This is a genomic window from Streptomyces sp. Ag109_O5-1, from assembly GCF_003814875.1.
Lineage (GTDB): Bacteria > Actinomycetota > Actinomycetes > Streptomycetales > Streptomycetaceae > Streptomyces > Streptomyces sasae.
Map to the genome: position 1 here is coordinate 908,628 of NZ_RKQF01000001.1, position 224,652 is coordinate 1,133,279.

Consider the following 224,652-nt stretch of genomic DNA (forward strand, 5'->3'; position numbering starts at 1 on the left):
CGGCCGGGGCCCGGCGTCGCGCGTCGGCGTCCCGGGGAACGGTCCAGAGCTCGTACGCAAAGCCAGGTGAGCGGGTGAGTGAGTAAGCGGTAAGTGGGTCAGCCTTGGCGCCCGGGGAGCATGGCCAGGGCCTGGGAACGCTGTGCGACGAGGTCGTCGTACGTGCCGTCGCGCTCGGCCCAGCGGTGCACAAGCACCCGCTCGACCAGAATCTCGTCAGGGGTGGGGTCCTGTGAGAGCAGGTGCATGACCTCGGTGGTGAAGTCGTCGAGGGGCAGCGCGTGCGGGTTCACCTTCTCCTGGCCTGCGGTGGCGACGGCCGGGGGGACGAGCTCGACGACGCCGACACCGGTGCCGTCGAGTTGCACACGCAGTGCCTCGGAGTAGGCGTGCACCGCGGCCTTCGAGGCGGCGTAGCTGGGCATGGGCGGGAACGGCAGGAAGGCGATGCCGGAGGTGACGGTGACGAAGGTGCCGGCGCCCCGCCGGACCAGGTGGGGCGTGAAGGCGTCGACGACCCGGACGGTGCCGACCAGGTTGGTGTCGATCGTCGTCAACGCCGCCTCGAAGTGCGCGGGGTCGCGCAGGTCCTCCAGGAGCATGACGCCCGACATGGTCACGACGGTGTCCAGTTCTGGGTACCGGGCGAGCACGGCGTCACGGGCGGACGTGACAGAGGCGTCGTCGGTGACGTCGACGGCGAACGTGCCGAAGCCTTCTTCGGCGAGTGCCGCGAGTGCCTGCGGGCTGCGGCCGCCGACGGCGACGGTGCTTCCCGCCGCGGCGAACCGGCGGGCCAGCTCCCGCCCGATACCCGAGGTTCCGCCGACGACGAGAACGGTGCGGTTGGAGAGGTCCACGAGATCTTCCCTTCTCGAAACGATGTCACCGCAGTCTTGGCGGAATCCACCGGCCGTTGCAGGTCCCCCGTCTTCCCTGGTCCTGTCAGGGCCCCCGCTGAGGCACCCGCACCGCATTACGGTGTCGGTATGAAGGACGAGGAATCCGGCAACCGGCTCGGCAGCTACCTCCGTGCCCGGCGTGAGCTGGTCTCCCCGGCGCAGGCGGGAATCCCGCCCGGCGGCAACCGCCGCGTGCCCGGCCTGCGCCGTGAGGAAGTCGCCCTGCTCGCCGGAATCAGCCCCGACTACTACCTGCGCCTGGAACGGGGCCGTGACAAGAACCCCTCACCCCAGGTCCTCGAATCACTCGCGCGCGTCCTGCACCTCGACGACATCGAACGGACGTATCTGCTCGGCCTGGCCGCGGCACGCCCCAGGGCGCCGCGCCGCAAGCGGCCCGAGCAGGTACCGGCGCGCGTGTACGAGCTGCTCGCCCACCTTCAGATCCCCGCGTTCGTCGAAGGACGCGCGTTCGACGTGCTGGCCTCCAACGCCATGGCCGTCGCACTCTCCCCCCGCCTGCGGCCCGGACAGAACCGGCTCCGTTCCCTCCTCCTCGATCCCGAGGAACGGGCCTTCCACCAGGATTGGACCAAGGCCACCGCCGACTTCGTCGCCGCCCTTCGCACCACCGTCGGGGACGACACCGACAACCCCCGGTTCGTCGAACTCGTCGGCGAACTCGCCTTGTCCAGCCAGCGGTTCCGCACCCTGTGGGCCCGCCACGACATACGCGGCCTCGACGGAGGCACCGCCACACTCCACCATCCCGTCGTCGGTGAACTACGCCTCCACCGCGACAAACTCCCCGTCGACGACGTCATCCTCGTCGTCTACTACCCCGACAAGGACAGCGACAGCGACGAGAAACTGCGGCTCCTCGCCGCACTCTCGGACACCGGGTCCGCCGGCACAGCGCACGACAGGCCGGTGGACGGCCCGCACCCCGGATCACCCTGACGAACACCAGCCGCCCGGCGGCACAGGCAGAGTCCGCGTCGCCGTTTGCCCCGTTGAGTGCCTGAGCCGTGCCCGACTGCGCCATCGGGCTGTGCGGCTCGACCACGATCACCGAGCCCGGCCCCTTCCCGACCATCCGGATCGGCGACCCGGATATTCGGATCAGTGCCACTGCGGCCCCGCAGGTTCCGGCTCGCCATCTCGCTCGTTTTCGTGCTGCCTGGGCCGGCCGCCCCTTTCCGACGTGCTGTGATGGGCTTCACCGTAAACATGAGGCCCCCCTCGGGTACGGTGGATCGCGCCGAACATGAGGACCCCCTCCGGATGTCCCGCACAGCTCGGCACCCGGCTGATCCGGAATCCCCGGGACGCACAACACGGACATGACAGCGGCCGCCACGTCGGCGGAACCGCCCCACATCACAAGGAAACGACCATGAACAAGTGGATCAGGCGCGCCTCGATCGCTGTTGCTTCTACGACACTGGCCGGCGGAGCCCTTCTCGGAGCCGGCGGCTCGGCATCGGCGGCGACCGCCTCGGAACCCGTGCAGCACGCACAGTACTCAAGTGCCGCCTTCGCTTCCGGCAGCGATCGCGCCACTCACCGTGCGGACGGACACCAGAGCGGTCACCACGACGACCGGTACCGCTACCGCGCAGGGGAAGAGCGTCGGGACGGTCGCCACCTGTACGTCTGGGACGGGCACCGTTGGGACGAGGCGACGACGTGGTACGGCGTCGGCGGCGACCGCTGGTACCTGGACCAGGTCGCGTGGTACCTGCAGCAGCGGTGATGCGGCCGCAGGTCATCACGGTCGGTTTGACGAGCTGCAACGGCATGCCCGGGGACTGCGTCGTTGCGACTCGTCAAGCCGACCGTACGAAGCCGACCGCGCGCCGATCCGGCATCAGCCCCGGGCCGATGAAGTCGCATCCTCGCCGAACCGTGCGTCGAAGCGCACGGAGAGCGAGCGCAGTACCGGGCGAGCAGGACATGGGAGCGAGGGACAGTGAGATCGGTCAGAACCGTGGCGCACGAGCTGCCCGTGCAGTTTGTCGTGTCACACGACCTGGCGGTGCCGATGCATGCGGCACTGCGGTACGAAGCGGATGACCCCTATGCCGTCCGCGCCGTCTTCCAGCCCCTGGGCGAGGGAGCAGCGGTCGAGTGGTTCTTCAGTCGCGACATGATGACTCAGGCCCTGAGGGAGCACACCGGACACGGAGACGTCCGCATGTGGCCGGCCGTCGGCTCGGGACGCGAGGTGGTGTACATCGCTCTCCACGCACCCGCGGGATCGGCCCTGCTCGCGTTCCCCGCACAGGGCGTGGAATCCTTCCTGCGCGAGACGTGGTCCGCGGTCGCGCCGGGGACCGAATCCAGTCGGCTCGACCTGGACGCCGAGCTGACACAGCTGCTGGCGGAAAGCTGAACGCGTCCCCCGGACGGCGACACCCTCGCAGGCCTGAGTGAGCCCGATGCCGACGGCGGCACCGGGCTCACCATGTGTGTCCCGTTGCCCGGCATCTCCCGTTGCCCGGCGGCCTCACCTGCCGGGGCTCATGCCCCCTCGTCGCACTCGCGGCATTCCTCTTCGGGGCACTCGAGAGTGGTGAGGGTCTGATCGACCTGCTCGGGGGTCAGCGGCGGCTCTGGCAGCTCGTGGGCGCACTGGGCACGGAAGGCGTCGAGCATCAGGTGAAGGTGGCGGCGCCAGGCGTTGGGAGCGACGGCACGTGTGGCCCGGATGATCCCGGCCTGGGACCAGACCACGAAAGCGAGGTCTTCCGGGGTGACATCGTCGCGGAGGACACCCTGCTCCTGGGCGTTGCGGAAGATCTGAGCGGCCCGTTCTTCCGTGCGCTCGAACAATCCCCTGCTGAGCGCATGGATCGGCAGCCGGGCCGACACCAGGTCGTTGAAGGCACGGTCACAGGCCAGCAGTTCGCAGAGCTTTTCCAGGTAGTGGCAGAACCCGTCCCAGGCGTCGTCCATGGCCGCGGCCTCCTCGGCGGCGTCCAGCAGATCCGTGAACTTCGCGGTGAACAGCACCTCGACCAGGTCGAGCCTGCGGGGGAAGTGCCGGTAGAGCGTCCCGATCGCGACGCCCGCCTCGCGGGCAACACCCTCCAGGGAAGCGTCCAGCCCCTGTTCGGCGAAGGCCTTGCGGGCGGCGGCCACGATCGCGTCCCTGTTGCGCTGCGCATCGCGGCGCAGCGGCTTGGCCGGCCCCTGGGACGCGGACAGGACGTGCTGCTGGCTCATACATCGAGGCTAACATGAGGGCCCCCTCGAATTCAGGCTGTGACCCCTCTCACGTCACGGACACGGCGCGAGCAACACACCCATCTCCCTCGGCGGACGCCGCCCGGAACCAGCAGCAGATCGCCTGGAAACCCCCGCCTTGCTGCCGGCCGAGTTCGCCGAGACAGTCGAGACGTCTTGCCTTCAGCACCCCGGCATCGAACACCTGGCCACCTCCCCAGCATCTGGCGTTTGCACGACCAGAGGCACAGACACGCTGCACCACCAACACACGCAGAACCTGCTGGGCACTGCGCGCACCGGGTCGGCCACCACCGCTCAGCGGCCCCGTGACCATGCTCGCCTGGTCCTTCATCCGCGACGACCAACCCCTCGGCGACACCGCCCGCCAGGTCGTCCTCGCCCTGCGCGACGAGGTCAACGACCTGGAGAGGTCCGGTACTTCGGTCATCCAGGTCGACGAACCCGCAGTGCGCGAGACACAGCCACTGCGCGCCGCCGACCGCGCCTCGTGTCTGGCGTGGGCAACGGAGGCTATCCGGCCCACCACCAGCGGGGTCCGTCCCGGCACCCAGATCCACACCCACATGTGCTGCGCCGAATCCGGCGACAGCGTCCAGGCCATCGACGGCCTCGACGCCGACGTCATCAGCCCGGAGGCCCCGGGGCACTCCACCGGGCGCTTCCCCGTGCAGAAGGGCACTCCCGCCCACAAGTACTACGCGGAGATTCCCTCGCCCGGGTACCCCAACGCCGCCGCGATCCCCATCAAGCCATGGAATCTCGACGTCACTGTTCCCCGCGACCCGGTCGCCCGGGCGACGCCCACGTGTATCTCCCAGCTCACGACCGGGATGGCGCCGGCGGGCGGCACCTTCCACCTGGAGGCGGCCACCGACGCGGAGGGCCGCCCGGTCGACCCGAACGCGGCCCTGCCCCTCGACCGCTGCTGGGGCCACCCGTACGAGACGCAGTACCACTACCACGGCCCCTCACAGACCTGCTTCGGTAAGACGGCTTCCCGCGGGCCCGTGACCGCGAGCCGCTCCCGGCACTCGCCGCTCGTGGGATACGCCATCGACGGCTTCGGGATCTACGGGCCGCGCGGCGAGGACGGAAAGATCGTCAGGAACCAGTACCTCGACGTCTGCCACGGCCACACAGACGATCATGTGGGACGGCAAGCAGGTCGTCACGTACCACGAAGCTGCCCGCCTTCGAACGCCACCTCGCCCCGAGAGTGAACAGAACCCGTTCGATCGTGTCCAGACGCTGCGGACAGGCCACTCCCCCCCATGCGCCGACCGTATCGGTGAGGGAGTCGGTGAAGGCGGCAATGGCGGCGTCATCGGGCACGCGAGACACGGTCCCGTCGCCGAGCTTCGCCTGGACCGACTACCGCTACCTGCTCATCGCCGGTCGGGACTGGCTCTGACCGTCCACCAACTGCCCTCCTACGCACCGGACCTCAACCCGCTGGAGGGCATCTGGTCCGTGCTGCGGCGCGGCTGACTGTTCAACACCGCCTTCACCACGACCGATCAGCTGAGCCCGACCATCCGCCGCGGTCTGAGAGCGATCCGATACCGCCCCAGCCTGATCGACGGGTGCCTCGCCGGAACCGGGCTGTCACTTCCGCCCACGACAGCCCGAGTTCAAGCACAGTAGGCATCACGCACGGGGCCGCGATGCCCATGACGAGGAGACGGCCGACTGGCCCCACGAAGGCTGCGGATTTTTTTTCGGATCGCGACAACCTCGGGTGGGGCCGCACGTCTGGTGGGGTGAAAGGCGGTTTCCGGGACGGGATTTTCAGTCCCGGTGCTGCCTGACCTGTCAGCGTTGTCCATGAACTCTATGGAGTCGTTTCCTATGCGCCACGTCCGCGCCAAGAAGTCAAACCGTTCCCTCCGCACCTGGGTGCTGGGGTCGACTGCCGGTCTCGCCCTGGTGGTGGGCGGCGGCATCGCCGCTCAGGCGGCCACCGCCGGCCACGCGCACCCGGCCAAGTCGGCGACGGTCGACCCGAAGCCCGTGCCTTCCGCCCCGGGGAAGCACACCTCCACCGACACCGACCCGACCCCGGTCCCGGGCGACGCGAACGGCAAGCCCTACCCGTCTGCCGTGCCCTCCACCCCGGGGAAGCACACCTCCACCGACACCGACCCGACCCCGGTCCCAGGCGACGCGAACGGCAAGCCCTACCCGTCTGCCGTGCCCTCCACCCCGGGGAAGCACACCTCCACCGACACCGACCCGACCCCGGTCCCGGGCGACGCGAACGGCAAGCCCTACCCGGGCAACACCAGCCGCTGAGCCGCCGACCATAGGCGTGGCGGGGCCGGACAGGAGCCGGCCCCGCCGTACCCCTGATATGAACGAGGACGATGCAGCTCACCCTTGCCCTGCCCTGGTGGGCCCGGCTACTGCGCCGCGCCGGGACCACCTCCTCCACTCCGGCGTCGGGCGCACCGCTCCCCGGCCGACGGTTCCGGCATCTGCGTTCGGTGGCCGACCGGGACAGCGAGGAAGACTCCCCCACACTCGCCGACCTGTACCGGACCCGGCGGCTCGACATGGTCCGGCTGGCGGTCTTCCTGGTGGACGACCTGCACACCGCCGAGGACGTCGTCCAGGATGCCTTCGCCGCCGTCTGCCGTCGGCACGGCGAACGGCTGGACGACCTCCACGACGCGCATGCCTACCTCCACACCGCGGTGGTCAACGCCGCCCGCTCGGTGCTGCGTCGGCGGCGCACCGCGCGCGCGTACACCCCGCCGTACCAGGGTCCGGGGGCGCCGGTCGACGAGCTGCTGCTGCTCGCCGAGGAGCACCGGCAGGTCTTCGACGCGCTGGCGCAGCTCACCGCGCGCCAGCGCGAGGTACTGGTCCTGCGTTACTGGTCCGACCTGACCGAGGCGCAGATCGCCGAGACCCTCGGCGTGTCCCGTGGCACCGTCAAGTCGACCGCGAGCCGCGCGCTTGCCACACTGGAAAAACTCTTGGAGGTGGACCGATGAGTGCTCGGGCACCGATCGAGGAACGGCTGCGCGCTGCGCTGGAAGCGCGCGGGCAGCTCATCAGCGCCCACGATCTGTCACCGGCCCGCCCGCCTGCCGGAAGTACCTGGGGCACGCGCAGGATTCGGCGGGTGCTGTACGTTGCCGCAGCCGCCACCGCGGCGGCCGCAGCCGCCGTCATCCTCGTGCTGTCCTCCGACACCCCGGACCGCCCCCGCCCGGCACCGCCCGCACAACATTCCAGCCCCACCGCCACCCCTACCTCCACCGTCCCGTCCCCGGTGCCCTCCGCCGTCCCATCCACGCCCTAAAGGCTGTCCCGTAAACGACCTTTGACGTAAGGCCCGTTGGTGGTGCTTGGGCCGCGTTGGTGGGCTTCGCGGCCTGGAGCAGGTTGTGCAGATGTGCGACGCCGAGCACGGCGGCATGGACGCCCTCGCCCTTCAAGCGGCGGTCGCGGAACGGTAGCTGCCTGAGTGCTGGATCGGTGGTCGAGCCCGCTGCGAGGTGGTGCATGTCCCGGCTGAGCGAAGGCCGGTCCGCCGGTTATGCGGCGGTGGTGCCCAGCAGGAGGTCGAAGGCGTCATTCGCCTCGCGGAGCACCGCCGTCGCGTCGTGGCTGCCGAGGCGCCACGCCGCCTGGTAGCAGGCGAGGGTCAACTGGGCGGCGAGGACGGCAGTGGCCGGCGGGGTGCCGTGGTCGATCAGGTACTTCTCAAGGAGGTCGGCGTAATGCCGGGTCTTGCGGGTGTGGCGGTCTTCGAGCTCGGGGTGCTGCTTGACCAGACGGTGGTAGACCGCGTAGTGGCCGGGGTTGCGGGCGGCCTCGGTGCAGATCACGAGCAGCAGCCGCCGAGATGCGGCCAGTGCCTGCGCGAGATCCTGGAGCGGCTCGGTGGGCGCATCGCGCATGGCCGCGGTGAGCGCGCGCACGAAGTCGTCCTCGGTGGAGAAGACGACTTCCTGCTTGTCGCCGAAGTAGCGGAAGAAGGTGGTGCGGCCGATCTCGGCCCGCTGGGCGATCTCGTCCACGGTGACGACATCGAACCCCCGCTCCATGAAGAGCGCGAAGGCCGTCTCGATGATCCGTTCCCGGGTCTGGCGGCGTTTGCGGTCCCGCAATGACTCCACCGGAGACTTGTTCGCGCTCATTCGGCCAGGATATCCGCCCTTCCCGCCCCGCGGTCAGCGTCGACGAGGCGGGCGGCCCCGCGCCACAGCTCCTCCTCGCGGGCCTCGTCGTGCGACTCAGGCGACGACGGAACGTTGCGGCCGCGATCGAGGTAGGACCCGGTCCGGGCGGTCAGCCCGGTCAGGATCGTCTCAGTGAGCCGGGCGCCCGCCTGCTGCGGCGTCATGCCCCGGCCGAGGAACCGCTGAAGCTGGAAGAATCCGTTGAGCACGCCCCGCACGGGCCCCGGGGCATGGCGGAAGAAGTCGGTGCCCGCGACGAGCGCCGGGTTGTAGGAGTAGACGCCGACGCTCTCGGGCAGGCGGCGGGCCAGCGCGTGGGTCAGGTAGATGACGCCGAGTTTGCTGGTCGCGTACGCCCGCCCGGCCTCCCGCGCGCCACCGGCACGAGGCGTGGCCAGTCGTTCCGGCGTCTCCCAGCGCGGCGGCGGCGTGGCGCCGAGCGTGTAGCGGAACTGCCCGAAGTGGCAGTCGCTCGAAGTGAGCACGATCCAGCCGGGACCGGTGAACCGGGGCAGCAGCTCCCTGACGAGCAGGTAGTGGGACAGCACATTGACCCCGAAGGTCATCTCGTAACCGTCCGTGGTGAGTTTCCCGGTCGTCGTGACCGTCAGGCCGGCGTTGCCGAGATAGCCGCCGAGCGACGGCAGGTACCCGGTGTCGAGCCCACGCAGAATCTCCCCCACCGCCCGCCTGATCTCGGCGAGCGAAGCGAGGTCACACCCCACGCCTGTGACCCCGGAAGCACCGGTGGCCTCGGCCAGTTCCGCAGCGAGGCGTTCGCCGCCGCGGCGAACCAGCACGACGTAATGATCCTGGGGCCGTTCTCGGATCAGCAACTCGACGGCCTCGCGGCCGAAACCGCGGGTCACTCCGGTCAACACGATGGTCCGGCTGTCCATGACAGACCCCTTGGTATCGAGTTCCATGTGGTACTGAGTACCGTAACACGCCGTGGCTCACTTCCGGCGTGTACTTCCCGGCCGCGAGGCGTATGCGGGGGCGTGTGCGGGTCCCCGCGAACCCGTACCCGAGCTTCAAGGCGGCGATCGACGGGCTGACGAGTCGTCGTGAGGCGCCGGGCAGCCAATCGGCGGAAGCCACAAGCGGCGGAGGATCGAAAGCCACACCCGACGCCCCTGGATGGGCCACCCACACGAAGGGCCGGCCCTGCCCCGTGGATGAACGCAGGGAGAAGAACGAAGCGGCCGCCCTGGTCAAGGTCTGCAAGGCGAACGAGGCGATCCTCGACCCGAGTTGGCGGAGATCGACGCGGTGGCCGCAGCCCGGCGGGCAGGCTTCACGTGGGCGGCGATCGCCGCTGAGGTCGGGAGGGAGCAGCCGAGCTGCATGGGTGCCGTGGTCTTGTCATCCGGCACCACGCCTACGAGATCAGCCCGGCCGCCGTCCATGCATTCGAGGCGGAGAACCGTCGAAAGCCCGCCAGATCATCGCACCCTCGGTGATCTGTGGTGGCCCCGGGCCCGCCGGCTCCGCACCTCACAGCTCCACCTGAGCCGAAGTCACCGCACGGCGACCATTGCAGGCAGGATGACCCACGCGGCGAGTGCCGCCGCGGCACCGGGGAGACCTCGCATGGCTGACTGCTATCCATACCAAATCGCGACCGGGAGAGGGGAACTGACGCTGATCTGGCGGCCCGGAGAGGGCGATGCCCCCGATGAGCTCGCCGTTGACCAACTCGGAAGACTCCTCACGTTCCACGACCTCGAGCCGCTCCAGGAATACTGTGATCGCAACGACTGGAATCTCGTCCGGGACGGCGGAGCCACACTCGATCTGGGCGTCGTACGTCGATGGGTCGAGCGTGCCGATCTTGACTCGGTCTCGGCAGGACTGCTGTTGAACGCCTGGAACTTCTTCGAAGACCTCTCCCACAGTCTGAAGGCCGGCCCACCTCTTCCCTCGCAAGGATCGATCCACAACAGCGCCTACGAAAAGATCTTCGGCGGTGACGCCCTCGAACCGACCGCCGGCGACGCAGCCTGGACGGACGAGGAGACCGCGGTCGTGCGCGAACTCCTCCGCGTGGGACTGACCCTCTGGGAACAGGCCGTGCACGGATCCGGCGCCGACTGAGTCGAGCCTACGAGTGTTGGCCGGCCCGTAAACGGCCCTTTCATCGGCGCATACGCTGGCCCACCTCGCCCTCGTCGGTCTCCCACCAGGGGCGGAACCGCTCCGGAGCCTGCGGGGTCCCGGCTGCGCCGCCGGCCGACGCGGCTTCCGGCGCGGGCGTGAGAGCGGCCAGCCCGGTGGTTGGCGCGGCCCGGTCCGGACCGGATCGGCAACGGGGGTGAGCTCGCGGTCGAGGCGCGCGTCCAGCTCGGCGGTCTTGTTCCGCTCCCAGCGCCACCACTGCAAGAACACCGCGATCAAGAAGGGGAAGGCGACCAGTTCCGCCAGCATCAGCATCAGGCCGCCGCCGAGCATCTGGTCGAACTCCAGGGTGGGACCCCAGGTTCGGGGGTGGGCGCGGTACCAGTTCCCTGCGACAAGGGTGCCGCTGGTCATGACGGCGATGCCCGGAAACGAGTCGAAGAGTCCGTCGAAGAAGACCAGCGCCGCCCTGACCGGGTAGGTGCACCAGCGTGGGAGCATCTCCTGGCGGGTGAGTATCGGCACGATGAACAGGCAGCCGGTCAGGAGCAGTTGGGTATGCATCAACTGCAGCACCAGGCCACCCTGCAGCGCCGCAGAGAAGTACGGCGTGAAGTAGATCGTCAGCTCGGACGCAAGCACGGACAGCGAACTGACCAACGGGGACGTCAGGATCCTCACCGGCCGCGAGGTCACCGCTCGCTGCAGGGGGCCGTCCGGGTCGGCGAGGCCCAGGAGGTCGCCGAGCGCACGGCCCAGCGGGACCAGTAGGTCGAGCAGGATGTTCTGCACCGCGAGGCCAGCCCTAGGCCGCGCTCGATGTGGACGCTCGCACGTCGTGCTCTCGTGCTTCTTGCGTACCGCCGGGCAGAACGTCCCTAGACATCGATCCCGTCCGGGTGAGCGAGACGATCAGTCCAGCGGCTGTTACGGCGACTGTTGCGGCGGCGTAGATGATTGCTGCGGGCACCAAACCGATGGCATCACTGAGGAAGCCGGCCACGATGGTAGGGACGCCATAGGCGAGATAGGCGACGACATAGACGGCGGAGAACAGCTTCGCCCGCTCCTGCGCTCGCGTCAGCGGAACAAGGATCCCGAGCGTACTGGAAAAGACGGCGCCGAAGCCGAGGCCAGTGACGATCGCGCCGCAGATGATGAGCGATGCGAGGCCCGCCGCGAACGAGCACGCCTCCAACGACACACCGGCGAGGACGGCAACATATCCGGCGAGCATGAACCGCCGGGGCGGCATCAGCGGGCCGAGTACGAGCGCGGAGACGGCCGCAGCCAGGGGCTGGGCGGCGACTACCAGGCCGAGGGCGGCTCCACCGGTGATGTGCAGGGCTTGATGGACGATCGACGACCCGAGGCCGAGGACCAGCCCTGCCGACATCCAGATCCCGATCGTCCCCGGGACAGTGCGAGCGAACGCGGTCCGGGCCGCGGACGGAACGCCGATGCGCAGCACGAGGACATCGCCGATCCCTTGACGCTCACCGACCGTCTCAGGCGAGGCCGCCGTGACGACGATGGCGATGACGATGATCGCGAGTGCGGCTCCGAACACGACCGCGGCGGGTGCTACCGCGAACTGGATGGCGATTCCGGTGAGGACGACACCGATGCCGAGACCGGCCACGGACGCGATGCTCACGACCAGTGCTGCGAGCTTCTTCTGCGCCACTGGTGCGACCTCGGAGATGTAGGCGCTGAACGCGCTCGTGGCCGCTCCCGTCGCGAAGCCCTGCAGCGCCCTCGCGACGATGATGACGCCGATGTCCGGGGCGAACAGGAACACCACCATCGCGACCGCCTGGAGTGCGAGGGCCGCGATGAGTACCGGACGGCGACCGATTCGATCCGACAGGGAACCGATGACGAGGAGCGCGAGGAGAAGCGCGAGGGCGTAGATCGCGAACGCGATCGTCAGCTCGCTGTCGGGAAAATGCCAGTGCTGCTGGTAGACGACAAGCAGGGCGCTCGGTGCTCCCGCGGCAGCCATCACTGTCATGAACGCGACAGACGAGGAGACGAAGGCGACGACCGGCGGAACCGTTGGACGCGGCATGGAACGAACTTCCTATCCACTCGACATAGGACCGAACCCGACTGGACGGCCCACTCAGTGTCGAGCGGCGGGACGACACCCTCCAGTGGCAAGAATGCCAATATGTGCGAGGATTCTGCCGCAGGGGATGGACCGACGCGAGCCGAGGAGATGGACGACGATGAGTTCGCACCGGGTGATGGTGCTTGTACTGGATGGGGCGCTCCCGCTCGACGTCGGCATCCCGACCCAGGTGTTCCACCCGCGTGACGGACTCCCGTACGAGCTGACGGTGTGCGGCGTCGCCGCGGGAACGGTGCCCTCCAGTGAGGGTTTCGGGTACACGGTGCCGCAGGGTCTCGACGCGCTGGACGGCGCGGACACCATCATCGTCCCCGGCTACGCGCCGGTTGGCCGACCGATCCCGACCGCGGTGCACGAAGCGCTTCAAAGGGCACATGCAAGAGGAGCCCGCATCGCATCGATCTGCTACGGCGCGTTCGCCCTGGCCGACGCGGGTCTACTGGAAGGACGGCGCGCGACAACACATTGGGACGCAGCGGAAATGCTGGCGCTGCGCCATCCGGACATCCTGGTGGAGCCCAATGTCCTGTTCGTCGATGAGGGTTCGGTCCTCACATCGGCCGGTGTCGCGGCGGGCATCGACCTGTGCCTTCACATCGTCCGGCGCGACCTCGGCGTGAGCGTGGCCAACGACATCGCCCGCCGCCTGGTGACGGCGCCCTATCGGAGCGGCGGCCAGGCCCAGTACCTTCCCCGAAGCAGCCCGGCACCGCAGGGCGATACGCTCGCGGCGACCCGAGAATGGGCGCTGACACGCCTCCACGAACCGCTCGCAGTCACCGATCTCGCGACGCATGCGCGGATGTCGCTGCGCACCTTCATGCGCCGCTTCGCCGAGGAGACCGGCGACACGCCGCTGCAGTGGGTCCTGCGCGCCCGAGTCGACGCTGCCCGAGCGCTCCTGGAAACCACGAAACTCCCGGTCGACCAGATCGCCGAGCGCGTCGGACTGGGCACCGGATCCAACCTCCGCCTGCATTTTCGGAGAATCCTCGACGTGTCGCCCTCCGAGTATCGGGCCGCGTTCTCCGACCGGACGGTTCCGACTCCTTGACCGGGAACCGCCGGCGCGGGCCGCAGCCCGTGCCGTCATCTCCGGTCGGGCCACCGTCACCCCGAAGACCGGCGACGGCGCCGGCTTCAGGCACGGCCCTGACGGAGTCGACCATCGGCCTGTACAAGACCGAGTTGATCAAACCCTCACAACCACAGTCCGAGATCTCTACCGAACCCGGGGTGGTTCACACCCCCTTGGCCGACCTGTCGACGGTCGAGCGCCTACGGTTCCCTGCACTCGCATCCGCGCCGCCCGAGACGGCCTTGGACCGCCCGAGTACTTCGTCTCAACCACAAAGAGTCCGGTCAACGGCTCGCCGCCGGTCGTGCGCGAGGGTCAGACAGCGCGAGCGGAGAGCGCCTGGAGCAGCAAGCCGGTGAGATGGCGGCAGGCATCAGGGCCGAGTGCGCTCTCAAGGCCCGCGTCGGCCGCGGCGTAAGCATCCTGGCCGGCGGCCGGCAGTCGCATGCCGCCTTCGGTGATGGGGAGCTCGGCGGTGCGGCCGCGACCTGCTTCGGTGCGCCGCTCGACGACCCCCCGTTCCTCAAGCTGGCGGACGGTGGCCTGGGCACTCTGCGCGGCGATCCCCGCCCGGCGGCCCAACTCGCTGTCAGCAGCCCGAGGAACACTCCGCCGACAAGTCCCCAACCAGCGATGACCGCAGCCCCCAGTCAGCAGCCGGAGCGCCCTGGAGGGCCGGGCGGCCACTCTCCTTGAGCCATCAACGGCAACCCCGCTCCAACCACACCCGCTCGGCTGGCCACGCCGCAGACGATCTACTACGGAGCGGTGAGCGTCGACCTGACCCTCACCTCTCTCGCCGGACTCCGCCTGGCGCCCATCCCGCTCCTGGCACCCCTGCCGCTCACCCTGATCACAGGCTCGGCCTGCTCGGCGCGTACCGCTCCACAGGTGGCTACATCCGCTACCTGGCCGCCGACCTCGCGCCCGACGGCCGCAAGGGGCGGTCGCTGTCGATCGTCATGTACGGCGGCCTCATCGCGGCGTTCCTCGGACCGTTGGGGACCGCGTAGCCGCGCTGTACGAGCAGTCTCTGCCTGTTGGCCGTGACAGCAGGGATCATCGACCCCCGTTCAAGCCGCCTCAAGACTTGCAGTTAGACTGCAAGTGGCGCAGATCGAGAGCCGATGCGGAGTCGCCGGGAGGCTTGCCGCCCTACGCCGGAAAGGGAGGCCGTCGTGAGCGGCGGAGACGCTCGACAAATCAGCGTGCGCACCAAGGACCGAAACTCAGAAGAGCGGAGCGAACAACTCGCACCCCCTCTCAGGCGCGATCAGTCAGACTCAATTACATACAGAAGCTTTCTACGCGTCCGCGCCTACGCTGTCATGACGAAGCCGCGAGTTATGGAACTCCTGCTTGTCACGACTGTGCCGACCATGATTTTGGCTCATGGCGGTCCGCCGAATTTGCCGCTCATCGTGGCGACACTCATGGGTGGAGCGGCAAGCTCGGGCAGCGCATCGGCCTTCAATATGTACCTGGACCGAGACATGGATGCCCAGATGAGACGCACATCCGGTCGCCCTTTGGTGACCGGAGAGGTGGCACCGCGGTCTGGATTGCTCTTCGCCTGGATCCTGGCCGTCTCCTCGACGGTCTGGTTCTGGTGCCTTGTGAATTACTTGGCCGCTGCACTGTCCGTCTGCGCGATTCTATGGTATGTAGTCGTGTACACAATTCTCCTCAAGCGCCGCACTGAGCAGAACATCGTGTGGGGCGGCATCGCGGGCTGCTTCCCTGTAGTCATCGGCTGGGCATCAGCGACAGGGACCGTGTCATGGCCAGCGGTAATACTTTTTCTAGTGATCTTCTTTTGGACCCCGGCTCATTATTGGCCTCTGTCAGTCAAGTACGGCGAGGACTACCGTCGTGTCGGCGTCCCCATGCTCGGCGCAATCCACGGAATCGAGCACGTGGCCAAGAGAGTGATTGCGTATGCCGTCGCGACCGCCACGGCTTCCCTTCTCCTCATTCCTGTTGCAGGAATGAGTTGGACCTACGCAACGGTGGCCGTGGTCGGTGGAGCGTGGTTCGTAGGGGAAGGTCTTCGACTCCAAGCCGCTGCCCGTCGAGCGGAAGCCGCCGCGCGACCAATGCGGATGTTTGTGGTATCGAATGCATATCTTGCATTGCTGTTCGCCGCAGTGGCCATCGATACACTCGTGAAACACCGATTCAGCTGAAACTCTGCCGCACCGGCCGGTTGTCACAGCTATAGGCATCGCCGCCACACTCGTCGGCTGCACAGCCGGCGTTGACGTAACGCTCTTGGGCAAGCTGCCCAACTCCGCCGGCAGTCACGTCGTCACTTATAACGGCTGGCCGCTCTACCGATACGCCGCCGACAAGGCACCTGGTCAACATCACGCGGCAGTGCGCGGTGCTGACGCAAGGGCGACTTGAGTGGCTGTTCTGCGCGTGTTCGGCCAGGCCTTGGTGGCTCACACCGTCGTCGCCACAGCGACGGCCCAACCGATGTAGGCAAAGTTGAAAAGCACCTTGACGGTCGCACTCGCCAACCCGCGGGCACGGCACGGCCGCTCAGCCGCCACCCGGGCCAGCCCATCGAGATGCGCGACGACGAAGACCGAGATCATCGCCGCGGCGATCCACCCGCCCGCCGCTCGGCTCCGCGGTACGAGGAGGAGAACACTGTCGGCGATCAGCGCAACCCCGCCCACAGCGACGAGCATTCGTGCGCAACCCAGCCAGGAAGGGACCAACCGGCGGACGTAGTCCGGACGCACGAAGTGCGCGGCGCCGTTGACAACCAGGAAGACCGCCAAGGCGACGGCCACAATAGAATTCATGTCATGACAGTGCCGCCGACCCAGGTGTGGACGCTTGAACGAAACGATCGCCGCCTCCACTTCGCATCCGGCCCGGCGGCGACGATGTTCGCCGAGTCCGGCGCCTTTCGGGTACGCCCCCACCGGCACCCGGCGTGGAAGATCGTGCTCGCGCTCGGCGGCGGTGTCGAGGTCGGCTACAACGGTAACCGCACCCTCACCGCAGCCGGCGTGATCGTGCCGCCGCAACTGGCACACACCTGCGCCGTCTCGTCGGCTTACGTTGCCCTCTTCCTGGACCCGTGGGAGCTGGCGCTCGGCACCGACCCGACCCGCCTGAACGAGACCGCGGCCCACCGCGTGCTCGCGGCCCTCGACCATCCCGGCCGCGGCGCCGACCTGGACGCGGCCCGTGCCGAGCTCACGGCCCTCGCCGGAGCGGGCGCCCCGCTCGATTCCAGGGTCGCCCACGCGGTGCGGGAGATCACCCGCCCCGGGTCCACCGCCACGATCGGCGCGGTCGCCGCCCAGGTCGGGCTCTCCCAGCCGCGGTTGCGCACCCTCGTCCGCGACTGGGTGGGTATCCCGCTCCCGCGGCTACGCCTGTGGGCCAAGCTGCGGACCGCCATGACCGAACTACCGGCTGAGTCCGCGGCCGCCGCGGCTGCTTTCGCGGGCTTCGCCGACCAGGCACACCTCACCCGCACGGCGCGCACCCTCGCCGGCCGCACCCCGTCGGAGATCCTCCGCCCAGGAGCGTCCGGCACCCCGGCGTAGACTCGTCAACCCTGGAATTCATGGCCCCGGGAGGACCCCCTCTCGGAGCCGATCAGCTCCGCTTCCTTCTGCCCGGATCCCATGCCTCATCCGGCAGATCGCTCGGGTACGACTCGCGCCCGCCCGCGCTTTCCAGCAGACCGTCCCCCGGGCCAACCGTGAAGCCCCGGAACCGGACGACCCACCCTCAAGCGCGACGACACCTGTCACGCACCCGCACACGACGAGCCTGTTCCTTCGGCGCCCAGGCCCCGCCGAGCAGCGCTCCGTCACGATGGGTTGTGTCGACCGTCGACTCTCCATCTTCCACAGGTAGCGCGATGGATGTGCCATGAGATGAGACCTGTACTCGTGGCGGCACGTCGGTGAAGCGTCCTTGAGGAGACGAGGCCACAAAGCCGACCTGTTTGGTCCGATACGGTGGGAGTGCTCCGACATGGCCAGGGAAGGAAGACGTGGATGGCAGACGCAGGGGACGCCGACTCGGCGCGATACCCACTGGGTCCAACGATGATCATGATCCTCCAGGGGCGTTTTCTGGAAGGACGAGTAGAGGACTCACTGAAGGGCATCGGCCTGTCCCTGCGACGCCTGGGCCTCTTGGGGCACCTGCGACGTGATCCGGGCATATCGTTCAGCGCATTGGCGCGGAGAGCGGGGATCAAAGTGCAGAGCCTGCATCCGATCATCGACGCGCTGATCTCTGACGGATACGTCGCCACCGTCGGGAGCGGTGGGCAGGGCCGCGCAGCGGTGATAGAGCTGACAGACCGTGGTGTGAAGGTGCTTGAGCGGGCAACCCAGTTGATCGAGGACTACGACCACGAGGTGTTCGCCGAGGACGAGTGGAAGGACCTGGGTACAGCGCTTACTCGTTTGGGGGAGGCGTTGCAGCGCGACCGCATGACCTCATCCGCTGACGCGACCGGTCCGGCGGCGCCCCCCGTTGCCGGGCGCCCTTCCCGAGGCTGACGTCTTCTCTGGGCCCGCGGGAGTTTCCTGTGCTTGGGAGCGGTTGTTCGGCCATGCTCTGCGAGGGCGTTTGAAGCAGGCAGATTGCCCTTGATGCCCTAGTGAGCTCATCGCCAGGTGGGAGTCGACTCGTCCGTTATGCGCGGCGTTCCCCGAGAGGCCGACGACGGTGACGGTCACAGCAAGGGTGAGGCCGATCGTGTCGGTGAGCATGCCGTGCTTCCTCTCGACGATCTTCGTGGCCGCATCCGTTCCCTGGCTGGTCACAGGGCAGGGTCTTATGCGGTCAGAAGAGCCGGGCCGCCCTCGACTGGCAGCCCGGCTCCGTGGGATCACTTCCTCAGGAAGGCGAGGAGTGCCCTGTTGACCTCCTCGGCGTGGGTCCAGAGCAGGCCGTGCGGAGCGCCCTCGATCTCCACGTAGTCGGCGGACGGGAGGGCCTTGTGGAACGGCCGCGCGGTCCCCTCGACGGGCAGGATGCGGTCGCCCGTGCCGTGCAGGATGAGGGCGGGTACGTCAATGGCCGGGATGTCGGCCCGGAAGTCGGTGTACCAGGTCGACGGCGCGGCAGCCGCACCGTAGAACCCGCCTCCCGCGGCAACGTTCCAGCTGTTGCGGACGGCCTCCTCGCTGATCCTGGTGCCGAGGTTCTCGTCCAGGTTGTAGAAGTCCTGGTAGAAGGCCGTGTAGTACGCGTAACGGTCCGCCTTCACCGCCGCGACGACACCGTCGAAGAACTCCTTCGGGGCGACGCCGCCCGGGTTGTCGTCGTTCTTGAGCAGGCAGGGCTCCAGCGAAGCCAGGAAGGCGACCTTGGCCACCCGGGCAGAGCCATAGGCGGACACGTACCGGGCAACCTCACCGGTCCCCATCGAGAACCCGACCAGCACGGCGTCCCGCAGGTCGAGGGTTTCCATCAGGGTGTTCAGGTCGGCCGCGAAGGTGTCGTAGTCGTAGCCGGTCGTCGGCTGGCTGGACTGCCCGAAACCGCGACGGTCGTAAGTGATGACGCGGTAGCCGGCGTCGAGCAGCACAGCACTCTGCCGCTCCCAGGAATGGCCGTCCAGTGGGAAGCCGTGGATGAGCACGACCGGCTGACCGGCTCCGTGGTCCTCGTAGTAGAGGTCGATGGTGGTGGAGTTCTCCTGGCCCACGGTGATGTACGGCATGCGCGTGCTTCCTCGCTCGGATGAATGAGGTGGATGGGGACTCGCTCACGCTAGGGGGAACGCCACGCGACCGGTTGCCCCACCGTGCACCACTTGTTGCCCTCAGGCGCAGGGATCATATTGTTGCCCTCAGGCGCAGGGATCATGGTTGCCGCCCAGCCGCAGCAGCACGCAGCCGCCCAACGCGGTCATAGGGCTCCACGGTGTCTCTTCCGGGACAACCGACCATGCGGGCACGCCCATGGTGTACGGGCGTAGTCCCTGCGGCCGTACACCAGCGTCCTCCGTTCCGCCATGGACCACGAAGCGTGATCGGCGCACCTGGTCGGCGGGCCTTCCAGAACACGTCCGGCGATCACCATCCGGCATCCATCCCGGGGAGGATCTCGGGAGTACGAGCCGCCGCACGGAGCGCGTGGGGAGGATGGGTTGCGTTACGAGGCACGATCCTGAAGGAGCCTGAAAGGGTCATCCACGCGGGTCGGAGTCGGCATTGAAAGCACCGCCGCAGGTCAGAGCATCTTGGCAGACGACTTCACGACCTAGTTGTCCTGGCCGTCGGTCCCCGCCAACGCGCAGGGGTGACTCCGTGAACGGCACTGCCGGTGACGGCGAATGGGTCTTGCCCCGACATGGGGCAGACGCGACCGTGCTCGAGGTGCCCGACGTCCGGTGCTCCTTCCGACGCGGGGCAGTTCGAGGACGCCCGATCTGCGTCCCATGTCGGCCTTCTACGCTGCGTAGTGAGCAGCAAGTCGGCACGGGAGAGGTGAGAACGGGTGATGACGTGGGCTTTCAGTCAGCACCGAACCAGCACGGGAGTCGCTGCGGCACCACCGAATCATGCCCGAACACCGCAACTCGGACAGCACCCCTCGCCCCCGTTGAGGCGGCCACCGCGGAGGCCCGGCACCACCTCCATGGTTGCCGCACGCACTCCCACGCCCAGAAGTATGGTGTCCCAGCACATACGCCTCTGACCTGCGCCTTCCTACGGTGTGGCGACACAGAAACGTCCCCGTCGAACGCCAGGAAGTGGTGCCGATGTCGTCACCGGCAAGTTCTCCGCTCGCTCCGCCGAACCTCCCCCGCATCGTCGCGGCAAGCCTCATCGGCACCACCATCGAGTGGTACGACTTCTTCCTGTACGGCTCCGCGGCCGCCCTCGTCTTCAACAGGCTGTTCTTTCCCGACTCCGACCCGCTCGTCGGCACGCTGCTGTCGTTCCTGACGTACGCGGTCGGGTTCGCCGCCCGGCCGCTCGGGGCCCTGGTGTTCGGGCACTACGGGGACCGGCTCGGGCGCAAGCGGCTGCTCGTGCTGAGTCTGCTGTTGATGGGCGGGGCGACCTTCGGGATCGGGCTGCTGCCGACGCACGCGACGGTCGGCAGCGCGGCACCTGTTCTGCTGACTCTCCTGCGCCTCGTCCAGGGATTCGCTCTCGGTGGTGAGTGGGGCGGCGCCGTCCTGTTGGTGTCCGAGCACGGTGACGCGCGCCGACGCGGCTTCTGGGCGTCCTGGCCGCAGACCGGTGCGCCCGCCGGGCAACTCCTGGCGACCGGTGTGCTGTCGCTGCTCACCGCCGTACTGTCGGACGACGCGTTCGCCGCCTGGGGCTGGCGGATTCCGTTCCTGCTCTCCGGTGTCCTGGTCGTCGTCGGTCTGTGGATCCGTCTCTCGGTCGACGAATCGCCTGTGTTCCGGCAGGCGTTGGCGCAGGCCGAGGCCCGGCGCGACGCCGGGGACGCCGAACAGTCGCCGCTGGTCTCGGTGTTGCGGCACCACTGGCGCGATGTGCTGATCGCGATGGGCGCGCGCATGGCGGAGAACATCAGTTACTACGTCATCACCGCCTTCATCCTCGTTTACGCCACCACGTCCGCCGGCGTCTCCAAGCAGACCGCCCTGAACGCCGTACTGATCGGCTCCGCCGTCCACTTCGCCGTGATCCCGGCCTGGGGCGCGCTGTCGGACCGGGTCGGGCGGCGGCCCGTCTATCTGCTGGGCGCGGCCGGGATCGGAATGTGGATGTTCCCGTTCTTCGCCCTGGCCGACACCGGGACGTTCTGGTACCTGGTGCTGGCGGTGACCGTCGGCCTGGTCCTGCACGGCGCCATGTACGCGCCCCAGGCCGCCTTCTTCTCGGAGATGTTCGCGACCCGGATGCGCTACTCCGGTGCCTCCGTCGGCGCCCAGTTCGCCTCCGTCGCCGCCGGGGCACCGGCCCCGCTCATCGCCACCGCGCTGCTGTCCGACTACGGCAGCTCGACCCCGATCGCCCTGTATGTGATCGCGGCGTCCCTGCTCACCCTGGTCGCGTTGGCCGTGGCGAAGGAGACCCGGCAGCGGGACCTGGCCGACGACGGCGCGCCGCCCTCGGCCACGGCGAGCAGCAGGGACGCACACACCGTCTGAGCGTGCGCCGCTGGTCCCGGGCGGGATCAGCGGCGTTCCGGCTGTGCACCCAATCGGTGCAGGCGCAGGGCCAGTTGGGCTTCCAGGGCGCGGGCGGGGCTCTGCCAGTCGTCGCCGAGGAGGCGGGCCACGCGTTCCAGCCGCTGGGCCACCGTGTTGACGTGGACGTGGAGTTCGTCCTTCGTGCGGGCCGGGCTCATCCCCGAGGCGAAGTACGCGTCGAGAGTGCGCAGCAGTTCCGTGCCGCGTCGTTCGTCGTAGGCGACGACCGGGCCGATGGTGCGTTCGACGAATCCGGTGACGTCCCGTTCGCCCGCGAGCAGCAGGCCGAGGAAGCCGAAGTCCTCGGCGGCGGCGCCGTCTCCGCCCCGGCCGAGGAGGTTCAGCGCGTCGAGGCAGCGGCGGCCCTCGGTGTACCCGGCGGCCACCGTGTCGGGGTGGGCGGCGAGGTCCGCGAGGGGCCCGGAGGCGCCGACGGTCACCGGCTGATGGACGGCGGTGCCGAGGTGGCGGGCGGTGCGCCGGGCCACGTCAGTGGCGGTGTCGCCGGGGTCCAGGGGCAGTAGCAGGACGGTGCCGCCGTCGCGGGCGGCGGCCAGGCCATGGCGGGTGGTGGCGAGGTGGGTGGCGGCCGACCACAGCCGGCGGCGGGCGGCCGCCGCGTCCTCCGCGCCGGCTGCCGGGCCCTCCAGCCGGGCGGCGAGGACGACGTGGGTGGCGTCGAGATCGGCGTGCAACCGGGCGGCGCGGTCGCGCAGTTGGCGTGGATCACGGTCCCGGGCGTCGAGCAGGTCGTCGAGCAGTTCGCCGCGCACGCGCTGTTCGGCCTCGGCCGCGGAGCGGCGGGCCAGCAGGAGCAGCGAGGTGACCATGGCGGCGCGCTCCAGGGTGCGCTGGTCGACGGGGTCGAGTTCCGGATGGCCGCGCAGCACCAGCGCGCCGAGCAGTTCGCCGCCCGCGGCGACGGCGGCGATCCAGTCGGTCCGGTGCCGGACCGCGTGCCCTTCCGTGCGGGATGTCTCCAGCGACCGTGTGTCGGCGGTGTCGGTGAACTCGACCGTGCCGTCGAGGATCTGGGAGACGGCGGCGGCCACGTCATGGACTCCGCCGCCGCGCAGCACGAGTTCGGCAAGCCGGTCGTGGACGTCCGAGGCACGTTCGATGACCGCGCTGCGGTCCTTGATGATCTCGTTGGCGCGCTCCAGTCCGGCCATGGCCGAGCGGGTCTCGGTGAGCAGGTTCGCCGTGTCGATGGCGGCTGCCGCGAGCGCGGCGAAGGAGCCGAGCAGCGCGATCTGTTCGCGTTCGAAGACGCGTGCCCGCCGGTCCGCCGCGAACAGCACGCCGATGACGTGCGGCCCGAGCATGAGCGGCACCCCGAGGATGGCGACCAGGCCCTCGTCGCGCACACCGGAGTCGATGGTGAGCGTGTGCTGGAAGCGGTCGTCCTTGAAGTAGTCGTCGGTGACGTACGGCCGCGCGGTCTGTGCGACGAGTCCGCCCAGCCCCTCCCCCATGCCGAGCCGCAGTTGCTGGAAGCGGGCGGCAACCGACCCCTCGGTGACCCGCATATAGGTGTCACCGCGCGCCGGGTCGTTGAGGCTCAGGTAGGCGACGTCGGTGCCGAGCAGCGAGCGGGCGCGCTGGACGATCGCCTGCAGCACGGCGTCCACGTCCCGCAGGCCTGCCAGGTCGTGGGCGGTCTCGAACAGTGCGGACAGCTCCGCCTCGCGCCGCCGTCTGCCCTCCAGCTCGGTGCGGACCCGCAGGGCGAGGAGCTTGGCCCGCTCCAGCGCGGCGATCCGCTCCGGCGCCCGGTCCTCGGCACGGGCGACCAGCACCGGCTGTTCGTACGTCTCCGCCGAGGCGCCTCTGGCCAGCAGTTCGAGGTAGGGCAGCTCCGCGTCCGCGGGCGCCTTGGCGGCGCCCTCGTCGAGGGCGCCGGCCGCTGCTGCCGGGGCCGGCCTCATGGCGGACTGCACGTGATCGCGAGACATGGTCACAGGATTCCGCATCGTGCCTCCGACCTGTCGGGCCTGTGGAGAACTCGCGCACCGACAGCTGTCCTGCCGTTCAATGAGCTGTTCAAATGAGCTGTTCAGTGGGCCGTCCAGCCGCCGTCGAGCACCAGCGAGGTGCCCGTGACGAAGGATGCCTGGGGGCCGCAGAGATAGGCCACGGCCTCGGCGACCTCCGCCGGTTCGACGAGCCGTTTCACGGCGCTGTCGGTCAGGAGGACCTCGGACAGCACCCGCTCCTCGGGGATGCCGTGGGCCCGGGCCTGGTCGGCGAGCTGCTTCTCGACCAGTGGGGTGCGCACATAGCCGGGGTTCACACAGTTAGAGGTCACCCCATGGGGTGCACCTTCCAGGGCGGCCGTCTTGGACAGTCCCTCCAGACCGTGTTTGGCGGCCACATAGGCCGACTTATAGACGGAGGCGCGCAGCCCATGGACGGAGGACACATTCACGATCCGCCCCCAACCTTGCTCGTACATATGGGGCAGGGCACCCCGGATGAGCCGAAAGGGTGCCTCCAGCATCACGGTGAGTACGGTGTGGAAGACGTCCGGCGGGAAGTCCTCGATGGGGCGGACCAGTTGGATGCCCGCGTTGTTGACGAGGACGTCGGTGCCGGCTGCCGCGTGTTCGGCCGCGTCCAGGTCGGTGAGGTCGACGACGTAAGGCTCGACGGCACCGCCCGCCGGGTCCGGCGCCCGCCTCGCCTGCTCCACGAGCTCGGCCAGCCCCGCCGCGTCCCGGTCGACGGCTCTGACCCGGGCGCCCGCGGCCGCGAGGCGCAGGGCGCAGGCACGGCCGATACCACCGGCGGCACCGGTGACCAGGGCGGTGCGGCCCTGGAGGTCGAGGGCGGGGGCGTGGGGACCGGGGACGGCGCCGAGCGAACTCATAAGCCGACCCTAGGCGGCCCTCCCCTCGGATCGCATAGGGCCGGTCCACATACTTCAGCTTAGAGTCGTAGCGTCAAACCATGTGGGTGCATCCGACATGGCCTGCTTGATCCGGAAGAGGCCGAACTCGTTCATCTCGGGCAGGGCGTCCACGTCGAACCAGGCCACGTCCAGCGACTCGTCGTCGTTGACGCGTGCCTCGCCGCCGACGGCCCGGCAGCGGAAGGTGATGTCCATGTACTGGCAGAGGTCGCCGTTCGGGTAGGTGACCGGGTTCAGCGCCTGGACGAGGACCACCCGCTCGGCGACACAGCGCACCGCCGTCTCCTCGTAGACCTCCCGCACGGCGCAGACCGCAGGCTGCTCCCCCGGCTCCGGGATGCCGCCGATGACCGACCACTTGCGGGTGTCCGTGCGCCTGCCCAGCAGCACTCTGCCCTCGTCGTCGAAGACGATGGCGGTGATCCCGGGAAGCCACAGCAACTGGTGGCCGGCGGAGGCCCGGATCTCGCGGATGAAGTCAGGAGTCGCCATGGAACCGACCCTAACGGGCCGGTTCCCCCGGACCGACCGGTACCACGGGGCGTACGGCGGGTGTACGGCTACGCGTCGCCGGCGCGCCGACCGCGCACTCCGGCCCCGATCGCCCAGCCGACGCCACCCGCGGCGACCAGCACCAGGGCGATCTCGGGCAGGATGCCCAGCTTGGTCGCGGGCGTCTCGGAGGTGCGCAGCGGGACCTTCTGGACCAGGTAGGCGGGCACGAACATGCCGGTCCTCTGGGTGATCTTCCCGTCCGGCATGATGATCGCGCTGACACCGCTGGTCACCGGCACGGTCACGGTCCGGCTGTGCTCCACCGCGCGGATACGGGACATGGCGAGCTGCTGGTAGGTCATCTCGCTGCGGTCGAAGGTGGCATTGTTGCTCGGTACGGAGATCATCTCGGCGCCGTGGGTGACGGTGTCCCGCACGTCCCAGTCGAAGGCGGCCTCGTAGCAGGTGGCCAGGCCGACCTTGGTGCCGTCGATGTCGAACACGCCGGGCTTGGTGCCCCGGCTGAAGTCCTGGCGGACCATGCTGGTCCAGTTCTTGTTGATCGCGCCGACCAGACCGCGCAGCGGGAGGTACTCGCCGAAGGGCTGGATCTGCCGCTTGTCGTAGGTCGCCGTCGGGCCCTTGACCGGGTCCCACAGGATCTGCTCGTTGAGGAGCTTGCCGCCCCGTTCGACGACCCCGCCGACCGAGATGGGCACGCCCATCGCCTTGGAGGCCTGGTCGATGACGGCGGCCGCGTCGGCGTCGGCGAACGGGTCGACGTCGGAGGAGTTCTCCGGCCAGAGCACGAAGTCGGGCTTGGCCGCCTTGCCCGCCTTGACGTCGGCGGCGAGCTTCAGCGTCTCCTTGACGTGGTAGTCGAGCACGGCCTGCCGCTGGGACGCGAAATCGAGGCCGGCCCGCGGCACGTTGCCCTGGATGACCGCGACGGTGACCGAACCGTCTTCCGCCTTGTCGCTCACCAGCGCCTGTGCGGCAACCGCGCCCACGACGGGGACGGCCACGCTCAGCAGGGCCGCGGCTGCCGCACCGCGCCGGATCTCACGCGTCCGGCGCCCCTCGACGACGAGGCGCCCGACTTCGTAGAGACCGAATCCGCACAGGACGACACCGAAGCCGAGCACCGGGGTGCCGCCCACCGCGGCGAGCGGCAGAAAGACACCGTCCGCCTGACCGAAGGCGATCTTGCCCCAGGGGAAGCCGCGGAAGGGCACACGCGCGCGTGCCGCCTCCCCCGCGATCCATATGGCGGCCGCCCACACAGGCCAGGCGGGCAGCTTGGAGACGGCGGCGACTCCGACGCCGACCAGCGCGATGAAGATCGCCTCGATGGCCACCAGTGCGAGCCAGGGCCCGGGGCCGACCTCGACGCCGGTCCACACCAGCAGGGGGAGCAGGAAGCCGAGGCCGAAGACATAGCCGAGGCCGAGGGCCGCCTTCCAGCTGCGGCCGCGCAGCACCCATCCGAATCCGGCGAAGGCCGGCAGGGCCAGCCACCACAGGGTGCGGGGCGGGAAGCTGACGTACAGCAGCACTCCGCAGAGCGCGGAGGCGGCGGCCGGGACCAGGCGGCGGAGCAGGCGCAGGCCGCGTGCGCTGGGCGCGGGGCGCGGCGTGAGCTGGTCCGACTGGTCCACGGAAGTTGCGGTGACGGTCACTCCGGGAGTGTACGGCGGTTGACCTTGCGGCCGACAGCACGGTCTCGTCATGCAGGAATCGCACCGTTCCCGCTCAAGTCGTCCACAAAGTGGGCATCAGCGGTTACGGTGTGCCGAGGCGGGTGGCGGGACCCGCCTCAGGTCGGGGGACCGGGTACGGGGGGCGACGGTGGGGTCGACCGGGATGACGTCCGCTGCCGGTACGGAAGCGGACATCGACAGACGAAACGTTTCTGACGCGGTGGGCGTCGTGGTGCTCGGGGCGTGTGCCGTGTGGCCGCTGATCTCGGCGGCCGGGCGCGACGCACGGCCCGAGGGTGTGCTGCTGGCGGTGCTCGCCGTGGCCGCGGGCTATGCCGCCGGCCGGATGTCCGGGGCACTGCTGCCGGTGGTCGCGCCCTGCGTCGGAGCGCTGGCCGGGCTGGGACTCGCTGTGGCGATGCCCCATGTGGCGCCCGGTCCCCAGTTCACGACTCCGCTCGGCCATGCCGGTGCCGTCGCCGCGCTGCTCGCCCTCGCGACGGGCAGCGCGTGCTGCGCCGCCTGGGCGACGCCGGTTCCGGCACTGCGCTTCGGGCTGGGGATGCTGGCCGTCGGCATCGCGGTGGCCGGGGCGGTCATGGGCTCGGTGCCCGGGTGCGCGGCCAGTGCCGCCGTACTGCTGTGCTCGCTCGCGGCCGGCCGGATGCGTCACCGCGGTCCGGGCATCGCGGGGCTGGCCCTGACGGCCGCGCTGGTGACCGGCACGGTGTGGGCGGTCGCCGCGAACGCTCTGCCCGCCGGCCTCGCTTCTGCCCTGGAAGGCCCTCTCACCGAGCACCGCGTCCGGCTGTGGCGGGACGCGGTGCATCTCACCCGTCAAAACATCTCCCTTGGTGTCGGACCGGGCCGTTTCGGTGAGCTGAGCGGAACCGCGTCCGAGGCCCTGCTGCCCGACGGCAAGCCGCACTCCGCGCCGCTCCAGCAGGCGACGGAGCAGGGCTTGGCCGGTGTGCTGCTGCTGGTCACCGCGTTCTGCTGGCTCCTGTACGCCCTGTGGCGCTCACCCCGCTCGACACCGGTCGCACTGACGGCGGGCGCGGCGCTGACGGCGCTGGCCGCGATCGCCGCGGTGGGCGACGCGCTGAGTTTCACGACCGTATCAGTGGGGGCCGGTCTGCTGGCGGGCCTGGCGACGGCACGCCCATGGGCAGCGGGTGTCCCACAGAGCTGAGATGTCTCCCGGCACATGTGCTCAGGCGCAGATGCCCCGCACATGCGCTCAGGCACAGATGCCCAAGCACGGATACGGGGGCACATATGGTCGCGCCACACACCGCAGCGGCCTGTGTCAGTGCGCCGTACCTGGTGTGATCGTCCGCAGGCGTTCCCTGATGACATGGACCGCCGACTCGGCGTTGTCCACGGTGATCGTGAAGGTGTGGCCGTCCCACAGGCGCAGGACGATGCCTTCGCCCCTGCGGACCACGACGGCGGTGCCCTTCTCGGGGCGCCAGCGGTAGCCCCAGCCGCCCCAGTGGCGCGGGGTGATCTGCGGGGTGAAGTCCGCGCCTACCACCTGGGAGAGCGGAATTCGGCGGCGCGGTACTCCTATATGACCGCAACGGATTTCGAGGCACTCCTTGTCGAGTCTCAGATCGACGTGCACGAAGGCGAGGGTGCCGAAGAGGACCAGCAGCCCGGCGGCGATACAGCCCACCACCGACATCACCAGCGGAGCGACGCCGGAGGTCCAGGCTGAGTCCACGGCCAGTTCGATGCCGAGCGCCATGCAGGCCGCGCCGACCAGTGCCAGCAGCCACTGGACCCGGTTGGTGGCGCGCCCGGTCCAGACGTCGGGGTGTGAGGAGTCCTCGTCCGGGGAGCGGTCGTGGGGGTGGTCCCTCATGACTACGAGATTACTCAGGTTTCGCTGCGCGGGTACCGCGTCGCGGAGGGTGACTGCTCACATCGGGGGTACCGAGGGCCCCGCGGGGTTCACTGGGACGCGGCGGGGCTGACCGTCCGCAGCAGGCGGCCCTCGGCATAGGTCAGCGCGGGCTCGGGCAGCTCGCCCTCGCGGCCGTTGAGCAGCACCGTCACCGTGCCGGTGGCCGGTGCGTCGGGGGCGGGCCGGGCGCCGATCCGGCGCAGCGCCTGGGCAGCCACCGCGCCTGCGGAGCCGTGCAGGACGAGGGGCGCGGCACCGGGGCGCTGGACGGCGGCGCGGATACGTTCCGTCAGGAGTTCGTAGTGGGTGCAGCCGAGGACTACGGTCGTCACATCGTCCGGCGTGAGTTCGGCCGCCGCGGTGACGGCGGCGTCGATGGCCGCCTGGTCGGCGTGCTCCACGGCCTCGGCGAGGCCCCAGCAGGGCACCTCGGTGACCGGCACACCGACGGCGAAGTCCTCGATGAGGCCTCGCTGGTAGGCGCTCCCCGTGGTGGCCGGGGTCGCCCAGATCGCGAAGGGACCCCCGCCGGCCGCGGCCGGTTTGATCGCCGGGACCGTGCCGATGACGGGGATGCCGGGTTCCAGGTGGGCGCGCAGGGCGGGCAGGGAGTGCACGGTCGCCGTGTTGCAGCCGACGATCAGGGCCTCGGGCCGGCGGGCGGCCGCGGCCTCGGCGACGGCCAGGGCGCGCGAGGTGAGGTCCTCGGGGGTGCGGGGTCCCCAGGGCATGCCCTCGGGATCGAAGGAGAGGACGAGATCCGCGTCGGGGCGAAGCCGCCGCACCGCGGCGGAGGCCGCCAGCAGGCCGATTCCGGAGTCCATGAGCGCGATCTTCACTCGGCCACGATAGACGATGGCCCCTTGGGAGCAGGTCCGGTGGGGCAGACTTCGCGCGTGAGCGCCATCGTGTGGACCGCCGCCGTATCCCTCGCCGCCTGGCTGTGGCTGCTGCTCGGCCAGGGTTTCTTCTGGCGCACCGATGTCCGGCTCCCGCACCGGCGCGATCCCGGAGAATGGCCGGATGTGTGCGTGGTGGTCCCGGCCCGGGACGAGGCCGCCGTACTGCCACTGAGTCTGCCGTCGTTGCTGGCGCAGGACTACCCCGGCCGGGCCGAGGTGTTCCTGGTCGACGACGGCAGCACCGACGGCACCGGGGAGCTGGCCCGGCGACTGGCCGTGCGGTACGGCGGGCTGCCGCTGACCGTGGACTCGCCCGGTGAGCCGCCGGCGGGCTGGACCGGCAAACTGTGGGCGGTACGGCACGGCATCGGTCTGGCACGCGCGCGTGGCCCCGAGTACCTGCTGCTGACGGACGCGGACATCGCGCACGAGCCCGACAGCCTGCGGCTGCTGGTGGCGGCCGCGCGTACCGGGGGTTTCGACGTGGTGTCGCAGATGGCCCGGCTGCGGGTGGAGAGCCTGTGGGAACGGCTCGTGGTCCCCGCGTTCGTCTACTTCTTCGCGCAGCTGTACCCGTTCCGGCGGATCGGCCGCAAGGGCTCGCGTACGGCGGCAGCGGCGGGCGGCTGTGTCCTGCTGCGTGCCGACACGGCGGAGAAGGCACGCATCCCGGATGCGATCCGGCATGCGGTGATCGACGACGTGGCGCTGGCCCGCGCGGTGAAGGGCGCCGGAGGCCACGTCTGGCTGGGGCTCGCCGACCACGTGGACAGCGTGCGTCCCTATCCACGGCTGCACGACCTGTGGCGGATGGTCTCCCGCAGCGCGTACGCACAGCTGCGGCACAACCCGCTGCTGCTCCTCGGTACGGTCGCCGGTCTCGCGCTCGTGTACCTGGTGCCCCCGGCGGCGGTGGTGTCGGGAGCGGTCACCGGCAGCGCGCCGGCGGCGATCGTCGGCGGGGCGGCCTGGCTCGTGATGGCGGCGACATATGTGCCGATGCTCCACTACTACCGGCAGCCCCTGTGGCTCGCGCCGCTGCTGCCGTTCACCGCGTTCCTCTACCTCCTGATGACGGTCGACTCGGCGGTGCAGCACTACCGCGGGCGCGGGGCGGCCTGGAAGGGGCGTACGTACGCGCGTCCCGACACGGTGGGCGACGAGGGCTGACCTCGTTCCCCGCCGTGTCCCCCGCCGTCATTTACGTCCGGGTGTCCAGTTCATGCCCCAGCCGTAGGCGCGGTCGACGGTCCGCTGCGGGCTCACCCCGCGCTCCGGGACCAGGTAACGCGCCTCGCGCTGCACGACGAGGTCGCCGCCGGTGCTGGTGATCAGGGCGAGGGCGCACACGGTCGAGGGGACCGTGCACTCGTCCAGGGAGAAGTCGATCGCGGCGCCGTGCTGCGGCTGGAGGGTGACGGTGGCGTGCAGGTCGGCGAAGGACGTGGCGCCCTGGTAGATCGTCACGAAGACCAGGATGCGCCGGAAGTCCCGTTTGTGGTCGAGATTGACGGTGAGGTTCTCCCCGCTCGCCACGGCACCGGTGCGGTCGTCGCCGTCGAGGTGGATGTACGGCGGCCGGCCGAGGGAGCCGAAGGCGTTGCCCAGCGCCTGCACGACGCCCTTGCGGCCGTCGGCGAGCTCGTACAGGGCGCACAGGTCGAGATCGAGGTCGGCCCCGCCGTGCCGGCCGCCCCAGCCCTGGAACTGCTTGCGGACCTGCCAGTTGAGGTTGACACGCAGGGCGCCGGAGGTGCCGCCCTGTTTGGCCAGGGAGACGGAGGGCGCCGCCTTGGTGAGCGTCACCTTGGACAGCCGTACGGGCGCTGCCGGGGCGGTCGACGGGGGCGGCGGGGGCGGGACGGGCAGGCCGCCGGAGGTCGGCGTAGCGCGCGGGGGGAAGGGGAGGCCGGCCGGGGGCGGCGGGGCGGCGGGGGGCACCGCCACCGGGGCGGGCGCCGGAACCGGGGCGGGCGGCGCCTGGTGCTGTGGTTCGTCCACCGTGATCCCGAAGTCGGTGGCGAGTCCTTCGAGCCCGCTGCTGTAGCCCTGTCCCACGGCGCGGAACTTCCAGCCGCCCTGGCGGCGGTACAACTCACCGAGCACGAAAGCGGTTTCCACTGTGGCGCCCGTGCTCTCGAACCGGGCGACCGTGCTCTCGTCCGCCGCATCCCGGACCTCGATGTAGAGGCCGGGGACCTGCCCGAACGTTCCGCCGTCGGCGGAGGCCGCGAGGACGATCCGCTCGATCGGGGCCTCCACGCGCGCGAGGTCGACGAAAAGGGTGTCGGTGACCCGGTCGCCGGAGCGCCGCTTGCCCTCGTGCCGGACCGCGCCGGAGGCGTGCGCCGGCTGGTTGTAGAAGACGAAGTCGCCGTCGGAGCGCACTTTCCCGGCTACCAGGAGCAGTGCCGAGGCGTCCGCGTCGGGGACACCCGGGCCGGAGTGCCAGCCCAATTCGACACGCAGCGCCGTGGTCGGCACCGGCGTATTCGATCCTTTCGACATTGACATGTCCGCCCCCCATCACGTGTCGGCATGCCGGGCACGCCCCGGCAGCCCCAGGTCATCCCTACCCTCACAACCTATTCCCGGGGACAGTGAACTCCCACGAGTGGCACAGGAAGATCCCCGTCCAACCCCTGGTAACCAGCCCGGAACTCTGCCTTTACACGATCAGAACGCTGATTGTCGTCCTTTTTTGCCGAGTTCGCTCGGATTGGGGATCCGGCGTCACTGCCGACACGGAAAACAACCCTCTTATCGGTCTCCCCAACCAGCACATCGTGGGCTTAACTTATGTGCCATGACCTCCCCCCGCTCCACCTATGGCGGCGGCTACTACTCCGCCTCCTTCCCGGACACCCCGATCTACGACTCCCTCGTGGCCGAGCGAGGCACCCCGCAGATCGCCCCGATCCGGGTCCCTCCCGCCTACGACACGGGCAGCAGCCTCAGCAACCTGCCCGCGCTGCCGTCGGCACTGCCCGCCCTCCCGGCGGGACCCTCCCAGCCGGCCCCGGGCTACGGCTACCCGCAGCAGATGCACCAGCCCGCGCCGCTGCAGCAGGCGCCCACGGCGTACATCCCCCAGCAGGCGACGGGACCGCGCGGCTACCCCGCGCAGCAGCCCCAGCCGCAGCCGCCGCGCCCGATGATGGGCGGCACGGGGTACGAGGCGATGCGTCCGGCGGCTCCGCGCCCCGCGCAGTCGGCCCCGTACCAGGACCCGTACAACAACCAGCAACAGCAGCAGTACCGCGGCTACTGACCGGCTCCCCCGGATGTCCGTGCGGCCTGGCACGATGGCGTCATGGGGATTGCCGAACTGCAGTCGATTCACGTCCACCCGGTCAAGGCGTTCCGGGGCTTCTCGCCCCGGCAGGCCGTCGTGGAGCCCTGGGGGCTGGCCGGTGACCGACGCTGGGTTCTGATCGACGACGGGGGAAAGGTCGTCACCCAGCGCGAGGAGCCGCGCCTTGCACTGGCCGCCGCCGAGCTGTTGTCCGGCGGCGGTATACGGCTGTCCGCGCCCGGGCGCGAGCCCCTGACCGTGCCTGTCCCGGAGCCGGGGGCCACAGTGCCGGTGGAGATCTTCGGTACGAAGGTGCAGGCGGTCCTCGCGGCGGAGGCCGCGCATGCCTGGTGCGGCGACTATCTCGGGGCCGAGGTCCGCCTCGCCCACATGGACGATCCCGCCGTCCGCCGCCCGATCGATCCGGGCCACGCGCTGCCGGGCGAGACCGTGAGCTTCGCCGACGGCTACCCCCTGCTGGTCACGACGCAGGCCTCGCTCGACGCCCTCAACGCCCTCATCGCGCAGGGTGATCGTGCCCAGGAGGGCCCGCTTCCCATGAACCGCTTCCGGCCGAACGTGGTCGTGCGGGGCACGGAGGCCTGGGCGGAGGACGACTGGACGCGAATCGCCATCGGCGAGGTCGAGTTCCGGGTGACGAAGATGTGCGGACGGTGCGTCGTGACCACGACCGACCAGGTCACCGCCGAGCGCGGCAAGGAGCCGCTGCGCACGCTCGCACGGCATCGCAGGTTCGCCAATCAGCTGGTCTTCGGCCAGAACCTGGTACCACGCTCCCCCGGCACGATCCGGGTCGGGGACCCGGTGCGCATCCTCGGCTGAGGTCCCGGACCGAGGCGGCCTCGCGCGAGCCGACCCAGCCCTGACGGCCGCCGCCCGGTCAGGCGCACGTCACCCACGGCCTCCGGCCGGGCGCTCGTCAACATGACTGTCTGCAGGCAGACCGCCCCCGCCGTGCGCGCCGCTGTCCGAGCCTTCGTCGCCCGAGCGATCCCGCCGATCCGCCCCCGGCCCTCGGTCGTACCAGCCGCACCGGCACAGGACGTCCTCGCCCCAGCGGCGATCGCGTCGGCGGGCCTCGCCCGAGGCGCCATCGTCCGACCGCCCTTCCCGAGCGACCCCCTCGCCCGGCCCACCGGCGCACGAGGCGTTCACGCCCGGCTCGTCTCCACCCGAGCGAGCCATCGTGCGAACGGCCTCCCCGAGCCGCCTCCCCCTCAGCCCGCCGTCGCACAAGGCGCCCTGGCTCACTTCGTCCTCGCCCGAGCCGCCCTCCCCACCTCCCGTCGCCGGACCCGCCCTTGTCCGGCGGTCGGGGGATCTCCGTCTGTCGGTGGGAACCGAAGCCCGCGGCCCGGTCGTTGGGGGTCGTGGGAAGTTCACGAGAGTCCCGGCCGGGGGTGATTTCGCTCTCTCTTCGGCCGAGGGCTCGGGTGAACGGCTCGGGCGGGGGTTATCACGGAGCGGGAAGGGGTGGTGGACGGTGCGAGCGATCCGCGGCCTGTGGCGCTGGCGGCGCAATCCGCTGCGCCGCGCGACCGACCTGGTCGAGGCCTGGCTGGCCCTGGCGGCGCTGCTGTTGACCGTGGTGGCCGCGCCCGTGCTCGGCTCGCTCGTGGGCGCCGCCGCCCAGAACACGCTCCAGGAGTCGGTCCGGCAGCAGCACCACGACCGGAGTCTCGTCACCGCCACGGTCGTACGGAAACTGGGCGGTCCCCTGGTGGAGCCCGACCCGGACGCCACCAGCGCCCACGACACCCGCAGCCGTGTCCTCGCCGACTGGACCGCACCGGACGGCACCCACCGGCACGGCCCGGCCCTGACGACCCTCCAGTCCCCGCACAAGGGCGACCACTTCGGCGTCTGGACCGACCGGCACGGGCTCATAACCGCCCGCCCGCTGGACTCCGCGACGGCGACGACGCACGCCGTACTGGCCGGGTTCGGGGCGGCGCTGCTCACCACGGGTCTGGTCGAGGGCGGCAGACGGATGATCGTCTGGCGTATGGTCCGTCGCAGGTACGCACGCTGGGACCAGGCCTGGGAGCGGGCGGGCCCGGACTGGGGCAAGGCAGGCACGGGCAGCTGACGGCCTTTCCGTCTCTGGTCGATCCACCACCTCGGCGCACGCTACGGTGGACCGGCCGAAGGGCATTCGGCATCGACCCGCGCGCGAGCGAACCGCAGGGCGCGACACCCTCCGAGGTGGCGCCCCGAAGGCAAGCGAGCGATCTGTACGACGAGGTGGGGGCACGGCAACGCCATGGCACAGGGCACGGTCCAGGTGACGCACACCGGCACATCGCGGTGGCGGCGCCGCACGGGTGAGTACGCTTCGCTCGCCGCCGCCCTGGAGGCCGCCGCCGACGGCGACGTCCTCACGGTCGCCCCCGGCACCTACCGGGAGAACCTCGTCGTCCAGCGCGCGGTGACATTGCGCGGCCCGGAGGGCTCGCCCGGCTCGGTGCGGATCGCACCCGCGGACGGGGTGCCGCTGACCGTGCGGGCCTCGGCGGTCGTACAGGACCTGCATGTCGAGGGCCAGGACGCGGCCGCGCCCGCGCTGCTCGTCGAGGAGGGCACACCCGAGCTGCTGGACGTGCGGATCGTCACCCGGTCCGCCTCCGGGATCGAGGTGCGCGGCGGAGCGCGGCCGACCGTGCGGCGGTGCACCGTGGACAACCCGGCCGGAATCGGCATCGCCGTACTCGACGGCGGCGGTGGGGTGTTCGAGGAGTGCGAGGTCGTATCGGCCGGTCAGGCGGGCGTGGCGGTACGCGGCGGCGCCCATCCCCGGTTCGAGCGCTGCAGGGTGCACCACGCCTCGGGCACCGGTCTGACGGCCACCGGGGAGAACTCCGCGCTGGAAGCGGTGGGGTGCGAGATCTACGAGGTGCGCGGCTCGGGGGTGCAGGTCACCGGGCGGGCCACGGCGCACCTCACCGACTGCGATGTGCACCGCACCACGGCCGACGGCGTCACCCTCGACACGGATGCGGTGCTCACCCTCGCCGACTGCCGTATCCACGACATCCCGGAGAACGCGGTCGACCTGCGCTCCCGCTCGGTGCTCACGCTGACCCGGACGACAGTGCGTCAGTTCGGGCGCAACGGCCTGTCGGTGTGGGACCCGGGCACCCGGGTGGACGCCAACCAGTGCGAGATCTTCGACAGCACGGGCGACTATCCGGCGGTGTGGGTGAGCGACGGCGCCACCGCAGTCCTGGAGTCCTGCCGGGTGCACGACGTGCCGGACGCGCTGTTCGTGCTGGACCGGGGCTCCCGCGCGGATGTCGTCGACAGCGACCTCTCCCAGGTCCGCAACACGGCGGTGTCGGTGAGCGACGGGGCGACCGCACAGCTGGACGACTGCCGGATCCGGGAGGCGGCCACCGGCGCCTGGTTCCGCGACCACGGCAGCGGCGGCACCCTCAACAACTGCACGGTGGACGGCACCCAGACCGGAGTGATCGTCACCAAGGGCGCCGACCCCACGATCGAGCGCTGCACGGTGACCTCCCCGGCGGAGGCCGGCTTCTATGTATCGGCGGGCGGGCGGGGCAGCTTCCTGAACTGCCGGGTCACCGGCAGCGGCGGCTACGGCTTCCATGTGCTCGACGGCTGCCGTACGACGTTGCGCAAGTGCCGTACGGAGCGGTGCGCGCGCGGGGGTTACGAGTTCGCGGACGGCGGCCCGGACGCCGGTACCGGCCCGGTGGTGGAGGACTGCACCAGCGACGAGAGCGGCAGCCTGCGGCCGCCCGCGGCGCACGAGACGGCCGTACAGACCACGGCCCACTCCCCCGGGCTGCTGGGGGCGATCCCCGGGCAGCGCACCACCGAGCAGGAACCCCTGCTCACCCCCGCCGCGCCCGAGGAGCCGGCCCGGACCTCCAAGGCCGTGCTCGGTGAACTGGACGCGCTGGTGGGCCTGGACAGCGTCAAGCGCGAGGTCCGTGCGCTGACCGACATGATCGAGGTCGGCCGGCGCCGTCAGCAGGCCGGTCTGAAGGCGGCCTCGGTCAAGCGGCACCTGGTGTTCACGGGCTCCCCGGGCACCGGCAAGACGACGGTCGCCCGGCTCTACGGCGAGATCCTCGCCTCCCTCGGGGTGCTGGAGAAGGGGCATCTGGTCGAGGTGTCCCGGGTCGACCTGGTCGGCGAGCACATCGGCTCCACGGCGATCCGCACCCAGGAAGCCTTCCAGCGGGCGCACGGCGGTGTGCTGTTCATCGACGAGGCGTACGCGCTGTCGCCGGAGGACGCCGGGCGTGACTTCGGCAAGGAGGCCATCGACACCCTGGTGAAGCTGATGGAGGACCACCGGGACGCCGTGGTGGTGATCGTCGCCGGCTACACGGAGGAGATGGAGCGCTTCCTCTCGGTCAACCCCGGCGTGGCGTCCCGTTTCTCCCGGACCATCACCTTCAGCGACTACGGCCCCGACGAACTGCTGAGGATCGTGGAGCAGCAGGCCGACGAGCACGAGTACCGGCTGGCGCCGGGCGCGTCCGAGGGCCTGCTGAAGTACTTCACGGCGCTCCCGAAGGGCCCCGCGTTCGGCAACGGGCGTACCGCCCGGCAGACCTTCGAGGCGATGGTCGAGCGGCACGCGAGCCGGGTCGCCCAGCTCGCCGACCCGACGACCGACGACCTGACCCTGCTGTACGCCGAGGATCTGCCGGAACTCGCCTGATCAGCCCGCCGGTTGCGGCCGCTGCCCGGGCAGGTCCGGGCGCAGCCGCGCCAGCAGCCGTTCGCGTTCCTCGGCGAAGACCGGGTCGGCCTGGTAGTCGGAGTGGCCGAGGATCGGGGCGGGGAGCGGGTGCGCCGGGGTGCGTCCGTAGGCGACGGGGTCCTTCAGGGGTGTGTGGTCGACCTCGGGGCCGTCGCCGTCGGAGATCAGGACGGGGCCGCCGATGGGGTCGGTGAGCCGGTAGAGGTTGCGCCAGCAGGCGACCTCGCGGTGCAGGGAGCCCAGTTCGGCCGGGCCGAAGTGGGCGGGGAACCAGCGGCCGTACAGGCGCTCGAGCGGAGAGCCGTACGTCAGCAGGGCGACCCGTCCGCGCACCGCCGGGGTCAGCTGCCAGGCCGCCGCGGCAGCGAGGACGCTGCCCTGGGAGTGGCCGGAGATGACCAGCCGGCCGCCGGTGCGGCGGGTCCAGGTGTCCATGCGCCAGGTCAGGTCGGGCACCGCGCGCTCGGCGTAGCAGGGCGGGGCGAAGGGGTGGGCGGCGCGCGGCCAGAAGGTGCCGACGTCCCAGAGGATGCCGATGGTGCGCCGGGCGGAGGCGTCCTTGTAGGCGCGTCGGCCCCAGGTGACGAAGAGGATGAAGCCGAGCCCGACCAGCCAGGAGCCGAGCGCCTGCGAGGCCTCGGCCGCGCCGTGCACCAGGGCGTACGTCCGGTCGGCCGCCGCGTCCGGGGTCTCCCCGGTGGCCAGCGCGCCCACCAGTGCCCCGGCGCCCAGGACGAGCGTGGCGGCGCACAGCACGGTGACGACGAACGGTGTCCGGTCGGTGAGGGCTGCCATGGCGCGGACCCGGGCGATACGGCGGGTACGGGCCGCGTCCGCGGGCTCCCCGGGGTGGTCCCGGTCGACCCCGGCCCGGTCGGCGCGGCTGATCCGCGAGGTGCGCCAGGACAGCCAGGCGACGGCGGCCAGCAGCACCACCAGCACCGGCGGGATCACCGACGCCTGCCAGGTCAGCAGTACCGGCGGCCCGGCGATGGAGGTTCCGGTGCCGTCCAGCCAGTCGGAGACCCGCTGGGCGACCCCGCCCGAGATGACCCCGCCCAGCGCACAGGCGAGCAGCGCGACCGCGGGCCCGCCGAGACCGCGCATGGCGGCGCGCGGATCGGGGAGCCGGCGGTGCAGGTCGCGGGCGACGGCCCCGAGGACGATCACCAGGACGCCCTGGGCCAGGGCCAGGCCGCCGAAGGTCGTGTCCCCGGCGAGCCGTCCCACGGAGTGCCACCCCGGCCGGGACCAGCCGGCGTAGAGCACGACCAGCACCAGCAGGGCGAGCGAGCCCAGCGGCAGGCGTCGTACGAGACGGCGGTCGAGCTCCTGGTCGAGGAGGTTCTCGCTGCGTCCCCGGCGGCAGACCACCCACACCACGGCCACGGTCCCGGTGACCAGGGCACCGGTCAGCAGCCACCCGAGCGCGTCCAGTACGGCGGGTCCGCCCGGCCTGCGGTCGAAGGCGGCCGCGGGTGAGAGGACCGCGGCCGCGACGGTGAGCAGGCCCGCGGCGGTGTGGGCGGCGCGCAGCCGGGCCACCAGTCGGCGCCCATACCAGAAGCCGGGGCTGCCGAGGGAGGTGTGGCCGGGCTCGGGGTCGTGGACCAGGGGTCGGGTGGATTCGTAGGCGCTCCAGGTGCGGTGCGAGAGATACCAGAGCAGGCCCGTCAGCGCGGTGGGGACCAGGGCGGCCAGGGCGAGCCGGCGCCCGGGGGTGCTCCACCAGCCGCCGTCGGAGCCGGCCGGCGAGAGGAAGCCGAGCCAGGTGTGGCGGCCGGCGCAGGCGGTGACACCCGCGCACTGCCAGGCGGTCAGGTCCAGGGCTACCTCGCAGGCGGCCGCGACGAGCAGCACGGTCAGGGTGAGCCCGGCGAGCCGGACCAGCAGGCCGTAGAAGCGCACGGTGCGCGGGCGGTCCTGGGCGGCGGGGCGCATCCAGTGGGCGAGGTTGACCACCATGAAGGGCAGGAGCAACAGCCACAGGGCGCGGGAGGCGTTGCCGGAGGTGAGGTTGCACCAGACGTACGCCTCGGGCACCGGCCGGTCGCGGTAGTCGCCGGGCCGGGACTCGGCGTCCACGTCCTCGGCACGCCGGAAGACGGCGGCGGTGTCGTCGCCGGTGATCCGCACCGTGCGCGGATCGTCGAGCATCTTCTCGGGCGTGGTCCCGCCGACACCGTGCACCAGCAGTTCGAGGTCGATCTCCGGCGCGACCGTCCGCTCGGCCGCGCCGGTCGCCGTGACCGTGGGCCGCGCGGCCGTCGCGGTCCCCGTGGCTCCTGCCCGCTCTGACGCCTCGGCCGACGCAGCCACGGCTCGCCCAGCCGCTTCGATCCTCGCAACCGGGACCCGCCCAGCCGGTTCGGCCCTCGCAGCCGCAGCTCGCTCTGGCGATTCCGACCCTGTAGCTGCTCCCGGCTCGGATGCCTCGACCCTCGTGGCCACGGCTCGCCCAGCCGATTCCGCCCCCGCAACCGGGTCCCGCCCAGCGGGTTCGGCCGGTGCCGTGGCGCCGGGGGGTTCGGCAGGTGCGGTCCCCCGCGCCCCTGTCGGCCGCTCGGCGAAGTCGTCGGCGGTGCGTTCCTGCGCGCGTTCCACTCTTCTCGCACTTCCCCCGTGACGCGCCGAATGGTCTGTGTCCGTGCGGGTTTCAGGATCGCCGATTCCGGTGTGACGCACACCACTCGTCACGGAATCTCCCCTATGTGTGTGACCCCTGGTGCGACACGTGGTGACCGAATGACATGTGCGCACCGACACAGGGAGTAGCGCAACCGGCGTGGTCCCGTGAAAGGATGGGGCGCCCGCGCACCGGGGCCGGATGGAATGTCCTGGTCGGAGCCGGTATGCAGGGCGTGTCGGACGGCTTGAGTCGAGAGGACCGGAGCGTACGTGAGCGAGAACCAGAACCTCCTCGCGGAGCAGCGCCGCGCCCTGATCCTGGACGAGGTCCGGCGCCGGGGCGGCGTACGGGTCAACGAGCTGACCCGCAAGCTCGGCGTGTCGGACATGACAGTGCGCCGGGACCTGGACGCGCTGGCCCGGCAGGGCGTGCTGGAGAAGGTGCACGGCGGCGCGGTGCCGGTGGTCGAGGCGAGCACCCACGAGCCGGGGTTCGAGGCCAAGTCGGGGCTGGAGCTGACCGCCAAGGAGGACATCGCCAGGGCCGCCGCCGAGCTGGTCGTGCCGGGTACGGCGATCGCCCTGTCCGGCGGTACGACGACCTATGCGCTGGCCCATCAGCTCCTGGAGGTCCCCGACCTGACCGTGGTGACGAACTCGGTGCGGGTCGCGGACGTCTTCCACGCGGCACAGCGCGTCTCCGGGCAGCGCCAGGGCGCGGCGACGGTGGTCCTGACCGGCGGGGTGCGCACGCCGTCGGACTCCCTGGTGGGCCCGGTGGCCGACCAGGCGATCGCGGCCCTCCACTTCGATCTGCTCTTCCTCGGCGTGCACGGCATATCGGTCGAGGCCGGCCTCTCCACTCCGAACCTCGCGGAGGCGGAGACCAACCGCCGTCTGGTGCACTCGGCCCGGCGGGTCGTGGTGGTCGCCGACCACACCAAGTGGGGCACCGTGGGCCTGAGTTCGTTCGCCGAGCTGGAGCAGGTCGACACGCTGGTCACCGACGCCGGACTGCCCGGCGACGCCCGCGCGGAGATCTCCGAGCACCTGCGCCGCCTGGTGGTGGCGGGCGAGACCGACTGAGGGTACAGACAGCTGACGGACCGTCAGCTATCGTGGCGAGGCCGATCAACCGCCTTCTCGGCCAAGGGGGTTCTCGTCCATGACACGCCGACTGCGCCCTGTGGGACTCGACTTCGTCGAGACCGCGCCCGTCCGTCTGGTCTTCGCGCAGGAGATGTCCGCGCCACCCGAGCGGGTCTTCCACGCGCTCAACGACGACGTGCCCGGCTGGGCGGAGTGGTTCGCCGCGGTGACGCACGCCGAGTCCGTCGACGACGGCGCCGGGCGCGCCATCCGGCTCAAGGGCGGCGGGCGTTTCCGCGAGACGATCATCGCGGCCAAGGAGGCCGAGGTGTACGCCTACCGGGTCGACCTGACCAACGCTCCGGGCGCGCACGCCATCGCCGAGGAGTGGCGGCTCGTGCCGTCCGGCAGCGGTACACGCGTGCAGTGGACCTTCGCGGTGGACGGCACGGCACCGTTCCGTCTCGCGGTCAGGGTGGCACGCGCGGGGCTTGGCCGGGCCTTCCGGGGCGCGGTCACCGAACTGGACCGGCGTCTTTCGCGGTAGCGGCTCAGCCGGGCCAGACACCCGTCTCCAGCAGCGAGTCGATCGCCGCCGCGTACGGCGCGATGTCCAGCCCCTGCTCTTCCAGCCATGAATCCGAGTAGTACTTGTCCAGATACCGGTCCCCGGGATCGCACAGCAGTGTCACCACGCTCCCCGTGCGCCCGGCGGCGACCATTTCCGAGACGATCTTCAGCGCACTCCACAACCCCGTCCCGGTGGACCCCCCGGCCTTCCGTCCGATCGCCCGCTCCAGCGCCCGGACCGCCGCCACGCTCGCCGCATCCGGCACCTTCATCATCCGGTCGACCGCCCCCGGCACGAAGCTCGGTTCCATCCGCGGCCGCCCGATGCCCTCGATGCGGGACCCGCAGTCGCATGTGACGTCGGGATCACCGGTGGTCCAGCCCTCGAAGAAGCAGGAGTTCTCCGGGTCGGCGACACAGATCCGCGTGTCGCGCTGGGTGTAGTGGACGTACCGCGCGAGGGTCGCCGAGGTGCCACCGGTTCCCGCCGTGGCGACGATCCACGCCGGTTCCGGGAACCGCTCCAACTGCAGCTGGCGGAAGATGGATTCGGCGATGTTGTTGTTGCCCCGCCAGTCCGTGGCCCGTTCGGCGTAGGTGAACTGGTCCATGTAGTGGCCGCCGGTCTCCACCGCGAGGCGCGCGGACTCCTCGTACATTTTCCGGGAGTCGTCCACGAAGTGGCACTGCCCGCCGTGGAATTCGATGAGCCGGCACTTCTCGGCGCTGGTCGTGCGCGGCATCACGGCGATGAAGGGCACACCGATCAGTTTGGCGAAGTACGCCTCGGAGACGGCCGTCGAGCCGCTGGACGCCTCGATCACGGGGCGGCCCGGCCGGATCCAGCCGTTGCACAGGCCGTAGAGGAAGAGCGAGCGGGCGAGCCGGTGCTTGAGGCTGCCTGTGGGATGGGTCGACTCGTCCTTGAGGTAGAGGTCGATGCCCCAGGCCTCGGGCAGCGGGAAGCGCAGCAGATGGGTGTCCGCCGAGCGGTTCGCGTCGGCCTGGACCTTGCGGACGGCCTCTTTGAGCCAGTCGCGGTACGGCGTGTCGCTGCGGTCGACGTCCAGGGTGGCGCCGGTGCGGATCTGCGGGGTGGTGCTCACGGCGGGACTCCTAACGCTGCACGCCGACGGCGTCGGGAACGCGGCCGTCGCATCGATCATAAACACCTTCCACACGCTTCTCACCTGCATAAACGCATCTTTGGGCGCCTCAAAGGCAGCCCTGGGGAACACGAGGAACCACTGGCGCGAACCCTTCGGGGGCGCATTCTCGCGAGTGCTCCGAGCGCCCCCTGCCCACCGGCCCGCGTGTACTGGTGCTCCTCGCCGAGGGCGGGCAGACTGCCCCCGGACGGGACGGATGTCCCGAACGGGGGCGCACACTGGATCACGACACGAGCCGGAGCGCGCGGGCCGGAGCCACAAGCACCCGGACCGGCGACCTAGGTACTCGAAAAGGGGCGGGGCAGGATGGCGGAGCCGGAATTCACGGCCATGGGCGTGCGGATCGACAAGCGCCTGCGTTCCCTCACCCGGGCCGGGCAGGTCCGGATAAGCGACGGCAGGCTGCAACTGCTGACGAGCTACGGCAGCGAGATCGACAGTGCGCCCGTGCAGGCGGTACGGGCCTCCAGGCCGTGGTTCGCGTCGGAGGACCGGGCCCTGGCCGACCTCAACGGCCAGCGCTACTCACTCACCCTCGGTGACCACGACCCGGCGCCGGGCGAGCCCGGGCCGCCCGCGGCGAGCCGCTTCATCGAGGCGGTACGGCGAGCCGCAGGGCGTGACCGCTGAATCACGGCGAGTTGCGGGACCGTACGCACTGGGTCACGCTTGTCTCACGTCACTCTGGGTTTACCGGCGACAACGCTGCGAACCAGCCCGCCGGCCACGACAGCAGGCGGCCCCATGGACGGCGGCACCCTGCTGGATTCGTTCTTCGTGTTCTTCCGGACCTCACGTCGGGGAGTCGCAGTCGTGATCGAACACCCAAGCAGACACTGCTCGGTGGAGCTCCAAGCTTTGCCCTCGCGGATCGGCCAGGTCCGCAGAATCGTATCTGCGCAGTTGCGCTACTGGCGTCTGGACCCGCTCATCGACCGGGCCGCGCTCGGTGTCACGGAGTTGCTGACCAACGTCCACCGGCACGCCCAGCCCGACAAGAACTGCACCGTGGAGATCGAGCTCCAGCTCGACCGGCTCACGGTGTCGGTGCGCGACCACGATCCGCGCCTCCCGGTGGTGGAGGACGGCACGGACGTCGCACCGATGGCCACCTGCGGGCGCGGCCTGGCGATGGTGGCCGCGGTCAGCGAGAGCTGGGGGTACGGCCGCACGACGACGGCAAGGTCGTGTGGTTCACCCTGCCGGCGAAGGCTGCCGCGCCGAAGGCGGCCCGCCCGGCGCGCCGTACGGCCGAACCGGCACCCCGCCGGATCGTCGGGGCGGAACCCGTGACCGCCTCCCCTCCCGTACACACGGCCGTGGCCGCGGCTGCGCCGGCTCCCGCACACGCGGGGGCCGGGGTTCCCGCCACCGCCCATGCGACCGTCGGCGCCCCCGTCGCCGCGCACGTGACGGCGGGGGCCCCGGCCGCCGCACACGCTCCCGCCCGCTCGGCTGTCGCCAGTTGAGCGGGCGGTGAGTCCTCTCCCCCGGCGCTACTCCATGGCTATCGCCCGCAGCACGTCGAGGCGTGCCGCCCGCCGGGCCGGACGCAGGCCCGCCAGGGCGCCGGCCGCCAGCCCGACCAGAGCCACGACCGCGAGTCGGGCCGGTGGGACGGCGAAGGCGAACGCGGTGTCGCTCGCGCCGTCGGAGGCCTTCACCAGCACCCAGCCGAGGAAGGCGCCGAGGCCGAGGCCGCCGGTCGTGCCGAAGGCGGCGACCAGGACCGACTCCCAGCGGACCATGGCCCGCAGTTGGGCGCGGGTCTGGCCGACGGCACGCAACAGGCCCAGTTCCCGGGTGCGTTCGTGCAGGGCCAGGGTCAGCGTGTTGGCGATGCCGAGCAGGGCGATGAGCACGGCGAGGGCGAGCAGCGCGTAGACGAGGGTGAGCATCATGTCGATGCCGCCGGCCGAGGACCGGGCGTAGTCGTCGCGGGTCTGGACCTGCGGGTTGCCGTACTCCGCGGCCACCTTCGTCACCGCCGCCCGGCCCGCGTCCGCGCTCACCCCGGACTTGAGGGTGACCGCCACCAGGGTGTCGGAGTCCTGGATGCGGTGCGGGGCCCAGGCGGCGCGGGTGATGACGTAGTCGCCGGCAAGTTCGGACCTGCCGTAGACCGCGCGGACGGTGAAGTCCTCCTTCTTGCCGTCGGTGAAGGCGAGTCGGGCGGTGTCGCCGGTGTGCAGGTGCAGCCGGTCGGCCTCCGTCCGGGTGATGGCGATGCCGTCGGTGCCGAGCCGGGCCAGTGAGCCCTGGACGGTGCCGAGGTCGAAGGTGCGGGCGAGGGCTGCCGGGTCGGTGACGGTCAGCGCCCGTCCCCTGCCGTCGACTTCGGCGACCCCGCGGCCGAGTCCGACGGCGGTGTCCACCTCCGGCAGTCGCTGGATCGCCGGGGCCAGCCGGGGGCTGAGTCCGCTGCCGCCCGCGCCGAAGGACGGGTTGCTGACGGCGAGGTCACCGGCGAAGGACCGGGAGACAGTCTGGTCCATGGTGGCCTTCAGGGAAGCGCCGAACACGGTGAACAGCGAGACGACGGCGACACCGATCATCAGCGCGCTCGCGGTGGCGGCGGTCCGCCTGGGGCTGCGCAGCGCGTTGCGCCGGGCGAGGGCGCCGCTCACTCCGCGCAGCCGGTCCAGGGGGCCGCCGAGGAGTCGTACTGCCGTGGTGGCGGCGACCGGTCCCAGGATCACGAAGGAGACCAGGGCCAGCAGGGCGCCGAGGCCCGCCGGCCAGACGGATGGTGAGACCAGGACGCCGGTGAGTGCGAGGGCGACGGCCAGGGCGCCGAGGCCCGCCCCGATGACGGCGCGACCGCGCGAGGCGCCGGAGGCGTCGACTGCCGTCTCACGCAGGGCGGCCAGCGGAGCGGTGCGTCCGGCGCGTACGGCGGGCAGCAGGGCAGAGCCCAGACAGACGACGACACCGACCACGAGCGGGAGGGCCATCGAGAGCGTCTTGATCACCAAGTCGCCGTCAGGGAAAGGGAATCCGATCGCCGGGAAGAGCGCCTGCAGCCCGGCCGCGATCCCGATCCCGCCCGCGAGTCCGGCGGCGGACGCGGCGACCGCCACGACGCTCGCCTCTGCCAGGGCGGACGCGCTCACCTGGCGACGGGAGGCGCCGAGAGCCCGCAACAGGGCGTTCTCACGGGTGCGTTGGGCGACGACGATCGCGAAGGTGTTGTGGATGGAGAAGGTCGCGACCAGCATGGCGACGCCCGAGAAGACCAGCAGGAAGGTCGTGAAGACGGTCAGGAACTGGCTGGAGATCATGTCGGTGTTCTCCTGCGCCGACTCCTGACCGGTGATGGCCTCGACTCCCTTGGGGAGCACGGGAGTCAGCCGGTGGACCAGTTCCTGCTGGCCGACGCCGGGACCGGCTCGCACCAGGATGCCCGCCGCTTCGCCGGGCTTCGCGGTGAGGTACTTCTCGGCGTCGGCACGGGTCATGCCGGTGAAGGTCACCTGGGCCATGCCGTCCTCGCCGCCGAAGGTCGCGAGGCCGACGATGGTCACCTTGACCGGGTCGGGGGTGCGCAGGACGGTGGTGTCGCCGATCTTCAGTCCGCCCTTCTTCGCGGCACCCCGGTTGACCACGACCTCCCCGGACCTGGCGGGGGCGCGGCCCTCGGCGAGTCGGTAGGAGTTGAGCTTCGGGTCGGTGATCCAGTTGCCGGCCAGGGTGGGCGGTCCCTGTCCGCCGATGGGCTCGCCGTCGGCGCCGACCAGCTGACCCGCGCCCTGGATGTTCGGGGCGGCGGCCGCGACACCGGGCACCCGCTCGATGGCGTTCACCAACGAGGTGGGGACCGGCTGTCGTATCCCCTGCGCCTCACCGGGAGTGGTGATGGCGTCGGCGCCGCGCACCACGGCGTCCGTGCCGCTGGTGGCCTCGCCGAACATGGAGTCGAAGCTGGCCCTGAGCGTGTCGCCCATGACCAGGGTGCCGGCCAGGAAGGCGACCCCGAGGAAGACGGCGACGAAGGTGCCGGCGAACCGGCGCCGGTGGGCGCGCAGGGAGGACAGACTCAGCCGTACGGAGGCGTTCATGACCGCACCTCGAAGGCCTTCATCCGGTCCAGGACCGTGTCGGCCGTCGGGGACTGCATCCGGTCGACCAAGCGCCCGTCGGCGAGGAAGACCACCTCGTCGGCGTGGGCGGCGGCCACCGGGTCGTGGGTGACCATGACGACCGTGCGGCCCGTCCGCCGTACGGCGTCGCCGAGCAGGCCGAGGACCTCGGCGCCGGAGCGGGAGTCGAGGTTGCCGGTGGGCTCGTCGGCGAAGACGACCTCCGGGCGGCCCGCGAACGCCCGTGCCACGGCGACGCGTTGCTGCTGGCCGCCGGAGAGTTCGCAGGGGCGGTGGCGCAGCCGGTCGCGCAGCCCGACGACGTCGACGAGCGCGTCGATCCACTCCGGGTCGCCGCGCCCGCCCGCCAGGTCGAGCGGCAGGGTGATGTTCTCCGCGACGGTCAGCGTCGGCACCAGGTTGAACGCCTGGAAGACAAAGCCGATCCGGTCCCGGCGCAGCAGCGTCAGCCGCCGGTCGTCGAGCGAACCCAGCTCGGTGTCACCGACGTAGGCGGCGCCGGAGGTGAGGGTGTCGAGGCCGGCCGCACAGTGCATCAGGGTGGACTTGCCGGAGCCCGACGGGCCCATGATCGCGGTGAAGCGTCCTTCCGGGAACGCCACGTCCACGCCGTCCAGGGCGTGTACGGCGGTGTCGCCGCCCCCGTACACCTTCACGGCCCCCACGACCCGGGCCGCGGCCCGTACCGCTGTCGTCGTGGTCATGCCGCACCGCCCTTGCCGATGCGGCCGAACTGCTCCTCCAGGACGGACAGCCGCCGCCAGTACTCGTCCTCGTCGATCTCGCCGGAGGCGAAACGGCGGCCGAGGACCGCGAGCGGCGAGTCGCCGGCCGGGCGTCCGGCGTCCATCGGGCGCCAGGTGCCGCCGCGCCCGCGCCGGACTGTGCGCCGCAGAAAGGTGACGGCGCCGACCACCACGGCCGCCCAGATCAGCGGGAGGAACAGGATCCACGGGCCGGGCCCGCCGTCCCAGTTCGCCAGGGTCTGCATCTCGGTTCGACTCCTCCATCGGAAAGGTTCTGTGCGATACCTCCGAGCCTGGCCGCGGGAAGGGGTCCGGGTCGTCGTGCGGCCGGCGGCAGTGGCCGTACCTCCCGGGGAGTACGCGACGGTGGGCGCACTGCTCCCCGAAGCACTGGCGTTCTGTAACTACTAGTATGTACAGTGGTTGCATGAGCACGTCGGAGCGGTTGATCGAGTCCACGCGTGAGCTGCTGTGGGAGCGCGGTTACGTCGGTACGAGCCCGAAGGCGATCCTGGAGCGTTCCGGCGCCGGCCAGGGCAGCATGTACCACCACTTCAAGGGCAAGCAGGACCTCGCGCTGGCCGCGATCCGCCGGACCGCCGAGGAACTGCTGGCCACCGCCGAGGAAGTACTCACCGTGCCCGGCACGCCCTACGAGCGGATCGAGGCGTATCTGCGGCGCGAGCGCGATGTGCTGCGCGGCTGTCCGATCGGCCGGCTGACCATGGACCCGGACATCGTCGCGAGCGACGAACTGCGGGCGCCGGTCGACGAGACGCTGGACCAGATCCGGGAGCTGATCGCCGGGATCGTCAAAGAGGGCAAGGAACAGGGGCAGTTCGGGACCCAGGTGGACGGCGAGGAGATCGCCGCGACCGTCCTCGCGACCGTCCAGGGCGGCTACGTCCTCGCCCGCGCCTCCGGCTCACCGGCCGCCTTCGACACCGGCGTGCGCGGACTGCTGTCCCTGCTGAGGAGTTGACGCGACATGCACGCCCTGCAGTACGAATTGACGCTCCCCGCCGACTACGACACCGGCATCATCCGTGACCGGGTGGCCCGCGTCGGGCATCTGCTCGACGACTGGGACGGCCTCGGCTTCAAGACATTTCTGCTGCGCGAGCGCGGTGTGCACGGCTCGCCCGTCAACCAGTACGCCCCGTTCTACCTCTGGAACACCGTGGAGGGCATGAACCGCTTCCTCTGGGGAAGCGCCTTCCAGGGACTCGTGAACGACTTCGGGCGGCCTTCGGTACGGCAGTGGTCGGGGCTGGCGTACGAGGAGGGCGCCGCAGCCGGCGCTCCCGCGGCCTTCGCGGTGCGGCGGCGCGAGCCGCTGGCCGAGGGGATCGAGCTCTGCGAGCTGATGGCAGGCGCGGTGCTGGAGACACGGCGGATCGCGGACGAGGACGGTGCCGTGCTGGCGGCGGCCGCCGTGGACACCGGCCGCTGGGAACTGGTCCGCTTCTCCCTCTGGACGCATGACACACCGAAGGCCGAGGGGGACGTGTTCCAGGTGCTGCACATGTCGGCGCCCGGCCGGGACCGGCTGCCGCGCGGGCAGCAGTGGTGAGCAGTGTCCGTACGGTCCTCGGTGATGTCCGGCCCGAGGACCTGGGTGTGTGCGACGCGCACGACCACCTCTTCCTCCGCAGCCCACAGCTCCCGGGCCGGGAGCTGAACGACGCGGCCGCCGCACGGGCGGAGTCGGCGGCGTTCCGGGCGGCGGGTGGGACTGCCGTCGTGCAGTGGACGCCGTACGGGATGGGCCGGCGGGCCGCCGACCTGCCGCTGCTCTCCCGGGCCACCGGGGTACACCTGGTCTGCGCGACCGGACTGCACCAAGCCGCACACTACGCCCCGGAGTTGCTCGACGGGCTGCGCGGGAGACTCGCCGAGGTCCTCGTCGACGAGCTGACCCGGGGCATCGGCACCTCGGGGGTACGCGCCGGTCTGATCAAGGTGGCAGGGGGCTTCCACGGCCTCGACGCACATGCCCGCTGGACGATGACCGCGGCGGCCGAGGCGCACCGGGCCACCGGTGCGCCGATCGCCGTCCACCTGGAGCTGGGCACCGGCGCACTGGACGTACTCGACCTGCTGTGCGGAGAGTTGGGAGTCCCCGGTGACCGGGTGGTCCTCGGCCACCTCAACCGCTCCCCCGACCCGGCCGTCCACCGTGAGGCCGCCGCCTCCGGCTGCTGGCTGGCCTTCGACGGGCCGTCGCGCGCCAACCACGCCACCGACTGGCGGATGCCAGAGGCCGTACGCGCCCTGGCCGAGGCCGGGTTCGGGGACCGGCTGCTGCTCGGCGGGGACACCGTGGTGGCCGGGGCACGGTCGGTGGACGGCGGGCCCGGGATGCCGTACCTGCTGCGGCGGGTGCGCCCGCGGCTGGTGGCGGAGCTGGGTGCCGAGCACGTCGAGCGCATCCTGATCCACAACCCGGCCCGGGCGTTCGCCGTCGAGTGGCGCTAGTCGCCGGAGGCGTCAGGCCACAAAGATGTCGACCGACGGGCGGAGCTTCGCGGCTGCGGCCAGGGCCTCGTGGGCCGGGTGGGTGTCGAAGGCGGTCAGCAGCGCGCTGTCAGCGGGGAGTTCGGAGACGGGGAAGGCGATCTGCTCATAGGCGGCCGGGAAGCGCGGGCCCCAGCGGCGGGTGCCGAGGCGGGCCGTGCGGGAGCAGTCGTCGACCATGTGGGCGACATCGCGGGCGTGCATGTACGGCAGCAGCGAGTCGACCGCCTCGATGACGGACTCGTTGACGATCTCGGACCACGAGTGGCCGCGCTCGGCGAACTCGTCGACCTGCGCCGTCATCGTGGCCACGAACACGCCGGCGGCGAACGGATCGACGGGCAGCTCCCGTTCGGCCCGCCGGGCGCGGACCCGCTTCCCCGCCGCCCACATCGGCGAACCGCCGATCCGGCTCATCTCCCGCTTTCCGAGCCGCCGTTCGGCGAGGATCACGCTGCGCAGTCCGGAGCCGTCGGCGACCTCGTCGTAGATCTCGGCGACGATCTCGCGGGCAGGCCCGTAGGTCGCCGTGTGCGCCCGGTCGAAGACCTCGCGTGCGGTCGTGTCGAGGTCCTCCCGGACGGCCCGGAGCCCCGCCCGCGAGATCGTCCGGGCGATCGGCCCGGTCACGTTCTCGCAGGACTGCTCGTACGCCGTCACCGCGTCGTCACCGGCCAGCCGGTAGTGGCTGTACAGGCTCTCGACGATGTCGTGCACGGCGCCGAGCAGGATGGCGCGCTCGCCGACGATGTCGGAGCGGTACTCGCTCTCCAGCGTGGTGCGGAAGGTGTACGGCGCCCCGAGCGCGACCGACCAGCCGGGGCGAGGTCGGTGGCCCGGCCGTCCGGGTCGGCGTGCACGGCGAAACTGCATCCCGGCACGGCTGCCGGAACCGCTGGTCGGCCGGACGGTGGCGGTCACCGACCTGGTCCTGGTCACCGCGCGCGACCGCCCGGACCCCGGGCTGGACGGCCCGTTCGTGCTCCCGCAGCAGGGCCTGGTGCGCGAGGCGGCCGACCGCTGGTTCCGCACCCGGGGCACGGTCCCGGACCTCGCCTGTGAACCGGACGGCCACGAAGCGCTGTTGGCCCTGGTCACGCTGGGCTGTGGCACGGGGATGGTGCCCCGGATCGTGCTGGAGCACAGCGCGGTGCAGGAGCGGATCGCGGCGCTCCCGGCCGACCCGGCGCCGGAGCCGTTCCCCATCGGTCTGTGCATCCGCCGCGCCGACCTGCGGCGGCCGTTGGTGGCGGCGCTGTGGAGCCTGACGGCACGGTGGTAGACCGTTGGCCCGCGGGTGGTGGGTCGTTGGCCTGTGGGCGGTGGGCCATTGGCCTACGGAGGCGGGCGAGATGGCCTGTGGAGGTGGGCCGTTGGCCTACTGCAGCGCCCCCAGCGGGTCGTCCAGGACCGGCTGCCAGGCCAACTCGGCCGCCCCCACCAGGCTGTTGTGGCTGAGCGTGCACGGCAGGATCGGTACGCCGCCGCTCTGCCCCCACAGGCTGCGGTCGGCGACGACCGCGCGCAGCCGCTCCGGGTCGGCGTCCAGGAGGGTGCGGTGCAGGCCGCCGAGGATGATCCGGTCGGGGTTGAGGATGTTGACCAGTCCGGCCAGGCCCAGGCCGAGCCGGTCGATGAGGGCCTCGGTGGCCCTGCGGACGGTCGGGTCGCCGTAGTGGTCGCGGACCAGGTCCTCGGCCTGTCGGAGCAGCGACACCTCGGGGCCGGGCGCACGGCCCGCCTCGATGAGCAGCGCCAGCGGATCCGCCTCGACGTCCAGACAGCCCCGGCTGCCGCAGTGGCAGGGGCGGCCCTCGGGGTTGACCGTGAGGTGGCCGACCTCCAGGGCCAGGCCCGAACTCCCCGTGTGCAGGCGGCCGTCGAGGACCAGCGCACCGCCGACGCCCCGGTGCCCGGTGGCCACGCACAGCAGGTCCCGGGCGCCCCGGCCCGCGCCGTGCCGGTGCTCGGCGAGCGCGGCCAGGTTCACGTCGTTGCCCGCGAACGCAGGACCGGTGATCCCGGCCGCGCGCACACACTCCGCGAAGATGCGGCGCACCGGCGCGCCCACCGGCCAGGCCAGGTGCAGGGGGTTGAGGGCGAGGCCCTCCGGTTCGGCGACGGCGGACGGCACGGCGAGACCGGCGCCGACGCAGCGGCGGCCGGTGGTCTGCAGCAGGTCGGCGCCGGCCTCCACCACCGAGCCCAGCACCTTCGCCGGATCGGCGTCGACCGTCTCGCAGCCGGGCGCCGTCGCGACGATACGGCCGCCCAGGCCGACCAGCGCCGCGCGGAAACCGTCCGCGTGGACCTGTGCGGCGAGCACGACCGGGCCGTTCTCGGCGACCTCGAGGCGGTGCGAGGGGCGGCCTTGCGACCCGGCCGCGGCGCCCGGGTGCGCGTCGACCCTGATCAGGCCGAGCGCCTCCAGTTCGGCGGCGACGGCGCCGGCGGTGGCCCGGGTGACGCCGAGTTCCGCGGTGAGGACCGCGCGGGTGGGGGCCCGGCCGGTGTGCACGAGTTCCAGTGCGGGGCCGAGTGCGCCGCGTCCTCTGTCCAACCGGGGTTTCGAGGTGGTCCCTTCCCCCGCCGGCCGGGGGTGCGCCTTGCCGCTCATGAGAGGGAGTCTGCCATGATCCGTGGTCTTGAACGGTGCGGGTGCGTCGTGGCCGGTCGCGCGGTTCCCCGCGCCCCTAACGGGGCGCTCCGAGCACGGCTCCTTCAAAGCCGCTCACTCTCAGCGTGACGTTCAAGCGGCCCGTCAGGCCCAGCTCCGCCGGTCCCGTGCCCGGGTACACCTTCGGCACCCCGTGATACGCGAGCCGGGACTCTCCCCCGAACACGAACAGGTCTCCCGAGCGCAGCTCCACGTCCCTGTAGGGCTTGGTCCTGCTCTCCGTGTTCCCGAAACGGAACACACACGTGTCCCCCAGACTCAGTGACACCACCGGCGCGTCCGACTTCTCGTCGGCGTCCCGGTGCATGCCCATCCGGGCGTCGGCGTCGTAGAAGTTGATCAGTGCGATGTCGTACGACAATCCGCCGACCGCCTCCGGGCCCAGCGCCTCGGTCACCGCGCGGCGGCCCAGTTCGTCCAGCCAGGCCGGGAACGGCTTCACGGGGCTGCCGTCGCCGTCGGTGACCGTGCGGGCGTAGGCGTACGGGTACCAGTGCCAGCCCAGGCAGACCTGGCGGGCGGTCATGGTGCCGCCTCCCGGTGTGCGGACCGTACGCAGGCCGGCCGGGGGCCGGGCCCAGTCGCGGCAGGCGGTCAGCAGCGCGCGCTGCTGCTCCGCGTCCAGCCAGCCGGGGACGTGCACGGCGCCCGGCGCGATGCGGGCGCACGCCCTCGGGAACAGCTCATCCTCCATGCCCCCATCCTGCCCGACCGGGTCTGAGCTGGGGTTCGGCTAGCCTGGACGCACGATGAGCGACCGTATGACGACTGCGTGGGGCGAGTTCGAACTGTCCCGCTTCCCGGAGGATCCGCGCGACCGGCTGCGTGCCTGGGACGCCTCCGACGCGTACCTGCTGCGGTATCTCGACCGGGAGCGGATCGGGCTGTCCGGCACGGTCGTGGTGCTGGGCGACCGCTGGGGCGCGCTGGTCACGGCGTTGGCGGAGCACCGGCCGGCACAGATCACCGACTCGTATCTGAGCCAGGAGGCTACCCGGGCGAATCTGGCGCGCGCGGGTGTCGAGCCGGGTGCGGTACAGCTGCTCACCACCCAGGATCCGCCGCCGGAGCGGGTGGACGTGCTGCTGGTGCGGGTGCCGAAGAGCCTGGCGCTCCTTGAGGACCAGTTGCTGCGGCTGGCTCCCGCCGTACATGCCGGCACGGTCGTGATCGGCACCGGCATGGTGAAGGAGATCCACACCTCGACGCTCCAGCTGTTCGAGCGGATCCTCGGGCCGACCCGGACCTCGCTGGCCGAGCAGAAGGCGCGGCTGATCCACTGCACGCCGGACCCGGAGCTGGAGCGGCCGCCGAACCCATGGCCGTACAGCTACGCGCTCCCGGACGGTATCGGCGCGGTCTCCGGGCGTACGGTCGTCAACCACGCGGGGGTCTTCTGCGCCGACCGGCTTGACATCGGTACGCGGTTCTTCCTGGCGCATCTGCCCGAGGGCAGGCGGCGGATCGTGGATTTGGGGTGCGGCAACGGGGTGGTCGGTACGGCGGTGGCGCTGGCGGATCCGACGGCCGAGGTGCTGTTCGTCGACGAGTCGTTCCAGGCGGTGGCCTCGGCGGAGGCCACCTACAAGGCCAACGGGGTGCCTGGGCATGCCGAGTTCCGGGTCGGGGACGGGCTGGCCGGGGTCGCGGACGGGAGCGTGGACGTGGTGCTGAACAACCCGCCGTTCCACTCCCACCAGGCGACCACCGACGCGACGGCGTGGCGGATGTTCGCCGGGGCGAAGCGGGCGCTGCGGCCGGGCGGCGAACTGTGGGTGGTCGGCAACCGGCACCTGGGCTATCACGTGACGCTGCGCCGGCTGTTCGGCAACAGCCGGCTGGTCGCCAGTGACCCGAAGTTCGTGGTGCTGAAGGCGGTCAAGCGGGGGTAGTCCCGCCGGTCAGTCGGAGGCAGTCCGCGGGTCAGTCGGGGGGAGTCCCGCGGGTGAGTACGGTGATGATCCGCGTCACCTCCCGGGCCATCGCCTCCCTGCCGACGCTGAGGCACTTGCGGGAGTCCACGGCTTCGGGGTGGTCCGCGAGGAAACGACGGATCGAACGGGTCATCGCCATGTTGAGCGCCGTACCGACGTTGACCTTGGCGATCCCTCCGGCGACCGCCGCGACCAGGCCGTCGTCCGGGACTCCTGAGGAGCCGTGCAGGACGAGCGGTACGGGTACGGCGGTCGACAGTCGCCGGAGCAGGTCGTGGTCGAGGGCCGCGGTGCGGGTGGTCATGGCGTGCGCGCTGCCGATCGCCACGGCGAGCGCGTCGACTCCGGTGCCGGCGACGAAGGCCCGTGCCTCGTCGGGGTCGGTACGGGCGCCGGGTGCGTGCGCGTCCAGCGGCGGACGGCCGTCCTTGCCGGCGACCTGCCCCAACTCGGCCTCGATCCACAGGCCTTGGGTGTGTGCCCAGTCCACGGCGGCCGCGGTCGCGGCGAGGTTCTCCGCGTACGGCAGCCGGGACGCGTCGTACATCACGGAGCCGAAGCCGGCGCCGGGCGCCTGGCGGAGCAGGTCGTCGCTCTGGACGTGGTCGAGGTGCAACGCGACGGGGACACCGGCCCGTTCAGCGGCGGCGGTGGCGGCGCGGGCCAGCGGGAGGAGCCGTCCGTAGCGGAACTTGACGGCGTTCTCGCTGACCTGGAGCACCACGGGCGCCCCGGCCGCCTCGGCGCCGGTGACGACGGCCTCCACGTGTTCCAGGGTGATGATGTTGAACGCGGCGACGGCGGAGCGGGCTTCGGCGGCCCGGATCAGCAGTTCGCCGGTGGCTGCGAGGGGCACGGTCACTCCTGGCCGGACGGGACGAGGATCACCGAGCGGGTGAGATGACGCGGCTGGTCGGGATCGAGGTCCCGGGCGGCGGCGACGGCGACCGCGAGGCGCTGGGCGCGGACGAGTTCAGCGAGCGGGTCCAGGATCCCTTCGACCCACAGCCCCCCGGTGGCGCTCACCTGTTCGGCGAGTCCGGCGGGGGCCGGGCCGAACATCCAGGTCGCGGTGGAGCGGGTGGTGATGCTGATCGGGCCGTGCCGGTACTCCATCGCCGGGTAGGCCTCGGTCCAGGACAGCGAGGCCTCGCGCATCTTCAGAGCCGCCTCGGCGGCGAGTCCGACGGTCCAGCCGCGCCCGAGGAAGGTGAACTGCGTGCACTCGACGAGCCCTTGGGGCAGGGGGGTCGACAGCGCGGTGCGGGCGTCGGCGACCACGGCGTCGGTGTGCAGGCCGAGGTGGGCGCGGAGGAGGGTGAGCGCGGTGGTCGCGAACCGGGTCTGCACGACGGAGCGTTCGTCCGCGAAGTCCAGGACGACGAGGTCGTCGGCGGCCCGCATGACGGGGGTGCCGGGGTCGGCGGTGATCGCCGCCGTGCGCACATTTCCCTTCAACTGCCCCAGCAGGTCGATTACTTCGGTGGTGGTGCCGGACCGGGTGAGGGCGAGCACCCGGTCGTACGACCGGGTGCGCGGGAACTCCGAGGCGGCGAAGGCGTCCGTCTCGCCGTGCCCCGCGCCCTCGCGCAGTACGGCCGCCGCCTGGGCCATGAAGTACGAGGTGCCGCATCCGACGATCGCGACCCGCTCGCCCGGCAGCGGCAACGCCTCTGTGTGCCGGTGGGCTTCCTGGGCGGCGCGTATCCAGCAGTCGGGCTGGCTGTTCAGCTCCTGAGTGATGTGTGACATACCACCACCTCCCCTCCCAGTGATTGTTATTGCAAGATAGAGCCGAGTTTCAATCACAATCAAGCATTCCGCTGAAAGCCGAGTGCGCTAGGGTCACCGGAAGATCGAAGAACGGAGGCGGCGGATGTCGCGCGACGCCCGCTGGAAGGCGCTGCTCGAGCTGCTCGTCGAGCGCGGCCGCCTCGATGTCGAGGAGGCGGCGGCCGAGCTGGCGGTGTCGGCGGCGACGATCCGCCGGGACCTCGACCAGCTCGCCGAGCAGCAGATGCTGGTGCGCACCCGCGGCGGGGCGGTGGTGCACGGAGTGTCGTACGAGCTGCCGTTGCGCTACAAGACGGCCCGGCGGGCCTCCGAGAAGCAGCGGATCGCCAAGGCGGTCGCGGAACTGGTCGCACCGGGCGAGGCGGTGGGACTGACGGGCGGTACGACCACGACGGAGGTGGCCCGCGCTCTCGCCGTGCGGGGCGACCTCGCCACCGGCACGCCGGCGCTGACGGTCGTGACGAACGCCCTCAACATCGCCAACGAGCTCGCGGTACGGCCCCAGTTCAAGATCGTGGTGACGGGCGGGGTGGCGCGCCCGCAGTCGTACGAGCTGATCGGACCGCTCGCCGACGGGGTGCTGGGACAGATCACCCTCGACGTGGCGGTGCTCGGGGTGGTCGCCTTCGACGTCGCCCATGGGGCGGCGGCTCACGACGAGGCGGAGGCCGCGATCAACCGGCTGCTGTGCGAGCGCGCGGCCCGGGTGGTCGTCGCCGCGGACTCCAGCAAGCTGGGCGGGCGGGCGTTCGCCCGGATCTGCGCGGCGGAGCTGGTGGACACGCTGGTGACGGACACGGCGGCGGCGCCGGAGACGGTACGGCGGTTCGAGGAGGCGGGGATCCGGGTCATGACCGTGTGACCCGGCCGCGGCCCCCTGTTGTCAGTACCCGCTGGTGTCCGCGCTGACGAACCCCGCGCCCCGCTGGTCGTTGCAGCCGAACACGGGCCGGTCGGCCGGGTCGGGCCAGCTCTGCTGGGCCTGGAGGGCGACGCTCACCAGGGTCAGCAGCAGGTCGACGTCGCTCGCGGCGTCGAGTCGTATCGTCACCCACTGCGAGCCCGGGACGATCCGGATCGCTCCGGTGCCCCTGAGGTCCTTGGCGAAATGCCGGATGGCGCGGTCGGTGAGACGCAGGTCCACATCGCGCTCCGAGTGGAAGTGCGCGATCTCGCCCTGCGCCGAACTCACCGCCTGCCCCAGGCCGCAGCTCGGTACGGCCGGGGTCAGGTCGGGCCAGGTCGCCAGTTGCGCCAGTGCGCGCAAGGCCAACGTCATGGAGCCATCATGACCCGCTCACTCTCCGGTAACCAACTAGCGAGCAGTTATTAACCGAGCTGTTGCCGGACTCTGTCCGAACACAGACTCAGGGGGCGAGTGAATATCCGCAGGACTTCAGCGGTTCGGGGGACGGAAGGTACCACTCGGGCGTCCGGGACAGCCGTGGCCGATGTCACCTTTCAGGCACGTCTGATGGCCGTGGCCGCGAACGCGTCGGCGGCCGCGAGGTCGAAGTCCCCGTGGTCGCTGCCGAGGCCCTGGGCGACCAGTGCGGCCACGGCGTTGCCGAGAACGGCGGACTCCTGCGGGGTGCGGCCCAGCCCGATGCCGTGGACGAAGCCGGCGGAGAAGGCGTCGCCGCAGCCCGTGGTGTCCACGACGTCGACCTCGAACGCGGGGACGGCCTCGGTGCCCTCGGCGGTGACCAGGAGCGCGCCGTCGCCACCGCGTGTGACGGCGACCAGCCCGGCCCCGGCGTCGATCAGCTTCTTCGCGCCGACCACCAGGTCGTCCTCCTCGGAGAACCCCAGCACCTGGTCGTCGTTGGGGAGCAGGTGGTCGATATGGGGCAGCGCCGCCGCGATCTGCTCGAAACTGCCGAACACACCGGGCGCGAGCAGATCCACGGAGGTCGTCGCACCGTGCTCCTTGGCGAAGTGCAGGATCCGCGCGGCGACGTCGACGCCGATCAACTCCGGTCCGCCGAGGTGGAGGTGATCGGCTTCGGCGAGGGCGTCCCAGGGCACGTCGTCGAGGCCGTAGGTGACGTTGGCGCCCAGCAGATGGAGGGAGGGCCGGTCGCCGCTGGAGCGGATGGGCAGCACGCTCGCCGAGGTGCCGGTGTCGATGCGGCGCACCAGGAACTCGGTGCCGATCCCCGCCTTGGCGAGCAGGTGCACCAGCATGTCGCCGGTGGCGTCGGCACCGACGGCCCCGGCGCTCTGCACGGTGGCGCCTAGTTTGGCCAGGGTCAGCGCGGTTCCGCCGGCGGTCCCGGCGGCCGTCATCCTGATGTCCTCGACCAGGGTGGCGCCCTGCCCCTCGGGTATCGCGTCGACCGGCCGTACCAGCACGTCCAGCACGTGTACGCCCATCGTGACGACTCTCATGCCTTGCCCTCCTGCAGGGGTTGGGTGGTGCCGTAGTTCCGTGCGATCGCGGCCTCGATCACGGCGAGTTGCTGCCGCTCGTCCAGGACGCGGGGTTTTCCGAGGGCCGCCGCGTGCTGGTAGACACCGCAGGCCCATTCGAGCAACAAGGCGTTCTCGACGGCCTTGTCGAGGGTCGGCCCGACGGTGACCGATCCGTGGTTGGCCATCAGGGCGGCGCTGCGGCCGTCGAGCGCGGCGAGTACCGACTCGGCGAGGTCCGGGGTGCCGAAGGTGGCGTACGGCGCGACCCGCACGGTGCCGCCGAGGGCTAGCAACTGGTAGTGGATGCAGGGCAGTTCGCCAAGGACGCAGGAGAGGGCGGTGGCCATCGGCGCGTGGGTGTGCACGACCGCGCCGGCGCCGTAGCGCCGGTAGACCCCCAGATGCAGGTCGAGTTCGGAGGTCGGCTGCAGCGTCCCGGCGACGGTCTCTCCGTCCAGGTCGACCACCGTCACCTGGCCTGCGGTGAGTTGGGCGAGCACCGCTCCGGTCGCGGTGACTGCGACCCGGTCCCCCACCCGCACGCTGACGTTTCCCGCCGTACCGATGAGAAGTCCCGCCGCTCCCAGCCGACGACACGCGTCCGCGACCGCGGCCCGCTCCTGAACCAGCGCGGAACTTGAGTCCGTCATGGCCGCGACCGTAACGTAGACGTGAAACAAAGTCACGTTCAGATTCAGGAGCCGTCCGTGAGCGAGCCGACCGCCGACGAGACCGGGGTCGTGCTGCGCCGGACTCCCCAACAGGCGCGCAGCAAGGCCCGGTTGGCGATGGTGTTGAAAGCGGCGGAGCGAGTGCTCGTCGCCGAGGGCGTCGGGGCCCTGACCACGACCCGGGTCGCGGCAAAGGCCGGGGTCTCGGTCGGTTCGCTGTACCAGTACCTGCCGGACCGGGACGCGATCATCGACGCGCTGGCGGCCGGCTACTTCACCCAACTCGAAGCCGTGATGGACGCATTCGTCCGAGCGGCGGCCGTCGAGCGCTGGCCCGACCCGGTCGGCGTGCTCATCGACGCCTACGCCGCGCTGTACCGCACCGAACACGGCTTCCGGGCCCTGTGGTTCGGCAGCGGGCTGACCGACCGGACCCGGGAGGCGGACCGTGAGCACAAGCGCCGGATGGCCGACGGGGTCCGCCGGATACTCCTCGCCCTCGGTGTCGCCGCCGACACGGACGCGCTCGGCCGGGCCTGCCACGCCGCCGTCCTGACCGCCGACGCGCTGGCCCAGGAGGCCTTCCGCCGCGATGCCGAGGGCGACACGGCCCTCCTCGACGAGGCCAAGGTCATGCTGCGCGGCTACCTCACGGCCATCACCGGGCGCCGGGAGCAGGACCGCGGCTGAGCCGCTGAGCGCAGGCCGGACCGCAGGGGGAACGGACGAAGGTGGCGGGCAGGCCCGCGACTCCGGCTTCCTCAGTCCCTGTCGGCGGCGTCGGACGCGTCCGCGTCGGCCGCTACCTTCGCCGCGATGACCACGAACCGACGTATGGTCTCGACGGGCATGTCCAGCCCTTCGGACGCGGCTCGCTCGTCGCCGAACACCTGCACCGCCTCGGCGACGGCCACGGCCAGCTCGGCCTCCGCCTTGCGAACCTTGACCTCGGCCTTGTCCACGGTGTCGACCACCGTCAGCTGGCGACGCTGCTTCTCCTGGAGCCGCTGCTTGCGGGAAAGCGTCTTGTCGGAATTCTGCACAGTCATGATCAAGATCATAAGCGGGCCCTTCTCCGCGGACGAAATCCGCAACTCCGCCCCCGTGCCGGGCCGTTGTGCCCGCCCCGTCAGGGAGCGAGTTCGGCCCGCCGAAGGCTCTGGAAGGCCGCGGGGGTCGCCCAGCCCCGCAGGGCGGCGTGAATCACCGACCGGAATGCGGCCTCCGCCGTCGGGGCGTCGAGAGCTTCGGCCAGTTCGAGTGTCACAAGGCCGTGCAGGGTGACCCACAACGAGAGGGCGATCGACGCCGATTCGCCGGTGAGCACGGACCCGGCCACGGCCCGGTCGATCGCCGCGACGAGCGGCCGGACGGGGTCACGGGTGCCGACCGCGCCCGACGGATCGAAGGATTGCGCCCCGCCGAACAGCACCGTGTACAGGTGGCGGTGCCCACAGCCCCACCGCCGGTACGCGACGGCCAGGGCATAGAGGTCGGCGAGGGGATCCGCGGAGTTCGGCACCGCCGACAGATCCTGGAACAGGCCGGCGACAGCCCTGTCACGTACCGCTGCGATCAGGCCGTCCTTGCCGCCGAACAGGGAGTACACCGCCGTTGTCGAGGTGCCGGCGGCAACCGCCACGGCGCGCACGGTGACCGACTCCCGTGAACCGGTGGCCATCATCTCGGTCGCACACACCACGAGCCTCTCCTTGACGGCGTCGTCGTTGGTCCTCGGTCTGCCCATGACAGGAAGCCTACCTCTTCTGATAACGTCGTTTTGAAACAGCGTTCCGAAACTCGGGAGACCATCATGGCCGGATTCGCCATACGCCTCGCCCGCCGCACCGGGCACTTACTGCTGGCACCAACTGCCCTCGTGGCGCAGGTTGTTGTCTTTCTCCTACTGATCGTCCTCACGGACGGGGCCGGCTCGGGGCTCGTCGCCTGGCTGACGGCCCTCGGCGTCGCCTGTGCCGCCGCGGTGTGGCGGAGCCGTCGCCGCGCACGGAAGGTGCGCCTCGTACCGTTCGTGCCGGTGCTCGCCGCGGCGGCGCTGACGGCGGCGGTCTGCCTCCCGACCGTGCCCACGGCCCGGCAGTACCCGCCCGCCCTGCCCTTCGTCGCCACCCAGCACTGGAGCCTGACCACGGGCAGCCGGGTAGCGGTGTACCACTACGCGCCCACGAACCCCGGCAGCCGGCACCCGGTCCCGCTCGTGTACCTCAACGGGGGGCCGGTCCGCGGCATCTCGGTGCTCGACCATCGGTTCCTGCGGCTTCTGGCGAGCCGGGGCTTCGACGTCTACGCCTACGAACAGGCCGGCGGCGGACGCAGCGGCCTGCTCCCCATGGACCGGTACTCGATCTCCAGATCGGTCCGTGATCTCAACGCCTTCGTCCACCGCCTGGGCAAGGGCGCGGTCGACGTCCTCGGCTTCTCGTCCGGCGCGGTCGTGCTCACCCGAGCCCTGGCCGACCCCGCGGTCAGCGCCCGCATTCACCGGGCCGTCATCGCCGAGCCCGGCCCGATGGACGGTCCCACAGCGAGGATCACCGGACAGAGGGGACGCCCGTCCGCGCGCGGGCTCGCACCGAGCCCGCGCGGCCCGCGGTCAACGCGCCTCCCCCGGTACGCCGTGGCATTCGGCCTCATGCGGCTCGGACTCCTCAGCCCCGGCACCGGACTGATCGGACAGGCCGAAGGCGACAACGCGTTCACGGCCGCCGACCTCGGCAGCGACACCGCTTCCGCCTACTGCGCGCGTGACGCGCACCGCATCCCGGCCGAAGACACGCCCCAGAACTTCTCCTTCAGCGCCGCCGCCAGCCTCCGCATCCAGCAGACGGTGAAGGACTCCCCCGCCATCGCCCTGCGGCTGCGGCACTCGAAGACGCCCGCCATGCTGATGATCGCCGAGTGTTCCTCCCAGGTACGCCAGTGGGAGACCGCCGTCCTCGCCGACGACCCCGCGATCCGGCGCACGCAGTACCTGCCCGGAGTCGGGCATCACCTCTGGAACGGCCTGGACGACAACAACGACCGAGCCGCCGCTGTCATCACCGCGTTCCTCCTGGGCGAACCGGCACCGCTGCCGAACTACCCCACCCGCGCGGGGATCGCCGACTTCCTCCGTGACCACAAGTGACACCTGCTCCGACGTCCTCCCCGGGGAAACCGCCACGGCCCCGAGACCGGTGCACAGTGCGCACCGGCCGCCGCCGGTCATCCGTACCCGGGACGGGACAACCCGGATGGAGGCGCTGCTCGATGGGTGAACGGCATACCGTCGACGTCTTCAGCCGACTGTCCCGGCCATTCCACCCAGGTTCTGAGCGCGGGACCGCGTACATGGACGCCCACGTCGTCGATACGGCAACCGGGGCCCCAGGCGAGCAGACCCCATACCGTGTACGCGACGAGACCGGGCTGCCGGAGTCGCCCGTGCAGGTGTTGCGGGGGGGGCGTCGGCGGTCGGCACGGCACGGCACAAAGTTGCCAGGCGGGGTCGACCGGGCCCGGCGTTGCCAGGCGGGGTCGACCGAGCCCGGCACGATCGAGTGCCCGACAAGAGCGTCGTAGGTCTTCAGGCCCGTCGCTTGCTGCCGGTGCCCCGCTTCTGCGTGCGTCCGGCGGCGCGGACGATGTTGCGCGCCATGCCGCCGAAGACGATCGCGTGAAATGGCGACACGCTCCACCAGTAGAGCTGGCCGAGCAGTCCGTGCGGGTGGAACAGGGCCCGCTGCCGGTAGCGCGCGCCCCCGGCCCCCTCCTCGTCGACACACATCTCCAGCCAGGCCAGGCCGGGCAGCCGCATCTCGGCGCGCAGTCGCAGCAGCCGGCCTCGTTCGATCTCCTCCACCCGCCAGAAGTCCAGCGAGTCACCGACCCGCAGTCGCCGCGCGTCACGTCGTCCCCGGCGCAGGCCCACCCCGCCGACGAGGCGGTCGAGCCAGCCGCGCACCGCCCAGGCCAGCGGGAAGGAGTACCAACCGTTCTCGCCGCCGATGCTCTCGACCACATCCCACAGCGCCTCGGGAGCCACATCGGCGTGGCGTTGGCGCACGTCGGTGTAGAGGCTGCCGCCGGCCCACTCCGGGTCGGTGGGCAGCGGCCCGCTGGGAGCGCCCGGCACGGAGGCGGAGGACCAGCGAGTGGCGACCTGGGCGTCCCGCACACGCTGCAACGCGAGGGCGACGGCGCGGTCGAAACCGACCGGGTGGCCCGGCGGGCTGGGCACGTACCGCTCGATGTCCTGTTCCCGGCACACCACCTCGTGGCGCAGCGACTCCGTCAACGGGCGGGCGATGGAGGCCGGTACGGGGGTCACCAGGCCGACCCACTGACTGGACAGGCCCGGCGTGAGTACCGGCACGGGCACGATGAGCCGCCGGGGCAGTCCGGCGACGGCGGCGTACCGTTGCATCATCTCAAGGTAAGTGAGCACTTCGGGGCCGCCGATGTCGAAGGCACGGCTGACGTCGGGCGGCAGGCCGGCGCATCCCACCAGGACGCGCAGCACGTCCCGTACGGCGATCGGCTGGATGTGGGTGTGCACCCAACGCGGCGTGATCATCACCGGCAGCCGCTCGGTCAGGTAGCGCAGCATCTCGAAGCTGGCCGAGCCGGAACCGATGATGACAGCGGCCCGCAGCACGGCCGTCGGCACGCCCGAGCCGAGGAGGATATGCCCCACTTCGGCGCGGGAGCGCAGGTGCGGCGACAGTTCCCGCTCGGGCACGCCGGCCGGGGTCAGCCCGCCCAGGTAGATCAGGCGGCCGACGCCGGCCCTGCGGGCCTGCTCGCCGAACACCCGGGCCGCCTGGCGGTCGGTACGTTCGAAGTCGCGGCCGGCGCCGAGTGCGTGCACCAGGTAGTAGGCGACATCGGCACCCGCCATCGCCGGCGCCACCGAGCCCGCGTCGGTGACATCGCCCTGTATGACCTCCACCCGCCCTGCCCATGGCTGGTCACGCAGCTTCCGGGGTGTGCGTACCAGGCAGCGCACCCGGTACCCGGCGTCCAGCAGTTCCGGCACCAGCCGCCCACCGATATAGCCGCTGGCACCAGTCACCAGACAGGTCCTCGGACGACCGGCAGCCGCTGCGTTCCCGTTCGTCGCCGTCCCGGCCGTCTCGTCCGCCACGCGAACCGCCTCGGTCGTCGTCCCTGGGCCCTCGCGCCCCCGACACCTCTACGGTGCCGCCCACCGGTCCGGGTACGCCGCGCGACTACGGCATTCGGGTGACGCAGAGCTCTCGCCTGTCGCGTCCGTCCATGCCTGGTGGCCACCGCTTCGGCTGCACCGGGAAGCCCCTCGGGCCGGGGTCTTTGCGGACGATCTCCGGCTTGCGGCCGAGCACCGCGGTCGTCCGGTCGCCCAGGCGGCCGGCAGGTCGATGCCGCGCGAACACGAGATTCGCGCGGCCTCCCGGGCGGGCGGCGGCACGCCGGTCAGGGGCGAGCCGGTGCGCCACCCGCCTCCCCGAGCGAACGTCCTCCCTGATCCGAAGCTCTGGGGCCGGGCTGCAGCCGGGGTAGCCGGCGGATATCCAGAAGTGTTGCGCGCAAAGGGAGTTGGCGGCCATCTGGACGTGTGCACCGTCCACCGTGCTCGCCCACGCGGCCAACTGTCGAGTGCGCAACGTCACGCAGCCTGCCGTGGGGACCATGGCGCTCGCCGGTGCCGGCGGTACGCCCCGGCCACCGTGCGTCGCCGGCGCCGGATCACCCGCTGCGACACCTGCGGGGGGCAGGCCCGGCCGATCGCCTCGAAGCGGTCGGCCGCAGCCGAGCCGCCGAACGCCGCACCGCCGGGTGCGGCAGGTTTCCCGCCGGCAGCGTCTCCAGCCGATCGTCCGCGGCGTCGTTCACCCTCACCGGTACTGCGAATCCCGGCTGTCGAGCGCGCGGCACACGCCCTTGCCCCGGTCTTCCGTCTCACCTAGCCTGAATTTGTGCCGCCAATAAACAAAACCCGTTTGCACAACGTCGTGCCGGGTAGTTCCCTCGTACTCACCCGTCTCCGTGTCGCCATCACCGCGTTCTTCGCCATGGACGGCTTCGTCTTCGCGGGCTGGGTGGTCCGGATCCCCGACATCAAGCACCAGACCCACGCCTCGGTCGGCGCACTGGGACTGGCTCTGCTCGGCGTCTCGGCCGGCGCGGTGATCACAATGACGCTCACGGGCCGGCTCTGCCGCCGGTACGGAAGCCACCCCGTGACAGTGGCCTGCGCGATCCTGCTGTCACTGAGCGTCGCCCTGCCGCCGCTCACCCACTCGGTGCCGACACTCGGCGCGGTCCTGCTCGTGTTCGGCGCCGCATACGGCGGCCTGAACGTCGCCTTCAACAGCGCGGCCGTCGATCTGGTCGCCGCCCTCCGCCGACCGATCATGCCGACCTTCCACGCGGCGTTCAGCCTGGGCGGCATGATCGGCGCGGGCCTCGGCGGCCTGGTCGCCGCTTCCCTCTCCCCCACCCGCCACCTCCTCGCCCTCACCGTGATCGGCCTGCTGGTCACGGCGGTCGCCGGCCGTACGCTCCTGCGGTACGACGTCCCGGTCCCGCACCCCGAGCAGCCCGCCGGCAGCGGCCGGCGCCGCCTGGACGCGCCCACCCGCCGGCGCGTCGTCGTGTTCGGCCTGATCGCCCTGTGCACGGCGTACGGCGAGGGGGCGATGGCCGACTGGGGCGCGCTGCATCTGCGGCAGGATCTGGATGCGTCCGCTGGTGTCGCCGCGGCCGGTTACACGTGTTTCGCGCTGGCCATGACGGCCGGCCGGGCGAGCGGGACGCGACTGCTGGAGCGGTTCGGCCGGTCCAGGACCGTGATCCTCGGTGGTGGCACGGCGGCGGCCGGGATGGTGCTCGGCTCCCTCGCGCCCTGGGTGTGGGCGACTCTGCTCGGCTTCGCGGTGACCGGCCTGGGCCTGGCCAACCTGTTCCCGGTGGCCGTGGAGCGGGCGGGAGCGCTGGCGGGCCCGTCGGGCGTCGCGACGGCGTCCACCCTGGGCTACGGCGGCATGCTGCTGGGCCCGCCGGCGATCGGCTTCATGGCGGCCTGGACGTCACTGCCGACGGCGTTGACGAGCGTCGCGGTACTGGCGGCATTGGCCGCACTGATCGGCGCGACGACCGGGCGAGCAGCCTGAAAGCGCGCGGGGAACCGCGCGACCGGGGCATGGCTGCCGGTCTCAGTCCAGCAACCCCGGTTCCGGCACCGACTCCAGCACCCCGGCCAGCCGCACCGTGTCGGCCTCGCTCCACCCCGGCGGGCGCGTGATCTGCGCCCACGCGGTCGTCGGCATCGTCCCGTACCGGTGCCCGAAGCCGTCCGGCACACTGTCCGCCCCGGCCAGATCGCACGCCACCTGCCAGAACGTCAGCAGCGGATACCACTGCATCGCCGGTGACACGTCCCGGGCGCGCGGGCGGTCCAGCCAGTCCGGTCGGTGGAGGGTCAGATCGGGGGACCACCAGACGACCGGGTCGGAACCGTTCTGGAGGTAGACGGCCCGGGGTTCTCCCCAGGGTGCCGCGGGGATGGCGTAATCCTTCGGCACCTGTGCGAAGCGCACGTTCGCGCCGTCGTCGACCACCGGGCGCCACTCGGGGCTGCCCGGCCGGCGCCGCGCGGTGAGCGTCTTCCAGAGAGGGTTGTCGTAGGTGGGCCCGACGAACAGCGCCCCGTCGGTCTCCTTGGTGAGCCTGGCCAGGGAGCCGTCGAGGGCGGACTCCATGGAGAAGGAGCCGAGGCTCTCGCCGTAGACGAGGAGCCGGGGGCGCGAGCCGGCGGGGAGGGTGCGCCACTTGTCGTAGACCGCGCCGAAGAGGGCCCGTCCGGTGTCGGCGGCCTCGTCCTCGGTGAGCGCGGAGACCCAACTGGGCAGGTAGGAGTACTGCATGGCGACCTCGGCGGTGTCGCCGCCCCACATGTACTCCAGGGGCTTGCTGCCCTGGCCGTTGATCCAGCCGGTGCCGGTGGTGCCCATGACGGCGAGGATCCGGCGGGAGAAGCCGCCGGTGCGTTCGAGTTCGCGTACGGCGAGGGCGGCGCGCTCGTCGAGGGTGGCGGCGGAGCGCAGACCGACGTAGACGCGTACCGGATCCTCGGCCGGGCGGCCGGTGAACGCGGTGATGTCGGCGCGGGTGGTTGCCGTACCGACGAAGTTGCGGCCCTGGGCGCCCAGGGTGTCCCAGTGGGCGGCGGACGCGGGGCTGCCGGAGAGGGTGCGCAGGCCGGGCTGGTGGACGCCCTCGCCGGTGCCCTTGTCGGCGAGGGACGCGCCGCTCTCGATCGCGTCCAGTGCCGCGTTCAGCAGGAAGCCCTGGACGACTCCGACGATCACGAAGGCGACGAGGACGACTCCGGTGGCGTACGCGACGGGGCGCGGGATCAGAGCGTCGAACGCACGGGCGACGATGCGGGTGCCGAGCCGTACCGTACGGGCGATCAGGACCAGCAGTGCTCCGACGAGCGCGGCCACGAGCGGGACGAGTGCCCACTGCCACCAGACCACCTGCGGGGGCAGGGTCACCGCCCGGCGGACCTGGCCCTCCCAGCGGACGCTCCAGGCGGTGACGGTGACGATCGCGGCGACCCCGAGCACCCCCAGAGCGGCCCCTGTGACCCTGCGGACGTGCGGGCGGATACGGACGCCGGCCCAGCGGAGCAGGAACCGGGCGAATGTCTGCAGTACGGCGCCGACGGCGTAGCCGAAGGCCGCCGAGACGCCGGCGGCGAGTCCCTGGAGCCACCAGGAGCGCGGGAGCAGGGACGGGGTGAGGGACAGGCAGTAGCACAGGACCGACACGGCCATCCCGCCCGGGCACGGCCGTCGCCGGACCACCCGGTCGGGGCCCGCGTGCCGGCGCACCCGCTCCGCCGCCCCGCGTGCCCAGTCCCTCGTACGCTTCAGCGCCCTGCCCGCAACACTCACTTGGCCACCTCGGGACCACGATCGGCCACCGCACCTGCTGTCGCATCCCGAAGATCCCTCCGGTCACCCCGCTCGGCCGAACAAATGGTGCAGAGCGTCATGGGACATTCCATCGTGGTGGGCATGGCCCAGGCCCAGACGACCGAGAGTCCCCGCTCCACGCCGCCTGCGGCCGGACTGATGCTGTCCACGCCGACCGCGATGGCGGTCGGCTGGATGGTCGGCGCCGGCGTGTTCTCGCTGCCGCGCCGCTTCGCCGAGGAGACCGGAGTCGCGGGCGGGTCGATCGCCTGGGTGATCGCGGGCACGGGCATGCTGATGCCGGCCCTGGTCTTCCAGTCGCTCGCGCTGCGGCGGGCGGCCCTGGACGCCGTGCGTACACCTGTGACAACGGGGCGGCCAAGCACGTCGTCGTCGCTGGGATGCCCAGGCTGCGGTCGCCGACGAACGAGGGCCCGGCCGCGTTCGGCGACGTGGTCGCCAAGGCGCGGGGGCTGCCGGAGCCGCGCGTGGTGGAGACCGGCGGTGACGTCCACGCCGCCGAGCGGCAGCAGTGGGACAGCGGCAACAACGCGGTCGCGCCGGAGCCGGGCGTGGTCGTCACCTACGACCGCCGCACCCAGACCAACTCCCTGCTCCGCGAGGCGGGGATCGAGGTCGTCACCATCGTCGGCGCCGAACCGGGCCGGGGGCGCGGCGGCGGGTACAGCATGACCTGCCCGCCGGTGCGCGACCCGGTCGAGTTCTGACCCGCCCGGCCCGGAGATGCCGCTTCCCCTGCTCCCCACCCGGACGGCACTGGTGGCCGCGGTGGCCGTGCTGGTGCTGGTGAACCTGCTGAACAACCGCTGGGCCCCGTCCTGGATCCTGCTCACCACGGTGGTCGCCTCGGCCGTCCTGGTGGCGCTGCTGTTCTGGGCCGGGGGCAGCTGGCAGGAGCTGGGGCTGGGCGCGAACACCCTTGCGAACGGGGCGCGTTGGGCCGTCACCCTGATCGGGATCGTCGCGGCGGTCTATCTGTGCGCGGCCCTTCTCCCGGTCACCCGCGAGCTGTTCGAGGATCAGCGGACCAATGCGCTGGACGGCTCGGGGATCGCCTTCGAGGTGCTGGTCGCGGTGCCCGTGGGGACGGTACTGCTGGAGGAGATCGCGTTCCGCGGCGTCCTGCTCGCGCTGCTGCGCCGGCTGCGCACGGCGACGACGGCCGCCGTCCTCTCCTCCGTCCTCTTCGGTCTCTGGCACATCCTGCCGTCGCTGAACCTCGGCAGGGACAAGCCGACGCTCGGTTCTCTCTTCGGGCACTCGGCCGCCGGGGCGGTCCTGGTGGACATCGGAGCCGTGCTGTTCACCGCCGCGGCGGGCTGTCTGCTGTGCTGGCTGCGCGACCGCAGCGGTTCGCTGCTGGCGCCGATGGCCCTGCACTGGGCGGTCAACGCCCTGGGGTACACGGTGGGTTTCCTGCTGCGCCGGTGACGGCGGCATCGGGCAGACTCACGGCATGGAGACTGCCGAGTTCCTTCGGATCCTGGACCGGGAGGGCGGGGCGCTGGCCGCGGCCGCCCTGGCGGCGGGGCTCGACGCCGACGTGCCGACCTGCCCGGGCTGGCAGGTGCGCGACCTGCTGCGGCACACGGGCACGATCCACCGCTGGGCGGCCGGTGTCGTCACCGACGCCCACCCCGGACGCCACCCCTTCCCGGACCCGCCGGCCCTCGAAGGTACCGAGCTGATCAGTTGGTACCGGGACGGGCACCGTGACCTCGTCGACACCCTGGCCACCGCACCGCGGAACGTGGAGTGCTGGACCGTGCACCCGGCCCCGGCCTCCTCGCCACTGGCCTTCTGGGCCCGCCGGCAGGCCCATGAGACGACCGTCCACCGGTACGACGCCGAGGCGGCGCGCGGCGGCCCGGCCTCCCCGATCGGCACGGACTTCGCGGTCGACGGCATCGACGAACTGCTGCGCGGCTTCCACGCCCGCCCACGCAGCCGACTGCGCACCGGGATCCCGCGGGTGCTGCGGGTGCGCACCCTGGACGCGGACGCCACCTGGACCGTACGGCTGTCACCCGAGCCACCCGTGACGGAGCTCGGCGCAGCCTGCGAGGCGATCACCGAACTCGCCGGTCCCGCCGACCGGTTGTATCTGGCGCTGTGGAACCGGGTGCCCGTGCCGAGGGTGACCGGCGATCCCGAACTGGCCGAACTGTGGCGTACGAAGTCCGGAATCTGACCGGCCGGGATCTCACCGCCGGAACCCGACCGGGCGAGATCTGACCGGGCGAGATCTGACCGGGCGAGCTGACCGGGCGAGCTGACCGGGTGGTTCAGCTCGCCAGCATCCGGGTCAGCACCGCGCGCTGCACCGGCAGCACCTCGCCGTGCAGCGTGCGACCCTTTCCGGTGAGCGCCACCCGGACACCCCGCCGGTCCTCCGGGCACATGGCCCGCTCGACCAGGCCGTCCTTCTCCAGCCGGGCGATCAGCCTGGACAGCGCGCTCTGGCTGAGGTGCACGCGCTCGGCGATCTCCTGGACGCGGTAGCTGCAGGCGTCGTCCGCCGCCCGGCCGTCGGAGAGCAGGTCGAGAACCTCGAAGTCGCTGGCGCACAGGCCGTGGCCGTGCAGGGCGCGGTCGAGCTCGCACTGGGTGCGGGCGTGCAGCGCCAGAATGTCCCGCCACTGCTCCACGAGCGCCTGTTCGGGCTTGTTCGCCGCCATCCCGGCACCGTAGCAGAGAATCGAGTTTGTTGCATCGTAATTAAATGCATTTGCATTCAATGCAGGTGCATGTAGTGTCTTGGGCATGACCTCTCCGCTCACCGCCCCCGCTTCAGAGGGACGCTGGACTCCCCGCCTCTGGGGCACTCTGCTGGTGCTCTGCGCCGCGATGTTCCTGGACGCCCTGGACGTGTCGATGGTCGGCGTAGCCCTGCCGTCGATCGGCTCCGACCTGCAGCTGTCGACCTCGACCCTGCAATGGATCGTCAGTGGCTACATCCTGGGCTACGGCGGCCTGCTCCTGCTCGGCGGCCGTACGGCCGACCTGCTCGGCCGGCGCCAGGTGTTCCTTGTGGCCCTCGGCGTCTTCGCACTCGCCTCGCTGCTCGGCGGCCTGGTCGACTCGGGCCCGCTGCTGATCGCCAGCCGGTTCATCAAGGGCCTGAGCGCGGCCTTCACCGCTCCGGCCGGCCTCTCGATCATCACCACCACGTTCCCGGAGGGCCCGCTGCGCAACCGCGCCCTCTCCATCTACACCACCTGCGCGGCCACCGGCTTCTCCATGGGCCTGGTGCTGTCCGGCCTGCTCACCGAGGCCAGCTGGCGCTTCACCATGCTGCTGCCCGCCCCGATCGCCCTGATCGCGCTCCTCGCCGGCCTGAAGCTGCTGCCCCGCAGCTCCCGCGAACGCGACCACAACGGCTACGACATCCCCGGCGCCGTCCTCGGCACCGCCTCGATGCTGCTGCTGGTGTTCACGGTGGTGGAGGCTCCGCAGGTCGGCTGGGCGTCGGCCCGCACCCTGCTGTCGTTCCTCGCGGTCGCCGTCCTGCTGACCGTCTTCGTCCGGGTCGAGCGCCGCTCCCTGGGCCCGCTCGTCCGCCTCGGCGTGCTGCGCTCGGGCAACCAGATCCGCGCCCAGCTCGGCGCGGTCGCCTTCTTCGGCTCGTACGTCGGTTTCCAGTTCCTGACCACCCTCTACATGCAGTCGCTGCTCGGCTGGTCCGCGCTGCACACCGCGCTGGCCTTCCTGCCGGCGGGCGCGCTGGTGGCGGTGTCGTCGACCAAGGTCGGGGCGATCGTGGACCGCTTCGGCACCCAGCGGCTGATAGCGGCCGGCTTCGCGCTGATGGTCCTCGGATACGCCCTGTTCCTGCGCGTCGACCTCACCCCGGTCTACGCGGCGGTGATCCTGCCGTCGATGCTGCTCATCGGCGCGGCCTGCGCGTTGGTCTTCCCCTCGCTCAACATCCAGGCCACCAACGGCGTCGACGACCACGAGCAGGGCATGGTCTCCGGCCTTCTCAACACCTCGGTGCAGGTGGGCGGCGCGATCTTCCTGGCGATCGTCACCGCCGTGGTCACGGCCGGTGCGCCCGCCCATGCGACGGCGCAGGCGGTGCTCGACAGCTACCGTCCGGGCTTCATGGTGGTCACGGGTGTGGCCCTCGCCGGTCTGCTGATCACGCTGCCGGGACTGCGCACCCGGCGTCCGCAGCAGCAGACCGTCGTGATCGCCAAGTCCACCTCCCTAAAGGCGGAGCGCGTGTCCGTGCGCGACTGAGGGGGACGCCTGCGAACGTGCGCCCGGCGGGGCCTTGTTGCTCCGCCGGGCGCACGGCTGTGAGACTGACGGGATGGAGAGTCACGGGGGACGGCGCGGTCAGGCCGAGCGGGACGCGATCACCGTCGAGATCGGCTACGCGCTGTGCAGTGCGGTGTTCGCGGCGGCGGTCGTCTTCGGGGCGGTGGCCGGCCCGGCGCTGCTGTTCCGGCTGCCCGCCGGTCTTGAGCGCGTTCTGCCCCTTGTGGGGACGGTGCTCGCCGCCGTGCTGTTCCTCGCCCGGGTCGTCAGCGTGCTCGTCCGCTTCCGGCACTCGTCTCAGCCCAGCCAGCCCGGCCGCACCAGCCCCGACTCATAGGCCAGGACGACCAGTTGGGCCCGGTCACGGGCGCCCAGCTTGACCATCGTGCGGCTCACATGGGTCTTGGCGGTGAGGGGGCTGACCACCAGGCGGCGGGCGATCTCCTCGTTGGACAGGCCGATGCCGACCAGGGCCATCACCTCCCGCTCCCGCTCGGTGAGCCGGGCGAGGGCATCCGCGGCGGCCGGCTCCTTGGAACGTGCGGCGAACTCCGCGATCAGCCGCCGCGTCACCCCCGGCGACAGCAACGCGTCGCCGTCCACCACCGCCCTGACGGCGCGCACCAGTTCCTCCGGTTCGGTGTCCTTGACCAGGAAGCCGGAGGCACCGGAGCGGATCGCCTCGAAGACGTACTCGTCCAGCTCGAACGTCGTCAGCATCACCACCCTGACGTCCGCCAGTTCCTCCTCCCCGGTGATACGGCGGGTCGCCGCCAGGCCGTCGAGCTGCGGCATCCGGATGTCCATCAGGACGACGTCGGGGCGCAGTTCCCGTACCTTGCGCACCGCCTCCTCGCCGTCGGCCGCCTCCCCTGCCACCTCGATGTCCGGCTGGGCGTCGAGCAGCGCCCGGAAACCCGCCCGCACCAGCGACTGGTCGTCGGCGAGCAGTACCCGGATCATCGGTCCTCCCTGTCGTCCACCGGCAGTACGGCGAGCACCCTGAAGCCCCCGTCGGCGCGCGGTCCCGCCTCGATCGTGCCACCCAGCGCGGCCGCCCGCTCCCGCATCCCGGCCAGCCCGTTCCCGCTGCCGCCCGCGTCCGCGCCGGTCGCGGGCCCGTCGTCGTCGATCCGCAACCGCAGCTCCCCGCCGCCGGGTTCGAGCAGCACGCGCGCGTGCCGCGAACCCGAGTGCCGTACGACATTGGTGAGCGCCTCCTGCACGATCCGGAAGGCGGCCAGGTCGGCGCCGGGCGGCAGCCGCGGCGGCTCCCCCGCCACCGTCACCGTGAGCCCGGCGCTCGCCGCCTGTTCGACCAGTTCCGGCAGCCGCCCGAGGCCGGGCGCCGGTGTGCGCGGGGCGTCTCCCGGGGCGCGCAGGGTGTCGAGCACCTGGCGGACCTCGCCGAGCGCCTCCTTGCTGGCGGCCTTGATGGTGGTGAGCGCTGCCCGGGCCTGTTCCGGGTCGGAGTCCAGGAGGGCGAGGCCCATGCCGGCCTGGACGTTGATGACGGAAATGCTGTGGGCGAGGACGTCGTGCAACTCGCGGGCGATGCGCAGCCGTTCCTCGTCCGCCCGCCGCCGGGCGGCCTGCGCGCGGTCGGCCCGCTCCCGCGCCCACTGCTCCCGCCGGACCCGGGCCAGCTCCGCCACGGAGACGATGATCAGCACCCAGGTGGCGATGATCATCTCCAGGCCGAGGTTCGCGCCCCCGTCGTCCGGTGGCGGCAGCAGGCGGTACAGCCAGAGCGAGATCAGCAGGTGGCCGGCCCACAGCATCCCGACGGCCGCCCAGGCGGCCCGGCGGTGCCCGGCGACGATCGCGCTGAAACAGGCCACGGCGACGGCCGCGAAGATCGGTCCGTAGGGGTATCCGGCGGCGAGGTAGACCAGGGCGAGCCCCGCCGTGCCGAACGCCACCGGCACCGGGTGCCGGTGCCGCCACAGCAGCAGGACACAGGTGGCCAGGAGCAGCAGGCGGGCCTGCATGTCGAGGTGTTCGCGGTGCGGCTGCTGGTGGGCGGCGAAGTTCGAGCCCACCAGCACCAGGACAGTGAGCACCACGGTGGAGCGCCACGGCAGGCGGGAGCGCGACGGCTCGGTGCCACCGTGGTCGGCGCGGTGCCACCACGGCGGCCCGTAGCGCCACCACTGTGCGGGGCCGCGCTCCCGTACGCGCTGCTCGTCCATGCCCGCCACGCTAGACGGCGTCGGCCCGGGCGGGCGTCAGCCCGGCGAGGTGATCACGCGTACTCCCCGGGGAGTAGACCGCCACTCCTGGTCAGCGGCCGGACGCCAGCTCCGCCACCTCGGCGTCGAACAGCCGGTCCTGGTCGAAGCCCATGCCCGTGAAGTGCCCGGCGAGTTCGAGGGAGAGCACGCCGTGCATCCGGGTCCAGAACGCCAGCGCCCGGCGCAGCACCCCCGGCGTCGCGGGGTGGTCTCCGGCCCATCGGCGGTGCTGGGAGAGGTGCGCGGTGAATCCTGCGGAGGCCGGCGCCGGCGCCTCGGGCTCGGCCGCCGCGCAGACGTCGAGCAGGGCCGCCATGATCTCCTGGGCGATCGAGGTGATGTCGTCCGGCGCGTGATAGCCGGGGACCGGGGTCCCGTAGACGAGGAAGTACCGCTGGGGGTCCTCCAGCGCCCAGCGGCGCAGGGCGTGGGCAAGGCCCTCGATACCGGCACCGGAGTCCGCGGCGGCACGGAAGGTGTCGGCCAGGCCGCGGTAGGCGTCCCGGATCAGTTCGGTGATCAGCTCGTCGCGGCTGCCGAAGTAACGGTAGAGAGCGGGGCCGCTCATGCCCAGTTCCTTGGCGATCGCGTTCAGGGACAGGCCCGACGCGCCGGACTTGGCCAGCTGCGCCCAGGCGCGTGCCTTGATGTCCGCCCGCACCTGGCTCCGGTATCGCTCACGGGGGCTCACCGCGTCTGCCGCCATGACCTTCACACTCCTCTCGCCCTGACCTGCCGAGCTTCTGAGTTCCTGGGTCTCCGGGTTCCCGGGGCTCCCGGGCTTCCCGAGCTTCAGGGTTGTTTCAACCTATCACTCACGAGAGCAGCTCTAACGGTCGCAATGACGGCCCCCGCCACAAGAGCTTGACACCATCGAAAGTAGGAGTCATGTTAGTTATAGCTTCTAACGCAAGCGAGTAGCTCTCCCGCTTGCGAATGCATCTACACACGGAGGTCGTCATGGGAACTGCAGGAATCGCCGGAGCCGCAGGAACCGCCGGCAGCGCCCAGCTCGTCGAGATCGTCCTGCCGGGCGTCGTGGAGCCGGAGGGGCTGCGGATCCGGCGCCGGGAGATCCCGGCCCCGGGTCCCGGGCAGATCGTCGTCCGGATGGAGGCCACCGGCGTCTCCTTCGCGGAGCAGCAGATGCGCCGCGCCCGCTACTACGACCAGCCGCCCTTCCCCTTCGTCCCCGGCTACGACCTGGTCGGCACGGTGCTCACGGCCGGCGAGGGTGTCGCGCCGGAGCTCATCGGCAAGCGGGTGGCGTCGCTGGTGAAGGTCGGCGGCTGGGCCACTCACGTGGTGCTGGACGCGGCCGATGCCGTGGAGGTGCCCGCCGGGGTCGGCGCGGCGGAGGCCGAGACGCTGGTGGTCAACGGCATCACGGCCTGGCAGATGCTGCACCGCAGGGCCAGGGTGCGCGAGGGCGGCACGATCCTGGTGCACGGCGCCAACGGCGGGGTCGGCACAGTCCTCGTCCAGCTCGCCCGCGCGGCAGGTCTGCGGGTGATCGGCACCGCCTCCGCCCGCCACCACGACGCGCTGCGGGAACTGGGCGCGACCCCGGTCGACTACCGCGCCGAGGACGTTCCGGCGCGGGTCCGCGAACTGGCGCCCGGCGGTGTCGACGCCGTCTTCGACCACCTCGGCGGCCGCAGCGTCGTCGACTCCTGGCGGCTCCTCGCGCCGGGCGGCACCCTCGTCGCGTACGGCAGCGCCACCACCCGGGACGACTCGGGCTCCAAGCAGTTGCCCGTGCTGAAGATCCTCGGCCGGGTGTGGCTGTGGAACGCGCTGCCCAACGGCCGGCGCGCGTACTTCTTCAACGTCTGGGCGGGCCGCGCCCTGAACAAGGACCGTTTCCGGGCCCGGCTCGGCGCCGACCTCACCCAGGTGTTCCGGGCCCTCCAGCGTGGCGAGGTCTCCGCGCGCATCGCCGCCCGGCTGCCCCTCACCCGGGCGGCCGAGGCCCTGCGGCTCGCCGAGTCGGGGACCGTCGCGGGGAAGGTCGTACTGATCCCGGACAGCGGGGACGGGGCGACCGGCGCCTCGGCGCAGTGAGGTGCCCGCCGGCTCAGCGGCCGGTGACCGCGAACGCCCCGCCCGCCGCGAAGGACAGCCCGGCGAAGCGTTCGCCGATACGACGGTGGGTGGCCGCGTCCGGGTGGAGCTGGTCGGGCAGCGGGAGTTCGGCGGCGTCGGCCTCGCCGTAGAGGGCACGGCCGTCGAGGTAGTGGAGGTGCGGGTCCTCGGCCGAGCGCTGGGCGACGATCCGCGCCAGTTCGTCCCGGATGACGGCCAGGGTGAGCTTGCCGTTCGCGCGGTCGGCCGGGTCGCCGGCGGCCGTGAAGGTGAGCCGGCCCTCGCCGAAGGCGCTCAGGTCCATGGCGGTGGGGCCGGGCGTGTCCTCGTGGATGGGGCACAGAATCGGCGACACGACCAGCAGCGGAGTCTCCGGGTGCCCCTCGCGGACGGTGTCGAGGAAACCGTGGACGGCGGGGCCGAAGGCCCGCAGCCGCATCAGGTCGGCGTTGACGACGTTGATGCCGAGTTTCAGGCTGATCAGGTCGGCGGGGGTGTCCCGTACGGCGCGGGCGGTGAACGGGTCGAGCAGGGCGCTGCCGCCCAGCCCCAGGTTGACCAGCTCCACTCCGGCGAGCGAGGCCGCGAGGGCGGGCCAGATACTGGTGGGGCTCGCGGCGTCGGAGCCGTGGCTGATGGAACTCCCGTGGTGGATCCAGACCTTGCGGCCGCGGTCGGGAACGGCCGCGAGCGGGGCGTCGGTGCGCAGCGCGACCAGTTCGGTGGTCTCGTTGTGCGGCAGCCAGATCTCGACGTCCTTGTCCGCCGCGGGCAGGCCGGTGAAGCGGAGGGTGCCGACCGGGCCCGGGCGCAGCTCCGTCGTCCCGGCACTCATGTCGATGACCTGGACCCTGCCGCCGGTCACCACACCCTGACCGGTCAGGGCGCCGTCGACGAGCAGGTCGTAGACCCCGTCCGGGCGGGGCGGGGCACCGACGTAGAGCCGCTTGGTGGGCAGGGTGTCCAGTTCCACGGCGGTGGCGCGGGTGCGGAACACCAGTCGTACGCCGGAGGGCTGGGACTCGACCATGGCGAGTTGCGGGTCGGCGCACTGGGCGCGGGCCCGGGCCGGGAGCCGGTGCGGCAGGATGCCGTGCTCCGTGCGCTCCAGATCGAGGGCTCCGCGCAGGAGGCCGGGGGTGATCGGGGTGGTGGTCCAGCGGGGGTCGCGGTGGTCGGTGCTCATCGCCTCTGCCTCGGGAGCTTGCGGATACGGGGGTTCAGGTGCGGGGCCAGGTGCGCAGGAGGGCGTCCAGGGCGTCGAGGATGCGGGTCCAGGACTCCTGGCTGTCGGGGGCGCTGTGGCTGAAGCCCCCGCTCAGTTCCAGGTCGACGTAGCCGTGGAAGACGCTGCCGAGCATCCGGACGGCGTGGGTCTCGTCCGGTTCGGTCAGGTCGTAGCCGCGCAGGATCGCCCGGGTCATCTGCGCGTGCCGGACACCGGCGCTTGCCGCCGCCGTCTCCGGGTCCAGGCGCAGCCGGGCCGCCGTGTAGCGGCCGGGGTGTGCGCGGGCGTAGTCGCGGTACGCGCCGGCGAAGGCGACGAGGGCGTCCCGGCCGGCCCGGCCGGCCAGCGCGTCGGCGGCCCGGTCGGCGAGTTCCTCCAGCGCCAGCAGGGCGATCCGAGTCCTGAGGTCCTGGGAGCTCTTCACGTGCGAGTACAGGCTCGCGACCTTCACATCGAACCGTCTGGCCAGCGCCGAGACGGTCACCTGGTCGAAGCCGACCTCGTCGGCGAGTTCGGCTCCCGCCCGGACCAGCCGCTCCGTGCTCAGTCCCGCTCGCGCCACAGCCGCTCCTCCGCTTCACCGCTTGCCTGAGTCGATTATGTATTTGCCTAAAACCTTTAGGCAAATTAGCGTGCTGTGTATGCGACAGCTGAGTGAGCAGGAGATCCGTGCCGCGTTCGTGAACTGCACCAAGGGCGCGGCGAAGCGCCTGACCATCCCGCACGACCTGGACGAACGACCGTGGGACGACCTGGACTACTTCGGCTGGCGCGATCCACAGGCACCGGACCGCGCCTACCTGGTGACCGAACGGGACGGTCACGCCCGGGCCGTGGCGCTGCGCTGCCCGAGCGCCTCCTCCTGGCAGACCCGGCGCAGCATGTGCTCGATCTGCCTGACCACACACACCGGCGGTGTCTCGCTGATGGTGGCCGCGAAGGCGGGCAAGGCCGGGCAGCAGGGCAACTCCGTGGGCGCCTACCTCTGCAGCGACCTCGCCTGTTCGCTGTACGTGCGAGGCAAGCGGGACGCGGGCATGGGCGGGCGCATGCCGGAGTCGCTGACGCTGGAGGAGAAGATACGGCGGACCGTGAAGAACCTGGACGCGTTCCTGGACAAGGTGACGGGCTGAGGGTAACGGGCCGAAGGTGGCGGGCCGACAGCCGGCGGGGCCGCCCGCCCGGCCCCGTTACGGAAAGACCAGCCCCACTCCGTGGGCGAGCTGGGCGGCGGCGTGCCGGAAGAACCGCTCCCGGTCCTCCACGACACCCTTGAACTGGCCGAACAGCTCGAACCCGACCAGCCCGAACAGCTGCGCCCAGGCCGCGGTCATCGCCACGGCCACCTCCGACGGGAGGCCGGGCATCAGCTCGGCGGCCATCCGGCGGGCCTCGGGCGCCAGTTCGGCGGGTACGGGGGTACGGGCCAGACCGCGCCGGTCGAACGCCTCGCGCACGATACCGATCAGCACGAGGGCGACCCGGGCGGCCGGCGGGATGGTCGTGTCCGGCGCCGAGTAGCCGGGCACCGGCGAACCGTAGATCAGCGCGTACTCGTGCGGGTGTGCCAGCGCCCAGCCGCGCACCGCCTCGCACACGGCGACCCAGCGCTGCGCGGGGGCGGCGTCGACGGCGGCGGCGTGGGCGGTCTCGGCGGCCTCGCCGAGGGAGTCGTAGGCGTCGATGATCAGCGCGGTGAGCAGGTCGTCGCGGCTGGGGAAGTAGCGGTAGAGCGCCGAGGAGACCATGCCGAGTTCGCGTGCGACCGCCCGAAGGGACAGCTTGGCGGCCCCTTCGGCGGCGAGCTGTCTGCGCGCCTCGTCCTTGATGGCCGCGGTGACTTCCATCCTGGCTCGCGCGCGGGCGCCCTGGGGGGTGGTCATGGGGAGCAGTTTGCCATGTTCGCAGATCGGTGCACACGATTTGGAGCGCTGCACTTGCTTTGGATCGGCGCTCACATGTGCGAGCACCGCACACAAGTCGGTGCATCGCTCAAAAAAGAGAGCACTGCTCTTGCAGTGGATCACCAATCTCCCCCACACTGCTGTTCAAGCGAGAGCACTGCTCTCTCAGTCAAATGGGGGTCACCATGTCGTCGTCACAGCCTCAGCCGCAGCCGTACTACGCCCAAGCCACCCCGATGGCCGTCCGTATGAACAGCATCGTCGGCTGGCTCGCCCGGCACGGGCTCAGCCTGGCCGGCAGCGCGGAGCTGTCCGTGCGCGGCCGCAAGTCCGGCAAGATGCAGCGCGTCCCCGTCAACCCGCACACGCATGACGGCACCCAGTACCTGGTCTCGGCGCGCGGCAACTCCCAGTGGGTGCGGAACATGCGCGTCGCGGGCGGCGGGGAGCTTCGGGTGGGGCGGAAGGTGCGGGAGTTCACCGTGGTGGAGCTGCCCGACGCCGAGAAGCTCCCGGTGCTGCGGACCTACCTGGAGAAGTGGGGCTGGGAGGTCAAGCAGTACTTCCCCGGGGTGACGGCCGGGTCCTCCGACGAGGAACTCGTCGCGGCCGGGGCCGACCACCCCGTCTTCCGGGTCACCGTCACGAAGTGACGGCGTCCTCGTCGGCGGTGTCGTCGGCGGGCGGGTTCTCCGTCGCCGCCGGGCGCGGGTCGAACGCCGTGAGGGCGCGCTGGGCCAGCGGGTGGGAGCGGATGAGTTCACCGAGGGTGGTCCTGCCCTGGGTGATCTCCTTGAACGCACGCCAGGCGGGGCGGAAGCCGGTCAGGGCCGCGTGGAACAGTCCGGGCCGGCGCTCGAACGCCGCCAGCATCCGCTTGCCGACGCTCATCTCGACGCCGAGGCCCGCCTTGATGGCGAAGGCGTAGTTCAGCGCCTGACGGCGGGTGTCCACGGCGTCGTGGGCCTCGGCGATCCGCACCGCCCACTCCCCCGCGAGCCGTCCCGAGCGCAGCGCGAAGGAGATGCCTTCACGGGTCCAGGGTTCGAGGAGGCCCGCCGCGTCGCCGCAGACCAGCACCCGGCCGCGGGAGAGCGGCGAGTCGTCGGCCCGGCAGCGGGTCAAGTGGCCGGAGGAGATGCTCGGTTCGAAGCCGGCGAGGCCGAGCCGGGCGATGAAGTCCTCCAAGTAGCGCTTGGTCGCGGCACCTTCGCCGCGTGCCGAGATCACGCCGACGGTGAGGGTGTCCCCCTTGGGGAAGACCCAGCCGTAACTGCCGGGCATCGGACCCCAGTCGATGAGGACGCGCCCCTTCCAGTCCTCGGCGACCGTCTCCGGCACCGGGATCTCCGCCTCCAGGCCGAGGTCCACCTGGTCGACCTTCACCCCGACGTGGGCGCCTATCCGGCTGGCGCTGCCGTCGGCGCCGACCACCGCGCGGGCCAGCAGGGTCTCGCCGCCCTGGAGGACGACGGCGACCGTGCGCCGGTCCGGGACGGCCGAGCCGTGCTGCTCGACGCGCTGCACGGCGGCACCCGTACGCAGTTCGGCGCCCGCCTTCTGGGCGTGCTCGACCAGCTGCTGGTCGAACTCGGGCCGGTTGATCAGCCCGAACATCATCTGCTTGGAGCGGCGGGTACGGGTGAACCGTCCGTTGTTGGAGAACGTGACCGCGTGCACCCGGTCCTTGAGGGGCAGCTCGAAGCCGGGCGGCAGCGCGTCGCGCGAGGGGCCGATGATGCCGCCGCCGCAGGTCTTGTAGCGGGGGAGTTCGGCCTTCTCCAGCAACAGCACACGCCGTCCCGCGACCGCCGCCGCATAGGCGGCCGAGGCCCCCGCGGGTCCCGCGCCCACCACGACGACGTCCCACACCTGCTGCACGCCGTCCGCCTGCACGTCGTCCGCCGAAGAATTCTCGCCGCTCACGATGGTCCGCTGCTCCGATCAAGCCGTAGAAGCCGTATCAAGCCGTAGGTCAGGTCCTGCCCGTTCAAGCCGTAGGTCAGGTCCTGTCCGTCCATAAGCCGACACCTGTCACCTGTCCCCCCGCATCCTACGGCGGAGATCGCCGCAGGCCGCTGTGGGAGGATCCATGTACTCACCAGTTGAACGTCGCACCCACGAGGAGCGTGCCCATGTCGTCCAATCCGGTCGCCGAGACCGTCGCCGCCCTGCTGCCCAGGGCGCAGGCGGAGCTCGCCGAGCTGGTGGCCTTCAAGTCGGTGGCCGACTTCGCCCAGTTCCCGAAGAGCGAGAGCGAGGGCGCCGCGAACTGGGTCGCCGACGCCCTGCGCGCCGAGGACTTCGTGGACGTCGCCGTACTGGACACCCCGGACGGCACACAGTCGGTGTACGGCTACCTGCCCGGGCCGGAGGGCGCCAAGACGGTCCTGCTCTACGCGCACTACGATGTGCAGCCGCCGCTGGACGAGACCGCCTGGACCACCCCGCCGTTCGAGCTGACCGAGCGCGACGGCCGCTGGTACGGGCGCGGTGCCGCCGACTGCAAGGGCGGTGTGATCATGCACCTGCTGGCGTTGCGTGCGCTGAAGGCGAACGGCGGTGTCCCGGTCCACGTCAAGGTGATCACCGAGGGCTCGGAGGAGATGGGCACCGGCGGTCTGGAGCGGTACGCCGAGCAGCACCCCGAGCTGCTGAAGGCGGACACGATCGTCATCGGCGACGCGGGCAACTTCCGCGTCGGGCTGCCGACCGTGACCACGACCCTGCGCGGAATGACCCTGGTACGCGTCCAGATCGACACGCTTCAGGGCAATCTGCACTCCGGGCAGTTCGGTGGCGCCGCCCCGGACGCCCTGGCCGCGCTGATCCGTGTCCTGGACTCGCTGCGCGCCGCGGACGGCTCGACGACGGTCGACGGGCTCGCGCCGGAGACGGGCTGGGAGGGGCTGGAGTACGACGAGGAGCAGTTCCGCAAGGACGCGAAGGTGCTGGACGGCGTCGAGCTGATCGGTGACGGCTCGGTCGCGGACCGCATCTGGGCCCGTCCGGCGGTCACGGTGCTCGGCATCGACTGCCCGCCGGTGGTCGGCGCCACCCCGTCGGTGCAGGCGGGCGCCCGCGCCCTGGTCAGCCTCCGGGTGCCGCCGGGTGTGGACGCGGCCGAGGCGAGCAAGCTGCTCCAGGCCCACCTGGAGGCGCACACGCCGTGGGGTGCCCGGGTGAGCACGGAGCCGGTCGGCCAGGGCCAGCCGTTCCGCGCCGACACCAGCAGCCCGGCGTACCAGGCGATGGCCGAAGCGATGGCGGTCGCCTACCCGGGCGAGACGATGCAGTACGCCGGTCAGGGCGGCTCCATCCCGCTGTGCAACACCCTCGCGAGCCTCTACCCGCAGGCGGAGATCCTGCTGATCGGCCTCAGCGAGCCGGAGGCGCAGATCCACGCGGTCGACGAGAGCGTCTCCCCCGAGGAGCTGGAGCGGCTGTCGGTGGCGGAGGCGCTGTTCCTACGGAACTACGCGGCCGGCTGAGGTGAGCGGCGGCCGGACGTACGCGGCCGGCTGAACCGCTCTGCCGACGGCGAAGGACCCTCGTCCCCGGGGCGGGGGTCCTTCTACGGTCTGGGCATGGACGTCGTCGAGCTCCTCCCCCGGCTGCATCTGCTGCGCTTCCCGGTGGGCCAGGCGTACCTCTGGCACGACCCGGACACCGGCGCCTCGACGCTGATCGACGCCGGCCCGCTCGGCTCGGGCAGGCCGATCGCCGCCGCGCTCACCGCGCTGGGGCGGTCTCCTTCGGCCGTACGACGGATCGTCCTCACCCATTTCCACGAGGATCACGTCGGCGGAGCCGCCGAGTTCGCCGCTCTCAGCGGAGCCGAGGTGCTGGCCCACCGGCTGGAGGCCCCGGTGATCCGGGGTGAACGCCCAGGCCCGCCGCCGGTGTTCGAGGAGTGGGAGCGTCCGATCCATGCCGAGGTGGCGAAGCAGCTGCCCGTCGGGGATCCGGTACCCCCGGACGAGATCACCGAAGTCCGCGACGGTGACGTCCTGGACTTCGGCGACGGGGCCCGGGTCATCCATGTCCCGGGTCACACGGACGGCAGCATCGCACTCCATCTCCCTTCGCACAGCGTGCTGTTCACCGGGGACGCGGTGGCCGCCGCACCGGTCACCGGTTCGGCGATGCTCGGAGTGTTCAACCTCGACCGGGCGCGGGCCGTCGCCTCCTTCCGCCGGTTGGCCGCCCTGGAGACGCAGGTGGCGTGCTTCGGCCATGGCGATCCGGTGACCGCGAACGCATCACACGTGCTGGGTAAATCCGCGGACACCTACAAACCGCCGCGGTGACCATGGAGGCATGACCGAGACCACGCGCCGTATCACCGCCCACGCCGACATCGCGACCTCCCTGGCCCTGCTGAGCGACGTCGAGCTGGCCGAGCTGGTCGCGGCGGGCGAGTCGCTGGGCACGGGGGTCGGCGGCAGAGCCGTCCGGATCACGGTGGACGGCAGCGCGGTGTTCGTGAAGCGGATCCCCCTGACCGACCGGGAGCGGGGCCCGCTGCACGTCCGCTCCACCGCGAACCTCTACGGCCTGCCGCCTTACTGCCACTACGGCATGGGTGCCGTCTGCGGCCCTGGATTCAACGCCTGGCGGGAGCTGGCCGCGCACACGGAGACGACGAACTGGGTACTGACCGGGCGCTTCCCCGGCTTCCCGCTGCTCCACCACTGGCGGGTGCTGCCGGACACGGCCCACCCGCTGCCCGACGAACTCGCGGACGTCGAGAAGGCGGTGGCCTATTGGGGCGGCTCAACGGGCCTGCGTGACCGCATCGAGGGTCTTCGGGACGCCTCCGCGAGCATGACCCTGTTCCTGGAGCACTTCCCGTCCACCCTGCACGACTGGCTGGACGCCGAGCTGCGCACGGACCGGGCGGATGCGGCCTGCGCCCGAGTGGCGCGGCAACTGGAGGAATTGACGTCCTTCCTCCACACACGGCAGCTCCTGCATCTGGATGCCCACTTCCGCAACATCCTCACCGACGGCCGGGAGCTGTACCTCACCGACTTCGGGCTCTCACTCAGCTCCCGTTTCCGACTCACGCCCGACGAGCGGGACTTCTTCGACCGGCATCGGCACTACGACCGCGCGTACACCTCCTACCACCTGGTGATCTGGCTCGTCACCGCCCTGTACGGGTACCGGGGTGAGGAGCGGACGGAGTTCGTGCGGGCCTGCGCCGACGGGCGGCGGCCCGAGGGGATCCCCCGGGGCGCCGCCGAGTTGGTGGTCCGGCACGCCCCGCTCACCTTGGGCATGGAGGACTTCTTCCGGCGGCTGGGCCAGGAGAGCCGGCTGACGCCGTTTCCGTACCCGGACGGCTACAGCAGCTGCACGCTCTCCGCGTAGTGGCAGGCGACCGGGTTGCCGCCGCCCCGGTCGACCAGGTCCGGTACCTGTTCGACGCAGGCGGTGCGTTCGCTGTCCGTGAGCTGCCCGGCGAACTTGGGGCAGCGGGTGCGGAAGCGGCAGCCGCTGGGCGGGCGGACCGGGCTCGGGACGTCGCCCTGGACGGTGATCCGTTTCCGGGCGCGTTCCTTGCGCGGGTCGGGCAGCGGGATCGCGGAGACGAGGGCCTGGGTGTAGGGGTGCGCGGGGCGGGCGAACAGCTGCCGGGCGGGGGCGATCTCGACCAGGCGGCCCAGGTACATCACCGCGACCCGGCTGGCGACATGGCGCATGACGGAGAGGTCGTGGGCCACGAAGAGGAAGGACAGGCCGAGTTCGGACTGGAGGTCCATGAGCAGGTTCAGGACGCCCGCCTGGATGGACACGTCCAGCGCGGAGACCGGCTCGTCCAGCACGATCACCTTGGGGCGCAGCGCCAACGCCCGTGCGATGCCGATGCGTTGGCGCTGGCCGCCGGAGAACTCGTGCGCGAAGCGGTTGCCGTGCTCGGGGTTGAGGCCGACGAGCCGGAGCAGTTCGCGTACCTCGTCGCCCGCGCCGGGGCCGTAGCGGCCGTGGATGCGCAGGGGTTCGGCGACGATCTCGTGGACGGAGAGCCGGGGGTCGAGGGATGCGTACGGGTCCTGGAAGACGATCTGCAACTCACGTCGCAGGGGCCGCATCTGATGTCTGCTCAGCGTGGTGAGGTCGTGGTCCCGGTAGCGGACCGTGCCGGAGGTGGCGTTCTCCAGGCGGAGCAGGGTGCGGGAGATCGTCGTCTTTCCGGAGCCGGACTCGCCGACCAGACCGAGGGTCTCGTTCTCGTGCAGGTCGAAGGAGACCCCGCAGACGGCGTGCACATCACCGATCCGGCGGCGGACGACGCCCTTCGACATCACCGGGAAGTGTTTGACGAGGTCGCGGACCTGGAGGACGGGTTCCCCGGTGCCGCCGTGGCCGGGCAGCGGGGGCAGTGGAGCGGTCATCGGGCATCGTCCTCCAGGTCGGCGAACCGGGCCAGGGCCTCGGTGTCGGCGCCGACGGCGTCGAAGACCTCGCCGGCCGCCGTGTCGACGAGTTCGTCGGCGAAGTGGCAGGCGCTGCGGTGGGCGTCGGATCCGGCCGGGCGCAGGGCCGGTTCCGTGGTGTCGCAGGGCTCCCGGCGCATCGGGCAGCGGGGGGCGAAGGGGCAGCCCGGTGGCAGGTTGAGCAGCGAGGGCGGGGAGCCGGTGATGGGGGTCAGGCGGTCCTCCTCGCGGTCGAGGCGGGGCAGGGAGCCGAGCAGGCCGAGGGTGTAGGGCATGCGCGGGGTGTAGAAGATGTCCTCGACCGAGCCGGTCTCCACGATCCGTCCCGCGTACATGACGGCGACCCGGTCGGTGTGCCCGGCGACCACCCCGAGGTCGTGGGTGATCAGGACCAGCGCGGCCCCGGTCTCGGCGCGGGCGGCCTCCAGGGCCTCCAGGATCTGGGCCTGGACGGTGACGTCGAGGGCGGTGGTGGGCTCGTCGGCGATGATCACGTCCGGGTCGTTGGCGATCGCGATGGCGATGACGACCCGCTGGCGCATACCGCCGGAAAGTTCGTGCGGATAGCTGTCGACGCGCCGTTCGGGGCTCGGTATGCCGACCGTGCCGAGGAGTTCCACGGCGCGTTCGCGGGCCGGGCGTTTGCCGAGCCGGGGGTTGTGTCTGAGCAGGGTCTCGGTGATCTGGTAGCCGACCGTGTAGACGGGGTTGAGGGAGGTCATCGGGTCCTGGAAGACCATGGCGATGCCGCTGCCCCGTACGTCGGACAGCCGGCCGTCGGACATGCCGAGCAGTTCGGTGCCGTCGAACCGCACGGAGCCGCGTACCCGGGCCGAGCCGGGCAGCAGCCCCATCACGGCCAGCGCGGTGACCGACTTGCCGGAGCCGGACTCGCCGACGATGCCCAGCGCCTCGCCGCGCTCCAGCCGGTAGCCGACGCCGCGTACGGCCCGTACGACACCGTCCTCGGTGGGGAACTCCACGCTCAGGTCCTCGACCTCGAGCACGGCCCCGGACTCCTCGCCCCTGCCCACCACCCGGTCGACGCCCTTGCTGACGCCGTCGCTCGCGCCGTTGCCGTTGCCTGTGTCGGTGGCCGTCACTGTCGCACCCTTTGCTGCCGGGGGTCGAAGGCGTCGCGCAACCCGTCGCCGATGAAGTTGATGGTGAGGGCGATGGCGATGATGAAGGCGCCGGGGATGTAGAAGAGCCAGGGCCGGGTGTCGACCGCCGTCTGCGCCTGGGCGACCAGCAACCCGAGGGAGGTGTCCGGGGGTTGGACACCGAAGCCCAGGAAGGACAGGGCGGTCTCGGTGAGGATGCCGGTGGCGACCAGGATCGTGGCATTGACGATGATCGGGCCGAGCGCGTTGGGCAGCAGATGCCGGAAGATGATCCGGGTGTCCGACGCTCCGAGTGCCCGGGCGGCCTCCACGAACTCCTTCTCCCGCAGCGACAGCACCGACGAGCGCACCACCCGCGACACGTACGCCCAGGTCAGTCCTGCGATCACCACCGCGATCCAGTACCAGGAGCCGCCGCTGCGCGAGGAGATGACCAGCGCGATCGCGAACAGCGGGAGCGTCAGCACCAGATCGGCGATGCGCATCATGAGCGCGTCGACGAACCCCCGGTAGAAGCCCGCCACCGCTCCCCACACCGAGCCGACCAGGGTGGAGCCGAGCGCGATCAGGATGGCGATCTTCAGTGAGGTCTGGGTGCCGCGCATCACCTGGGCGTAGGCGTCGTACCCGGACGAGTCGGTGCCGAACGGGTGTTTCCAGGACGGTGGTTGGGAGTTGTCGGGGGTGAACTTGGCGTACGAGTAGTGCCAGAAGTGCGGGCCGATGAACGCCCACAGCACGATCAGCACGAAGACGACCAGACTGATCATCGCTGCCCGGTGGCGCACGAAGCGGCGCAGGACGAGTTGGGTCTGGCTGCGCTGCACGACGGTGAACTCGTGGTCCGTTTCCGCCGGTTGGGTGCCTGTCGGCCCGAGTGCCCCGATGTCAGTCATAGCGGATCCTCGGGTCGAGTACGGCGTACAGGAGGTCTGCGAAGAGGTTGAAGACGATGACGACGACGGCGGACAGCAGCAGCCAGGCCATGGTCCGGTAGACGTCGAGGGTGGTGGCGGCCTGGACGAGCATCTCGCCCATGCCGTGCCACTGGAAGATCGTCTCCGTGATGACCGCGCCGCCGAGGATGATCGCGATGTCGAGGGCGGTGACCGTGGCGAGCGGGATCAGCGCGGTGCGCAGCGCGTGCCGGGTCAGCACCTTGCCGCGCCTGAGCCCCTTGGCACGGGCGAGGCGGACGTAGTCGCTGTCCATGACCTCGAGCATGGAGGCGCGGGTGTAGCGGGTCCAGGAAGCGAAGGAGACGAGTGCGAGCGTGATGGTGGGCAGGATGAGATGGCCGATGCGGTCGGTGAACTCGTTCCAGGTGGTGTCCACGTCGAGGTACGGCGACTTCTCGCCGATGGTGCCGAGGAACTGGCTGCCGGTCTCCTGGTTGAACCAGATTCCGGCCTGCTTGAGCAGCACCGCGAACCAGAAGACGGGCATGGCGAGGAACAGGAAGCCGAAGAAGGTGATGGTGTAGTCGGCGGCGCTGTACTGGCGGATCGCGCTGAACACGCCGAAGACGACGGACATCACCAGGGCGAGCAGCATGGCCGCGGCGACCAGGGTGACGGTGACCCGGAAGCGGGTGAACAGGTCGTGCCCGATGTCGAGGTTGGCCTGGACGGACGGGCCCCAGTCACCGTGCAGGACACCGGTGATCCAGTTCCAGTAGCGCTCCACCGCCGGTTGGTCGGCGTGGATGTGGCGGGCGAAGGCGGCCACGGCTGCCTTGCTGGGCGCGGGCTGCCGTGAGGTGGCGAAATTGGCCACCGGGTCGCCCGAGTTGACGACGACCAGGAACACGATGAACGTCGAGACGATCAGGACGGGTATCGAGACGAGGATGCGGCGCACGGCGTAGGCGAGCATGCGGTCTTCTCTCGAGGAGGCCCGGCCCCGGGGTCACCGGGGCCGGGAATCGGATCCGACTGGGTCCCAGGGAGGGTTACTTCTTGAGACCCCACTCGCCGACGTTGTACGGAGGTCCGACGTTGGTGGAGTTGTTGCGCATGTTCACGAACCGGGTCTGTACCGCGAGGAAGGTGGGCTTCTGGTACAGCGGCAGCACGTAGGCGTCGTTCACCATGATCTGGTCGGCCTGGTTGAGCATGGCGGCGGCCTTGGTCGCGTCCGTTTCGCCGATGGCCTGGCTGATCAGGGAGTCGACCTGCTTGTTGCTGTAGCCGCCGAAGTTGCCGCCGCCCCCGGTGGACCAGTTCTGCTGGGCGCCGCTGATCGGGAACGGTGAGGCGACCCAGGCGAAGACGATGATGTCGTACTGGTGGCCGGACAGGACCGTGCCGAGGTCGGCGGCGCCGATCGGTTTGATCGTGACCTTGATACCGAGGTTGGCGAGGTCGCTCTGCAGGATCTGGCACTCGCTCTGCCGGATCTGGTTGCCGGTTGTGTAGCGGCAGTTGAAGGGTCCGACGGTCTTGCCGTCCGGGGTCTTCAGCGCGGTGCCGACTCCGGTGAACTTGGCGTCGGTGAGGTACTTCTTGGCCTTGGTGAGGTCACCCGAGCCCTGGCCGCTGGCGCTCACCACGTCCTGGTAACCGGCCTGTCCGGGCACGTAGTTGTGGTTGCCGAGCTGCTTCACGCTGGGATCGAACTGGGCGACCGTCTTGGCCATGATGTCCTTGACGTTGATGGCCGTGAACATCGCCTGCCGCAAGGCCAGATACTTGCCGAGCACCGGGTTGTGCAGGTTGAGGTCGAAGTGCTCCCAGGTCAGCCCGTTGCCGATGGTGTAGGTGACGTTGGGGATGGCTTTGACCTGGTTGACGAGGTCGACCTCGGGCTGCGGGTAGATGCCCTGGACCTCGTTGTTGCGCAACGCGATCGGCTCCTGGGTGGCGTCCGAGATCACCTTGAAGATCAGCCTTTGCAGGGTGGCCTTCTGCCCCGTCCACTTCGGGTCCGGCTCGTAGGTGGCGTGGTCGTTGTCGACCCACTCGGTCATCTTGTACGGGCCCGCGGTCGCGTACTTGGTGGGCGGGGTCTTCTGGAAGTACTGCCAGCCCTGGGTCATCTGGGCGGCCGTCATGTGTGCCGCGTCACCGGCCGTGGCACCGGAGAGCTTCTCGGCGACGTGCGCCGGATACAGCGGATAGCCCGCGCCGAACAGGGACTTCCAGTCCGAGTACGGCTTGGCCATCACCACGGTGACGGTCTTGCCGCCGTCGGAGCCGGTGACCGACTTGATCCGGTCGTAGCCGGCGGTGCTCTGCGGCAGACAGCCCTTGGTCTGGGTGGAGTCGCTGGCGGGCGGCGGCGGACAATCCTTGCCGTCGTTGGTGCGCCAGTAGTAGACGAAGTCGTCGGCGGTGATCGCGGTGCCGTCGTTCCAGGACGCCTTGGGGTTGATCTTGTAGACGAGGGTCTGCGGGCTGGCGCTCGTCTGGGTCGCCGAGGCCATCAGGTCGGTGTTGAGTTTGACGGTGAAGTCCGGCTGCGGGATGTAGACCTGGGGCAGCACGGGGCTCAGCGCCTCGGCGTTCTCGAAGGTGTTGCCGTTGGTGTCCTGAACGTTCCACTGCTGGACGTTCTTCTCGATGACATAGGTGAACGTGCCGCCGGTCTTGGTGGCACCGGAGTTGCAGGTGTCGGCCTTGCCCTGGGTGGAGCAGGACGTGAGACCGGCCGAGGTGCCCTTGCTGCCGCTGCCCCCGCCGCCTCCCCCGCTGCTGCAGGCGGCGAGCGCCAGGACGAGCCCGGCGGTCAGTGCGAGTCCCCTTGTGAGGGCCGAAGAGTGCGCGCGCATGTCCCTCCTTCGACCGGAGGATGTCCGGCCTGTGCACGGCGGCCAGCGGCCGCAAGGAAGTTGAGCTGCGCACCGACGGTAGAGCGTTTGTGTACCTCCTTCACGTTCTTGTTCATACCGGGACGGCTTCAATTCCCCCTCGCTCAGCCCTAGGAATCCCCCGCCCCGGGCAAAGTCCTCTACACACGCCCCCAAAATGCCAAAGTCCCCACCAACCCCACTGGGATGGGGGAGACTTGACAGTCAGTCAAGCCATGTCAACCGACCGGGACACCGGCTTCCAGATAGAGCGCGGCGCCGCGTTCACGGGCGCGCAGCGCCCAGCGCAGCCGTTCGTAGCGGACCGGGGGCAGCATCTCGGCGGCCTCCTGCTCGGTGACGAAGCGCCAGTCGCGCAGTTCGGGTCCCGGCAGCACCAGCCGCCCCGCCTCGGCGGAGTCCAGCAGGCCGCCGTCGAAGAGCAGCCGCAGGCCGCCGAAACGGGGCGGGGCGGGCTGCTCCCAGTCGACGACGAGCAGCCGCGGCAGCTCCTCCAGCCGTATCCCGGTCTCCTCCTCGACCTCGCGCACGCCCGCCCGTGCGGGGGCCTCGCCGGGCTCGACGACACCGCCGGGGAACTCCCAGCCGGCCTTGTAGGTGGGGTCGACGAGCAGGACGCGGTCCTGTTCGTCGAAGAGGAGGACGCCTGCGGCGATGGTCTCGGCGGTGGGGTCGGGGGTCTGCACTATGTCGCATACCGCCGCCTCGCCGCTCCCGACCGCCTCCGCGATCCGCACCGCCGTCTCGTAAGGAGTGAGCGCGCTGGTGTCGACGAGATGGGCGTCGGCGCTGATCCAGGAGGCGAGGGCGGTGCGGTAGGGCTCGATCTGGTCGTAGCACCACTGCCGGACGCGTATCTCGCCGTCGGGCAGGTCGGCCGGGATCTCCCGCCCCGCTATTCGCTCGCGCAGGATCGTTTCGGCCGGGGTGAGACACAGATGCCGGACGGTGATCCGGCGGGCCGCGAGGCCGCCGAAGATCTCGTCGCGGTACTCCTGGCGCAGCAGGGTCATGGGCACCACCAGGGTCCCGCCCAGCTCGGCGAGCATCGCGGCCGCCGTGTCGATCACCAGTCGTCGCCAGATCGGCAGATCCTGGAAGTCGCCGACCTCGGCGAGGTGCTTGGCCGGCAGCAGGTGTGTCAGTGCGCCGCCGATGACCTCGGGGTCGAAGAACGTGCTGTTCGGGATCAGTTCGATCAGTTCACGTGCGGTGGTGGTCTTCCCCGCACCGAACGCGCCGTTGACCCAGACGATCACGGACTCCCCCTCTTCTGTTGGCCCCCTGTGGCTTGCCCGCTCCACACTGCCACGGAAACCAGTTCGCGTTGAGGGCGCGCAGCCGCAGTGCCGGTGTCTCCTCGGGGGAACACCGGCACCGCCGCTCACACGGGCCCGGCCGGGCTACTCCTGCCCCAACAGGCCCTCGTCGGCCTGGAAGCTGTCCTGGCTCACGATGTGGTGGGCGTGGTCCAGGGCGTCCGACACGTTCAGATCCCCGAGCGGGCCGTCGTGGCCGGCGGCGTGGGACGGGGTGATGGCGGCCACGACGAATCCGGTGGCCAGACTGGCGATGGCGAGCATGCTGCGCTTCTTCATGCCCCTTTCAACTGCCCGAACGGCCCGGGGTCACGGCCGAACCCACGACAGGGTCACCGCCGAACCCTCGACAGGGTCATGGCCGAACCGGCAACAGAATCACGGCCGAAGCCGCGAGGGGAGCGACACAGCACCCCGGCGCCGAATCCCGGTGGCCCGGGCGGTCGCGCCATCGGTAGCGTCGGGCCTCCCGACCGGCCGCCGCCCGCGGTCCGGCCCGCACAGGAAGCCGTACGCCACCATGACCAGCCCACGACCGACCACGACCCTCTGGCGCCCCACCGGCCCAGTGGAACTCGCACTGGTCCGGGAGCTGCAGTGGCGCGCCTGGCCGCCGCGGCTGCCCGAACAGCCGATCTTCTACCCGGTACTGAACGAGGACTACGCGATCAGGATCGCCCGGGACTGGAACGTCAAGCACGACGGCGCGGGCTTCGTGACCCGCTTCGAGGTCGACGCGGAGTTCGCCGGACACTATCCGGTCCGGCAGGCCGGGGGCAGCACGATCCTGGAGCTGTGGGTGCCGGCCGAGGAGCTGGACGAGTTCAACGCGCACATCGTCGGCACGATCGAGGTTGTCCACGAATTCTGCCCGGACGGGCAGGACATCGGATGACCTGCACCTCTCCGGTCCAGACCAGGCCAGTCCGGGTCGAGATGCCGAACGATCGCGACCGATCTCTTTCCAACAGACTCCGACACGTCCTACCGTAATCGCGCAGAGCGATGGCGCGTACATGGCGTCATCCAGGTCGCGAGTCGGAGGAACGTAACGATGCGTCGCCCCCATGCCCGCACAATCCGCCGAAGAGTGGTCGGAGCACTGGCCGCCGCACTGCTGTGTACGGCAGGCCTCGCCGCACCCGCCGCGGCCGGAGGAACCGGCTCCGCCACCCCCGGCGACGGACTCGCCCTCACTCCGCCGATGGGCTTCAACAACTGGAACTCCACGCACTGCTCCGCGGACTTCGATGCGGCCATGGTCGAGGGGATCGCGGACCTCTTCGTGGCCAAGGGCCTCAAGGCCGCCGGGTACCAGTACGTCAACCTCGACGACTGCTGGGCGCTGCCCGAACGGGACGCGGACGGCAAGCTGGTCCCGGACCCGGCCCGGTTCCCCGACGGGATCAAGGCAGTTGCCGACTACGTGCACTCCAAGGGGCTGAAGCTCGGCATCTACACCAGCGCGGGCACCAAGACCTGCAACGACGCAGGCTTCCCGGGCGCGCTCGGCCACGAGTACAGCGACGCACGGCAGTTCGCCGACTGGGGCGTGGACTACCTCAAGTACGACAACTGCAACAACCAGGGCGTGGACGCCAAGCAGCGCTACCTCACCATGCGGGACGCCCTGAAGGCGACCGGACGGCCCATCGTCTTCAGCATCTGCGAATGGGGCGAGAACAAGCCCTGGGAGTGGGCCACCGGCGTCGGGCAACTCTGGCGGACCACCGGGGACATCAGTGACAGCTGGGGCTCGATGGTGTCGATCCTCAAGCAGAACCTGCCGCTCGCGCCCTACGCCGGTCCCGGGCACTGGAACGACCCGGACATGCTGGAGGTCGGCAACGGCGGCATGACCGACACCGAGTACCGCTCGCACTTCTCGATGTGGTCGGTCATGGCCGCGCCCCTCCTGATCGGCACCGACCTGCGCAAGGCCTCCCCGGCGACCTTCGACATCCTGGACAACAAGGAGGTCATCGCCGTCGACCAGGACCCGCTGGGCAAGCAGGGCACGGTGGTCTCCTCGGAGTACGGGCGCTGGGTCGTCGCCAAGGAGATGCAGGACGGCAGCCGCGCGGTCGCCCTCTTCAACGAGTCCGACTCGCCCCAGCGCATCGCGACGTCCGTGACGGCGGTCGGCCTGCCGAAGGCCCCCGCCTACACCCTGCGCGACCTGTGGCAGCACCGGAGCTACAACACCGCGGGCACCGTCTCCGCGATCGTCCCGGCCCATGGCACGGTCCTGGTGCGGATCGCCACCGACCGGCGCTGGGCGGCGAACCCGCCGGCCGTCGAACTCGGCCTGAACGGGAGCCAGTTCGTCGAGCCCGGCAAGGCGGCCGCAGTCACCACGTCGGTCACCGACCTGGGCCGCACCACGGCGGAGAAGGTCTCCGTCTCGCTCACCGGCCCCGAAGGCTGGACCGTCAGGGCGACCTCGCCGGCGAAGGCCGCCGCACTGCCGACCGGGCGTTCCCTGCGCACGAGTTGGCGGGTGACCGCGCCCGAGGGGACGCCGAGGGGGTCGTACGACCTGAATCTCAAGGCGAGTTATCGGTCGCCGACCGGGGTGCGCACCGAACACGCGATGACCGTCACGATGACCGTCGCCGACCCTCCGCCCGCCGGGAGTTCCTATCTCAGCGACCTGCCCTGGCTGTCGAGCAGCAACGGCTGGGGGCCGGTCGAGCGCGACACCAGCAACGGCGAGTACAACGCCGGCGACGGGCATCCGATCACCATCGGCGCGACGGTGTACGCCAAGGGGCTCGGCACCCATGCCCCGAGCGACATCGCGTACTACACCGGGAAGGCGTGCCAGAAGGTCACCGCCGACGTCGGGGTGGACGACGAGGAAGCCGCCGCCGGGTCCGTCGCCTTCGAGGTCTGGGCGGACGGCACAAAGGTCGCCTCGACCGGTGTACTGACCACCGACATGCCCGCCCGGCCGCTCACGGCCGATGTCTCCGGCGCCGAGGTGGTCCGGCTGGTCGTCACCGACGGCGGGAACGGCATCACCTCCGACCACGCGGACTGGGCGGACGCGCGGATCACCTGCTGACAGCTCGCGGATCACCTGCCGAGAGCTCGCGGATCACCCGCCCAGAGCGCGGCGGGGCCCCGAACGAGCCCGGCCGGCCGGACCTGAACCCAGGCCGGCCGGGCTTGAACGTTCCCGCGACGCCCTCCGCCCCGCTGCCGGACCCCGGGGCGCCCCTCAGACCCCCGCGGCGGTCGCGTCCGGCCTGCGGGCCAGCGCGGCCGCCGCGGCGCCCACCAGGCCCGCGTCCGTGCCCATCTGGGCGGGCACGACCGTCAGGCGCTGGACGAAGGAGAGCGTCGCGTAGTCGGTGAGGGCCTTGCGCAGCGGCGTGAAGAGGATGTCCCCCGCCTTGCCCACGCCCCCGCCGATCACCGCGATGTCGATCTCGACCAGGGTCGCGGTGGCCGCGATCCCGGCCGCGAGCGCCTGCGCGGCCCGCTCGAAGGACGCCGTCGCGACCGGGTCGCCGGCCCGTGCCGCGGCCGCCACCGCCGCCGCCGAGGTGTCGCCGTCCGGCCCCGGCCGCCAGCCGCCCTCCAGCGCCCGACGGGCGATGTTGGGCCCGCTCGCGATGCGCTCCACACAGCCGCGCGACCCGCACGGACACGAGTCCCCGTCGAGGTCCACGCTGATATGGCCGATGTGGCCCGCATTGCCCGTGGGGCCCGGGTGCAGCTTGCCGCCGAGCACCAGGCCGCCGCCGACGCCCGTCGACACCACCATGCACAGCGCGTTGTCGTGGCCGCGGGCCGCGCCCTGCCAGTGCTCGGCGGCCGTGATGGCGACGCCGTCGCCGATCAGCTCGACCGGCAGCCCGCCGGTGGCCGCCCGCACCCGCTCGACGAGCGGGAAGTCCCGCCAGCCCGGTACGTTGACCGGGCTCACGGTGCCTGCGGACGCGTCCACCGGGCCCGCGCTGCCGATGCCGAGCGAGCCGGCACGTTCCCACAGGGGTGAAGCGGCGAGTTCGCCGACCACCTCCTCGACGGCCCCCATGACCGTCTCGCCGTCCTGCTGGGCGGGCGTCGCGCGCTGGGCGCGCGCCTGGATCCGTCCGTGACCGTCCACCAGTGCGCCGGCGATCTTGGTGCCGCCGATGTCGAGGGCCGCCACGAGGTCGGTGTGCATCAGAGTCAGATCTCCCCGTCAACCATGAGTAGCCGAGTGAAGGCATGAGCCGGTCAAGCGGTGGGGGCGCAGGCCGGAGATTGCGGTGGACAGTCTCCCTCGCATCTGACAACGTTGTCCAGGCTCTATGCTCGACGCCACATCCTCATACAGACCCATGGACCTTTGCATCCCCCGTGGACGACAGGACAGGACGCCGCATCGTGCCCGAGACCTCCCGCCGCGCAGACCGCCTTCCCGGCTCCCGTTACGGGACCCGGCCGACGATGAAGGACGTGGCAGCGCGGGCCGGCGTAGGCCTCAAGACGGTGTCCCGGGTGGTCAACGGCGAGCCCGGGGTGACCCCGGACACCGAACGCCGGGTCCAGGAGGCGATCGACGCGCTGGGCTTCCGCCGCAACGACAGCGCGCGGGTGCTGCGCAAGGGCCGTACCGCGAGCATCGGTCTCGTCCTGGAGGACCTCGCCGACCCGTTCTACGGCCCGTTGAGCCGTGCGGTCGAGGAGGTGGCCCGGGCCCATGGCGCGCTGCTGATCAACGGTTCCAGCGCGGAGGACCCGGACCGGGAGCAGGAGTTGGCGCTGGCGCTCTGCGCGCGGCGGGTGGACGGGCTGGTGGTGATCCCGGCCGGCGACGACCACCGCTATCTGGAGCCGGAGATACGCGCGGGCGTGGCCACGGTGTTCGTGGACCGCCCGGCCGGGAAGATCGACGCCGATGTGGTGCTCTCCGACAACTACGGCGGTGCCCGCGACGGCGTCGCCCATCTGATCGCGCACGGGCACCGCCGGATCGGGTTCATCGGCGACATGCCCCGTATCCACACGGCGGCGGAACGCCTGCGGGGCTATCTGGCGGCGATGGAGGACGCGGGGATAGACGTGGACGGCGCATGGACCTCGCTCGGCATGACGGACCCGGAGCGGGTGCGCCGGGCCGCCGAGGAGATGCTGTCCGGCCCGGCGCCGGTCACCGCTGTCTTCGCGGGCAACAACCGCGTCACCGTCACCGTGATCCGGGTACTGGCCGAGCAGCACCGCCCGGTCGCGCTCGTCGGCTTCGACGACATCGAACTCGCCGATCTACTGCACCCGGGGCTCACCGTCGTCGCCCAGGACTCGGCCCTGCTCGGCCGTACGGCCGCCGAGCGGCTCTTCCGCCAGCTGGACGGCACGCTGATGGCGCCGGAGCGGATCGAGCTGCCGACCCGGCTGGTCACCCGCGGCTCGGGCGAGCTGCCGCCGGCGGACTGAGCCGCCCGTGACGGGCCGTACGCTCACGGAACTCGGCCTCGACAAGGCACCGCGCGATCATCCGCTGACCTACCCCGGCGCCTGGCCGGCCGATTCCGCCCTCCTCGACGGCGACCGGCTGTCGCCGCTGGACCGGCTGGTGTACGACGACGGCCGGGTACCGGTCCTCGCGGTCGGCTCCAACGCCTCGCCCGCCCAACTCCTGCACAAGATGGCGGAGTTCGGGGTGAGCGGGCCGATTCCCATGGTGCGCACCCGGGTGACCGGGCTCGACGTGGGCGTCTCCGCGCATGTCAGCCGCCTCGGCTATGTCTCCGCGTCCCCGGTCGAATCCCCTGCGACGGTAAGGGAGTTGTTCGTCGTCTGGCTGGACGGGCGGCAGTTGGAGGTGATCGACGCGAGCGAGGGCGTACCGCTGCCCGACGGCAACTTCGGCCGCGCCTGGCTGCCCGCGCCGGACGTACGCGTCGACCTCGCGGACGGCACGACGCTCCCCGGCGTCCACGCGTACGTCAACCGGCACGGCGTCCTGCACGACGGCACGGGCACGCCCCGCCGCCACCCCGGCGAGCGTGCCCTGCTCACCGAACTCCTCGCCGAATCCGCCGAGTTGAGGGAACTTTTCGGCGTCGCTCCCGAGGAGTTCTGCACACGGGCGCGGGCCGACGCGGTGCTGTGCCGGGAGGGCACCCGGCTGTTCGCCGAGCGGAGGTGGGCGGTCGCCTCGGGCCTGGAGCGGTACGTCGGCGGTCAGCAGACGGGAAGCCCGGGGACCGGCTCGTCGTTGTCGCCGCCCTCGATGTAGACGTCACTGATGTACACACCGGTGTTGCCGTTGTCGTCGTCGGTCCTGGCCCACCAGACGTTGGTCCGTGTGCCGTGGGTGGCCCGGCGGCCCGCGTCGACCTGGCAGTAGAAGTCGTGGGCGCCCGGGTGGACTTTGCCGGCCTTCGTGCCGTCGGCGGTATAGGACTTGGCGGCGCTCTGCACCTGGCAGGTGTACGTGCCGGCGCCGGTGGACAGGCAGACGGGGGTGGCAGTGGGCGTGGCCGTGGCGGCCGGCGTACCCGAGACGGTGGACGGGCTGGGACTGGAGGCCCTCCCCGGGGCCGAGGCGGAGGAGGAGGCCCTCGGTCCGCCGGCCTCGGGGGGCGTGGGGTCGCCGGTCGGAGCGGTGCTCGTCTCCTCGCCCTGTCCCACGGCATTCGCCTCGGCCGATTGCCCGGCCCCGGTGCCGCGGGCGCTCTCCGAGACGCCCGCCGGAGTCGAGGGAGCCGGGGCCGCGTCCGGCTTCGCCGGGTGGCCCTTGTCGTTCAGCAGGGCGACGGTCAGTCCGATCGTCGCAAGGACGACGCCGACGGCAACCGCGGCGAGCCGCCCGGCCTGGCGTCCGACGCGACGGGGGCGGGCCTCGGTGACTCTCGGCGGGCCGTCAGGATCACCGGGTCCGGGTTCGGTGCCTAAACCGTGGGCAGGCGCGGGACCGAACACCGGGCCGACTGTCTGGGCCTCCGCCACCTGGGCGAACACCTGGCCGACCCCGGAAGGAGACCTCTCGACAGGCACCTCGGCGTGCCCCTCCGCAGGCACCTCACCGCGCCTCTCGACCGGCCCCTCGGCCAGCGCCTCGGCAGGCCGTCGGCGGGGGCCCTCGGCGGGCCCCTCGCCGGACAACGCGGCGGGCCCCTCGACAGGCCCGTTGAGCGGCTCCTCCGCGAGCTGCTCGGCAAGCTGTTCCGCGGACTCCTCGGCGAAGGCCTCCCGGCCGGGCCCCTCGGCGGATCCCTGGGCAGGTCCGGATCCCGGAACGACCACCCCGGGCACCCCGGGTTCGGGCGCCGCCCCAGCACGCTTTCGCAGAGTCGTCGTCGGCACGTCCGCGACCGGTTCCCGGGCCACGGCCCGCAGCAGCTCGCAGGCCTCCTCGGCCCCCGGCCGGGAGTCGGGCCGCTTGTCCATCAGGCGCTGGAGGACGGGGGCGAGCGAGCCGGCCCGGCGGGGCTCGGGGAGGGGCTCGTCGATGATCGCGGTGAGCGTCAAGAACGTGGACGTCCGGCGGAAGGGCGAGGCGCCCTCCACGGCCGCGTACAGGGCGGCGCCGAGCGCCCAGATGTCGGAGGCCGGGCCGGGGTCCGCGCCCCTGGCCCGCTCGGGGGCCAGGTAGTCGAGCGAGCCGACGAGTTCGCCGCTGTGGGTCAGATGGGTGGCGGCGCCGTCGCCGGGGTCGTCCATGGTGGCGATACCGAAGTCGGTGAGGACGACGCGGCCCGAGCGGTCCAGCAGGATGTTGCCGGGCTTGACATCGCGGTGCAGGACACCGACCCGGTGGGCCGCGGCCAGGGCCTCCATGACCTCGGCGCCGACCCGGGCCGCCTCCCGCGGGACGAGGGTGCCGCGCTCGCGCAGCACGTCGTCCAGGGAGGGGCCGTCGACCAGCTCCATGACGATGAGCGGCCTGCCCTCCACCTCGGCGATGTCGTGCACGACGATCACGCCGGGATGGCGCACCCGCGCGGCGGCCCGTGCCTCGCGCTGCATCCGCATCCGCAGATCGGCCAGTTCGGGTCCGGCGCTGTCCGTATAGGCACGCAGTTCCTTGACGGCTACCTCGCGGCCGAGGACCTCGTCGACCGCCCGCCACACCACACCCATGCCCCCGCGCCCGAGCCGGGCCGTCACCCGGTATCTCCCGGCCAGCAGGCGACCGGTCCCGTCACCCTGTCCGTACGAACCCGACACCAAATCCCCGCTCCTGACACACATCTGCCAATGGCGCACCAGAGTACGGGTCGGTGACAGGGACGGTTCAAGTAGCCCGAGAAAGCTGTGACTTGGCCGCGACGAGCTAGTTGCCGGAGGCCGTGAGGCCGCCGCGCCGAGGCGCCGCGAAGCCCTCCAGACCGGCCCGGGTCAGACCGGTCAGCCGGGCCACCTCGGGCATGTCGAGGGCGCCGCAGTCCAGGCCGCGCAGCAGATAGCCGCTGAGGGCCTTGGCCGTGGCGGGCTCGTCCATGACGTCACCGCCGGCCCGGTCGGCGTAGCGGGCAAGGCGGGCGGCCGCCTGCTCGAAACCCTCGCGGTAGAAGGCGAAGACGGCCGCGTAACGGGTCGGGATGTGGCCGGGGTGCATGTCCCAGCCCTGGTAGTAGGCGCGGGCCAGGGCGCGACGGGTGAGGCCGTAGTGCAGCCGCCAGGCGTCGTGCACCTGGGCCGTCGGGCCGACCGGCAGCACGTTGGTGGAGCCGTCCGACACCCGTACACCGGTGCCCGCGGCGGCGACCTGCATGACCGCCTTGGCATGGTCGGCGGCCGGGTGGTCGCTCGACTGGTAGGCGGCGGAGACACCGAGGCAGGCGCTGTAGTCGAAGGTGCCGTAGTGCAGTCCGGTGGCGCGGCCCTCGGCGGCCTGGATCATCCGGGCGACGGTGGCGGTGCCGTCGGTGGCGAGGACGGCCTGGCTGGTCTCGATCTGGATCTCGAACCCGATCCGGCCGGGCACCAGGCCGTGCGCCTTCTCGAAAGCCTCCAGGAGCCGCACGAAGGCGCTCACCTGCTCGGGGTAGGTCACCTTCGGCAGGGTCAGCGCCAGTCCGTCGGGCAGTCCGCCGTTGGCCATCAGCCCGGTGAGGAAGATGTCGAGGGTGCGGATGCCCCGGTCGCGCACCGCGGCCTCCATGCACTTCATCCGGATGCCCATGTACGGCGCCGCCGTACCGGTCGCGTAGGCCTCGGCGATCAGCCGCGCCGCGCGGGCGGCGGTCTCGTCCTCCTCGGCGTCGGGGCGGGGGCCGTAGCCGTCCTCGAAGTCGACGCGCAGGTCTTCGATCGGCTCGCGCTCCAGTTTGGCGCGGACGCGGGAGTGGACGGGTTCGGCGAGGTCGTCGGGCAGGCCGAGGACGGCGGCGAAGGAGGCGGCGTCGGGGGCGTGTTCGTCGAGGGCGGCGAGGGCCCGGTCACCCCAGGAGCGGACGGTGTCGGCGGCGAAGGCGTCGCCGGGGACGTAGACGGTGTGGACGGGCTGACGGGTGCCGGGGTCGCCCGGGTAGCGGCGTTCCAGCTCGGCGTCGACCGGGGCGAGGGAGGCGCTGATCTCCTCGCTGACGGCACCGGCGAGGCTCGTCGCCACCTTCTCCTGCTGGCCCTGACCCATCCCAGACCCTCCTGTTTTCCACTGTACGGAATCAACAATCCGTTGAATGAAGTTATCCGGGCATCTTCGGGACGGTCAACACCATGTCCACGGGACGACACGCCCCCATCTGGGCATGTTCACGTTCATCACACACCGGGGTAGCACACTCTCTGCGCAGGACTCGCCTCCCGCACGACTCGTCCGGCCGTCGCCACCGAAGGAGCCTCCGTGCCGAACCAGCGCCGAGTCACCCGCCGTCTGGGCCTGCAGGTCCTCCTGGCCGCGGCGGTCACCGTGCCCCTCTCCAGCGCCATCTCCGTCTCGTCCGCCTCCTCCACCCCGTCCGCCACCCTGCGGGCCGGCCGGGCGGCCCCCTCGGCCCCGCCGCGTAGGGCGCCCCGGCTCGACGTCATGACCTACAACCTGCGGTACGCGAGCACCGCCGAACCCAACAGCTGGAGCGACCGCAGACCCGTGATGCGCGAACTGCTGCGCCGCGCGCACCCCCAGGTCATCGGCACCCAGGAGGGCCTCTACCAGCAACTGCTCGACATCGAGGCCGACCTCGGACCGCACTACGACTGGATCGGCACCGGCCGCGAGGGCGGCAGCCGGGACGAGTCCACCGCCATCTACTACGACGTCCGGCGCCTGGCCCCGGTCGAGCACTACACCTTCTGGCTCTCCGACACCCCGGAGGTCATCCGCTCCAACACCTGGCACGCCGCCTTCCCGCGCATCGTCACCTGGGTCCGCTTCCGCGATCTCGCCGACGACGGCCGGGAGTTCTACGTCGCCAACACCCACTTCGACCAGCGGAGCCAGTACGCGCGCGAGCGCAGCGCCAGCCTGCTCACCCAGCGGATCGCCGAGTTCGACCCCGCGCTGCCGGTCGTGGTGACCGGCGACTTCAACGCCGCCGCGCACAAGAACGCGGCCTACACCACACTGGTGGGCTCGGGTCTCGTCGACGCCTGGGACGCGGCGGAGCGTCGCAGCACTCTGTACGCGACGTTCCACGGCTTCCACCGGCTCAAGCGCAACGGCGACCGTATCGACTGGATCCTGACCTCGCCGGGGGTGACCACACATCAGGCGACCATCGACACCTTCTCGACGCATGGTCAGTTCCCGAGCGACCACCTGCCCGTGCAGGTCTCCCTCAGCCTGCGCTGACACGCGCCGGCGCCGACACGGCAAGGCCCCCGTGACCGGTGTCGGTCACGGGGGCCTCGGGCAGCCGGGCGGCGATCAGCCCTTGCGGGCCTTGACCTCGTCGGTGAGCTGCGGGACGACGTCGAAGAGGTCGCCGACCACACCGAAGTCGACCAGCTCGAAGATCGGGGCCTCGGCGTCCTTGTTGACCGCCACGATCGTCTTCGAGGTCTGCATGCCCGCGCGGTGCTGGATCGCGCCGGAGATGCCATTGGCGATGTACAGCTGCGGGGAGACGGACTTGCCGGTCTGGCCCACCTGGTTGGTGTGCGGGTACCAGCCCGCGTCCACCGCGGCACGCGAGGCGCCGACGGCCGCACCGAGGGAGTCGGCGAGGGCCTCGATGATCGCGAAGTTCTCGGCGCCGTTGACGCCACGGCCGCCGGAGACCACGATCGCGGCCTCGGTCAGCTCCGGGCGGCCCGTGGACTCACGGGCGGTGCGGGCGGTGACCTTCGTGCCGGTCGCCGCGGCCGAGAAGGTCACGGCGAGCGCCTCGACCGCACCGGCGGCCGCGGCGGCCTCCACGGCAGCCGAGTTGGGCTTGACCGTGATGACCGGGGTGCCCTTGGACACGCGGGACTTGGTGGTGAAGGACGCGGCGAACACCGACTGCGTGGCCACCGGGCCCTCGTCCCCGGCCTCCAGGTCGACGGCATCGGTGATGATGCCGGAACCGATGCGCAGCGCCAGACGGGCGGCGATCTCCTTGCCCTCGGCGGAGGAGGGGACCAGCACGGCGGCCGGGGAGACGGCCTCGACGGCGGCCTGCAGTGCGTCGACCTTCGGCACGACCAGGTAGTCGGCGTACTCGGACGCGTCGTGGGTGAGGACCTTCACCGCGCCGTGCTCGGCGAGCGCGGCGGCGGTGTCGGCGGCGCCGTTGCCCAGCGCGACGGCGACGGGCTCGCCGATGCGGCGGGCCAGCGTCAGCAGCTCCAGGGTGGGCTTGCGGACGGCACCGTCCACGTGGTCGACGTAGACGAGGACTTCAGCCATGGGATTGCTCTCCTGCTTGGAAAAGTTGAGGGGCGGTCGGCGACTGCTGGGCTCAGATGAACTTCTGGCCCGCGAGGAACTCAGCGAGCTGCTTGCCGCCCTCGCCCTCGTCCTTGACGATCGTGCCGGCCGTACGGGCCGGACGCGCCGCGGCGTCCTCGACCTTGGTCCAGGCGCCCTCCAGGCCGACCTCCTCCGCCTCGATGTCGAGGTCGGACAGGTCCCAGGACTCCACCGGCTTCTTCTTGGCCGCCATGATGCCCTTGAAGGACGGGTAACGGGCCTCACCCGACTGGTCGGTCACGGAGACCACGGCCGGCAGGGAGGCCTCCAGCTGCTCGCTGGCGGCGTCGCCGTCACGGCGGCCCTTGACGGTGCCGTCCTCGACCGAGACCTCGGAGAGCAGGGTGACCTGCGGGATGCCCAGACGCTCGGCCAGCAGGGCCGGGACCACACCGGCGGTGCCGTCGGTGGAGGCCATGCCGGAGACGACCAGGTCGAAGCCGGCCTTCTCGATCGCCTTCGCCAGCACCAGCGAGGTGCCGATGGCGTCGGTGCCGTGCAGGTCGTCGTCCTCGACGTGGATCGCCTTGTCCGCGCCCATCGACAGCGCCTTGCGCAGCGCGTCCTTTGCGTCCTCGGGACCGACGGTCAGCACGGTGACCTCGACGTCGTCGTCCGAGTTCTCCGAGATCTGCAGCGCCTGTTCGACCGCGTACTCGTCCAGCTCGGAGAGCAGACCGTCCACGTCGTCACGGTCGACGGTCAGGTCATCGGCGAAGTGCCGGTCGCCAGTGGCGTCGGGCACGTACTTGACAGTGACAACGATCCTCAGGCTCACGCCGGCTCTCCTACTGCATCGTCTTTTCTGGGCTGCCTCTTGCAGGCAGCATAGGCGCCTCAAGCGGCTCATCCCGGTCGGGGCGGCCGCGCGCTCCGAACGAAATATTACTCACCAGTACAGCCAGTTCGTGCCCGCTAAGCAAGCGCTTTGAACTGTGACCTTCGCAACGCAGCGTAACCGGAACTCGACGCGTTCGCAGAACGAGGGGCGCGTGATCAATCCCGCAGGCCGTTGAACCCGCCCTGGTGGTAGAGGAGCGGCCGGCCGGCGCCGGAGGGGTCGCCGAGGACGACCTCGGCCAGCACGATGCGGTGGTCCCCGGCGGGGACGCGTGCGACGACCCGGCACACCAGCCAGACCAGCACGTCGTCGAGGACCGGGACGCCCGCATGGCCTTCGCGCCAGTCGGTGGGGGCCCCGAAGCGGTCGGCGCCGCTGCGCGCAAAGGTGGCCGCGAGCTCGGCCTGGTGCTCGCCGAGGATGTGGACGCCGATGTGCTCGGCGGTCGATATCGCGGGCCAGCTGGAGGCACCCGTGCCGACACCGAAGGAGAGCATCGGGGGCTCGGCGGAGACGGAGGTCAGAGAGGTGGCGGTGAAGCCGACCGGGCCGTCGGCGCCGCGCGCGGTGATCACCGCGACGCCGGCCGCGTGCCGCCGGAAGGCGGAGCGGAGCAGTTCGGGAGAGGCGAGCTGAGTGGTGCCGAGGCCGGGCGTGGCCGTCATGGAGTTGTCCTTCTGCGGGAGGCGGTCTTCGGGTCCGGGGCTGCTCAGCGACCCGGACAGCGCGCGCTCGCGGTGCGGGCCAGGTCCACGTGGACCCGCCCGAAGAGAAGGAGTTCATGAGGCATACGGTCAGGCTGACGATAGGTGGTGCGCCCAGTCAAGTACGTTCCGGCATATGGGAGATGGCTCACCGTCATTGACACAGCCGTCAAACCGCCTCTCCCAGCGCCGCGATGACGTCCGCCTTGCGGGGCTGCCCGGTGGCGCGGCGCACCACCCTGCCGTCGGCGTCGAGCACCAGCACGGTGGGCGTCTTGAGGATCTCCAGTTCGCGGACGAGCTCCAGACGGGCCTCCGCGTCGATCTCGACATGGGTCACGCCGGGGACCATCCCGGCAACCTCGGCCAGTACCCGCCGGGTGGCCCGGCAGGGCGCGCAGAAGGCGCTGGAGAACTGCACCAGTGTGGCCCGTTCGCCCAGTTCGCCGCCGAGTTCGGCTGCCCCGAGCCGCTTGCCGTCGTCCCGCCCGCGCACCCGTACCCTCCCGCTCCGCCGCTTGTGCAGCACTCCGTAGACGCTCGCCGCCGCGAACACCGCCACGCACACCACCAGTCCGGTCATCACCCGCCCAAGCTTCCATGAGGCAGCCCGCCGCCCCGGCAAGCGTTCACGAGACTGCAAAGATTCCCGACTCCCCTGCCGGGCTTCGGGGCGGAATCCTTGGTTCATGGACATCGACGCACGTGGGCCGCGATTCGCGGCGGCCGTGACGACGGTCGTACTGGCCGCCGCGCTCATCACCCGGAGCCCCTGGCTCCTCGCCTGGCAGACACTCGTGTTCGCGTTCGGTGCGGCCGCGGGTGTGAGCCGTTCGCCGTACGGCTGGCTGTTCCGGACCGCCGTACGGCCCCGCCTCGCTCCCCCGACGGAGTTCGAGCCACCGGAACCCCCGCGGTTCGCCCAGGCCGTGGGACTGGTGTTCGCGGGACTGGGGCTGGTCGGGTTCACGCTGGGTCCCGGATGGCTGGGCCTCGCGGCGACGGGGCTCGCGCTCGCCGCGGCGTTCCTCAACTCCGCGTTCGGGTACTGCCTGGGGTGCGAGATGTTCCTGCTCCTACGGCGACTGGCGGTACGCGCGGAGTAAAGGCGGGTTAAAAATCCGAGGTGGATCATGGGACGACGTGACGAGGATCTCGCCACACCGGGGCACCAGGGCTGGCTCCCCGTCCGTTCTTCGGGCACGATCTGCGAGACGCCGTAAACCTACGGCTGCGTAACTTTCCCGCCGGGAGCCCCTTTCCCAGGCAGAGCAGAAAGGGTCCGCCCCGCCCATGGCCGAGTTGGTCTACCGTCCCGTCATCGGTTTCGCCAAGACACTGTTCAAGGTCTGGGACCTGAAGATCGACTGCCAGGGGTCGGAGAACATCCCCCGCTCGGGCGGTGCCGTGCTGGTGAGCAATCACATCAGCTACCTGGACTTCGTCTTCGACGGTCTGGCGGCGCTTCCGCAGAAGCGCCTGGTGCGGTTCATGGCGAAGGAGTCGGTGTTCCGGCACCGAATCTCCGGTCCGCTGATGCGCGGGATGAAGCACATCCCGGTGGACCGCGCGCAGGGCGAGACGGCGTACCAGCACGCGCTGGACTCGCTGAGGTCGGGTGAGATCGTGGGCGTCTTCCCGGAGGCCACGATCTCCCAGTCGTTCACGCTGAAGAGCTTCAAGTCGGGCGCCGCGCGCCTCGCCCAGGAGGCCGGCGTCCCGCTGATCCCGATGGCGCTGTGGGGCACCCAGCGCATCTGGACCAAGGGCCAGCCGCGCAACTTCAAGCGCAACCACCTCCCCATCACCATCCGGGTCGGCGAGCCGGTCGAGGCACCCCGCGACCAGTACGCGGGAGCCATCACCCGTCGGCTGCGCGAGCGGGTGCAGGATCTCCTGGACGCCGCCCAGCGCGCCTACCCGGCCCGCCCGAAGGACACGACGGACACCTGGTGGCTTCCCGCCCACCTGGGCGGTACCGCGCCCACGCAGGAGCAGCTGAAGGCGGCCGAGGCCATCTGAGCCCCGGCCCCGGCCTCAGCTCGCGGTCTCGGGTGCGCGCACGTCGATGCGGGCACCCGGGCTGAACTTCTCCAGGAGTTCGGCAAGTTCGGCGCCCGCCGCCTCGGCCTCCGCGACCGGCATCGGGGCGAGGCTCTCCAGCAGGAAGACGGCCGAGGTCGTGTCCTCGGTGAGGCGGGTGCGGGGGCCCTGGCGCCAGTTCCAGCGCCGGCAGGTGACTCCGGCGTCGTCGCACCACACGATCTCGCCGGCATCCGGGTGCTCGACGCTCTCCTCGCCGCCGGCCACGGTCACGAAGTCCTCCTCGCCCGTGGCCCGGACCAGGCGCATCCCGCCCTGGATGAGATCGAGGTCCTCGCCGCCGACCGGGATCAGGTGGGCGACGCTGATGGCGTTGTAGAGGTCCACGAGCAGGTTGATACGGGGCAGACCGCCGTCCGCGAGGGCCCGCTTGGCCAGCGCCTCGGCGGAGTTGCGCGTGCGGGACGGCTTGGAACCGAAGGCCGTGTAGGCGGCACGCCAGGCGGCCATGTGCGGGTCCTCGTGCGGGGCGCGCCCGTCGAGTCGTACGGCGAGACGACGCGCCGCGTCGTCGAGGAGCGCCGAACTCTCCTCGGTGCTGGGCCCGTTGACCAGTCCATGGGCCTCGATCGCGACATGCGTGAAGCCGGGGACGAGGGCGCGCACCTCGTCGGACACGGTGAGCGTGAGAGTCATCTGTCTGCCTCAGAGTGCGGTGGGGAGCGTCTTCCAGAGGTACGGACGGTCGGGCGCCGCTTTCAACACGCCGAGCACGACCGGGTGAGGTTCAGCATACAGGACCGGGTAGTCCATCTCACTGGACTCCGGATCGGGAACGAAGGCCAGCCGCTCGCCGTCGAGGGAGAACCGGGCGTCGACGCCCGGCCTGTTGCCGCGCGGGTCCTGCCGGTGCCAGGCGCCGTTGAAACGGACGGCGACCAGGCCGTGCACCGCGTGACCGTCGCCGTCGTCGTGCGTCAGCCGCTGGTAGCACAGGGCGGTGGGGATGTCCTCGGCGCGCAGCAGGGCGGCGAGGGCGTGAGCCTTGGCATAGCAGATGCCGGTGCGCCGCTCCAGCACGTCCGAGGCGCGCCAGGTGACGCGCAGGTCGCCGGAGTCCTGGGAGTGCGGGATGACGTCCCGCACGAATTCATAGGCGGCCTGCGCATAGGCATACGAGTCGGCGGCCTCCGCGGCCAGCCGGGCGGCCGTCTCCCGGACCACGGGATGGTGATGGTCGATGGCCTCGTCGGCGGCCAAGTACGCGGACAGGTCGGCGGTGTTCTGGATCGGCTCCATGTCCGCAGAGCATAGGAATGCGATCACCCGAGAGTCAATGACTTTTCAGGAGACCGCATATCTATGCATCGAAGGAGGCTAGCGCGCCATCTCCTCCTTGAGCGCCGCCACGAACGCGTCCACGTCCTCCTCGGTCGTGTCGAAGGCGCACATCCAGCGCACGTCCCCGGCGGCCTCGTCCCAGAAGTAGAACCGGAACCGCTTCTGCAGGCGCAGGCTCACGTCGTGCGGGAGCCGGGCGAAGACGCCGTTGGCCTGCACCGGGTACAGGATCTCCACGCCGTGCACGGCACGGACGCCCTCGGCGAGTCGCTGGGCCATCTCGTTGGCGTGCCGGGCGTTGCGCAGCCACAGGTCCTTGGCCAGCAGGGCCTCCAGCTGCACCGAGACGAAGCGCATCTTGGAGGCGAGCTGCATGGACAGCTTGCGCAGGTGCTTCATGTGGCTGACGGCGTCCTGGTTGATCACCACGACCGCCTCGCCGAAGACGGCGCCGTTCTTGGTGCCGCCCAGGGAGAGGATGTCGACGCCGACGGCGTTGGTGAAGGTGCGCATCGGCACGTCCAGGGAGGCCGCCGCGTTGGCTATCCGGGAGCCGTCCAGGTGCACCTTCATGCCGTGCGCATGGGCGTGCTCGCAGATCGCGCGGATCTCGTCCGGCGTGTAGAGGGTGCCGAGCTCGGTGCTCTGGGTGATGGACACCACCTGCGGCATCGCGCGGTGCTCGTCGTCCCAGCCGTACGCCTGCCGGTCGATCAGCTCCGGGGTGAGCTTGCCGTCCGGGGTGGGCACGGTGAGCAGCTTGAGGCCGCCCATGCGTTCGGGGGCACCGCCCTCGTCGACGTTGATGTGCGCGCTCTCGGCGCAGATCACCGCGCCCCAGCGGTCGGTGACCGCCTGGAGCGCGACGACGTTCGCCCCGGTGCCGTTGAAGACCGGGAAGGCCTCCGCGCTCGCCCCGAAGTGGCCGCGGATGATCCGCTGGAGGTTCTCGGTGTACTCGTCCTCGCCGTAGGCCACCTGGTGGCCGCCGTTGGCGAGGGCCAGGGCGGCGAGCACCTCGGGGTGGGCTCCGGCGTAGTTGTCACTGGCGAAACCGCGGACCTGCGGGTCGTGGTGGCGACGCGCGTCGGTCTTCGGGGGGTTCACGGCTTCTCGGTCAGCCACAGACGGTTTCCGTTCACTTCGGTGGCGGGCTTGTGCCAGACGCCCTCGATGGCCTCGGCCAGGTCCTTGACGTCGGTGAAGCCCGCGAACTTCGCGTTGGGCCGCTCGGCGCGCATCGCGTCGTGGACCAACGCCTTGACCACCAGGATGGCAGCGGCGGAGGTCGGGCCCTCGGGGCCCCCGGCCTTGCGGAAGTAGTCGGCCAGGGCGAGCGTCCACGCCTCGGCGGCGGCCTTGCCCGCGGCGTACGCGGCGTTGCCTGCGGTGGGCTTGCTCGCGGCGGAGGCGCTGATCAGGACGTACCGGCCGCGCTCGCTGCGCTGCAGCGCCTCGTGGAAGGCGAGGGAGGTGTGCTGCACGGTCTTGACCAGCAGCAGCTCCAGGAAGTCCCAGTCGTCCAGGCTGGTCTTGGTGAAGGTCTCGCTGCCACGCCAGCCGCCGACGAGGTGCACGAGACCGTCCACGCGGCCGAAGTCCTTCTCGACGTGCGTGGCCCAGTCCCGGGTGGACTGGAGGTCGAGCAGATCGACCGTGTCCCCGGTGACCGTCGCGCCGCCGGAGGCGTAGCGGGCCGCGTCCACCGCCTCCGACAGCCGCTGCGGATCGTTGTCCGCCCCGACGACGGTCGCGCCGGCCTCGGCCAGCCGCAGCAGCGTCGCACGCCCTGCGGGTCCGCCCGCGCCCGCCACTGCGATCACCGCACCGCTGAGAGCCCCGTTGCCCACCATGTCGTTCCCCTCTTGAGCCGTGTTCCGATGCCGGTCGCTCACGCCGCGACCGGCTCGGCGCTGTCCGCAGTGATGCCCTTGGTCTCGGCGATCACGTTCTTCAGTTTCTTGGACAGGGCCTCGTAGAACATGCTCAGCGGAAACTCGTCCGGAAGCACGTCGTCCACGAGCCTGCGCGGCGGCAGGGTCAGGTCGAGGGCGTCGGGACCCTTGGCCCACTTGGAGCCGGGGTGCGGGGCGAGGTAGGTGGCGACCAGCTCGTACCCGGCGAACCAGTGGACGAGCTTCGGGCGGTCGATGCCGTCCTTGTAGAGCTTCTCGATCTCGGCGCACAGCTGGTTGGTGACCTGCGGGGCGCGCTCCCAGTCGATGGCGAGCTTGTTGTCGGTCCAGCGGACCACGTCGTGCTTGTGCAGGTAGGCGAAGAGCAGCTGGCCGCCGAGCCCGTCGTAGTTGCGGACGCGGTCGCCGGTGACCGGGAAGCGGAACATGCGGTCGAAGAGCACCGCGTACTGCACGTCACGGGCCTGCGGGACGCCGTCGGCCGCCAGCTTCACGGCCTCCTTGAAGGCGGTGAGGTCGCAGCGCAGCTCCTCCAGGCCGTACATCCAGAACGGCTGGCGCTGCTTGATCATGAACGGGTCGAACGGCAGGTCGCCGTGGCTGTGGGTGCGGTCGTGGACCATGTCCCACAGCACGAAGGCCTCCTCGCAGCGCTTCTGGTCGTGGACCATCGCGGCGATGTCCTCGGGCAGGTTCAGGCCCAGTATGCCGACGGCCGCGTCGGTGACCCGGCGGAAGCGGGCGGCCTCGCGGTCGCAGAAGATACCGCCCCAGGAGAATCGTTCCGGCGCCTCGCGAACGGCGATGGTCTCCGGGAAGAGGACGGCGGAGTTGGTGTCGTACCCGGCCGTGAAGTCCTCGAACTTGATGCCGCAGAACAGCGGGTTGTCGTAGCGGGTGCGCTCCAGCTCGGCCAGCCACTCCGGCCAGACCATGCGCAGCACGACCGCCTCCAGGTTGCGGTCCGGGTTGCCGTTCTGGGTGTACATCGGGAAGACGACCAGGTGCTGGAGGCCGTCCGCGCGGCTCGCGGCGGGCTGGAAGGCCAGCAGCGAGTCGAGGAAGTCGGGCACCTGGAAGCCGGCGTCGGCCCAGCGCCGCAGGTCGGCGACGAGCGACCGGTGGTAGTCGGCATCGTGCGGGAGCAGTGGGGACAGCGTCTCGACGGCACCGATCGCGGCGTCGACGGCACGCGCGGCGTCGGCGCGTGCGGGGGCGTCCGCGGCGTCGAAGTCGATCGACCCGTCCTTGGACTGCCATGGCCGGATCCGCTCCACGGATTCCTTGAGCACGGGCCATGCCGGGTGCTCGACCACCCTGGTCACGGGAGGAACCTGCTCCTCCGAACCCACCTGCACAAGAATTTCCGTCATGACCCATCCTCCACGGGAGATACTTCCGTAAGGACACCGTATGCATACGAGGTTTCTCCCAGCAAGGGGGCCCTCAGGAAATTATCCTGCGGCATCCCGTCTTCACCGCGCTTTTTCCTGTTCGAAACCGTGAATGCGCTCACATCCACTGCGGCCGGTGACGGGGTGTCAGGTCCCGGGGACCGCACGGATCCGGCCGGTCAATGCACGGCGGGACGCGCCCACCCCCGGGTGACCGCCGACCGGGGCACGGGCCAGCCACCGCGCGCCCGGCACACCAATCCCCCCGTGTACGTACGGGTTCATCACGACGGACGGCCATTAGGCTGCGCCCAGCCGCGTGGACAGCGACGTCCGTCGCACGGTCCGCGCGCGTGCCCCCACCGCCGCCGTCGACGGAAGCGAGTTGAATCTTGAACTTCCTTACCATCGGTCACCGCGGAGTCATGGGCGTCGAGCCCGAGAACACCCTCCGTTCCTTCGTCGCCGCCCAGCAGGCCGGCCTCGACCTGATCGAACTCGATCTGCACCTCAGCAAGGACGGCGCCCTGGTCGTCATGCACGACGCGGAGGTGGACCGCACGACCGACGGCACCGGCCCGATCACCGAGAAGACCCTGGAGGAGCTGCGCACCCTGGACGCGGGCCGCGGTGAGCGGGTGCCGGTGTTCGAGGAAGTCCTGGACGCGGTGAAGACACCTCTCCAGGCCGAGATCAAGGACGTGGCGGCGGCCCGCGCGCTGGCCGAGGTGATGCAGCGCCGGGACCTGGTGTCCCGGGTGGAGGTGTCCTCGTTCCACGACGAGGCCGTCGCCGAGATCGCCCGGCTGGTGCCGGGCGTGCGCACCGCGCTGATCGCCAGCCGGTACGGCCCGGACGTGGTCGAGCGGGCCCAGGAGGCGGGGGCGGCGACCCTCTGCCTCAACATCCGGCGGCTCACCCTGGAGGTCGTCGAGCAGGCCCGCAAGGCCGATCTGCGGGTCATCGCCTGGGTGGTGAACACCCAGGACCAGCTGCGGCTGGTGCGCGCCCTGCAGCTGGACGGCGCGACGACCGACTACCCGGAGATCAAGCGCACCGCCCGCTTCACCGCGTGACCGCACGCGCGAACGTCACACCAGCGGCTTGACCAGCAGCTCGAACTGCAGGTCGGCCCGCTGCGGGATGCCGAAGCGCTCCTCGCCGTACGGGAACGGGGTCATCCTTCCCGTACGGCGGTAGCCGCGCCGCTCGTACCAGGCGATCAGGTCGTCCCGCACCGAGATCACGGTCATGTGCATCTCGGTGGCGCCCCAGTCCTCCCGGGCCCGGCGCTCCGCCTCGGCGATGACGGCCTTGCCGAGGCCGGCGCCCTGCAGGACGGGGCTGACCGCGAACATGCCGAAGTAGGCGTGGGTGCCGCGGTGTTCGAGCTGGCAGCAGGCGACGACCCGGCCGTCCCGCTCGACGGTCAGCAGGGTGCCGTCCGGCGCCTTGATCACTTCGAGGACACCTTCCGGGTCGGTCCGCTGCCCCTCCAGGATGTCCGCCTCGGTGGTCCAGCCGACCCGGCTGGAGTCGCCCCGGTACGCCGACTCGACCAGCGCGACGAGCACGTCCACGTCGGCGTCGGTGGCGTCCCGGAAGGTCAGCGAGGCGGCGGCGTTCTCCATGTGCGGGTTCTCCGATCTCGGGCACTGCATGAGCCGGGGACGAGCCTAACGCCGCGTGGCGCCCTCCCGTTCCGGGTGCCGGGCACACCGGCCCGCCTGGCACTACGCTCCGGTTGCATGGTGCACGTACTGAGCAGCCGGACCCTTCTCCACCCCACCGACCCCGAGCGCTCCCGCGCCTTCTACGGCGAACGGCTCGGCCTCGCCGTCTACCGCGAGTTCGGTACCGGTGCCGAGCGCGGGACGGTCTACTTCCTCGGCGGCGGCTTCCTGGAGGTCTCCGGGCGCTCGGAGACCCCTGCCCCGCCGGCCGTCCAGCTCTGGCTGCAGGTCGCGGACGTCGCGGCGGCGCACGAGGAACTGCTGGCGAAGGGCGTCGAGATCGTGCGGGCGCCGGTGAAGGAGCCGTGGGGGCTGGTCGAGATGTGGATCGCCGATCCGGACGGGACCAGGATCGTCCTGGTGGAGGTGCCGGCCGACCATCCGATCCGGTACCGGCCGGGGATCTAGCGCCGTCGGTTTCCCGGTGGCCGCGGTCAGTGGCGGGTCCGGTGTTCGGAGGAGAGATCCCTCGCGAGGAACGGTGCGTGCCGATGCGGATGCCGGGCGGATCGCGCATCGCCGTACCGGTCGGCCCGCCGGCTGCGGTGTTCGGTGGATCCGGGGCGGACGGCGAGAGCTGAGCGGACCCACCACATGGGGGCCTCAGGCCCGCAGCGCGCCCATCCTGCCCTCCAGCCGGCCCAGCAACTCGGCGAGCAGACCGGCCAGTTCACCCTGGCCCTGCGGGGCCAGGACGGACAACACTGCCGTCTCGTAGGCGAGTTGCTCGGGCAGGATGCCGTCGACGAGGTCCCGACCCGCGTCGGTGAGGCGGAGGTGGGCGACGCGCCGGTCGCGGGCGTCGCCGCGGCGTTCGACCAGGCCCCGCTCGGTGAGCTGTTTGAGGCGCTTGGTGACGGCGGCGCCGGAGGAGAAGGTCTCCTTGGCGAGCTCGCTCGGGGTCAGCTCATGGCCGGTGCGGCGCAACGCGCCCAGCAGGTCGAACTCGGGGCGGCTGAGGCCGGCCCGGCGCAGCGGGGCGTCCTCGGCCTGCTGGAGCAGGGCGGCGCAGCGGTTGATCCGGCCGATGACCTCCATGGGCCCGGTGTCCAGGTCGGGATGGACGGTCCGCCACTGCCGGACGACGGCGGCGACCGTGTCGGCTCTCCCCGCGTCTTCCCCCGTTTCGCCGTCGGCCGCCGGTCGTCCGTTGGTCGCCGTCATGGCCGTACGTCCTCCGTTGTCCTCGCGTGGTCCCAGGTGTGCGGTCCCTGGCGTCGTACCGTCGCGGCGAGCGTACGGTGTCCGGACTGCTCGGCGAGCACGACCCGCTCCTGGGGCAGCGCGCGTTGCCACCACTCGCCGGACGCGGCGTCGGCCGTGGCGCGCAGTTCGGCGAGGGCGGCGGCCAGGGTGCGGCGGGCGGACTCCAGGGCGCGCGGGTCCGGCTGCGGCCCGGCGAGCACTCGGGCCGCCTGTTCGCGGGCCCGTTCGACGGCGGTCAGGGAGTGCTCGATGCGGTCGCCGGCCCGGCGGTTGGTGACGACGACCGCGGTGGCGAAGCCGACGAGTGCGCCGACCAGGGTGTCCACGACCCGCTCGGCGACCAGCTGCCCGGCGTCCTGGGTGCGGGCGAACTCGGTGACGAGCAGGGCCATCGGGGTGACGCAGACGCTGCCGAGCCAGTAGTTGCGGCCGATCAGCGCCTCGGCGCCGAAGTTGAAGGCGAGGCAGCACAACACCAGGGCGGCCGGGTGCAGATGGGCGAGCGGTACCACGGCGGCGAAGACCAGGACGCCGAGGAGGTTGCCGACGACGCGCTGGACGCCCCGACTCCAGGTGAGGGTGACATTGGCCTGGTAGAGGGAGGCGGCGGTGACCAGCGCCCAGTAGGGGCGGCCGACACCGAGGGCGAGGGAGGCGTATCCGGCGAGGGCGCAGCCGAGCGCGGTGCGGGCGGCGAGTGGCGACAGCAGGCCGAGCCGGTGCCACAACGGGCGCTGTGCTGCCGCGAGTTCGGCGTCGATGCCGAGGAGTTCGTCGTCGGCACCGGCCACCCGCGGGACGCGTCCGGTGCCGTGCAGGGCGCGGGCCCAGCCGCGCAGCAGTGCCGGGTCCGCGTCGGCGGGGGCGGCGAGGGCGACCTCGGCGCGGACGACGAGGTGTTCGAGGGCGCGGCGGGTGCGGTCGGTGCGGGCGCCGGTGGCGAGCAGGGACTGCCAGGCGGCCTGTACGGCGGCGGCCGCGGTGGCACGGGTGCGGGCGTGACCGTCCGCGGTACCGCGGGTGTCGACGTGGGCGGCGGTGGCCTTCAGGGCGTGGGCGGTGGCCCGGCGTTCGGGGCCGTGCGGGCGCAGCAGTCCGGGTGCCATGCCGACCAGCCAGGCCCAGGCACCCGCCGCCAGCGCCAGTGCGACGTGACCGGGGACCTGGCCGAAGGTCTGCGGGACGAACAGGGAGGCGGAGCTGATGAAGGCGAGGACCACGTTCCCGGGCGGGCCGACACGGGTGGCGTCGCAGAGCGCCTTCTGCACGGCGGCCATGAGGGCGCCGACGGTGACCAGGACGACCGCGTTCGTGGTGAGCGAGGCGACGGTCAGGGCGAGGGCGAGTCCGGCGACCATGCCGAGGATCACGCCGGCCAGTGTGCGGGCGCGGGCCGGGTAGGGGCGGTTGTGGCCGTAGAGGGCGCACAGCGATCCGGCCATCGTGTACGTCGCCAGGTCGAGGCGGCCGAGGGCCAGCAGGGTCAGATTGGGCGGGGCGACCGCGGCGACCACGCTGAACGCGGGCTTGAACCAGATGTCGGAGGGCCGGCCGAGGCGCAGCAGACCGGCGAGGGGCAGACGTCGGGTGGTCGTGGCGGGTGCGGTGCTCATACCCATCAATTTAGCATGTGTTTTACTCGTAAAACATTCCCGAACAGCCCTGCTCACAGGCTGTGCTCCGCCGAGTGCTCCCCGTGTACATCCTTGCGCTCGCGTGCGCGCCGTACGGCCGGGGCATCGCATCCATCGATGCGACGTCGAGCGGGGAGGTGCGCGTGCACGGACCGGCTTCGCCCGGCTGGCTGCTGGTCGCGCTGTGCGCGGCGACCGGGGCCTACTGCCTGCTGCGGATGCGCAGCAACGTCGAGGAACAGCGGCGCGCCGCGGGCGGCGAGGCGCTGATGGGGTTCGGCATGGCCGCGATGGCCGTGCCCGCGACCGTTTTCACACCGCCGGTCTGGGCATGGCCGATCTACGCGGCGGTGTTCGGCGGGGCCGCGCTGCGCGCGCTGTGGAGCGCCCGCAGCAGCCCGCACCATCTGCACCATCTGGTGGGGGCGGCGGCGATGGTCTACATGGCGGTGGTGATGGCCGCCTCGCCCGGTGCCCACCACCACGGCGGCGCCGGAGTGCCGCTGGTGACCGGCCCGTTGGTCCTCTACTTCGCCGGCTATGTCCTCGTGTCCGGCGCGCGGCTGGTTCCGGCCGCGGTGACGGCCGCGGGGACCGGCGCGGTCCGGTGGGGCGACCGGCCCGAACTGGCGCGGGCGTGCAGGCTGTCGATGGGCATCGGCATGGTGACGATGCTGCTGGCGCTGTGACGAAGTGACGTCACTCGCGGCGCAAACGTTGCCTGCGTCACTTTGGCGCAATGGGCTGTACCCCCGGGCGGTCCGCCGCTCATAGGGTGCTGGCCATGATGGTCCCTGTGGCACTGTTGCTGCTCGGCGCCTTGACCGCACTGGTCGGCCCCCGGTTCCTCGCCCGAGCCGACTGGACGGACCGGGAGCCGGTGGTCACCCTGTGGGCATGGCAGTGCGTGGTGGCGACCGTGCTGCTGTGCTGCGCGCTGTCGATGACACTGAGCGCGGCGGCGGCCTGGCAGGCGGTGCGAGGGCATGTGTTCGCAACCGCTCCGAGCGGGGTGATGGACGCCTACGGGCTCGGTACGCCCGGCCCGTGGGCGGCGACGACCGCAGTGGTCCTCGCCGGCGCCGGGCTGTGGAGCGGGGCGATGCTGGTGCGCGAGATCCTGCGCGCCAGGTCCGGACGGCGGCAGCGCAGGGCCGAACTCCTGGTCCGTGCACCGCTGTTGCCCGGCGAGGAACCGGCGAACGGCCGTCTCGTCGTCCTCGAGGGCGAGCGCGCCGATGCCTGGTGGCTGTCCGGATCGGCTCCTCGACTCGTCGTGACCACGGCCGCGTTGCGCCGTCTGAAGGGGCGTCAGCTGGACGCGGTGCTCGCCCATGAGCAGGGGCACGCGCAGGCTCGGCACGACTGGCTGCTGCACTGTTCGGCCGCACTGGCCGGCGGGTTCCCGCAGATCCCGGTGTTCGCCGCGTTCCGCGACGAGATGCACCGGCTGGTCGAACTGGCCGCGGACGACATGGCCTCCCGGCGCCACGGCCGCCTCACCACCGCACTCGCCCTGGTCGAACTCAACGAGGACCGGGGCGTGTTCGGCCCCGGCCCGACCCCGCACGCCCATGTCCCGCAACGCGTCGACCGGTTGCTCACCGCCCCGGACCGCCTGCCCGCACGGCACCGGCTGCGCCTGACCGCGACCGCCGCCCTGGTCCCGGTGATCCCGGTGCTGGTGGCACTCGTACCCGGCCTGCGCGCACTCGGGTAAAGCCTCACCGGCCATGAGGAATTGCCCTCCGAGCAATGATTCGGCAAAGATCACGTCATGCGCCCCCCGCCCAGCGACCGCCCCGCCCCGCTTCTCGCGACCGCCGTCCTCGCCCTGTCCTCGGCGCTGCTGCTCGCTCTCGTCGCCGGCGAGTGGCCTCCCCTGGTGGCGCTGGACGAGGGCATCGCCGGCACCACCCATCGCTGGGCCGTGGCGGACCACCACACCACCCATGTCCTGCGCATCCTGACGGACCGGGTCTGGGACCCGCTGACCATGCGGCTGCTGTGCGCGGCGGTCGCGGTGTGGCTGGTGTGGCGGCACTCGGCGTGGTGGACCGCCCTGTGGCTGGCCCTGACCTGTGCGCTGGGCACGGCCGCCCAGCAGTCCCTCAAGGTGGCCGTGGACCGCCCCCGCCCGGTCTGGTCCGACCCGGTCGACTCGGCCGCGTACGCCGCCTTCCCCTCCGGGCACGCCATGACGGCGACCGTGGTCTGCGGCCTGCTGCTGTGGCTCCTGCACCGCTGCGGGACCGGGCGCGCACTGTGGCGTACGGCCCTGATCGCCGCCGCGGTGTCGGTCATAGGAGTCGGCCTGACCCGGATCTGGCTCGGCGTCCACTGGCCCTCGGACGTACTCGGCGGCTGGCTGCTCGGGGCCCTGGTGGTGGCGCTGGCGGTGCTGGTGTACGAGTGGGAGCCGGGCCGCCGGGGACACCCCCACTAGTGGACGATCTCGTTCAGGGCCGGAAAGCCGTCACCGCTGCCCACGATCACGGGGCGGTCGCGGGAGACTCCCGCCGGACCGCCGAAGGAGGGGGTGCTTTGTCCAGCATTTCCAGACGGTCCCTGCTCGGATACTCGGGATGAACGGCAGTGACGCCTTCGTGGCGGTCAAGTTCATGGTCCATACCGAAGGCGGGCCCTCGGCGAGCCGGATCGAGCCCCTGGACGTCGCCCAACTGCTCAACGACTTCGCCGCCTCCCGCGGCTGGTCGGCGATCACGTTCTACGGCACTCCGGGCCCCGCCCCGCTGAACTGACCCACCACGACGGCGGCCATGCGCCGGACGGCCCCGGGTAAAGTCCGGCGCATGGCTGCCGTGCTCTTCGACTTCTCCGGGACTCTCTTCCGTATCGAGTCCACCGATTCCTGGCTGCGGGCGGTGCTCGCCGAGGCCGGGGTACGGCTGTCCGAGGTGGAGTCGGCGGCGGCCGCGCGGGCGCTGGAGGTGGCCGGGGCGCAGCCCGGCGGGGCGAACCCCGTCGAGGTGCCCGAGGAACTCGCCGGGGTGTGGGCGGTGCGGGACGAGAGCGCGGAACTGCACCGGGCCGCGTACACCGGGCTGTCCCGGCGGGTGCCGCTGCCGGACCCCGCGCTGCACGACGCGCTGTACGAGCGGCACATGACCCCGCGGGCCTGGACGCCGTACCCGGACGCCGCCGAGGTGCTGCGCACGCTGCGCGCGCACGGCATCGGGGTCGGCGTGGTCAGCAACATCGGCTGGGATCTGCGCCCGGTCTTCCGCGAGCACGGGCTCGACGCCTATGTGGACGCGTACGTCCTGTCGTACGAACACGGTGTCCAGAAGCCGGACCCGCGGCTCTTCACGGTCGCCCTGGAGGCGCTCGGGGCGGAGCCGGCCGAGACGGTGATGGTCGGGGACAGCAAACCCGCCGACGGCGGGGCGGCGGCGCTCGGCTGCCGGGTCCACTTCGTCGGCCATCTGCCGGTGACCGAGCGGCCGGACGCGCTGCTGCCGGTGCTGGACCTGGTGGGCGTGGCCCGCCGACCGGCCACGCCCACGCAGGTCTGATCTGCCGCGCCGTCCGCCCGAGACGCTCCCCCGTGTCGCCCCGGACGGACGGCAGCCCTGAACAGGCCCCGCGCAGGGCGGTGCCCGCTGCGTCGATTATAGTTGGCTGGCAGCCAGTCAACGCAGGAGTTCCAGCATGTCCCCGCGCAGCGCATCGGTCAATGAAGAGTTGCGCAGGCGTTCCCGGGAACGGCTTCTCCAGGCCGCGGTCGAGCTGGTCGACGAGCACGGCTTCGAGGCCACCACGCTGGGCGCCATCGCCGACCGGGCTGGTTCGGCGCGCGGACTCGTGTCGTACTACTTCCCGGGCAAGCGTCAGCTGGTCCAGTCCGCCGTGCACCGGCTGATGTGGAGCACGCTGCAGGAGGCACTGGAGCAGGAGCCGCGCACCGAGGACGGCCGGGAGCGGCTGGCCCGGGCCATCGACTCCATCCTGGGGCTCGCCCAGGAGCGGCCGGTGCTGATGCGCCAGCACATGGCCGGGCTGCTCCAGGCGGAGGGCTTCGTGCAGTGCCCGGAGCAGCGCCGGCTCGCCGAGCTGCTGGGCGACACCGTCGCCCGGTACGGCTCGCACGAGGTCACGGCCGACTACCCGATGCTGCGCGCCCTGCTGATGGGGGCGGTGTACGCGGCGCTGGTGCCGGGTGTGCCGATGCCGGTCCCGGTGCTGCGGGCGGAGTTGTTCGAGCGTTACGGGCTCGACTGGCAGCTGGGCGTGCCGCCGGAGTCCGCGCCCGTGGCCGAGCGCAAGGACCTGTCCCGCTTCTTCGCCACCGAGGACCGCACCGAGTCCGAACGGCCTTAGCCTGCAGCGTGCTTGACGTGGCGGCGGCTGTGCCCGGTCGCACAAGAGGCCACTCACAGCTCATACGTATGGTGATCGAACGATCACCATACGTATGAGCGGACACATGTCCGCGTCACCCCTGCGGCCCCTGTCGACGCGGCCGGGCCGGTGGGATGCTGGAGCCACCAGCCCCTCGGGCAAGGAGTCCCCCCGTGTTGCGTGTCGCCGTCGTCGGCTCCGGGCCGAGCGGGTGCTACACCGCCCAGAACCTGGTCCAGCTCGACCCCACGGTTTCCGTGGACGTCCTGGACCGGTTGCCGTGCCCGTACGGACTGGTGCGGTACGGAGTCGCCCCGGACCACGAGAAGATCAAATCGCTGCAGGGGAATCTGCGCACGGTCCTGGAGCACGAGCGGGTGCGGTTCCTCGGCGGGGTCAGGGTCGGCAGCGGTCCGGGCGAACTCCCGGTGGAGCGGCTGCGGCAGCTGTACCACGCGGTGGTGTACTGCTTCGGCGCCGCGAGCGACCGGCGTCTCGGCATCCCGGGCGAGGAGCTGCCGGGCTGCTGGTCGGCGACCGATTTCGTGGCCTGGTACAGCGCGCATCCGGACGCCGTCGACGCCGGGTTCGTGCGCGACGCCCGCTCGGCCGTGGTCATCGGCGTCGGCAACGTGGCGGTGGACGTGGCCCGGATGCTGGCCCGGGGCGCGGCGGAGCTGAGCCCGACCGACATGCCGCAGGCGGCCCTGACCGCGCTCGCCGCGAGCGGGATAAGAGATGTGCACGTGGTGGGCCGGCGCGGCCCCTCCCAGGCCCGTTTCACCACCAAGGAGCTGCGCGAGCTGGGCGGCCTGCCGGACACCGAAGTCCTGGTGGATCCGGACGAGTTGGCGCTCGACCCGGGCTATGCCGACCCGTCCGCGCTGCCCGCCGTCCAGCGCCGCAACGTCGAGGTGCTGCGCGGCTGGGGCGGCGCCGGCGGCCGGGGCGCCGGCCGCAGCATCTGGTTGCGCTTCTTCCTGCGCCCGGTCGAACTCCTCGACGACGGCGGGCGGGTGGGCGCGGTGCTCTTCGAGCGGACGGAGCCGGACGGGCGGGGCGGGGTGCGCGGCACCGGGCGGTACGAGACCGTCGAGGCGCAGTTGGTGCTGCGTTCGGTGGGCTATCGCGGAGTTCCGCTGGACGGGCTCCCGTTCGACGAGGAGACCGGCACCGTGCCGCACGCGGCGGGCCGGATCGTGGAGGGATGCTTCAGCGCGCCCGGCGAGTACGTGGCCGGCTGGATCAAGCGCGGCCCGACCGGCGTCATCGGCTCCAACCGGCCCGACGCCAAGGAGACGGTGCTCTCCCTCCTGGAGGACGCGCCCGTACTGCTGCGCAGGCAGGTGCCGGAGGATCCGGTCGCCGAACTGCGTGCGGCGGGCATCGAGCCGGTGCAGTGGACGGGGTGGCAGGCGATCGAGCGGGCCGAGGCCGCACTGGGCGCCCGGCTCGGCCGGAGCGTGGTCAAGCTGGCCGACTGGGACTCCCTGCTGGAGGCGGCGCAGACGGTGTCGTAGCGGAGCGGACCGGGCCGTAGCGGAGTCGTCCGCCACCGGATGGGCATGACACCTGTCGGCAACACCGTGGAAATCAACAAACTGTTCAAGCCGCTTACGGTCTCGTGCTGTCCGGATGTCGTCCCCGCTCTGGAGTCCCCATGGCCACGACCACCGCCCCCGTCCATCCCGTCGACGAGGTCCCACCCGTACGGCAGTTGGCCGCCTTCGGTCTGCAGCACGTGCTCGCGATGTACGCGGGTGCCGTCGCCGTCCCGCTGATCGTGGGCGGCGCGATGAAGCTGTCGCCGGCCGACCTGGCGTATCTGATCACCGCCGACCTGCTGGTGTGCGGCATCGCGACGCTGATCCAGTGCGTCGGCTTCTGGCGCTTCGGCGTCCGGCTGCCGATCATGCAGGGCTGTACGTTCGCGGCGGTGTCGCCGATGGTCCTCATCGGTACGACGGGCGGCGGACTGCCCGCGATCTACGGCTCGGTGATCGTCGCGGGCCTGGCGATCATGCTGCTCGCACCCGTCTTCGGCAGACTGCTGCGCTTCTTCCCGCCCCTGGTCACCGGCACGGTGATCCTGATCATCGGGGTCTCGCTGCTGCCGGTCGCGGGCAACTGGGCAGCGGGCGGCGTCGGTTCGAAGGACTTCGGGGAGCCGAAGAACCTGGCGCTGGCCGCCTTCGTGCTGGCGGTGGTGATCGGCGTGCAGCGGTTCGCGCCCGCCTACCTCGCCCGGATCGCGGTCCTGATCGGTATCGCGGTGGGCCTCGCGGTCGCGGTGCCCTTCGGGTTCACCGACTTCAGCGGGGTCGGGGATGCCGACTGGCTGGGCGTCAGCACGCCGTTCCACTTCGGGACGCCGACGTTCAGGGCGTCGGCGATCGTGTCCATGCTGGTGGTGGCGCTGGTGACGATGACCGAGACGACGGGTGACCTGATCGCGGTCGGCGAGATGACCGGCCGGAAGGTCGAGCCGCGTTCCCTCTCCGACGGTCTGCGCGCCGACGGCCTCTCGACCGTCCTGGGAGGCGTCTTCAACACCTTCCCGTACACGGCGTACGCGCAGAACGTGGGCCTGGTCGGCATGACCCGGGTGCGCAGCCGCTGGGTGGTCGCGACGGCCGGCGGCATCCTGGTGCTCCTGGGCCTGCTGCCCAAGCTGGGCGCGGTGGTCGCGGCGGTCCCGGCTCCGGTGCTGGGCGGCGCGGGCCTGGTGATGTTCGGAACGGTCGCGGCGAGCGGCCTGCGCACGCTCGCGACCGTCGACTTCAAGGGCAACAACAACCTGACGGTGGTGGCCGTCTCGGTGGCGGTCGGTGTGCTGCCGGTGGGCGTGCCGACGGTCTACGCGAAGTTCCCGGACTGGTTCCAGACGGTGATGAACAGCGGGATCAGCGCGGGCTGTCTGACGGCCGTCGTGCTCAACCTGCTCTTCAACCACTTCCCCGCGAAGGCGGGTCCAGCCCCGGAGAGCGTGCCGACCGGGGCCGAGCCCGCCTAGCCCGCTTCTCCCGCTTCTCCCGCTTCGTTCACTTCGCTCACTTCTCTCCGAACAGGTCCGTCGGCACCGCCGCCGCCAGCGCCCCGTACCCGGTCGGGTTGAGGTGCAGCCAGTCCCCCACCTGGAGACCGGCCTGCAGCCTGCTCGGCTCGGCCGGATCCCGTACCACCCGGTCGAAGTCGATCACCGCGTCGAAGTGGCCGGGCCCGCGGATCCAGGCGTTGACCCGCTGCCGGGCCGCCTCCCGCACGCCCGCGCCGTCGGCGTAGGCGTTGCCGCCGAAGGGCAGCAGGGTGGCGCCGTAGACGCGGATGCCCTGGGCGTGGGCGCGGACGACGATCTGCTGGTAGGCGGCGATCAGGTCGTCGGCGACGGCGCGCTGGGCGTCCGGGGTGGCGGCGGCGGTGCCGATGTCGTTGACGCCCTCGAAGACGATCAGCCAGGAGACTCCGCTCCGGGAGAGGACGTCCCGGTCGAGGCGGGCCAGGACGTTCGGGCCGAGACCGTCGTTGAGGACCCGGTTGCCGCCGGCCGCCTGGTTGAGGACCGCGATGCCGGAGGTGGCCCGGCGGGACTGCAGACGGTCGAAGAACTGGTCGGGCCAGCGGTCGTTGCCGTTGGTCGTGGAACCCCGGCCGTCGGTGAGGGAGTCGCCGAGCACGGCCACGGCCCGGGTCTCGGCCGGGGCGAACACCTCGACGTCGCTCAGCAGGTACCAGTGGTCGACATGGGTGGCACCCGCGAGGTCCGGGTCCTCGGTGTGGTCGCCGTTGACGAGGTACGACGTGGTGCGCGAGCCCGGGTGCGAGGTGAGCGCCAGATCTGGCTGGCCCTGGGCGGTGTACGCCGTGACGGTGAGGTTGGAGCCGGGGGCCAGCTCGAAGTCCACGGGATCGGACACGACCTGGGCGCCGACGGGGACGAGGGTCGCGGCCCGCCCCGAGAAGGTCACCCGGTGCAGGCTGCCGGGGACGATCGCGCCGGCGCCCGCCCGTCCGCCCTCCGGTTGCGCCACGGTCACCGAGGTGAGCGGGAGCGGGGCGTCGCCGTAGGCGTTGGAGAAGCGCAGCCTCAGACGATGACCGCCGGTGGTCACCCGGACGGTCTGGCGCAGCGTGGTGTCGGCGAGGACCGACTTCTCCCCCGTGAAGGGTGCGGGCGGCAGATTGCCGACCTCGGTGAGCTGGGGCATTCCGGTCCAGGTGTTCACCCAGTGACGGCCCTGGGCGGTGTGTGCGGTGCCCTGCCCCGGACCGCGGACCAGCGCGGTGAGGGCCGTCGCGGTCACCACCAGGGTGAGAACGAGGACACAGGTGCCGAGGAGCGTGGCGAGCTGCGTTCGGCTGGGCTGCGGCTTCACGGGGCCTCCTGACAAAGGGCGGCGGCGGAGTCGTGGTCAGGCGCCGGCCGGTTCATCGTGGCATGGACATGGCTTGCATGGAAGCGCTCCCACGGCACTTCGAGAGCCCCATGGAGCCTCGCCCGGCGACCGGAACGGATCCTGTGCGGGGCATTGACTAGAAAGCGCTTTCACCCTACGTTCCGTTCAGCACCGTGACCGAGGGACTCGAAGGCGGGCCCATTCGGGCAGATGCTCGCACCAGGCGTTCACATAGCCGCATCTTGTTCACGGATTCGACCAACCGATGGACGCCGGAACGACCCCCCACTCGAAAGAAGGCATACGGGACATGACTTCACGAGCACTGATGGGCGGACTGGCCGCCCTGGGGCTTTCAATTGGCATGATCATGACCAACGGGGCTCCGGCGGACGCGGCCACCTGGCCGACCGCCAGCGGCAGCCAGGCCGTCACCGCGACCATCAAACTGTCGGGCACCAAGGACTACGGGATGTTGCGCCTGTACGGCAGCGGTGACCTGGGCACCAGCGGCCAGAGCGAGGACCAGGACCCGATCCTCGACCTGGCGGCCGGCACGGTCCTGAAGAACGTCATCATCGGCGCCCCCGCCGCGGACGGCATCCACTGCGAGGGCAGCTGCACCCTGCAGAACGTGTGGTGGGAGGACGTCGGCGAGGACGCGGCGACGTTCAAGGGCTCCTCGTCGTCCAACGTGTACACCGTCTCCGGCGGCGGCGCGAAGGAGGCCAGCGACAAGGTCTTCCAGTTCAACGGCGCCGGCACGCTCAATGTGTCCGGCTTCGCGGTGCAGACCTTCGGCAAGCTGGTCCGCTCGTGCGGCAACTGCAAGACGCAGTACAAGCGCACGATCAACCTCAACACCGTCGAGGCGACCTACAAGGGCAGCGCACTGGTCGGCATCAACACCAACTACGGCGACAGCGCGACGCTGAAGAACATCACGATCGTCGGGGACAGCAGCAAGAAGCTCGTGCCGTGCCAGAAGTACATCGGCAACAACACGGGGGCGGAGCCCACGACGAACGGCTCCGGCGCGGACGGGACCTACTGCAAGTACTCCAGCTCGGACATCACCTACAAGTGAGCCGGGACCGGCGGGGCCGTCACCTCCACGGGGTGGCGGCCCGGCATCGGCCCGCGTTCCGGCCGGCCCACTACGAGGCGGCAACGAGCCCACAACGGGTGGGCGGCGAAGCCGCCGCCCCGCGCCCTTCGTCCCTAGCATCCGGGGCAGGGGCCCACGCGCGCCCCGGACGGGGGCTGGGCATGCGGTCGATCACTTCACTCACTTCGCGGCCGTCGTTCCGGCGCCTCGCCGGCGCCGCCGCGGTCGTTACGGCCCTGGGCACGGCCTCGGGGTGCACGGTTCCGATCGACGCCGTCGCCGGCATCTCCGTGACCACCGACGGCCATCTGCTCGGCGTCATGATGGTCTGCGGACATCGGATCGACGGCGCGACCCTGTACGTCGACAGCGATGACATGGACAAGGAGGTGACGGTCGGTTCATGGACCGCCGACCGCTCCCTCAAGACCGGTGTCACGACCTGGACTCTCGACACTCCCGCGGCCGGCTGGACCGCGACCAGACCCCTCGCTCCGCTCAAGGCCGGGACCACGTACAGCCTGTACGGCTGGACCAAGGACAACTCCTGGTCGTCGGGCGACGTCACCTTCACTCCGCGCGACCGGAACCGGCTCGCCCCGGGAAAGGTCCGCTACGACACGTTCTCCGAAAACGGTGACGAGCACGAAGTCACCGTCCCCATGGCGGAGTTCAAGGCCAAGGCCTGCAAGGACGTGTGACACCGCGAAGGCTCCGGTGAAAGGCTGGCGCTCCCGTTCCCGGAAGACAGGCGCTCACCCTTCGCCGGCTCCACCCAGTTGCGCCCGGTAACCCGCGTACGCGGCGCGCAGTTCGTCGCCCGGCCAGTCAGGCGGCAGGAGTTCCGGCGGCAGGACGGGGTCGGCCAGCAGATGGCGTACGGCCGCCGCGAAGACGGTGAGACGGTCGGCCGCGAGGCGGGATTCGGCCGCCCGGGTCAGCAGGGCGCGGGCGGTGGCGGACCAGGCGGTCAACGGCCAGAGGGCGGCGGCCAGTTCGGGTGCGGGGCGGTCCGGGCGGGCCGTGTAGGACTGGGCGAGGTCCGTCAGGCCGGCGGGGAGCGGGCGGGTCAGGTTCGCCGGGCGGAGCCAGACGCCCTCGCGGAGTTCGGCGAGGCGGAGGGCGGTCAGGCGGGTGCGCAGGTCGGCCCGTTCGGCGGGGCCGCGGCCCGTCGCCGTGATGACCAGCATCTCCCAGTCGCCGTGCCACGCGCGGGTGCACGGTCGTACCGCCTCGTCCTGGCGGCGCTGGCGGGCCAGCAGCCGGTCACTGAGGCCGTAGACGGCGTCGTCGGTGCGGCGGAGGTCGCCGGACGCCGTCATACGGCTGAGCGCGGCCCGGAGCGTGGAGCCGCCGACCCCGAAGGGCTCGACGAGCCGGATCAGGTCCTTCACCGGAAGCTCCGGCGGATGCGTGCCCAGCAGCAGGCTCAGCACGACCGACCGGGCGGACAGTGGCCGCAGGTCGACGTCGGCGGGCTCGGCGGACACGTTCATGCGCATGGTCACGTACTGTACGTGCGGGTCGGTATTGCAATATTGCTGCGGCCGTACGAAGAGTGCAACATGGGAGCATGGACTCCACCGTCGCGCTTCCGCAGCCGCAGTACGCCACCCACGAGGTCACCAATCAGGCGCCGCCGCTCGCCCCCTACGACGCCTCCGACGACCCGGCCCTGCTCGAAGGGCTGCGCCGGGAGGGGGCCGAGTGGGCCGAGGAGGGCATCCGGCGGCTCGGGGCGCGGGCCGGGAGCGCGGAGGCGCAGGAGTGGGGCGAGCTGGCCAACCGGCACGAGCCCGAGCTGCGGACGCACGACCGGTACGGCAACCGGGTCGACGAGGTCGACTTCCACCCCAGCTGGCACCACCTGATGCGGGTGGCGGTCGCCGAGGGACTGGCGGGGGCGCCCTGGACGGACGACAGGCCCGGTGCCCATGTCGCGCGGACGGCGGGCGGGCTGGTGTGGGGACACACCGAATCCGGCCATGGCTGCCCCACGTCGATGACATACGCGGCCGTCCCCGCGCTGCGCGCCCAGCCGGAGCTCGCCAAGGTGTACGAACCACTGCTGACCAGCAGGGTCTACGAGCCCGGGTTGCGAGTTCCGGCCGAGAAGCCCGGGCTGCTCGCCGGGATGGGCATGACCGAGAAGCAGGGCGGTTCGGACGTGCGGACGAACACGACGGCCGCCACGCCCACCGCCGAGCCCGGCGTCTACACCCTGCGCGGGCACAAGTGGTTCACCTCGGCGCCGATGTGCGACGTCTTCCTGGTGCTCGCGCAGGCTCCGGGCGGACTGTCGTGCTTCCTCGTCCCGCGTGTGCTGCCGGACGGCAGCCGTAATGCGTTCCGCATCCAGCGGCTGAAGGACAAGCTCGGCAACCGGTCGAACGCGTCCTCCGAGCCCGAGTTCGACGGGACCGTGGCCTGGCTGGTCGGCCCGGAGGGGCGGGGTGTGAAGACCATCATCGAGATGGTCAACTGCACCCGGCTGGACTGTGTGATGAACTCGGCGACCCTGATGCGCAAGACGCTGGTCGAGGCCGGTCATCATGTGCGCCATCGCAGCGCGTTCGGCGCCCGGCTGGTCGACCAGCCGCTGATGCGCAACGTCCTGGCCGATCTCGCGCTGGAGTCGGAGGCCGCGACCACGCTCACACTGCGGCTGGCCGGGGCGGCCGACCGCGCGGTGCGCGGGGACGAGCAGGAGCGGGCCTTCAGGCGGATCGCGACCGCGGTGGGCAAGTACTGGGTCACCAAGCGCGGGCCCGCCTTCACCGCGGAGGCCCTGGAGTGCCTGGGCGGCAACGGGTACGTCGAGGACTCCGGTATGCCCCGCCACTACCGTGAGGCGCCACTGCTGTCGATCTGGGAGGGCTCGGGGAACGTCAACGCGCTCGATGTGCTGCGTGCGCTCGCCCGGGAACCCGGCGCCGCCGACGCCCTGTTCGGCGAACTCGCGCTCGCGCGCGGGGCGCACGCCCGGCTGGACGCCACCGTGACCGGGCTCAGGAGCGAGCTGGCCGAGGCCGACCAGGTGAGCGCCCGGCGGCTGGTCGAGCGGATGGCGCTGGCGCTTCAGGCCTCGCTGCTGGTCCGGTACGCCCCGGCCGCCGTCGCCGACGCCTTCTGCGCGACCCGGCTCGGCGGCGACTGGGGGCACGCGTTCGGCACGCTGCCCGCCGGCACCGGGCTCGACGCGATCCTGGAGCGGGCGCTGCCTGGCGGGAATTGATCCCTCCCGGGGCCGCGCCTGCCGGTGACCGCCGGCGGATCGCACACGGTCGCCGTCCGATTCCGCATTGTTGTCAGTGCCATGGTGAAGACTCCGGAACAGGTGGTACTCGCCTGGGGAGGACAACGTGTTCACGGGGATCGACGAGGTCGACTGGGCCTCGCTGCGGCACGCTCACGGCAGCGCGGCGGACGTACCCGGTCTGCTGCGGGGACTCGCTTCGGCGGACGCGGCCGAACGGGAGGTCGCGCTCGACGAGTTGTACGGCTCGGTGCACCACCAGGGGAATGTGTACGACTCGACGCTGGCCTGCGTCCCGTTCCTGTTCGCGCTGGCGTCCCGTACGGAGGTGCAGGACCGGGCCGCCGTGGTCGAACTGCTGGTCAGCATCGGCGCGGAGAGTGCGGGTCCCCTGGCGCGGGCCGCCGTTCGCGCGGGTGCCGAGGCGTTCGTACCGCTGGCCGACGACGCGTGCCCCGGGGTGCGGCGGGCGGCGGCCGGGGCGCTGGTCCGGTTCCTCGACGAACCGGCCCGCGTGCTGGAGGTGTTGCGCCGGCGCATCGCGGTCGAGCGTGACGAGCGGGTGCTGCCTGCCCTGACCGCGGCCCTCGGCCTTTTCGTACAGGACCGTCCGGCTCAGGCGGCGGGGGCGGTGGACCTGCTGGCCGCGCAGAGCGAGCCGCCGTACGCCCCGGGGATTCGGCTCGCCGCGCTCGGTCAGCTGGCCCTCTGTGCGCCGGAGCGGCTGCCCGACGACCTGGTGCCGACGGTGATCCGGCTGCTCAGGGACCGGTCCGGGCGGCGCGCCGCGGGTCCGGACCGGACCGACGCGGACACCCTCGTCGGCCGGATACGGCGGCTGCGGCCGTCGGACGAGGAGGGTTCGTATCTGCTGCGCACCCTGCACCGGGCGCTGGACGACCGGGTGACCGACCGGATCGCCCTGCTCGTGGGCCAGTTGAACAGCCCGGACGCGATGGACCGCTGCAACGCCGTGTGGATGTCGGCGGGGCTGTTCCGTGAGTGGCGGGCGGACTTCAGCGCGCCCGTCGCCCTGATCGGCGCTCAACTGTGCTGCGAAGAGGACCGGTTGCGCGACGCGGCGGTCTCGGTGCTCGCGGAGCTGTTCGGGGTGGCCGCGCCCGCCGCCGACGAGTTGCACGCGCTGGTGATCGCCCGGCCCGACCTGTGGGTGCACGCCTGGGAGCGCGGCAGACCCTCGCTGGGCGGCCCGCTCAAGGCGCTTGCCAGAAGCGGTGACCGGCGCGCGGTGCCGGTCCTGGCCCAGTTGCTGGCGGGGTCGGTGGTGCCCGGCGGCCTGGGCTTCGAGGTGGTCCGGCTGGGCCGGGCGGCCGCCCCGCTCGCCCCCGCGCTGCGGCGTCGACTCGGCCGGGTCCCGCTGGACTCGCCGGAGGCCGCCGAACTCGCCGCTCCGCTGCTGACGGCGCTCACCGCGCTCCAGGACACCGCGGCGGTGCCCGAGGTGCTGCGGCTGCTGCGCGGCGCACCGGCCGGGCTGGGCGCCCGGGACGCCCTCGTCGGGCAGGCGGTACGCACGCTCGACGCTCTGGGGACGGCCGCCCGGGCGGCGGCGCCGGTCCTGCGCCGGCTCCTGGACACCCGGCACGCGGCCGTGGCGGCGGGGGCCCTGTGGTCCGCGGAGGGTGACGTGGACGTCGTACTGCCGGTGCTGATACGGGAGTTGACGCTCGGCCGCAGCCGCAGTGCCCGGACGGCGGCCGAACAGCTGGGGCGGCTGGGAGCCGCCGCGCGGGACGCGCTGCCCGCGCTGCACGAGCTGGCCGGATCGGGCAGGGTGTGGGAACGGGTCGCGGCGGCACAGGCGTTGTGGCGGATCGAGGGCGATCCGGAGCCCGTGCTGCCGGTGTTCCGGTCCGCCTGGTCGCAGAACCCGTACACGCGCGGCGCGATCGCCGGATACCTGGCCGCACTGGGCCCGGCGGGCGCTGCGCTGCACGACCTGGTGACGGCCGAACTCGCCGCCGCCCGACGGCACACGGCGCGGCCGGGCGGGTACGGCAGCCACGACATCGCCCAGGACGAGCGGCTGCTCGCCGACTGCCGGACGGCGCTGGCGAGTCGGTGACCGTCGAACCGGGCAGCGCCGCCCTCGCCCGGTCGTCAGCCGGTCATCCGGCCCCACTGCGGACCGAGCCGTGCCCACTCCGCGTCCCAGCGGTCCATCCGCCGCCGCTCCAGCCGGCCGCGCACGACGAGCCCGGCGACGAACGGGACGGCGGCCGCGCTCAGCCCGACCAGGCCGCCGATGAGCGCGGACCTGAGGTGGGCCTCGGAGGCGGTGGCCGGCCGGGTGACGAGGTGGCCCTGCGGGTCCGTCCAGACGGTGACCGGGGTACCGACCTTGCTGCCGGCCGCGACCCGGGCCTGGCCGCTGTGCGCGGAGCCGTCGGCGACGGTCCAGCCCACCCTCGCCCAGACCCGCTCACCACCGGGGGATTGGGAGTGCGCCCCGGACACCCCCGGTGCCTTGTCCACGACATGGGCCACGACAGGGTGCCAGTCGACGCGCTCGCGGGCCAGTCCGTCCTCGACCGACCGGGCCGCCGCGAGCCCGGCGAGCACCCCGGCCAGGAAGGTGAACAGCCAGGCGCCGAGCAGCACCCAGGCCTCCACCGTGTCGGCCCGGCGCTTCAGCGGGTTGCTCCGCCAGCGCCACAACCAGACCTTCGGACCACGGAACGCCTTCAAAGGCATCCTCCTCACGCGCGCACGGACAGCCCGGACCGCCCTCCCATACGGGAGAGGCCGCCCCGTTGCTCACGGCGAACCTCCGAGTCGACGGTCGCACGACCGACCCCGCTCGCGCAGGCGTCTTCCGGAACGCGTTCCGCCCCCTCGTTCGACCGGCCGACACGACGGTTCCGACCTGCGCCGACACGAACACGGGGGTGGCTGTCAGTGGCGGGGTGCAGACTGGCCGATATCGGAGCGACGGCTGTTCGGAGCGACGGCTGTGACGAAGACGTCATGGAGGTGATCGGCATGACCGAGGTACTGCTCGCCGTGGGAACCCGCAAAGGCCTGTTCCTGGGGCGGCGGCGAGGTGGCGCCTGGGAGTTCGACGAGAGTCCCTGCTTCAACGCGCAGGCGATCTACTCGGTGGCCGTCGACACCCGGGGCGAGCGGCCCCGGTTGCTGGCGGGCGGCGACAGCGCGCACTGGGGGCCGTCGGTGTTCCACTCCGACGACCTGGGCCGCACCTGGACCGAACCGGCCCGGCCCGCCGTCAAGTTCCCCAAGGACACCCGCGCCTCGCTGGAGCGGGTCTGGCAGCTGCACCCGGCCGCCGCCGAACCGGACGTCGTGTACGCGGGCACGGAACCGGCCGCGCTGTACCGCTCCGAGGACCGCGGGGAGAGCTTCGGCCTGGTCCGGCCGCTGTGGGAGCACCCCACGCGCGACAAGTGGGTGCCGGGCGGCGGCGGTGAGGGGCTGCACACCGTCGTCACCGACCGGCGCGACCCCGAGGCGGTGACGGTGGCCGTGTCGACGGCCGGCGTGTTCCGCACCACCGACGGCGGCGCGAGCTGGGCACCGTCCAACCGCGGTGTCTCCGCGGTCTTCCTGCCGGACCCGAACCCGGAGTTCGGCCAGTGCGTGCACAAGATCGCCCAGGACGCGGGCAGTCCGGACCGGCTGTACCTGCAGAACCACTGGGGGGTGTACCGGAGCGACGACGCGGGCGCGCACTGGACCGACATCGGCGCCGGCCTGCCGTCCACGTTCGGTTTCGCGGCGGCCGCCCATCCGCACCGCGCGGGGACGGCGTACGTCTTCCCGATCAACGCGGACGCGGACCGAGTGCCCGCCCAGCGCCGGTGCCGGGTGTTCCGCACGGCCGACGCGGGCCGTACCTGGGATCCGCTGTCGGCGGGGCTGCCCCCGGAGGACCACTACGGCACGGTGCTGCGCGACGCGCTCTGCACGGACGACGCGGACCCGGCCGGGGTGTACTTCGGCAATCGCAACGGCGAGGTGTTCGCCTCGGCGGACGACGGCGACAGCTGGCGTCAGCTGGCCTCCCATCTGCCGGACGTGCTGTGCGTCCGCGCGGCGGTCGTCGCCTGAGCTCCGGGTCCGGGAGGGAGGGGGTATCCGTCGCCGGCGCCCACGGGTGCGTCCCTGAGGGCGGCCAGGAGGCCCGGGCGGTGTCGGCCCAGTTCCGGGAGTTCCACAGGCCGGCCACGCGCTCGGCCTGTTCGAAGTGCTCCCGGGCCTCGTTCCCGCGGCCGGGGAGCGCGGCGAGTTCCCCGAGGGACTGTGCCACGGGCCGCAGGGCGACGCAGAGGCTCGCGGCCCCGGCCACCTCGTCCCGGAGGGGCAGCAGCGGCGGATGGAGCCGGGCGGCTTCGGCCCGGTCGTCGAGGGCGACGACAAGGGCGGCCCGCAGCGTCGCCCGTATGGAGAAGGAGAAGTCGCGGCGCAGGGGGATGCGCTCGGCGTACACCTCCCGGGCGCCTTCCGCGTCGCCGGCGGCGAGCAGGGTGAGGGCGGTGAGCGCTTCGCTCACGGGCCGGACCAGCTGGTACGCGGCCAGTACCGCGACCTTCAGGGGGCCTGAGGACGCATATGTCGACCATGGTGCGGCGATCCCAGGGCAGCCAGGGCCGGGGGACGGAGGAGACGCCTGGCGTGCCCTCGGTCCTGTGGCGTGCCCTCAGTTCGGAAGTATTTACTAATGACCGGTTGAGCAGTTCAGACTGATAAATCTAGTGTTAGTAGATGTGAGGACAGACATAGCCGCCGACGGCGGCACCAGTGGTCTGAGCGGTGTCACGCGGCTCGCGTCCGATCTCCGGCTCGCGGTGGGCCGTATGACGCGGCGACTGCGACAGGCGCACGCCGTGGGGGACGTGTCGCTCTCGGGGGTGTCCGTGCTCGCGCGGCTCGCCGCCGACGGGCCCGACTCCCCGACGTCCCTCGCCGAGATGGAGCGGGTACGGCCGCAGGCCATGGCGAGCACCCTCGCCGGGCTCGAACAGCGCGGGCTGGTCCGGCGTACCCGCGATGCCAGGGACGGGCGGCGGAGCATCGTGGCCGTCACCGAGGACGGGCGGGCCATGCTCGCCGAGCGGCGCACCGAATCGGTCCAGCGGCTCGCGGCCGCCCTCGACGAGTTCTCCGCCGAGGAGCGCGCGACGCTCGCGGCGGCCCTTCCGCTCCTCGACCGGTTGGCGGAACGGCTGTGAGCGCGCGCCCGCGGCCCGGCTCCCCGCGCTCGGCCCGCCGCCAGGACACCCCGGTGGGGCCGGGCTACAAGTGGGTCGCGCTGTCGAACACCACCCTCGGCGTGCTGATCGCCACGATGGACGCGTCGATCGTGATCATCTCGCTGCCGGCGATCTTCCGCGGCATCGGCCTCGATCCGCTCGCGCCCGGCAACATCGGCTATCTGCTCTGGATGATCCTGGGGTACCTGCTGGTCTCCGCCGTGCTGGTCGTCGTCCTCGGGCGGCTCGGCGACATGTTCGGGCGGGTGAAGATCTACAACCTGGGCTTCCTGATCTTCGCGTGTGCCTCGGTCGCGCTGTCGCTCGATCCGTTCCGGGCGGGGGCGGGTGCCCTGTGGCTGATCCTCTGGCGAATCGTGCAGGCCTTCGGCGGGTCCATGCTCACCGCCAACTCGGCCGCGATCCTCACCGACGCGTTCCCGGCCCGGCAGCGCGGCATGGCGCTGGGCATCAACCAGATCACGGCGCTGGCCGGCCAGTTCCTCGGTCTGCTCGCGGGCGGTCTGCTCGCCGCCGTCGACTGGCGGGCGGTGTTCTGGGTGAGCGTCCCGGTCAGCATCACCGGGACCGTGTGGTCGTACCTGAGCCTGCGGGAGACCTCGACGGGCCGGCCGGGCCGGATCGACTGGCTGGGCAACCTCACCTTCGCGGCGGGTGCCGGCATCCTGCTGGCCGGCATCACCTACGGCATCCAGCCCTACGGCGACAGCGCCACCGGCTGGGGCAACCCGTGGGTGCTCGCCGGCCTGACCGGCGGTGTCGTCCTGCTGCTGGCCTTCTGTGTCATCGAGACCCGGGTCGCCGAACCCATGTTCGACCTGGCCCTCTTCAGGAACCGGGCGTTCGCGGCCGGCAATGTGGCCGCCCTGCTGACCGCGATCGCGCGCGGCGGGCTGCAGTTCATGCTCATCATCTGGCTGCAGGGCATCTGGCTCCCGCTGCACGGCTACGACTTCGCGGACACCCCGCTGTGGGCCGGCATCTTCATGCTGCCGCTCACCCTCGGTTTCCTCGTCGCGGGTCCGGTCTCCGGCTATCTGTCGGACCGGTTCGGCGCCCGGTTCTTCTCCACGGCGGGGCTGGTCGTGGTCATGGCGTCCTTCCTGGGGCTGCTGGCGCTGCCCGTCGACTTCGACTACGGGCTGTTCGCGGCGCTGCTGCTGCTCAACGGCCTGGGCCAGGGCATGTTCTCCGCGCCGAACACGTCCTCCATCATGGGCAGCGTGCCGGCCGAGTACCGGGGCGTCGCCTCGGGCATGCGCTCGACCTTCCAGAACTCCGGTACGGCCCTGTCCATCGGGGTGTTCTTCTCGCTGATGGTCTCCGGGCTCGCGTCCTCCCTCCCGGAGACCCTGAAGAACGGGCTCGTGGCGCACGGCGTGCCGGCCCAGTCCGCCGCGCACGCCGCGTCACTGCCGCCGGTCAGCACGCTGTTCGCGACGTTCCTCGGCAACAACCCCGTCGAGCACCTGCTCGCCTCCGAGGGCGTCCTCGGCCGGGTGAGCAGCGCCCAGCGGTCCGTCCTGACCGGCCACACCTTCTTCCCCCAGCTGGTCTCCGGTCCCTTCCACCACGGCCTGGGCATCGTCTTCGGCGTGGCCGCGGGCATGGCCCTGGTATCCGCCGTGGCCTCCGCGCTGCGCGGCGGTCACCGTGCCGTCGACGAACGCCGCTCCCCCGCCGCGAAGGTCACCGTGCGTTCGAAGCGGTGAGGACCCGGTCCGGGGCCGGCGGCCGCGTGCGGAAGCGGACGCCGGTCGCGTGCTGGACGGCGTCGCCGAAGGCGGCTGGGTCCCCGGCGGATCAGAGCGGGGCGGGCACCGGGGCGGGCGGTGAAGGCCTGGACGGCCTCCTCGACTGAGCGGGCATGGACGTGGTCGAAGGACCTCACGGGATCACGTCCCCCGCTGCATCGACGATGCGGCGGGGGGTTCGCCGTCGGCCCGGAGGGTGGTTCCGGGGCGCTGGATGTCGCTGCCCATGACGTGCCTGATTTCCGGAGAGCCCGTACTCCTGCTTTTCCGCAGTACCCAGGTCACGCCGTCCCACACCTGCGGTCACCGCGAGCGGCCGTGGGTGGCCCGGCGTGTCCGCCGGGCCACCCGCGTCCGGTCACGGGTAGGAGGTCAGGTCCGCCACGTTGGTCGACGAGTTCGACGGGCCTGCGGAGTTGTTGATGACGTGGGTGATGGTGCCGGTGCCGCCGAGGGAGACCGTCACCATGTCGGTGAAGCGCACGTTCGAGTTGTTCGGTGCCTCGATGGCGTGCGCGGCGACCACGCTCGGGTTGACGTTGAAGTAGCAGTAGCTGCCGAGGCCGTACGCCTGGTGGCTGGTGACCGAGTCGGCGACCTTGTAGGCCGCGTAGCCCTGGGTCGAGCCGTTCATCCAGGCCGCCTGGTTGGGCGGGTCGTACGGCATCTCGTTCTGGTAGAAGTACGTGCGGCCGCCGTTGCCGTTCCAGATCGTCTGGTACTTCTGGAAGTGCTCGACGAACAGGCCGTACATGGTGACGTTGTCGCCGTTGACGACCAGGCCGGTGTCGGCGGTGTTGCTGGTCCAGCCGACTCCGCTGCCGTGGTCGGCGCGCCAGATCCACATGTGGTCGCCGATGACGTTGTCGCTGTTGACGACCAGGCCAGCGGTGGCCTTGCCGACGCCCGCGCCGCCGACGCGGAAGTACACGTCGTGCAGCGAGGTCGGGTCGGCCGCGTGCGAGGCCGAGGAGCCGCTGGGGCCGACCTCCACCAGGGTTGAGGAGTTGGTGGTACCGGCGTCGAAGAGCAGGCCCGCGATCTGGACGCCGTCGACGTCGGCGACCTTCATGGCGGTGATGCCGTTGTCCGGGACGAAGGTGGCGAGGCCGAGGCCGAGTACCACGGTGCCGGCGCGGTTGATCTGCAGGGTCTGGTCGAGGTGGTAGACACCGGGGGTGACCAGGAGGTTCTTGCCCGCCGTGAGGGCCGCGTTGATCTGGGAGGCGGTCGCCCCCGGCTTCACGACGTAGAAGCTGTCCAGGGAGAGTGAGGTGCCGGCGGCGGAACCCGAACTCCAGCTGGTGCCGGTGGAGTTGGAGCGCGCCGACGGCACGAACACCAGATAGTTGCCGGAGCCGTCGACGTACAGGAACGGCTTCTCACGGGTCACCGGGCTCTGCGCCACCGTGGTGTACGGCGGGCTGGGGAAGCTGGTGGACGGGACGCCCGTGCTGCCGACGAAGACCATGTTCCAGTTGGAGCCGGTCCAGCTGCCGAGCTGTGAGTTGCGGGTCAGCCACTGCTGCTGGGTGCCGGAGTTGACCTGCCCGTTGATCTGGCTGTCGGCGATCAGACCGCCGCTGGACCAGCCGCCGTCGTCCAGGGCGAGGCCGCCCCGCAGATGCATCCGGCGGTAGGCCGATGCCTGCGAGACCGCCCAACGGTCGCTGCCGCCGGTCGGGTTGACGGAGAGGTTCTCCGCGCCGCGCCAGAAGTTCTGCGTGGCGTTGCCCTGGAACCAATCGGCCTCCGCGTGCACCGCGCCGTTGATGGAGACCGCGTCGGGCGACAGACCGAGACCGAGGACCTGGGTGTAGAAGCCGACGTTGACGTCGGCGCTGTAGGCACCGGGCTTGAACATCACGGCGTAGCGCTGGGAGCCGAACTGGTTCGTCTCCTGCTGCGAGAAGATCGAGTCCAGCTTGCTCTGGATCGTCGAGGCCGACATCGACGGGTCGAAGATGACCACGTTGGAGCCGAGGTCCGGGTTGCTGGACTGGGTGACCGGGACGACCTGGAAACGCTGGGCGTTGGTGCCGTTGCAGGTGTACTGCACGAACTGCACGCTGTCGGCGGTCGAGGCGCTCGGGTCGTCGAGGCACTTGCCGCTGTTGCGGTTGACGAAGTGGTAGGCGCCGCCGCCGTCGTCGACCGGCAGCCACTGTTGGTTGTTGCCGCCGCCGTAGGTCCACAGCTGCACGGTCGCGCCGTCGGCCGTGGAGACGCCGGTGACGTCCAGGACCTCGTTCGCGTTGTTGCCGTTGTTGATCCGGACGTAGCCGTCGCTGGTGGAGGTGAAACTCCACTGCTGGGCGGTGGTGTTGTTGCAGGTGTACTGCTGGACGACGGTGCCGTCGGCGGTGGCGGCCGCCTTGGCGTCCACGCACCTGCCGCTCGCCGCGTTGAGCAGCGTGACGTTGCCGGTGGGCAGCGTGGCGGCGGACGCGGGCGAGGAGGCGCCCGCCGCGGTCAGCAGGGAGGCGGCGACAACGGCCACCGCAGCGGCGGCCGTTGGTCTGCGCCGCCGGGGAAGGCGAAGCACGGGTTCTCCTAAGGACGAGAAGTACGAGGAGTGCGAGCGAGGTGGGGGGGTCAGCCCGTGTACCCGGCGAAGACGCGCGTGTAGTCCCAGTTCGACTGGCTCACGCCGGAGCAGCTGTCGGCGGAGCCGCCGGTGCAGGGTCGGTCGCGGTTGGCGGACCAGAAGGTGAGGCGGGCCAGGTGGTGCTGCTGGGCGTAGGCGAGGATGGTCCGGAAGTCGGCGACCGTGACGGTCTCGTTGTTGTCGGTGATGCCGTTCATGGACGAGATGCCCATGTCCCGGTAGGCCGTGTCGTCGCTGTAGCCGTACGCGTTCTTCAGCGCGTTCTTGAGCCCCTCGGCCGCCTGGGTGGTGAGGTTGCCCATGTTCTGCCCGGCGCCGCCGAAGTCGAAGGGCATGATGGCCCAGGCGTCGACGCTCAGTCCGGAGGACGCGGCCCGGTTGATCAGACTGGTGTCGGGGCCGCTCTGGCCGGTGCCGATGGTGATGTACACCTTCAGGCCGGAGTTGTTGGCCTTCACGGTCTTCAGCGCGTCCACGACCCGCTGCTGCACGGTGGCGCTGCTGTAGGCGTCGGCCTCCAGGTCGATGTCTATGGCTCTGAGCCCGCCATAGGCGTTGATGACCTTCTGGTAGGCCGCCGCCAGCTCGCCCGCGCTGGAGCAGGAGCTCTCCAGCTTGTTGCCGCTGTAGCCGCCGAACGACGGGATGACGTCACCGCCGTTGGCACGCACGGTGTTGATGGTGCTCTGGTCGACGCCGCCGGTCAGCGCCCGGCTGCCGTCCCACTGCGGGTTGCAGTAGCCGTTGCTGAGGACGAACGCGAGCGTGTAGTACTTCACGCCGGTCGCGTTGGTGATGGTGGTCGGGCTCGGCGGGTCGCCCCAGCCGTTGTACAGGTACGGCGCCACGGCCATCGGCGAGGACGGGGTGGTCCCGCCGCCGGCCGCGGGCGCGGTCCACTTCTGGTTGGCGCCGCCGCCGCAGCTCCAGATCTGAATCCGGGTGGCGTTCGCGGAGTTGTTGTCCGTGACGTCCATGCACTTGTTCGCCTGGGGGTTGACGATGTCGTGCGCGGAGGTGACCGTCCACTGCTGGTTGGCGCCGCCGCTACAGCTCCACAGCTGCAGCTTGGCGCCGTCGGCGGTCGAATTGCCGGTCACGTCGAGGCACTTGCCGAGGGCGCGGATGGTGCCGTCGCTGCCGACGGTCCACTGCTGGGCCGAGGTGCCGTTGCAGTCGTAGAGCTGGACGGCGGTGCCGTCGGCGGAGTTGGCGCCAGCGACGTCGAGGCACTTGCCGGCGAGGCCGGTGATGGTGCCGGTGTCGGCCTGCGCGGGAACGGCGGTGAGCAGACCGGCCGATACGGTCAGGGCGGCTATGGCTACAGCCGCGGGCAGAGGTCTGGCCATTGCGGGGGTGGCCTTTCACGCGGGGGGATGCCACTCGGTATGTGCTCAACGCCGGTGTTGTCACCGGGCGTTGAGCACATCCGTGAGGCTTTGTTTAAGGCGTGAAGCTAAAGGTCCGGACCACTGCCGTCAAGTGGGGGAGCGCTCCCCCGTGCGGAATCACAGAAAAATGTGACGCGTACATGAACTCCCCGGTCAGGGTGTCGCCACCGCCGTGAACTGGGTGCGGTGCAGTTCGGCGTACCGGCCGTCCGCCGCGAGGAGTTCCTCGTGGGTGCCGTGTTCCACGATCTGTCCGGCCTCGACCACCAGGATCTGGTCGGCGGCCCGGACGGTGGAGAGCCGGTGGGCGATGACCACCGCCGTACGCCCCTCCAGCGCCTCGGCCAGGGCCTCCTGGACGGCCGCCTCCGAGGTGTTGTCGAGATGGGCGGTGGCCTCGTCGAGGATGACCACCCGCTGGCGGGCCAGCAGCAGCCGGGCGATGGTCATCCGCTGACGCTCGCCGCCGGACAGCCGGTAGCCGCGCTCGCCGACAACCGTGTCCAGCCCGTCGGGCAGCGACCGTACGACCTCGTCGAGGCGGGCGCGGCCGAGGGCCTCCCACAACTCCTCGTCCGTGGCGGCCGGTCGGGCGAGGAGCAGGTTGGCGCGGACGGTGTCGTGGAAGAGGTGGCCGTCCTGGGTGACCATGCCGAGGGTGGCGCGCAGCGAACCGGCGGTCAGGTCGCGGACGTCGACGCCACCGATACGGACGGCGCCCTCGTCCACGTCGTACAGCCGCGGCAGCAGTTGCGCGATGGTGGACTTGCCGGCGCCGGAGGAGCCCACCAGGGCGACGGTCTGACCGGGTTCGGCGCGGAAGGAGATGCCGTGCAGGACCTCGGCGCCGCCGCGCGAGTCGAGGACGGCGACCTCCTCCAGGGAGGCGAGGGAGACCTGGTCCGCGGCCGGGTAGGCGAAACGGACGTCCTCGAACTCGACGGCCACCGGGCCCTCGGGGACCTCGCGGGCGTCCGGCTTCTCCTCGATCAGGGGCAACAGGTCGAGCACTTCGAAGACCCGCTCGAAGCTGACCAGTGCGCTCATCACCTCGACGCGGGCCCCGGCGAGCGCGGTGAGCGGGGCGTACAGGCGGGTCAGCAGCAGGGCGAGGGAGACGACGGCGCCCGCCGCCAGGGTGCCGCGCAGGGCGAACCAGCCGCCGAGGCCGTAGACCAGGGCGAGGGCCAGCGAGGAGACCAGGGTCAGCGCGGTCATGAACACCGACTGGGCGGTGGCGGTGCGCACACCGATGTCCCGGACCCGGGCGGCGCGCGCCGTGAACTCCGCCGACTCCTCCTCGGGGCGGCCGAAGAGCTTGATCAGGGTGGCGCCGGGAGCGGAGAACCGCTCGGTCATGCGGGTGCCCATGTCGGCGTTGAGCGCGGCGGCCTCGCGCTGCATGCGGGCCATCCGGCCGCCCATCCGGCGGGCGGGCACCACGAACACCGGCAGCAGCACCAGCGCGAGAAGGGTGATCTGCCAGGACAGGGTGAGCATCACCGCGAGCGTGAGCACCAGCGTGACCAGGTTGCTGACCACGCCGGACAGGGTGCCCGCGAAGGCGCGCTGGGCGCCGATGACGTCGTTGTTGAGACGACTGACCAGCGCTCCCGTACGAGTGCGTGTGAAGAACGCGACGGGCATGCGCTGCACATGATCGAACACAGCCGTTCGCAGGTCGAGGATGAGTCCCTCCCCGAGCGTCGCCGAGAGCCGCCGCCCGAGCACCCCGAGGGCCGCCTCCACGACCGCGACGAGCGCGATCAGCAGCGAAAGCCGTACGACCGTGCCGGTGTCGTGCCCCGACACGATCGCGTCGACGACATGGCCGGCGAGGACGGGGGTGGCGACGGCGAGCAGGGCGGTGACCACCCCGAGCAGGACGAAACGGATTATGCCCGCGCGGTGCGGGCGGGCGAAGGCGGCGATGCGGCGCAGCGTGGCCCGGTCGAAGGGGCGCCGCTCCTGCTGGGCGGTCATCACGCTGTGCAGCTGCATCCAGGCGGTGGTCTCCATACTCATGGAGAAGAACGTAGAACCTCAAGGTTCGTTGAGGTCAATGTCCGCGCGCCGTCCGCCCGTACGAAGGACCCGATGAGCCGTCGGAAGGCCCCGCCCGGCCCCGTGAAACACCAGCTGGAGCTCCCCCCTCAGCCGCTTCCAGGCCGTCATCCCGTGTCTCCTCTTCCGCCACCCGCCGTTGGGTCTGCGCGGAAAACCTCTCCCGGTGTGACAGCGGTAAGAATCCCCGACTTCCGTGAGAGCCGACTCCCCCGGCTCGCCCGCCGCATCCCCGTGCGGCACATGCTCACCCTGATCCCGCTCGTGCTGGTCGCGGTCATCGCGGTGCAGCACCGGCAGGTCCTCGTCGAGGGCTTCGGGCATCTGCGCGCCGCCTCCTGGCCCTGGCTGCTGGCGGCGGGCGGCGCCACCTGTCTGACCTGGGTGGCGGCGGCCTTCACCCGGCAGGGCGCGGTGGTCCAGCAACTGCCCCGCTGGCGGCTGCTGGCGACGCAGCTCGCGGCGGGCTCGGCCAACCACCTGCTGCCGACGGGGCTGGGCTCGGGCGCGGTCAACCTGCGGTTCATGACCGTGTGCGGGGTGCCGCTCGCCACCTCCTCGGCCGCGCTGGCCCTGTACCTGCTCGCCGAGTCGGTGGCCCGGGTGAGCCTGATGGCCGCGCTGTTCTTCGCCTTCCCCGACGCGCTGCGGCTCGACGGCCTGCTCCCCCAGGGGGACGTGGGACCGCTCCTGGCCGTCGTGGGCGCGCTGGCGGCCGTGGCGGTGGCCGTGCTGTTTCTCGTACGACGGGTGCGCGAGCCCGTGTTCCGCTTCGTGCGCACCGCCCTGAGCGAGGCCCGCTCGGTGCACACCCGTCCGTCCCGGGCGCTGGCGCTGTGGGGCGGCTCGCTGGCCTTCCCCGCGCTCCAGGCCCTCGGTCTGGTGGCGGTGGGGCAGGCGCTGGGCCTGTCGGTGCCGCCCACGCACATGGCGCTGGCGTACCTGGCGGCCACGGTCGCCGTCGCTCTGATCCCCACGCCGGGCGGTCTGGGTTCCGTGGAGGCGGCACTGATCGTGGCACTGGTGGCCGCGGGCGCCCCGGTGGCGGTGGCCACGGCCGTCGTCCTCGCGTACCGGATCATCACCGTGTGGGTGCCGTTGCTGCCGGGAGCGCTGACACTGGGGGCGCTGGTGCGGCTGAAGGTCATCTGACGCGGGGTGGCCTTCCTACGGAAGGAAACTCATGCCGGTCCGTCTGGAACGCAAGGGTCATGTCACGACGGTCGTCCTCTCCCGGCCCGAGGTGCGCAACGCGGTGGACGGTCCGACGGCGGCCCGACTGGTCGCCGCCTTCCGGGAGTTCGAGGCGGACGACGAGGCCCGGGTGGCGGTGCTGTGGGGCGAGGGCGGCACGTTCTGCGCGGGCGCGGACCTCAAGGCCATGGGCGGCGAGCACCGCAACCGGGTGGCGGAGGACGGTGACGGCCCGATGGGTCCGACCCGGCTGCGGCTGTCCAAGCCGGTGATCGCCGCGATCGCCGGGCACGCCGTGGCGGGGGGCCTGGAGCTGGCCCTTTGGTGCGATCTGCGGGTCGCCGAGGAGGACGCGGTGTTCGGCGTCTTCTGCCGCCGCTGGGGCGTACCGCTGATCGACGGCGGCACGGTACGGCTCCCCCGGCTGATCGGCACCAGCCGGGCCATGGACATGATCCTCACCGGCCGCCCGGTCGCGGCCGCCGAGGCCTACGAGATGGGCCTGGCCAACCGGGTCGTCCCGGCCGGCCGTTCCCGCGAGGCCGCGGAGGAACTGGCCGAGTCCGTCGCCGGCTTCCCACAGGCCTGTCTGCGCAGTGACCGGGCGTCGGTGCTGGACCAGGAGGGGCTCGACGAGCCGGCGGCGATGGGCGCCGAGATCCGTCATGGCATGGGCGTGCTGGCGCAAGGCCTGGAAGGCGCGGCGCGATTCGCGGCGGGCGCGGGGCGGCACGGCTCCTTCACGGGCGGCTGATCAGCCACTCCAGCACCGCCCGCCCGGCCCGGGCGCCCTCCCGGGTCGCTGTGCGGGTGTCCTGACCGGGCTGCCGCAGACCGCCGGCGGCGAAGACACCCGGGCGGTCGGTGTACGGCCCCCGGGTGAACGTGATCCGGGCCCGGCGGGCGAGTTCGTCCTCGGCGACGAAGTTCCCGGTGAAGACGACCGTGTCGCAGGCGAGCACCCCCGTACGCCCGTCCTCGTGCCGGATCCGGACGCCGGACAGCCGGCCGTGGCCGAGGATCTCGGTGACCGTCGTACGGGTGAGCAGCGGGATACGGGAACGGAGCCGGGCGTCCAGAGCTGCTCCGGCCGAGGCGGCGCGTGGCCGGTCGGTGACCATCGCGACGACCTCGGCGCCCCCGGCCCGCGCGGTCGCGGCGGCCGCGTACGAGACGTCCTCGGCGCCGACCACCACCGCCCGGGTGCCGATCGGCTGCCGGTAGCGGTGCACCGCCTGCTGCAGCTCTCCGCCGGTGCGGACCCCGGCGGGCCGGGTGCCCGGGACCAGCCGTGCGGCGCGGGGGCGTTCGCGGGCGCCGGTGGCGAGCACCACCGCCCGCGCGGTGAGAGTCTCCGGGCCCCGCTCGCCGACGGTGGCGAGGGAGAGCGGGCCGGCCCAGTCCAGGACGGTGACCCCGGTACGGACCACCGCTCCCGCGCGTCCGGCCGCCTCGACGAGCAGCCGGGCGTACGCGGGTCCGGTCAACGGCCGTGTCCAGGTGCCGAATCCGCGGTGGACGCAGTGCCGTGGCACTCCCCCGGCCTGCTGTTCCCGCTCCAGCACTTCCACCCGGCCGGCTCCGGCGGCGGCGAGCCGGGCGGCGGCCGCGAGCCCGGCGGGCCCGGCACCCACGACGAGGACGTCGACCTGGCGGTCGGCGGTAGCCGTGTCCTCCCGGCGGTCGACGCTCGGCACGTGGTCCCGGCCTTCGACGCTCGGCACGTGGTCTCCGCCTTCGGCGGTCATCGCGTGGTCCCGGCGGTCGGCGGTCATCGTGTCGTCCCGGCCCTCTCGAACAAGTCGCTTACGGCGGCCCCGCAGTGGAAGCCCTGGCAGCGTCCCGCCCCGGCCCTGGTGCGGCGGCGCAGACCCGCCGGGCTGTGCGGCGGGATCGTCCCGGCCAGGGCGGCCCGGATCTCGCCGAGGGTCACGCGCTCGCAGTGGCAGACGATGACGTCACCGCCTTGCCGGTAGGGCCGGGGGAAGGCCTCGCCGAGGTTCGGCATGGTGACCGGTTCCAGATCGACGGGGTCCTTCAGGCCCAGCCCCGAGTCCCGCAGCAGACCGGTGACATGGGCGGCGATGGCAAGCGAGGCGGTGAGGCCCGTGGAGCGGATGCCGCCGACGGTGACGTATCCCTGGCCGGGGTGGGCGGAGATGCGGTAGTCGTCGTGCTCGGTGGCCGCGCGCAGCCCGGCGTAGACGGCGGTGACCTCCTCGTCGACGAGGCCGGGCAGGATGCGGCGGCCCTGCGCGCGCAGCGCCGCCAGTCCCTCGGCGGTCGACTGGGTGGCGGTCCTGTCGTCCAGGTCCTCGGCGGTGGGGCCCAGCAGGACGTTGCCGTAGACCGTGGGGGCGACCAGGACGCCCTTGCCGAGGGCGGTGGGCACCGGAAGGAGGATGTGCCGGACCAGGTCGCGGGCGAGCTTGTCGTAGACGATCAGCTGGCCCCGGCGCGGGGTGACGGTGAAGGCGCGGTGGCCCAGGAGCCGGTCGAGGGTGTCGGCGTGCAGGCCGGCCGCGTTGACCAGGTGGCGGGTGTGCAGCGGGCCGCGTGTGGTGGTCAGGGTGTGCACGCCCTCGCGTCGACTCGCCTGCTCCACCCGGGAGTTGAGGTGGAGGTCGACGCCGCCCCGGACCGCCTGGGTGGCGTAGGCGAGGGTGGTGCTCCAGGGGCAGACGATGCTCTCGCCGGGGACGTGCAGGGCACCGAGCGCGCCCGGGCCGAGGCGGGGTTCGCGGGCGTACAGCTCGCTCGCGTCCAACTGGCGGGTGTCGCGGCGGCCGTTGCGTACGGCCTTCGCCGTCAGCTGTGGCAGCGCGGCCAGTTGTTCCGCGTCCCAGGCGACCAGCAGGGCGCCGACCGGCTCGACCGGGATGCCGGACGCGGCCGCGTAGGCGGTGAGAAGCCGGGAGCCCTCGCGGACCAGGCGGGCCTCCAGGGTGCCGGGGTGGGCGTCGAAACCGGTGTGCAGGATGGCGGTGTTGGCCTTGGAGGTGCCCTGGCCGACGTCGTCCTGGGCCTCCAGCAGGGCGACCTCGAGGTGCGGGTGGCGGGCGAGTTCGCGGGCGATCGCGCTGCCGACCACTCCGGCGCCGACGACCGTCACGTCGTACGGGCCGGAGGGCAGCGGCCCTTCGGTGGTGACCGTCATGCCGGCGCTCCTTCGAGGAGCCTGCCGACGGCCGCGCGGAAGGTGCCGAGGCGGTCGGCGGCCTCGGTGGCGGAGATCCGGGGTTCGTAGACGGCGGCCGGTCTGCCGTCCGGCAGGAAGTCGACGGGGTCGGCGCCGAGGTGGGCGAGGGCGCCGACGCCGAGGGCGGTGGCGTCCGGCAGGGTGGACACCTCGACGGGGCGTTGCAGCAGGTCGGCCTGGGTCTGCATGAGGAGGGACGAGCGGGTCAGGCCGCCGTCGACGCGCAGGACGGTGAGCGGGGCGCCCAGGTCGGTGCCGGCGGCTTCGGCGAGCTCCACCACCTGGGCGGCCAGGCCCTCGCAGAGGGCGCGCACCAGATGCCCGGGGCCGGTGTCGAGGCCGAGGCCGGTGAGCGAGCCGCGCAGGTCGCCGCGCCACCAGGGGGCGGCGAGCCCGGCCAGCGCGGGGACGAAGGTGACCCCGCCCGCGTCGGGGACGGTGCCGCCCACCCGGTCGAGGTCACCGGGCCCGGAGATGACACCGATGCCGGTGAGCCAGCGGACGGCGGAGGCGGCCGTGTACACCTGGCCGTCCAGGCAGTAGTCGGTCGTCCCGGCGAGGCGCCAGGCGACACAGCTGACCAGGCCGGAGGTGCCGTGCCGGGGGGTGTCGCCGGTGTGCGCGAGCAGGAACGCCCCGGTGCCGTAGGTGCACTTGGCGCCGCCCGGAGCGGTGATGCGCTGGGCGAGGAGGGCGGCCTGCTGGTCCACGGCGAGGCCGGTGAGCGGGATCTCGTCCCCGAACTCCTTCGTCGTCCCCACGAGTTGGGCGTTGTCGACGATCTCGGGAAGGTCTTCGGCGGAGAGTCCGTAGAGGTCGAGGGCCCGGGGAGACCACTGGACCCGGTCCAGGTCGAGGAGTTGGGTACGGCCGGCGGTGGCGGCGTCGGTGACGTAAGCGCCGGTGAGCCGGTGGACCAGCCAGGCGTCGGTGGTGGTGACCACTCCCCGGGTGGTGAGGTGGCGGCGGATCCAGGCCATCTTGGGTGCGGCGAAGTAGGGGTCGAGCGGGAGGCCGGTGAGGGCACGTAACTCGTCGGAATGCTCGGCGAGTTCGGCGCAGACGCTCTCGGCGCGGCGGTCCTGCCAGACGATCGCGTCGGTGAGCGGGCGCCCGGTACCGGGGTCCCAGGCGAGCACGGTCTCGCCCTGGTTGGCGAGGCCCAGTGCGGTCACGCGTTCACCTGCCTCGGCGAGGGCGCGGCGGCCGGCGACGAGCACCGAGTCGTACAGCTCCCCGGGGTCCGCCTCCACCAGGCCGCCGGGGAGGTTCCGGGGCCGTACGGCGGCGAATCCGGTGCCGATGACGCCCCGTTCGGGGCAGATCACCAGGGCCTTGGTACCGGACGTGCCCTGGTCGACGGCGAGCACCGGACCTGTCATCGAGCCTCCCCTGGCGATCACTCGCGACAGCCTGCCGCCGGGCGGCAGGCTGCGTCAACCGGGCGCGATTCCAGGGGAGTTCGAGTCAGATACGGACCACCTCCTGGCCCTGCTCCGTCGCCGGTCCGGTCCGGGCCCCGGCCGCGTCCCGCCGGTCGAGCCAGGAGAGCACGGGAGCGGTCATCACCGTGGTCACCAGGGCCACGAGCACCAGGGCGGAGAACAGGGCGTCGCTGACGATGCCGGCGGCCAGGCCGACGTTCAGAGCGATGAGCTGCATGAGTCCGCGGGCGTTCATCAGCGCGCCGACGCGGACCGCCACCGACGGCGGTTCGCCCTTCAGGCGGGCCGCCGCCCAGCAGCCGCCGAACTTGCCGGCCACGGCCAGCACCACGGCCGCCACGCCGAACGCCGGCACGGCGCGGTCGGCGAACACGTCGAAGCGGGTGTTGAGGCCGGAGTAGGTGAAGAACATCGGGACGAAGACCACCTGGGTCACCGACTGGGTCGTCCGCACCAGGCGTTCGGCCACCTCGCCCCGGGGCATGGCCATGCCCACGCAGAACGCCCCGGACACCGCGTACAGGTCGATGGTGTCGGTGAACCAGGCGGCGCAGAACAGCACCACGACGGTGCCGAGGAGCCGGGTACCGTAGTCGTAGCCGTAGGCCCGGCCGGAACGATGCGCCGGCCACGCGCGGGACCAGCAGGCAGGGGCCGCGGCTGGGCAGCGAGCGGGTGTGCTCGGCGGACGACTCCAGCCGGAACCGCCGCAGCACCTCCTCGGCCGCGACCCGCATGGTCAGTACGGCGAAACCGCGGGCCGGGCAGGGCCGGTCGGCGGTGACGCCGAACGGGATGGAGGCGGTGGGCCGGGTGTCCTTCGACAGCCGGCGGTCGAGGTCGAAGCGTCCGGCCTCGGTGGTGCCCGAGCCCTGGTACTCGGGGTAGTTGAAGAGCAGGACCGAGCCCGTGGGGATGGCGGGACGGCCGTCGCGCGGAATCTCGTCCGTGGTGATCCGGTGCGCGACGCCGAACAGCGGGAAGTGCTGGAGGGTCTCGTCGATGACGTGGTCGAGGTAGTCGGGGCCTTCCTTCGACCTCAGTCGTTCCTGCACCTGCGGGTGGGTGGCGAGGGCGAGCAGCAGGTGGGCCATGGCCTCGGACATCTGCACCACGGCCGTGTTGAAGAAGGTGCCCTGAAGGTAGTACGCCCGCTCCCGCTCGGTGAGCAGCGCGGGCAGCGGCACCGGCGGCGGGTCGTGGGCGAGGCGCTCGCGCAGGTAGGACGTGAGCCGGGCGCGACGGTCCAGGTGGCGCAGCCGGGTGCACTTCAGGGCGTAGACGGCAAGTTGACAGGTCGGGCACAGTCCGGGCGGTCCGGCGCCCGGTACGAACCTCCGTGCGGATACGGCAGGATGAGCGGTTGCACAATCGAATGGAGGTAACGGTGAACCGAGGTCTCACCGTCGATGACCTGGTCCTGGCCGGAATCGCGCTGGCGGCGGGTCTGTTGCTGGCCTTTCTGTCGCGCGGGATGCTGCGCTGGCTGGCCAAGCACGCGAAGCGGACCCGTTGGAGCGGTGACGACGTCATCGTGGACGCGCTGCGCACGGTGGTCCCCTGGGCGGCGATCACGGCCGGCGCGGCCGCGGCCGCGGCTGTGCTGCCGCTGACCAAGACGGTCCAGCACCACACCAACCAGTGTCTCCAGGTGGTGCTGATCTTCGCGGTGACGGTGTCGGCGGCGCGGGTGATCGCGGGCCTGGTGCAGTCGGTCACCCAGTCCCGCTCCGGGGTCGCCGGTTCGGCCACGATCTTCGTGAACATCACCCGGGTGCTGGTCATGGCGATCGGTTTCCTGGTGGTGCTGCAGACGCTGGGCATCTCCATAGCGCCCATGCTCACCGCCCTGGGCGTGGGCGGTCTGGCGGTCGCGCTCGCCCTCCAGGACACCCTGGCGAACCTCTTCGCGGGCATCCACATCCTCGCGTCCAAGACCGTCCAGCCGGGTGACTACATCCAGCTGAGCAGCGGTGAGGAGGGCTATGTGGTGGACATCAACTGGCGCCAGACGACGGTCCGCCAGCTCTCCAACAACCTGGTGGTCATCCCCAACGGCCAGCTGGCGAAGACGAACATGACCAACTACACGCGTCCGGAGCAGCAGCTGACGGTCCTGGTGCAGGTGGGTGTCAGTTACGACAGCGACCTGGACCACGTCGAGCGGGTCACGACCGAGGTCATCGCCGAGACGATGAAGGAGATCACCGGCGCGGTCCCGGACCACGATCCGGCCATCCGCTTCCACACCTTCGGCGACTCCCGGATCGGCTTCACGGTGATCCTGGGCGTCGGCGAGTTCAGCGACCAGTTCCGGATCAAGCACGAGTTCATCAAGCGCCTGCACCGCCGCTACCGCGACGAGGGCATCCGCATCCCGGCGCCGGCCCGTACGGTGGCGCTCCAGCAGGGAGCCGTGGTGATTCCGCAGCAGCGTGTGGCGGACGACGTGCCGTCCGGCCTGCCGCACACCGACTAGTCCCCTGCCGAATCGCCTACAGCGTGGCCGAGTTGTCGTGGTGGTGGCCGCCTCGCAGGCTGTGCGGGGTGGCCAGGCTCTGGGTCACGGGGGTGACCGTCCAGTCCGGGTGGCCCGGCATCCGCGGGGTCGTCGTGCCGTAGAGCCAGTCACGGAGGAAGCCCGACCGGTCCTGGCCGGTGACCTCCGTGGCCACCGCGATGTAGTCGGCCGTCGAGGCCGAGCGGTACCGGAAGCGCTCCAGGAAGGTGCGCTCGACCGCGTGGAAGGCGTCCTCGCCGACCAGCTCGCGGAAGGCGTACAGGACCAGGACGCCGCCGAGGTAGCGCTGGCTGTCGAAGAGGTCGACCTCGTTCGGGGCGGCCACCGGGCCCGAGTCGTGGCGCCACTGGTCGCCGCGGGCGTAGGTGTCCTTCATCCGGGCCTCCATGGTGGTGAGGCCCAGGGAGTCCGGCCAGCCGCGCTCGTAGCGGTAGAGCAGCCCGTAGAAGTCGGCGTGGCCCTCGTTCAGCCAGAGGTCGGCCCAGGTGGCGGGGCTGACCATGTTGCCGAAGTACGAGTGGACCAGCTCGTGCATCATGTGCGAGCCGATCTTGGGCTCTGCCTGGAGCAGGAAGTTCGGCTTGTAGAGGGTGAGGGTCTGGGTCTCCAGGCCGGTGAAGTCGAAGGCGTTCGGGTCGTCGGAGTTGCAGGGCAGCAGGCCGTACGTCTCGAACGGGAAGGCCATGCCGAGCCGGTCCCCCAGCCAGCTCACCTGGCCCGCGGTGAGGGCGAGCGCCGGTTCCAGGGCGGCGGCCCGGGCCGTGGGGACGACGTCCCGCAGCGGCAGGCCGTGCGGACCCTGCCGGTCCTTGACCACGTAGTCGCCGACGGTGATCTGGACGAGTTCCGTGGCGATCGGCGAGCGGGAGCGGTACGAGTACGCCGTCCGGCCGTCGGAGAGGGTCTCGGTGCAGGTCAGCAGCCCGTTCGCGACGCCCCGCACACCGCTCGGGACGGTGATGCGGACAGTGAGGTCCGCCTTGTCCGAGGGGTGGTCGTTGCACGGGAAGACGGTGTGCGCGGAGTTCGGCTGCGGGCAGATCGCGAAGCCGTCCGGGGTGGGCACCCAGGCGGTGTGCGCAAGGGTGCGGCGCGGGTCGGCGCCGTACGCCACGCACACGGTGATGTCGTCGTCCGCCCGCAGGGGGCGGGCGGGCGTGATCCGCAGCTTCTCGTCCGCCTGCTCGTAGGCGGCGTCGCAGCCGTCGACACGCACGGCGGATATATCCAGTCCGAGGGCGTCCAGGGAGAGCCGGGACAGGTCCTGGGTGGTGCGGATGCGCAGGGTCGCGGTGGCGTCGACCAGGCGGGTCGTGCCGTCGTAGGCGAGATCGAGGTCGTAGGCGAGGACCCGGTAGCCGTCGTTGCCGAGGGCCGGGTAGACGGGGTCGCCGAGGGTCTCCGGGCCCGGGGCCGGTGTGTCGCCCCCGGCCCTCGCGTCGCCGCTTTTCTCCCCCGCGGAGAAGGGACGCGCAAGGGCCGGGGCCCCCGTGGCCAGGACGGTCGCCGTGCCGAGCAGGGCGGCCGCCGGGGCCGTCACTCTGGTGCGATATCTCATGGTCCGCTTTCGCTCGGGCGGCCGGGTGGTCACTCCGGCCGCCGGTCGATGGTCGCTCGCTTGTCATGACCACCGTTGCGAAGGATCCGGTTGCCCGGACTTCGAAAGCAAAGTCTGAAAATCGGATCTTCCGAGTCGCGGACCCCTGTCGAGCCCGGGTCGATCACGAGATATCTTGATGTCGAGCAATGTTGCAGACGTGGAGCGGAGCACCCGGTGACTGACTCGACCATCATCTACACCTACACAGACGAGGCCCCGGCCCTGGCGACGCATTCGTTCCTGCCGGTGGTCCAGGCGTACGCCTCGCAGGCCGGTGTCGCCGTGGACACCCGCGACATCTCGCTGGCCGGACGCATCATCGCCCACTTCCCGGAGTACCTGAACGAGGACCAGCGCATCCCCGACGCGCTGGCCGAGCTGGGCGACCTGGCGAAGACGCCCGAGGCCAACATCGTCAAGCTGCCGAACATCTCGGCGTCGATCCCGCAGCTGAAGGCCGCCGTCGCCGAGCTCCAGGGCAAGGGCTACGCGCTGCCGGACTACCCGGACGACCCGAAGACCGACGAGGAGCGCGAGATCCGCGCCCGCTACGACAAGGTCAAGGGTTCCGCCGTGAACCCGGTCCTGCGTGAGGGCAACTCGGACCGCCGCGCCCCCGCCTCGGTCAAGAACTACGCCAAGACCCACCCGCACCGCATGGGCGCCTGGACCCCCGAGTCCAAGACCAACGTGGCGACCATGGGCGAGAACGACTTCCGCTCCACCGAGAAGTCCGCGGTGATCTCCGAGGCCGGCGCGCTGAAGATCGAGCTGGTCGCCGAGGACGGCACCACCACCGTCCTCAGGGAGTCCGTACCGGTCCTCGCGGGCGAGGTCGTCGACGCCTCCGTGCTGCACGTCGCGCAGCTCAACGACTTCCTGGCCGCACAGATCGCCCGCGCCAAGCAGGAGGACGTCCTGTTCTCCGTGCACCTGAAGGCCACGATGATGAAGGTCTCCGACCCGATCATCTTCGGTCACGTGGTGCGCGCATTCTTCCCGAAGACGTTCGCGAAGTACGGCGAGACCCTCAAGGCGGCCGGCCTTTCCCCGAACGACGGTCTGGGCGGCATCCTCAAGGGCCTGGAGAACCTGCCCGAGGGCGCCGAGATCAAGGCCTCCTTCGACGCCGAGATCGCCGAGGGCCCGGCCCTCGCGATGGTCGACTCCGACAAGGGCATCACCAACCTGCACGTGCCGTCCGACGTCATCGTCGACGCCTCGATGCCGGCCATGATCCGCACCTCCGGCCACATGTGGGGCCCGGACGGCCAGGAGGCCGACACCCTCGCGGTGATCCCGGACTCCTCCTACGCCGGTGTCTACCAGGCCGTGATCGAGGACTGCCGCGCCCACGGCGCCTTCGACCCGTCCACCATGGGCTCCGTCCCGAACGTGGGCCTGATGGCGCAGAAGGCCGAGGAGTACGGCTCCCACGACAAGACCTTCGAGATCGCCACCGCCGGCACGGTCCGCCTGGTCGACGCGGCCGGCAACGTCGTGATCGAGCAGCCGGTCGCCACCGGTGACATCTTCCGCGCCTGCCAGACCAAGGACGCGCCGATCAAGGACTGGGTGAAGCTCGCCGTCACCCGCGCCCGCGCCACCGGCGACCCGGCCGTCTTCTGGCTGGACGAGGGCCGCGCCCACGACGCGCAGCTGATCGCCAAGGTCCAGCAGTACCTGCCCGAGCACGACACCGAGGGCCTGGACATCCGGATCCTCTCCCCGATCGAGGCCACCAAGCTGTCGGTCGAGCGCATCCGCCGCGGCGAGAACACCATCTCCGTCACCGGCAACGTGCTGCGCGACTACCTGACCGACCTCTTCCCGATCCTGGAGCTGGGCACCAGCGCCAAGATGCTGTCGGTCGTCCCGCTGATGGCGGGCGGCGGCCTGTTCGAGACGGGCGCCGGCGGCTCCGCGCCGAAGCACGTCCAGCAGCTGGTCAAGGAGAACTACCTGCGCTGGGACTCGCTCGGCGAGTTCTTCGCGCTCGTCCCCTCCTTCGAGCAGTACGCCGACTTCACCGGCAACGCCCGCGCCAAGGTGCTGGCCGACACCCTCGACCGCGCCACGGCGACCTTCCTCAACGAGGACAAGTCCCCGACCCGTCGCGTCGGCGGCATCGACAACCGCGGCAGCCACTTCTACCTGTCCCTGTACTGGGCGCAGGAGCTGGCCAAGCAGACCGACGACGCCGAGCTCGCCAAGGCGTTCGCCTCGCTCGCCGAGACGCTCTCCGCCAACGAGCAGACGATCGTCGACGAGCTGCTCGCCGTCCAGGGCTCCCCGGCCGACATCGGCGGCTACTACCAGCCCGAGAAGGCCAAGGCGGACGCGGTCATGCGCCCGTCGGCCACCTGGAACGCGGCGCTCGCGGCGCTCTGACGCCTCAGGGCTCCCTGGGCCCCTCTTGAAGTCTCCGCCCCGGCAGGCACCCCGCCCGCCGGGGCGGAGCCATGTCCGGCCCCGTCCCGCCGGCACCGCGGCGGGCGGTGTGTATCCCGTTCGTGAAGTCTGCATGTCACGCGCGCCAGGTGTCTGGTCCGTCCGGATCCGCTGTGGTTCGCTCAGCGCATGACGGTGCTTGTGAGCCGACGCCACGTGGACTTCGTGCGTGTCACCACCATGGGTTGTCCTGCCGTGAGCTGACGCTCCGGCCCGACCCCGTCCCTCCGTTGTGCCGACGCGCGCCCCTGCGCGCACGCCGTCATGCCTTCCCGCACGAGGAGCAGCACCATGAGCCAGCCCATCGACTCCGTCACCGCCGGTCACACGCCCGAGGAGACGCAGGCCGGATCCGACACCCCGGCCTGGTCGTTCGAGACCCGGCAGATCCACGCCGGGGCCGTACCGGACCCGACGACCGGCGCCCGGGCGACGCCGATCTACCAGACGACGTCGTTCGTGTTCCGGGACACGCAGCACGCCGCCGACCTGTTCTCGCTCGCCGAGCCCGGCAACATCTACACCCGCATCCACAACCCCACCCAGGACGTCTTCGAGCAGCGGGTCGCCTCGCTGGAGGGCGGGGTCGCGGCGGTGGCACTGTCGTCCGGGCAGGCCGCGGAGACCCTGGCTATCCTCACGCTGGCCGGCGCGGGCGACCACATCGTGTCGAGCACGTCCCTCTACGGCGGCACGTACAACCTGTTCCGGCACACGCTGCCGAGGTTCGGCATCGAGGTGTCCTTCGTGGACGACCCGGACGACGCCGAGGCCTGGCGGGCGGCGATCCGGCCGAACACCAGGGCGCTGTTCGCGGAGACGCTGGGCAACCCGCGCGGCAACGTCCTCGACGTACGGGCGGTCGCGGACGTGGCCCACGCGGCGGGCGTGCCGCTGATCGTGGACAACACGGTCCCGACGCCGTACCTGCTGCGGCCTCTCGAGCACGGCGCGGACATCGTCGTGCACTCGGCGACCAAGTTCCTCGGCGGGCACGGGACGGCGATCGCGGGGGTGGTCGTCGACGGCGGCAGCTTCGACTTCGGCGCGCACTCCGACCGCTTCCCCGACTTCACCGAGCCCGACCCCAGCTACCACGGCCTGCGGTACTGGCCGGCCCTCGGCCCCGGCGCGTACGCCATCAAGCTGCGGGTGCAGCTGCTGCGCGACCTCGGCCCCGCACTCTCCCCGCACTCCGCGTTCCTGCTGCTGCAGGGCGTGGAGACGCTGAGCCTGCGCCTGGAGCGGCACTCGGCCAATGCCCAGGCCCTCGCCGAGTGGCTGGAGCAGCGCGACGAGGTCGCCGCAGTCCACTATCCGGGCCTGCCGTCCAGCCGCTGGTACGAGGCGGGGCGGAAGTACCTGCCGAACGGCGCCGGCGCGATCGTCTCCTTCGAACTGCGGGACGGTATCGAGGCGGGCAAGCGGTTCGTGGACGCGGTCGAGCTGTTCAGCCATCTCGCCAACATCGGTGACGTCCGCAGCCTGATCATCCACCCGGCGTCCACCACCCACAGCCAGCTGGACGAGGAGCAGTTGACGGCGACCGGGACCGCGCCGGGCCTGGTGCGGCTGTCGGTCGGCATCGAGAACCTCGCCGATCTCAAGGCCGACCTGGAGGCCGGTTTCCGCGCGGCCAAGGGTGCCGCGTCCTGAACGCCGTACCGCACGCAGGGGTTCCCCTTCCGCCGGCCCACGGGGGCTGGCGGGAGGGGGATCCGCCGGGCCGCCGCCGGTGGTATGTCACTCACCAGCCGCTTCCGCTGGAGGCCGGCGGCGAACTGCCCGGCGTACGGCTGGCGTTCGAGACCTGGGGCCGGCTCGCCCCCGACGCCTCCAACGCCGTGCTGGTGCTGCACGCGCTCACCGGTGACAGCCATGTCGCCGGGCCCGCCGGACCGGGGCATCCGACCCCGGGCTGGTGGGACGGGCTGGTCGGGCCTGGCCTGGCGCTGGACACCGACCGCTGGTTCGTCGTCGCCCCGAACGTCCTGGGCGGCTGCCAGGGCAGCACGGGACCGGCCTCCCCGCGTGCCGAGGGCCGTCTGCCCTGGGGCGGTGCCTTCCCCTTCCTGACCCAGCGCGACCAGGTCGCGGCCGAGGCCGGGCTCGCCGACGCGCTGGGCATCGGGCGGTGGGCGCTGGTCGTCGGCGGCTCCATGGGCGGGATGCGGGCCGTGGAGTGGGCGGTGTCGTACCCGGAGCGGGTCGGGGCCCTGCTGCTGCTCGCCACGACGGCGGCGGCCAGCGCCGAGCAGATCGCGTGGACGAACGCCCAGCTCGGCGCGATCCGCGCCGATCCCGACTGGCACGGCGGCGACTACCACGGCACCGGACGCGCCCCGCACGCCGGCCTGGGCCTGGCCCGCCGGATCGCCCATGTCACCTACCGCAGCGAGCCCGAGCTCGCGATCCGCTTCGGCCGGACACCGCAGGCGGGCGAGGCCCCCTTCACCGGCGGCCGCTACCAGGTCGAGTCGTATCTCGACCACCACGCCGCCAAGCTGGTACGGCGCTTCGACGCGGGCAGTTACGTGGTGCTGTCGCAGGCGATGAACGCCCATGACGTCGGCCGCGGCCGGGGCGGGGTGCGCGCCGCCCTCGGCCGGGTCACGGCCCGCACGCTGGTCGCGGGCGTCGACTCCGACCGTCTCTATCCCCCTGCCCAGCAGTCGGAGCTGGCCGCGCTGATCCCGTCCGCCGACCGGCTCCGGCTGATCGAGTCGCCGTACGGCCACGACGGCTTCCTGATCGAGACCGCGCAGGTGGGCGCGCTGGTGGCGGAGCTGCTCGGCTGACGGCTCACCACTCGCGCGGCGCGATCAGCTCCTCGGGCTCCGCGTCCTCGAAGCCGTACGCCCGGGCGATGACCCAGAAGTCCCCGCCTATCTCCTCCCGGGCCACGGTCTCGATCTCGCTGCCGGCCGCCTCGAACTCGGCCTCCAGGGCGTTGAACTCCTCGGTGGCCGCGTGCGTCAGGGCGTAGAGCGTGGGCAGGTCGGCCGGGCTCTCGGCCTCGATGCGCTCGCAGAGCCGGACGAGGATCGCCCTGCCCCGGTCCACCACGCGGCCGGGGAAGTAGTCGTCCTCGTACAGCTCCGCCAGGAAGGCGTGCCCGGTGATCCGGGGATTGCTGATCGGCATGGTGAGCGCCCCGCCCTCGTCGGTCGTCGATGTGACACCTTGATCCTGCACCCTGCCACTGACAACGCCCCGGAGCCGCCCGTGTCCCAGCCGTCGTACGAACTCCTCCCCGGCGCCGGCGAGTCGCCCGTGATCCTGCATGTACCGCACTCGGCGCGGACGATCCCGGCCGATGTCAGGGCGGGCATCGAGCTCGACGATGCCGCGCTGGAGCGGGAGCTGGACCACATCACGGACGCGCACACGGCGGAGCTCGCCGAGGCCGCGGCAGAACGCGCGGGAGTCACCCCCTGGCGGTTCGTCAACCGGCTGTCCCGGCTGGTCGTCGATCCCGAGCGGTTCCCGGACGAGCGGGAGGAGATGCTCGCGGTCGGGATGGGGGCCGTGTACACGCGGACCACGCACCGGGACGTGCTGCGGCAGGAGGGCGTGGATCCCGGGCCGTTGGTCGCGCGGTACTTCCGGCCGTACGCGCGGGCGATGACGGAGGCCGTCGCCGGGCGGCTGGCCGCGACCGGGCGGGCTGTGGTGATCGACGTGCACTCCTATCCGAGCCGGGCGCTGCCCTACGAGCTGCACGGAGCGGGACCGCGGCCGCCGGTGTGTCTGGGCACGGACCGCTTCCACACGCCGGCCGGGCTGGCCGAGGCGGCGCGGAAGGCGTTCGCGGGGTGCGGGGAGACCGGGCTGGACAGCCCGTTCAGCGGGACCTATGTGCCGTTGGAGTTCTACGGGACGGACGCACGGGTCGGCGCGCTGATGGTGGAGATCCGGCGGGATCTGTACATGGCCGAGCCCGGTGGCCCGGCCGGGCCCGGAGTCGACCGGCTCGCCACCGCCCTCGCCGGGCTCGTGGACTCCGTCGGCCGCTGACCTCCCCCGTGCCCCCTCCTGGAGCATTCCCGCAGGACACCGGGTGAGGGCCGTACGAGGGTGGATCCATGACGACGGACATCACCACGCCCGCGACGGCCGAGCCGGTCAAGCCCGTCACCACGGAGATACTCGCGCCCGTCACGGCGGAGCCGGCCGCGCCCGGCTGCGGGGCCGCGGGGCCGGTACGGGACTGGCCGGCGCTCGACCTGGAGGGGACGGAGTTCGACCCGGTCCTCGCCGCCCTGATGGCGGAGGGTCCGGTGACGCGGATCCGGCTGCCGTTCGGCGAGGGCTGGGCGTGGCTGGCCACCCGGTACGAGGACGTCAGGCTCGTCACCAACGACGCGAGGTTCAGCCGGGACGAGGTCACCCGGCGGCAGGTGACGCGGCTCGCCCCGCACTTCCAGCCCCGCCCGGGCTCGCTGGCCTGGGCCGACCAGCCCGACCACAACCGGCTGCGCAAGCCGGTCGCCGGTGCCTTCACGATGGGCGCGATGAAGCGGCTGCGGCCCCGGGCGCAGGAGATCCTCGACCGACTGGTGGACGGGGTCGTACGGGACGGGCCGCCCGCGGATCTGATCGGGCGGGTGCTGGAGCCGTTCCCGATCATCGTGGTCAGCGAGGTGATGGGGGTGCCGGAGTCCGACCGGGAGCGGGTGCACGCCTGGACCCGGCAGATCATCTCCACCTCGGGCGGCGTCGAGGCCGCCGACACGGCCAAGCGGGGCCTGTACGGGTGGATCACCGAGACCGTACGCGCGCGTGCCGACTGCACCGGTGACGACGTGTACTCGCTGCTCGGGGGTGCCGTGGCCCGGGGCGAGATCGGCGAGGAAGAGGCCGTGGGGCTGGCCGGTCCGCTGCAGATCGGCGGCGAGGCGGTCACCCACAACTGCGGCCAGATGCTGTACCTGTTGCTCACCCGGCCGGAGCTGATGGCGTGGATGCGCGACCGGCCGGTGGAGCGCGTGCCGGTCCTCGACGAGCTGCTGCGCTGGATCCCGCACCGCAGCACGGTCGGGCTCGCCCGGATCGCCCTGGAGGACGTCGAGTTGGGCGACGGCACCCGGATCGCGGCCGGCGATCCGGTATACGTCTCCTATCTCGCCGCCAACCGCGACCCGGCCGTCTTCCCCGACCCGGACCGCATCGTCCCCGACCGCGACCCGAACCCGCATCTCGCCTTCGGCAACGGCCCGCACTACTGCACGGGCGCGGTACTCGCCCGGCTGCAGACCGAGTTGCTGGTCGACACCCTTCTCGACCGGCTGCCGGGGCTGCGGCTCGCGGTGCCGGCGGAGGAGGTGGAGTGGCGCCGCAAGACGATGGTCCGGGGGCCGCTGACGCTGCCGGTCACATGGTGACGGCGCCTCACGCCCGCAGCCACTCCGTGACGATCACGTCCTCACCGGTCCGCAGCCGCAGCGCGAACGGCCCCGTGGGCGGGGTCTGACTGGCGAAGCGGCCCATGCCGTCGACCGTGAGCGGCTGCACCGCCGCCGGGCCGCCGAGTACCTCGATGCGCGCCGACTGCGGGGGCAGCACCTGGCCGAGCAGTCCGTCGCCGGTGACCTCGACGTCCACGGTGAGCCCGCCCGCCTGGAACGTCAGCATCCGGGGCGGGGCCTCGGCCCCTCTGACCGGGATGGCGTCCACCAGGGAGTCGAAGGTGAGTTCGGCGATCCGGGCGTCCAGGTCGTGCAGGACGTAGGCGTCCATGGCCAGTTGGAGCAGGTCGGCCGGGAGCGGGTCGAGGACGGCGGCCGCCCGGCGCAGTTCCTCCTCCAGCGCGTCGGCATCGAACTCGTCGATCTCGGCGAACTCGGTGCCGTCGAAGCCCTCGTCGTCGCCCGTGTCCATGGCGTTCACACCGTTCCCCTAGCGTCGAGCCGGGCCCGCAGCCGGCGCAGACAGCGCTGGCGCAGCGGGCCGATACTGCCCACCGCGATGCCCAGTGCCACGGACACCTCGACATAACTGGGCGGCGGCGAGGCCATCAGGACACGGAGCAACTGCCTGCACCGGTCGCCGAGTTCCTCGAACTCCTGCCACAACAGCCGGATCTGCTCGGCCTCGGCGGCGGCGTCCTCCGCGTCGATCAAGGACTGTTCGGGCGTACGGTCCTCGCTGACCCGGTCGAGGACCTGCGGGTCGTCGGTCGGCAGCAGCCGGGTCAGGCTCCTGATGACCTTGAGGCACTCGTTGCGTGCGGTGCTGGCCAGCCAGGAGCCCGCCTTCTCGGGTTCCCGGATGCGGCCCAGGTGCTGGGCGAACCGGAACCAGACGGTCTGGTACACCTCGTGCCCGTCGGCGTCGGAGAGCCGGTGTGCGCGCACCACTGACCACACCAGTGGGCTCAGCCCTTCCACGAGCGCCTTCCAGGCCGCCGCGTCGCCGTCGACGGCGCACTGGACCAGCGCGCCGACCTCTGCTCGGTCCACGGTCCCACCCCTCGTGTACGGCAAGTCATCGTACGCCGTGGAGGGGAGTGTTCCGGAACTCATGCCATGGGTGCCAGCCGGACGACGGGGACCGGCTGCCAGGTCGCCGGGCGGAGCGCAGGTACCGGGGTGCCGCGTACCTCGGCGTAATCCGTGATGTCCTGGAGGAGTTGGGCGCGTGCCGCGCGCGGGTCGGCCTCCTTGGTCGTGGTCATCCGGTCGGCGACGAGGCCGGCGACGATGGGGGTGGCGAACGATGTTCCGCTCCACTGTGCGAACCCTTCGAACATCACTTGGTCCGGTTTGCCGGGGCCGGTCGTCCCGGTGTCGGTCAACACGCCGGTGTGGCGTGGGTACTGGCAGGTGCAGGCGTAGGTGAAGCCGAACCGGCAGGCGTCGTAGGTGGTGTGCTGGTACACGTACGGCACGGGTGCGTCGAAGCCGGCCATGGCGCCGATGAGCTGCTCGCCGGGGGCGTAGACCTTGACCCAGCTGCCGTGGTTGGTGAAGCAGGCGCCGTACTCGCCGTCGCTGCGCAGCGCGCCGACCGAGAGGACGGTGTTCTCGTAGCCGGGCAGGTCGGCGCAGGCGGCGGGCCAGAAGTTGGTGGCGCTGCCGTTGTTGCCGGCGGCGGCGACGAGCAGGGTGGACCGGTCGCGCAGGGCGTCCATGAAGGCCTCGACGGCGAGCAGTCCGTCGGGGCTGCCGTTCGAGGTGCCGGCGGAGAGGCTGATGATGTCCGGCCAGCCGTGCTGGTCGACCGCCTCGAAGAGCTTGGCGCCGAACTCGGACTCCAGGATGGCGCCCGCGTCGTTCAGGGTGTTGGTGACGGTGATGTCGGTGTTGGGCGCGAGAGCGGCGATGAGTCCGGCGATGAACGTGCCGTGGCCGACGTACTGCTGGAGGATGCCGTCGGCGTCGGTCTCGGCGATCTGCGGGTCGCCCTGGACGCGGGCGAGGAGGGGGTAGGAGCGGTAGTCGTGGACCAGACCGGTGTCCATCACCAGGACGCTGACGGCGGTGTCCGGGTCGTGACTCCCCTGCACGGCCTGGGGGTTGGGGGTCTGGGTGAGCAGGGCGGGGAGCGGTTCGCAGGGGTTGCAGGAGTTGGCGTTCCCCGTGGTGGAGACGATGTGGTTGCGGCTGACCAGGCGGCGCCCGGCGCGGCCCTCGGCCTCCCGCAGGGCGCGCAGCGCGTGCCCGACGGCGCGGTCCCCGGTGCGGTCGCCGTGGCTCGGGTCGCCCACCTGGATGCGCGTGACCCCGGTGCGGTTGGTCTCCGGTCCCGCCCTGCGCACATGGTCGGCGACCAGGCCGGTGGTGGCGGTGAAGTGGGCGCGCACGCTGTCCTCGACGACCCTGGCCTCCTCACCGTCGCGGGCGAGGACCACCCCCTTCTCGTACAGGAACTCTGCGGCGTCGTCCGGCCCCATCGCCAGTGGTACGTCCGGCATGGAGCGCTGGATCTGATCGAACTGCTCGTGGAATCGCTGCGGTGCCATGGCCTGTCTCCTCCCCCGGAAGCGGCGTTCTTCAGTCAGACTCGCGAAGCCGCCGCTTGATACAGCGTCAAACCTGTGGGGCATGTATGCCCAGGCCACTACCATCCGAGGGGTGACTGCGCGAAGCGATTCGGTTACGGAACTCCTGCCGATGGTGTTCGCCGCCCCCGGCGAGGCCCTGGCGCGGGCGGAGCGCGTCCTGCGGTCCGATCCGTCGCCGCTGGACGCGTCCGTCGCCCACCAGGTCATCGGCATCTGGCAGCGGGACTTCGGGGACCTTGCCGTGGCCCTCGACCATCTGCGGCGTGCCCGGGACTTCGCGGCCCGCGCGGACTCGGCGGAGCGGGAGGCGGACGTTCTCGCCGCCCTCGGAGTTGCCCTGGTGCACGCGGGGCGCACGCGGCAGGGGCTGGACGCGCTGGACCGCGGGGTGGCCCGGGGCAACGGGCACACCCGGGCGCGGGTGCTGTACCGGCGGGCGTTCGCCGGATGGGTGCTGGGCCGGCACAAGGAGGCCCTGGAGGACCTGCGGCGGGCGATACCGGTGCTGCGGCAGGCCGACGACGTCATCTGGACGGCGCGGGCGCTGAGCGTGCGGGCCACCGTGCATCTGGCGATGGGCGCGGTGGAGCGGGCCGACGCGGACTTCACGGCGGCGGAGCTGCTGTGGGAGACGACGGGCCAGGAGCACGACAAGGCGGTGGCCGTCGAGAACCGGGGCCTGGCCGCGTACCGGTCCGGCGACATCCCGGCGGCGCTGCGGCTGCTGGCCGAGGCCAAGGAACGGTACGACGAGCTGGGCACCCCCTCGTTCATGCTGTACATCGCGCGCTGTGACGTGCTGATGGCGGCCGGGCTGGCCCCGGAGGCGCTGGCCGAGGCGGACGCGGCGATCGCGACCCTGGACCGGATCGGCGGGCAGTCCACCCGCAAGGCCGAACTGCTGCTGACCGCCGCCCGGTCCGCGCTGTCGACCGGGGACGCTCAGACCGCGATCGCCCGCGCCGCCGTCGCCGTACGGCTGTTCTCGGGGCAGCGGCGGACCTGGTGGGAGACGCATGCCCGGCTGGTGCTGATCGAGGCGCGGGTGGCGGGCGGGGCCGCTTCGGGGCGGCTGGTGCAGGACGCGGCGGCGGTCGCCGACGAGCTGGCGGCCTTCGGTGCGCCGGCCGCGCCGGAGGCCTCGCTGCTCGCGGGGCGGATCGCGCTGTCGCTGGGCTGGACGGCCGATGCGGAACGGCATCTGGCGGTGGCGGCGCGCAGCAGGCACGGCGGGCCGCCGCTGGCCCGGATGACCGGCTGGGCTGCTCAGGCCCTGCGTGCCCGGGCGGCGGGTTCCCGGCGTGGTGTCCTGGAGGCCTGCCGGCGTGGGCTGGACGTGCTCGACGACCACCGGATGACCCTGGGCGCCTCGGAGTTGCGGGCCCGGGCCACCGCGCAGGGCGCGGAGCTGGCCGCGCTGGCCCAGCAGGCGAGCCTCGCGCACGGCGGCCCGCGCCGGCTGCTGGAGTGGAGCGAGCGCTGGCGGGCCACGGTGCTGTCCGCTCCCCCGACCCGGCCGCCCGCCGACCCGGTTCTGCTCTCCTCCCTGACCGCGTTCCGCGAGATCGCGGCCCGTGCGGCGGACGCCCGCCGGCAGGGCCGGCCGGTGCCCGCCCTGGAGCGCGAACAGCGGCGTCTGGAGCGGGAGATCCGTTCCCGTACCCACCACACCAGCGGCGACGCCCCGGGGGAGGGTGACCGGTTCGACCCGGCCCGTCTCCTGGACCGGCTGGGTGATGCGCGTCTGGTCGAACTCGCCGTCCTGGACGGCCGGGTGCACATCCTGCTGTGCGGCCAGGGCCGGGTGCGGCGCTTCGAGGGGGGTCTGCTGGCGGAGGCGGTCAACGAGGCCGAGCATGTCCAGGCGGGACTGCGGCGGCTGGCGCATCCGGGGGCGGAGGGGCGGCTGCCGGTCGTGGAGGCCGCCGGGCGGCGGCTCGAGGAGCTGCTGCTGGGCGGGGCCGCCGCGCATCTCGGGTCCGGGCCGGTGATCGTCGTGCCGCCGGGGGTGCTGCACCGGGTCACCTGGGCCCTGCTGCCCTCGCTGCGGGAGCGGGTGCTCAGTGTGTCGCCGTCGGCGGGGAGCTGGCTGCGGGCCCGGGAGACCGAGCCGCCGCCGGGTGGCCGGCATGTGCTGGTCCGCGGGCCGGAGCTGGCCACCGGGGGCGCGGAGGTGCCCGAGGTGGCCGGCCACTACGCGACGGCCACGGTCCTGGAGCACGATGACGCCCAAGTCCCCCGCGTTCTGCGCGAGTTGGACGGGGCGGCGCTCGCCCACATCGCGGCGCACGGCAGCTTCCGCGCGGACAGCCCGCTCTTCTCCTCGCTGCACATGGCCGACGGTCCGCTGATCGTGCACGATTTCGAGCGCCTGGACCGCAGCCCGTACCGGATCATCCTCTCCAGCTGCGACACGGCCCGGCTCGCGTCGGTCGGTGCCGACGAACTCCTCGGCCTGGTCACGGCGTTGCTGCCGCTGGGCACGGCCGGGGTGGTGGCGAGCAGCGCGCCCGTCAACGACGCGGCGGTGGTGCCGTTGATGCTGGCGTTGCACAAGGGGCTGGGCGCCGGACTGTCGTTGGCGGAGGCGTTGCGGGACGCCCGGGCCGCCCTGCCGGGCGACGCGGTCCACCAGGCGACCGGGTGGGCGTTCGCGGCGTTCGGGGCGGCCTGAGCGCCTCGGCTCATGCCGACTGCGCGTCCGGTTGCTCCACCAGCCATGGCAGCGCGGCCCGGTCGCCTGCTCCGAGGCGGGTGTACGCGCTGTAGAGGTGGTTGCCCACCGTCCGTACGGACAGGGTCAGTTGCTCGGCGATCTGGCGGTTGCTGAGGCCCGCGGCGGCGAGGGTGACGATCTGGCGCTGGCGGGCGGTGAGTTCACCGAGGACCAGGCCGGACAGGGCCGGGGTGCGGGCGCCCTGGCAGCGGCGGGCGAGGGCGACCGCGCGGGTGCGGGACATCCGGGCGGCCCGCGGGTCACGATGGGCGCGGACCGCCTGGGCGTGGGCCTCGGCGGCGAACAGCAGCAGCCCGCGCTCGGCGAGTGCCTCGGCGGCCCGGTCGAGGCCGGGTCCGTCACCGCGGGCGAGGGCCTCCGCGTGCAGTGCGAGCACGCCGGACGGCCGCCCCGCGGCCCCGGCGGACTCGCCGAGCCGTACGGTGCCGTAGTGCGCAAGACCCCCGTCCTCGCGCACTACGGCACCCTCCCCCGACTCGGCGGCGGCGCGGGCGAGTTCGGTACTGCAGGAGGCGTCGCCCGGCGCCGTCCGCAGTCCCTCCCTCGCCCATGCCGCCGCCTCTCGCAGCTCCCCCCGAAGCCGCGAGTACCGGGCACGCACGGCCGCGTACCCGGCCGGTACGGGCAGGCCTTCCGCAGCCAGCCACTCCCCCACCGGGGCCGGCGCCTCCCGTACGTCCAACTGCTCGATCCGTACCTCCAGTTGCTCCTGTTCCTCCTTCAGGGCCGGCTCGCACTGGTCGGGGGTGCGGGCCAGCCGCCGGGCCCGGAGCCGCCCCGCGCGGGCGCGCAGCGCGGGCCCGAGCAGGGGGTGGGCGAGACGGACGGCGCCCTGGCCGTCGACGTGGATCAGGCCGTCCGTCTCCAGCCGTTCGAGGATCCCTAGGTCGAGGCCGTCGTCGAGGTGCTGCGGCAGGGGCTCGGCGAAGGCGAGGTGTTCCAGGGTGTCGTACTCGCCGGGGGCCGGCCGGTCCAGCAGGGGCGCGATCCGGTCCCGAACGGTCGCGGTGAGCGGCAGCGGGCCGCGCCACGCCCACTCGCCCGTGTCCGGGACCCGGGTCAGCCGGCCGGACTCGCGCAGAGTGCCGAGCAGTTCGCGCAGCAGCCGCAGATCGCCCCGGGACACCCGGTGCAGCCGGCGCACGGTGAGCGGGTCCAGGCCGCCGCCGGCGAGGAGCCGGTCCGTCTCGTCGTACGGCAGCGGCTCCAGGGCGAGGTGGGTGAGGAGTTCCCCGGTCCACAGCCGGGACACGGCGCCGGGGACGGGAGCCGTGTCGGCGGCGGCCACCACGAGCCGGGTGCGGCCGTGCACGGCGAGCTGGTGGACGAGGGCGGCGGAGGCCTCGTCGAGGAGGTGGGCGTCGTCGACGACGAGGAGCCGTACGCCGGACAGGTGGCGGACCGCGCCGGGCAGCGAGACCCCGTCGGTGAGCAGGTGCGCGAACGCCGCGAACGGGAGGGAGCTGGTCTCGGGGGTGCCGGTCACCCGGGCGCAGTCGGCGCCCCGCACGGCCTCGGTGATCAGCCGGGTCTTGCCACTGCCCACCGGTCCGGTCACCACGACGCCCTGCCGTCCGGCGACCGACGCCCGCCGCACCAGCTCCAGTTCCTCCTCCCGGCCGGTGAACGGCCAGGGCAGTTCGAGGTTTCTCGCGTCCCGTTCGTAAGTCGTCACGTGAGTATGAGTCGGGTTGCTCAGCTCTGATACAGGTGGACTTGAGTAGCTTCCGACTCAGGCGCCCGGCCGGGTGGAACGGCAGTCTGAACGCATGACCCGACGCTACTGCTCGCTTCCGCGGCAGCCGGCCCCGGCATTCGCGCCGGGACTGTCCGCCGAGCGGCTGAGTGCGCTGGTCGGCGGGCGGCGGATGTGGGTCAACGGCACGGCACTGCACTACTACTTCTTCGACGCCGACACCGACGCCTCGGTGATCCCGGTCCCGGGGACCGCGGAGACCCGCCTGGTGCCGTGGGCCGGCGCCAAGGAACAGCTGGACGTGGTGCGGGAGAGCTTCCGGGAGTGGCAGGACCTCGGCATCGGGGTGACGTTCACCGAGGTCTTCGACCGGTGCGAGGCCGAGCTGCGGATCGGCTTCCAGCTGGGCGACGGATCCTGGTCGGCGGTGGGCCGGGACGCGCTCTCGGTCGGGCTCGGCGAGCGCACGATGAACCTGGGCTGGGACCTGACGGAGCCCGGCGGCCGCTGGACGGCGCTGCACGAGATCGGGCACGCGCTCGGCATGCGGCACGAGCACCAGAGCCCGTTCGCCGGCCTCCACTGGGACGACGAGGCGGTCTACACCGACCTCTTCGGCCCGCCGAACCACTGGAGCCGGGACAAGACGCACTTCAACATCCTGCGCACGCTCGACCCGTCCGAGGCCAACGGCGCGGTGTGGGACCCGCAGTCCGTGATGCAGTACCCCTTCGGCCCGGGGCTGATCCTGGAACCGGAGCAGTACCACAACGGGCTGTACCCGCCGGGCTCGCTGTCCCCGGCGGACAAGGAGTTCGTGCTCCGCTGGTATCCGCCCGCCGGCAGCCCGGCCGCGCTGGTGCCGTTCCGCTCGGTGCCGCTGGGTCTCGGCACGGGCGAGCAGGCCGACTTCGCCGTGGAGCCGCCGGAGACCCGCGTCTACAGCGTGGGCGCCTTCGGGGAGAGCGACTCCGTCGTCGTGGTCTTCGAGGAGCGCGACGGGGAACCGCGCTACCTCGCCGGCCACGACGACGGGGGTACCCCGCACAACGCCAGGCTCAGGGTCAGGCTCGTCAAGGGCCGCCGCTATTTCGTCCGCGTCCGTCTCCATTCGACATGGGGGTCGGGGGAGACCGCGGTCATGTGCTGGTGACACCGGCACGACCGCGACGCGGGTGGTCGGACCACTGTCCGGCGCCGGGGGAAGCAGCCGCGCGGACGCCACCTTCGGGGGAGGGAGACGTCCGCGCGGCAGCGCCGTCGGCTGGGCAGCGACGGCACGGCCGCCTGCTCAGGGGCGCGGGACTGTGTCGATATGCGGCTCCGCCGCGTGGGCGCGACCAGCCCCCACGCACCCGCACCCGACAACTCACCGCCTCACCCTCACCCGCCCAACTCCAGTGGCCGCGCAGGGTCCTTGGACCACTCCTCCAGTGAACCGTCGTACACCGACACGTCCTCACGGCCGAGCACGGTCAGCGCCAGCGCCGCCCCCGCCGCCGAGATCCCCCCGCCGCAGTAGAGAACGACCGGCGTGGCAGCGCTCAACGCCCCTGCCTTTTCGCCGAGTCGGGTACGCGGCAGCACCCGCCCGGTGTCATCCAGCAGCCCCCGCCCGGGCAGGCTGACGCTCCCCGGAATGTGCCCCCGCCGGCTGTAGCGCGTCGGCGCCGAACCGTCGTACCCGCCCGTCGGCAGCGCACACACCAGTACGCCCGGCCGCTCGCCCCGCCCGATCGCGGCCACCTCCTCGATCCCGGACCAGAGTTCGGGTCGCGGCACCGGTGTCACCGGCACGGCGGCGGGCTCCGGCTCGGCATCGCCCGCGGCCAGGGGCCGCCCCGCCGCCTCCCAGGCGGCCAGGCCCCCGTCCAGCACCGCGGCCGGGACCGAGATCGCGCGCAGCATCCACCACAGCCGGGCCGCCCAGATACCGCCTCCGGTGTCGTAGACGACGACCTCGCTGCCCTCCCCCACGCTCAGCCGGGCCAGCGCCGCGGCGAGCGCCTCCGGTGCCGGTACGGCGAAGTGGTAGGGCGCCTCGGGGTCGGAGAGCTCTCCTGCCAGGTCGGCATGGTGCGCGCCGGGGACATGGCGTTCGGCCCAGCCCGCGCGGCCGCTCGCGGAGCGGTGGTCGCCGTCGTGGCGGGGCGAGGGCAGCAGCGCGGTGGCGTCGAGGACGACCAGCCGTGGGTCGTCCAGGTGGGCCGCGAGCCAGGAGTCGTCGACCAGGGGGCCGGGCAGCAGGGAGGTCATGGCGGCCGATCGTACGCCCGCGACCTGGTCATCTCGGTGACCGGTCAGCGCCGTCCCACATTCCGGACCTGGCTTGCACAGCATCCGGGAGCTGCGGTTATGGTTTCGGCCATCTACGCGGGAGCCCCTCCCCGACCGGGCTGAGAGGGCGTCTGGGATCCGTTCGCCGCAGCGCGGGCGCGGTCCCCATGGGGACGCCGACCGCACCAGCAGCGCTTTGCGCCCCGCGTAGGAGTTCACGTGTCCACAGCAGTCGAGCCGCAGCCCACGGTGTTCCACCGCGCTGCCCGCTCCTGTTGTTGTCACCTGTGCTGTCGCCGGTCCCGCTGACCGTCCCTCCCCTCCCTCCTCGCTTCCCCTTCGCTCGTTCCTCCGCACCTGTGCGCGCCGCCTTCGGAGTACCCATGTCGCATATACGTGTCATGCTCGACTATTTCCATCCCTGGCCGAACTCCGCCGGTCTCTATGTCGCCCGCGCCCGCCGCTGGTACGCCGAGGCGGGCCTGGACGTCGAGCTGGTGGTGCAGGACCCGGGGCGCGGGGACACGCTGGAGTACCTGTCCCGGGGCGAGGTGGACTTCGGGATCTTCCCACCGAACCGGCTGCTCGCCCGGCGGGCACTGCACGGCCAGCGGCTGATCGCCGTGGCCGCGGTCAACCACCGCGGGCTGGAGGCGGTGCAGACCACGAGGTCCACCGGCATCACCCGGCCGCGTGATCTGGCCGGCCGCCGGCTCGCCTACAACCCGACCCCGCGCGGGCGGGCCATGGTCCGTCACCTGGTCGCGACGGACGGCGGCGATCCGGACGCGGTGATCACCGTCGACGCCGGCGCCCGGGAGCTGACCGTGGACGACATCGAGGCGGGCGAGGCGGACGCGACGTTCGGCAACTACTGGTCCTGGGACGCCTTGCGCGGCGAACTGCCGGAGGACCGGCGGGTGACCTGGCCGGTGGACGAGATCGGCGCGCCCCGCTACCACAGCTATCTGCTCGGCACGAGTGAGCGGCTGCTCGACGAACACCCCTCCGTGGTACGGGACTTCCTGACGGCCACCGCCCGCGGCTATGCGTCGGCCGCCCAGGAGCAGGCTGCCGCACTGGAGTTGCTGGAGCGGGTCATCCCCTACTTCCCGAGGCCTCTCATCGCCCGCTCGCTCGCCCTGGTGGCCCCCACCTGGACGGACGCAGAAGGCCGCTGGGGTGTGATCGACGCGGACCGCATGGGTCCCTACGCGCACTGGCTCGCCGAGCACGGCGCCATCGCACACGACACGGGCTGGGACCGCTCCTTCACCAACGGCCTGCTGGACGTGGCCGCGTGACCCTGCTGACGCGGCGCCTCGCCGTCGACTTCAAGCGGGTGGACAGCGCGCTGTGTCGGGCCTGACCGCCCTCGCAGCCCGACTCCCCTCCGCACGAAGGACTTTCCGCATGCTCCGCCGCACCGCCCTGCCGGCCCTGACCGCCACCGCGCTCCTCGCCGTCACCACCGCCTGCTCGGCCGACGCCGACTCCACGGCCGCCGCCAAGGACGGCACCACGACCGTCACCCTGGCCCTGGACTGGACCCCGAACACCAACCACACCGGCATCTACGTCGCCCAGGCGAAGGGCTGGTTCAAGGACGCCGGCATCGACCTGAAGATCGTCCCCTACGGCTCGACCGCGCCCGAGACCCTGATCGCCGCCCACAAGGCCGACTTCGGCATCTCCTACCAGGAGGGCGTCACCACCGCCCGCGCGGCCGGCCAGGACATCACCTCGGTCTACGCCGTCACCCAGAAGACGGACGTCACCGTGTCCGTGCGCGCCGACCGCAGCGACATCACCTCGCCGAAGGACCTGGACGGCAGGACGTACGCCGGTTTCGGCGCCCCCTACGAGAAGCCGCTGCTCCAGAAGGTCATCGAGAACGCGGGCGGCAAGGGCGACTTCAAACAGATCACCCTCAACACCTCCGCCTACGCGGCGCTCTACGCGGGCAAGGCGGACTTCGCGATGCCGATGCCGACCTGGGAGGGCCTGGAGGCGAAGCTCAGCGGCAAGCCACTCAAGGACTTCCAGCTCTCCGACTACGGCTTCCCGGCGATCTACTCCACGCTGATCGCGTCCTCCGACCAGTTCCTGAAGAAGAACCCGGCGGTGGCGCGGAAGTTCCTCGCGGCCGTCGACAAGGGGTACCGCTACGCGGCCGACCACCCCGACCGGGCCGCCGATCTCCTCATCGCCGCCAACAAGAGCGTGCTCACCAACACACGTCTGGTAAAGGAGAGTTCGCAGCTGCTGGCCAAGGAGTACTACAAGGGCGCCGACGGCACGATCGGCACCCAGAGCGCCTCCCGGTGGAAGGCCTTCGCCGACTTCGAGTACGGCGCCGGGCTGCTCGTCGACGCGAACGGCAAGAAGCTGACGAAGGCGCCGGACACCTCCGCGTTCTTCACCGACGCCTACCTTCCGGAAGCCAAGTGAGGCCCGTGCTGCGGTCGTTGTGGCCGCCCTTGCTGGTGCTCGCCGTGCTGGTCGGCGGCTGGCAGCTGTACGTCACGACGGCCGGCGTCGATCCGACCACGCTCCCCTCCCCCGCCCGGGTCCTGGCGCAGGGCTGGGCGAACCGGGCCGACCTGTGGGCCCAGACGCTGCCCACGCTGCAGGAGACGCTGCTGGGCTTCGCGCTGTCGTTCGCGGCGGCCTGGCTGGTGGCGGTGGTGCTGGACTTCTCGTCCGCCGCCCGCCGGGGCCTGTACCCCCTGCTGGTCGCCTCGCAGACGATCCCGGTCGTCGCCGTGGCGCCGCTGCTGATCATCTGGTTCGGATTCGGGCTGCTGCCGAAGATGCTGGTGGTGACGCTGACGACGTTCTTTCCGCTGGCCGCCAACCTGGCCGCCGGGTTCGCGGCGACCGACCGGGCGGCGATGCGGCTGCTGCGGTCCCTGGGGGCGGGACGGTGGCGGACGTTCCGGCTGGTGCGGGTGCCGGGAGCGATGCCGTACTTCTTCACCGGACTGCGGGTGAGCATCACCTACGCGGTGGTCGGCGCGGTGTTCGCGGAGTACGCGGGCGCCGAGTCGGGGCTCGGGATCTATATGCAGGCGCAGAAGACCGCGTTCCGGACGGATCTGGTGTTCGCGGCGGTGGCGGTGACGGCCGCGCTGAGCGTGGCGCTGTTCGGTGCGACGTATCTGGTGCAGCGGCTGGTGCTGCCCTGGGAGCGGAAGGAGCGGCGGTCGTGAGCGGGCTGCGGGTGCAGGGCGTGAGCAAGTCCTTCGGAACGCTCGACGTCCTGCGGGATCTGGAACTCGCCGTGGAGCCTGGTGAGTTCGCGGCCGTCATCGGGCCGAGCGGCAGCGGCAAGAGCACCTTGTTCAACTTGGTGTCGGGCCTTGACCGGCCCACCTCCGGGCAGGTTCTGGTGGAGGGCGAGCCGGCCGGGGTGGCCTCCGGCAAGGTCGCCTACATGCCGCAGAAGGACCTGCTGTTCCCGTGGCGGACCGTGCTGGACAACACGGCGCTGGGCCTGGAGGCACAGGGAGTGCGGAAGAAGGAGGCGCGGGCGCGGGCCGGGGCGCTCTTCGCCGACTTCGGGCTCGACGGCTTCCAGCGGGCGTATCCGTCCGAGCTCAGCGGGGGTATGCGGCAACGGGCCGCGCTGCTGCGCACGGTGGTCCTGGAGCGGCCGGTGCTGCTGCTCGACGAGCCGTTCGGCGCGCTGGACTCGCTGACCCGCACGGAGATGCAGCTGTGGCTGGCCGGGATGTGGCAGCGCCACCGCTGGACGGTCGTCCTGGTGACCCATGACATCCGGGAGGCGGTGCTGCTCGCCGACACCGTCCACGTGCTGTCGCCGCGCCCGGCCACGGTGGTCGACCGGGTGGAGGTCCCGTTGCCGCACGGCGAACGGGACTTCACCGCACCGGAGTTCGCGGCCGTGGAACGCCGGGTCCTGGAGGCCCTGCGCGGCACGACGGCGGTGACGGCACCGTGAGCGCGCATCTCGCCCACGGTCTGGGCACCGACCTGGTCGAGCCGGACTGGCCGGCGCTGACCGGCGACGAGGTCATGGATGTGGTGGGTCCGGCGCGGGTGCTGTGGCGCAGCCCGCGCCCGCTGTCGGCGGCGGCCGTCGTGGAGCGGGACGGGCGGCGCCTGTTCGTGAAGCGGCACCATGTCTCCGTACGCACCCTGGAAGGCCTGGCCGAGGAACACGCCTTCCTGCGCCATCTGCGCGAGCGCGGGGCGCCGGTGGTGGAGGTGCTGGACGCGGTGGGACGCGGCGAGTGGACCTACGAGGTGCACTCGGCCGGGACCGGCACCGACCTGTACCGGGACGCCCTGTCCTGGTCGCCCTTCGCGGGACCGGCCCACGCCCGGGCGGCGGGCGAGGCGCTGGCCCGGCTGCACCTGGCGGCGGAGGGCTTCACCGCGCCGGGCCGGTCGCCGCGCCCGCTGGTGGCCTCCTTCACGGTGTTCGCCGCCCGGGACCCCTGGTCGGCGCTGGACGGGTACGTCTCCGAACGACCGCACCTGGCCGCGGCATTGGCGGACCTTCCCTGGCGCGAGGACACCGCACGCGTCCTGCTCCCGCTGCACGAGCGGCTGGCTCCCCACCTCTCCGGCCTGACACCCCAGTGGACCCACAACGACTGGCACGCCTCCAATCTCCTGTGGGGCGAGGACGGCGAGGTCTCCACGGTCCTGGACTTCGGCATGAGCGACCGCACGACCGCCGTGCACGACCTGGCCACCGCACTGGAACGCAACACGGTGCAGTGGCTGGCCCCCGACCGCCCGGTGCGGGAGCGGGACGCGGTGGCGCTGCTGCACGGTTACCAGTCGGTCCGCCCCCTCTCAGCGGCCGAGTCGGCGGCACTGCCCGCCCTGCTCCCGCTGGTCCACGCCGAGTTCGCGCTCTCCGAACTGGACTACTTCCACGGCGTGACCCGCTCGGCCGAGAACACCCGGCTGGCGTACGAGTACTACGTCGGGCACGCCGAGTGGTTCTCGGGGCGGGCGGGGCGCGGGCTGCTGGAGCTGGTCGCGGCGGAGGTCTGACCGGAGGTCAGCGCCGCGCCCACTCCTCGGCGAGGAGTTCGTACGAACGGACGCGGTCGTGTTGGCCGTGGGTGATCGTCGTGATGAGCAACTCGTCGGCGCCGGTGGCCTCCTGGAGCTGTTCCAGCCGGTCGGCGACCTGCTGCGGGGTGCCGACGAACTGAGTGTCAAGGCGGTCCTGGACGAGTTCGCGGTCCTCGGCCGTCCAGACGTGGGCGCGGGCCTCCTCGGGGGTGGGGAAGGGGATGGCGCCCTCGGCCGTGCGGATGCTGCGGACCCAGGGGCCGTAGCCGGTGGCGAGTTCGCGGGCGGTGGCCTCGTCCTCGGCGACCACGACATCCGCGGAGACGCTGACGTACGGCTTGTCGAGGTGGTCGGAGGGCTGGAAGAAGGACCGGTAGCCGTCCACCGCCTCCAGGACGGTGGCCGGGCTGACGTGGTAGTTGGCGGCGAAGCGCAGGCCCCGGACGCCCGCGGCCTCGGCGCTCTCGCCGCCGCTGCTGCCCAGGATCCACAGCTCGACGTCGGCTCCCTCCCCGGGCACGACATGGGCCTCGACGCCGTCCTCGGTGCGGTAGGTGCCGGCGAGCAGCGCGAGGATGTCGTCGATCTGCTCGGCGTACTCCTGGGACTCGGCGTTCGGGAGCAGGAGCAGTCTGCGCTGCAGCGCGATGCGCGGTGAGCCGAGGAGGCGGGCGAAGGAGAAGCGGGGCGGGATCAGCAGGCCGTTCGGTGCCCGGCCGTCGACCACGGGGGTCGCCGTCGCCGCCGAGGGCGTCTTCGCCCCCGGCGGACGGCCGCCGGAGCGGCCCAGGCCCAGGTCGAGGCGGCCCGGATGCAGGGCGTCGACCAGGCCGAACTCCTCGACCGTGGACAGCGCGGTGCGGTGGCCGAGTTGTACGGCGCCGGAGCCGAGCCGGATGGTGGAGGTCGCGGCCGCGGTCAGCGCGAGGACGACCGCGGGGGACGTGCCGGCGACGCCCGGGTTGAGGTGGTGCTCGGCGAACCAGTAGCGGGCGTAGCCGAACTCCTCGGCCCGCCGGGCGAGTTCGATGGAGTTGCGCAGGGCGTCGGCGGCGGTGGCGCCGCTCGGTATCGGCACCAGGTCGAGGACGCCGAGGGGGATGTCAGACATGCGCGGGCTCCTCGGCGGCCCGCAGCACGGGGGCCCAGGCGAACGGCGGGTCCGGGATCTCCGCGCGGAGCACGGGCGCGACCGCTGACTGGAACAGCTCCAGGGAGTCGCGGTGCCGGGCATCCGTCAGTCCGCCAGCGTCCGCATGCAGATGCAGGACGGTGTGCCCGAACTGCTCGTGGTAGCGGTGGACCTTGTCGACGACCTGCTGCGGGCTGCCGATCAGGGCCGAGCTGCGCTCGACGAAGTCCTCGACCGTCTCGAAGACCACCGGCAGACCGGCCTTCTTCTGGAACGCGAGGTTGCTCTCGAAGATCGGCCGGTACACCTCCAGCGCCTCCTGCGAGGTCGGCGTCACGTAGAGGCCCGCCGTGCCCGCGCCGACGGCGATGTCCGCCGGGTCGTGGCCGTAGTGCTCCCAGCGTTCGCGGTAGTACCGGATCAACTCGGCGTACGGCTCTATGGGGTTGGTGACGTTGGCGGAGAACAGCGGGTCGCCGTAGCGGGCGGCGAGGTCCACGGACTCCTTGCTGGTCGCGCTGCCGTGCCAGACCCGGACCGGCCGCTGGTAGGGGCGCGGCCAGACCTCTGCGTCCGTCAGCTCCGGCCGGAACCGGGTCCGTGCCGTCACCCTGTCCTCGCGCCAGAGCCGCCGGAACACCTCGTAGCTCTCGGCGTTGCGGTCCCACTGGTCCTCGGGGGTGACGTGGAACAGCTCGCGCTGGGCGGTGCCGTTGCCCTTGCCGATGATCAGGTCCAGCCGGCCGTCGGAGAGGTGGTCGAGGGTCGCGTAGTCCTCGTAGGCACGGACCGGGTCGAGCAGGCTGAGCGTGGTGACGGCGGTGAAGAGGCGGATGCGCCGGGTCAGGGCGGCGACATGGCTGAGGACGACGGTCGGGGAGGAGGAGATGAACGGCCGCTCGTGCCGCTCCCCCACCCCGAAGCCGTCGAAGCCCAGCTCCTCGGCGAGCACGGCGTTGTCGAGCACTTCCCGGAACCGGTCGTGGGTCGGCTTCCGGACGCCGGTGAGCGGATCCGGGCGGTGCACGATCAGAGTGATCGCCAGGAACTTCATGACGCGGCCCGTTCGCTGCGCTTCTCGTCGGGGTGGGCGAGGCCGAGATGGCCGCGGAGGGTGGTGCCTTCGTACTCGGTGCGGAACACACCCTGCTCCTGGAGCAGCGGTACGACCGTGTCGGCGAAGGCGTCGAGGCCGCCGGGGGTGATGTGCGGGACCAGGATGAAGCCGTCGGCGACGTCCGCCTGAACGAAGTCGTTGATCGTCCTGGCCACCGTGGCCGGGGAGCCGACGAAGGTCTGCCGGTTGCCGGTGTTGATCACCAGGTCGCGGATGGACCACTTGTTGGCCTCGGCCAGCCCCCGCCACTCCCGGGCGATGGCGACGGGGTCGCGGTACATCCTGACCTGGGCCCGGCCCCGGGAGATGTGCTCCTCGGCCACCAGCGGATCGACGTCCGGCAGCGGGCCTTCCGGGTCGTAGGCCGACAGGTCCCGGTTCCAGACGAACTCCAGGTGCTTGAGGGCCGTCGCGCCGCTGACCTGCTGCCGGCGCACCTGGTGGGCGATCTCCTCCGCCTCCTCGTCGGTGTCGCCGAGGACGAAGCTGGCGGCGGGCAGGATCAGCAGGTCGCCGGGCGCCCGGCCGTACTTGGCGAGGCGGGACTTCACGTCCGTGTAGAAGGCCTGGCCGGCGTCGAGGGTGGCGTACCGGCTGAAGATCGCGTCGGCACTGGAGGCGGCGAACTCGCGGCCCTCGTCGGACTCGCCGGCCTGGAAGATCACCGGGCGGCCCTGCGGCGAGCGCGGCACGTTGAACTGGCCGTGGATGTCGAACTGGTCGCCCTTGTGCACGAAGGAGCCGGCCCCGGCGTCCCGCAGGAAGGTGCCGGTGGCCTGGTCGGCGAGGATCTCGTCGCCGTGCCAGGAGTCGAAGAGCTCGTTCGCGGTGGTGAGGAACTCCTTGGCGCGGGAGTAGCGCTCCTCCTGCGGCAGGAAGCCGCCGCGCCGGAAGTTCTCGCCGGTGAAGGCGTCCCAGGAGGTGACCACGTTCCAGGCGGCCCGGCCGGCGGAGAGGTGGTCGAGGCTGGCGAACTGACGGGCCACCTCGTAGGGCTCGTTGAAGGTGGAGTTGATGGTGCCGGTCAGGCCGAGGTGCTCGGTGACGGCGGCCAGCGCGGCGAGGACGGTGAAGGTGTCGGGGCGGCCGACGACGTCCAAGTCGTATATTTTCCCGCCCTGTTCGCGCAGCCGCAGGCCCTCGGCGAGGAACAGGAAGTCGAACTTGGCGCGTTCGGCGGTCCTCGCGAAGTGCGCGAAGGAGCTGAACTCGATGTGGCTGCCGGCGGCCGGGTCGCTCCACACCGTGGTGTTGTTGACACCCGGGAAGTGCGCGGCCAGGTGGATCTGCTTCAGCGGCTTGCTCATGACGGTGTGCGGTCCTTCCGGCTCAGGCGAGGGCGGCGGCGTAGCGGTTGGCGGGGCGGGAGAGCCCGAGGAGTCCGCGCAGGGTGTCAGCCTCGTAGGCGGTCCGGAAGCGGCCGCGGCGCTGGAGTTCGGGGACCACGTCCTGGGTGATGCGCGGCAGGTCGTGGCCGAGGACGGCGGGCCGCAGCCGGAAGCCGGACAGCCCCTCCGCCGCGAACTCCGCCAGGAGGTCTGCGAGTTGGCCGGCCGTGCCGGTGAAGATCCGGGCGTCGCTGGTCAGCGCGCCGCCGTCGAGGGCGTCGAGACGGTCCTTGCGGGCGGCGGCCGTGGCCGGGTCGTCGTCGAGGAAGACCACGAGGTCGCCGAAGACATGCACGGTGTCGCCGGCCCGTCCGGCGGCCTCCTGTTCGGCGCGGATCTCGGCGACGATCGCGCGGGCGTCGGCGGTGTCGTGCGGGGTGACGTAGCCGACGTCGGCCTGGCGGGCGATCAGCCGGTAGGGGACGGTCTGGTGGCCGAGGGCGGTGACGAGCGGCTGCCCCTGCGGCGGGCGCGGGGTGATGGAGGGGCCCTTGACGCTGAACTTGCCGCCCTCGAAGTCGATGTAGTGCAGCTTGTCGCGGTCGATGAAGCGCCCGGTCGCCGCGTCCCGGATCTCGGCGTCGTCCTCCCAGCTGTCCCAGAGGCGGCGCACGGCCTCGATGTGGTCGGCGGCCTCGTCGAAGTGCTCGGCGAGCCGTTCCTGGCCGGCCGGGGTGCGCAGTTCCGTCAGGGAGATCGGCGGGAACGTGCGCCGGCCGAAGTGGTCCGCCTCGTGCGGACGGGCGGAGATCTGCACCCGGACCCCGGCGCGGCCGGTGCTGACGTAGTCGAGTGTGGCGATCGCCTTGGAGATGTGGAACGGCTCCGTGTGGGTGGCGATGACCGTCGGCACCAGGCCTATGTGACTGGACAGGGGTGCGATGCGGGAGGCGATCAGGACGGCGTCCAGGCGGCCGCGGACCTGGTCGGTGCGGCCGTCCAGCTCGCCGTAGTGCGAGGACTGCAGGCCGAGGCCGTCCTCGATGGTGACGAAGTCGAGGAGCCCCCGCTCGGCCTCGGCGACCAGGTCGGCCCAGTATCCGGCGGTGAACAGCTCACGGGGGCGGGCGACCGGCTCGCGCCAGGAGGCGGGGTGCCAGCCGGTGCCGTCGAGGGCGACGGCGAGGTGCAGGGGAGAAGGGGGTGCTGAGGACACGGAGGTGCCTTCCTGAAGATCCGTACGTGGGCACGCCGACCGGGGAGGGCGCGGCTGGGGGTACCGGGTCAGGCACTACAGAGCGCGCCGGCCACGCGCTGGAGGTCGATATGGGGCCGGGAGTGGAGGCGGGCGGAGCGGAGTACACGTGTCATGTGCCGTGCCTCCGCCCGGTCGTCTTCTGCCGTCGACGGGTTCAACGGCACGGCTGTTCCGTTTCTTCCGGGGCGGCGGCCGCGGTGGGCTTTTGCCGGCCGGTGGTTGCGACGGGCTCTTGCCGGACGGTGGTTGCGACGGGTTCTCGCGGGACGGTGGTTGCGACGGGCTCTCGCGGGACGGTGGTTGCGACGGGCTCTCGCGGGACGGTGGTTCCGGTGTGCCGTACGAGCGCGAAGACCGTGCGGCGGCGCAGGGTGAAGCCGATCGACTCGTACAGCCGGATCGCGTCGGCGTTGTCGGCCCTGGCGTGCAGGAAGGGCTGCTCGCCGCGCTCCTTGATGCCGGCCGCGACCGCGCGGACGAGGCGGGTTGCCAGCCCCCGGCCGCGGTGGCCGGGGTCGGTGCACACGGCGCTGATCTCGGTCCAGCCGGGCGGGTGCAGCCGTTCCCCGGCCAGGGCGATCAGCCTGCCGCGGTGCCGGATACCCAGGTAGGTACCCATGTCGATGGTGCGCGGCAGATAGGGGCCGGGCTCGGTGCGGGCGACCAGGTCGAGGATCTCGGGCACGTCCTCGGGGCCGAGTCGTACGGCTTCGGGGTCGGGCTCGGCGCGCAGGCCGGTGCCGACGAGTTGGACGCCGTTGCCGATGCGGAGGATCTCCCAGCCGTCGGGTGCTTCGGTCACGCCCCGCAGCGCGGCGGTGCCGCCGGGGCCGACGAGGGATGCCAGGTCGGCCCAGGCCCGGAGGTCGCCGGCGTCGGCGACCGCGTGGAAGCGGGCCACGTCGGCGGGGTAGCGGGCGGCCATGCCGACCCTCCCCCGGCCTTCGGCCGGGGGGACCCCCATCTCGCTTCGCTCGGCCAGGTGGGCGTGCGGGCCGGTGAGGGCGGCCCAGGCGGGGTTGTCGAGGACGTGGGAGGAGGAGGGGGCTTCGATGCGGGTGACGGACATCGGTGACGGTCTCCGGGGTGCGGCGCTGCGGTGTACCGCGCTCGGGGACCCTGCCGCGGGGCAGCGGCGGGATCCCCTGCGCACGGCGGGTCAGGAGTTGTCTAGCGGCAGCCCGGGCGGGTTGACCTCGGACTTGGCGACAGCCTCGTTGGAGAGGTTGTACGCCTTGAGCCACTCGGCGTACTGACCGTTCTTGATCAGATAGTTGATGGCGTCCGCAAGGGGCTTGGCGAGGCCGCTGTCCTTCTTCGCGGTGGCCGCGATCAGGCCCTGGAGGCTCGCACCCGCGCCGGAGTAGGTGCCCGCGGTGCGGGTGGCGTTGGGCGTGTTCGCGGTCTGGCGGTTGTGGTAGGCGAAGCCGGGGTTGGGGCCGAAGGAGGCGTCGACCTTGCCGCTGGACACGGCCAGGTAGGTGCTGTTGCTGTCCTGGAAGTACTTGACGTTGAGCTTCTTGCCCTCCTTGGCGAGCTTCGCCTTCCACTCCAGGAGGATCTTCTCCTGGTTGGTGCCGGAGCCGACGGCGATCGTCTTGCCGGCGAGGTTCTCGTAGTTGCCGTCGAAGTTCCAGGTGCTCTTCTTCGGCACGAGGAAGGCGAGGTTGTCCTGCCGGTAGGACGCGAACTCGTACTTCTTCTTGCGCTCCTCGGTGTCGGTGACGTTGGAGAAGGCCACGTCGACCTTGCCGCTGTCGATGCCGACGAAGAGGTTCTCCCAGGTGGAGTTCTGGACCTCGGGCTCGAGTCCGAGGACCGCGGCGACCAGTCGGCCGAGGTCGGGCTCGGAGCCGGTGAGGGTCTTCTGGTCGCTGCCGGTGAAGGCCAGCGGCGGGAAGCCGGCGGGCAGGGCGCCGATGCCGATCTCCAGCTTGCCGCTCTTCCTGACGGCGGCGGGCAGTTCGGCGCTGATGGACTTGACCTCGGAGACCTTGATGGTGGTCTGGGTGGCGGCGCCGTTGGACACCTGGCCGACGACGACCTCGCCGGACTTGGCGGTGCCGGTGGTGGTGGCCGCGTCGCTGTTGCCACCGCAGGCGGCGAGCCCGGTGGCGAGGGAGGCGACGGCGGTCGCCGCGGTGATGCCTCTGATCAGGCTGCGTCGGGTGAAGTGGGTAGACATGGCCGTTCCTTGTCGGTGCCGGTGATGAGGGTGAGGGCGTGGGGGGAAGTCGAGGGGTGCGGCCGGAGGCCGGAGCGCCTTGCGTCACAGGACCTTGATTCAGAGGACCTTGCTGAGGAAGTCCCTGGTCCGCTCGTGCTGTGGCTTGTCGAGGACCTCGGAGGGCGGGCCCTGTTCGACGATCCTGCCGCCGTCGATGAAGACGACCCGGTCGGCGATCTCGCGGGCGAAGCCGATCTCGTGGGTGACGATGACGAGCGTGGTGCCGCTGGTGGCCAGGTCCTTGATGACGGAGAGGACTTCGCCGACGAGCTCGGGGTCCAGGGCGGAGGTGGGCTCGTCGAAGAGGATGACGCCGGGGCGCAGGGCGAGGGCGCGGGCGATGGCGACACGCTGCTGCTGGCCGCCGGACAGCTGGCGGGGGTAGGCGCCGACGCGTTCGCCGAGGCCGACGCGTTCGAGGAGTTCCTTGGCCAGTGCCTGGGCTTCGGGCTTGGTCAGCTTTCCGGTGGCGACGGGGGCCGCGGCCACGTTGTCCAGCGCGGTCAGGTGCGGGAAGAGGTTGAAGTTCTGGAAGACGAAGCCGATCCGGCCGCGCTGGGCCAGGATGGCGCGCTCGCTCAGCTCCTTGAGCCTCTCGCCCTGCCGCTTCACCCCGATCAGCTCGTCGTTGATGCTGACATAGCCGATCTCGGGCTTCTCCAGGTGGTTGATGACCCTGAGGAGAGTGGACTTGCCGGAGCCGGACGGGCCGATGACGACGGTGACCTCGCCGGGGCGGATGGTCAGGTCGACGCCGTCGAGGACGCGGTGGGCGCCGTACCACTTGTGGACGTCGTGGATCTCCAGGGCGGCGGGGGCCGTCCCCAGGGTGTCGATGGTGCTCATACGGCGGCCTCCCGGCGGATGCGGGCGCGCAGGTCGGTGAGGCCGGCCCGCAGTTTCTGCAGGGGCGTCGGCGGCAGGGAGCGGGTGGCGCCCCGGGCGTAGTAGCGCTCGACGTAGAACTGGATCACCGAGACGACGCTGGTGAGGATCAGGTACCAGGCGGTGACCACCAGCAGCAGCGGCACGATGTCGCCGGGGTAGGTGGAGCCCATGCTCTGCGCGGTGCCGAAGAGGTCGAGCAGCGAGACGTAGAAGACCAGCGAGGTGCTCTTGATCAGACCGATGAGCTGGTTGACGTAGTTCGGGATGATCGACCTGAGGGCCTGCGGGAAGACTATCTTCCGGAACTGGTAGCCCTTGGGCAGGCCGAGCGCGGCGGCCGCCTCGTGCTGGCCCTGGTCCACGGAGAGGATGCCGCCGCGGACCACCTCGGCCGCGTAGGCCGCCTCGTTGAGGCTGAGGCCGATGACGGCGATGACCATGTCGGTGGCGAGCTTCGACTCGTCGAAGGAGAAGAAGGCCGGGCCGAACGGGACACCGACGCTCAACGTCCTGTACAGGGCGCTGAAGTTGTAGAGGAAGAGCAGCACCACGATGAGCGGGATGGAGCGCAGCGCCCAGACGTACGTCCAGCTGACCGCGCGCAGCACCGGGCTCTTCGAGAGCCGGGCCAGGGCCAGCAGGATGCCGCCGAGGAGGCCCAGCACCGCGCTGTAGGCGGTGACTTCGAGGGTGATGACCAGTCCGTCGAGGATGGTCGGCCGCAGGAACCAGTAGCCCCAGCGGTCCCACTGGTAGAAGGGGTTGGTCACCAGTCCGTGCACGAACTGGGCGGCCAGTACCAGGACGACGGCGGTGGCGATCCACCGTCCCGGTCTGCGCAGCGGGGTGACCCGCTGTGCTGCGAGGGGTTTTGACGGTTTGTCAGTGGGAGGTGTCTCGGGGGCGGCGATGGTGGCGCCTGGGGGTTCACTCATGGCGGGCTCCGGCGGAGTCGGACACCCCGGATCCCACGGCCGGTGACGCGGCACCGGACCGTGTTCGGGCACGGCTCGGTGCTGCGGGGGCGCGCGGGACACGGGGGCTGGGCGGACGGCGTCACACCGGACGGCCGGTGTCTGGGTCAGGAACGCTGAGACGCGAAGCTGCGGGTGCTGGGCGAAAAGGCCTGGTCAGACCCGACAGCGGGCACAGCCCGGTGCGGTACACGCGCTACACAGGGCACTGTTGACGCGGAGCAGGTCGACGGCACGGTCGGCGACCAGCGGGCTCGGGTACGGCTGTACGCAGCCCTGGGGGCGGCGCCGGGCCGTCCTGGGAGCTGCGTACATGTCCGCCACCTGTCACTGTCGGGATGGCCCGAAGGGCCTCGCGCTTACCGAACGTCGTCATCCGGTCGGGTCGTCACCTGGGGCACCCCACCGCGAAGCGAGGGTTGCCGGTCAGCAAGCCAGGGCTTGATGCTGACGCTCTTGACCGTTCTGGCCGTAAGTAAGTCATCCGCCCGAACGAATGTCAACGGCTGTCCGGTTGGTGGAACGGTTCGGGCCGCTCTCACCTGCGGGAAGTGTCCGCCGCATGCCCTGTCCAGTCCAGGATCTGGACGGCCGCGCCGGCGGCTTCCAGGCCCTGGCAACGGCCCTGGTGGCGGCGGGAGATGCCGTCGAGGTCGAGGTGGACACCGAAGGCGGGGTGCGCGGCCAGCCGCCGGGCGTAGGCCCACAGCGCGGAATGGTCGGCGATGCGGTGCACGGCGGAGGCGTCCAGGTGGTTGCGGTGCACGGTGTCGAGTTGCACCAGCGCGACCCACAACTCCACGTCAGCGGCGGTGAGTTGACCGCCCACCAGGAACTCCACGCCGGTCAGCCGGCGCTCCAGCTCGTCGAGCGTGGTGAGCAGGACGTCGAGCGCCGCCGGGTCGCCGCCCTCGCGGCCGGCGCGCTGCGCCGCCTGCTCGATGCCCTGCGAGCACAGCCGCTCGACGGCCTCGATCTCCGCTTCGGCGCCGCACGGATAGATCCGGGTGACGCCGTCGCCGAAGTGACGGTCCAGGTCGCGCAGGATGTCGCGGCCGTGGGTGCTGACGATCCGCCCGGACCAGTCGTCGCTGAGCACGGGCGCGAGGGCCGGCCCGGAGTAGCGGTGGGCGCTCGCCTCGTACAGCGGGCGCAGAGCCGCGTGACTGCCGTCGGGACAGTCGGGGACGGCGGGCAGGAAGGTGACCGGACAACAGTCGTCCAGGGCCAGGAGGCTGTGGCCGACGGCGATGCGGAGCCCGTCGGGGCAGGCGGTGGCGAGGTGGAGCCGGTAGCGGCGCGGCACTGCGTAGTGGCCGCTGCGCGCGTCCTGGCCGATGCGTCCCCGGAAGGCCGGGGCGGTACGGACGGACGGGATGGCGGCGAGCGGAGTGATGGACATGCGTCTCCCCGGGTGCGGGCGCGCGGACGTACGCGCGGCGGAAGCGTTCGTCGGTGGGTGGGCGCTCGGCCCGTACGGCTGAGGGCGGGCGCTCAGCCTCTGCGGCTGATGGCGCTGCAGACACGGAGCAGATCGATGTGCAGGCGGGAGGTGAGCAGGGGGGCCGGGCAGGACGTACGGCTCTCACGGCGCTGTCTGCCGGTGACCGTCCGCAGGCGACCCATCTTTCCCTACCTTTTCACTAGGATTCCCATCTGGAGTGTCGATCGGCCTCCGCCCGGCGTCAAGAGGGCGTCCACGCCTGGGACACCCGGCGCCGACTTGCCGTCTGCCGGGCGGGGCTGTCCGCTGGAGGCGCAGGCCGAGCGACAGGAGCCGGATCCGATGACCGAGCCCCCGGGTCCCGGGCCGGTGCCCGGTGCCGTGCCCGAGACCTTCGTGTTCGCCTGCGGGAGCTGCGGCAAGGTCTGGGAGGCCGTCTTCCAGGCGGTCTTCTTCACCGACCCGATCGCCGACCCGGACCTGCAGAGCACCCTGGAGTACGTCGACGAGGCGGGCCGGGCCGTACGGTCGCCGCTCGCCGACGCGGTGTGCCCGCGCTGCGGCAGCCGCAGGGTACGGATCACGGCTCCCGGTTCATGACGCTCACGGGCCCCGGTCACCGCCTCACCGCCTCACCGCCTCACCGCCTCACCGCCTCACCCGAATGACACGTGCGGGTGGTCGGCGGTCGTGCCGGATGGTGGCGTGGAGGGACGTACCGACGTTCTCTCGTGGCGGGACGCGCCAGCGCCTTCCCCGGAGTGACGTACCGCGTTCCCGAGGAGGCAGTCGCGATGACCCGTCCGTCCCGACCCGCGCGTGTTCTCGCCTCGGCCCTGGCGGCGGGGACCCTGCTCGCCACGGCGGCCTGTGCGGACGAGAGCGGCACCCCCGAAGCCTCGACCGTCTCACCGGCCGCCGAGCGCTCCCCCGCCCCGTCCGCGACCCCCGCCCTCACGGGGGCGGGCGCGCAGGCCGCGCTGATCACGCCGGCCGACATCGAGGACGACTGGCAACTGGCCAACGACGCCGCCACCTGGCGCAACACGATGCTGGTCGGCAAGGTCGACGTGGCGCAGTTCCTCACCGCCAAGGCCGATGCCGCCGACTGCCAGCGGCTGCTCGACGGGCTCTACTCCGACAGCCTCCTCGGCCGTACCACCGGAGCCTCGGGCCTGCGCGGGTTCACCTCGGAGGACTCCCGGCTGCTGTACCAGGTCGGTGACTACGGCTCGGCCAACCTGAACGCCACACTGGACTGGCTGAAGTCCCTGCCGGAGAAGTGCAACCAGTTCACCGCGACCGCCGCCGACGGCAGCCCGCGCACCGTGCAGGTCGTCGAGTACAAGGAGCCGCCGAAGGTGGGCGACGCGCTGGCGGCGCTCACGGTCACCGTCCAGGGCACCTCGAACGGGCAGCCCGCCAAGACCACCCTGGACGTCACGGTGTTCCGCGTCGGCGCCTCCGGGGCCGCGGTCACCAACGGCGGCCTGTCCGGCGTCGATCACGACAGCACCGTGCTGGCCCTGCAGAACGGCGCACAGCGCCTCAAGGACGTCCTGTCCGGCAAGACCCCGGCACCCCTGCCGAGCCAGTTCGACTGACTCCGACTAGTGGGGCATCGGGTCCTCGGCGTTGCGCTGGGTGGTGCCCGGGTCGCCGTTGTCGCGGTGCCATTCGACGAGGAGTTCGTCGCGGGCGCCGAAGCGCACCAGGTGCCGGCCGACGACAGCCTCCAGGAGGTCGAGGTGCTCGGCGTCCGCCTCCACCGCGAGCAGCAGCGCGCCCTCGCCGGCGGTGAGGGTGCCGGTGCCGCCGTTGTCGAAGGCGATGGTGCCGAGGCCGCTCTCCTCGTCCCAGCTGGTCCGTGCACGGCGGCCGAGGTGTGAGGCGAGTTGCTTGGCGTAACGGGCGGGGCGGTCGGTGGTGACGCGGGCTTCGGAGCGGGCCATCCTGGACTCCCGGTGTGCGGGCCTACGTTGACGGACTCACGCTACGTCCGGTCCTGCGGCTCTCCCCCACGTACGCCGGTCCCGCCCGGCTGTCTGTCGATCTGCAGCACGTGTCTTGATCTCGTCGCGGACGATCTGGAAGTCCTTGAGCGCGAGGACGTGTTCGGTGGTGTGGCGCAGCTCGGGCGGCAGGTACTTGTCCAGTCCGTCCACGACGATGATGCCGGACATCCCGCCGCCGGTCTGGGCCGCGGAGAGCGTGCGGGTGGTACCAGTAGATGCCGGGTTCGAGGCTCCAGGGGAATTGGTAGGCGTAGTGGTACGTCTGGCCCGGGGAGATGCTCAGGAAGATGTCGTCCGAACTCCCCGACGGCGAGACGTGCATTCCGTGCACATGGAGGTTCGTCTGCTTGTCCAGCCGGTTCTCGAATATGATCTCCATTCGGCCTCCGGGTTTGATGCGCAGGGTGGACGGCATGAACCGACCGTTGTAGGTCAGGGCCCACAGCCGCCGGCCCGCGAGTTCGACCTTCTTCCGCTCGACGACGACATGCGTCTTCAGCAGTCCGTTCTCGCTCACCAGTTGCTCCGGGTCCCGCAGTGCGGCCGTGGCCGGGCCGGTGAGGGCCGATGACGGGGAGACCGCGGCCGACCTGGACGACGCCGGCGACGCGTGGACGTGCACATCGTCCTGCGCACTGCCGCCTCAACCCGACGCCAGGACGAGCGCGGCGAGGGAGGATCCGGTCGCGGACCGCCTCCGTGCGAAGCGCGAATGCATCCCGGTCTCCCTTTCGCCGGCGTTCCGTGTCCGACGGAAATTCCGGATCTTCGGTCGCCATCATGCACCGGAGTCGGCCGCGCCGAAATCAGCGACCCACGGAGGAGAGAGAAAGGACGTCTTCCCGCGATATCCGGGGCACCCGGGCGAATTCAGGGAGTGCTCGCGGAGAATCGGTGCTCCGCCGCCATTCGACGTGCTCCCGCAGCCATTGGCGCGACCGGAGCGGAAAAGAGTCAGGGGGTCATCCCGGAATCCTCCGGAATGACCCCCTGACCTGCGACTTTCACAAGTCGGGACGACAGGATTTGAACCTGCGACCCCTTGACCCCCAGTCAAGTGCGCTACCAAGCTGCGCCACGTCCCGCTGCGGAGTCACGCGGTGGTTTCCGCGTGATCACGCAGGTCAACACTACCGCACGCGCGCGGGTGCCGGTGCCGACGGCTCCGTGACCGGGCCGGTGACGCGGGTCGCGCGGCGGACCGGGACGAGGAGCGCGGCGCCGGCGGCGGTCAGGCAGAACAGGGTGAGCAGGGCCCAGGCGTGGGTGTAGCCGGAGGCGTACGGCAGTCCGGAGGGCTGGAGCCGGCCGGTGACCAGGACGCTGGTGAGCGCGGCGCCGATGGAGCCGCCGATGGTGCGGATGTTGGCGTTCATACCGGTCGCGGCACCGGTCTGCTCGGGCGGGACGCTGCCGACGATGAGGTTGGCCATCGAGGCGAAGGCGAGGCCGATACCGAGGCCGAACAGGCCCGCGACGACGCCGATCTGCCACCGCTCGTCGTGCCAGAGGGTGAGGAAGCCGCAGGCCAGCGCGCCGAGTGCGGCGCCCGCGGTGAGCTGCGCCTTGGCGCCGACGCGGGGTTCGAGGCGGCCGCCGAGGATGCCCGAGCCGAACATGGCGATGAGCATCGGCAGCATGAGCAGGCCGGACTCGGTGACGGTGGCGCCGAAGCCGTAGCCTGCCGAGCCGGGAGTCTGGACGAAGCCGGGGAGGAAGGACCAGATCGCGTACATGCCGGCGCCGAAGAGCAGGGCGGCCGCGTTGGTGGTCCAGACGGACGGCAGCCGCATCACGCGCAGGTCGATCAGCGGGGTGGCGGAGCGGGACTCGGTCAGCAGCCAGACGGCGAACAGGACGACGGCGGTGGCGAACAGGCCGAGCACCTTGGCCGAGCCCCAGCCCCATCGTCCGGCCTGGCTCAGCGGCAGCAGCAGTGCCACCAGCCAGGCGGAGAGCAGCCCGGCACCGAGCCAACTGACGCTGCCCTCGGCCCTCTTGGGCGACTCGGGGACGTAGCGGGCGGCGATGACGACGGTCGCGGCGACCACGGCGACCGGGATCCAGAACAGCCAGCGGTAGTCGAGCGCCGAGACGATCGGACCGGCGGCCACGATGCCGACACCACCGCCGGCCGCGATCACCGCGGAGAGGTTGCTGATGCTGCCGCTGACCTCGGCCGGGGCGAACTCGTCCCGGATGATGCCGAAGGAGAGCGGGAACAGGGCGCCGCCGACGCCCTGGACCACCCGGGCGACGATCAGCACGCCGATGTTCGGCGCGAGCGCGGCGAGGAGACAGCCGGCCAGGACGGTCACCAGGACGGCGACGAGGGTGCGTTTCTTGCCGATCAGGTCACCGGCGCGGCCGAGTATCGGGGTGAAGACCGAGGCGGACAGCAGATAGGCCGTCATCACCCAGGTCGCGGTGGACTGCGAGGTGTGCAGGGCGTGCTGGACCGTCGGCAGGGCCGGCGCGACCAGTGACTGGAGCATGGAGAACACGCCGGCACCGGTCGCGAGGACCGCGAAGGTGAGGCGGGTGGACTTCCGGGGCATGAAGGAGCCTCTCCGGCATCGGAACGGAGGGAGATGAGAGATGTCCGGGTGCGTGCGGGAGGGCCGGTACCGGGCCGCGTCCGGCCATGGCGTCGCCGCTCCGCACTGCTAAAGTGGAGGTACTCCTCCACTCTACTGGAGGCAAGCCTCCGCTTCAACCGAAGTTGAGGAATCCCTCCGGTTCATCTCTGTCGCACGGGAGGCAGCAATGACGGACACCACGTTCCCCGTCAGTGAGATCGTCGCGTCCCGGCGGCCGCACCGTAAGGACGCGGCCCGCAACTACGACGCGCTGATCGCGGCCGCCCGCGAGGCATTCGCCGAGCACGGCGCGGACGCCTCCCTGGAGGACGTCGCCCGCCGCGCGGGGGTCGGGATCGGCACCCTGTACCGGAACTTCCCCACCCGCCGCGATCTCTTCGAGAGCGTCTACGCGGACGAGGTCAACGCGCTGTGCCGGGCGGCCGTGGAACTGTCCGAACGTGAGCCGTGGGAGGCGCTGACGTCCTGGCTGGACCGCTTCACCGGCTACATGGTCACCAAGCGGGCGGTGCGGGAGGCGCTCAACGACGAGTCGGAGATCTTCTCGGCCTGCCGGGACTCGATGTACGCGGCCGGCGGCCCGCTCCTGGAAAGAGCCCAGAAGGCGGGCGTGGTCCGCACCGACATGGAGATCGGCGACCTGCTGCGGATGGTCTCCGGAATCACGGCGACAGCTTTCGAGGACGACGCCCAGCGCGACCGGGTGATGGGCATCGCCCTGGACGGCGTACGAACGCTGCGGTAAGCGCCCCCTCAGGGGCGCGGGGCTGGTCTCGGCCTGCGGCTCCGGCGCGTGGGCGCGACCAGCCCCCGCCGGCCCGCAGGTCACCACTCACCGTTCATCCCCTCTCCCGAACCTCTCTCCCTTCGTACGCGGCCCGAAGCACCCTCAACGCATCCCCGGTCGTCACCGGCCTGGGATTCGCATACGCCTGCCCCGCGACCTGCCCCGCGGCCACCGCCAAGTCGGCCTCCTTCAGGCCGAGTTCGGCCAGCGACCGGGGTGCGCCGAGACAACCCGCCAGCTCCTGCAAGGCGCCGGGCGCGTCGTCCGCCCCCAGTGCACGCGCCACCGTCGCCGCCGCCTCCGGAACAGCCACCGCGTTGAAGGCAAGCACATACGGCAGCACGACCGTGTGGGTCTCGGCGTGCGGAAGCCCGAACGTGCCGCCGAGGACATGGCACAGCTTGTGGTGCAGGCCCATGGTGGTGGCGCCGAGGCAGGCCCCGCACAGCCAGGCGCCGTACAGGGCGCGGGAGCGGGCCGGTACCGAGTCCGGGGCGGCGGCGACCTCGGGGAGTGCCCCGGCCATCGCGCGTACGCCCTCCTCGGCCATCAGCGCGACCAGCGGCGAGCCGTCGGGGGCGTACAGCGCCTCGACGGCGTGGGCGAGGGCGTTGATCCCGCTGGTCACCGAGAGCGGGACGGGCAGGGAGAGGGTGAGCTCGGGGTCGTAGACGACACTGCGCGGCAGGACGACGGGGTCGCGGCCGGTGCGTTTGGCGCCGTGCTCGGTCAGGCCCCAGACCGGGGTCATCTCGGAGCCCGCGTAGGTCGAGGGCACGGCGATCAGCGGGAGGCCGGTGCGCAGGGCGATCGCCTTGCCGAGGCCGATGGCCGAGCCGCCGCCGACGGCCACACAGCCGTCGGCGCCCGCCGCCCGGGCCGCCTCCACGCCCCGGTCGGCGACCTCCACGGGGACGTGCATCCGGGCCCCGGTGTGCAGGCCCGCGCAGGCCGGGCCGAGCGAGTCGGCGACCGCCCGGGCGGTGTCCGCGCCCCGCTCGCCGCTGAGCACCAGCAGCCGCCGCAGACCCAGGTGCCGGGCCTCCTCGGCGGTCGCGGTGAGCGCGGCACCGGGCCGGAAGACGACCCGGGCGGGCCTCGTCTCGTAAACGAAATCGAAGGGGTTCACGACCGCTCCAGTACGAGGTCGAAGCGGGCGTGCCGGAACGGGTTCGGCACGCCGAACTCCCTGGCCAGGGACGGTTCGTCGGTCGGGGTGAAGTCCTTCACCAGGCTTTCCTTCACCGCGAAGACCGCGTCGGAGTCCAGGTATTCGCCGCCGGCGACGAAGATGTGCGTGGTGACCGGCGTGTGTCCCTCGGCCGAGACGATGAAGTGGATGTGGGCGGGGCGGTAGGGATGCCGTCCGGTGGCCTTCAGCAGGGTGCCCACCGGACCGTCGGTGGGGATCGGGTAGGCGCTGGGCACGCAGGTACGGAACCGGAAGCGGCCTTCGTCGTCCGCCGTGAACAGGCCGCGGCCGTTTCCGGGAGGCTGCACGTCGGGCTGCTGGACGTCGTAGAAGCCGTGCGGGTCGGCCTGCCAGACGTCCAGGACCGCGCCGGGCAGCGGGGTGCCGTCGGCGGAGCGGACGACACCGGTGACCACACAGGGCTCGCCGTCGCCGACCAGGTCGATGGTGTCGCCGAGAGCACGGACCGGGGACTCGGTCATATGGAAGGGGCCGAGTACCGTCGACTCCGTACGGTCCGGCTCGCTCTGCCCGTTGACCGTCTCGACCAGCATCGACAGGCCCAGCACGTCGGAGAGCAGGATGAACTCCTGCCGGGTGTCGGTGCAGGTCTGTCCGGTCGCGGTGAGGAACGCGATCGCGGCCTCCCACTCGCGCTGCGTCAGCCGGGTCTCGCTCGCGAACGCGTGCAGATGGCGGATCAGCGCGGTGAGCAGTTCGCGCAGCCGGGGGTCGTCGGTGCCGTGGAGGCTGTCGACGGCCTGCGCGGTGACCGCGTCTTCGGTTGTCATGCCGGCTCCTTGCCCGGAGGAACAGTGACCTTGAGTGATCGTAAACCCGTTTACCGTTCAATGAACCGGATCCGGACCCGGGCCCGGAACCGTGTCCGGAACCGGACCCCGGCGCGGGTCTGGAACCGTGTCCGGACCCGTGTCTACTTGATGAGCGCGTTGGCCACCACCACGATCACCCCGAGCATCGCGTCCACCATGCCGATCAGGACGGCGGCGAGCCAACTCCGCGCCGACCAGCGGGCGGTGACGATGCCGAGGCCGAACAGGATCACGATGTTCAGGACGAACGCCGGGTACTCGACGCCCTTCGGCGGCCACCAGCCCCAGCCGGCGCCCGCCAGCAGGAACACCGTGGGCAGGACGGCCACGACCAGCGGCCACTCGTCGGCCAGGGTGCGCAGCACGTCCCAGCGCCGGTGCGGGGCGCGTTCGGCGATGTAGTGGGCGTAGCCGTGGGCCAGGGCGGACGCGCAGGCGGTGACCACGAGCCAGACGGCGTCGTAGCGGCGGCTGGCGGCGGAGGTGTGGCCGTACTGGGTGAGGGCGGCGACCATCGAGCAGGCCAGCACGGCGCCGTAGACCCCGCCGAACAGGACGGCCTCGCGGGTGTCGTGCGCGCGGGGCTGGGCGACGGTCGCCGTGGAGTCGGCCATGCCCTCCACGATCACCTGGACCCGGTCCGCCCGCCACTCCGCGCGGCCCGACGAAGTGTCCTCCCACCAGGCCCGATGCCCCACACCCTGTACACATCCCGGCGGCCGTCGGGCTCGCTAGGGTCGCCGTATGACGACGCACAGCTTCGCTCTCCACATCCCCGACGCCGAGCTCGAACCCGACCCGCTCGACCCGGCGCAGATCGTCTCCGGAACGCCCGAGGTCACCGGCAAGGTGGTCTGGGAGTCGGCCGACGGGAAGCAGATCCGCGGGATCTGGCAGATCACGCCGGGGGTGGTCACCGACACCGAGGCGGACGAGCTGTTCGTGGTGGTCAGCGGCTCGGCGACGATCGAGGTCGAGGGCGGGGCGACGTTCGGTGTGGGCCCCGGGGACATGGCCGTGCTGCGCGCGGGCGACCGTACGACGTGGACGGTGCACGAGACGCTGCGCAAGGCGTACTCGATCAATCTGTGAGAACCGGTCCCTCAGCGGGGCCCGGCTCAGCGCACCGTCGAGGTGGGCATGTTGTACGGCGTGACCACCTGGATCGCCGACGGCAGGGTCGGTCCCGCCGGGGGCAGCGCACCCTGGGCGCGCATCACCAGGTGGCAGGCCTCGCGCATGTCCTGGCGCAGGTCGTGGTGGAGGACGGCGGACAGGCGGTGCTCGCGCAGCAGGCGGGTGTTGTCGTGGTCGAGGTCGTGGGCGATGAAGACCGCGCACTCCCGGCCCAGTTCGGCGAAGGCGCGCAGGGTCGCGATGTTGCCGCCGCCGATCGAGTAGACGGCGCGGATCTCCGGATCGCGTTCGAGGGCGGCGCGGACCAGGTCGTACTGGGTGGCGTCCAGGCCCTGCCCTTCCGTGATCTCGACCAGGGTGCGCTCGGGATGGGTGGCCCGCATGACGCTGCGGAAGCCCATCTCGCGCTCCTCCTCGTTGCGGAAGAAGCCGCTGCTCAGGCTGGTGAGGACATTGCCGGGCCGGTCGCCGAGCCACTGCCCCATCAGATAGGCCGCGGTGGCGCCGGTGGCGCGGTTGTCGCTGCCGACATAGGCAAGCCGGCCGCTCGCGGGCAGGTCGGTGACCAGGGTGACGACCGGGATCTCCGCCGAGCGCAGGCGCCCGACGGCGGCGGTGACCTCGGGCACGTCCGGCGCCTTGAGGATCACCCCTTGCGAGCCCCGGCGGGCTATCCGGTCCAGCGTCCGCACCAGTTCCTCCACCGGCCCGGTCTCCCGGAAGTGGAACCGGGAGCGGACCACGGCCGGATGCAGCGACGGCAGCTCGGCCTCCAGCGCGCCGCGCACGGCCGTGGTGAACCGCTCCGGCGCCTGCATCACGATGTCGACCATGAAGGTGCGGCCCACCAGCCGAACCTGGGTGCGCTGCCGGTCCAGATCGGCGATCGCCTGCCGCACCTCCCGCTCGGTGCTCTCCCGCACCCCGCCCCGGCCGTTCAGCACGCGGTCCACGGTGGCCTCGCTCAGCCCTGCCTGACGTGCGATTTCACGGATCGGGAAGGGATGGCCCACAGCCTGGCTCCTTGAGGGGTTTTTGATGGACTGCTGCTGGTTGTTCGAGGGGTTTGTACTGACAAGAATGACAGAGCCGTGCCGCACCCGTGACGGCGACCGTGCCCCCGACCGCGACCGCGACGGGGATCGCGACCGCGACCGAAAGAAGGACGCCGATGTCCCTCGCAGCCGAACAGGGCCGCCCCTGGCTGTCGCCGCAGGACTGCGACCTCGACACCTTCCGTGCGCTGGTCGAGCGGACCACCGACCCGGGCGCCTACCCGTACGCCTCGGCGGTCGAGGGCAACGTCCTCGTCTACGACAGTGAGCGGCTGCGCATCACCGACGCGCCCCACGAGGTGCGGACCGAACTCGTGCGCGCCCTGACCGACGGCCCCGGTGTGGTCGTCTTCAGGGGCGCGTTCCCCGACCCGAAGGTGGTCGACCGGGCCACGGCGGTGTTCGGGGCGCTGATCTCGGAGCAGAACGAGTCGGGCGCCGGGGCGGGCGACCACTTCGCGAAGCCGGGTGCCAACGAACGGGTGTGGAACGCCCTGGAGAAGGCCGCGCTCTACGACCCCGAGGCGTTCGCCGACTACTACGCCAACGACATCGTGGCCCTGGTCTCCCATGCCTGGCTGGGCCCCGGCTACCAGATCACCTCGCAGATCAACGTGGTCAACCCGGGCGGCGCCGCCCAGCTCCCGCACCGCGACTACCACCTCGGCTTCCTCTCCGACGAGACCGCCGCGGCCTACCCGGCGCATGTGCACCGCCTCTCCCCCGTGCTCACCCTGCAGGGCGCGGTCGCCCACTGCGACATGCCGGTGGAGTCGGGGCCGACCATGTACCTGCCGTACTCGCAGACCTACGAGCCGGGCTATCTGGCCTGGCGGCGGCCGGAGTTCCGGGACTACTTCAAGGCCAACCATGTGCAGGTGCCGCTGGCGAAGGGCGACGCGGTGTTCTTCAACCCCGCGGTGTTCCACGCGGCCGGCACCAACCGGACCCTCGACGTGCGCCGGATGGCCAACCTGCTCCAGGTGTCCTCGGCCTTCGGGCGGGCCATGGAGAGCGTGGATCGGGAGGCGGTGGCCAACGCCGTCTACCCGGTGCTGCGCCGGCGCCGCTCGGAGGGGGCGTCCGAGGCGTGGCTGGAGCATGTCATCGCCGCGAGCGCGGAGGGCTACCCGTTCCCGACCAACCTCGACAGCGATCCGCCGGTCGACGGCATGGCCCCGCCCTCGCAGGCGGACCTCGTACGGCGGGCGCTGCGCGAGGGCCTGTTGCCGCGGGTGCTGCGGGACGAACTGCGGGCCGCCGCCGCCCGGCGCGAGAGCTGAGAAAAGACGTCGCGGTGCCGTTCTTCGCGATGCGTACGGCGGTCGCCGACGTGGTCGCACCCAAGCGGCCGTAGCCGCATATCGACACAGCCCCGCGCCCCCGACGGGGTGCATTCACATCAAGGAGTAACACGCCCATGCGTATTGGAATCCTCGGTCTCGGCCGCATCGGTGCCTTTCACGCCGAGACCCTCTCCGGGCTCGACACCGTCGACTCGCTGGTCTTCACCGACCCGTTCGCGGATGCCGCCAAGGCCGCCGCCGAGAAGTTCGGCGCCGAGGTCGTGGACTCGCCGGAGGCGCTGCTCGCCGCCGGTGTGGACGGCATCGTCGTGGCCGCCGCGACCGACGCCCACCCCGCTCTGATCCTGGCCGGTGTCGAGGCCGGGATCCCCGTCTTCTGCGAGAAGCCCGTCGCCAAGCACATGAGTGACGGTGTCGAGGTCCTCAAGGCCGTCCAGGGCAAGGGCGTGCCGATCCAGATCGGCTACAACCGCCGCTTCGACGCGGGCTTCGTGGCCGCCCGGGCCGCGGTGCAGAGCGGCGAGCTGGGCAAGCTGCACACCGTGCGCTCCACCACCCTCGACCCGGCCCCGCCGCCGGCCGCCTACGTCGCCGTGTCCGGTGGCATCTTCCGGGACTGTTCCGTGCACGACTTCGACATCATCCGGTGGGTGACAGGCCGTGAGGTCACCGAGGTGTACGCGGTCGGCGGCAACCGGGGGGCCGACTACATCAAGGAGGCGGGCGACGCCGACACCACCGGCGCGATCCTCACCCTGGACGACGGCACCATCGCGGTGGTCTCCAACTCACGCCACAACGCGCGGGGTTACGACGTCCGCATGGAGATCCACGGCTTCCAGGACTCCATCGCCGTCGGCCTGGAGGACAAGCTCCCGCTGCGCTCGGTCGAGCCCGGTGTGACCTTCCCTGCGGGCACCCCGCACGACTTCTTCATGGACCGCTTCACCGCCGCCTACCGCGCCGAACTCACCGCGTTCACCGAGGTCGTCGCCGGTGACCGGCCCTCCCCCTGCACGGTCGAGGACGCCCTGGAGGCCGGCTGGATCGCCGAGGCCTGCACGCTGTCTCTGCACGAGCACCGTCCGGTGACGATCGCAGAGGTGCGCGGAGCCTGACACCGCGCACGGCGGCGGGGCGGGGCACCGGGACCGAGCACGCGGTCCGGGAGCACCGCCCCGTCGCCCTTTTCCTCATGGTTCAAGGGGGTGTGGCACGGACCTGCGGGCTCGGCCGTGCCCCGGAGGCTCAAAGGGCGTAGCACGGACCGCGAGCTCGCCCGGGTCCCGGTGTCTCAGAGGCCGTAGCGGACCGCGAACTCGTCCGGGTCGTAGGCGTCCCGGTCCGGGTCGTGCTGGATCGCCGGCCTGGTCTCGACCATGTCCTCAGGCCGTATCCGCTCGGGCAGCGCGCCGAAACGCTCCTTGCGCTGTACCGCCTCGGCCGCCGGCTCCTCGTGAGTGGTCATGTTCGCCTCCCCGTCGCAACGGACGTGATCGCTGGTACCCGGAGAACGCGCGCGCCCCGGCGGGTGTTCCCGACCCGCCGGGGCGCGCGGGACCGCGCGGATCTCTCCGCGCGGTCCCCGGGATGCGGCAGTCAGGCGCCGCAGGACCGCAGGAACTTCCGGGTGCGCACCGCGATGGGCAGCGGCCTGTCCGGCTCGCAGGGGTACATGTCCTGCTCGACGATCGCGAACAGGTCGACGCCCAGGTTCTGCGCCGCCTCCAGCACCGGTCCCAGCTCCGGTACGCCGGCGGGCGGTTCGCACATCACGCCCTGGGCCACGGCGGGCCCGAACGGGGTGCCCTTGGCCTGGACGTCGGCCAGGATCGCCGGGTCCACCTGCTTGAGGTGGAGGTAGCCGATCCGCTCGCCGTAGGTCTCGATCAGCTTGACGCTGTCGCCGCCGCAGTAGGCGTAGTGGCCGGTGTCCAGGCAGAGGTTGACCAGGTCCGAGTCGGTCGAGTCGAGGAAGTGCTCGACGTGCTCCTCGGTGTCGATGTGGGTGTCGGCGTGCGGGTGGACGACGATGTCCAGGCCGTACGTCTCCTTCACCTCGTGGCCGAGCCGCTCCATGCCCTTGGTGAGGTGGGCCCACTGTTCGCCGGTCAGCTCCGGCGACTCCAGGATCTCGGCGGTCTTGTCGTCGCGCCAGAAGGAGGGGATGACGACCAGGTGCTTGGCGCCCGTCGCCTGGGTGAGCGCGGCGACCTGGCTGACGTGCTCCCAGGTGGACTCCCAGACGGCGGGGCCGCGGTGCAGGCCCGTGAAGACCGTGCCGGCCGAGACCTTGAGGTCGCGCTTGGCGATCTCGTCGGTCAGACGGGCCGGGTCACTGGGGAGGTAGCCGTAGGGGCCGAGTTCGATCCAGGAGTAGCCGGCCTCGGCGACCTCGTCGAGGAAGCGTTCCCAGGGGACCTGCTGGGGGTCGTCGGGGAACCAGACGCCCCAGGAGTCGGGGGCCGAGCCGACCCGGATGCGGTCGAGCGGGTTCGCCATGGGTCAGGACTTCCCTTCCGGAGCGGTCGCGACGGGTGCGGTGAGGTCGTCCTCCTCGGGAAGCTCCTCGGTGTCGACACCGCGGACCTGCGCCAGTTCGTGCTTGAGCGCGGCGAGTTCGGCGCCGCCCGCCATGTGGTTGGTGAGCTCTTCGAGGCCGACCTCGCTGCGGTCGGCGCTCAGTTCGAGGGTGCCGAGGCGCAGCACGCTGAAGTGGTCGCCGACCATGTAGGCGTGGTGCGGGTTGTGGGTGATGAAGATGACGCCGAGGCCGCGATCGCGGGCCGCGGCCACGTACTTCAGCACCACACCGGACTGCTTCACCCCCAGGGCGGCGGTGGGCTCGTCCAGGATCAGGACGCGGGCCCCGAAGTAGACGGCGCGGGCGATCGCCACGCACTGGCGCTGACCGCCCGAGAGGGTGCCGATGGGCCGCTCGAGATCGTCCAGGATGATGCCCATGTTGCGCAGTTCGCGGTCGGCGGTCTCCTTCATCTTGGCGATGTCGAGACGGCGGACGGGCCAGGGGCCCTTGGTCATCTCGGAGCCGAGGAAGAAGTTGCGCCACACCGGCATCAGGGGGACGGTGGCGAGGTCCTGGTAGACGGTGGCGATGCCTTTGTCGAGGGCGTCGCGGGGGCTGGAGAAGCGAACCGGGTCGCCGTCGACGAGGAGGTCGCCCTCGGTGTGCTGGTGCAGCCCCGAGATGATCTTGATCAGGGTGGACTTGCCGGCGCCGTTGTCGCCGAGTACACAGGTCACGTGGCTGGGGAAGACCTTGAGGTCGACGCCGTGCAGGGCCCGGACGTTGCCGTACGACTTGCCCGTACCGCGCAGCTCGACGATCGCGCCGCCGTCGTTGGGCGCCTTGTCCTGGAGGATGGCACCGTGTGTTCCGTTCGCGTTGTCTGTCATCGGGTCACCTCCTGGTCGCAGTGCGCTGGACCCACAGATTGATGAGGACGGCGCCGAGGAGCATGACGCCGAGGAAGGCCTTGAACCAGTCGGGGTTCCAGCCCGCGTACACGATGCCCTGCTGCACCATGCCGAACATGAAGGCACCGAAGACCGGGCCGATCGCCGAGCCGGCACCACCGGTCAGGAGGCAGCCGCCGATGACCGCGGCGGAGATGTAGATCAGCTCCTGGCCGACGCCCTCGCCGGACTGCACGGTGTTGAAGGAGAACAACTGGTGCATGCCGACGAACCAGGCGCCGAAACCGACCAGCATGAACAGCGAGATCTTGGTGAAGTTCACCGGGACACCGACCGCACGGGCGCTGTCCTTGTTGCCGCCCACCGCGAAGATCCAGTTGCCGTACTTGGTGCGCAGCAGGACCCAGGTGGCGATCGCCGCGAAGACCAGCCACCAGATGATGGTGATCTTCACATCGACGCCGCCGATGGTGAAGGTCGAGGCGAAGATGTCCTTGACCTGGTTGAAGCCGTCCATGTTGCTGATGTCGTCGGTGGCGACGTTGCCGGTGACCAGCTTGGTCACCGCGAGGTTGACGCCCTGGAGGATCAGGAAGCTGCCCAGGGTGATCAGGAAGCTGGGCAGTCCGGTCTTGACCACCAGCCAGCCGTTGAGGAACCCGATGGCGAGCGACACCACGAGCGCGGCGATCACGCCCACCCACACGTTCATGGACAGCTGGTAGGCAAGCATGCTCGCGGTCAGCGCCGAGGTGATCACCGCGACACCGGCCGACAGGTCGAACTCCCCGCCGATCATCAGCAGGGCGACCGGAATGGCCATGATGCCGATGGTCGACGACTGGTAGAGGACGTTCGCCATCGAGCTGGCCTCGCGCACCGGCGGCGCGGCGACCAGGAAGAAGACGTACACGGCGACGGCACCGAGGAAGACGCCCACCTCGGGGCGGGCGAGCAGCCGCAGTGCGAGGGGCCGCTGCGCGGTGCGGCCGTCCTTCTCCTTCGGGCCGGGAGCCGGCGGTGTCGCCACCGCCGACTGTGCCTGCTGACTCATGTCGATCACCGAGTGCCCTTCGCGGCGAACTGCGCGACCTTGTCGACGTTGGACTTGTCGACGAAGGCCGGACCGGTCAGGACCGGCTGCTCACCGCCGCCCATGTAGTTGCCGTTGTTCTTGTAGAGCCACAGCGAGTCGACGGCCAGGTAGCCCTGCAGATAGGGCTGCTGGTCCACGGCGAACTCGATGGTCCCCTTGCTGATGGCGCCGGTCAGGTCCTTGTTCAGGTCGAAGGTGGCGATCTTCGCCTTGCTGCCCGCGTCGGACACCGACTGGACCGCGATCAGCGCGATCGGGGCGCCGAGCGTGACCACATGGTCGATGGCGCTGTCCTGCTTGAGCTTGGCGGTGATCGTGGACTTGACCGAAGGGGCGTCCGTACCGTTGACGTACAGGGTCTCCGTCGTTCCCGAGAACGTCTTCTTCACCCCGTCGCACCGCTGCGTGAGGCCCACGTTGCCCTGCTCCTGGATGACACAGACGACCTTCTTGGCGCCCTCCGTGTTCAGCCGGTTGCCGAGCGCCTCGCCCGCCACCGTCTCGTCCTGGCCGAAGAACTCCATGAGGCCGAGCTTCTTCCAGTCGCTCACACCGGAGTTGAGCCCGACGACGGGGATGTTGGCAGCGGTCGCCTTGCCGATGACGTCCTTGAGCGCGTCGGGCTTGGCGAGGGTGACGGCGATCCCGTCGACCTTCTGGTCGATCGCGTTCTGCACCAGGTTGGCCTGGTTGGCGGCGCTGGGGTCGGCGGAGTAGACGAGCTTGATGTTGTCCTTGGCCGCGGCGGCCTCGGCACCCTTGCGGACGATGTCCCAGAAGGTGTCACCGGGCGACTGGTGGGTGACCAGCGCGACCGTCATCCGGGGGGTGCTCGCCTTGCCCGCGGAGGCCGCCGCACCGCCTTCCTCGGACTTCTTTCCTCCGGAGCTGCTGGAGCAGCCGGCGAGGGTCAGGGCGGCCGCCGCGGCCACGGCCACGAAGGGGGCCAGTTTCCGCGAACGGTTAAGGGATGAGCGGTCCATCGTTCCTGCACCTCACTGTGCGACGGGAGGAAAAGTGGGATCACGGGGATCCGTGGACCCGGGCCGGAAAGGGCCGGTCCGGATCGATGCTGTGCGCTGGGACGGGATACAAGTCCCTGCGCGGCCCGCTGTCAATACTTTGTTAAGACATCATTTCACATTCAGGTCCGAATGTAAGTACAAACCATTGACAGCGCGACCTGCCCCGATCTACACCTGAGGGGCATCAGCCCACCTCAAGGAGGCTCGCATGACCGAGTCGGAAGCACGCGCCTTCGACGTCGTCGCGACGGGCCGTACCGCAGGCGTTTCCTACCCGCTCCCGCCGGGCGTACCCCTGGCGCGCGCGAAGGGCTGGGGCTTCTCGGCCCTGCGGGTCCTCGAACTGGCGCCGGGCGGCTCGCACACCTTCGCCACCGGCGAGAGCGAGTGGCTCGTCCTGCCGCTGGCCGGCGGCTGCACGGTGGCCAGCGCCGACGAGTTCGGCCGCGACACCTTCCGACTGCACGGCAGGGACAGCGTCTTCGCCGCGGTCAGCGACTTCGCGTACGTTCCGCGCGACGGCCGTACGACGGTCACCTCGCCCGACGGCGGCCGGTTCGCGCTCTGCGGGGCGCGCCGCGCCCGCCGGCTGCCCGCCCGCTACGGGACGGCCGCCTCGGTGCCGGTGGAGCTGCGCGGGAGGGGCGCCTGCTCCCGTCAGGTCAACGGCTTCGGCGCGGCGGACGGTTTCGGCTGCGACCGGCTGATCGCGGTGGAGGTGCTGACGCCGGGCGGCAACTGGTCGTCGTTCCCGCCGCACAAGCACGACGAGTACCGTCCCGGGGCGGAGTCGGCCCTGGAGGAGATCTACTATTTCGAGTTCACGGACCACGAGGGCGGCCCCGGCCTGGGGTACCACAGGGTCTCGCCGTCCGGCCGGGGCAGGAACACCGACGCGCTGGCCGAGGTCCGCGACGGCGACGTGGTCCTGGTCCCGGACGGCTGGCACGGCCCGTCGATCGCGGCCCCGAACCACCACATGTACTGCCTGAACGTCATGGCGGGACCGGACCCCGAACGGGTCCGGCGGATCAGCGACCACCCGGACCACGCCCGGATCCGCGCGACCTGGCCCGAGCAGCCGGTCGACCCGCGCCTGCCCCTTTACACCACCCCGTCCGAATGAGGTCCCGCATGAGCCAGCCGACCACCCGCCTGACCGTCGCCCAGGCACTGGTGCGGTTTCTGTCCGCCCAGTACACCGAGCGCGACGGCGTCCGGCACCGGCTGATCGCCGGCACCTGGGGCATCTTCGGCCACGGGAACGTCGCCGGGATCGGCCAGGCGCTCCTGGAGTACGGCGACGTCATGCCGTACCACCAGGGGCGCAACGAGCAGTCGATGGTGCACGCGGCGGTCGGCCACGCCCGCCAGCTGGACCGGCTCTCGGCGCAGGCGGTGACCACCTCCATCGGCCCGGGCGCCACCAACCTGGTGACCGGCGCGGCCCTGGCCACCATCAACCGGCTGCCGGTCCTCCTCCTGCCCGGCGACTACTTCGCGAGCCACGCGCCCGACCCGCTGCTGCAGCAGCTGGAGCACCCGACCGAGTTCGACGTCTCGGTCAACGACACCCTGCGCCCGGTCTCCCGTTACTTCGACCGGATCACCCGCCCCGAGGCGCTGATCCCGTCCGCGCTGAACGCCATGCGGGTCCTGGCCGACCCGGCAGAGACCGGCGCGGTCACCCTGGCCCTCCCCCAGGACGTCCAGGCGGAGGCGTACGACTGGCCGGAGGAGTTCTTCGCCGAACGCGTCTGGCGGGTACGGCGGCCCGCCCCCGACCCGGTGGAGCTGGCGGACGCCGTACGCGCCGTGAAGGCCGCTCAGCGGCCGTTGATCGTCGCGGGCGGCGGAGTCCACCACAGCCGCGCGGAAGGCGCCCTGAGGGCCCTTGTGGAGGCCACGGGCATCCCCGTCGCCTCGACCCAGGCGGGCAAGGGCTCGCTGCGCCACGACCACCCCGCCGACCTGGGCGGGATCGGGCACACCGGGACGGCCGTCGCCGACGACCTGGCCCGCACCGCCGACCTGGTCATCGGCGTCGGCACCCGGTACACGGACTTCACCACGGCCTCCGGGACCCTCTTCCAGAACCCGGACGTCCGCTTCCTCAACGTGAACATCACCGGCTTCGACGCCCACAAGCAGGCCGCGAGCACGGTGGTGGCGGACGCGCGGACGGCTCTGGAGACGCTTGCGGAGGCGCTCGCCGGGCACCGCGTGGCCGCGGCCTACGAGGCCGAGTACCGGGCCGGCAAGGAGCGTTGGGAGGCGGTCGTCGAGGCCGCCTACCGCGCGGACGACGAGGACGCCGTACCGACCCAGACGCAGGTGCTCGGCGCCCTGGACGCGGTGGTCGGCGATGACGACGTTGTCATCAACGCGGCCGGCTCGCTCCCGGGCGACCTGCACAAGCTCTGGCGGGCCCGCTCGCCGCGCCAGTACCACCTGGAGTACGGCTACTCCTGCATGGGCTACGAGATCCCGGCCGGCATCGGCGTCCAGCAGGCGGCCCCGGACGTGGCGGTCTGGTCGCTGGTCGGCGACGGCACCTATCTGATGATGCCGACCGAGATCGTCACGGCCGTCCAGGAGGGCCTGCCCGTCAACCTGGTCCTGATCCAGAACCACGGCTACGCCTCCATCGGCGGCCTCTCCGAGACGGTCGGCGGCGAGCGGTTCGGCACCGCCTACCGCTACCGCTCCGCCGACGGCACCTTCAGCGGGGCGCCGCTGCCGGTCGACCTCGCCGCCAACGCGGCGAGCCTCGGCATGGAGGTGCTGCGTGCCAAGACCGTGCGCGAGCTGCGCGAGGCCCTCTCCGCGGCCCGCGCGAGCGACCGGCCGACCTGTGTGTACGTGGAGACGGACCCGGCGCCCACCGCTCCCCCGGCCGAGGCCTGGTGGGACGTGCCGGTCGCCGAGACCGCCTCCCGCGAGGCCGCCGTGCACGCCCGCGAGGACTACGACCGGCAGCTCGCCGGGCGCCGTCGCCATCTCTGACCCCCCACGAACCCCCGACCCCCGGAAGGAGGTGTCCCGGTGGCCCGAACCGGTGATTCCGCCCGCGCCGCGACCGTCTCGGCGCTCGACACCCTGGACTTCGCCCTGGACCGCGGCAGTCCGGTACCGCTCTACTACCAGCTCGCCCAGCAGCTGGAGGAGGCCATTGAGCACGGTGTGCTCGCCCCCGGGAACCTCCTCGGCAACGAGATCGACCTGTCGGTGCGGCTCGGCCTGTCCCGGCCCACGGTCCGCCAGGCCATCCAGTCCCTCGTCGACAAGGGGCTGTTGGTGCGCCGCCGGGGCGTGGGCACCCAGGTGGTGCACAGCCAGGTCAAGCGCCCGCTGGAACTGAGCAGCCTCTACGACGACCTGGAGTCGGCCGGACAGGGGCCGACCACCGAGGTGCTGCGCAACGAACGGATCCCTGCGAGCGCCGAGGTGGCCGCCGCCCTGGGCATCGCGGAGGGCGCGGAGGTGGTCGTCCTGGAACGGCTGCGCAGCACTCATGGCCAGCCGGTGGCGTTCCTGTGCAACTACCTGCCCGCCGCCCTGCTGGAACTCGACACGGAACGCCTGGAGTCGACCGGCCTGTACCGGATGATGCGCACGGCCGGCATCACCCTGCACAGCGCCCGGCAGACCGTGGGCGCCCGCAGCGCCACCGCCGCGGAGGCCGGGCGGCTGGACGAGAAGGAGGGCGCCGCCCTGCTCACCATGCAACGGACGGCCTACGACGACACCGGGCGGCCGGTGGAGTACGGCAGCCATGTCTACCGGGCGTCGCGGTACGCCTTCGACTTCCAGCTGCTGGTCCGGGGGTAGCGAACGGCCCGTGCCGGTGCGGTCGCTGCGGGTTTAGCCGCTGGTCCCGACCACGAAACCAACACGCCCGCACACGAGCCCCCACGGAGTTTGTCCCGCGGAGGCTCCGTCGTCCCGCTTTGTTCAACAAACCGGCAGGCAACCATGTCGATTACGTTTCGGGCAAGAGACGGGCGAGAGAGACGCAGGCTATTGACGCATGAGCGGACAAGCGGCTGTTATTGCGCCCACGATGTTCGGCCGAGTTGGTTTCTGATCGGTTTCGGGACCTTTCGAAGATCAACTCTTCCCCTTGCCGAACCCTGTTACTCAGGAGCCGCCATGCGCATCTCCCCGTCCGGTCTTCACCTGCCGGGTCCGAGCCGCCGTAACGTCCTGCGCGGGGCCGGTTCGGCCGCCCTCCTCGCCGGTGCCGGCATACCCCTGCTCTCCGCCTGCGGCAGCAGCGGGTCCTCCTCCGACCCGAAGACCGTCAGCCTCGGCTCCAACTCGTCCGACGCCGTGCCGAAGAAGGCCTTCGCGGAGATCTACGCGGCCTTCACCAAGCAGTCCGGCATCAAGGTCGACGTGAACACGAAGGACCACAACACCTTCCAGGAGCAGATCAACTCCTACCTGCAGGGCACGCCGGACGACGTGTTCACCTGGTTCGCCGGCTACCGCATGCAGTTCTTCGCGGCCAAGAACCTGGCCTCGCCGATCGACGACGTGTGGGCGAAGATCGGGGACAACTTCCCCGACGCGATGAAGCAGCTCAGCAAGGGCGAGGACGGCAAGTACTACTTCGTCCCGCTGTACACGTACCCGTGGGCGATCTTCTACCGCAAGAGCGTCTTCCAGGCCAAGGGCTACGAAGTCCCCACCACCTGGGACGCGTTCGTCACCCTGTGCAAGAAGATGAAGAGCGACGGCCTGGTCCCGATCGCGTTCGGCGACAAGGACGCCTGGCCGGCGATGGGCACCTTCGACCAGATCAACTTCCGCCTCAACGGCTACGACTTCCACAAGTCCCTGATGGCGGGCAAGGAGGCGTGGACCGACCCCAAGGTCAAGGCCGTCTTCGACCACTGGGCCGAGATCCTCCCCTACCACCAGGACGGCTTCATGGGCCGCACCTGGCAGGACGCCGCCCAGACCCTGGTGTCCAAGAAGGCCGGCATGTACGTCCTCGGCTCCTTCGTGGCCCAGCAGTTCACCAACAAGGCCGACCTGGACGACCTCGACTTCTTCGCCTTCCCGGAGATCAACTCCGCGTTCGGGCAGGACACCGTCGAGGCCCCCACCGACGGCTTCATGGTCAGCAAGTCCCCGAAGAACCACGACGGTGTTCTGAAGCTGATGGAGTACCTCGGCACCCCCGAGGCCGAGTCGATCTACCTCAAGGCCGACTCCAGCGTGGTAGCCGCCTCCAGCAAGGCCGACACCTCGTCGTACACTGCGCTGCAGAAGAAGGCGTACACGATGATCAGCGGCGCCAAGAACCTCACCCAGTTCATGGACCGCGACTCCCGCCCGGACTTCACCTCCACGGTGATGCAGCCCGGACTGCAGAAGTTCCTGCAGGACCCCAAGGGGATCGACAACCTGCTCTCGTCCATCGAGCGGCAGAAGAAGACCATCTTCGCCTCCCAGTGAGCTGCTGAATGACCACCGACACCCCCACGAAGTCCCAGGAGGCGGCCGCCGTGCCGCCTCCTGGGCGCGCGTCCGAAAAGAAGCGGATCCAGCAGGGGCACAAGCGCCTGCTGACCCGCCGTGACCGGATCACGCTCGCCTTCATGGCGGGCGTGCCGACGATCCTGCATGTAGTCCTGGTCTGGGTGACCGCCCTGGCCTCTATCCTCCTCGCCTTCACCTCCTGGGACGGCATCGGCTTCGACTCCATCAAGTGGGTCGGGTTCGACAACTTCCATCAGCTCTTCACCGACAACCCGCAGTTCTGGCCGGCCGTCCAGCACAACGTCATCTGGTTCGTCGTCCTCATCCTGATCCCGACCCCGTTCGGCCTGTTCCTGGCCGTGCAGCTGGACAAGAAGATCCGGTTCAGCCGGGTCTACCAGACCGCGTTCTTCCTCCCGGTCGTCATCTCCCTGGCGTGTATCGGGTTCGTCTGGCAGCTGATCTACAACCCGGACACGGGCCTGATCAACAGCATCATCGGCGCCAACAAGCCGGGCCACTACATCGACTGGATCGGTGACCCGAAGCTCAACCTGTGGGCCGTGCTGATCGCCGCGTCCTGGCGGCACACCGGCTACATGATGATCCTGTACCTGGCCGGCCTGAAGAGCGTCGACCCGTCGCTGCGGGAGGCCTCGGCCCTCGACGGCGCCAACGAGTGGCAGACGTTCAAGAGCGTCATCTTCCCGACGCTGCGCCCGACCAACACGGTCGTCCTGGTCGTCACGATCATCGAGGCGCTGCGCGCGTTCGACCTCGTCTTCGTCTTCAACAAGGGCGCCCAGGGCACCGAGTTGCTCTCCATCCTGGTGACCAACAACATCATCGGCGAGTCCAGCCGCATCGGTTACGGCTCGGCCATCGCGGTGGTGCTGCTGTTCATCTCCCTGATCGTGATCATTCCCTACCTGATCGCGACCTTCCGGAAGGAGCGGCGCGCATGAGCACCGTGAGCGCGCTGGCCAAGCAGCGCACCCCGATCCGCCCGGCCCGCGTCCTGCTGCACGTGTTCCTGGCCGGTACGGCCCTGGCGTGGCTGGCCCCGCTGCTGTGGGCGATCTTCTCGGCCATGCGCCCGTACAGCGAGACCAGCGCGCGTGGCTACCTGTCCTGGCCGCACACGCTGAACTTCGACAACTTCAAGAACGCGTTCACGCAGTCGGACATGACGCACTACTTCGGCAACACGCTGATCATCGCGGTCCCGGCCGTGCTGCTCACGCTGTTCCTGTCGTCGATGGTCGCGTTCTACGTCAGCCGCTTCGACTTCCGGATCAACCTGTTCCTGCTGCTGGTGTTCACCGCGGGCAACCTGCTGCCGCAGCAGGTCATCATCACCCCGCTGTACCGGATGTACCTGCTGACGAACCTGCCGGGGATCACCGCGAGCGGCAAGCTGTACGACTCGGCGCTCGGCCTGGTGCTGATCCATGTGGCGTTCCAGTCCGGGTTCTGCGCGTTCGTGCTCAGCAACTACATGCGGTCGCTGCCGCACGAGCTGACCGAGGCCGCGCTGGTGGACGGTGCGTCGGTGTGGCGGCTGTACTGGCAGATCACGCTGCCGCTGTGCAAGCCGGCTATGGCGGCCCTGGCGACCCTGTTGTCGATCTGGATCTACAACGACTTCTTCTGGGCGCTGGTGCTGATCTCGACCGGTGAGAACATGCCGATCACCTCGGCGCTGAACAACCTCTCCGGCCAGTACTTCACCGACCCGAACCTGGTCGCCGCCGGTTCGCTGCTCACCGCGATCCCGACGCTGATCGTGTACTTCGTGCTCCAGAAGCAGTTCGTCAGCGGTCTGACCCTGGGCTCCGCGAAGGGCTGATCCGGCTCCACCCGGCCGGGTGCGCACGCACTCGGCCTCCCGTGAAAGAGAACCCCGTGCACAACCCGTTCACCCCGGTCGCCTCCGTGCCCGTGGACACGCGCTCCGCCCGTGTCCACGAGGAGGGCTGGCAGTCCTGGTCGCCGAGCGGCTCCTACGCCCTCGGCGCCTCGCCCCACCGCCCGACGAACGACAACTGGGCGACCGTGTGCTACCGCCCGGGCCGCAGTGTGCCCGCCGGGGCCTTCCAGGGCGAGGGCCTGCTGGCGCTCGACCCGGGCGACGGCTCCCCGGTCCGGCTCTGGGCGGCGACGGACCCGTTGCACGAGGTGCCGTCGATCCGCCTCACCATCGCGGGCGGTGTCGCGGAGGTGACGGCGGACGGCACGGTCAAGGAGTGGACGGGCACGGACGTCCAGGCCGTGCTGGCCGACTGGGCCGGTTCCCTGGCCCTGCCGGCACCCCGCCCGGCGCCCACGGTCTGGTGCTCCTGGTACGAGTACTTCACGGCCGTCACCGAGGACGACATCCACGAGAACCTCCGTGCGATGGACACCCTCGACCTGCCGATCGACGTGGTGCAGATCGACGACGGCTACCAGAAGGCGCTGGGCGACTGGTTGACGCTCTCCGGCCGCTTCCGGTCCCGGCAGGGCATCGCGGACGCCATCCGGGCCCGTGGCCGCCGGGCGGGCATCTGGACGGCGCCCTTCCTGGTCGACCCGGCGAGCGAGCTCGCCGCGAAGTACCCGGCCTGGCTGGTCCGCGACCCCGAGGGCGGCCCGCTGCACGCGGGCCGCAACTGGGGTCACGACCTGTACGTCCTGGACACCACCCACCCGGCCGCCGCGGCCTACCTCACCGACGTCTTCGCGACGCTGCGCACCGAGGGCTACGACTACTTCAAGGTCGACTTCCTCTACGCGGGCGCGCTGGACGGCGTTCGGCACTCGGGCGCCGACGCGCTCACCGCCTACCGGCTCGGCATCGCCCTGATCCGGGAGGCGATCGGCGCGGACGCCTACCTCCTCGGCTGCGGCGCGCCGATCCTCCCCTCGATCGGCCTGTTCGACGCGATGCGGGTCAGCCCCGACACGGCCCCGCACCGCCGCTCCGAGGCCGACGACTACAGCCAACCCGGCCAGGACCCGGCGGAGTTCACCGGTGCCGGCCGCCAGTGGCAGCACAACCGCCTCTGGACCAACGACCCCGACTGCCTGATGGCCCGCCCCGCCGTGGAGACCCGCGCCCGCTGGGCGGCCCATGTGGAGGCCGTCGGCGGTCTGGTCGCCTCCAGCGACCGCCTGCTCTCCCTCGACCAGTGGGGCGTGGAGACGACCCGCCGCCTTCTGACCGGAGCTGACCGATGAGCGACCGAAGCCTCTCCGTCCCGGGCATCGCCTACGGCGGCGACTACAACCCCGAGCAGTGGCCCGAGGAGGTGTGGGACGAGGACGTCCGCCTGATGCGCGAGGCGGGCGTGAACATGGTGAGCGTCGGCATCTTCTCGTGGGCGCTCATGGAGCCCTCCGAGGGTGTCTACGACTTCTCGCGCATGGACCGGATCCTCGACCTGCTCCACGAGAACGGCATCGCCGCCGACCTCGCCACCCCCACGGCCGCTCCCCCGGCCTGGTTCTTCCGCGCCCACCCCCAGGCGCTTCCGGTGGACCACGACGGCCGCACCCTGTCGTACGGCAGCCGCCAGACGTTCTGCCCGAGCAGCCCCGCCTACCGCGAGGCCGCGCTCAGGATCGCGGGCGCTATCGCGGAGCGGTACGCGAGCCACCCGGCCGTGAAGATGTGGCACGTCCACAACGAGTACGGCTGCCACAACGCGGCCTGCTACTGCGACACCAGCGCGGCCTCCTTCCGTGTCTGGCTCCGCGCCCGGTACGGGGACGACCTGGCCGCCCTCAACCACGCCTGGGGCACCACCTTCTGGAGCCAGTGGTACTACGACTGGGACGAGATCCTGCCGCCCCGCGCGACCGGCGCCGTACCCAACCCGACGCACCAGCTGGACTGGCGGCGCTTCTGCTCGGACGAACTGCTGTCGCTGTACAAGGCGGAGCGTGACGTCCTCCGGGAGGCGGCCCCCACCATTCCCGCCACCACCAACTTCATGGTGATGTACAACTTCGACGCCCTCGACTACTGGCGCTGGGCGCCCGAGTTGGACGTGGTGGCCAACGACCACTACCTGATGTCGGCCGACCCCGAGTCGCAGATCGACGTCGCGCTGAGCGGCGATCTGATGCGGTCGCTGGCGGGCGGCCCGTGGCTGCTGATGGAGCACTCGACGGGCGCCGTCAACTGGCAGCCCGTCAACCGGGCCAAGAACCCCGGGGAGTTGCGTCGCAACGCGCTCGCACATGTGGCGCACGGCGCGGACGGCATCGCCTACTTCCAGTGGCGGGCGGCGAAGGCGGGTGCCGAGCAGTGGCACTCGGCGATGCTGCCGCACGCGGGCACGGACAGCCAGATCTGGCGTGACGTGGTCCGACTGGGTGCGGACCTGCGGGCGTTGGCGGAGGTACGCGGCAGCACCGGCACGGCCGAGGTCGCCATCGTCTGGGACTGGAACGCCCGTTGGGCGGTGGAGCTGCCCTCCCAGCCGACGGAGCAACTGCGCTACCTGGACGTGGTCCGCTCCTGGTACGAGCCGCTGTGGCGGGCCGGGGTGGCCGTGGACTTCGTCCGCCCGGACGCGGACCTGTCGGCGTACAAGGCAGTGCTGGCCCCGAACCTGTACCTCGTGGACGACACGGGCGCGGCGAACCTGGCGGCCTTCACGGAGGCCGGCGGCAGCCTCGTCATCGGCTTCCACAGCGGCGCTGTGGACGAGAACTGCCATGTACGGCTGGGCGGTTACCCGGGCGCCTTCCGGGAGCTGCTGGGCGTGTTCACGGACGAACTGTTCCCGCTGCTGCCCGAACAGCGGGTGGCGCTGAGCGAGGGCGGCACCGGGTCGCTCTGGTCGGAGCGGGTGCGGCTGGAGGGCGCCGAGGCGGTGACGTCGTACGCCGACGGCCCGCTCGCCGGGGTACCCGCGGTGACCCGGCACGGCTACGGCTCGGGCGCGGCCTGGTACGTGGCGACGCTGCCGGACGCGGACACCCTGGCGGGGCTGCTCGACCGGATCCGCGCCGAGGCGGGCGTGGCCGCGGTCCGCACCGCCCCGGCGGGCGTGGAGGTGGCCCGGCGGCGCGGTGCTGACGCGGACTACGTGTTCGTGATCGACCACGTGGGTCAGGGCGCCGAACTCCCGGTCGCGCCGGGCTCGGTGGAGCTGCTGTCCGGCAAGCCGGCCGACGGCACGGTCACCGTGGCGCCGGGCGACATCGCCGTCGTACGGGAGCCGCGCGGTCAGTAGCCGCCGGTGACGGTGCGGTCAGTGAGCCGCGTCCAGGCGGGCCCGCTGGCCGGGCGTCAGCTCCAGGTCCACGGCGGCGAGGTTCTCGCCCAGCTGGGCCACGGAGGACGCCCCGGCCAGCGGGACGACCGGCAGCGGCCCGCCCAACTGCCAGGCGAGCACGACCTGGTTGAGGGTCGCACCGGTCTCCCGGGCCACATCGCCGAGGACGGTGCGGCGGGCCGGGGTGCCGGGGTGGTCGTAGTCGGCGGGCAGTTCCCTGGCGGGGTTGGTGTAGGCGCCCTTGAGCAGCGGTGAGTAGGCGACCAGGGTGAGGTCCGGCTCCGCGCGCAGATAGCTGCGGAGCTGGGCGTCGGTACCGCCGAGGCTGCCGTCGGGGAACAGGTCGTCGGGGATGTCGGTGCGCGGGCGCAGATAGCTGTGCTGGTACTGGAGCACCTCGTAGCCGGGCAGGCCCGCCGCGGCGGCCAGGGCGCGGGCGCGTTCCAGCCGCCAGACGGCGTGGTTGCTGGCACCGAGCAGGCCGACGATGCCCTCTTCGACGAGTGCGGCGAAGCCCTCGACGGTCTCGCGGAGCGGGACGGTGGGGTCCTCTATGTGGGCGTACAGCAGATCGAGTTTCTCGACGCCGAGGCGTTCGCGGCTGCGCTCGGCCGACTCCCGGATCACCTTCGCGGACAGGCCTTCCGGGTTGTCGGTGTAGCTCGTGCCGGGGGCGAGGGGGCGGGCGCCGAGCTTGGTGGCGATGACGATCTCGTCGCCGACGCCCCGGCTGCGCCGCCAGCGGCCGAGCAGTTCCTCGCTCTGGCCGCCCTGGCTCCCGTCCTCCCAGAAGGCGTAGTTGTCGGACGTGTCGATGAAGTTCCCGCCGGCCTCGACATAGCGGTCGAGGACTGCGAAGGAGGCCTTCTCGTCGGTGCGGGAGCCGAAGAGCATGGCGCCGAGCGCGAGGACGCTGACGTCGCGGCGGGTCTTCGGGTCGGTGCCGATGGTGCGGTACTTCATGCCGTCTCCTCCGTTCGCGCACCCGGGGTTCGGGTGCACGCTCGGGAGTCTTCAGCTTGAAGTGCGCTTCAGGTCAAGGGCGTTGACCGGATCACCGGCGGGCGAACGGGCCTTCCAGGGCCGCCCACTGCAGCAGCATGATCGTCTTGGCGTCGGCGATCTCGCCGGTGCGGATCATCTCCAGGGCGCGCCGGAAGGGAAGTTCGAGGATCTCGATGTCCTCGCCCTCCTCGTCCAGGCCGCCGCCCTCGTGGGTGCGGGTCGAGGGGCCGTAGGACGCGGCGTAGAACGAGATCTTCTCCGTGACCGAGCCGGGGCTCATGTAGACGTCGAAGACGTGCTGGACCTCGCCGACGGTGTGGCCGGTCTCCTCGACGACCTCCCGGCGGACCGCGTGCTCCGGGTGCTCGGCCTCGTCGTCCAGGAGTCCCGCCGGGGTCTCGATCAGCATGCCGTCGGGGTGGCCGTTGACATACACCGGGAAGCGGAACTGGCGGGTGAGGAGGACGGTTTCGCGGCCGGCGTCGTAGAGGAGCAGTGTGGCGCCGTTGCCGCGGTCGTGGGTCTCGCGCTCCTCGGTGTGCCAGGTGCCGTCGGCGTGCTGGTAGTCGAAGGTGGTGGCCCGCTCGACGTACCAGTTGCTGGACAGCAGTTTCACCTCCCGGACCTTCACACGCGGATTGCCGGTCAGGTCCAGGCCGGTGCGGTCCAGGCCGGTGCGGCCCCGGCGGTCGGGGGTGTCGACACCGGCGGTCATCGGATGCCGCCCGGGCGGGCGGTGGCAGACAGGTCACTCATGATCACCTGTCTACCACCCACCCGCACCCGGCAGGCGTCTTCCGAGCAGACCGAGCAAAATCGGGCACGGCTCGGCAGCGCGCCCCCGAAGGGGCGCTGGGGGTACCCCCGGCCGAAGGCTGGGGGAGGAACTGCGCGACAAGCCACGACGGCGCCGCAGCCGGCCGACAACGCGCCCCCGGCTCCCCCGGTGGAGCGCCTAGTGCACTTCGGCAGGCTGCGGCCCCTCGTCGAGGAACCCACCCGACTGGTGCTGCCACAGCTTGGCGTACGCGCCCTCCGCGGCGAGCAGTTCGTGGTGCGTGCCCTGCTCGACGATCCGGCCTCGGTCCAGGACCACCAGCCGGTCCATGGAGGCGACCGTGCTCAGCCGGTGTGCCACCACCAGTGCCGTGCGCCCCTCCATGAGCCGCCACAGCGCCTCCTGGACGAGGATCTCGCTCTCCGAGTCCAGCGCGCTGGTCGCCTCGTCGAGGAGCAGGATCGGGGCGTCCCGGAGGATCGCGCGGGCGAGGGCGACCCGCTGGCGCTGGCCGCCGGAGAGCTTGATGCCGCGTTCACCGACCATGGTGGCGAAGCCGTCCGGCAGCGTGTCGGCGAACTCCGTGACGTGCGCGGCCTCGGCGGCCAGCCGGATCTCGGCGTCGGTGGCGTCGGGCCTGGCGAAGGCGATGTTGTCCCGCAGGGTGCGGTGGAACATCGCCGGGTCCTGCGGGACGTAGGCGATCTGGCTGCGCAGGTCGGCCTGGCGCAGCCTGCTGATGTCCTGGCCGCCGACGGTGATCCGGCCGCCGTCGATGTCCGTCATCCGCAGCAGCAGCCGGGTCAGCGTGGTCTTGCCGCCGCCCGAGCGGCCGACGAACCCGAACTTCGACCCGCTGGGTACATCCAGTTCGAGCCCCTCGAACAAGGGCTTCGCACCCGAGTGGGTGAAGGAGACCTTCTCGAAGCGGACACCGGCGGCCTGTGGCGCGAGCGGTTCCGGAACCTCCGGGTCGAGCACGGACGGCGGGTCCAGGAGCAGCTCGGTGAACTGGGCCGCCTCCGTCATGGAGCTCTCCATGCGCCGGTAGATCTGGTTGAACTCGAACATGATCCGGGTCGCGTTGGAGTAGTACGTGAAGGCGACCACGACCGCCTCCACGCGGTGCCCGCCACCGGCCAGCGCGACGGCGAGCAGCAGCCCCAGCGCATTGGTCGCCACGGACATCGGCGCGACGAACGTGTCGATGCGCAGGTTGCCGTAGTCCCAGGAGCGCAGCTGGCGCCGCCGTGACTCGGCGACCCGCGACCGGTGCTCGGCGGCCTCCCGCTCCTCGGCCGCGAACGCCCGGACCGTGTCCATGTTCATCAGGCTGTCGGCGACATGCCCCGACACCCGGGCGATGGCCTCCTCCCGCTGGGCGACCAGCCGCTGCCGGTGGCGGATCAGCGGGACGACGCACGCACCGGTGATCGTGATCATCGTCAGCAGCCCGACGACCAGCAGCGGTTCGTAGCGCCACAGCACGACCGAGCCGAAGGCGAGCGGTACGAAGCTGCCGACGATGTTGAAGGTGAGCGTGTCGCCGAACTCCTCGAAGCGGGTGGCGAAGCTCAGCACCCGCTTGGTGAGCGATCCGGCGAAGTTGTCGTGGAAGAACGCGGCGTCCTTGGCGAACAGTTCGTCCATGCCGATGACGTACAACTGCTCGATGCCGAGCGCGTCCAGGCGGTTCAGGCAGTGCAGACCGATCCGCCAGAGCGCCTCCGCCAGCAGCAGGACACCGGCGAAGCCGAGGACGTACGGCAGTGTGGTGCCGAGGCCCAGGCCGTGGCCGTCGGCGATCCGGCCGACCAGCTTGGCCACGACCAGCGGTGCCAGGTAGTTGATTCCGATGTTGCCGAGCGCGGGCAGCAGCAGTGCGGGCAGTGTGAACCGCTTGAGCCGGGCCAGCTCCCGTCCGTAGAAACGAAGCGCGAGCAGGACCGCGCCCTGCCGTGGTCCGGTCGCAGGTAAATCGACTGAGGATGTCATATCAACCCTGTGTAGTCGTCGTACGGCATGCCGAGTCGGCCGTCGCATGTCCGCGGCGGCCTGGAATCGGCAGGTCAGGAAAGGGAAGTGTGCCGTGACGACGGTCACTGAGTCCACGTGTTTTTCTGGGCGGCGGTTACCGTCCGAACTTGTATCCGGAATCGCATGCTCCAGGCCCGCCCCCCGATGCCATGGCAGCGCCTCGATCCGTCCGTCCGCCCTGGTGCCGTGCCCAGTCCGGGGCCGTCAGGGCGAGGAGCCGTTCGATGTCCGCCGGGTCGGGCAGCGGCCCGTGGTCTCCCGTGACCTTGAGCGCGGAGACCGCGGTGAGGTGGCCGAGCCGGAGCGCGCGTGTGGTGGTCTCCCCGCGCAGGAGCCCCGTCAGGAAGCCCGCCGCGAACGCGTCGCCGGCCCCGACGGGTTCCACCACCGTCGTGGGCAGCGCGGGCACGGTGCACACGCCGTTCCCGGTGACGGCCGTCGCGGCCCGGGCGCCGTCCTTGACGACGAGGATCCGCGGGCCGGGCAGCAGGTGCCGCAGACCGGTGACGGTCAGGTCGGCGCCCCACAACGCCTGTGCCTCGTCGAGGCCGACGAAAACGATGTCGGCCCGGTCGGCGAGGTCCCGCAGCACCGCCGGTGCGGTGCCGTCCGGCCACAGGGCGGCCCGGTGGTTGACGTCGAAGCTGATGGCGTAGGGGCGTCGGGTGTGCGCAGTGGCGAGGGCCCGGGTCACCAGGTCGCGGCACGACGGGGAGAGGGCGGGGGTGATGCCGGTGATGTGCAGAAGGGCGGCCGAGCGCAGCGGTTCGGCGTCGAGGAGGTCGGGGCCGAGGGCCGCGGCCGCCGAGCCGGTCCGGTAGTAGTGGACGCGGGTTCCGGTGCGGCCGGGGTTCTTGAGGAGGAGACCGGTGGGCCGGTGCGGGTCGGTGCGCACATGGGTGACGTCGACCCCGGCGGCGGCGACCGCGGCGCGCACCCGGTGGCCCAGCGGATCGTCGCCGAGGGCCGAGATCCAGACGGCGGGAACGCCGTGGTCCGCGAGGTACATGGCCACGTTGGACTCCGCGCCCGCGATGGACACGCGCAGGTGTTCGGCGTCCGCCAGCGGCCGGGGCGGGTCGGGGGCGAGGGCCGCCATGGTCTCGCCCACGCAGACGACGCGTCCCGGGGCCGGACGCCAGGGCGCGGTCATGCCTGTCCTTCCGTCCGTACGGCGGCCCGGAACGCGCGGGCCCGGTCGCGCAGGCCGGCGATGCTGCCGCCGTCGGCGGCGTCGCCGACCAGGGGCGAGCCGACACCGACAGCGGTCGCACCGGCGGTCAGGTAGGCGCGGGCGGCGTCGACGTCGACGCCGCCCACCGGGACGAACGCGGTGTCGGGGAACGGGCCGCGCAGCGCCTTCAGATACCCCTCTCCCCCGGCCTCGGCGGCGGGGAAGAGCTTCAGGGCGGCCGCGCCACGGGCCTGTGCGGCGATGACGTCGGTGGGGGTCAGCACGCCCGCCAGGACCGGCATGCGCAGCCCCACCGCGGTGTCGACGCCGGCGCCGAGGCCGGGGGTGACCGCGAAGGTGGCGCCCGCGCGGTGGGCGGCGTGCGCGTCGGCGGCGGTCAGCACTGTGCCGGCGCCCAGCGGCCGGTCGGGCCCCAGCTCCTTGCGGGCCCGGGCGAGGACGCCGAGCGCGTCCGCGCCGCTCAGTGACACCTCGATCAGTTCGATGCCCTCCTCGGCCAGCGTCAGCACGGTGCGCAGGGCGGCGTCCGGGTCACCGCCGCGCACGATGGCGAGCAGTCGGCGGGAGGCGAGGGCGGCTCGCAGGTCCATGAACAGGGCTCCTTCCTTGGATACTTGGGTCCTCGGGGCGTTGGCTCCTCGGTTGCCCCGTTCCTCAGGGGCAGTGGCAGTGGGTGCTCACGGTGAGCCGCCAGCGGACCTCGCCCGAGGCGGGAACGCGGGCCGCGTCGTCCGGGCCCGCCTCCGCGAGGTCGAAGACGCGGCCGAGCATGGGCTCGACGCCCGTACTGCGATAGGGCCGGCCGGCGGGGAAGCCGCCGAGGTTGCGCCAGAGGGCGACGGACAGCGGCTGCCCCTCCGCCGCCACGGCCAGGGCGAGCCGGTCGTCGCCGTCGTGCACACAGCACCGGCCGCCCGCCACCACGGCCCCGACCGCCGTACCGTCGTCGGGTCCGAACCGGTCCAGACGCAGTCCGAGGGGTGCGGGCCAGACACCTTCCACCCAGGGGGCGCCGTCCGGCCAGGGGTGGCCCAACAGGGGCGCCGCCTCCGGGAAGAGCCGGGTGGGCGCACCCTTCGGGGCCTTCAAAAGGGCTTCCTCGGAGAGGTCCAGCAGGGCGTGGGCGGCCCAGAGGAAGCGGAAACCGGGCTCGGCCGTCAGCACGTAAGCGGCTTCGACGCCGTCGGGCGTGGTGCGCAGGGTGCGGGTCATGGTGAAGTCGTCGCAGCGGACGCTCTCTCCGTCGCTCTCCCGCGTCCAGGCGCGGGACCAGGCGTCCCCGTGGTCCGGGGTGCCGCGCACGGTGGGCACGCACTCCTCCAGTCCCCCCGCGTCCACGAACGCGTCCCGCGGTGCCACGCCGTCGCGTTCGGGGCTCTCGCGCCGCCACAGCCATTCGCGTCCGCCGTGCCGCAGCGAGGTCCAACGGCCGCCGCGTAAGAGGTCGGTCACGACGTCGAGTGGCATGGTCACCACTCCGCGAAGGAGCCGTCGGCGTGCCGCCACACCGGGTTGCGCCAGCTGTGCCCCGCCCGGTCGGCCGCGCGTACGGCCGTCTCGTCGACGGTGATGCCGAGCCCGGGGGCGTCTCCGCGCCGTGCGTGGCCGTCGACGAAGCGGAAGGGTTCGGGGTCGACAAGGTAGGAGAGGAGGTCGGCGTCCTTGTTGTAGTGGATGCCCCGGCTCTGCTCCTGGATCAGGAAGTTCGGTGTGGCGAAGGCGACTTGGAGGCTGGCCGCCAGTGCGATGGGCCCGAGCGGGCAGTGCGGGGCGAGCTGGGCGCCGTAGGTCTCGGCGAGCGAGGCGATGCGGTGCACCTCGGAGATGCCGCCCGCGTGGGACAGGTCCGGCTGGGCGACCGCGATACCGGCGGCGAGGACGGGCAGGAAGTCGCCGCGGGAGTACAGGCGTTCACCGGTGGCCAACGGGACGGAACTCGCCGTGACCAGTCCCGGCAGCAGATGCCCCTGTTCGGGGAGGACGGGTTCCTCCACGAACAGCGGGTGCAGCGCGGCGAGTTCGGTGAGGACGCGGCGGGCGCTCGCGGCGGTGAAGCGGCCGTGGAAGTCGACGGCGACATCGCGGCCGGGGCCCAGGGCGTCCCGGGCGGCGCTCACCCGGGCGACCACGGACGCGGTCTCCGCCGGCGTGGTGATCGGCGAGGTGGCCCCGGCGGCGTTCATCTTCACCGCGGTGAAGCCCGCCTCCACCTGGGCGGCTATCTGCTCGGTGAGCTGGGCGGGTTCGTCACCGCCCACCCAGGCGTAGACCCGGACCCGGTCGCGCACGGGACCGCCCAGCAGGGCGTGCACGGGCGCGCCGTACGTCTTGCCCGCGATGTCCCACAGGGCCTGGTCGAGCCCGGCGACGGCACTCGACAGGACGGGGCCGCCCCGGTAGAAGCCGCCCTTGGTGAGCACCTGCCAGTGGTCCTGGATGCGCAACGGGTCCTGGCCCACCAGGTACTCGGCGAGGACGTCGACCGCCGCGCGGACGATCTCCGCCCGTCCCTCGACGACGGGTTCGCCCCAGCCGACCACTCCCTCGTCGGTCTCGACGCGGCAGAACAGCCAGCGCGGCGGGACGAGGAAGGTCTCTATGCGGTCGATCTTCACTTGTCGCCGCTGCCTTTCGTGTCGTCGTCGGTGCCTGTCGTCCCGTCCGGACCGGTCGTGCCGTCGTCCGGGCCGTCCAGCCGGGCCAGGTCGCGGCCGGCCTGGGCGAGCAGGGCGCGCATGGCGGCCTCGGCCGCGCGGGGGTCGCCGTCGCGCACCGCGTCCAGGACGGCTCGGTGCGCGGGGACGGGGTCCTCGCTGTGCGGGGAGCTGTGCACTATGCGGTCGCGGTGGGCGAGCCCCGACTCGATCACCATCTCCATGCGTTCGAGCAGCTCGTTGTGGGTGGCGGCGAGCAGGGCGCGGTGGAAGGCGAGGTCGGCGTCGACGGCGTGGCCCGGGTCGGTCTCGGGCCGCCCCATCGCGTCCAGCGCCTCCTCCAGGGCCACCAGGTCCGTGTCGGTGCGGCGCTCGGCGGCGAGCCGTACGGCGGCCGGTTCGATGATGGCGCGGACCTCGGCGAGGTTGTGCAGCAGCGACCGGTCGGCGTCGGTCGTACGACCGCCCTCGAACTGCCAGCGCAGCACGTCGGCGTCGAGCAGGTTCCAGTCCGCGCGGGCCCGCACGAAGGTGCCGCGCTTCTGGCGGGCGTCGACCATGCCCTTGGCGGCGAGCACCTTGAGGGACTCGCGCAGGGCGGTGAGGCTGACGTCGAGTTCGCTCTGGAGCGCCACCAGGTCGAGCGTGGCCCCCTCGGGGATCTCACCGCCCAGGATGCGGCGCGCCAGGGCCTCCACGGTCTGGCCGTGCACACCGCGGCGGGCGTAGGGCGTCATGTCGTACAGCCTTTCTGTTCAAAGGGCATCATGCGGAGGCCTTCACGACGCTCCAGCCACCGTCCACCAGCAGACCGGAGCCGGTGATGTAGGAGGCCTCGTCGGCGCAGAGGAACGCGATCGCCGCGGCCACCTCCTCGGGGGTGCCGAACCGGCGGGCGGCGGTGCCGGCGACGCTGCGTTCCCGTTCCTCGGGCGGCACCCGGTCCCAGGCCCCGGTGAGGATCGGCCCGGGCAGCACCGCGTTGACGCGCACCTCGGGCCCGTACTCGACGGCGAGCTGCCCGCACAGGGAGAGCAGTCCGCCCTTGGCGGCGGCGTAGGCGGGGTGGCCGGGGATGCCCGCGTGGGCGTGCACCGACGAGGTGAGCAGCGCGGCGCCGCGGCGGGCGCGCAGGTCGGCCAGCACCGCCTTGAAGCCGAGGAAGGCGCCGGTGAGGTTGACGGCGAGCTGCCGCTGCCAGGACGGCAGGGACATCTCGTGGGCGGGTACGACGTCGACGGTGTAGGCGTTGCTGACGAGCACGTCGACCGGGCCGAAGGCGTGGGCGGCGGTGACGATCCGCGCCCAGTCGTCCTCCTCGGCGACATCAGCGTGCACGTACGCGGCCCGGCCGCCGTCCTTCGTGATCCCGTCCACCACGGCCTGGCCGCGCTCGTCCGCCAGGTCGGCGAGCACGACGGCGGCGCCCTCGCGGGCGAGGCGTTCGGCGGTGGCGGCTCCGATACCGGATGCGGCACCGGTCACCACGGCGGTACGGCCGGTGAAGCGGGCACCGTACCGTCGTACGGACTGGTCCATCGGACTCCTTGGCTGGTCAGCTGCTGGAAACATATGCGGCCTACAGGCGGGTCAGCACCACCAGGTCCGCGTCGCGCTCTGCGCTCCAGGCGAACGGCAGGCCGTAGTGCAGCAGATGGGCTCCGCTGTACGAGGTTCCGGTCGCCGTGTCCCGGTAGCGGGCCGCCGGGTCCAGGCCGCACAGCCGCAGGCGGTCGGGGCGGCCGGGCAGCAGGGGTGCCCCGTCCAGGCGGCCGGTGCTGAGCGCGGCGACGACCGTGCGGTCCCCGGCGTCGTACTGCACACCGCAGGTGGTGTCGTCCGGTGTCCCGAGCAGCCGGGCCTCGCCGTGGTGGACGACGTCCCGGACCTCCTTGTAGCGGGCGGTCCAGCGGGCGGCCTCGGTCCGCTGCTCCGGCGTCCAGGCGCGCAGGTCGGCGCCGATGCCGAGGACTCCGCACATGGCGTTGACGAAGCGGAAGGCGAGGCTGCGCTCCCGTCGGTCGAAGATGCCGGGGGCGTCGGTGACCCAGGAGCTCATCACATGGGGCGCGTGGGCGTGCAAAAAGCCGTGCTGGATGCGCAGCCGGTCCAGGGGCGCGGTGTTGTCGCTGGGCCAGACGACGTCGGTGCGGGCGATGGTCGCGAGGTCGACGCGCCCGCCGCCGCCGGCGCAGCCCTCGACGGTGACGTCCGGGTGGGCGGTGCGCAGGTGGTCGAGGACGCGCAGGTATCCGGCGACGTGCTCGGCGTCCAGGTCGACGGGACCGGCGCCGGGGCGGCCGCGCTCGGTGGGCGGCCGGTTCATGTCCCACTTGAGATAGCTGATCGCGTAGTCGGTGAGCAGCCGGTCGAGGGTGCCGATGACGAAGTCCTGGACGTCGGTCCGGCCCAGGTCGAGGAGCAGCTGGTTGCGGACGAGCCGGGCTGGGCGGCCGTCGATACGGTAGGCCCAGTCGGGGTGTTCGGTGTGCAGCCGGCTGCCGGGGCTGACCGCCTCCGGCTCGACCCACAGGCCGAAGTCGAGCCCGAACGCCCGGACGTCCTCGACGAATTGACCGAAGCCCCGCGGGAACGCCGCCGGGTCCGGGTACCAGTCGCCCAGTCCCCCGGTGTCGTCGGCGCGGCCGGTGAACCAGCCGTCGTCCACGACGAACAGCTCGGCGCCGAGGTCCGCGGCCGCCTTGGCCAGCTCCAGCTGGCCGGCCGCGTCGACGTCGAAGCCGGTGGCCTCCCAGGAGTTGTAGAGCACCTTGCGGGGACGGTGCAGCCGCTCGCCGGCGAGGTGACGCTCGTAGCAGTGCCAGACCCGGGACAGGCC

The 224,652-nt window shown here is 71.5% G+C and carries 202 protein-coding genes, 1 tRNA gene, 12 pseudogenes and 1 riboswitch (1 of these 216 cut by a window edge); of the genes and pseudogenes, 99 read left to right on the plus strand and 116 right to left on the minus strand.

Features of this window, described 5'->3' with window-relative positions; all coding sequences use genetic code 11:
- Window positions 1-98: 98 nt before the first annotated feature.
- Window positions 99-860, minus strand: coding sequence for an SDR family oxidoreductase (locus tag EDD90_RS04125; protein ID WP_123971793.1), 762 nt, complete (start codon window positions 858-860; stop codon window positions 99-101).
- A gap of 129 nt (window positions 861-989) precedes the next feature.
- Between EDD90_RS04125 and EDD90_RS04130 the strand changes: the two genes are divergently transcribed.
- The 3 genes from EDD90_RS04130 to EDD90_RS04140 all read left to right on the plus strand — a co-directional run bounded on the left by EDD90_RS04130 (window position 990) and on the right by EDD90_RS04140 (window position 3,297).
- Complete coding sequence (locus EDD90_RS04130; protein ID WP_123971794.1) at window positions 990-1,862, plus strand: helix-turn-helix transcriptional regulator; 873 nt, start codon at window positions 990-992, stop codon at window positions 1,860-1,862.
- Between the two features lie 436 nt (window positions 1,863-2,298).
- Complete coding sequence (locus tag EDD90_RS04135) at window positions 2,299-2,658, plus strand: hypothetical protein (RefSeq protein WP_123971795.1); 360 nt, start codon at window positions 2,299-2,301, stop codon at window positions 2,656-2,658.
- Between the two features lie 234 nt (window positions 2,659-2,892).
- Window positions 2,893-3,297, plus strand: coding sequence for an SsgA family sporulation/cell division regulator (locus tag EDD90_RS04140; RefSeq protein WP_260327622.1), 405 nt, complete (start codon window positions 2,893-2,895; stop codon window positions 3,295-3,297).
- Window positions 3,298-3,425: 128 nt separating this feature from the next.
- Here EDD90_RS04140 and EDD90_RS04145 read toward each other — a convergent pair whose 3' ends face one another.
- The gene (locus tag EDD90_RS04145; protein WP_123971796.1) at window positions 3,426-4,130 is read right to left on the minus strand and encodes a TetR/AcrR family transcriptional regulator; all 705 of its coding nucleotides are present in this window, start codon (window positions 4,128-4,130) and stop codon (window positions 3,426-3,428) included.
- A gap of 209 nt (window positions 4,131-4,339) precedes the next feature.
- Between EDD90_RS04145 and EDD90_RS58840 the strand changes: the two are divergent.
- The 5 genes and pseudogenes from EDD90_RS58840 to EDD90_RS04170 form a co-directional block, all read left to right on the plus strand.
- Window positions 4,340-5,374, plus strand: a pseudogene (locus EDD90_RS58840) (YHYH protein); the annotation flags it as partial.
- Between the two features lie 134 nt (window positions 5,375-5,508).
- Window positions 5,509-5,798 (plus strand): annotated as a pseudogene (locus tag EDD90_RS56285) (transposase); the annotation flags it as partial.
- Window positions 5,799-6,002: 204 nt separating this feature from the next.
- Window positions 6,003-6,446 (plus strand): hypothetical protein, encoded by a 444-nt coding sequence (locus EDD90_RS04160; protein WP_123971797.1) that lies wholly within the window; start codon window positions 6,003-6,005, stop codon window positions 6,444-6,446.
- Between the two features lie 71 nt (window positions 6,447-6,517).
- Window positions 6,518-7,150 carry a SigE family RNA polymerase sigma factor gene (locus EDD90_RS04165; protein ID WP_123971798.1) on the plus strand — a complete coding sequence of 211 codons (633 nt, stop codon included), beginning with the start codon at window positions 6,518-6,520 and terminating at the stop codon, window positions 7,148-7,150.
- Window positions 7,147-7,461 (plus strand): hypothetical protein, encoded by a 315-nt coding sequence (locus EDD90_RS04170; RefSeq protein WP_123971799.1) that lies wholly within the window; start codon window positions 7,147-7,149, stop codon window positions 7,459-7,461. The genes EDD90_RS04165 and EDD90_RS04170 overlap by 4 nt, the downstream gene beginning before the upstream one ends.
- 235 nt (window positions 7,462-7,696) lie before the next feature.
- Here the strand turns inward: EDD90_RS04170 and EDD90_RS04175 are convergent, their stop codons facing one another.
- From EDD90_RS04175 to EDD90_RS04195, 4 genes are all read right to left on the minus strand, one after another.
- Window positions 7,697-8,302, minus strand: coding sequence for a TetR/AcrR family transcriptional regulator (locus EDD90_RS04175; protein WP_123971800.1), 606 nt, complete (start codon window positions 8,300-8,302; stop codon window positions 7,697-7,699).
- Window positions 8,299-9,243, minus strand: coding sequence for an SDR family NAD(P)-dependent oxidoreductase (locus EDD90_RS04180; RefSeq protein WP_123971801.1), 945 nt, complete (start codon window positions 9,241-9,243; stop codon window positions 8,299-8,301). The genes EDD90_RS04175 and EDD90_RS04180 overlap by 4 nt, the downstream gene beginning before the upstream one ends.
- Window positions 9,244-9,841: 598 nt before the next feature.
- The gene (locus EDD90_RS56770; RefSeq protein WP_260327623.1) at window positions 9,842-11,254 is read right to left on the minus strand and encodes a cytochrome c oxidase assembly protein; all 1,413 of its coding nucleotides are present in this window, start codon (window positions 11,252-11,254) and stop codon (window positions 9,842-9,844) included.
- Window positions 11,255-11,267: 13 nt separating this feature from the next.
- Window positions 11,268-12,533 carry an MFS transporter gene (locus tag EDD90_RS04195; RefSeq protein WP_123971802.1) on the minus strand — a complete coding sequence of 422 codons (1,266 nt, stop codon included), beginning with the start codon at window positions 12,531-12,533 and terminating at the stop codon, window positions 11,268-11,270.
- A 160-nt stretch (window positions 12,534-12,693) separates the two neighbouring features.
- On the opposite strand from EDD90_RS04195, the gene EDD90_RS04200 reads away from it, so the two are divergent.
- The 3 genes from EDD90_RS04200 (at window position 12,694) to EDD90_RS58845 (ending at window position 16,080) form a co-directional block, all read left to right on the plus strand.
- On the plus strand, window positions 12,694-13,650 hold the full coding sequence (locus EDD90_RS04200) for a GlxA family transcriptional regulator (RefSeq protein WP_123971803.1): 957 nt from the start codon (window positions 12,694-12,696) through the stop codon (window positions 13,648-13,650).
- 1,151 nt (window positions 13,651-14,801) lie between these two features.
- Window positions 14,802-15,860, plus strand: a complete 1,059-nt coding sequence (locus tag EDD90_RS04205) for a heme o synthase (RefSeq protein WP_123971804.1) — start codon at window positions 14,802-14,804, stop codon at window positions 15,858-15,860.
- An 85-nt stretch (window positions 15,861-15,945) separates the two neighbouring features.
- On the plus strand, window positions 15,946-16,080 hold the full coding sequence (locus EDD90_RS58845; protein WP_185148918.1) for a hypothetical protein: 135 nt from the start codon (window positions 15,946-15,948) through the stop codon (window positions 16,078-16,080).
- 38 nt (window positions 16,081-16,118) lie between these two features.
- Here EDD90_RS58845 and EDD90_RS04215 read toward each other — a convergent pair whose 3' ends face one another.
- Window positions 16,119-16,475, minus strand: a complete 357-nt coding sequence (locus EDD90_RS04215) for a hypothetical protein (protein ID WP_123971805.1) — start codon at window positions 16,473-16,475, stop codon at window positions 16,119-16,121.
- A gap of 15 nt (window positions 16,476-16,490) precedes the next feature.
- On the opposite strand from EDD90_RS04215, the gene EDD90_RS04220 reads away from it, so the two are divergent.
- Together EDD90_RS04220 and EDD90_RS04225 are read left to right on the plus strand one after the other, a co-directional pair.
- Entirely contained in the window at window positions 16,491-17,243 is a 753-nt protein-coding gene (locus EDD90_RS04220; protein ID WP_260327624.1) for a helix-turn-helix domain-containing protein, read from the plus strand.
- Between the two features lie 510 nt (window positions 17,244-17,753).
- On the plus strand, window positions 17,754-18,215 hold the full coding sequence (locus tag EDD90_RS04225) for a MarR family winged helix-turn-helix transcriptional regulator (protein ID WP_185148920.1): 462 nt from the start codon (window positions 17,754-17,756) through the stop codon (window positions 18,213-18,215).
- Between the two features lie 144 nt (window positions 18,216-18,359).
- On the opposite strand, the pseudogene EDD90_RS56775 reads toward EDD90_RS04225, so the two are convergent.
- Window positions 18,360-18,485, minus strand: a pseudogene (locus EDD90_RS56775) (IS5/IS1182 family transposase); the annotation flags it as partial.
- Window positions 18,486-18,547: 62 nt separating this feature from the next.
- The gene (locus EDD90_RS04235; protein ID WP_123971807.1) at window positions 18,548-19,384 is read right to left on the minus strand and encodes an alpha/beta fold hydrolase; all 837 of its coding nucleotides are present in this window, start codon (window positions 19,382-19,384) and stop codon (window positions 18,548-18,550) included.
- 1,044 nt (window positions 19,385-20,428) lie between these two features.
- On the opposite strand from EDD90_RS04235, the gene EDD90_RS04240 reads away from it, so the two are divergent.
- Window positions 20,429-21,799, plus strand: a complete 1,371-nt coding sequence (locus EDD90_RS04240; RefSeq protein ID WP_185148922.1) for an MFS transporter — start codon at window positions 20,429-20,431, stop codon at window positions 21,797-21,799.
- A gap of 26 nt (window positions 21,800-21,825) precedes the next feature.
- Here EDD90_RS04240 and EDD90_RS04245 read toward each other — a convergent pair whose 3' ends face one another.
- The 4 genes from EDD90_RS04245 to lnt all read right to left on the minus strand — a co-directional run bounded on the left by EDD90_RS04245 (window position 21,826) and on the right by lnt (window position 26,926).
- Window positions 21,826-23,796 (minus strand): GAF domain-containing protein, encoded by a 1,971-nt coding sequence (locus EDD90_RS04245; protein WP_123971809.1) that lies wholly within the window; start codon window positions 23,794-23,796, stop codon window positions 21,826-21,828.
- Between the two features lie 101 nt (window positions 23,797-23,897).
- The gene (locus EDD90_RS04250; RefSeq protein ID WP_123971810.1) at window positions 23,898-24,710 is read right to left on the minus strand and encodes a 3-hydroxybutyrate dehydrogenase; all 813 of its coding nucleotides are present in this window, start codon (window positions 24,708-24,710) and stop codon (window positions 23,898-23,900) included.
- 54 nt (window positions 24,711-24,764) lie between these two features.
- Window positions 24,765-25,244, minus strand: coding sequence for an NUDIX domain-containing protein (locus tag EDD90_RS04255; protein ID WP_123971811.1), 480 nt, complete (start codon window positions 25,242-25,244; stop codon window positions 24,765-24,767).
- 68 nt (window positions 25,245-25,312) lie between these two features.
- A complete protein-coding gene (gene lnt, locus EDD90_RS04260) occupies window positions 25,313-26,926 on the minus strand; it encodes an apolipoprotein N-acyltransferase (RefSeq protein ID WP_123971812.1) in 1,614 nt (537 codons plus the stop codon).
- A 184-nt stretch (window positions 26,927-27,110) separates the two neighbouring features.
- Here lnt and EDD90_RS04265 point away from each other — a divergent pair, with 184 nt between their 5' ends.
- A complete protein-coding gene (locus tag EDD90_RS04265) occupies window positions 27,111-28,139 on the plus strand; it encodes an O-antigen ligase (protein WP_123971813.1) in 1,029 nt (342 codons plus the stop codon).
- Between the two features lie 117 nt (window positions 28,140-28,256).
- On the opposite strand, the gene EDD90_RS04270 is transcribed toward EDD90_RS04265, so the two are convergent.
- Together EDD90_RS04270 and EDD90_RS04275 are read right to left on the minus strand one after the other, a co-directional pair.
- Window positions 28,257-28,814 carry a hypothetical protein gene (locus tag EDD90_RS04270; protein ID WP_123971814.1) on the minus strand — a complete coding sequence of 186 codons (558 nt, stop codon included), beginning with the start codon at window positions 28,812-28,814 and terminating at the stop codon, window positions 28,257-28,259.
- Between the two features lie 89 nt (window positions 28,815-28,903).
- Window positions 28,904-29,695: a glutamate racemase gene (locus EDD90_RS04275; protein ID WP_394365474.1), complete on the minus strand. Its 792-nt coding sequence runs from the start codon at window positions 29,693-29,695 to the stop codon at window positions 28,904-28,906.
- Window positions 29,696-29,752: 57 nt separating this feature from the next.
- On the opposite strand from EDD90_RS04275, the gene EDD90_RS04280 reads away from it, so the two are divergent.
- Window positions 29,753-30,928, plus strand: a complete 1,176-nt coding sequence (locus tag EDD90_RS04280) for a glycosyltransferase (protein ID WP_260327625.1) — start codon at window positions 29,753-29,755, stop codon at window positions 30,926-30,928.
- Between the two features lie 27 nt (window positions 30,929-30,955).
- Here EDD90_RS04280 and EDD90_RS04285 read toward each other — a convergent pair whose 3' ends face one another.
- The gene (locus tag EDD90_RS04285; RefSeq protein ID WP_123971816.1) at window positions 30,956-32,266 is read right to left on the minus strand and encodes a TerD family protein; all 1,311 of its coding nucleotides are present in this window, start codon (window positions 32,264-32,266) and stop codon (window positions 30,956-30,958) included.
- Window positions 32,267-32,564: 298 nt separating this feature from the next.
- Between EDD90_RS04285 and EDD90_RS04290 the strand changes: the two genes are divergently transcribed.
- The 4 genes from EDD90_RS04290 to EDD90_RS04305 all read left to right on the plus strand — a co-directional run bounded on the left by EDD90_RS04290 (window position 32,565) and on the right by EDD90_RS04305 (window position 37,770).
- Complete coding sequence (locus tag EDD90_RS04290) at window positions 32,565-33,029, plus strand: DUF6643 family protein (protein WP_123971817.1); 465 nt, start codon at window positions 32,565-32,567, stop codon at window positions 33,027-33,029.
- A 42-nt stretch (window positions 33,030-33,071) separates the two neighbouring features.
- Window positions 33,072-33,896 (plus strand): MOSC domain-containing protein, encoded by an 825-nt coding sequence (locus EDD90_RS04295; RefSeq protein ID WP_123971818.1) that lies wholly within the window; start codon window positions 33,072-33,074, stop codon window positions 33,894-33,896.
- Window positions 33,897-34,557: 661 nt separating this feature from the next.
- The gene (locus EDD90_RS04300) at window positions 34,558-35,163 is read left to right on the plus strand and encodes a hypothetical protein (RefSeq protein WP_123971819.1); all 606 of its coding nucleotides are present in this window, start codon (window positions 34,558-34,560) and stop codon (window positions 35,161-35,163) included.
- A 174-nt stretch (window positions 35,164-35,337) separates the two neighbouring features.
- Window positions 35,338-37,770, plus strand: coding sequence for a right-handed parallel beta-helix repeat-containing protein (locus EDD90_RS04305; protein WP_185148923.1), 2,433 nt, complete (start codon window positions 35,338-35,340; stop codon window positions 37,768-37,770).
- On the opposite strand, the gene EDD90_RS04310 is transcribed toward EDD90_RS04305, so the two are convergent.
- On the minus strand, window positions 37,771-39,969 hold the full coding sequence (locus EDD90_RS04310; protein ID WP_260328681.1) for a hypothetical protein: 2,199 nt from the start codon (window positions 39,967-39,969) through the stop codon (window positions 37,771-37,773).
- Between the two features lie 741 nt (window positions 39,970-40,710).
- Between EDD90_RS04310 and EDD90_RS04315 the strand changes: the two genes are divergently transcribed.
- Together EDD90_RS04315 and EDD90_RS04320 are read left to right on the plus strand one after the other, a co-directional pair.
- Complete coding sequence (locus EDD90_RS04315) at window positions 40,711-41,526, plus strand: DeoR/GlpR family DNA-binding transcription regulator (protein WP_123971821.1); 816 nt, start codon at window positions 40,711-40,713, stop codon at window positions 41,524-41,526.
- Window positions 41,527-41,605: 79 nt separating this feature from the next.
- Complete coding sequence (locus EDD90_RS04320; protein WP_123971822.1) at window positions 41,606-42,076, plus strand: SRPBCC family protein; 471 nt, start codon at window positions 41,606-41,608, stop codon at window positions 42,074-42,076.
- Between the two features lie 4 nt (window positions 42,077-42,080).
- Here the strand turns inward: EDD90_RS04320 and EDD90_RS04325 are convergent, their stop codons facing one another.
- The gene (locus EDD90_RS04325; RefSeq protein ID WP_123971823.1) at window positions 42,081-43,205 is read right to left on the minus strand and encodes a PLP-dependent cysteine synthase family protein; all 1,125 of its coding nucleotides are present in this window, start codon (window positions 43,203-43,205) and stop codon (window positions 42,081-42,083) included.
- A 369-nt stretch (window positions 43,206-43,574) separates the two neighbouring features.
- Here EDD90_RS04325 and EDD90_RS04330 point away from each other — a divergent pair, with 369 nt between their 5' ends.
- Both EDD90_RS04330 and EDD90_RS04335 read left to right on the plus strand, forming a co-directional pair.
- On the plus strand, window positions 43,575-43,898 hold the full coding sequence (locus EDD90_RS04330) for a hypothetical protein (protein ID WP_123971824.1): 324 nt from the start codon (window positions 43,575-43,577) through the stop codon (window positions 43,896-43,898).
- Window positions 43,899-44,081: 183 nt separating this feature from the next.
- Window positions 44,082-44,488: pseudogene (locus EDD90_RS04335) on the plus strand (ATP-binding protein); the annotation flags it as partial.
- Between the two features lie 276 nt (window positions 44,489-44,764).
- On the opposite strand, the gene EDD90_RS04340 reads toward EDD90_RS04335, so the two are convergent.
- The 3 genes from EDD90_RS04340 to EDD90_RS04350 are packed head-to-tail and all read right to left on the minus strand — an operon-like array spanning window position 44,765 to window position 48,359.
- Window positions 44,765-47,326: an FtsX-like permease family protein gene (locus tag EDD90_RS04340; protein WP_123971825.1), complete on the minus strand. Its 2,562-nt coding sequence runs from the start codon at window positions 47,324-47,326 to the stop codon at window positions 44,765-44,767.
- On the minus strand, window positions 47,323-48,072 hold the full coding sequence (locus EDD90_RS04345; protein ID WP_123971826.1) for an ABC transporter ATP-binding protein: 750 nt from the start codon (window positions 48,070-48,072) through the stop codon (window positions 47,323-47,325). The genes EDD90_RS04340 and EDD90_RS04345 overlap by 4 nt, the downstream gene beginning before the upstream one ends.
- Entirely contained in the window at window positions 48,069-48,359 is a 291-nt protein-coding gene (locus tag EDD90_RS04350; protein ID WP_123971827.1) for an SHOCT domain-containing protein, read from the minus strand. Before EDD90_RS04350 ends, EDD90_RS04345 begins: the two co-directional genes overlap by 4 nt.
- Window positions 48,360-48,526: 167 nt before the next feature.
- On the opposite strand from EDD90_RS04350, the gene EDD90_RS04355 reads away from it, so the two are divergent.
- The 3 genes from EDD90_RS04355 to EDD90_RS04365 are packed head-to-tail and all read left to right on the plus strand — an operon-like array spanning window position 48,527 to window position 50,592.
- On the plus strand, window positions 48,527-49,096 hold the full coding sequence (locus tag EDD90_RS04355) for a TetR/AcrR family transcriptional regulator (RefSeq protein ID WP_123971828.1): 570 nt from the start codon (window positions 48,527-48,529) through the stop codon (window positions 49,094-49,096).
- A 6-nt stretch (window positions 49,097-49,102) separates the two neighbouring features.
- Window positions 49,103-49,687 (plus strand): DUF4865 family protein, encoded by a 585-nt coding sequence (locus EDD90_RS04360; RefSeq protein ID WP_123971829.1) that lies wholly within the window; start codon window positions 49,103-49,105, stop codon window positions 49,685-49,687.
- Window positions 49,684-50,592: a phosphotriesterase gene (locus EDD90_RS04365; protein ID WP_123971830.1), complete on the plus strand. Its 909-nt coding sequence runs from the start codon at window positions 49,684-49,686 to the stop codon at window positions 50,590-50,592. Before EDD90_RS04360 ends, EDD90_RS04365 begins: the two co-directional genes overlap by 4 nt.
- A gap of 12 nt (window positions 50,593-50,604) precedes the next feature.
- Here EDD90_RS04365 and EDD90_RS04370 read toward each other — a convergent pair.
- A pseudogene (locus EDD90_RS04370) lies at window positions 50,605-51,500 on the minus strand (ketol-acid reductoisomerase); the annotation flags it as partial.
- Window positions 51,501-51,502: 2 nt separating this feature from the next.
- Between EDD90_RS04370 and EDD90_RS04375 the strand changes: the two are divergent.
- Window positions 51,503-51,913: pseudogene (locus EDD90_RS04375) on the plus strand (LysR substrate-binding domain-containing protein); the annotation flags it as partial.
- Window positions 51,914-52,009: 96 nt separating this feature from the next.
- Here EDD90_RS04375 and EDD90_RS04380 read toward each other — a convergent pair.
- Complete coding sequence (locus tag EDD90_RS04380; protein WP_123971831.1) at window positions 52,010-53,248, minus strand: ROK family protein; 1,239 nt, start codon at window positions 53,246-53,248, stop codon at window positions 52,010-52,012.
- Window positions 53,249-53,324: 76 nt separating this feature from the next.
- Entirely contained in the window at window positions 53,325-54,002 is a 678-nt protein-coding gene (locus tag EDD90_RS04385; RefSeq protein WP_123971832.1) for an alpha-ketoglutarate-dependent dioxygenase AlkB, read from the minus strand.
- A 67-nt stretch (window positions 54,003-54,069) separates the two neighbouring features.
- Between EDD90_RS04385 and EDD90_RS04390 the strand changes: the two genes are divergently transcribed.
- Window positions 54,070-55,200 (plus strand): methyltransferase, encoded by a 1,131-nt coding sequence (locus EDD90_RS04390; RefSeq protein WP_123971833.1) that lies wholly within the window; start codon window positions 54,070-54,072, stop codon window positions 55,198-55,200.
- A 31-nt stretch (window positions 55,201-55,231) separates the two neighbouring features.
- Here EDD90_RS04390 and EDD90_RS04395 read toward each other — a convergent pair whose 3' ends face one another.
- Together EDD90_RS04395 and EDD90_RS04400 are read right to left on the minus strand one after the other, a co-directional pair.
- Entirely contained in the window at window positions 55,232-56,098 is an 867-nt protein-coding gene (locus tag EDD90_RS04395) for a class II fructose-bisphosphate aldolase (RefSeq protein WP_123971834.1), read from the minus strand.
- Between the two features lie 2 nt (window positions 56,099-56,100).
- Window positions 56,101-56,994 carry an SIS domain-containing protein gene (locus EDD90_RS04400; RefSeq protein WP_123971835.1) on the minus strand — a complete coding sequence of 298 codons (894 nt, stop codon included), beginning with the start codon at window positions 56,992-56,994 and terminating at the stop codon, window positions 56,101-56,103.
- Between the two features lie 124 nt (window positions 56,995-57,118).
- Here EDD90_RS04400 and EDD90_RS04405 point away from each other — a divergent pair, with 124 nt between their 5' ends.
- A complete protein-coding gene (locus EDD90_RS04405) occupies window positions 57,119-57,898 on the plus strand; it encodes a DeoR/GlpR family DNA-binding transcription regulator (protein WP_123971836.1) in 780 nt (259 codons plus the stop codon).
- Between the two features lie 21 nt (window positions 57,899-57,919).
- Here EDD90_RS04405 and EDD90_RS04410 read toward each other — a convergent pair whose 3' ends face one another.
- The 3 genes from EDD90_RS04410 to EDD90_RS04420 all read right to left on the minus strand — a co-directional run bounded on the left by EDD90_RS04410 (window position 57,920) and on the right by EDD90_RS04420 (window position 60,101).
- Window positions 57,920-58,315 carry a luciferase family protein gene (locus EDD90_RS04410; protein ID WP_185148924.1) on the minus strand — a complete coding sequence of 132 codons (396 nt, stop codon included), beginning with the start codon at window positions 58,313-58,315 and terminating at the stop codon, window positions 57,920-57,922.
- Between the two features lie 182 nt (window positions 58,316-58,497).
- Complete coding sequence (locus EDD90_RS04415; RefSeq protein ID WP_123971837.1) at window positions 58,498-59,427, minus strand: carbohydrate kinase family protein; 930 nt, start codon at window positions 59,425-59,427, stop codon at window positions 58,498-58,500.
- Window positions 59,424-60,101, minus strand: a complete 678-nt coding sequence (locus EDD90_RS04420; RefSeq protein ID WP_123971838.1) for a class II aldolase/adducin family protein — start codon at window positions 60,099-60,101, stop codon at window positions 59,424-59,426. Before EDD90_RS04420 ends, EDD90_RS04415 begins: the two co-directional genes overlap by 4 nt.
- 57 nt (window positions 60,102-60,158) lie before the next feature.
- Between EDD90_RS04420 and EDD90_RS04425 the strand changes: the two genes are divergently transcribed.
- The gene (locus EDD90_RS04425; protein ID WP_260327627.1) at window positions 60,159-60,812 is read left to right on the plus strand and encodes a TetR/AcrR family transcriptional regulator; all 654 of its coding nucleotides are present in this window, start codon (window positions 60,159-60,161) and stop codon (window positions 60,810-60,812) included.
- A 71-nt stretch (window positions 60,813-60,883) separates the two neighbouring features.
- On the opposite strand, the gene EDD90_RS04430 is transcribed toward EDD90_RS04425, so the two are convergent.
- Window positions 60,884-61,171, minus strand: coding sequence for a hypothetical protein (locus EDD90_RS04430; protein ID WP_260327628.1), 288 nt, complete (start codon window positions 61,169-61,171; stop codon window positions 60,884-60,886).
- An 80-nt stretch (window positions 61,172-61,251) separates the two neighbouring features.
- Window positions 61,252-61,869 carry a TetR/AcrR family transcriptional regulator gene (locus tag EDD90_RS04435; protein WP_123971840.1) on the minus strand — a complete coding sequence of 206 codons (618 nt, stop codon included), beginning with the start codon at window positions 61,867-61,869 and terminating at the stop codon, window positions 61,252-61,254.
- Between the two features lie 66 nt (window positions 61,870-61,935).
- Between EDD90_RS04435 and EDD90_RS04440 the strand changes: the two genes are divergently transcribed.
- A complete protein-coding gene (locus EDD90_RS04440; RefSeq protein WP_123971841.1) occupies window positions 61,936-63,270 on the plus strand; it encodes an alpha/beta fold hydrolase in 1,335 nt (444 codons plus the stop codon).
- Window positions 63,271-63,708: 438 nt separating this feature from the next.
- On the opposite strand, the gene EDD90_RS04445 is transcribed toward EDD90_RS04440, so the two are convergent.
- Window positions 63,709-65,199, minus strand: a complete 1,491-nt coding sequence (locus EDD90_RS04445) for an SDR family oxidoreductase (RefSeq protein WP_260328682.1) — start codon at window positions 65,197-65,199, stop codon at window positions 63,709-63,711.
- A 916-nt stretch (window positions 65,200-66,115) separates the two neighbouring features.
- Between EDD90_RS04445 and EDD90_RS04450 the strand changes: the two genes are divergently transcribed.
- On the plus strand, window positions 66,116-67,276 hold the full coding sequence (locus EDD90_RS04450; protein WP_123980872.1) for an MFS transporter: 1,161 nt from the start codon (window positions 66,116-66,118) through the stop codon (window positions 67,274-67,276).
- Between the two features lie 42 nt (window positions 67,277-67,318).
- Here EDD90_RS04450 and EDD90_RS04455 read toward each other — a convergent pair whose 3' ends face one another.
- A complete protein-coding gene (locus tag EDD90_RS04455) occupies window positions 67,319-69,064 on the minus strand; it encodes an alpha/beta-hydrolase family protein (protein ID WP_123971843.1) in 1,746 nt (581 codons plus the stop codon).
- 123 nt (window positions 69,065-69,187) lie between these two features.
- Between EDD90_RS04455 and EDD90_RS56780 the strand changes: the two are divergent.
- The 4 genes and pseudogenes from EDD90_RS56780 to EDD90_RS04475 all read left to right on the plus strand — a co-directional run.
- Window positions 69,188-69,436: pseudogene (locus EDD90_RS56780) on the plus strand (arginine-ornithine antiporter); the annotation flags it as partial.
- A 17-nt stretch (window positions 69,437-69,453) separates the two neighbouring features.
- Window positions 69,454-69,813: pseudogene (locus EDD90_RS04465) on the plus strand (arginine deiminase family protein); the annotation flags it as partial.
- Window positions 69,814-69,829: 16 nt separating this feature from the next.
- Window positions 69,830-70,537, plus strand: coding sequence for a CPBP family intramembrane glutamic endopeptidase (locus EDD90_RS04470; protein ID WP_185148927.1), 708 nt, complete (start codon window positions 69,830-69,832; stop codon window positions 70,535-70,537).
- A gap of 25 nt (window positions 70,538-70,562) precedes the next feature.
- Window positions 70,563-71,297 carry a maleylpyruvate isomerase family mycothiol-dependent enzyme gene (locus EDD90_RS04475; protein ID WP_123971845.1) on the plus strand — a complete coding sequence of 245 codons (735 nt, stop codon included), beginning with the start codon at window positions 70,563-70,565 and terminating at the stop codon, window positions 71,295-71,297.
- Window positions 71,298-71,391: 94 nt separating this feature from the next.
- Here EDD90_RS04475 and EDD90_RS04480 read toward each other — a convergent pair whose 3' ends face one another.
- Window positions 71,392-71,784 carry a MarR family winged helix-turn-helix transcriptional regulator gene (locus EDD90_RS04480; RefSeq protein WP_123971846.1) on the minus strand — a complete coding sequence of 131 codons (393 nt, stop codon included), beginning with the start codon at window positions 71,782-71,784 and terminating at the stop codon, window positions 71,392-71,394.
- 85 nt (window positions 71,785-71,869) lie between these two features.
- Here EDD90_RS04480 and EDD90_RS04485 point away from each other — a divergent pair, with 85 nt between their 5' ends.
- Window positions 71,870-73,348, plus strand: coding sequence for an MFS transporter (locus EDD90_RS04485; RefSeq protein ID WP_123971847.1), 1,479 nt, complete (start codon window positions 71,870-71,872; stop codon window positions 73,346-73,348).
- Window positions 73,349-73,421: 73 nt separating this feature from the next.
- Window positions 73,422-73,706, plus strand: coding sequence for a DUF6332 family protein (locus EDD90_RS04490; protein ID WP_123971848.1), 285 nt, complete (start codon window positions 73,422-73,424; stop codon window positions 73,704-73,706).
- Here EDD90_RS04490 and EDD90_RS04495 read toward each other — a convergent pair.
- The 3 genes from EDD90_RS04495 to EDD90_RS04505 all read right to left on the minus strand — a co-directional run bounded on the left by EDD90_RS04495 (window position 73,667) and on the right by EDD90_RS04505 (window position 76,309).
- The gene (locus EDD90_RS04495; RefSeq protein WP_123971849.1) at window positions 73,667-74,332 is read right to left on the minus strand and encodes a response regulator transcription factor; all 666 of its coding nucleotides are present in this window, start codon (window positions 74,330-74,332) and stop codon (window positions 73,667-73,669) included. The genes EDD90_RS04490 and EDD90_RS04495 overlap by 40 nt on opposite strands.
- Window positions 74,329-75,561 carry a sensor histidine kinase gene (locus tag EDD90_RS04500; RefSeq protein ID WP_123971850.1) on the minus strand — a complete coding sequence of 411 codons (1,233 nt, stop codon included), beginning with the start codon at window positions 75,559-75,561 and terminating at the stop codon, window positions 74,329-74,331. Before EDD90_RS04500 ends, EDD90_RS04495 begins: the two co-directional genes overlap by 4 nt.
- Window positions 75,562-75,652: 91 nt before the next feature.
- Window positions 75,653-76,309 (minus strand): TetR/AcrR family transcriptional regulator, encoded by a 657-nt coding sequence (locus tag EDD90_RS04505; RefSeq protein WP_123971851.1) that lies wholly within the window; start codon window positions 76,307-76,309, stop codon window positions 75,653-75,655.
- A 254-nt stretch (window positions 76,310-76,563) separates the two neighbouring features.
- On the opposite strand from EDD90_RS04505, the gene EDD90_RS04510 reads away from it, so the two are divergent.
- Window positions 76,564-77,667 (plus strand): medium chain dehydrogenase/reductase family protein, encoded by a 1,104-nt coding sequence (locus EDD90_RS04510; protein WP_123971852.1) that lies wholly within the window; start codon window positions 76,564-76,566, stop codon window positions 77,665-77,667.
- Between the two features lie 13 nt (window positions 77,668-77,680).
- Here the strand turns inward: EDD90_RS04510 and EDD90_RS04515 are convergent, their stop codons facing one another.
- Both EDD90_RS04515 and EDD90_RS04520 read right to left on the minus strand, forming a co-directional pair.
- Window positions 77,681-78,874 carry a GDSL-type esterase/lipase family protein gene (locus EDD90_RS04515; protein ID WP_123971853.1) on the minus strand — a complete coding sequence of 398 codons (1,194 nt, stop codon included), beginning with the start codon at window positions 78,872-78,874 and terminating at the stop codon, window positions 77,681-77,683.
- Window positions 78,875-78,908: 34 nt separating this feature from the next.
- Window positions 78,909-79,478 carry a TetR/AcrR family transcriptional regulator gene (locus tag EDD90_RS04520; RefSeq protein WP_123971854.1) on the minus strand — a complete coding sequence of 190 codons (570 nt, stop codon included), beginning with the start codon at window positions 79,476-79,478 and terminating at the stop codon, window positions 78,909-78,911.
- A 79-nt stretch (window positions 79,479-79,557) separates the two neighbouring features.
- Between EDD90_RS04520 and EDD90_RS04525 the strand changes: the two genes are divergently transcribed.
- Window positions 79,558-80,049, plus strand: coding sequence for an FBP domain-containing protein (locus EDD90_RS04525; RefSeq protein ID WP_123971855.1), 492 nt, complete (start codon window positions 79,558-79,560; stop codon window positions 80,047-80,049).
- 57 nt (window positions 80,050-80,106) lie between these two features.
- On the opposite strand, the gene EDD90_RS04530 is transcribed toward EDD90_RS04525, so the two are convergent.
- Entirely contained in the window at window positions 80,107-80,799 is a 693-nt protein-coding gene (locus tag EDD90_RS04530; RefSeq protein ID WP_123971856.1) for a TetR/AcrR family transcriptional regulator, read from the minus strand.
- A gap of 206 nt (window positions 80,800-81,005) precedes the next feature.
- Here EDD90_RS04530 and EDD90_RS04535 point away from each other — a divergent pair, with 206 nt between their 5' ends.
- The gene (locus tag EDD90_RS04535; RefSeq protein ID WP_123971857.1) at window positions 81,006-81,473 is read left to right on the plus strand and encodes a nitroreductase family deazaflavin-dependent oxidoreductase; all 468 of its coding nucleotides are present in this window, start codon (window positions 81,006-81,008) and stop codon (window positions 81,471-81,473) included.
- Here EDD90_RS04535 and EDD90_RS04540 read toward each other — a convergent pair.
- A complete protein-coding gene (locus EDD90_RS04540) occupies window positions 81,463-82,746 on the minus strand; it encodes a geranylgeranyl reductase family protein (protein WP_123971858.1) in 1,284 nt (427 codons plus the stop codon). The two genes, EDD90_RS04535 and EDD90_RS04540, sit on opposite strands and share 11 nt — an antisense overlap.
- Window positions 82,747-82,955: 209 nt before the next feature.
- Here EDD90_RS04540 and EDD90_RS04545 point away from each other — a divergent pair, with 209 nt between their 5' ends.
- The 3 genes from EDD90_RS04545 (at window position 82,956) to EDD90_RS04555 (ending at window position 86,196) form a co-directional block, all read left to right on the plus strand.
- Window positions 82,956-84,311: a dipeptidase gene (locus EDD90_RS04545; RefSeq protein WP_123971859.1), complete on the plus strand. Its 1,356-nt coding sequence runs from the start codon at window positions 82,956-82,958 to the stop codon at window positions 84,309-84,311.
- A 96-nt stretch (window positions 84,312-84,407) separates the two neighbouring features.
- Window positions 84,408-85,130 (plus strand): MBL fold metallo-hydrolase, encoded by a 723-nt coding sequence (locus EDD90_RS04550; protein ID WP_123971860.1) that lies wholly within the window; start codon window positions 84,408-84,410, stop codon window positions 85,128-85,130.
- A 10-nt stretch (window positions 85,131-85,140) separates the two neighbouring features.
- Window positions 85,141-86,196 carry a serine/threonine-protein kinase gene (locus EDD90_RS04555; protein ID WP_123971861.1) on the plus strand — a complete coding sequence of 352 codons (1,056 nt, stop codon included), beginning with the start codon at window positions 85,141-85,143 and terminating at the stop codon, window positions 86,194-86,196.
- Here the strand turns inward: EDD90_RS04555 and EDD90_RS04560 are convergent.
- The 7 genes from EDD90_RS04560 to EDD90_RS04590 all read right to left on the minus strand — a co-directional run bounded on the left by EDD90_RS04560 (window position 86,169) and on the right by EDD90_RS04590 (window position 93,793).
- Complete coding sequence (locus EDD90_RS04560) at window positions 86,169-87,221, minus strand: ABC transporter ATP-binding protein (RefSeq protein WP_123971862.1); 1,053 nt, start codon at window positions 87,219-87,221, stop codon at window positions 86,169-86,171. The two genes, EDD90_RS04555 and EDD90_RS04560, sit on opposite strands and share 28 nt — an antisense overlap.
- The gene (locus EDD90_RS04565; RefSeq protein ID WP_260327630.1) at window positions 87,218-88,366 is read right to left on the minus strand and encodes an ABC transporter ATP-binding protein; all 1,149 of its coding nucleotides are present in this window, start codon (window positions 88,364-88,366) and stop codon (window positions 87,218-87,220) included. The genes EDD90_RS04560 and EDD90_RS04565 overlap by 4 nt, the downstream gene beginning before the upstream one ends.
- Window positions 88,363-89,283: an ABC transporter permease gene (locus EDD90_RS04570; protein ID WP_123971863.1), complete on the minus strand. Its 921-nt coding sequence runs from the start codon at window positions 89,281-89,283 to the stop codon at window positions 88,363-88,365. The genes EDD90_RS04565 and EDD90_RS04570 overlap by 4 nt, the downstream gene beginning before the upstream one ends.
- Window positions 89,276-90,262 carry an ABC transporter permease gene (locus tag EDD90_RS04575; protein ID WP_123971864.1) on the minus strand — a complete coding sequence of 329 codons (987 nt, stop codon included), beginning with the start codon at window positions 90,260-90,262 and terminating at the stop codon, window positions 89,276-89,278. Before EDD90_RS04575 ends, EDD90_RS04570 begins: the two co-directional genes overlap by 8 nt.
- 76 nt (window positions 90,263-90,338) lie before the next feature.
- Window positions 90,339-92,156, minus strand: coding sequence for an ABC transporter family substrate-binding protein (locus EDD90_RS04580; RefSeq protein ID WP_123971865.1), 1,818 nt, complete (start codon window positions 92,154-92,156; stop codon window positions 90,339-90,341).
- 257 nt (window positions 92,157-92,413) lie between these two features.
- A complete protein-coding gene (locus EDD90_RS04585; protein WP_123971866.1) occupies window positions 92,414-93,454 on the minus strand; it encodes an NUDIX domain-containing protein in 1,041 nt (346 codons plus the stop codon).
- Window positions 93,455-93,598: 144 nt separating this feature from the next.
- Complete coding sequence (locus EDD90_RS04590) at window positions 93,599-93,793, minus strand: hypothetical protein (RefSeq protein WP_185148928.1); 195 nt, start codon at window positions 93,791-93,793, stop codon at window positions 93,599-93,601.
- Window positions 93,794-94,034: 241 nt separating this feature from the next.
- Between EDD90_RS04590 and EDD90_RS04595 the strand changes: the two genes are divergently transcribed.
- Window positions 94,035-94,409 (plus strand): hypothetical protein, encoded by a 375-nt coding sequence (locus EDD90_RS04595; RefSeq protein ID WP_123971867.1) that lies wholly within the window; start codon window positions 94,035-94,037, stop codon window positions 94,407-94,409.
- A gap of 159 nt (window positions 94,410-94,568) precedes the next feature.
- Complete coding sequence (locus EDD90_RS04600) at window positions 94,569-96,581, plus strand: NPCBM/NEW2 domain-containing protein (RefSeq protein ID WP_185148930.1); 2,013 nt, start codon at window positions 94,569-94,571, stop codon at window positions 96,579-96,581.
- Window positions 96,582-96,737: 156 nt separating this feature from the next.
- Here the strand turns inward: EDD90_RS04600 and EDD90_RS04605 are convergent, their stop codons facing one another.
- Window positions 96,738-97,691, minus strand: coding sequence for an ROK family protein (locus EDD90_RS04605; RefSeq protein WP_123971869.1), 954 nt, complete (start codon window positions 97,689-97,691; stop codon window positions 96,738-96,740).
- 203 nt (window positions 97,692-97,894) lie between these two features.
- Between EDD90_RS04605 and EDD90_RS04610 the strand changes: the two genes are divergently transcribed.
- On the plus strand, window positions 97,895-98,944 hold the full coding sequence (locus EDD90_RS04610; protein WP_123971870.1) for a LacI family DNA-binding transcriptional regulator: 1,050 nt from the start codon (window positions 97,895-97,897) through the stop codon (window positions 98,942-98,944).
- Between the two features lie 7 nt (window positions 98,945-98,951).
- The gene (locus EDD90_RS04615) at window positions 98,952-99,749 is read left to right on the plus strand and encodes a hypothetical protein (protein ID WP_123971871.1); all 798 of its coding nucleotides are present in this window, start codon (window positions 98,952-98,954) and stop codon (window positions 99,747-99,749) included.
- Here EDD90_RS04615 and EDD90_RS04620 read toward each other — a convergent pair.
- Window positions 99,695-101,707, minus strand: coding sequence for a serine/threonine-protein kinase (locus tag EDD90_RS04620; RefSeq protein WP_398923988.1), 2,013 nt, complete (start codon window positions 101,705-101,707; stop codon window positions 99,695-99,697). The two genes, EDD90_RS04615 and EDD90_RS04620, sit on opposite strands and share 55 nt — an antisense overlap.
- A gap of 82 nt (window positions 101,708-101,789) precedes the next feature.
- On the minus strand, window positions 101,790-103,094 hold the full coding sequence (locus EDD90_RS04625; RefSeq protein ID WP_123971873.1) for a DUF6986 family protein: 1,305 nt from the start codon (window positions 103,092-103,094) through the stop codon (window positions 101,790-101,792).
- A gap of 210 nt (window positions 103,095-103,304) precedes the next feature.
- On the opposite strand from EDD90_RS04625, the gene EDD90_RS04630 reads away from it, so the two are divergent.
- A complete protein-coding gene (locus tag EDD90_RS04630) occupies window positions 103,305-104,252 on the plus strand; it encodes an endonuclease/exonuclease/phosphatase family protein (RefSeq protein WP_123971874.1) in 948 nt (315 codons plus the stop codon).
- A gap of 75 nt (window positions 104,253-104,327) precedes the next feature.
- On the opposite strand, the gene EDD90_RS04635 is transcribed toward EDD90_RS04630, so the two are convergent.
- The 4 genes from EDD90_RS04635 to EDD90_RS04650 all read right to left on the minus strand — a co-directional run bounded on the left by EDD90_RS04635 (window position 104,328) and on the right by EDD90_RS04650 (window position 107,481).
- Window positions 104,328-105,290 carry an electron transfer flavoprotein subunit alpha/FixB family protein gene (locus tag EDD90_RS04635; protein WP_123971875.1) on the minus strand — a complete coding sequence of 321 codons (963 nt, stop codon included), beginning with the start codon at window positions 105,288-105,290 and terminating at the stop codon, window positions 104,328-104,330.
- Window positions 105,291-105,342: 52 nt separating this feature from the next.
- Complete coding sequence (locus EDD90_RS04640) at window positions 105,343-106,131, minus strand: electron transfer flavoprotein subunit beta/FixA family protein (RefSeq protein ID WP_123971876.1); 789 nt, start codon at window positions 106,129-106,131, stop codon at window positions 105,343-105,345.
- 218 nt (window positions 106,132-106,349) lie between these two features.
- The gene (locus EDD90_RS04645) at window positions 106,350-106,859 is read right to left on the minus strand and encodes a flavin reductase family protein (RefSeq protein ID WP_123971877.1); all 510 of its coding nucleotides are present in this window, start codon (window positions 106,857-106,859) and stop codon (window positions 106,350-106,352) included.
- A gap of 208 nt (window positions 106,860-107,067) precedes the next feature.
- Window positions 107,068-107,481 carry a thioredoxin family protein gene (locus EDD90_RS04650; protein ID WP_123971878.1) on the minus strand — a complete coding sequence of 138 codons (414 nt, stop codon included), beginning with the start codon at window positions 107,479-107,481 and terminating at the stop codon, window positions 107,068-107,070.
- Window positions 107,482-107,587: 106 nt separating this feature from the next.
- On the opposite strand from EDD90_RS04650, the gene EDD90_RS04655 reads away from it, so the two are divergent.
- Entirely contained in the window at window positions 107,588-108,004 is a 417-nt protein-coding gene (locus EDD90_RS04655; RefSeq protein WP_123971879.1) for a DUF4395 domain-containing protein, read from the plus strand.
- A gap of 187 nt (window positions 108,005-108,191) precedes the next feature.
- Window positions 108,192-108,920, plus strand: coding sequence for a 1-acyl-sn-glycerol-3-phosphate acyltransferase (locus EDD90_RS04660; RefSeq protein WP_123971880.1), 729 nt, complete (start codon window positions 108,192-108,194; stop codon window positions 108,918-108,920).
- A gap of 15 nt (window positions 108,921-108,935) precedes the next feature.
- Here the strand turns inward: EDD90_RS04660 and EDD90_RS04665 are convergent, their stop codons facing one another.
- The 5 genes from EDD90_RS04665 to EDD90_RS04685 all read right to left on the minus strand — a co-directional run bounded on the left by EDD90_RS04665 (window position 108,936) and on the right by EDD90_RS04685 (window position 113,571).
- A complete protein-coding gene (locus EDD90_RS04665; RefSeq protein WP_123971881.1) occupies window positions 108,936-109,637 on the minus strand; it encodes a B3/4 domain-containing protein in 702 nt (233 codons plus the stop codon).
- A 9-nt stretch (window positions 109,638-109,646) separates the two neighbouring features.
- Entirely contained in the window at window positions 109,647-110,240 is a 594-nt protein-coding gene (locus EDD90_RS04670) for a transglutaminase domain-containing protein (RefSeq protein ID WP_123971882.1), read from the minus strand.
- A 78-nt stretch (window positions 110,241-110,318) separates the two neighbouring features.
- Window positions 110,319-111,389 carry a low specificity L-threonine aldolase gene (locus EDD90_RS04675; protein WP_123971883.1) on the minus strand — a complete coding sequence of 357 codons (1,071 nt, stop codon included), beginning with the start codon at window positions 111,387-111,389 and terminating at the stop codon, window positions 110,319-110,321.
- Entirely contained in the window at window positions 111,386-112,132 is a 747-nt protein-coding gene (locus tag EDD90_RS04680; protein WP_123980880.1) for an SDR family NAD(P)-dependent oxidoreductase, read from the minus strand. The genes EDD90_RS04675 and EDD90_RS04680 overlap by 4 nt, the downstream gene beginning before the upstream one ends.
- A gap of 41 nt (window positions 112,133-112,173) precedes the next feature.
- Window positions 112,174-113,571: a DUF6421 family protein gene (locus EDD90_RS04685; protein ID WP_123971884.1), complete on the minus strand. Its 1,398-nt coding sequence runs from the start codon at window positions 113,569-113,571 to the stop codon at window positions 112,174-112,176.
- Between the two features lie 413 nt (window positions 113,572-113,984).
- Here EDD90_RS04685 and EDD90_RS04690 point away from each other — a divergent pair, with 413 nt between their 5' ends.
- Window positions 113,985-114,668, plus strand: coding sequence for a glycerophosphodiester phosphodiesterase family protein (locus EDD90_RS04690; protein ID WP_123971885.1), 684 nt, complete (start codon window positions 113,985-113,987; stop codon window positions 114,666-114,668).
- Between the two features lie 15 nt (window positions 114,669-114,683).
- Here EDD90_RS04690 and EDD90_RS04695 read toward each other — a convergent pair whose 3' ends face one another.
- Window positions 114,684-115,223: a GNAT family N-acetyltransferase gene (locus EDD90_RS04695; protein ID WP_123971886.1), complete on the minus strand. Its 540-nt coding sequence runs from the start codon at window positions 115,221-115,223 to the stop codon at window positions 114,684-114,686.
- A 117-nt stretch (window positions 115,224-115,340) separates the two neighbouring features.
- Between EDD90_RS04695 and EDD90_RS04700 the strand changes: the two genes are divergently transcribed.
- Window positions 115,341-115,733: a VOC family protein gene (locus EDD90_RS04700; protein WP_123971887.1), complete on the plus strand. Its 393-nt coding sequence runs from the start codon at window positions 115,341-115,343 to the stop codon at window positions 115,731-115,733.
- A gap of 195 nt (window positions 115,734-115,928) precedes the next feature.
- Here the strand turns inward: EDD90_RS04700 and EDD90_RS04705 are convergent, their stop codons facing one another.
- Window positions 115,929-116,489, minus strand: coding sequence for a MarR family winged helix-turn-helix transcriptional regulator (locus tag EDD90_RS04705; RefSeq protein ID WP_123971888.1), 561 nt, complete (start codon window positions 116,487-116,489; stop codon window positions 115,929-115,931).
- The gene (locus EDD90_RS04710) at window positions 116,486-118,144 is read right to left on the minus strand and encodes an FUSC family protein (RefSeq protein ID WP_123971889.1); all 1,659 of its coding nucleotides are present in this window, start codon (window positions 118,142-118,144) and stop codon (window positions 116,486-116,488) included. The genes EDD90_RS04705 and EDD90_RS04710 overlap by 4 nt, the downstream gene beginning before the upstream one ends.
- A 164-nt stretch (window positions 118,145-118,308) precedes the next feature.
- Here EDD90_RS04710 and EDD90_RS04715 point away from each other — a divergent pair, with 164 nt between their 5' ends.
- From EDD90_RS04715 to EDD90_RS04745, 8 genes are all read left to right on the plus strand, one after another.
- Window positions 118,309-118,854, plus strand: a complete 546-nt coding sequence (locus tag EDD90_RS04715; protein ID WP_123971890.1) for a DUF5134 domain-containing protein — start codon at window positions 118,309-118,311, stop codon at window positions 118,852-118,854.
- Window positions 118,855-118,949: 95 nt separating this feature from the next.
- Window positions 118,950-119,885, plus strand: a complete 936-nt coding sequence (locus EDD90_RS04720) for a M56 family metallopeptidase (RefSeq protein WP_123971891.1) — start codon at window positions 118,950-118,952, stop codon at window positions 119,883-119,885.
- Window positions 119,886-119,942: 57 nt separating this feature from the next.
- A complete protein-coding gene (locus EDD90_RS04725) occupies window positions 119,943-120,611 on the plus strand; it encodes a phosphatase PAP2 family protein (RefSeq protein ID WP_123971892.1) in 669 nt (222 codons plus the stop codon).
- Between the two features lie 139 nt (window positions 120,612-120,750).
- Window positions 120,751-120,927, plus strand: coding sequence for a hypothetical protein (locus tag EDD90_RS55105; protein WP_185148933.1), 177 nt, complete (start codon window positions 120,751-120,753; stop codon window positions 120,925-120,927).
- A 51-nt stretch (window positions 120,928-120,978) separates the two neighbouring features.
- Window positions 120,979-121,701, plus strand: coding sequence for an HAD family hydrolase (locus EDD90_RS04730; RefSeq protein WP_123971893.1), 723 nt, complete (start codon window positions 120,979-120,981; stop codon window positions 121,699-121,701).
- Between the two features lie 136 nt (window positions 121,702-121,837).
- Window positions 121,838-122,506, plus strand: coding sequence for a TetR/AcrR family transcriptional regulator (locus EDD90_RS04735; RefSeq protein ID WP_123971894.1), 669 nt, complete (start codon window positions 121,838-121,840; stop codon window positions 122,504-122,506).
- 194 nt (window positions 122,507-122,700) lie between these two features.
- Complete coding sequence (locus tag EDD90_RS04740; protein WP_123971895.1) at window positions 122,701-124,047, plus strand: FAD-dependent oxidoreductase; 1,347 nt, start codon at window positions 122,701-122,703, stop codon at window positions 124,045-124,047.
- 140 nt (window positions 124,048-124,187) lie between these two features.
- Entirely contained in the window at window positions 124,188-125,540 is a 1,353-nt protein-coding gene (locus EDD90_RS04745) for a nucleobase:cation symporter-2 family protein (protein ID WP_123971896.1), read from the plus strand.
- Window positions 125,541-125,577: 37 nt separating this feature from the next.
- Here the strand turns inward: EDD90_RS04745 and EDD90_RS04750 are convergent, their stop codons facing one another.
- Entirely contained in the window at window positions 125,578-126,900 is a 1,323-nt protein-coding gene (locus EDD90_RS04750; protein WP_123971897.1) for an SGNH/GDSL hydrolase family protein, read from the minus strand.
- A 286-nt stretch (window positions 126,901-127,186) separates the two neighbouring features.
- Here EDD90_RS04750 and EDD90_RS04755 point away from each other — a divergent pair, with 286 nt between their 5' ends.
- The gene (locus tag EDD90_RS04755; RefSeq protein ID WP_398923998.1) at window positions 127,187-128,008 is read left to right on the plus strand and encodes a pectate lyase; all 822 of its coding nucleotides are present in this window, start codon (window positions 127,187-127,189) and stop codon (window positions 128,006-128,008) included.
- 182 nt (window positions 128,009-128,190) lie between these two features.
- Window positions 128,191-128,730, plus strand: coding sequence for a hypothetical protein (locus EDD90_RS04760; protein ID WP_260327635.1), 540 nt, complete (start codon window positions 128,191-128,193; stop codon window positions 128,728-128,730).
- Between the two features lie 54 nt (window positions 128,731-128,784).
- Here the strand turns inward: EDD90_RS04760 and EDD90_RS04765 are convergent, their stop codons facing one another.
- Window positions 128,785-129,531 carry a PaaX family transcriptional regulator C-terminal domain-containing protein gene (locus EDD90_RS04765; protein WP_123971899.1) on the minus strand — a complete coding sequence of 249 codons (747 nt, stop codon included), beginning with the start codon at window positions 129,529-129,531 and terminating at the stop codon, window positions 128,785-128,787.
- Window positions 129,532-129,602: 71 nt separating this feature from the next.
- Here EDD90_RS04765 and EDD90_RS04770 point away from each other — a divergent pair, with 71 nt between their 5' ends.
- Window positions 129,603-131,264, plus strand: a complete 1,662-nt coding sequence (locus tag EDD90_RS04770) for an acyl-CoA dehydrogenase family protein (RefSeq protein WP_123971900.1) — start codon at window positions 129,603-129,605, stop codon at window positions 131,262-131,264.
- 127 nt (window positions 131,265-131,391) lie between these two features.
- Entirely contained in the window at window positions 131,392-133,371 is a 1,980-nt protein-coding gene (locus tag EDD90_RS04775; protein ID WP_123971901.1) for a HEAT repeat domain-containing protein, read from the plus strand.
- 35 nt (window positions 133,372-133,406) lie between these two features.
- Here EDD90_RS04775 and EDD90_RS04780 read toward each other — a convergent pair whose 3' ends face one another.
- A complete protein-coding gene (locus EDD90_RS04780) occupies window positions 133,407-134,000 on the minus strand; it encodes a hypothetical protein (protein ID WP_185148935.1) in 594 nt (197 codons plus the stop codon).
- 204 nt (window positions 134,001-134,204) lie between these two features.
- Here EDD90_RS04780 and EDD90_RS04785 point away from each other — a divergent pair, with 204 nt between their 5' ends.
- The 4 genes from EDD90_RS04785 (at window position 134,205) to EDD90_RS04800 (ending at window position 138,249) form a co-directional block, all read left to right on the plus strand.
- Window positions 134,205-135,374 (plus strand): WD40/YVTN/BNR-like repeat-containing protein, encoded by a 1,170-nt coding sequence (locus EDD90_RS04785; RefSeq protein ID WP_398924001.1) that lies wholly within the window; start codon window positions 134,205-134,207, stop codon window positions 135,372-135,374.
- A 136-nt stretch (window positions 135,375-135,510) separates the two neighbouring features.
- Window positions 135,511-135,867, plus strand: coding sequence for a hypothetical protein (locus tag EDD90_RS04790; RefSeq protein WP_123971904.1), 357 nt, complete (start codon window positions 135,511-135,513; stop codon window positions 135,865-135,867).
- 163 nt (window positions 135,868-136,030) lie between these two features.
- Window positions 136,031-136,495, plus strand: a complete 465-nt coding sequence (locus EDD90_RS04795) for a MarR family winged helix-turn-helix transcriptional regulator (RefSeq protein ID WP_260327637.1) — start codon at window positions 136,031-136,033, stop codon at window positions 136,493-136,495.
- Window positions 136,492-138,249, plus strand: a complete 1,758-nt coding sequence (locus tag EDD90_RS04800; protein ID WP_398924004.1) for an MFS transporter — start codon at window positions 136,492-136,494, stop codon at window positions 138,247-138,249. The genes EDD90_RS04795 and EDD90_RS04800 overlap by 4 nt, the downstream gene beginning before the upstream one ends.
- 400 nt (window positions 138,250-138,649) lie before the next feature.
- Here EDD90_RS04800 and EDD90_RS04805 read toward each other — a convergent pair whose 3' ends face one another.
- From EDD90_RS04805 to EDD90_RS04815, 3 genes are all read right to left on the minus strand, one after another.
- Window positions 138,650-140,836 (minus strand): RICIN domain-containing protein, encoded by a 2,187-nt coding sequence (locus tag EDD90_RS04805; RefSeq protein WP_123971905.1) that lies wholly within the window; start codon window positions 140,834-140,836, stop codon window positions 138,650-138,652.
- A 50-nt stretch (window positions 140,837-140,886) separates the two neighbouring features.
- Complete coding sequence (locus EDD90_RS04810; protein ID WP_123971906.1) at window positions 140,887-142,248, minus strand: chitinase; 1,362 nt, start codon at window positions 142,246-142,248, stop codon at window positions 140,887-140,889.
- Between the two features lie 195 nt (window positions 142,249-142,443).
- On the minus strand, window positions 142,444-144,309 hold the full coding sequence (locus tag EDD90_RS04815) for an ABC transporter ATP-binding protein (RefSeq protein ID WP_123980888.1): 1,866 nt from the start codon (window positions 144,307-144,309) through the stop codon (window positions 142,444-142,446).
- Between the two features lie 213 nt (window positions 144,310-144,522).
- Here EDD90_RS04815 and EDD90_RS04820 point away from each other — a divergent pair, with 213 nt between their 5' ends.
- Both EDD90_RS04820 and EDD90_RS04825 read left to right on the plus strand, forming a co-directional pair.
- Window positions 144,523-145,506 (plus strand): lysylphosphatidylglycerol synthase transmembrane domain-containing protein, encoded by a 984-nt coding sequence (locus EDD90_RS04820; protein ID WP_260327639.1) that lies wholly within the window; start codon window positions 144,523-144,525, stop codon window positions 145,504-145,506.
- A 31-nt stretch (window positions 145,507-145,537) separates the two neighbouring features.
- Entirely contained in the window at window positions 145,538-146,302 is a 765-nt protein-coding gene (locus EDD90_RS04825; RefSeq protein WP_123971908.1) for a crotonase/enoyl-CoA hydratase family protein, read from the plus strand.
- A gap of 1 nt (window position 146,303) precedes the next feature.
- Here EDD90_RS04825 and EDD90_RS04830 read toward each other — a convergent pair.
- The 5 genes and pseudogenes from EDD90_RS04830 to EDD90_RS04850 all read right to left on the minus strand — a co-directional run.
- A pseudogene (locus EDD90_RS04830) lies at window positions 146,304-147,245 on the minus strand (NAD(P)/FAD-dependent oxidoreductase); the annotation flags it as partial.
- 74 nt (window positions 147,246-147,319) lie between these two features.
- Window positions 147,320-148,705 (minus strand): FAD-dependent oxidoreductase, encoded by a 1,386-nt coding sequence (locus EDD90_RS04835; RefSeq protein ID WP_123971909.1) that lies wholly within the window; start codon window positions 148,703-148,705, stop codon window positions 147,320-147,322.
- On the minus strand, window positions 148,702-150,129 hold the full coding sequence (locus tag EDD90_RS04840) for an FGGY family carbohydrate kinase (protein ID WP_123971910.1): 1,428 nt from the start codon (window positions 150,127-150,129) through the stop codon (window positions 148,702-148,704). The genes EDD90_RS04835 and EDD90_RS04840 overlap by 4 nt, the downstream gene beginning before the upstream one ends.
- An 85-nt stretch (window positions 150,130-150,214) precedes the next feature.
- Window positions 150,215-150,754: a cation:proton antiporter gene (locus EDD90_RS04845; protein WP_398924008.1), complete on the minus strand. Its 540-nt coding sequence runs from the start codon at window positions 150,752-150,754 to the stop codon at window positions 150,215-150,217.
- A gap of 121 nt (window positions 150,755-150,875) precedes the next feature.
- Window positions 150,876-151,379, minus strand: a pseudogene (locus EDD90_RS04850) (cytochrome P450); the annotation flags it as partial.
- A 200-nt stretch (window positions 151,380-151,579) separates the two neighbouring features.
- On the opposite strand from EDD90_RS04850, the gene EDD90_RS04855 reads away from it, so the two are divergent.
- On the plus strand, window positions 151,580-152,671 hold the full coding sequence (locus EDD90_RS04855) for a mechanosensitive ion channel family protein (protein WP_123971911.1): 1,092 nt from the start codon (window positions 151,580-151,582) through the stop codon (window positions 152,669-152,671).
- A 16-nt stretch (window positions 152,672-152,687) separates the two neighbouring features.
- Here the strand turns inward: EDD90_RS04855 and EDD90_RS04860 are convergent, their stop codons facing one another.
- Entirely contained in the window at window positions 152,688-154,271 is a 1,584-nt protein-coding gene (locus EDD90_RS04860) for a M1 family metallopeptidase (RefSeq protein ID WP_123971912.1), read from the minus strand.
- 216 nt (window positions 154,272-154,487) lie between these two features.
- Here EDD90_RS04860 and EDD90_RS04865 point away from each other — a divergent pair, with 216 nt between their 5' ends.
- From EDD90_RS04865 to EDD90_RS04875, 3 genes are all read left to right on the plus strand, one after another.
- The gene (locus tag EDD90_RS04865) at window positions 154,488-156,704 is read left to right on the plus strand and encodes an NADP-dependent isocitrate dehydrogenase (protein WP_123971913.1); all 2,217 of its coding nucleotides are present in this window, start codon (window positions 154,488-154,490) and stop codon (window positions 156,702-156,704) included.
- Between the two features lie 351 nt (window positions 156,705-157,055).
- On the plus strand, window positions 157,056-158,420 hold the full coding sequence (locus tag EDD90_RS04870; protein ID WP_123971914.1) for a bifunctional o-acetylhomoserine/o-acetylserine sulfhydrylase: 1,365 nt from the start codon (window positions 157,056-157,058) through the stop codon (window positions 158,418-158,420).
- Entirely contained in the window at window positions 158,417-159,562 is a 1,146-nt protein-coding gene (locus tag EDD90_RS04875) for a homoserine O-acetyltransferase (RefSeq protein WP_123971915.1), read from the plus strand. The genes EDD90_RS04870 and EDD90_RS04875 overlap by 4 nt, the downstream gene beginning before the upstream one ends.
- Before the next feature lie 4 nt (window positions 159,563-159,566).
- Here the strand turns inward: EDD90_RS04875 and EDD90_RS04880 are convergent, their stop codons facing one another.
- Window positions 159,567-159,908 (minus strand): DUF5713 family protein, encoded by a 342-nt coding sequence (locus tag EDD90_RS04880; protein ID WP_123980892.1) that lies wholly within the window; start codon window positions 159,906-159,908, stop codon window positions 159,567-159,569.
- An 81-nt stretch (window positions 159,909-159,989) separates the two neighbouring features.
- Here EDD90_RS04880 and EDD90_RS04885 point away from each other — a divergent pair, with 81 nt between their 5' ends.
- Window positions 159,990-160,781: an N-formylglutamate amidohydrolase gene (locus EDD90_RS04885; protein WP_123971916.1), complete on the plus strand. Its 792-nt coding sequence runs from the start codon at window positions 159,990-159,992 to the stop codon at window positions 160,779-160,781.
- A gap of 68 nt (window positions 160,782-160,849) precedes the next feature.
- Entirely contained in the window at window positions 160,850-162,148 is a 1,299-nt protein-coding gene (locus EDD90_RS04890) for a cytochrome P450 (RefSeq protein ID WP_123971917.1), read from the plus strand.
- A 7-nt stretch (window positions 162,149-162,155) separates the two neighbouring features.
- Here EDD90_RS04890 and EDD90_RS04895 read toward each other — a convergent pair whose 3' ends face one another.
- From EDD90_RS04895 to EDD90_RS04905, 3 genes are read right to left on the minus strand one after another with little or no spacing between them, the layout of a single operon-like run.
- The gene (locus EDD90_RS04895; RefSeq protein WP_123980894.1) at window positions 162,156-162,644 is read right to left on the minus strand and encodes a hypothetical protein; all 489 of its coding nucleotides are present in this window, start codon (window positions 162,642-162,644) and stop codon (window positions 162,156-162,158) included.
- A gap of 5 nt (window positions 162,645-162,649) precedes the next feature.
- Entirely contained in the window at window positions 162,650-163,288 is a 639-nt protein-coding gene (locus EDD90_RS04900) for an RNA polymerase sigma factor (RefSeq protein WP_123971918.1), read from the minus strand.
- The gene (locus EDD90_RS04905; RefSeq protein ID WP_123971919.1) at window positions 163,285-164,727 is read right to left on the minus strand and encodes a S8/S53 family peptidase; all 1,443 of its coding nucleotides are present in this window, start codon (window positions 164,725-164,727) and stop codon (window positions 163,285-163,287) included. Before EDD90_RS04905 ends, EDD90_RS04900 begins: the two co-directional genes overlap by 4 nt.
- Before the next feature lie 151 nt (window positions 164,728-164,878).
- Here EDD90_RS04905 and EDD90_RS04910 point away from each other — a divergent pair, with 151 nt between their 5' ends.
- A complete protein-coding gene (locus tag EDD90_RS04910) occupies window positions 164,879-167,443 on the plus strand; it encodes a CHAT domain-containing protein (protein ID WP_123980896.1) in 2,565 nt (854 codons plus the stop codon).
- A 10-nt stretch (window positions 167,444-167,453) separates the two neighbouring features.
- On the opposite strand, the gene EDD90_RS04915 is transcribed toward EDD90_RS04910, so the two are convergent.
- The gene (locus EDD90_RS04915) at window positions 167,454-169,181 is read right to left on the minus strand and encodes a LuxR C-terminal-related transcriptional regulator (protein ID WP_123971920.1); all 1,728 of its coding nucleotides are present in this window, start codon (window positions 169,179-169,181) and stop codon (window positions 167,454-167,456) included.
- A gap of 94 nt (window positions 169,182-169,275) precedes the next feature.
- Between EDD90_RS04915 and EDD90_RS04920 the strand changes: the two genes are divergently transcribed.
- A complete protein-coding gene (locus EDD90_RS04920) occupies window positions 169,276-170,355 on the plus strand; it encodes a M12 family metallopeptidase (protein WP_123971921.1) in 1,080 nt (359 codons plus the stop codon).
- A gap of 230 nt (window positions 170,356-170,585) precedes the next feature.
- On the opposite strand, the gene EDD90_RS04925 is transcribed toward EDD90_RS04920, so the two are convergent.
- The gene (locus tag EDD90_RS04925; RefSeq protein WP_123971922.1) at window positions 170,586-171,458 is read right to left on the minus strand and encodes a sulfurtransferase; all 873 of its coding nucleotides are present in this window, start codon (window positions 171,456-171,458) and stop codon (window positions 170,586-170,588) included.
- Between the two features lie 404 nt (window positions 171,459-171,862).
- On the opposite strand from EDD90_RS04925, the gene EDD90_RS04930 reads away from it, so the two are divergent.
- The 5 genes from EDD90_RS04930 to EDD90_RS04950 all read left to right on the plus strand — a co-directional run bounded on the left by EDD90_RS04930 (window position 171,863) and on the right by EDD90_RS04950 (window position 176,510).
- Complete coding sequence (locus tag EDD90_RS04930; RefSeq protein ID WP_123971923.1) at window positions 171,863-172,783, plus strand: ABC transporter substrate-binding protein; 921 nt, start codon at window positions 171,863-171,865, stop codon at window positions 172,781-172,783.
- A 109-nt stretch (window positions 172,784-172,892) separates the two neighbouring features.
- Window positions 172,893-173,930 (plus strand): ABC transporter substrate-binding protein, encoded by a 1,038-nt coding sequence (locus EDD90_RS04935; RefSeq protein ID WP_123971924.1) that lies wholly within the window; start codon window positions 172,893-172,895, stop codon window positions 173,928-173,930.
- Window positions 173,927-174,691 carry an ABC transporter permease gene (locus tag EDD90_RS04940; RefSeq protein WP_123971925.1) on the plus strand — a complete coding sequence of 255 codons (765 nt, stop codon included), beginning with the start codon at window positions 173,927-173,929 and terminating at the stop codon, window positions 174,689-174,691. Before EDD90_RS04935 ends, EDD90_RS04940 begins: the two co-directional genes overlap by 4 nt.
- Window positions 174,688-175,443: an ABC transporter ATP-binding protein gene (locus EDD90_RS04945; protein ID WP_123971926.1), complete on the plus strand. Its 756-nt coding sequence runs from the start codon at window positions 174,688-174,690 to the stop codon at window positions 175,441-175,443. The genes EDD90_RS04940 and EDD90_RS04945 overlap by 4 nt, the downstream gene beginning before the upstream one ends.
- A complete protein-coding gene (locus EDD90_RS04950) occupies window positions 175,440-176,510 on the plus strand; it encodes a phosphotransferase enzyme family protein (RefSeq protein WP_123971927.1) in 1,071 nt (356 codons plus the stop codon). Before EDD90_RS04945 ends, EDD90_RS04950 begins: the two co-directional genes overlap by 4 nt.
- A 7-nt stretch (window positions 176,511-176,517) precedes the next feature.
- Here the strand turns inward: EDD90_RS04950 and EDD90_RS04955 are convergent, their stop codons facing one another.
- The 11 genes and pseudogenes from EDD90_RS04955 to EDD90_RS56785 all read right to left on the minus strand — a co-directional run bounded on the left by EDD90_RS04955 (window position 176,518) and on the right by EDD90_RS56785 (window position 187,084).
- Complete coding sequence (locus EDD90_RS04955; RefSeq protein ID WP_123971928.1) at window positions 176,518-177,645, minus strand: LLM class flavin-dependent oxidoreductase; 1,128 nt, start codon at window positions 177,643-177,645, stop codon at window positions 176,518-176,520.
- Window positions 177,638-178,720, minus strand: coding sequence for an LLM class flavin-dependent oxidoreductase (locus EDD90_RS04960; protein ID WP_123971929.1), 1,083 nt, complete (start codon window positions 178,718-178,720; stop codon window positions 177,638-177,640). Before EDD90_RS04960 ends, EDD90_RS04955 begins: the two co-directional genes overlap by 8 nt.
- A complete protein-coding gene (locus tag EDD90_RS04965) occupies window positions 178,717-180,090 on the minus strand; it encodes an NtaA/DmoA family FMN-dependent monooxygenase (RefSeq protein ID WP_123971930.1) in 1,374 nt (457 codons plus the stop codon). The genes EDD90_RS04960 and EDD90_RS04965 overlap by 4 nt, the downstream gene beginning before the upstream one ends.
- 22 nt (window positions 180,091-180,112) lie before the next feature.
- Window positions 180,113-181,327, minus strand: coding sequence for an LLM class flavin-dependent oxidoreductase (locus EDD90_RS04970; RefSeq protein ID WP_123971931.1), 1,215 nt, complete (start codon window positions 181,325-181,327; stop codon window positions 180,113-180,115).
- 68 nt (window positions 181,328-181,395) lie between these two features.
- Window positions 181,396-181,482 carry a putative leader peptide gene (locus EDD90_RS58510; RefSeq protein ID WP_311737268.1) on the minus strand — a complete coding sequence of 29 codons (87 nt, stop codon included), beginning with the start codon at window positions 181,480-181,482 and terminating at the stop codon, window positions 181,396-181,398.
- Window positions 181,483-181,679: 197 nt separating this feature from the next.
- Window positions 181,680-182,438: pseudogene (locus tag EDD90_RS04975) on the minus strand (GNAT family N-acetyltransferase); the annotation flags it as partial.
- A 90-nt stretch (window positions 182,439-182,528) separates the two neighbouring features.
- Entirely contained in the window at window positions 182,529-183,554 is a 1,026-nt protein-coding gene (locus EDD90_RS04980; protein ID WP_123971933.1) for an ABC transporter substrate-binding protein, read from the minus strand.
- Between the two features lie 99 nt (window positions 183,555-183,653).
- A complete protein-coding gene (locus EDD90_RS04985) occupies window positions 183,654-184,442 on the minus strand; it encodes an amino acid ABC transporter ATP-binding protein (protein WP_123971934.1) in 789 nt (262 codons plus the stop codon).
- Window positions 184,439-185,419 carry an amino acid ABC transporter permease gene (locus tag EDD90_RS04990; protein ID WP_123971935.1) on the minus strand — a complete coding sequence of 327 codons (981 nt, stop codon included), beginning with the start codon at window positions 185,417-185,419 and terminating at the stop codon, window positions 184,439-184,441. The genes EDD90_RS04985 and EDD90_RS04990 overlap by 4 nt, the downstream gene beginning before the upstream one ends.
- A 389-nt stretch (window positions 185,420-185,808) precedes the next feature.
- A riboswitch (SAM riboswitch) is annotated at window positions 185,809-185,920 on the minus strand.
- A gap of 76 nt (window positions 185,921-185,996) precedes the next feature.
- Window positions 185,997-186,860: a glutathione S-transferase C-terminal domain-containing protein gene (locus tag EDD90_RS04995; RefSeq protein ID WP_123971936.1), complete on the minus strand. Its 864-nt coding sequence runs from the start codon at window positions 186,858-186,860 to the stop codon at window positions 185,997-185,999.
- Window positions 186,861-186,952: 92 nt separating this feature from the next.
- A complete protein-coding gene (locus tag EDD90_RS56785) occupies window positions 186,953-187,084 on the minus strand; it encodes a putative leader peptide (protein WP_260327641.1) in 132 nt (43 codons plus the stop codon).
- 160 nt (window positions 187,085-187,244) lie between these two features.
- Between EDD90_RS56785 and EDD90_RS05000 the strand changes: the two genes are divergently transcribed.
- Together EDD90_RS05000 and EDD90_RS05005 are read left to right on the plus strand one after the other, a co-directional pair.
- On the plus strand, window positions 187,245-187,502 hold the full coding sequence (locus EDD90_RS05000; RefSeq protein ID WP_123971937.1) for a hypothetical protein: 258 nt from the start codon (window positions 187,245-187,247) through the stop codon (window positions 187,500-187,502).
- A gap of 194 nt (window positions 187,503-187,696) precedes the next feature.
- Window positions 187,697-188,506 carry a hypothetical protein gene (locus EDD90_RS05005; RefSeq protein WP_123971938.1) on the plus strand — a complete coding sequence of 270 codons (810 nt, stop codon included), beginning with the start codon at window positions 187,697-187,699 and terminating at the stop codon, window positions 188,504-188,506.
- A gap of 6 nt (window positions 188,507-188,512) precedes the next feature.
- Here EDD90_RS05005 and EDD90_RS05010 read toward each other — a convergent pair whose 3' ends face one another.
- The 5 genes and pseudogenes from EDD90_RS05010 to EDD90_RS05025 form a co-directional block, all read right to left on the minus strand.
- Window positions 188,513-188,854, minus strand: a complete 342-nt coding sequence (locus EDD90_RS05010) for a DUF2218 domain-containing protein (RefSeq protein ID WP_123971939.1) — start codon at window positions 188,852-188,854, stop codon at window positions 188,513-188,515.
- Window positions 188,855-188,890: 36 nt separating this feature from the next.
- Window positions 188,891-189,085, minus strand: a complete 195-nt coding sequence (locus EDD90_RS56790) for a hypothetical protein (RefSeq protein WP_260327642.1) — start codon at window positions 189,083-189,085, stop codon at window positions 188,891-188,893.
- A gap of 34 nt (window positions 189,086-189,119) precedes the next feature.
- A pseudogene (locus tag EDD90_RS58850) lies at window positions 189,120-189,539 on the minus strand (multicopper oxidase domain-containing protein); the annotation flags it as partial.
- Between the two features lie 389 nt (window positions 189,540-189,928).
- A tRNA-Pro gene (locus tag EDD90_RS05020) sits at window positions 189,929-190,002 on the minus strand.
- 45 nt (window positions 190,003-190,047) lie between these two features.
- The gene (locus tag EDD90_RS05025; RefSeq protein WP_123971940.1) at window positions 190,048-191,475 is read right to left on the minus strand and encodes an MFS transporter; all 1,428 of its coding nucleotides are present in this window, start codon (window positions 191,473-191,475) and stop codon (window positions 190,048-190,050) included.
- Window positions 191,476-191,683: 208 nt separating this feature from the next.
- Here EDD90_RS05025 and EDD90_RS05030 point away from each other — a divergent pair, with 208 nt between their 5' ends.
- Entirely contained in the window at window positions 191,684-192,262 is a 579-nt protein-coding gene (locus EDD90_RS05030; protein WP_123971941.1) for a TetR/AcrR family transcriptional regulator, read from the plus strand.
- Window positions 192,263-192,356: 94 nt separating this feature from the next.
- Here EDD90_RS05030 and EDD90_RS05035 read toward each other — a convergent pair whose 3' ends face one another.
- From EDD90_RS05035 to EDD90_RS05045, 3 genes are all read right to left on the minus strand, one after another.
- Window positions 192,357-193,433 (minus strand): maleylacetate reductase, encoded by a 1,077-nt coding sequence (locus EDD90_RS05035; protein WP_123971942.1) that lies wholly within the window; start codon window positions 193,431-193,433, stop codon window positions 192,357-192,359.
- A complete protein-coding gene (locus EDD90_RS05040; protein WP_123971943.1) occupies window positions 193,430-194,287 on the minus strand; it encodes a dioxygenase in 858 nt (285 codons plus the stop codon). The genes EDD90_RS05035 and EDD90_RS05040 overlap by 4 nt, the downstream gene beginning before the upstream one ends.
- Before the next feature lie 143 nt (window positions 194,288-194,430).
- Complete coding sequence (locus tag EDD90_RS05045) at window positions 194,431-194,943, minus strand: hypothetical protein (protein ID WP_123980898.1); 513 nt, start codon at window positions 194,941-194,943, stop codon at window positions 194,431-194,433.
- A gap of 130 nt (window positions 194,944-195,073) precedes the next feature.
- Between EDD90_RS05045 and EDD90_RS05050 the strand changes: the two genes are divergently transcribed.
- The gene (locus tag EDD90_RS05050) at window positions 195,074-195,421 is read left to right on the plus strand and encodes a cupin domain-containing protein (protein WP_123971944.1); all 348 of its coding nucleotides are present in this window, start codon (window positions 195,074-195,076) and stop codon (window positions 195,419-195,421) included.
- A gap of 26 nt (window positions 195,422-195,447) precedes the next feature.
- Here EDD90_RS05050 and EDD90_RS05055 read toward each other — a convergent pair whose 3' ends face one another.
- Window positions 195,448-196,479 (minus strand): LacI family DNA-binding transcriptional regulator, encoded by a 1,032-nt coding sequence (locus EDD90_RS05055; RefSeq protein WP_123971945.1) that lies wholly within the window; start codon window positions 196,477-196,479, stop codon window positions 195,448-195,450.
- A gap of 158 nt (window positions 196,480-196,637) precedes the next feature.
- Between EDD90_RS05055 and EDD90_RS05060 the strand changes: the two genes are divergently transcribed.
- Both EDD90_RS05060 and EDD90_RS05065 read left to right on the plus strand, forming a co-directional pair.
- Window positions 196,638-197,804, plus strand: coding sequence for a phytanoyl-CoA dioxygenase family protein (locus tag EDD90_RS05060; protein ID WP_123971946.1), 1,167 nt, complete (start codon window positions 196,638-196,640; stop codon window positions 197,802-197,804).
- Window positions 197,805-197,941: 137 nt separating this feature from the next.
- Window positions 197,942-198,946, plus strand: coding sequence for a Gfo/Idh/MocA family oxidoreductase (locus EDD90_RS05065; RefSeq protein ID WP_123971947.1), 1,005 nt, complete (start codon window positions 197,942-197,944; stop codon window positions 198,944-198,946).
- Window positions 198,947-199,122: 176 nt separating this feature from the next.
- Here the strand turns inward: EDD90_RS05065 and EDD90_RS55110 are convergent, their stop codons facing one another.
- The 5 genes from EDD90_RS55110 to EDD90_RS05085 all read right to left on the minus strand — a co-directional run bounded on the left by EDD90_RS55110 (window position 199,123) and on the right by EDD90_RS05085 (window position 203,345).
- Entirely contained in the window at window positions 199,123-199,296 is a 174-nt protein-coding gene (locus EDD90_RS55110) for a hypothetical protein (RefSeq protein ID WP_185148937.1), read from the minus strand.
- 131 nt (window positions 199,297-199,427) lie between these two features.
- Window positions 199,428-200,330 (minus strand): sugar phosphate isomerase/epimerase, encoded by a 903-nt coding sequence (locus tag EDD90_RS05070; RefSeq protein ID WP_123971948.1) that lies wholly within the window; start codon window positions 200,328-200,330, stop codon window positions 199,428-199,430.
- A 3-nt stretch (window positions 200,331-200,333) separates the two neighbouring features.
- Window positions 200,334-201,245 (minus strand): ATP-binding cassette domain-containing protein, encoded by a 912-nt coding sequence (locus EDD90_RS05075; RefSeq protein WP_123971949.1) that lies wholly within the window; start codon window positions 201,243-201,245, stop codon window positions 200,334-200,336.
- 4 nt (window positions 201,246-201,249) lie between these two features.
- Complete coding sequence (locus EDD90_RS05080) at window positions 201,250-202,320, minus strand: ABC transporter permease (RefSeq protein ID WP_394365468.1); 1,071 nt, start codon at window positions 202,318-202,320, stop codon at window positions 201,250-201,252.
- A gap of 5 nt (window positions 202,321-202,325) precedes the next feature.
- Window positions 202,326-203,345: a sugar ABC transporter substrate-binding protein gene (locus EDD90_RS05085; RefSeq protein ID WP_123971950.1), complete on the minus strand. Its 1,020-nt coding sequence runs from the start codon at window positions 203,343-203,345 to the stop codon at window positions 202,326-202,328.
- A 250-nt stretch (window positions 203,346-203,595) separates the two neighbouring features.
- Here EDD90_RS05085 and iolB point away from each other — a divergent pair, with 250 nt between their 5' ends.
- The 8 genes from iolB to EDD90_RS05125 all read left to right on the plus strand — a co-directional run bounded on the left by iolB (window position 203,596) and on the right by EDD90_RS05125 (window position 214,102).
- Window positions 203,596-204,513, plus strand: a complete 918-nt coding sequence (gene iolB, locus EDD90_RS05090; protein WP_123971951.1) for a 5-deoxy-glucuronate isomerase — start codon at window positions 203,596-203,598, stop codon at window positions 204,511-204,513.
- An 8-nt stretch (window positions 204,514-204,521) separates the two neighbouring features.
- Window positions 204,522-206,393: a 3D-(3,5/4)-trihydroxycyclohexane-1,2-dione acylhydrolase (decyclizing) gene (iolD, locus tag EDD90_RS05095; RefSeq protein WP_123971952.1), complete on the plus strand. Its 1,872-nt coding sequence runs from the start codon at window positions 204,522-204,524 to the stop codon at window positions 206,391-206,393.
- Window positions 206,394-206,432: 39 nt separating this feature from the next.
- Window positions 206,433-207,218: a GntR family transcriptional regulator gene (locus tag EDD90_RS05100; RefSeq protein WP_123971953.1), complete on the plus strand. Its 786-nt coding sequence runs from the start codon at window positions 206,433-206,435 to the stop codon at window positions 207,216-207,218.
- 321 nt (window positions 207,219-207,539) lie between these two features.
- The gene (locus tag EDD90_RS05105; protein WP_123971954.1) at window positions 207,540-208,853 is read left to right on the plus strand and encodes an ABC transporter substrate-binding protein; all 1,314 of its coding nucleotides are present in this window, start codon (window positions 207,540-207,542) and stop codon (window positions 208,851-208,853) included.
- Window positions 208,854-208,861: 8 nt separating this feature from the next.
- A complete protein-coding gene (locus EDD90_RS05110) occupies window positions 208,862-209,842 on the plus strand; it encodes a carbohydrate ABC transporter permease (protein WP_123971955.1) in 981 nt (326 codons plus the stop codon).
- A complete protein-coding gene (locus EDD90_RS05115; RefSeq protein ID WP_123971956.1) occupies window positions 209,839-210,726 on the plus strand; it encodes a carbohydrate ABC transporter permease in 888 nt (295 codons plus the stop codon). The genes EDD90_RS05110 and EDD90_RS05115 overlap by 4 nt, the downstream gene beginning before the upstream one ends.
- 56 nt (window positions 210,727-210,782) lie before the next feature.
- On the plus strand, window positions 210,783-212,096 hold the full coding sequence (locus tag EDD90_RS05120) for a glycoside hydrolase family 36 protein (protein WP_123980902.1): 1,314 nt from the start codon (window positions 210,783-210,785) through the stop codon (window positions 212,094-212,096).
- Entirely contained in the window at window positions 212,093-214,102 is a 2,010-nt protein-coding gene (locus tag EDD90_RS05125; RefSeq protein ID WP_123971957.1) for a beta-galactosidase, read from the plus strand. Before EDD90_RS05120 ends, EDD90_RS05125 begins: the two co-directional genes overlap by 4 nt.
- An 18-nt stretch (window positions 214,103-214,120) precedes the next feature.
- Here EDD90_RS05125 and EDD90_RS05130 read toward each other — a convergent pair whose 3' ends face one another.
- The 10 genes from EDD90_RS05130 to EDD90_RS05175 form a co-directional block, all read right to left on the minus strand.
- The gene (locus EDD90_RS05130) at window positions 214,121-215,107 is read right to left on the minus strand and encodes an aldo/keto reductase (protein WP_123971958.1); all 987 of its coding nucleotides are present in this window, start codon (window positions 215,105-215,107) and stop codon (window positions 214,121-214,123) included.
- 91 nt (window positions 215,108-215,198) lie between these two features.
- Window positions 215,199-215,864, minus strand: coding sequence for an NUDIX domain-containing protein (locus tag EDD90_RS05135; protein WP_123971959.1), 666 nt, complete (start codon window positions 215,862-215,864; stop codon window positions 215,199-215,201).
- A gap of 240 nt (window positions 215,865-216,104) precedes the next feature.
- On the minus strand, window positions 216,105-217,922 hold the full coding sequence (locus EDD90_RS05140; protein ID WP_260327644.1) for an ABC transporter ATP-binding protein: 1,818 nt from the start codon (window positions 217,920-217,922) through the stop codon (window positions 216,105-216,107).
- A 136-nt stretch (window positions 217,923-218,058) separates the two neighbouring features.
- Complete coding sequence (locus EDD90_RS05145) at window positions 218,059-219,117, minus strand: sugar kinase (RefSeq protein WP_123971960.1); 1,059 nt, start codon at window positions 219,115-219,117, stop codon at window positions 218,059-218,061.
- Complete coding sequence (locus EDD90_RS05150; protein WP_123971961.1) at window positions 219,114-219,749, minus strand: bifunctional 4-hydroxy-2-oxoglutarate aldolase/2-dehydro-3-deoxy-phosphogluconate aldolase; 636 nt, start codon at window positions 219,747-219,749, stop codon at window positions 219,114-219,116. Before EDD90_RS05150 ends, EDD90_RS05145 begins: the two co-directional genes overlap by 4 nt.
- A gap of 64 nt (window positions 219,750-219,813) precedes the next feature.
- Entirely contained in the window at window positions 219,814-220,626 is an 813-nt protein-coding gene (locus EDD90_RS05155) for a hypothetical protein (RefSeq protein ID WP_123971962.1), read from the minus strand.
- 2 nt (window positions 220,627-220,628) lie between these two features.
- Entirely contained in the window at window positions 220,629-221,774 is a 1,146-nt protein-coding gene (gene dgoD, locus EDD90_RS05160) for a galactonate dehydratase (protein WP_123971963.1), read from the minus strand.
- Window positions 221,771-222,550 (minus strand): FadR/GntR family transcriptional regulator, encoded by a 780-nt coding sequence (locus EDD90_RS05165; RefSeq protein WP_123971964.1) that lies wholly within the window; start codon window positions 222,548-222,550, stop codon window positions 221,771-221,773. The genes dgoD and EDD90_RS05165 overlap by 4 nt, the downstream gene beginning before the upstream one ends.
- 28 nt (window positions 222,551-222,578) lie before the next feature.
- Window positions 222,579-223,352 (minus strand): SDR family NAD(P)-dependent oxidoreductase, encoded by a 774-nt coding sequence (locus EDD90_RS05170; protein WP_123971965.1) that lies wholly within the window; start codon window positions 223,350-223,352, stop codon window positions 222,579-222,581.
- A gap of 40 nt (window positions 223,353-223,392) precedes the next feature.
- Window positions 223,393-224,652, minus strand: partial view of an alpha-galactosidase gene (locus EDD90_RS05175; protein ID WP_123971966.1) — the 3' portion only. 804 nt of this gene lie beyond the right edge of the window; only the last 1,260 of its 2,064 coding nucleotides appear in the window; the start codon falls outside the window, past its right edge; it ends in the stop codon at window positions 223,393-223,395.

Excerpts from the sequence above, each read along its gene's own strand:
- EDD90_RS04355 (WP_123971828.1), top strand. The coding sequence starts at position 48,527 with ATGTACAGTGGTTGCATGAGCACGTCGGAGCGGTTGATCGAGTCCACG.
- EDD90_RS04480 (WP_123971846.1), bottom strand. The coding sequence starts at position 71,784 with ATGGCGGCGAACAAGCCCGAACAGGCGCTCGTGGAGCAGTGGCGGGAC.
- EDD90_RS04285 (WP_123971816.1), bottom strand. The coding sequence starts at position 32,266 with ATGTCGAAAGGATCGAATACGCCGGTGCCGACCACGGCGCTGCGTGTC.
- EDD90_RS04935 (WP_123971924.1), top strand. The coding sequence starts at position 172,893 with ATGCTCCGCCGCACCGCCCTGCCGGCCCTGACCGCCACCGCGCTCCTC.
- EDD90_RS04265 (WP_123971813.1), top strand. The coding sequence starts at position 27,111 with ATGACGTCCGCTGCCGGTACGGAAGCGGACATCGACAGACGAAACGTT.
- EDD90_RS04130 (WP_123971794.1), top strand. The coding sequence starts at position 990 with ATGAAGGACGAGGAATCCGGCAACCGGCTCGGCAGCTACCTCCGTGCC.
- EDD90_RS04495 (WP_123971849.1), bottom strand. The coding sequence starts at position 74,332 with ATGATCCGGGTACTGCTCGCCGACGACCAGTCGCTGGTGCGGGCGGGT.
- EDD90_RS05155 (WP_123971962.1), bottom strand. The coding sequence starts at position 220,626 with ATGCCACTCGACGTCGTGACCGACCTCTTACGCGGCGGCCGTTGGACC.
- EDD90_RS04525 (WP_123971855.1), top strand. The coding sequence starts at position 79,558 with ATGCGACAGCTGAGTGAGCAGGAGATCCGTGCCGCGTTCGTGAACTGC.
- EDD90_RS04860 (WP_123971912.1), bottom strand. The coding sequence starts at position 154,271 with ATGAGATATCGCACCAGAGTGACGGCCCCGGCGGCCGCCCTGCTCGGC.
- EDD90_RS04175 (WP_123971800.1), bottom strand. The coding sequence starts at position 8,302 with ATGAGCGCGAACAAGTCTCCGGTGGAGTCATTGCGGGACCGCAAACGC.
- EDD90_RS04990 (WP_123971935.1), bottom strand. The coding sequence starts at position 185,419 with ATGAGTGAACCCCCAGGCGCCACCATCGCCGCCCCCGAGACACCTCCC.
- EDD90_RS04560 (WP_123971862.1), bottom strand. The coding sequence starts at position 87,221 with ATGACCGCTCCACTGCCCCCGCTGCCCGGCCACGGCGGCACCGGGGAA.
- EDD90_RS04580 (WP_123971865.1), bottom strand. The coding sequence starts at position 92,156 with ATGCGCGCGCACTCTTCGGCCCTCACAAGGGGACTCGCACTGACCGCC.
- EDD90_RS04700 (WP_123971887.1), top strand. The coding sequence starts at position 115,341 with ATGGTGCACGTACTGAGCAGCCGGACCCTTCTCCACCCCACCGACCCC.
- EDD90_RS04500 (WP_123971850.1), bottom strand. The coding sequence starts at position 75,561 with ATGGACGAGCAGCGCGTACGGGAGCGCGGCCCCGCACAGTGGTGGCGC.
- EDD90_RS04575 (WP_123971864.1), bottom strand. The coding sequence starts at position 90,262 with ATGCTCGCCTACGCCGTGCGCCGCATCCTCGTCTCGATACCCGTCCTG.
- EDD90_RS56790 (WP_260327642.1), bottom strand. The coding sequence starts at position 189,085 with ATGTCCGGCATCATCGTCGTGGACGGACTGGACAAGTACCTGCCGCCC.
- EDD90_RS04770 (WP_123971900.1), top strand. The coding sequence starts at position 129,603 with ATGGACTCCACCGTCGCGCTTCCGCAGCCGCAGTACGCCACCCACGAG.
- EDD90_RS04910 (WP_123980896.1), top strand. The coding sequence starts at position 164,879 with ATGGTGTTCGCCGCCCCCGGCGAGGCCCTGGCGCGGGCGGAGCGCGTC.
- iolB (WP_123971951.1), top strand. The coding sequence starts at position 203,596 with ATGACCGAGTCGGAAGCACGCGCCTTCGACGTCGTCGCGACGGGCCGT.
- EDD90_RS04980 (WP_123971933.1), bottom strand. The coding sequence starts at position 183,554 with ATGTCTACCCACTTCACCCGACGCAGCCTGATCAGAGGCATCACCGCG.
- EDD90_RS55105 (WP_185148933.1), top strand. The coding sequence starts at position 120,751 with ATGAACGGCAGTGACGCCTTCGTGGCGGTCAAGTTCATGGTCCATACC.
- EDD90_RS04225 (WP_185148920.1), top strand. The coding sequence starts at position 17,754 with ATGATCATGATCCTCCAGGGGCGTTTTCTGGAAGGACGAGTAGAGGAC.
- EDD90_RS04405 (WP_123971836.1), top strand. The coding sequence starts at position 57,119 with ATGTCGCGCGACGCCCGCTGGAAGGCGCTGCTCGAGCTGCTCGTCGAG.
- EDD90_RS05105 (WP_123971954.1), top strand. The coding sequence starts at position 207,540 with ATGCGCATCTCCCCGTCCGGTCTTCACCTGCCGGGTCCGAGCCGCCGT.
- EDD90_RS04435 (WP_123971840.1), bottom strand. The coding sequence starts at position 61,869 with ATGGGCAGACCGAGGACCAACGACGACGCCGTCAAGGAGAGGCTCGTG.
- EDD90_RS04320 (WP_123971822.1), top strand. The coding sequence starts at position 41,606 with ATGACACGCCGACTGCGCCCTGTGGGACTCGACTTCGTCGAGACCGCG.
- EDD90_RS04220 (WP_260327624.1), top strand. The coding sequence starts at position 16,491 with ATGACAGTGCCGCCGACCCAGGTGTGGACGCTTGAACGAAACGATCGC.
- EDD90_RS04880 (WP_123980892.1), bottom strand. The coding sequence starts at position 159,908 with ATGCCGATCAGCAATCCCCGGATCACCGGGCACGCCTTCCTGGCGGAG.
- EDD90_RS04385 (WP_123971832.1), bottom strand. The coding sequence starts at position 54,002 with ATGGAGGATGAGCTGTTCCCGAGGGCGTGCGCCCGCATCGCGCCGGGC.
- EDD90_RS04870 (WP_123971914.1), top strand. The coding sequence starts at position 157,056 with ATGAGCCAGCCCATCGACTCCGTCACCGCCGGTCACACGCCCGAGGAG.
- EDD90_RS04485 (WP_123971847.1), top strand. The coding sequence starts at position 71,870 with ATGACCTCTCCGCTCACCGCCCCCGCTTCAGAGGGACGCTGGACTCCC.
- EDD90_RS04695 (WP_123971886.1), bottom strand. The coding sequence starts at position 115,223 with ATGGAGAACGCCGCCGCCTCGCTGACCTTCCGGGACGCCACCGACGCC.
- EDD90_RS04900 (WP_123971918.1), bottom strand. The coding sequence starts at position 163,288 with ATGAGTTCCGGAACACTCCCCTCCACGGCGTACGATGACTTGCCGTAC.
- EDD90_RS04965 (WP_123971930.1), bottom strand. The coding sequence starts at position 180,090 with ATGAGCAAGCCGCTGAAGCAGATCCACCTGGCCGCGCACTTCCCGGGT.
- EDD90_RS04415 (WP_123971837.1), bottom strand. The coding sequence starts at position 59,427 with ATGAGAGTCGTCACGATGGGCGTACACGTGCTGGACGTGCTGGTACGG.
- EDD90_RS04205 (WP_123971804.1), top strand. The coding sequence starts at position 14,802 with ATGCGGAGTCGCCGGGAGGCTTGCCGCCCTACGCCGGAAAGGGAGGCC.
- EDD90_RS04340 (WP_123971825.1), bottom strand. The coding sequence starts at position 47,326 with ATGAACGCCTCCGTACGGCTGAGTCTGTCCTCCCTGCGCGCCCACCGG.
- EDD90_RS05110 (WP_123971955.1), top strand. The coding sequence starts at position 208,862 with ATGACCACCGACACCCCCACGAAGTCCCAGGAGGCGGCCGCCGTGCCG.
- iolD (WP_123971952.1), top strand. The coding sequence starts at position 204,522 with ATGAGCCAGCCGACCACCCGCCTGACCGTCGCCCAGGCACTGGTGCGG.
- EDD90_RS04660 (WP_123971880.1), top strand. The coding sequence starts at position 108,192 with ATGGCCGAGTTGGTCTACCGTCCCGTCATCGGTTTCGCCAAGACACTG.
- EDD90_RS04710 (WP_123971889.1), bottom strand. The coding sequence starts at position 118,144 with ATGAGCACCGCACCCGCCACGACCACCCGACGTCTGCCCCTCGCCGGT.
- EDD90_RS04510 (WP_123971852.1), top strand. The coding sequence starts at position 76,564 with ATGGGAACTGCAGGAATCGCCGGAGCCGCAGGAACCGCCGGCAGCGCC.
- EDD90_RS04655 (WP_123971879.1), top strand. The coding sequence starts at position 107,588 with ATGGACATCGACGCACGTGGGCCGCGATTCGCGGCGGCCGTGACGACG.
- EDD90_RS05040 (WP_123971943.1), bottom strand. The coding sequence starts at position 194,287 with ATGACAACCGAAGACGCGGTCACCGCGCAGGCCGTCGACAGCCTCCAC.
- EDD90_RS04590 (WP_185148928.1), bottom strand. The coding sequence starts at position 93,793 with ATGAAGAAGCGCAGCATGCTCGCCATCGCCAGTCTGGCCACCGGATTC.
- EDD90_RS05050 (WP_123971944.1), top strand. The coding sequence starts at position 195,074 with ATGACGACGCACAGCTTCGCTCTCCACATCCCCGACGCCGAGCTCGAA.
- EDD90_RS04400 (WP_123971835.1), bottom strand. The coding sequence starts at position 56,994 with ATGTCACACATCACTCAGGAGCTGAACAGCCAGCCCGACTGCTGGATA.
- EDD90_RS04635 (WP_123971875.1), bottom strand. The coding sequence starts at position 105,290 with ATGGCTGAAGTCCTCGTCTACGTCGACCACGTGGACGGTGCCGTCCGC.
- EDD90_RS04410 (WP_185148924.1), bottom strand. The coding sequence starts at position 58,315 with ATGACGTTGGCCTTGCGCGCACTGGCGCAACTGGCGACCTGGCCCGAC.
- EDD90_RS04925 (WP_123971922.1), bottom strand. The coding sequence starts at position 171,458 with ATGACCTCCCTGCTGCCCGGCCCCCTGGTCGACGACTCCTGGCTCGCG.
- EDD90_RS05165 (WP_123971964.1), bottom strand. The coding sequence starts at position 222,550 with ATGACGCCCTACGCCCGCCGCGGTGTGCACGGCCAGACCGTGGAGGCC.
- EDD90_RS04235 (WP_123971807.1), bottom strand. The coding sequence starts at position 19,384 with ATGCCGTACATCACCGTGGGCCAGGAGAACTCCACCACCATCGACCTC.
- EDD90_RS04490 (WP_123971848.1), top strand. The coding sequence starts at position 73,422 with ATGGAGAGTCACGGGGGACGGCGCGGTCAGGCCGAGCGGGACGCGATC.
- EDD90_RS04670 (WP_123971882.1), bottom strand. The coding sequence starts at position 110,240 with ATGGAGCCGATCCAGAACACCGCCGACCTGTCCGCGTACTTGGCCGCC.
- EDD90_RS56785 (WP_260327641.1), bottom strand. The coding sequence starts at position 187,084 with ATGGGTCGCCTGCGGACGGTCACCGGCAGACAGCGCCGTGAGAGCCGT.
- EDD90_RS05145 (WP_123971960.1), bottom strand. The coding sequence starts at position 219,117 with ATGACCGCGCCCTGGCGTCCGGCCCCGGGACGCGTCGTCTGCGTGGGC.
- EDD90_RS04305 (WP_185148923.1), top strand. The coding sequence starts at position 35,338 with ATGGCACAGGGCACGGTCCAGGTGACGCACACCGGCACATCGCGGTGG.
- EDD90_RS04780 (WP_185148935.1), bottom strand. The coding sequence starts at position 134,000 with ATGCCTTTGAAGGCGTTCCGTGGTCCGAAGGTCTGGTTGTGGCGCTGG.
- EDD90_RS04755 (WP_398923998.1), top strand. The coding sequence starts at position 127,187 with ATGGACGCCGGAACGACCCCCCACTCGAAAGAAGGCATACGGGACATG.
- EDD90_RS04665 (WP_123971881.1), bottom strand. The coding sequence starts at position 109,637 with ATGACTCTCACGCTCACCGTGTCCGACGAGGTGCGCGCCCTCGTCCCC.
- EDD90_RS04735 (WP_123971894.1), top strand. The coding sequence starts at position 121,838 with ATGTCCCCGCGCAGCGCATCGGTCAATGAAGAGTTGCGCAGGCGTTCC.
- EDD90_RS04625 (WP_123971873.1), bottom strand. The coding sequence starts at position 103,094 with ATGGGTCAGGGCCAGCAGGAGAAGGTGGCGACGAGCCTCGCCGGTGCC.
- EDD90_RS04745 (WP_123971896.1), top strand. The coding sequence starts at position 124,188 with ATGGCCACGACCACCGCCCCCGTCCATCCCGTCGACGAGGTCCCACCC.
- EDD90_RS05075 (WP_123971949.1), bottom strand. The coding sequence starts at position 201,245 with ATGACAGACAACGCGAACGGAACACACGGTGCCATCCTCCAGGACAAG.
- EDD90_RS04380 (WP_123971831.1), bottom strand. The coding sequence starts at position 53,248 with ATGAGCGGCAAGGCGCACCCCCGGCCGGCGGGGGAAGGGACCACCTCG.
- EDD90_RS04360 (WP_123971829.1), top strand. The coding sequence starts at position 49,103 with ATGCACGCCCTGCAGTACGAATTGACGCTCCCCGCCGACTACGACACC.
- EDD90_RS04530 (WP_123971856.1), bottom strand. The coding sequence starts at position 80,799 with ATGACCACCCCCCAGGGCGCCCGCGCGCGAGCCAGGATGGAAGTCACC.
- EDD90_RS04890 (WP_123971917.1), top strand. The coding sequence starts at position 160,850 with ATGACGACGGACATCACCACGCCCGCGACGGCCGAGCCGGTCAAGCCC.
- EDD90_RS04960 (WP_123971929.1), bottom strand. The coding sequence starts at position 178,720 with ATGAAGTTCCTGGCGATCACTCTGATCGTGCACCGCCCGGATCCGCTC.
- EDD90_RS04310 (WP_260328681.1), bottom strand. The coding sequence starts at position 39,969 with ATGCTCGACGATCCGCGCACGGTGCGGATCACCGGCGACGACACCGCC.
- EDD90_RS04505 (WP_123971851.1), bottom strand. The coding sequence starts at position 76,309 with ATGGCGGCAGACGCGGTGAGCCCCCGTGAGCGATACCGGAGCCAGGTG.
- EDD90_RS05070 (WP_123971948.1), bottom strand. The coding sequence starts at position 200,330 with ATGGCGAACCCGCTCGACCGCATCCGGGTCGGCTCGGCCCCCGACTCC.
- EDD90_RS04165 (WP_123971798.1), top strand. The coding sequence starts at position 6,518 with ATGCAGCTCACCCTTGCCCTGCCCTGGTGGGCCCGGCTACTGCGCCGC.
- EDD90_RS04200 (WP_123971803.1), top strand. The coding sequence starts at position 12,694 with ATGAGTTCGCACCGGGTGATGGTGCTTGTACTGGATGGGGCGCTCCCG.
- EDD90_RS05045 (WP_123980898.1), bottom strand. The coding sequence starts at position 194,943 with ATGGCCGACTCCACGGCGACCGTCGCCCAGCCCCGCGCGCACGACACC.
- EDD90_RS05030 (WP_123971941.1), top strand. The coding sequence starts at position 191,684 with ATGACGGACACCACGTTCCCCGTCAGTGAGATCGTCGCGTCCCGGCGG.
- EDD90_RS05010 (WP_123971939.1), bottom strand. The coding sequence starts at position 188,854 with ATGGCCCGCTCCGAAGCCCGCGTCACCACCGACCGCCCCGCCCGTTAC.
- EDD90_RS05000 (WP_123971937.1), top strand. The coding sequence starts at position 187,245 with ATGACCGAGCCCCCGGGTCCCGGGCCGGTGCCCGGTGCCGTGCCCGAG.
- EDD90_RS04600 (WP_185148930.1), top strand. The coding sequence starts at position 94,569 with ATGCGTCGCCCCCATGCCCGCACAATCCGCCGAAGAGTGGTCGGAGCA.
- EDD90_RS04730 (WP_123971893.1), top strand. The coding sequence starts at position 120,979 with ATGGCTGCCGTGCTCTTCGACTTCTCCGGGACTCTCTTCCGTATCGAG.
- EDD90_RS04985 (WP_123971934.1), bottom strand. The coding sequence starts at position 184,442 with ATGAGCACCATCGACACCCTGGGGACGGCCCCCGCCGCCCTGGAGATC.
- EDD90_RS05115 (WP_123971956.1), top strand. The coding sequence starts at position 209,839 with ATGAGCACCGTGAGCGCGCTGGCCAAGCAGCGCACCCCGATCCGCCCG.
- EDD90_RS04705 (WP_123971888.1), bottom strand. The coding sequence starts at position 116,489 with ATGACGGCGACCAACGGACGACCGGCGGCCGACGGCGAAACGGGGGAA.
- EDD90_RS05140 (WP_260327644.1), bottom strand. The coding sequence starts at position 217,922 with ATGACATCCTCAGTCGATTTACCTGCGACCGGACCACGGCAGGGCGCG.
- EDD90_RS04180 (WP_123971801.1), bottom strand. The coding sequence starts at position 9,243 with ATGGACAGCCGGACCATCGTGTTGACCGGAGTGACCCGCGGTTTCGGC.
- EDD90_RS04145 (WP_123971796.1), bottom strand. The coding sequence starts at position 4,130 with ATGAGCCAGCAGCACGTCCTGTCCGCGTCCCAGGGGCCGGCCAAGCCG.
- EDD90_RS04810 (WP_123971906.1), bottom strand. The coding sequence starts at position 142,248 with ATGGCCAGACCTCTGCCCGCGGCTGTAGCCATAGCCGCCCTGACCGTA.
- EDD90_RS04905 (WP_123971919.1), bottom strand. The coding sequence starts at position 164,727 with ATGGCACCGCAGCGATTCCACGAGCAGTTCGATCAGATCCAGCGCTCC.
- EDD90_RS04550 (WP_123971860.1), top strand. The coding sequence starts at position 84,408 with ATGGACGTCGTCGAGCTCCTCCCCCGGCTGCATCTGCTGCGCTTCCCG.
- EDD90_RS04430 (WP_260327628.1), bottom strand. The coding sequence starts at position 61,171 with ATGACTGTGCAGAATTCCGACAAGACGCTTTCCCGCAAGCAGCGGCTC.
- EDD90_RS04195 (WP_123971802.1), bottom strand. The coding sequence starts at position 12,533 with ATGCCGCGTCCAACGGTTCCGCCGGTCGTCGCCTTCGTCTCCTCGTCT.
- EDD90_RS04920 (WP_123971921.1), top strand. The coding sequence starts at position 169,276 with ATGACCCGACGCTACTGCTCGCTTCCGCGGCAGCCGGCCCCGGCATTC.
- EDD90_RS04895 (WP_123980894.1), bottom strand. The coding sequence starts at position 162,644 with ATGGACACGGGCGACGACGAGGGCTTCGACGGCACCGAGTTCGCCGAG.
- EDD90_RS04470 (WP_185148927.1), top strand. The coding sequence starts at position 69,830 with ATGCCGCTTCCCCTGCTCCCCACCCGGACGGCACTGGTGGCCGCGGTG.
- EDD90_RS58510 (WP_311737268.1), bottom strand. The coding sequence starts at position 181,482 with ATGACACGTGTACTCCGCTCCGCCCGCCTCCACTCCCGGCCCCATATC.
- EDD90_RS04720 (WP_123971891.1), top strand. The coding sequence starts at position 118,950 with ATGATGGTCCCTGTGGCACTGTTGCTGCTCGGCGCCTTGACCGCACTG.
- EDD90_RS04170 (WP_123971799.1), top strand. The coding sequence starts at position 7,147 with ATGAGTGCTCGGGCACCGATCGAGGAACGGCTGCGCGCTGCGCTGGAA.
- EDD90_RS04345 (WP_123971826.1), bottom strand. The coding sequence starts at position 48,072 with ATGACCACGACGACAGCGGTACGGGCCGCGGCCCGGGTCGTGGGGGCC.
- EDD90_RS04995 (WP_123971936.1), bottom strand. The coding sequence starts at position 186,860 with ATGTCCATCACTCCGCTCGCCGCCATCCCGTCCGTCCGTACCGCCCCG.
- EDD90_RS04595 (WP_123971867.1), top strand. The coding sequence starts at position 94,035 with ATGACCAGCCCACGACCGACCACGACCCTCTGGCGCCCCACCGGCCCA.
- EDD90_RS05135 (WP_123971959.1), bottom strand. The coding sequence starts at position 215,864 with ATGACCGCCGGTGTCGACACCCCCGACCGCCGGGGCCGCACCGGCCTG.
- EDD90_RS04295 (WP_123971818.1), top strand. The coding sequence starts at position 33,072 with ATGGGGATTGCCGAACTGCAGTCGATTCACGTCCACCCGGTCAAGGCG.
- EDD90_RS05085 (WP_123971950.1), bottom strand. The coding sequence starts at position 203,345 with ATGGACCGCTCATCCCTTAACCGTTCGCGGAAACTGGCCCCCTTCGTG.
- EDD90_RS55110 (WP_185148937.1), bottom strand. The coding sequence starts at position 199,296 with ATGACCACTCACGAGGAGCCGGCGGCCGAGGCGGTACAGCGCAAGGAG.
- EDD90_RS04475 (WP_123971845.1), top strand. The coding sequence starts at position 70,563 with ATGGAGACTGCCGAGTTCCTTCGGATCCTGGACCGGGAGGGCGGGGCG.
- EDD90_RS05125 (WP_123971957.1), top strand. The coding sequence starts at position 212,093 with ATGAGCGACCGAAGCCTCTCCGTCCCGGGCATCGCCTACGGCGGCGAC.
- EDD90_RS04135 (WP_123971795.1), top strand. The coding sequence starts at position 2,299 with ATGAACAAGTGGATCAGGCGCGCCTCGATCGCTGTTGCTTCTACGACA.
- EDD90_RS05025 (WP_123971940.1), bottom strand. The coding sequence starts at position 191,475 with ATGCCCCGGAAGTCCACCCGCCTCACCTTCGCGGTCCTCGCGACCGGT.
- EDD90_RS04725 (WP_123971892.1), top strand. The coding sequence starts at position 119,943 with ATGCGCCCCCCGCCCAGCGACCGCCCCGCCCCGCTTCTCGCGACCGCC.
- EDD90_RS04570 (WP_123971863.1), bottom strand. The coding sequence starts at position 89,283 with ATGACTGACATCGGGGCACTCGGGCCGACAGGCACCCAACCGGCGGAA.
- EDD90_RS04545 (WP_123971859.1), top strand. The coding sequence starts at position 82,956 with ATGTCGTCCAATCCGGTCGCCGAGACCGTCGCCGCCCTGCTGCCCAGG.
- EDD90_RS04240 (WP_185148922.1), top strand. The coding sequence starts at position 20,429 with ATGTCGTCACCGGCAAGTTCTCCGCTCGCTCCGCCGAACCTCCCCCGC.
- EDD90_RS04270 (WP_123971814.1), bottom strand. The coding sequence starts at position 28,814 with ATGAGGGACCACCCCCACGACCGCTCCCCGGACGAGGACTCCTCACAC.
- EDD90_RS05005 (WP_123971938.1), top strand. The coding sequence starts at position 187,697 with ATGACCCGTCCGTCCCGACCCGCGCGTGTTCTCGCCTCGGCCCTGGCG.
- EDD90_RS04290 (WP_123971817.1), top strand. The coding sequence starts at position 32,565 with ATGACCTCCCCCCGCTCCACCTATGGCGGCGGCTACTACTCCGCCTCC.
- EDD90_RS04330 (WP_123971824.1), top strand. The coding sequence starts at position 43,575 with ATGGCGGAGCCGGAATTCACGGCCATGGGCGTGCGGATCGACAAGCGC.
- EDD90_RS04815 (WP_123980888.1), bottom strand. The coding sequence starts at position 144,309 with ATGGAGACCACCGCCTGGATGCAGCTGCACAGCGTGATGACCGCCCAG.
- EDD90_RS04840 (WP_123971910.1), bottom strand. The coding sequence starts at position 150,129 with ATGACAGGTCCGGTGCTCGCCGTCGACCAGGGCACGTCCGGTACCAAG.
- EDD90_RS04620 (WP_398923988.1), bottom strand. The coding sequence starts at position 101,707 with ATGTGTGTCAGGAGCGGGGATTTGGTGTCGGGTTCGTACGGACAGGGT.
- EDD90_RS04160 (WP_123971797.1), top strand. The coding sequence starts at position 6,003 with ATGCGCCACGTCCGCGCCAAGAAGTCAAACCGTTCCCTCCGCACCTGG.
- EDD90_RS05170 (WP_123971965.1), bottom strand. The coding sequence starts at position 223,352 with ATGGACCAGTCCGTACGACGGTACGGTGCCCGCTTCACCGGCCGTACC.
- EDD90_RS04245 (WP_123971809.1), bottom strand. The coding sequence starts at position 23,796 with ATGTCTCGCGATCACGTGCAGTCCGCCATGAGGCCGGCCCCGGCAGCA.
- EDD90_RS04440 (WP_123971841.1), top strand. The coding sequence starts at position 61,936 with ATGGCCGGATTCGCCATACGCCTCGCCCGCCGCACCGGGCACTTACTG.
- EDD90_RS04650 (WP_123971878.1), bottom strand. The coding sequence starts at position 107,481 with ATGACCGGACTGGTGGTGTGCGTGGCGGTGTTCGCGGCGGCGAGCGTC.
- EDD90_RS04835 (WP_123971909.1), bottom strand. The coding sequence starts at position 148,705 with ATGACGGTCACCACCGAAGGGCCGCTGCCCTCCGGCCCGTACGACGTG.
- EDD90_RS04250 (WP_123971810.1), bottom strand. The coding sequence starts at position 24,710 with ATGAGTTCGCTCGGCGCCGTCCCCGGTCCCCACGCCCCCGCCCTCGAC.
- EDD90_RS04760 (WP_260327635.1), top strand. The coding sequence starts at position 128,191 with ATGCGGTCGATCACTTCACTCACTTCGCGGCCGTCGTTCCGGCGCCTC.
- EDD90_RS04765 (WP_123971899.1), bottom strand. The coding sequence starts at position 129,531 with ATGCGCATGAACGTGTCCGCCGAGCCCGCCGACGTCGACCTGCGGCCA.
- EDD90_RS04555 (WP_123971861.1), top strand. The coding sequence starts at position 85,141 with ATGACCGAGACCACGCGCCGTATCACCGCCCACGCCGACATCGCGACC.
- EDD90_RS04605 (WP_123971869.1), bottom strand. The coding sequence starts at position 97,691 with ATGCACACCGACCTCGTGGCGGCCCTCGACATCGGCGGCACCAAGATC.
- EDD90_RS05150 (WP_123971961.1), bottom strand. The coding sequence starts at position 219,749 with ATGGACCTGCGAGCCGCCCTCGCCTCCCGCCGACTGCTCGCCATCGTG.
- EDD90_RS04390 (WP_123971833.1), top strand. The coding sequence starts at position 54,070 with ATGACGACTGCGTGGGGCGAGTTCGAACTGTCCCGCTTCCCGGAGGAT.
- EDD90_RS04685 (WP_123971884.1), bottom strand. The coding sequence starts at position 113,571 with ATGACGGAAATTCTTGTGCAGGTGGGTTCGGAGGAGCAGGTTCCTCCC.
- EDD90_RS04930 (WP_123971923.1), top strand. The coding sequence starts at position 171,863 with ATGTCGCATATACGTGTCATGCTCGACTATTTCCATCCCTGGCCGAAC.
- EDD90_RS05060 (WP_123971946.1), top strand. The coding sequence starts at position 196,638 with ATGTCCCTCGCAGCCGAACAGGGCCGCCCCTGGCTGTCGCCGCAGGAC.
- EDD90_RS04645 (WP_123971877.1), bottom strand. The coding sequence starts at position 106,859 with ATGACGGCCACGCCCGGCCTCGGCACCACTCAGCTCGCCTCTCCCGAA.
- EDD90_RS04255 (WP_123971811.1), bottom strand. The coding sequence starts at position 25,244 with ATGGCGACTCCTGACTTCATCCGCGAGATCCGGGCCTCCGCCGGCCAC.
- EDD90_RS04350 (WP_123971827.1), bottom strand. The coding sequence starts at position 48,359 with ATGCAGACCCTGGCGAACTGGGACGGCGGGCCCGGCCCGTGGATCCTG.
- EDD90_RS05080 (WP_394365468.1), bottom strand. The coding sequence starts at position 202,320 with ATGAGTCAGCAGGCACAGTCGGCGGTGGCGACACCGCCGGCTCCCGGC.
- EDD90_RS04535 (WP_123971857.1), top strand. The coding sequence starts at position 81,006 with ATGTCGTCGTCACAGCCTCAGCCGCAGCCGTACTACGCCCAAGCCACC.
- EDD90_RS05065 (WP_123971947.1), top strand. The coding sequence starts at position 197,942 with ATGCGTATTGGAATCCTCGGTCTCGGCCGCATCGGTGCCTTTCACGCC.
- EDD90_RS05130 (WP_123971958.1), bottom strand. The coding sequence starts at position 215,107 with ATGAAGTACCGCACCATCGGCACCGACCCGAAGACCCGCCGCGACGTC.
- EDD90_RS04825 (WP_123971908.1), top strand. The coding sequence starts at position 145,538 with ATGCCGGTCCGTCTGGAACGCAAGGGTCATGTCACGACGGTCGTCCTC.
- EDD90_RS04955 (WP_123971928.1), bottom strand. The coding sequence starts at position 177,645 with ATGTCTGACATCCCCCTCGGCGTCCTCGACCTGGTGCCGATACCGAGC.
- EDD90_RS04420 (WP_123971838.1), bottom strand. The coding sequence starts at position 60,101 with ATGACGGACTCAAGTTCCGCGCTGGTTCAGGAGCGGGCCGCGGTCGCG.
- EDD90_RS04515 (WP_123971853.1), bottom strand. The coding sequence starts at position 78,874 with ATGAGCACCGACCACCGCGACCCCCGCTGGACCACCACCCCGATCACC.